The 226,699-nt window shown below is 66.2% G+C and carries 206 protein-coding genes and 4 pseudogenes (1 of these 210 only partly in view); 115 read left to right on the top strand and 95 right to left on the bottom strand.

Going from position 1 to position 226,699, the window contains the following annotated elements; all coding sequences use genetic code 11:
• The first annotated feature begins 21 nt into the window (after positions 1-21).
• The 3 genes from LXM88_RS29245 (at position 22) to LXM88_RS29235 (ending at position 1,712) form a co-directional block, all read left to right on the top strand.
• A complete protein-coding gene (locus LXM88_RS29245) occupies positions 22-1,074 on the top strand; it encodes a CaiB/BaiF CoA transferase family protein (protein WP_262546727.1) in 1,053 nt (350 codons plus the stop codon).
• A 118-nt stretch (positions 1,075-1,192) separates the two neighbouring features.
• The gene (locus LXM88_RS29240) at positions 1,193-1,441 is read left to right on the top strand and encodes a type II toxin-antitoxin system Phd/YefM family antitoxin (protein WP_047902230.1); all 249 of its coding nucleotides are present in this window, start codon (positions 1,193-1,195) and stop codon (positions 1,439-1,441) included.
• Positions 1,431-1,712: a type II toxin-antitoxin system RelE family toxin gene (locus LXM88_RS29235; protein ID WP_262546725.1), complete on the top strand. Its 282-nt coding sequence runs from the start codon at positions 1,431-1,433 to the stop codon at positions 1,710-1,712. The genes LXM88_RS29240 and LXM88_RS29235 overlap by 11 nt, the downstream gene beginning before the upstream one ends.
• 56 nt (positions 1,713-1,768) lie before the next feature.
• On the opposite strand, the gene LXM88_RS29230 is transcribed toward LXM88_RS29235, so the two are convergent.
• The gene (locus tag LXM88_RS29230; protein WP_262546722.1) at positions 1,769-2,212 is read right to left on the bottom strand and encodes a PaaI family thioesterase; all 444 of its coding nucleotides are present in this window, start codon (positions 2,210-2,212) and stop codon (positions 1,769-1,771) included.
• 306 nt (positions 2,213-2,518) lie between these two features.
• Between LXM88_RS29230 and LXM88_RS29225 the strand changes: the two genes are divergently transcribed.
• The gene (locus LXM88_RS29225) at positions 2,519-4,138 is read left to right on the top strand and encodes a methyl-accepting chemotaxis protein (protein ID WP_262546721.1); all 1,620 of its coding nucleotides are present in this window, start codon (positions 2,519-2,521) and stop codon (positions 4,136-4,138) included.
• Here LXM88_RS29225 and LXM88_RS29220 read toward each other — a convergent pair.
• Positions 4,111-5,220, bottom strand: coding sequence for an AGE family epimerase/isomerase (locus LXM88_RS29220; protein WP_262546719.1), 1,110 nt, complete (start codon positions 5,218-5,220; stop codon positions 4,111-4,113). The two genes, LXM88_RS29225 and LXM88_RS29220, sit on opposite strands and share 28 nt — an antisense overlap.
• A 114-nt stretch (positions 5,221-5,334) precedes the next feature.
• Here LXM88_RS29220 and LXM88_RS29215 point away from each other — a divergent pair, with 114 nt between their 5' ends.
• From LXM88_RS29215 to LXM88_RS29200, 4 genes are all read left to right on the top strand, one after another.
• Positions 5,335-6,033 (top strand): MgtC/SapB family protein, encoded by a 699-nt coding sequence (locus tag LXM88_RS29215; protein ID WP_262546717.1) that lies wholly within the window; start codon positions 5,335-5,337, stop codon positions 6,031-6,033.
• Positions 6,034-6,125: 92 nt separating this feature from the next.
• Entirely contained in the window at positions 6,126-7,700 is a 1,575-nt protein-coding gene (locus LXM88_RS29210) for a flagellar hook-length control protein FliK (RefSeq protein WP_262546716.1), read from the top strand.
• 175 nt (positions 7,701-7,875) lie between these two features.
• Entirely contained in the window at positions 7,876-8,031 is a 156-nt protein-coding gene (locus LXM88_RS29205; protein WP_262546714.1) for a hypothetical protein, read from the top strand.
• A 151-nt stretch (positions 8,032-8,182) separates the two neighbouring features.
• The gene (locus LXM88_RS29200) at positions 8,183-8,662 is read left to right on the top strand and encodes a GNAT family N-acetyltransferase (RefSeq protein WP_262546713.1); all 480 of its coding nucleotides are present in this window, start codon (positions 8,183-8,185) and stop codon (positions 8,660-8,662) included.
• A 204-nt stretch (positions 8,663-8,866) separates the two neighbouring features.
• Here the strand turns inward: LXM88_RS29200 and LXM88_RS29195 are convergent, their stop codons facing one another.
• Positions 8,867-11,947, bottom strand: a complete 3,081-nt coding sequence (locus LXM88_RS29195) for a heavy metal translocating P-type ATPase (protein WP_262546711.1) — start codon at positions 11,945-11,947, stop codon at positions 8,867-8,869.
• Between the two features lie 183 nt (positions 11,948-12,130).
• Positions 12,131-12,454, bottom strand: coding sequence for a type II toxin-antitoxin system HicB family antitoxin (locus LXM88_RS29190; protein ID WP_047902238.1), 324 nt, complete (start codon positions 12,452-12,454; stop codon positions 12,131-12,133).
• Positions 12,455-13,025: 571 nt separating this feature from the next.
• On the opposite strand from LXM88_RS29190, the gene LXM88_RS29185 reads away from it, so the two are divergent.
• Both LXM88_RS29185 and LXM88_RS29180 read left to right on the top strand, forming a co-directional pair.
• Positions 13,026-14,462 (top strand): DUF1254 domain-containing protein, encoded by a 1,437-nt coding sequence (locus tag LXM88_RS29185; RefSeq protein WP_262546708.1) that lies wholly within the window; start codon positions 13,026-13,028, stop codon positions 14,460-14,462.
• A 151-nt stretch (positions 14,463-14,613) separates the two neighbouring features.
• Positions 14,614-18,423: a DUF748 domain-containing protein gene (locus LXM88_RS29180; RefSeq protein WP_262546706.1), complete on the top strand. Its 3,810-nt coding sequence runs from the start codon at positions 14,614-14,616 to the stop codon at positions 18,421-18,423.
• Positions 18,424-18,480: 57 nt separating this feature from the next.
• Here LXM88_RS29180 and LXM88_RS29175 read toward each other — a convergent pair whose 3' ends face one another.
• Positions 18,481-18,702, bottom strand: coding sequence for a hypothetical protein (locus LXM88_RS29175; protein ID WP_034187681.1), 222 nt, complete (start codon positions 18,700-18,702; stop codon positions 18,481-18,483).
• Between the two features lie 249 nt (positions 18,703-18,951).
• Between LXM88_RS29175 and LXM88_RS29170 the strand changes: the two genes are divergently transcribed.
• Positions 18,952-20,628 carry an alkaline phosphatase family protein gene (locus tag LXM88_RS29170; protein ID WP_262546698.1) on the top strand — a complete coding sequence of 559 codons (1,677 nt, stop codon included), beginning with the start codon at positions 18,952-18,954 and terminating at the stop codon, positions 20,626-20,628.
• Between the two features lie 315 nt (positions 20,629-20,943).
• On the opposite strand, the gene LXM88_RS29165 is transcribed toward LXM88_RS29170, so the two are convergent.
• The gene (locus LXM88_RS29165; protein WP_262546696.1) at positions 20,944-21,840 is read right to left on the bottom strand and encodes a LysR substrate-binding domain-containing protein; all 897 of its coding nucleotides are present in this window, start codon (positions 21,838-21,840) and stop codon (positions 20,944-20,946) included.
• A 162-nt stretch (positions 21,841-22,002) separates the two neighbouring features.
• On the opposite strand from LXM88_RS29165, the gene LXM88_RS29160 reads away from it, so the two are divergent.
• From LXM88_RS29160 to LXM88_RS29125, 8 genes and pseudogenes are all read left to right on the top strand, one after another.
• Positions 22,003-22,854, top strand: a complete 852-nt coding sequence (locus tag LXM88_RS29160; RefSeq protein ID WP_262546693.1) for an ABC transporter permease — start codon at positions 22,003-22,005, stop codon at positions 22,852-22,854.
• Between the two features lie 7 nt (positions 22,855-22,861).
• Positions 22,862-23,893 carry an ABC transporter ATP-binding protein gene (locus tag LXM88_RS29155; protein ID WP_262546689.1) on the top strand — a complete coding sequence of 344 codons (1,032 nt, stop codon included), beginning with the start codon at positions 22,862-22,864 and terminating at the stop codon, positions 23,891-23,893.
• 36 nt (positions 23,894-23,929) lie between these two features.
• Positions 23,930-25,018, top strand: a complete 1,089-nt coding sequence (locus LXM88_RS29150; RefSeq protein ID WP_262546687.1) for an extracellular solute-binding protein — start codon at positions 23,930-23,932, stop codon at positions 25,016-25,018.
• 10 nt (positions 25,019-25,028) lie between these two features.
• On the top strand, positions 25,029-25,859 hold the full coding sequence (locus LXM88_RS29145) for an ABC transporter permease (RefSeq protein WP_262546684.1): 831 nt from the start codon (positions 25,029-25,031) through the stop codon (positions 25,857-25,859).
• Positions 25,837-26,385 carry a TIGR00725 family protein gene (locus LXM88_RS29140; RefSeq protein ID WP_262546681.1) on the top strand — a complete coding sequence of 183 codons (549 nt, stop codon included), beginning with the start codon at positions 25,837-25,839 and terminating at the stop codon, positions 26,383-26,385. The genes LXM88_RS29145 and LXM88_RS29140 overlap by 23 nt, the downstream gene beginning before the upstream one ends.
• 68 nt (positions 26,386-26,453) lie before the next feature.
• Positions 26,454-27,653, top strand: coding sequence for a porin (locus tag LXM88_RS29135; RefSeq protein ID WP_262546678.1), 1,200 nt, complete (start codon positions 26,454-26,456; stop codon positions 27,651-27,653).
• A 270-nt stretch (positions 27,654-27,923) separates the two neighbouring features.
• Positions 27,924-28,118 (top strand): annotated as a pseudogene (locus LXM88_RS29130) (YqaE/Pmp3 family membrane protein).
• 213 nt (positions 28,119-28,331) lie between these two features.
• Positions 28,332-28,769: a transcriptional regulator gene (locus LXM88_RS29125; protein ID WP_262546676.1), complete on the top strand. Its 438-nt coding sequence runs from the start codon at positions 28,332-28,334 to the stop codon at positions 28,767-28,769.
• On the opposite strand, the gene LXM88_RS29120 is transcribed toward LXM88_RS29125, so the two are convergent.
• A complete protein-coding gene (locus LXM88_RS29120; protein WP_262546673.1) occupies positions 28,747-29,064 on the bottom strand; it encodes a LysR family transcriptional regulator in 318 nt (105 codons plus the stop codon). The genes LXM88_RS29125 and LXM88_RS29120 overlap by 23 nt on opposite strands.
• Between LXM88_RS29120 and LXM88_RS29115 the strand changes: the two genes are divergently transcribed.
• The 9 genes from LXM88_RS29115 to LXM88_RS29075 all read left to right on the top strand — a co-directional run bounded on the left by LXM88_RS29115 (position 29,051) and on the right by LXM88_RS29075 (position 40,015).
• Positions 29,051-29,437, top strand: a complete 387-nt coding sequence (locus LXM88_RS29115; RefSeq protein ID WP_318654712.1) for an ISAs1 family transposase — start codon at positions 29,051-29,053, stop codon at positions 29,435-29,437. The two genes, LXM88_RS29120 and LXM88_RS29115, sit on opposite strands and share 14 nt — an antisense overlap.
• A gap of 124 nt (positions 29,438-29,561) precedes the next feature.
• Positions 29,562-32,093, top strand: a complete 2,532-nt coding sequence (locus LXM88_RS29110) for a type VI secretion system Vgr family protein (protein ID WP_262546672.1) — start codon at positions 29,562-29,564, stop codon at positions 32,091-32,093.
• 2 nt (positions 32,094-32,095) lie between these two features.
• The gene (locus tag LXM88_RS29105) at positions 32,096-32,902 is read left to right on the top strand and encodes a hypothetical protein (RefSeq protein ID WP_262546670.1); all 807 of its coding nucleotides are present in this window, start codon (positions 32,096-32,098) and stop codon (positions 32,900-32,902) included.
• 136 nt (positions 32,903-33,038) lie between these two features.
• A complete protein-coding gene (locus tag LXM88_RS29100) occupies positions 33,039-33,605 on the top strand; it encodes a hypothetical protein (RefSeq protein WP_262546668.1) in 567 nt (188 codons plus the stop codon).
• A 33-nt stretch (positions 33,606-33,638) separates the two neighbouring features.
• Positions 33,639-34,934: a hypothetical protein gene (locus LXM88_RS29095; protein WP_262546667.1), complete on the top strand. Its 1,296-nt coding sequence runs from the start codon at positions 33,639-33,641 to the stop codon at positions 34,932-34,934.
• A complete protein-coding gene (locus LXM88_RS29090) occupies positions 34,931-38,473 on the top strand; it encodes an ImcF-related family protein (RefSeq protein ID WP_262546665.1) in 3,543 nt (1,180 codons plus the stop codon). The genes LXM88_RS29095 and LXM88_RS29090 overlap by 4 nt, the downstream gene beginning before the upstream one ends.
• A gap of 16 nt (positions 38,474-38,489) precedes the next feature.
• The gene (gene tssJ / locus LXM88_RS29085; protein ID WP_262546663.1) at positions 38,490-39,005 is read left to right on the top strand and encodes a type VI secretion system lipoprotein TssJ; all 516 of its coding nucleotides are present in this window, start codon (positions 38,490-38,492) and stop codon (positions 39,003-39,005) included.
• 321 nt (positions 39,006-39,326) lie between these two features.
• The gene (locus LXM88_RS29080) at positions 39,327-39,551 is read left to right on the top strand and encodes a hypothetical protein (protein WP_262546660.1); all 225 of its coding nucleotides are present in this window, start codon (positions 39,327-39,329) and stop codon (positions 39,549-39,551) included.
• 176 nt (positions 39,552-39,727) lie between these two features.
• Positions 39,728-40,015 (top strand): PAAR domain-containing protein, encoded by a 288-nt coding sequence (locus tag LXM88_RS29075; RefSeq protein WP_083214497.1) that lies wholly within the window; start codon positions 39,728-39,730, stop codon positions 40,013-40,015.
• A 79-nt stretch (positions 40,016-40,094) separates the two neighbouring features.
• Here LXM88_RS29075 and LXM88_RS29070 read toward each other — a convergent pair whose 3' ends face one another.
• From LXM88_RS29070 to LXM88_RS29060, 3 genes are read right to left on the bottom strand one after another with little or no spacing between them, the layout of a single operon-like run.
• Entirely contained in the window at positions 40,095-40,274 is a 180-nt protein-coding gene (locus LXM88_RS29070; RefSeq protein ID WP_262546658.1) for a hypothetical protein, read from the bottom strand.
• Entirely contained in the window at positions 40,246-41,253 is a 1,008-nt protein-coding gene (gene cydB / locus LXM88_RS29065; protein WP_262546656.1) for a cytochrome d ubiquinol oxidase subunit II, read from the bottom strand. Before cydB ends, LXM88_RS29070 begins: the two co-directional genes overlap by 29 nt.
• Before the next feature lie 29 nt (positions 41,254-41,282).
• Positions 41,283-42,695 carry a cytochrome ubiquinol oxidase subunit I gene (locus LXM88_RS29060; RefSeq protein WP_262546655.1) on the bottom strand — a complete coding sequence of 471 codons (1,413 nt, stop codon included), beginning with the start codon at positions 42,693-42,695 and terminating at the stop codon, positions 41,283-41,285.
• Between the two features lie 500 nt (positions 42,696-43,195).
• Here LXM88_RS29060 and LXM88_RS29055 point away from each other — a divergent pair, with 500 nt between their 5' ends.
• The 3 genes from LXM88_RS29055 (at position 43,196) to ltaE (ending at position 45,263) form a co-directional block, all read left to right on the top strand.
• Positions 43,196-43,522: a hypothetical protein gene (locus LXM88_RS29055; protein ID WP_262546652.1), complete on the top strand. Its 327-nt coding sequence runs from the start codon at positions 43,196-43,198 to the stop codon at positions 43,520-43,522.
• 13 nt (positions 43,523-43,535) lie between these two features.
• Positions 43,536-44,072 (top strand): YMGG-like glycine zipper-containing protein, encoded by a 537-nt coding sequence (locus LXM88_RS29050; protein WP_262546651.1) that lies wholly within the window; start codon positions 43,536-43,538, stop codon positions 44,070-44,072.
• 177 nt (positions 44,073-44,249) lie between these two features.
• Entirely contained in the window at positions 44,250-45,263 is a 1,014-nt protein-coding gene (gene ltaE, locus LXM88_RS29045; protein WP_262546648.1) for a low-specificity L-threonine aldolase, read from the top strand.
• 32 nt (positions 45,264-45,295) lie between these two features.
• Here ltaE and LXM88_RS29040 read toward each other — a convergent pair whose 3' ends face one another.
• The 4 genes from LXM88_RS29040 to LXM88_RS29025 form a co-directional block, all read right to left on the bottom strand.
• A complete protein-coding gene (locus tag LXM88_RS29040) occupies positions 45,296-46,204 on the bottom strand; it encodes an HTH-type transcriptional regulator ArgP (RefSeq protein ID WP_262546647.1) in 909 nt (302 codons plus the stop codon).
• 50 nt (positions 46,205-46,254) lie between these two features.
• Positions 46,255-46,560, bottom strand: coding sequence for a hypothetical protein (locus tag LXM88_RS29035; RefSeq protein ID WP_262546976.1), 306 nt, complete (start codon positions 46,558-46,560; stop codon positions 46,255-46,257).
• Between the two features lie 56 nt (positions 46,561-46,616).
• A complete protein-coding gene (locus LXM88_RS29030) occupies positions 46,617-46,754 on the bottom strand; it encodes a hypothetical protein (protein WP_262547123.1) in 138 nt (45 codons plus the stop codon).
• A gap of 172 nt (positions 46,755-46,926) precedes the next feature.
• On the bottom strand, positions 46,927-47,529 hold the full coding sequence (locus LXM88_RS29025) for a hypothetical protein (protein ID WP_262546645.1): 603 nt from the start codon (positions 47,527-47,529) through the stop codon (positions 46,927-46,929).
• Positions 47,530-48,293: 764 nt separating this feature from the next.
• Here LXM88_RS29025 and LXM88_RS29020 point away from each other — a divergent pair.
• The 4 genes from LXM88_RS29020 to LXM88_RS29005 all read left to right on the top strand — a co-directional run bounded on the left by LXM88_RS29020 (position 48,294) and on the right by LXM88_RS29005 (position 51,462).
• Positions 48,294-48,554, top strand: a complete 261-nt coding sequence (locus LXM88_RS29020; protein ID WP_262546644.1) for a hypothetical protein — start codon at positions 48,294-48,296, stop codon at positions 48,552-48,554.
• A gap of 81 nt (positions 48,555-48,635) precedes the next feature.
• Positions 48,636-48,830, top strand: coding sequence for a hypothetical protein (locus LXM88_RS29015; RefSeq protein WP_262546642.1), 195 nt, complete (start codon positions 48,636-48,638; stop codon positions 48,828-48,830).
• A 777-nt stretch (positions 48,831-49,607) separates the two neighbouring features.
• The gene (locus tag LXM88_RS29010) at positions 49,608-50,678 is read left to right on the top strand and encodes an MBL fold metallo-hydrolase (protein ID WP_262546639.1); all 1,071 of its coding nucleotides are present in this window, start codon (positions 49,608-49,610) and stop codon (positions 50,676-50,678) included.
• Between the two features lie 124 nt (positions 50,679-50,802).
• A complete protein-coding gene (locus LXM88_RS29005; RefSeq protein WP_262546637.1) occupies positions 50,803-51,462 on the top strand; it encodes a glutathione S-transferase family protein in 660 nt (219 codons plus the stop codon).
• A gap of 100 nt (positions 51,463-51,562) precedes the next feature.
• Here the strand turns inward: LXM88_RS29005 and LXM88_RS29000 are convergent, their stop codons facing one another.
• Together LXM88_RS29000 and LXM88_RS28995 are read right to left on the bottom strand one after the other, a co-directional pair.
• On the bottom strand, positions 51,563-52,255 hold the full coding sequence (locus LXM88_RS29000; protein ID WP_262546635.1) for a phosphatase PAP2 family protein: 693 nt from the start codon (positions 52,253-52,255) through the stop codon (positions 51,563-51,565).
• Between the two features lie 427 nt (positions 52,256-52,682).
• Positions 52,683-53,915, bottom strand: a complete 1,233-nt coding sequence (locus tag LXM88_RS28995) for an MFS transporter (RefSeq protein ID WP_262546633.1) — start codon at positions 53,913-53,915, stop codon at positions 52,683-52,685.
• A 100-nt stretch (positions 53,916-54,015) separates the two neighbouring features.
• Here LXM88_RS28995 and LXM88_RS28990 point away from each other — a divergent pair, with 100 nt between their 5' ends.
• Positions 54,016-54,999 carry a LysR family transcriptional regulator gene (locus tag LXM88_RS28990; protein ID WP_262546630.1) on the top strand — a complete coding sequence of 328 codons (984 nt, stop codon included), beginning with the start codon at positions 54,016-54,018 and terminating at the stop codon, positions 54,997-54,999.
• Between the two features lie 22 nt (positions 55,000-55,021).
• On the opposite strand, the gene LXM88_RS28985 is transcribed toward LXM88_RS28990, so the two are convergent.
• Together LXM88_RS28985 and LXM88_RS28980 are read right to left on the bottom strand one after the other, a co-directional pair.
• Positions 55,022-55,660 (bottom strand): 2-hydroxychromene-2-carboxylate isomerase, encoded by a 639-nt coding sequence (locus LXM88_RS28985; RefSeq protein ID WP_262546628.1) that lies wholly within the window; start codon positions 55,658-55,660, stop codon positions 55,022-55,024.
• Between the two features lie 143 nt (positions 55,661-55,803).
• Positions 55,804-56,622: an IclR family transcriptional regulator gene (locus LXM88_RS28980; RefSeq protein WP_262546626.1), complete on the bottom strand. Its 819-nt coding sequence runs from the start codon at positions 56,620-56,622 to the stop codon at positions 55,804-55,806.
• Between the two features lie 172 nt (positions 56,623-56,794).
• Between LXM88_RS28980 and LXM88_RS28975 the strand changes: the two genes are divergently transcribed.
• The 4 genes from LXM88_RS28975 (at position 56,795) to LXM88_RS28960 (ending at position 61,592) form a co-directional block, all read left to right on the top strand.
• A complete protein-coding gene (locus LXM88_RS28975; RefSeq protein ID WP_262546624.1) occupies positions 56,795-57,781 on the top strand; it encodes a hydroxymethylglutaryl-CoA lyase in 987 nt (328 codons plus the stop codon).
• A complete protein-coding gene (locus tag LXM88_RS28970; protein WP_262546622.1) occupies positions 57,778-59,070 on the top strand; it encodes a CaiB/BaiF CoA transferase family protein in 1,293 nt (430 codons plus the stop codon). Before LXM88_RS28975 ends, LXM88_RS28970 begins: the two co-directional genes overlap by 4 nt.
• An 82-nt stretch (positions 59,071-59,152) precedes the next feature.
• The gene (locus LXM88_RS28965; RefSeq protein ID WP_262546620.1) at positions 59,153-60,460 is read left to right on the top strand and encodes an MFS transporter; all 1,308 of its coding nucleotides are present in this window, start codon (positions 59,153-59,155) and stop codon (positions 60,458-60,460) included.
• Between the two features lies 1 nt (position 60,461).
• Positions 60,462-61,592 carry an amidohydrolase family protein gene (locus LXM88_RS28960; protein WP_262546617.1) on the top strand — a complete coding sequence of 377 codons (1,131 nt, stop codon included), beginning with the start codon at positions 60,462-60,464 and terminating at the stop codon, positions 61,590-61,592.
• Between the two features lie 28 nt (positions 61,593-61,620).
• Here LXM88_RS28960 and LXM88_RS28955 read toward each other — a convergent pair whose 3' ends face one another.
• The 3 genes from LXM88_RS28955 to LXM88_RS28945 all read right to left on the bottom strand — a co-directional run bounded on the left by LXM88_RS28955 (position 61,621) and on the right by LXM88_RS28945 (position 63,039).
• Positions 61,621-62,097, bottom strand: coding sequence for an SRPBCC family protein (locus LXM88_RS28955; protein ID WP_262546616.1), 477 nt, complete (start codon positions 62,095-62,097; stop codon positions 61,621-61,623).
• Between the two features lie 119 nt (positions 62,098-62,216).
• Positions 62,217-62,702, bottom strand: a complete 486-nt coding sequence (locus tag LXM88_RS28950) for an SRPBCC family protein (protein WP_262546613.1) — start codon at positions 62,700-62,702, stop codon at positions 62,217-62,219.
• Positions 62,674-63,039 carry an ArsR/SmtB family transcription factor gene (locus LXM88_RS28945; protein WP_262546612.1) on the bottom strand — a complete coding sequence of 122 codons (366 nt, stop codon included), beginning with the start codon at positions 63,037-63,039 and terminating at the stop codon, positions 62,674-62,676. Before LXM88_RS28945 ends, LXM88_RS28950 begins: the two co-directional genes overlap by 29 nt.
• A 191-nt stretch (positions 63,040-63,230) precedes the next feature.
• Between LXM88_RS28945 and LXM88_RS28940 the strand changes: the two genes are divergently transcribed.
• The 3 genes from LXM88_RS28940 to LXM88_RS28930 all read left to right on the top strand — a co-directional run bounded on the left by LXM88_RS28940 (position 63,231) and on the right by LXM88_RS28930 (position 65,437).
• Entirely contained in the window at positions 63,231-63,761 is a 531-nt protein-coding gene (locus LXM88_RS28940) for a GNAT family N-acetyltransferase (protein ID WP_262546610.1), read from the top strand.
• Positions 63,762-63,795: 34 nt separating this feature from the next.
• Complete coding sequence (locus LXM88_RS28935; RefSeq protein WP_262546609.1) at positions 63,796-64,581, top strand: YhfC family intramembrane metalloprotease; 786 nt, start codon at positions 63,796-63,798, stop codon at positions 64,579-64,581.
• 277 nt (positions 64,582-64,858) lie between these two features.
• Complete coding sequence (locus tag LXM88_RS28930; RefSeq protein ID WP_262546607.1) at positions 64,859-65,437, top strand: hypothetical protein; 579 nt, start codon at positions 64,859-64,861, stop codon at positions 65,435-65,437.
• Positions 65,438-65,470: 33 nt separating this feature from the next.
• On the opposite strand, the gene LXM88_RS28925 is transcribed toward LXM88_RS28930, so the two are convergent.
• A complete protein-coding gene (locus LXM88_RS28925; protein WP_262546605.1) occupies positions 65,471-66,055 on the bottom strand; it encodes a TetR/AcrR family transcriptional regulator in 585 nt (194 codons plus the stop codon).
• Positions 66,056-66,394: 339 nt separating this feature from the next.
• Between LXM88_RS28925 and LXM88_RS28920 the strand changes: the two genes are divergently transcribed.
• Positions 66,395-67,099 (top strand): SDR family oxidoreductase, encoded by a 705-nt coding sequence (locus LXM88_RS28920; RefSeq protein WP_262546604.1) that lies wholly within the window; start codon positions 66,395-66,397, stop codon positions 67,097-67,099.
• Positions 67,100-67,154: 55 nt separating this feature from the next.
• On the opposite strand, the gene fabV is transcribed toward LXM88_RS28920, so the two are convergent.
• On the bottom strand, positions 67,155-68,357 hold the full coding sequence (gene fabV / locus LXM88_RS28915) for an enoyl-ACP reductase FabV (protein WP_262546602.1): 1,203 nt from the start codon (positions 68,355-68,357) through the stop codon (positions 67,155-67,157).
• Positions 68,358-68,517: 160 nt separating this feature from the next.
• Between fabV and LXM88_RS28910 the strand changes: the two genes are divergently transcribed.
• The 6 genes from LXM88_RS28910 to LXM88_RS28885 all read left to right on the top strand — a co-directional run bounded on the left by LXM88_RS28910 (position 68,518) and on the right by LXM88_RS28885 (position 74,086).
• On the top strand, positions 68,518-69,051 hold the full coding sequence (locus tag LXM88_RS28910) for a GbsR/MarR family transcriptional regulator (protein WP_262546975.1): 534 nt from the start codon (positions 68,518-68,520) through the stop codon (positions 69,049-69,051).
• 89 nt (positions 69,052-69,140) lie between these two features.
• On the top strand, positions 69,141-70,460 hold the full coding sequence (locus LXM88_RS28905) for an SDR family oxidoreductase (protein WP_262546601.1): 1,320 nt from the start codon (positions 69,141-69,143) through the stop codon (positions 70,458-70,460).
• Positions 70,457-70,927 (top strand): DUF2269 family protein, encoded by a 471-nt coding sequence (locus tag LXM88_RS28900; RefSeq protein ID WP_262546599.1) that lies wholly within the window; start codon positions 70,457-70,459, stop codon positions 70,925-70,927. The genes LXM88_RS28905 and LXM88_RS28900 overlap by 4 nt, the downstream gene beginning before the upstream one ends.
• A gap of 97 nt (positions 70,928-71,024) precedes the next feature.
• Complete coding sequence (locus LXM88_RS28895; RefSeq protein WP_262546597.1) at positions 71,025-71,894, top strand: thiol-disulfide oxidoreductase DCC family protein; 870 nt, start codon at positions 71,025-71,027, stop codon at positions 71,892-71,894.
• Positions 71,891-73,390: a TIGR01777 family oxidoreductase gene (locus LXM88_RS28890; protein ID WP_262546596.1), complete on the top strand. Its 1,500-nt coding sequence runs from the start codon at positions 71,891-71,893 to the stop codon at positions 73,388-73,390. The genes LXM88_RS28895 and LXM88_RS28890 overlap by 4 nt, the downstream gene beginning before the upstream one ends.
• 72 nt (positions 73,391-73,462) lie before the next feature.
• Positions 73,463-74,086, top strand: coding sequence for a glutathione S-transferase family protein (locus LXM88_RS28885; protein ID WP_262546594.1), 624 nt, complete (start codon positions 73,463-73,465; stop codon positions 74,084-74,086).
• 83 nt (positions 74,087-74,169) lie between these two features.
• Here the strand turns inward: LXM88_RS28885 and LXM88_RS28880 are convergent, their stop codons facing one another.
• Together LXM88_RS28880 and LXM88_RS28875 are read right to left on the bottom strand one after the other, a co-directional pair.
• Positions 74,170-75,570, bottom strand: a complete 1,401-nt coding sequence (locus tag LXM88_RS28880; protein WP_262546593.1) for a serine hydrolase domain-containing protein — start codon at positions 75,568-75,570, stop codon at positions 74,170-74,172.
• Between the two features lie 191 nt (positions 75,571-75,761).
• Complete coding sequence (locus LXM88_RS28875; RefSeq protein WP_262546591.1) at positions 75,762-76,937, bottom strand: hypothetical protein; 1,176 nt, start codon at positions 76,935-76,937, stop codon at positions 75,762-75,764.
• Between the two features lie 285 nt (positions 76,938-77,222).
• On the opposite strand from LXM88_RS28875, the gene LXM88_RS28870 reads away from it, so the two are divergent.
• The 5 genes from LXM88_RS28870 (at position 77,223) to LXM88_RS28850 (ending at position 81,424) form a co-directional block, all read left to right on the top strand.
• A complete protein-coding gene (locus LXM88_RS28870) occupies positions 77,223-77,642 on the top strand; it encodes an HIT family protein (RefSeq protein WP_034181692.1) in 420 nt (139 codons plus the stop codon).
• 253 nt (positions 77,643-77,895) lie between these two features.
• The gene (locus tag LXM88_RS28865) at positions 77,896-78,063 is read left to right on the top strand and encodes a hypothetical protein (protein WP_193099666.1); all 168 of its coding nucleotides are present in this window, start codon (positions 77,896-77,898) and stop codon (positions 78,061-78,063) included.
• A 152-nt stretch (positions 78,064-78,215) separates the two neighbouring features.
• Positions 78,216-78,875: a methyltransferase family protein gene (locus LXM88_RS28860; protein ID WP_262546586.1), complete on the top strand. Its 660-nt coding sequence runs from the start codon at positions 78,216-78,218 to the stop codon at positions 78,873-78,875.
• 377 nt (positions 78,876-79,252) lie between these two features.
• On the top strand, positions 79,253-79,708 hold the full coding sequence (locus LXM88_RS28855) for a hypothetical protein (protein WP_262546584.1): 456 nt from the start codon (positions 79,253-79,255) through the stop codon (positions 79,706-79,708).
• Positions 79,709-80,587: 879 nt separating this feature from the next.
• A complete protein-coding gene (locus LXM88_RS28850; RefSeq protein WP_262546583.1) occupies positions 80,588-81,424 on the top strand; it encodes a bifunctional allantoicase/(S)-ureidoglycine aminohydrolase in 837 nt (278 codons plus the stop codon).
• A 235-nt stretch (positions 81,425-81,659) separates the two neighbouring features.
• Here LXM88_RS28850 and LXM88_RS28845 read toward each other — a convergent pair whose 3' ends face one another.
• Both LXM88_RS28845 and LXM88_RS28840 read right to left on the bottom strand, forming a co-directional pair.
• The gene (locus LXM88_RS28845; protein ID WP_262546580.1) at positions 81,660-82,004 is read right to left on the bottom strand and encodes a cytochrome c; all 345 of its coding nucleotides are present in this window, start codon (positions 82,002-82,004) and stop codon (positions 81,660-81,662) included.
• Positions 82,005-82,014: 10 nt separating this feature from the next.
• Entirely contained in the window at positions 82,015-83,247 is a 1,233-nt protein-coding gene (locus tag LXM88_RS28840) for a molybdopterin-dependent oxidoreductase (protein ID WP_262546579.1), read from the bottom strand.
• Between the two features lie 559 nt (positions 83,248-83,806).
• Between LXM88_RS28840 and LXM88_RS28835 the strand changes: the two genes are divergently transcribed.
• Positions 83,807-85,924, top strand: a complete 2,118-nt coding sequence (locus LXM88_RS28835; RefSeq protein ID WP_262546577.1) for a penicillin-binding protein 1A — start codon at positions 83,807-83,809, stop codon at positions 85,922-85,924.
• 8 nt (positions 85,925-85,932) lie between these two features.
• Positions 85,933-86,544 (top strand): trimeric intracellular cation channel family protein, encoded by a 612-nt coding sequence (locus LXM88_RS28830; RefSeq protein ID WP_262546576.1) that lies wholly within the window; start codon positions 85,933-85,935, stop codon positions 86,542-86,544.
• Positions 86,545-86,565: 21 nt separating this feature from the next.
• Here LXM88_RS28830 and LXM88_RS28825 read toward each other — a convergent pair whose 3' ends face one another.
• From LXM88_RS28825 to LXM88_RS28780, 10 genes are all read right to left on the bottom strand, one after another.
• Complete coding sequence (locus LXM88_RS28825; RefSeq protein WP_262546574.1) at positions 86,566-86,949, bottom strand: VOC family protein; 384 nt, start codon at positions 86,947-86,949, stop codon at positions 86,566-86,568.
• 105 nt (positions 86,950-87,054) lie between these two features.
• Positions 87,055-87,879 (bottom strand): heme ABC transporter ATP-binding protein, encoded by an 825-nt coding sequence (locus tag LXM88_RS28820; protein ID WP_262546572.1) that lies wholly within the window; start codon positions 87,877-87,879, stop codon positions 87,055-87,057.
• A gap of 213 nt (positions 87,880-88,092) precedes the next feature.
• On the bottom strand, positions 88,093-89,178 hold the full coding sequence (locus LXM88_RS28815) for a FecCD family ABC transporter permease (RefSeq protein ID WP_262546571.1): 1,086 nt from the start codon (positions 89,176-89,178) through the stop codon (positions 88,093-88,095).
• Positions 89,179-89,193: 15 nt separating this feature from the next.
• The gene (locus LXM88_RS28810; protein ID WP_262546569.1) at positions 89,194-90,111 is read right to left on the bottom strand and encodes a heme/hemin ABC transporter substrate-binding protein; all 918 of its coding nucleotides are present in this window, start codon (positions 90,109-90,111) and stop codon (positions 89,194-89,196) included.
• Positions 90,108-91,199 carry a hemin-degrading factor gene (locus tag LXM88_RS28805; RefSeq protein WP_262546568.1) on the bottom strand — a complete coding sequence of 364 codons (1,092 nt, stop codon included), beginning with the start codon at positions 91,197-91,199 and terminating at the stop codon, positions 90,108-90,110. Before LXM88_RS28805 ends, LXM88_RS28810 begins: the two co-directional genes overlap by 4 nt.
• 49 nt (positions 91,200-91,248) lie before the next feature.
• Positions 91,249-93,519 (bottom strand): TonB-dependent hemoglobin/transferrin/lactoferrin family receptor, encoded by a 2,271-nt coding sequence (locus LXM88_RS28800; RefSeq protein WP_262546566.1) that lies wholly within the window; start codon positions 93,517-93,519, stop codon positions 91,249-91,251.
• A 245-nt stretch (positions 93,520-93,764) separates the two neighbouring features.
• Entirely contained in the window at positions 93,765-93,992 is a 228-nt protein-coding gene (locus LXM88_RS28795; RefSeq protein ID WP_262546564.1) for a hypothetical protein, read from the bottom strand.
• A 210-nt stretch (positions 93,993-94,202) separates the two neighbouring features.
• Positions 94,203-94,586, bottom strand: coding sequence for a DUF6232 family protein (locus tag LXM88_RS28790; protein ID WP_262546563.1), 384 nt, complete (start codon positions 94,584-94,586; stop codon positions 94,203-94,205).
• A gap of 124 nt (positions 94,587-94,710) precedes the next feature.
• The gene (locus LXM88_RS28785; protein ID WP_011548992.1) at positions 94,711-94,971 is read right to left on the bottom strand and encodes a DUF2866 domain-containing protein; all 261 of its coding nucleotides are present in this window, start codon (positions 94,969-94,971) and stop codon (positions 94,711-94,713) included.
• A gap of 205 nt (positions 94,972-95,176) precedes the next feature.
• A complete protein-coding gene (locus tag LXM88_RS28780) occupies positions 95,177-96,337 on the bottom strand; it encodes a porin (RefSeq protein ID WP_262546561.1) in 1,161 nt (386 codons plus the stop codon).
• A gap of 307 nt (positions 96,338-96,644) precedes the next feature.
• On the opposite strand from LXM88_RS28780, the gene LXM88_RS28775 reads away from it, so the two are divergent.
• The gene (locus tag LXM88_RS28775; protein WP_262546559.1) at positions 96,645-97,451 is read left to right on the top strand and encodes a MetQ/NlpA family ABC transporter substrate-binding protein; all 807 of its coding nucleotides are present in this window, start codon (positions 96,645-96,647) and stop codon (positions 97,449-97,451) included.
• 144 nt (positions 97,452-97,595) lie between these two features.
• On the opposite strand, the gene LXM88_RS28770 is transcribed toward LXM88_RS28775, so the two are convergent.
• From LXM88_RS28770 to LXM88_RS28755, 4 genes are all read right to left on the bottom strand, one after another.
• Entirely contained in the window at positions 97,596-98,711 is a 1,116-nt protein-coding gene (locus tag LXM88_RS28770) for a succinylglutamate desuccinylase/aspartoacylase family protein (protein ID WP_262546557.1), read from the bottom strand.
• A gap of 225 nt (positions 98,712-98,936) precedes the next feature.
• Complete coding sequence (locus tag LXM88_RS28765) at positions 98,937-99,719, bottom strand: ABC transporter substrate-binding protein (RefSeq protein ID WP_262546555.1); 783 nt, start codon at positions 99,717-99,719, stop codon at positions 98,937-98,939.
• A gap of 225 nt (positions 99,720-99,944) precedes the next feature.
• Positions 99,945-100,865 carry a LysR substrate-binding domain-containing protein gene (locus tag LXM88_RS28760; protein ID WP_262546552.1) on the bottom strand — a complete coding sequence of 307 codons (921 nt, stop codon included), beginning with the start codon at positions 100,863-100,865 and terminating at the stop codon, positions 99,945-99,947.
• Positions 100,866-101,007: 142 nt separating this feature from the next.
• Entirely contained in the window at positions 101,008-101,955 is a 948-nt protein-coding gene (locus LXM88_RS28755; RefSeq protein WP_262546551.1) for a GlxA family transcriptional regulator, read from the bottom strand.
• Positions 101,956-102,063: 108 nt separating this feature from the next.
• Between LXM88_RS28755 and LXM88_RS28750 the strand changes: the two genes are divergently transcribed.
• Together LXM88_RS28750 and LXM88_RS28745 are read left to right on the top strand one after the other, a co-directional pair.
• Positions 102,064-102,372, top strand: coding sequence for a DUF3817 domain-containing protein (locus tag LXM88_RS28750; protein WP_262546548.1), 309 nt, complete (start codon positions 102,064-102,066; stop codon positions 102,370-102,372).
• On the top strand, positions 102,369-102,770 hold the full coding sequence (locus LXM88_RS28745; RefSeq protein ID WP_262546546.1) for a CopD family protein: 402 nt from the start codon (positions 102,369-102,371) through the stop codon (positions 102,768-102,770). The genes LXM88_RS28750 and LXM88_RS28745 overlap by 4 nt, the downstream gene beginning before the upstream one ends.
• A gap of 9 nt (positions 102,771-102,779) precedes the next feature.
• On the opposite strand, the gene LXM88_RS28740 is transcribed toward LXM88_RS28745, so the two are convergent.
• From LXM88_RS28740 to LXM88_RS28730, 3 genes are all read right to left on the bottom strand, one after another.
• Positions 102,780-103,373, bottom strand: coding sequence for a hypothetical protein (locus tag LXM88_RS28740; RefSeq protein WP_262546957.1), 594 nt, complete (start codon positions 103,371-103,373; stop codon positions 102,780-102,782).
• Positions 103,374-103,586: 213 nt separating this feature from the next.
• Positions 103,587-104,975 (bottom strand): NCS2 family permease, encoded by a 1,389-nt coding sequence (locus LXM88_RS28735; protein ID WP_262546545.1) that lies wholly within the window; start codon positions 104,973-104,975, stop codon positions 103,587-103,589.
• A gap of 528 nt (positions 104,976-105,503) precedes the next feature.
• Positions 105,504-106,181, bottom strand: coding sequence for a TetR family transcriptional regulator (locus LXM88_RS28730; protein ID WP_262546543.1), 678 nt, complete (start codon positions 106,179-106,181; stop codon positions 105,504-105,506).
• Between the two features lie 48 nt (positions 106,182-106,229).
• Between LXM88_RS28730 and LXM88_RS28725 the strand changes: the two genes are divergently transcribed.
• Positions 106,230-106,895, top strand: a complete 666-nt coding sequence (locus tag LXM88_RS28725; protein ID WP_262546542.1) for an O-methyltransferase — start codon at positions 106,230-106,232, stop codon at positions 106,893-106,895.
• Between the two features lie 140 nt (positions 106,896-107,035).
• On the opposite strand, the gene LXM88_RS28720 is transcribed toward LXM88_RS28725, so the two are convergent.
• The 7 genes from LXM88_RS28720 to LXM88_RS28690 form a co-directional block, all read right to left on the bottom strand.
• Positions 107,036-107,554, bottom strand: coding sequence for a DUF3455 domain-containing protein (locus LXM88_RS28720; protein WP_262546540.1), 519 nt, complete (start codon positions 107,552-107,554; stop codon positions 107,036-107,038).
• Between the two features lie 171 nt (positions 107,555-107,725).
• Positions 107,726-108,730, bottom strand: coding sequence for an aldo/keto reductase (locus LXM88_RS28715; protein ID WP_262546537.1), 1,005 nt, complete (start codon positions 108,728-108,730; stop codon positions 107,726-107,728).
• A gap of 20 nt (positions 108,731-108,750) precedes the next feature.
• Positions 108,751-109,866 carry an alkene reductase gene (locus tag LXM88_RS28710; protein WP_262546534.1) on the bottom strand — a complete coding sequence of 372 codons (1,116 nt, stop codon included), beginning with the start codon at positions 109,864-109,866 and terminating at the stop codon, positions 108,751-108,753.
• Between the two features lie 69 nt (positions 109,867-109,935).
• Positions 109,936-110,742, bottom strand: a complete 807-nt coding sequence (gene dkgB, locus LXM88_RS28705; RefSeq protein WP_262546532.1) for a 2,5-didehydrogluconate reductase DkgB — start codon at positions 110,740-110,742, stop codon at positions 109,936-109,938.
• A gap of 150 nt (positions 110,743-110,892) precedes the next feature.
• Positions 110,893-111,855, bottom strand: a complete 963-nt coding sequence (locus LXM88_RS28700) for an LLM class oxidoreductase (protein ID WP_262546530.1) — start codon at positions 111,853-111,855, stop codon at positions 110,893-110,895.
• 13 nt (positions 111,856-111,868) lie between these two features.
• On the bottom strand, positions 111,869-112,192 hold the full coding sequence (locus LXM88_RS28695; RefSeq protein WP_262546528.1) for a MoaF-related domain-containing protein: 324 nt from the start codon (positions 112,190-112,192) through the stop codon (positions 111,869-111,871).
• Positions 112,193-112,222: 30 nt separating this feature from the next.
• The gene (locus LXM88_RS28690; RefSeq protein ID WP_262546526.1) at positions 112,223-113,425 is read right to left on the bottom strand and encodes an MFS transporter; all 1,203 of its coding nucleotides are present in this window, start codon (positions 113,423-113,425) and stop codon (positions 112,223-112,225) included.
• Between the two features lie 101 nt (positions 113,426-113,526).
• Here LXM88_RS28690 and LXM88_RS28685 point away from each other — a divergent pair, with 101 nt between their 5' ends.
• Positions 113,527-114,471 carry a LysR family transcriptional regulator gene (locus LXM88_RS28685; RefSeq protein ID WP_262546525.1) on the top strand — a complete coding sequence of 315 codons (945 nt, stop codon included), beginning with the start codon at positions 113,527-113,529 and terminating at the stop codon, positions 114,469-114,471.
• A gap of 100 nt (positions 114,472-114,571) precedes the next feature.
• Here LXM88_RS28685 and zwf read toward each other — a convergent pair whose 3' ends face one another.
• A complete protein-coding gene (gene zwf / locus LXM88_RS28680; RefSeq protein WP_262546524.1) occupies positions 114,572-116,047 on the bottom strand; it encodes a glucose-6-phosphate dehydrogenase in 1,476 nt (491 codons plus the stop codon).
• Positions 116,048-116,248: 201 nt separating this feature from the next.
• Here zwf and LXM88_RS28675 point away from each other — a divergent pair, with 201 nt between their 5' ends.
• Both LXM88_RS28675 and LXM88_RS28670 read left to right on the top strand, forming a co-directional pair.
• Entirely contained in the window at positions 116,249-116,827 is a 579-nt protein-coding gene (locus LXM88_RS28675; protein ID WP_262546522.1) for a TetR/AcrR family transcriptional regulator, read from the top strand.
• A 188-nt stretch (positions 116,828-117,015) separates the two neighbouring features.
• Entirely contained in the window at positions 117,016-117,891 is an 876-nt protein-coding gene (locus LXM88_RS28670; protein WP_262546521.1) for an SDR family NAD(P)-dependent oxidoreductase, read from the top strand.
• Positions 117,892-118,047: 156 nt separating this feature from the next.
• On the opposite strand, the gene LXM88_RS28665 is transcribed toward LXM88_RS28670, so the two are convergent.
• Entirely contained in the window at positions 118,048-118,824 is a 777-nt protein-coding gene (locus LXM88_RS28665; RefSeq protein WP_262546519.1) for a hypothetical protein, read from the bottom strand.
• Between the two features lie 274 nt (positions 118,825-119,098).
• Here LXM88_RS28665 and LXM88_RS28660 point away from each other — a divergent pair, with 274 nt between their 5' ends.
• Together LXM88_RS28660 and LXM88_RS28655 are read left to right on the top strand one after the other, a co-directional pair.
• Positions 119,099-119,986 carry a LysR substrate-binding domain-containing protein gene (locus tag LXM88_RS28660; RefSeq protein ID WP_262546517.1) on the top strand — a complete coding sequence of 296 codons (888 nt, stop codon included), beginning with the start codon at positions 119,099-119,101 and terminating at the stop codon, positions 119,984-119,986.
• 291 nt (positions 119,987-120,277) lie between these two features.
• Complete coding sequence (locus tag LXM88_RS28655) at positions 120,278-120,580, top strand: hypothetical protein (RefSeq protein WP_262546515.1); 303 nt, start codon at positions 120,278-120,280, stop codon at positions 120,578-120,580.
• Positions 120,581-120,816: 236 nt separating this feature from the next.
• Here LXM88_RS28655 and LXM88_RS28650 read toward each other — a convergent pair whose 3' ends face one another.
• Positions 120,817-121,116 (bottom strand): H-NS histone family protein, encoded by a 300-nt coding sequence (locus tag LXM88_RS28650; protein ID WP_262546513.1) that lies wholly within the window; start codon positions 121,114-121,116, stop codon positions 120,817-120,819.
• Positions 121,117-121,202: 86 nt separating this feature from the next.
• The gene (locus LXM88_RS28645; protein ID WP_262546512.1) at positions 121,203-122,660 is read right to left on the bottom strand and encodes a phosphoribosyltransferase; all 1,458 of its coding nucleotides are present in this window, start codon (positions 122,658-122,660) and stop codon (positions 121,203-121,205) included.
• 123 nt (positions 122,661-122,783) lie between these two features.
• On the opposite strand from LXM88_RS28645, the gene LXM88_RS28640 reads away from it, so the two are divergent.
• From LXM88_RS28640 to LXM88_RS28625, 4 genes are all read left to right on the top strand, one after another.
• Complete coding sequence (locus tag LXM88_RS28640) at positions 122,784-124,583, top strand: ATP-dependent nuclease (protein ID WP_262546510.1); 1,800 nt, start codon at positions 122,784-122,786, stop codon at positions 124,581-124,583.
• Positions 124,580-126,103 carry a UvrD-helicase domain-containing protein gene (locus LXM88_RS28635; protein WP_262546509.1) on the top strand — a complete coding sequence of 508 codons (1,524 nt, stop codon included), beginning with the start codon at positions 124,580-124,582 and terminating at the stop codon, positions 126,101-126,103. The genes LXM88_RS28640 and LXM88_RS28635 overlap by 4 nt, the downstream gene beginning before the upstream one ends.
• 311 nt (positions 126,104-126,414) lie before the next feature.
• A complete protein-coding gene (locus LXM88_RS28630; protein ID WP_262546507.1) occupies positions 126,415-127,296 on the top strand; it encodes a hypothetical protein in 882 nt (293 codons plus the stop codon).
• Positions 127,297-127,473: 177 nt separating this feature from the next.
• On the top strand, positions 127,474-128,700 hold the full coding sequence (locus tag LXM88_RS28625; protein WP_262546504.1) for an RES family NAD+ phosphorylase: 1,227 nt from the start codon (positions 127,474-127,476) through the stop codon (positions 128,698-128,700).
• Between the two features lie 723 nt (positions 128,701-129,423).
• On the opposite strand, the gene LXM88_RS28620 is transcribed toward LXM88_RS28625, so the two are convergent.
• The 4 genes from LXM88_RS28620 to LXM88_RS28605 form a co-directional block, all read right to left on the bottom strand.
• On the bottom strand, positions 129,424-132,708 hold the full coding sequence (locus LXM88_RS28620) for a hypothetical protein (RefSeq protein ID WP_262546503.1): 3,285 nt from the start codon (positions 132,706-132,708) through the stop codon (positions 129,424-129,426).
• A gap of 8 nt (positions 132,709-132,716) precedes the next feature.
• Positions 132,717-133,283, bottom strand: a complete 567-nt coding sequence (locus LXM88_RS28615; protein WP_262546501.1) for a hypothetical protein — start codon at positions 133,281-133,283, stop codon at positions 132,717-132,719.
• A gap of 490 nt (positions 133,284-133,773) precedes the next feature.
• Positions 133,774-134,508, bottom strand: coding sequence for an HNH endonuclease (locus tag LXM88_RS28610; protein WP_262546500.1), 735 nt, complete (start codon positions 134,506-134,508; stop codon positions 133,774-133,776).
• 818 nt (positions 134,509-135,326) lie between these two features.
• Positions 135,327-136,163, bottom strand: a complete 837-nt coding sequence (locus tag LXM88_RS28605; protein WP_262546498.1) for an 8-oxoguanine DNA glycosylase OGG fold protein — start codon at positions 136,161-136,163, stop codon at positions 135,327-135,329.
• 568 nt (positions 136,164-136,731) lie between these two features.
• Between LXM88_RS28605 and LXM88_RS28600 the strand changes: the two are divergent.
• The 6 genes and pseudogenes from LXM88_RS28600 to LXM88_RS28575 form a co-directional block, all read left to right on the top strand.
• Positions 136,732-137,136 (top strand): annotated as a pseudogene (locus tag LXM88_RS28600) (tyrosine-type recombinase/integrase); the annotation flags it as partial.
• A 75-nt stretch (positions 137,137-137,211) separates the two neighbouring features.
• Positions 137,212-137,913 carry an iron-containing redox enzyme family protein gene (locus tag LXM88_RS28595; RefSeq protein ID WP_060109244.1) on the top strand — a complete coding sequence of 234 codons (702 nt, stop codon included), beginning with the start codon at positions 137,212-137,214 and terminating at the stop codon, positions 137,911-137,913.
• Positions 137,910-138,494, top strand: a complete 585-nt coding sequence (locus LXM88_RS28590; protein ID WP_262546495.1) for a hypothetical protein — start codon at positions 137,910-137,912, stop codon at positions 138,492-138,494. Before LXM88_RS28595 ends, LXM88_RS28590 begins: the two co-directional genes overlap by 4 nt.
• Positions 138,481-139,605 (top strand): ImmA/IrrE family metallo-endopeptidase, encoded by a 1,125-nt coding sequence (locus LXM88_RS28585; protein ID WP_262546494.1) that lies wholly within the window; start codon positions 138,481-138,483, stop codon positions 139,603-139,605. The genes LXM88_RS28590 and LXM88_RS28585 overlap by 14 nt, the downstream gene beginning before the upstream one ends.
• On the top strand, positions 139,577-140,134 hold the full coding sequence (locus tag LXM88_RS28580) for a hypothetical protein (protein ID WP_262546493.1): 558 nt from the start codon (positions 139,577-139,579) through the stop codon (positions 140,132-140,134). The genes LXM88_RS28585 and LXM88_RS28580 overlap by 29 nt, the downstream gene beginning before the upstream one ends.
• A pseudogene (locus tag LXM88_RS28575) lies at positions 140,128-140,544 on the top strand (site-specific integrase); the annotation flags it as partial. The gene LXM88_RS28580 and the pseudogene LXM88_RS28575, both read left to right, overlap by 7 nt.
• 73 nt (positions 140,545-140,617) lie before the next feature.
• Here LXM88_RS28575 and LXM88_RS28570 read toward each other — a convergent pair.
• Genes LXM88_RS28570 through tnpA form a run of 4 tightly spaced genes read right to left on the bottom strand, consistent with a single transcriptional unit; the run spans position 140,618 to position 143,598 of the window.
• Positions 140,618-141,214 carry a plasmid pRiA4b ORF-3 family protein gene (locus LXM88_RS28570; RefSeq protein WP_262546492.1) on the bottom strand — a complete coding sequence of 199 codons (597 nt, stop codon included), beginning with the start codon at positions 141,212-141,214 and terminating at the stop codon, positions 140,618-140,620.
• 40 nt (positions 141,215-141,254) lie between these two features.
• The gene (gene tnpC, locus LXM88_RS28565) at positions 141,255-142,817 is read right to left on the bottom strand and encodes an IS66 family transposase (protein ID WP_262546489.1); all 1,563 of its coding nucleotides are present in this window, start codon (positions 142,815-142,817) and stop codon (positions 141,255-141,257) included.
• Between the two features lie 29 nt (positions 142,818-142,846).
• Positions 142,847-143,194: an IS66 family insertion sequence element accessory protein TnpB gene (gene tnpB, locus LXM88_RS28560; RefSeq protein WP_262546487.1), complete on the bottom strand. Its 348-nt coding sequence runs from the start codon at positions 143,192-143,194 to the stop codon at positions 142,847-142,849.
• Entirely contained in the window at positions 143,191-143,598 is a 408-nt protein-coding gene (gene tnpA / locus LXM88_RS28555) for an IS66-like element accessory protein TnpA (RefSeq protein WP_262546484.1), read from the bottom strand. The genes tnpB and tnpA overlap by 4 nt, the downstream gene beginning before the upstream one ends.
• A gap of 835 nt (positions 143,599-144,433) precedes the next feature.
• Here tnpA and LXM88_RS28550 point away from each other — a divergent pair.
• The gene (locus LXM88_RS28550; RefSeq protein WP_262546481.1) at positions 144,434-145,609 is read left to right on the top strand and encodes a hypothetical protein; all 1,176 of its coding nucleotides are present in this window, start codon (positions 144,434-144,436) and stop codon (positions 145,607-145,609) included.
• 350 nt (positions 145,610-145,959) lie between these two features.
• Here LXM88_RS28550 and LXM88_RS28545 read toward each other — a convergent pair whose 3' ends face one another.
• Positions 145,960-146,535 carry a hypothetical protein gene (locus tag LXM88_RS28545; protein WP_262546480.1) on the bottom strand — a complete coding sequence of 192 codons (576 nt, stop codon included), beginning with the start codon at positions 146,533-146,535 and terminating at the stop codon, positions 145,960-145,962.
• Between the two features lie 579 nt (positions 146,536-147,114).
• Here LXM88_RS28545 and LXM88_RS28540 point away from each other — a divergent pair.
• Positions 147,115-148,305 (top strand): M20 aminoacylase family protein, encoded by a 1,191-nt coding sequence (locus LXM88_RS28540; RefSeq protein WP_262546478.1) that lies wholly within the window; start codon positions 147,115-147,117, stop codon positions 148,303-148,305.
• A gap of 53 nt (positions 148,306-148,358) precedes the next feature.
• Positions 148,359-149,690: an MFS transporter gene (locus LXM88_RS28535; protein ID WP_262546477.1), complete on the top strand. Its 1,332-nt coding sequence runs from the start codon at positions 148,359-148,361 to the stop codon at positions 149,688-149,690.
• A gap of 71 nt (positions 149,691-149,761) precedes the next feature.
• On the opposite strand, the gene LXM88_RS28530 is transcribed toward LXM88_RS28535, so the two are convergent.
• Positions 149,762-150,682 (bottom strand): LysR family transcriptional regulator, encoded by a 921-nt coding sequence (locus tag LXM88_RS28530; protein ID WP_262546474.1) that lies wholly within the window; start codon positions 150,680-150,682, stop codon positions 149,762-149,764.
• A gap of 136 nt (positions 150,683-150,818) precedes the next feature.
• Between LXM88_RS28530 and LXM88_RS28525 the strand changes: the two genes are divergently transcribed.
• Complete coding sequence (locus LXM88_RS28525; protein WP_262546473.1) at positions 150,819-151,592, top strand: transporter substrate-binding domain-containing protein; 774 nt, start codon at positions 150,819-150,821, stop codon at positions 151,590-151,592.
• A 56-nt stretch (positions 151,593-151,648) separates the two neighbouring features.
• Positions 151,649-152,764 (top strand): succinylglutamate desuccinylase/aspartoacylase family protein, encoded by a 1,116-nt coding sequence (locus tag LXM88_RS28520; protein WP_262546471.1) that lies wholly within the window; start codon positions 151,649-151,651, stop codon positions 152,762-152,764.
• A gap of 219 nt (positions 152,765-152,983) precedes the next feature.
• Here LXM88_RS28520 and LXM88_RS28515 read toward each other — a convergent pair whose 3' ends face one another.
• Entirely contained in the window at positions 152,984-153,808 is an 825-nt protein-coding gene (locus LXM88_RS28515) for an IclR family transcriptional regulator (RefSeq protein WP_412524172.1), read from the bottom strand.
• A gap of 271 nt (positions 153,809-154,079) precedes the next feature.
• Here LXM88_RS28515 and pcaF point away from each other — a divergent pair, with 271 nt between their 5' ends.
• Positions 154,080-155,282: a 3-oxoadipyl-CoA thiolase gene (pcaF, locus tag LXM88_RS28510; protein ID WP_262546466.1), complete on the top strand. Its 1,203-nt coding sequence runs from the start codon at positions 154,080-154,082 to the stop codon at positions 155,280-155,282.
• A gap of 101 nt (positions 155,283-155,383) precedes the next feature.
• Here the strand turns inward: pcaF and LXM88_RS28505 are convergent, their stop codons facing one another.
• The 3 genes and pseudogenes from LXM88_RS28505 to LXM88_RS28495 form a co-directional block, all read right to left on the bottom strand.
• Positions 155,384-155,884, bottom strand: a complete 501-nt coding sequence (locus LXM88_RS28505) for a DUF523 domain-containing protein (RefSeq protein ID WP_412524171.1) — start codon at positions 155,882-155,884, stop codon at positions 155,384-155,386.
• A 103-nt stretch (positions 155,885-155,987) separates the two neighbouring features.
• Entirely contained in the window at positions 155,988-156,548 is a 561-nt protein-coding gene (locus LXM88_RS28500) for a GNAT family N-acetyltransferase (RefSeq protein WP_262546461.1), read from the bottom strand.
• Positions 156,549-156,598: 50 nt separating this feature from the next.
• Positions 156,599-156,880, bottom strand: a pseudogene (locus LXM88_RS28495) (SAM-dependent methyltransferase); the annotation flags it as partial.
• A 326-nt stretch (positions 156,881-157,206) separates the two neighbouring features.
• Here LXM88_RS28495 and LXM88_RS28490 point away from each other — a divergent pair.
• Positions 157,207-158,751, top strand: coding sequence for a methyl-accepting chemotaxis protein (locus tag LXM88_RS28490; protein WP_262546458.1), 1,545 nt, complete (start codon positions 157,207-157,209; stop codon positions 158,749-158,751).
• A gap of 69 nt (positions 158,752-158,820) precedes the next feature.
• On the opposite strand, the gene LXM88_RS28485 is transcribed toward LXM88_RS28490, so the two are convergent.
• The 3 genes from LXM88_RS28485 to LXM88_RS28475 form a co-directional block, all read right to left on the bottom strand.
• Positions 158,821-159,651 carry a hypothetical protein gene (locus tag LXM88_RS28485; RefSeq protein WP_262546456.1) on the bottom strand — a complete coding sequence of 277 codons (831 nt, stop codon included), beginning with the start codon at positions 159,649-159,651 and terminating at the stop codon, positions 158,821-158,823.
• Between the two features lie 511 nt (positions 159,652-160,162).
• On the bottom strand, positions 160,163-161,632 hold the full coding sequence (gene gabD, locus LXM88_RS28480) for an NADP-dependent succinate-semialdehyde dehydrogenase (RefSeq protein WP_047902325.1): 1,470 nt from the start codon (positions 161,630-161,632) through the stop codon (positions 160,163-160,165).
• Between the two features lie 82 nt (positions 161,633-161,714).
• Entirely contained in the window at positions 161,715-162,998 is a 1,284-nt protein-coding gene (locus LXM88_RS28475; RefSeq protein WP_262546451.1) for a 4-aminobutyrate--2-oxoglutarate transaminase, read from the bottom strand.
• A gap of 126 nt (positions 162,999-163,124) precedes the next feature.
• Between LXM88_RS28475 and pdxR the strand changes: the two genes are divergently transcribed.
• Positions 163,125-164,633 carry a MocR-like pyridoxine biosynthesis transcription factor PdxR gene (gene pdxR / locus LXM88_RS28470; RefSeq protein WP_262546448.1) on the top strand — a complete coding sequence of 503 codons (1,509 nt, stop codon included), beginning with the start codon at positions 163,125-163,127 and terminating at the stop codon, positions 164,631-164,633.
• 109 nt (positions 164,634-164,742) lie between these two features.
• On the opposite strand, the gene LXM88_RS28465 is transcribed toward pdxR, so the two are convergent.
• Genes LXM88_RS28465 through LXM88_RS28455 form a run of 3 tightly spaced genes read right to left on the bottom strand, consistent with a single transcriptional unit; the run spans position 164,743 to position 167,961 of the window.
• Positions 164,743-166,248, bottom strand: a complete 1,506-nt coding sequence (locus LXM88_RS28465; RefSeq protein WP_262546446.1) for a YfcC family protein — start codon at positions 166,246-166,248, stop codon at positions 164,743-164,745.
• Positions 166,249-166,291: 43 nt separating this feature from the next.
• Positions 166,292-167,065, bottom strand: a complete 774-nt coding sequence (locus LXM88_RS28460; RefSeq protein ID WP_262546444.1) for an IclR family transcriptional regulator — start codon at positions 167,063-167,065, stop codon at positions 166,292-166,294.
• A complete protein-coding gene (locus LXM88_RS28455; protein WP_262546442.1) occupies positions 167,062-167,961 on the bottom strand; it encodes an N-formylglutamate amidohydrolase in 900 nt (299 codons plus the stop codon). The genes LXM88_RS28460 and LXM88_RS28455 overlap by 4 nt, the downstream gene beginning before the upstream one ends.
• Positions 167,962-168,309: 348 nt before the next feature.
• Between LXM88_RS28455 and LXM88_RS28450 the strand changes: the two genes are divergently transcribed.
• A complete protein-coding gene (locus LXM88_RS28450) occupies positions 168,310-169,413 on the top strand; it encodes a porin (RefSeq protein WP_262546439.1) in 1,104 nt (367 codons plus the stop codon).
• Between the two features lie 32 nt (positions 169,414-169,445).
• On the opposite strand, the gene LXM88_RS28445 is transcribed toward LXM88_RS28450, so the two are convergent.
• Positions 169,446-170,282, bottom strand: a complete 837-nt coding sequence (locus LXM88_RS28445) for a DMT family transporter (protein WP_262546437.1) — start codon at positions 170,280-170,282, stop codon at positions 169,446-169,448.
• 105 nt (positions 170,283-170,387) lie between these two features.
• Here LXM88_RS28445 and selD point away from each other — a divergent pair, with 105 nt between their 5' ends.
• From selD to LXM88_RS28430, 3 genes are all read left to right on the top strand, one after another.
• Positions 170,388-171,452 (top strand): selenide, water dikinase SelD, encoded by a 1,065-nt coding sequence (gene selD, locus LXM88_RS28440; RefSeq protein ID WP_262546434.1) that lies wholly within the window; start codon positions 170,388-170,390, stop codon positions 171,450-171,452.
• A 72-nt stretch (positions 171,453-171,524) separates the two neighbouring features.
• Positions 171,525-172,115 (top strand): LysE family translocator, encoded by a 591-nt coding sequence (locus LXM88_RS28435; RefSeq protein ID WP_262546432.1) that lies wholly within the window; start codon positions 171,525-171,527, stop codon positions 172,113-172,115.
• Between the two features lie 283 nt (positions 172,116-172,398).
• Positions 172,399-173,478, top strand: a complete 1,080-nt coding sequence (locus LXM88_RS28430; RefSeq protein ID WP_262546429.1) for a purine-nucleoside phosphorylase — start codon at positions 172,399-172,401, stop codon at positions 173,476-173,478.
• A gap of 208 nt (positions 173,479-173,686) precedes the next feature.
• Here the strand turns inward: LXM88_RS28430 and LXM88_RS28425 are convergent, their stop codons facing one another.
• Both LXM88_RS28425 and ceoR read right to left on the bottom strand, forming a co-directional pair.
• Positions 173,687-173,980 (bottom strand): DUF4148 domain-containing protein, encoded by a 294-nt coding sequence (locus LXM88_RS28425; protein WP_262546428.1) that lies wholly within the window; start codon positions 173,978-173,980, stop codon positions 173,687-173,689.
• A gap of 394 nt (positions 173,981-174,374) precedes the next feature.
• Positions 174,375-175,379 carry a putative multidrug efflux transcriptional regulator CeoR gene (ceoR, locus tag LXM88_RS28420; protein WP_262546426.1) on the bottom strand — a complete coding sequence of 335 codons (1,005 nt, stop codon included), beginning with the start codon at positions 175,377-175,379 and terminating at the stop codon, positions 174,375-174,377.
• Between the two features lie 174 nt (positions 175,380-175,553).
• On the opposite strand from ceoR, the gene LXM88_RS28415 reads away from it, so the two are divergent.
• From LXM88_RS28415 to opcM, 4 genes are read left to right on the top strand one after another with little or no spacing between them, the layout of a single operon-like run.
• The gene (locus LXM88_RS28415; RefSeq protein ID WP_047902337.1) at positions 175,554-176,414 is read left to right on the top strand and encodes an alpha/beta hydrolase; all 861 of its coding nucleotides are present in this window, start codon (positions 175,554-175,556) and stop codon (positions 176,412-176,414) included.
• Positions 176,415-176,446: 32 nt separating this feature from the next.
• Positions 176,447-177,664: a multidrug efflux RND transporter periplasmic adaptor subunit CeoA gene (gene ceoA / locus LXM88_RS28410; RefSeq protein ID WP_262546422.1), complete on the top strand. Its 1,218-nt coding sequence runs from the start codon at positions 176,447-176,449 to the stop codon at positions 177,662-177,664.
• Positions 177,665-177,710: 46 nt separating this feature from the next.
• Complete coding sequence (gene ceoB / locus LXM88_RS28405; RefSeq protein ID WP_262546419.1) at positions 177,711-180,911, top strand: multidrug efflux RND transporter permease subunit CeoB; 3,201 nt, start codon at positions 177,711-177,713, stop codon at positions 180,909-180,911.
• 10 nt (positions 180,912-180,921) lie between these two features.
• The gene (gene opcM, locus LXM88_RS28400) at positions 180,922-182,457 is read left to right on the top strand and encodes a multidrug efflux transporter outer membrane subunit OpcM (RefSeq protein ID WP_262546416.1); all 1,536 of its coding nucleotides are present in this window, start codon (positions 180,922-180,924) and stop codon (positions 182,455-182,457) included.
• A 250-nt stretch (positions 182,458-182,707) separates the two neighbouring features.
• Here the strand turns inward: opcM and LXM88_RS28395 are convergent, their stop codons facing one another.
• Positions 182,708-183,628: a LysR family transcriptional regulator gene (locus tag LXM88_RS28395; protein WP_262546414.1), complete on the bottom strand. Its 921-nt coding sequence runs from the start codon at positions 183,626-183,628 to the stop codon at positions 182,708-182,710.
• 94 nt (positions 183,629-183,722) lie between these two features.
• On the opposite strand from LXM88_RS28395, the gene LXM88_RS28390 reads away from it, so the two are divergent.
• Positions 183,723-184,811: a zinc-binding dehydrogenase gene (locus tag LXM88_RS28390; protein ID WP_262546955.1), complete on the top strand. Its 1,089-nt coding sequence runs from the start codon at positions 183,723-183,725 to the stop codon at positions 184,809-184,811.
• Positions 184,812-185,029: 218 nt separating this feature from the next.
• On the opposite strand, the gene LXM88_RS28385 is transcribed toward LXM88_RS28390, so the two are convergent.
• Positions 185,030-185,626, bottom strand: a complete 597-nt coding sequence (locus LXM88_RS28385; protein ID WP_262546412.1) for a TetR/AcrR family transcriptional regulator — start codon at positions 185,624-185,626, stop codon at positions 185,030-185,032.
• 125 nt (positions 185,627-185,751) lie between these two features.
• Between LXM88_RS28385 and LXM88_RS28380 the strand changes: the two genes are divergently transcribed.
• Positions 185,752-186,180: a Tautomerase enzyme gene (locus tag LXM88_RS28380; RefSeq protein ID WP_262546410.1), complete on the top strand. Its 429-nt coding sequence runs from the start codon at positions 185,752-185,754 to the stop codon at positions 186,178-186,180.
• A gap of 65 nt (positions 186,181-186,245) precedes the next feature.
• Here the strand turns inward: LXM88_RS28380 and LXM88_RS28375 are convergent, their stop codons facing one another.
• Positions 186,246-187,136, bottom strand: a complete 891-nt coding sequence (locus LXM88_RS28375; protein WP_262546408.1) for a LysR family transcriptional regulator — start codon at positions 187,134-187,136, stop codon at positions 186,246-186,248.
• Positions 187,137-187,238: 102 nt separating this feature from the next.
• Between LXM88_RS28375 and LXM88_RS28370 the strand changes: the two genes are divergently transcribed.
• Positions 187,239-187,679, top strand: coding sequence for a PACE efflux transporter (locus tag LXM88_RS28370; RefSeq protein ID WP_262546407.1), 441 nt, complete (start codon positions 187,239-187,241; stop codon positions 187,677-187,679).
• Between the two features lie 124 nt (positions 187,680-187,803).
• On the opposite strand, the gene LXM88_RS28365 is transcribed toward LXM88_RS28370, so the two are convergent.
• Positions 187,804-188,655, bottom strand: coding sequence for an alpha/beta fold hydrolase (locus LXM88_RS28365; RefSeq protein ID WP_262546404.1), 852 nt, complete (start codon positions 188,653-188,655; stop codon positions 187,804-187,806).
• Between the two features lie 343 nt (positions 188,656-188,998).
• On the opposite strand from LXM88_RS28365, the gene LXM88_RS28360 reads away from it, so the two are divergent.
• Positions 188,999-190,135, top strand: coding sequence for a helix-turn-helix domain-containing protein (locus LXM88_RS28360; RefSeq protein ID WP_262546402.1), 1,137 nt, complete (start codon positions 188,999-189,001; stop codon positions 190,133-190,135).
• Positions 190,132-190,977: a nucleotidyltransferase domain-containing protein gene (locus LXM88_RS28355; RefSeq protein ID WP_262546400.1), complete on the top strand. Its 846-nt coding sequence runs from the start codon at positions 190,132-190,134 to the stop codon at positions 190,975-190,977. Before LXM88_RS28360 ends, LXM88_RS28355 begins: the two co-directional genes overlap by 4 nt.
• A 22-nt stretch (positions 190,978-190,999) precedes the next feature.
• Here LXM88_RS28355 and LXM88_RS28350 read toward each other — a convergent pair whose 3' ends face one another.
• The 4 genes from LXM88_RS28350 to LXM88_RS28335 all read right to left on the bottom strand — a co-directional run bounded on the left by LXM88_RS28350 (position 191,000) and on the right by LXM88_RS28335 (position 196,113).
• Positions 191,000-191,329 (bottom strand): DUF3579 domain-containing protein, encoded by a 330-nt coding sequence (locus tag LXM88_RS28350; protein ID WP_262546397.1) that lies wholly within the window; start codon positions 191,327-191,329, stop codon positions 191,000-191,002.
• A gap of 25 nt (positions 191,330-191,354) precedes the next feature.
• Positions 191,355-192,716, bottom strand: coding sequence for a sigma-54-dependent transcriptional regulator (locus LXM88_RS28345; protein WP_262546395.1), 1,362 nt, complete (start codon positions 192,714-192,716; stop codon positions 191,355-191,357).
• Positions 192,706-194,589 carry a sensor histidine kinase gene (locus LXM88_RS28340; RefSeq protein WP_262546392.1) on the bottom strand — a complete coding sequence of 628 codons (1,884 nt, stop codon included), beginning with the start codon at positions 194,587-194,589 and terminating at the stop codon, positions 192,706-192,708. Before LXM88_RS28340 ends, LXM88_RS28345 begins: the two co-directional genes overlap by 11 nt.
• A 159-nt stretch (positions 194,590-194,748) precedes the next feature.
• Positions 194,749-196,113, bottom strand: a complete 1,365-nt coding sequence (locus LXM88_RS28335; RefSeq protein WP_262546390.1) for a 2-hydroxycarboxylate transporter family protein — start codon at positions 196,111-196,113, stop codon at positions 194,749-194,751.
• Between the two features lie 457 nt (positions 196,114-196,570).
• Between LXM88_RS28335 and LXM88_RS28330 the strand changes: the two genes are divergently transcribed.
• From LXM88_RS28330 to LXM88_RS28305, 6 genes are read left to right on the top strand one after another with little or no spacing between them, the layout of a single operon-like run.
• Positions 196,571-197,422 carry a MetQ/NlpA family ABC transporter substrate-binding protein gene (locus tag LXM88_RS28330; RefSeq protein WP_262546387.1) on the top strand — a complete coding sequence of 284 codons (852 nt, stop codon included), beginning with the start codon at positions 196,571-196,573 and terminating at the stop codon, positions 197,420-197,422.
• A gap of 11 nt (positions 197,423-197,433) precedes the next feature.
• Entirely contained in the window at positions 197,434-198,846 is a 1,413-nt protein-coding gene (locus LXM88_RS28325) for an LLM class flavin-dependent oxidoreductase (protein ID WP_262546385.1), read from the top strand.
• An 18-nt stretch (positions 198,847-198,864) separates the two neighbouring features.
• Positions 198,865-200,043: a methionine ABC transporter ATP-binding protein gene (locus LXM88_RS28320; RefSeq protein ID WP_262546383.1), complete on the top strand. Its 1,179-nt coding sequence runs from the start codon at positions 198,865-198,867 to the stop codon at positions 200,041-200,043.
• Positions 200,036-200,692: a methionine ABC transporter permease gene (locus LXM88_RS28315; RefSeq protein WP_047902352.1), complete on the top strand. Its 657-nt coding sequence runs from the start codon at positions 200,036-200,038 to the stop codon at positions 200,690-200,692. The genes LXM88_RS28320 and LXM88_RS28315 overlap by 8 nt, the downstream gene beginning before the upstream one ends.
• A gap of 54 nt (positions 200,693-200,746) precedes the next feature.
• A complete protein-coding gene (locus tag LXM88_RS28310; protein ID WP_262546374.1) occupies positions 200,747-201,598 on the top strand; it encodes a hypothetical protein in 852 nt (283 codons plus the stop codon).
• On the top strand, positions 201,595-202,806 hold the full coding sequence (locus tag LXM88_RS28305; protein WP_262546372.1) for an acyl-CoA dehydrogenase family protein: 1,212 nt from the start codon (positions 201,595-201,597) through the stop codon (positions 202,804-202,806). The genes LXM88_RS28310 and LXM88_RS28305 overlap by 4 nt, the downstream gene beginning before the upstream one ends.
• 360 nt (positions 202,807-203,166) lie before the next feature.
• Here LXM88_RS28305 and LXM88_RS28300 read toward each other — a convergent pair whose 3' ends face one another.
• Together LXM88_RS28300 and LXM88_RS28295 are read right to left on the bottom strand one after the other, a co-directional pair.
• Positions 203,167-204,894: a YadA family autotransporter adhesin gene (locus LXM88_RS28300; RefSeq protein WP_262546954.1), complete on the bottom strand. Its 1,728-nt coding sequence runs from the start codon at positions 204,892-204,894 to the stop codon at positions 203,167-203,169.
• Between the two features lie 422 nt (positions 204,895-205,316).
• Positions 205,317-206,162 (bottom strand): helix-turn-helix domain-containing protein, encoded by an 846-nt coding sequence (locus LXM88_RS28295; protein ID WP_262546368.1) that lies wholly within the window; start codon positions 206,160-206,162, stop codon positions 205,317-205,319.
• A 195-nt stretch (positions 206,163-206,357) separates the two neighbouring features.
• Here LXM88_RS28295 and LXM88_RS28290 point away from each other — a divergent pair, with 195 nt between their 5' ends.
• Positions 206,358-207,311, top strand: coding sequence for a DUF2167 domain-containing protein (locus LXM88_RS28290; protein WP_262546367.1), 954 nt, complete (start codon positions 206,358-206,360; stop codon positions 207,309-207,311).
• The gene (locus tag LXM88_RS28285; protein WP_262546365.1) at positions 207,308-208,033 is read left to right on the top strand and encodes a site-2 protease family protein; all 726 of its coding nucleotides are present in this window, start codon (positions 207,308-207,310) and stop codon (positions 208,031-208,033) included. Before LXM88_RS28290 ends, LXM88_RS28285 begins: the two co-directional genes overlap by 4 nt.
• A gap of 60 nt (positions 208,034-208,093) precedes the next feature.
• Here the strand turns inward: LXM88_RS28285 and LXM88_RS28280 are convergent, their stop codons facing one another.
• On the bottom strand, positions 208,094-209,470 hold the full coding sequence (locus LXM88_RS28280; RefSeq protein WP_318654711.1) for an MFS transporter: 1,377 nt from the start codon (positions 209,468-209,470) through the stop codon (positions 208,094-208,096).
• 247 nt (positions 209,471-209,717) lie between these two features.
• Between LXM88_RS28280 and LXM88_RS28275 the strand changes: the two genes are divergently transcribed.
• Both LXM88_RS28275 and LXM88_RS28270 read left to right on the top strand, forming a co-directional pair.
• Entirely contained in the window at positions 209,718-211,295 is a 1,578-nt protein-coding gene (locus tag LXM88_RS28275; protein WP_262546364.1) for an aldehyde dehydrogenase (NADP(+)), read from the top strand.
• 292 nt (positions 211,296-211,587) lie between these two features.
• A complete protein-coding gene (locus LXM88_RS28270; RefSeq protein ID WP_262546361.1) occupies positions 211,588-212,133 on the top strand; it encodes a hypothetical protein in 546 nt (181 codons plus the stop codon).
• Between the two features lie 184 nt (positions 212,134-212,317).
• On the opposite strand, the gene kdgD is transcribed toward LXM88_RS28270, so the two are convergent.
• Positions 212,318-213,232: a 5-dehydro-4-deoxyglucarate dehydratase gene (kdgD, locus tag LXM88_RS28265; protein ID WP_262546359.1), complete on the bottom strand. Its 915-nt coding sequence runs from the start codon at positions 213,230-213,232 to the stop codon at positions 212,318-212,320.
• A gap of 230 nt (positions 213,233-213,462) precedes the next feature.
• Here kdgD and garD point away from each other — a divergent pair, with 230 nt between their 5' ends.
• A complete protein-coding gene (gene garD, locus LXM88_RS28260) occupies positions 213,463-215,016 on the top strand; it encodes a galactarate dehydratase (RefSeq protein ID WP_262546356.1) in 1,554 nt (517 codons plus the stop codon).
• Between the two features lie 250 nt (positions 215,017-215,266).
• Positions 215,267-215,659, top strand: a complete 393-nt coding sequence (locus LXM88_RS28255) for a nuclear transport factor 2 family protein (RefSeq protein WP_262546354.1) — start codon at positions 215,267-215,269, stop codon at positions 215,657-215,659.
• 207 nt (positions 215,660-215,866) lie between these two features.
• Here the strand turns inward: LXM88_RS28255 and LXM88_RS28250 are convergent, their stop codons facing one another.
• Positions 215,867-217,015 (bottom strand): hypothetical protein, encoded by a 1,149-nt coding sequence (locus LXM88_RS28250; protein ID WP_262546352.1) that lies wholly within the window; start codon positions 217,013-217,015, stop codon positions 215,867-215,869.
• Positions 217,016-217,049: 34 nt separating this feature from the next.
• Between LXM88_RS28250 and LXM88_RS28245 the strand changes: the two genes are divergently transcribed.
• The 3 genes from LXM88_RS28245 to LXM88_RS28235 all read left to right on the top strand — a co-directional run bounded on the left by LXM88_RS28245 (position 217,050) and on the right by LXM88_RS28235 (position 218,561).
• Positions 217,050-217,301, top strand: coding sequence for a hypothetical protein (locus LXM88_RS28245; protein WP_262546350.1), 252 nt, complete (start codon positions 217,050-217,052; stop codon positions 217,299-217,301).
• Positions 217,302-217,473: 172 nt separating this feature from the next.
• Complete coding sequence (locus tag LXM88_RS28240) at positions 217,474-217,929, top strand: RbsD/FucU family protein (protein ID WP_262546347.1); 456 nt, start codon at positions 217,474-217,476, stop codon at positions 217,927-217,929.
• Positions 217,930-218,123: 194 nt separating this feature from the next.
• Entirely contained in the window at positions 218,124-218,561 is a 438-nt protein-coding gene (locus tag LXM88_RS28235) for a DoxX family protein (protein ID WP_262546344.1), read from the top strand.
• A gap of 93 nt (positions 218,562-218,654) precedes the next feature.
• Here LXM88_RS28235 and LXM88_RS28230 read toward each other — a convergent pair whose 3' ends face one another.
• Together LXM88_RS28230 and LXM88_RS28225 are read right to left on the bottom strand one after the other, a co-directional pair.
• Complete coding sequence (locus LXM88_RS28230; protein WP_262546341.1) at positions 218,655-219,965, bottom strand: MFS transporter; 1,311 nt, start codon at positions 219,963-219,965, stop codon at positions 218,655-218,657.
• A gap of 315 nt (positions 219,966-220,280) precedes the next feature.
• Positions 220,281-221,417 (bottom strand): branched-chain amino acid ABC transporter substrate-binding protein, encoded by a 1,137-nt coding sequence (locus tag LXM88_RS28225; RefSeq protein ID WP_262546338.1) that lies wholly within the window; start codon positions 221,415-221,417, stop codon positions 220,281-220,283.
• 648 nt (positions 221,418-222,065) lie between these two features.
• Between LXM88_RS28225 and LXM88_RS28220 the strand changes: the two genes are divergently transcribed.
• Entirely contained in the window at positions 222,066-222,860 is a 795-nt protein-coding gene (locus tag LXM88_RS28220; RefSeq protein WP_262546335.1) for an AraC family transcriptional regulator, read from the top strand.
• A 70-nt stretch (positions 222,861-222,930) separates the two neighbouring features.
• On the opposite strand, the gene LXM88_RS28215 is transcribed toward LXM88_RS28220, so the two are convergent.
• Positions 222,931-223,194, bottom strand: coding sequence for a hypothetical protein (locus LXM88_RS28215; protein WP_262546332.1), 264 nt, complete (start codon positions 223,192-223,194; stop codon positions 222,931-222,933).
• A 289-nt stretch (positions 223,195-223,483) separates the two neighbouring features.
• The gene (locus LXM88_RS28210; protein ID WP_262546329.1) at positions 223,484-225,376 is read right to left on the bottom strand and encodes a bifunctional sugar phosphate isomerase/epimerase/4-hydroxyphenylpyruvate dioxygenase family protein; all 1,893 of its coding nucleotides are present in this window, start codon (positions 225,374-225,376) and stop codon (positions 223,484-223,486) included.
• A gap of 257 nt (positions 225,377-225,633) precedes the next feature.
• Between LXM88_RS28210 and aroQ the strand changes: the two genes are divergently transcribed.
• Together aroQ and LXM88_RS28200 are read left to right on the top strand one after the other, a co-directional pair.
• Positions 225,634-226,089, top strand: a complete 456-nt coding sequence (gene aroQ, locus LXM88_RS28205) for a type II 3-dehydroquinate dehydratase (protein WP_262546326.1) — start codon at positions 225,634-225,636, stop codon at positions 226,087-226,089.
• Positions 226,086-226,699, top strand: the 5' portion of a protein-coding gene (locus LXM88_RS28200; protein WP_262546325.1) for a shikimate dehydrogenase. The gene runs 256 nt beyond the window's last position; the window shows 614 of its 870 coding nt (coding positions 1-614); it begins with the start codon at positions 226,086-226,088; the stop codon falls past the right edge of the window. The genes aroQ and LXM88_RS28200 overlap by 4 nt, the downstream gene beginning before the upstream one ends.

Below are 226,699 nucleotides of genomic sequence, written 5' to 3'. Positions count from 1 at the left end.
GCTGATCGACAGGAGAATCGCATGCCGCTTGATGCGCCGCTTTCCGGCATCCACATCGTCGAATTCGAGGGTCTCGGCCCCGGCCCGCTTGCGGGCTGGATGCTCGCCGGGATGGGCGCGCGGATCACGCTGATCGCGCGCCCGTCCGGCCGCACGAGCGCGCCGGACGCGCTGCGGAGCCGCGACGGCGACCTGCTGCGCGAAGGCAAGACGATCGTCGAGCTCGACCTGAAGGCGTCGGCCGGCCGCGATGCCGCGCTCGATCTGATCGCGCAGGCCGATGCGCTGATCGAGGGACTGCGGCCCGGCGTGATGGAGCGGCTCGGCCTCGGGCCCGACGATTGCGCGCGCCGCAACCCGAAGCTCGTGTACGGGCGGATGACCGGCTGGGGCCAGCACGGCCCGCTCGCTGCCGCGGCCGGGCACGACCTGAACTACGTCGCGCTGACGGGGCTGTTGTCGCTATCGGCGCCGAACGACGGCCGGCCGGGCCTGCCGCCGACCGTCGTCGGCGATGCGGGCGGCGCGCTCGGGCTCGCGTTCGGGATCGTCTGCGCGTTGTTCGACGTGCGCGGCGGCGGGCCGGGGCGCGTGGTCGACGGCGCGATCGTCGACATCGTATCGATGCTCGGTTCGCTCGCGCTGTGGGCGCGCGCGAACGGGCAACTCGACGGCGCGCAGCCGAGCCTGTTCCACGACGCGCCGTTCTACGACGTGTATCGCTGCGCGGACGGCGAATGCGTGACGATCGGCGCGCTCGAACCGCCGTTCTATACGCTGCTGGTCGAACGGCTCGGGCTCACCGACGTCGATCCGGCGTCGCAGTACGACCGCGCGCACTGGCCCGCGCTGAAGGCGCGGTTCGCCGACGTGTTCGCGCAGCAGCCGTCCGCGCACTGGCGCGCGCTGCTGGAGGGCACCGACGCGTGTTTCGCGCCGGTATTGAGCGTGGCCGACGCGGCAGCGCATCCACACAACGCGGCGCGCGGAATCTACCGTACCGACGAGAACGGCAACGTGCGGGCGCGCGTGGCGCCGCGGTTCCTGCCGCTGACGGGCGGTGGGGCCGAGTAGGCGTGTCGAACTTCACGGCTCGAGAGCGAATTCGGTATCGCCTGTATGGCACCAGAAATCGTGCTGAATATGGTGCCAAATAAAGTACGATGAAAATTCGATCGAACAAGGAGCGGACATGCCCCACACCATCCTGGCCAGCGTGACGGCGAGCGTCTCGGAGTTGAAGCGGAACCCGATGGGAACCGTGGCGGCGGGAGAGGGCTTCCCGGTCGCGATCCTGAATCACAACGAACCCGCGTTCTATTGCATCCCGGCGAAGACATGGGAGGCGATGGTCGAACGTCTTGAAGATATCGAAGACAACGCGCTGGCCGACTCGCGCGCCAAGGAGAAAGCCGTCAAGGTCAAGCTGAATGACCTTTGAGCTCGCCTTTCTCGAAGCTGCGTTGAAGGAGTGGAAGAAGCTCGATCGCACCGTTCGTGATCAGTTCAAGGCCAGGCTCGCCGAACGGCTCGAGAATCCTCGCATTCCCTCGGCGAAGTTGCACGGTCATCCGGACCGCTACAAGATCAAGCTGTGCAGTGTCGGCTATCGCCTCGTGTACGAAGTGCGCGATGCAGAGGTCGTCGTACTGGTGGTCGAGGTAGGGCGTCGCGAGCGCGATGCGGTCTATCTCGCCGCAATGAAACGCTAGCGCGACACGCGCTGCGTGTTCGGCCTTCTCTCATTGACTTCGGGCCGGCCGGCCGCTCAGGCCGTTTCCTCCGGCATATCCGGCGCCTTGCCGTCGCCGACGCGGTTGATCGTGCCTTGCGCGATCGCGACGAGCCGCTCGTGATCGCCGTCGATGACGAACACATGACACTGGCAGGTCGCCTGGTGCCGGCCTGCGTAGACGAGCTTCGCGCGGGCGACGAGCGTGCCGTTCACGGCCGGCCGCAGGTAGTTGATCTTGTATTCGGCGGTGATCACGCGCGGGCCGAGCACGAGCGCGCCGGCGAACGTCAGCGCGTTGTCGGCGAGATAGCTGATGACGCCGCCGTGCACGAAACCGTGCTGCTGCCGCAGTTCGTCGCGCACGTGCAGGCACAGCGACACCTCGTTGTCGCCGATATGCATCAGCTCCGTGCCCAGCAGCATGCTGAACGGTTGCGCACGCAATGCGCCGCGTGCGTGGTCCGTGATGTCGGTCATCGAACTTCCTTCGAAATGAGTGCCCGCTTGCGCTGAACTCTAGGAAGGGGGCTGCGGATAAGCAAGGAAATTCGTCCGCGTTGCGTGCAATTGCCGGTGCGATGCGACGCGATTATTGCGTCGAACGCAGGAGTTGTCCTTGTTAGCGGGCGATTCGGCGGGAATGCACGAGCGATGCGCGTCACTGGCCCGCGTTGCCGGCCGCACCTCGCCGGCCGCACCTGAGCATCCGCTCCTAAAGTCCGACGAAGAAATGCCGCTAATGCCGGGGCATTGCCTCATCGTCCGCTCTCCAGGAATCTCCCCATGTTCGGAAAAATCAAGCTCGCGTCGGGTCTGCTCGGCGTGTTGACCGTGTTTTGCCTCTTCCTGTTCGCGATCGAAGCGCTCGGCTTCTGGGCGCTCGCGTCGACGCGCAGCGGCGTCGACGATCTGTCGAACGTCGCGATCGCGCAGGTCAACGCGGCCAACCAGGCGACCGAGCACCTGCTCGACGCGCGTATCAACCTGTCGCGCGCCGGCACGCGGATGGTGCGCGGCGGTCCGAAGCCGGAAGACATCATCCGCCACGCCGGCGCTTCGCTTGCCGAAGCGGACAAGGCGTTCGCCGCGCTGACGGCCGCGCAGCCGGTCGACGACACGAACCGCGCGCGCGTTGCGGCGCTCGCCGAGCGCTATCGCGCGCTGCGCGGCGCGCTCGGCGAACTCGTGCAGTTCCTCGACGCCGACAACATCCAGGCGTTCCTCGACCAGCCGACGCAAGGCATCCAGGACGCCTACATCGCCGAACTGCACCGCTTTGCCGAATACGGCAGCGCATCGAGCCGCACGGCGCTCGACACGATCGACGGCGGCATGCTCTGGTTCAAGTCGGTCGGCATCGCGCTGCTGGTGGCGATGCTCGCGGCGAGCGCGGCGATCTATGCAGCCGCGCGGCGCGCGGTCGTCGCGCCGCTGGATGAAGCGGGCCGCCACTTCGAGCGAATCGCGCAGGGCCGGCTCGACGAAGCCGTGCGGGCGGGCGGCGTGTTCGAGATCGACCGGATGCTGCGCGGCCTCGCCGCGATGCAGACGAGCATCGCGGGCACCGTGCGCACGGTGCGCCACGCGTCCGATGCGATCCACCTCGGCGCGGGCGAGATCGCGGGCGGCAACGCCGACCTGTCGGCGCGCACGGGCACGCAGGCTGCGTCGCTCGAGGAAACGGCCGCGAGCATGGAGGAACTGACCGCGACCGTCCGGCAGAACACCGACAGCGCACGCGCGGCCAGCGCGCTGGCCGACGCGGCGCTCGAAGCGACGGGCCACGGCGGCGGCGTGGTCGACAGCGTGATCGACCGGATGCGCGGCATCGCGCAGAGCTCGGGGCGGATCGCGGAGATCATCTCGGTGATCGACGGCATCGCGTTCCAGACCAACATCCTCGCGCTGAACGCGGCGGTCGAGGCCGCGCGGGCCGGCGAACAGGGGCGCGGCTTCGCGGTTGTCGCGGGCGAAGTGCGCTCGCTCGCGCAGCGCAGCGCGCAATCGGCGAAGGAGATCAAGGCGCTGATCGAGGATTCGGTCGCGCAGATCAACGGCGGCGCGGAGCTCGTCGAGCGCGCCGGCGACGCGATGCGGACGGTGTCGGCATCGATCACGCGCGTCGTGCAGACGATGTCCGAGATCACGGCGGCGTCGGTCGAGCAGAGCGTCGGGATCGAGCAGGTGAACCAGGCCGTCACGCAGATGGATCAGCTGACGCAGCAGAACGCGGCGCTGGTCGAGGAAGTCGCGGCGGCGGCCGCGTCGCTGAACGACCAGACCGCGCACCTGATGCAGGCGGTGTCGGTGTTCGAACTGGGCGATGCGCGCGCCGCACGCGGCGAACGCGCGGCGCCGTCGTTCGCCGACGCGGGTTACGAACCGGCCGGCAGCGCCGCGTAGGCGGTCGCGAGATGGTAGGGCGTCGTCGACGGCATGTCGGCGCGCGACACCTGCCCGTTCGCCGTCTTGCACTCGAACCAGCCGCGCGGATGCAGGAAGCGCGCGGCGAAGCGCTCGATCTGCTGCGCGAGCGGCGCGGAGGCCGGCGTGCCGCCGTGCGTCGCGAGCGCGCGCAGGTACTCGGTCTGCGCCCAGATCCGCTGCGTGCCGTCGATGCACGCGCCTTGCGCGTCGAGCGCCGCGCAGACGCCGCCCGTCCGCGCATCGACGCCGTACTGCTGGGCGAACGCGAACGCGCGCGACAGCGCGCCGGGGAGCCCGGTCTGCGCGAGCCGTGCGCCGGCCGCGTCGACCAGATAGAACCACTCGAATTGATGGCCGGGCTCGAAACGGTTGTCGGCCGCCCCGAGCGGCAGTTCGGCGACGCAGCCGGTCGCCGCGTCGACGAAGGTGCGCTCGACGGCCCGCGCGGTGCGCGCGAGCGCATCGTCGAAGGCCGCGTCGCCGAATGCGTCGGCGGCCGCGAGCCACGCTTCGGTCAGGTGCATCAGCGGATTCTGCAGCGCGCCGCTGCCGGATGACGAGAAATCGGCGTGGCGCGCCGCATCGAGCAGCGCGTCGCCGCGGCGCGGCGCGAAGCGGTCCTGGATCAGCGCGGCGGTTTCCTCGGCCACCGTGCGCGCGGCGGCGTCGCCCGACGCCGCATGCCACGCGGCGCACGCGAACACGATGAACGCGTGCGTATAGAGATCCTTGCTGGTATCGAGCGGCGCGCCCTGCGCGTCGACGCTGTAGATCCAGCCGCCATGGCGCGCGTCGCGGAAGCGGCTGCACAGCGCGTCGAACAGCGTGGCCGCGTGCGCGGCGTCGCCGGCCTGCGCGAACACGAACAGTTGCCGCGCGCAGGCCATTGCGCGATAACGGGTGACGGGCAGCGGCGCGTGGGTGGCCGGATCGACGGCCTCGAACGGCAGCTGCAACGTGTGGTCGAACCCTGAACCCCGCCAGATCGGCAAGACGACGTGCGCGAAATGGTGGCGCAGCTGGGCGGCCTGGGCGGAAGCGGAGTCGGAAACGGGCATGACGGGGTTGAGCGCTTGGATCTGAACGTGTCGGCGCGGCCCGGAGGATCGGCGCGGCCGGGGCCAAGGATAAAACATTCCGCGCGGGCGGCACAAAAAAAGGAGATAAAACCGATGCTCAGCAACCTGGAACTCGTGATGCGGCTCGTTCTCGCGGCGGCGCTCGGCAGTGTCATCGGCTTCGAGCGCGAGCGCCTGTCGTGGGCGGCCGGCCTGCGCACGCACATGCTCGTGTGCGTCGGCTCGACGCTGATCATGATCGTGTCGGCGTTCGGTTTCGCCGACGTGCTCGGCAGCAGCGAGCACATCGTGCTCGATCCGTCGCGGATCGCCGCGCAGGTCGTGTCGGGCATCGGCTTCCTCGGCGCGGGCTCGATCCTGCTGCGCGGCGAGATCGTGCGCGGGCTGACGACGGCCGCGAGCCTGTGGTCGGTCGCTGCGATCGGCCTCGCGGTGGGCGGCGGGCTCTATGTCGCGTCGATTTCGGCGACGATCATCATCCTGATCATCCTGGCCGGCATCAAGCCGCTGGAGCGGCGCTATTTCACGGTGCGCCAGCGGCGCCAGCTCGCGCTGACGGTCGTGAGCGGCGCGCTGACGTTCGATTCGCTGCACGCGGCGCTGGGCCCCGACAGCGCGCGTGTGAAGCAGTTCATCCTGCAGCGTGCCGACGACACGGGCGAGCATGACGAGGTGCGCATCGCGCTCGCGCGAGTGTCGGAACTCGAATACCGGGCGATCTGCGACAAGCTGCGCGCGTTGCGGGGCGTCACGCGTTTCGAAGAGGGGAACGGGTTGGCGGGCGACGAATAGGCTGAATCGGTTGCGGGGCGTGCGACAATGGCCGGCCACCGATTCCGTTCGACATCCGGTTCCGCGCGCGCGGGCCCCGCAATCCGATTTCCATGACCGAATCCGTTTCCACGCCTCGCTCCCGTTCCCGTTCCAATCGTTCGTCGGCCCGTTCCCGCCAGCGCTCGGCGGCTGCCGCGGGCAGCACGTCGGCGAGGGCGACGTCGCGGCCCGGCAGCGCGCCGGCCGGCGATGCGCCGCGGGACGAGCTGACGCTCGACCTGTTCGGCGATCCGGTGCTCGCGCCGGGCGAGCGGGCGCTGGTCACGGTGCGTGACGAAACGGTCGCGGATGCCGAAGCGGCGGCCGGTATCGCGGACGATGCGGCCGCCGGGCGGCAGGCCTCGCTGGACGGGTTCAGCGCGCCGGCGGCCGCGAGTGCGGCGGGGCATGCGGAAGCTGAAGGTGTGGTGAAGCCGGAAGTCGCGGCGGCGGCCGGCGGTGTTTCGGCGCCTGAAGGTGGTGATGCTGCGAACGCGGACGGTGTGTCAGCGGCTGATGGCGTCGTAGCGAAGGTCGACGATGTGCCTGCGGCCGATGGCGTCGCAGCGAAGGCGGCCGATGTGCCTGCGGGCGATGGCGTCGCTGCGAAGGCAGCCGATGTGTCTGCGGCCGATGGCGTTGCAGCGAAGGCAGCCGATATGTCTGCGGCCGATGGCGTTGCAGCGAACGCAGCCGATGTGTCTGCGGCCGATGGCGCTACCGCGACGGCAACCGGGCTGCATGCGGCAGATGGCGCCGTGGCGAAGACGGCGGATCGGCACGCGACTGATGGCGAAGTTGCGAAAGCTGCTGTCGCAGCGGCGGCCGTCAAATCTCGCGAAGGACGATCTTCCGGCGACGCAGTGAAGGAGCGCCGTTCCTCGTCGGCCGGCAAACGCCGGACGGCGGCCGGCACAAGCGACGCGACGTCGGTGAAATCCGCGCCGGTTGCGACGAACGTCGACAAGGCACCGGACGCGACCGGATCGAATCCGGTGCCGGACGCCGCTTCGACGGTCGAGCCGCAGTCGCCGGCACAACCGGCCGAGCCGGCGAACACCGCGAACACCGCGAACACCGCGAACACCGCGAACACCGCGAACACCGCGAACACCGCGAACACCGCGAACACCGCGAACACCGCGAACACCGCGAACACCCGTGACGCTGCCCCGACCAACGCCTCTCCGTCGCCGGTGATGCAGCCCGTGGCTTCCGCCGCGTCCTTCGTGACGAAGCCGTCGTCGGAACCTGTGCAACCGGCTGCGCCGGCCTTCAATCCGGATACGCACCTGCGCCCGCTGACGGACCGGCTCGCCGCGCTGCAGGCCGACGTGGACGGTTTGACGCGCACGGCCGATCGCGAGATGCGCCGCGTCAACCGCCTGCTGCTGGCGCTGGCCGTCGTCGTGCTGGTGGGGCTCGTCGCGCTGATGCTGCAAACGCGGCAGATCGCACACCTGAAGCAGGACGCGGCCACCAGGCAGCAGCGGATCGATCGCCTGGCGGCCGATCTGTCGACGCAGCAGGCGACGCTGATGACGCTCGAAGAGCACCACGAAGCGCTCCTGTCGCAAGTCGACCGGCTTCAGCGCAATGCAAACCGCGAGGCGGCCGTCGCGAAGCGTGTCCGCCGCACGCGCTGATCGTTCAGACCCTATCCTGGAAGCCCCGCAGGGCAAGGATCGCCGCTCCGCGCCTGCGATCGGCGGCGTCACGCGTGCGGCAAACTGATGCGGCGCACTGGCAGAGTTCAGGGAAAACCCTTAGAATGGAGTCAATCTAAGGGAAAACCCTAGTCACATCTGTCAGGAGCCTCACATGAGCTTCATCCTTGCCCTGCTGCAAAAGATCGACGACCTGTTCATGTCGCCGCACCTGCCGCTCGACGCGGAATACTCGTACGCTGCACGTCGTGCCGAAGCCGAGCGCGTGCGCCGTGCGCATCTCGCGCCGATCGTCCTGTATCGTCGCTGATTCGCTGATTCGCTGATTCGCTGATTCGCTGATTCGGCGCGGCGCCCGGCGTACCCGCCTGCCCGCCTGCCCGCTTTCCGCCGTCGCATCGCGCGTCGGTGCGACCGTCCCGCTACACTGGAAGTCCGATTCTGTTCACGGCGACCGGACCATGCTCCAGATGCGGTCGATGACGGCCGGCGAATTCCACGCGTACCGCACGCGAGCCATCGACGGCTACGCGCGCGATCTCGTTTCATCCGGACAAAATGCTGTCGAAGACGCGGCCGATCGTGCGCGCGCCTGTTTCGACACGCTGTTGCCGGACGGCCTGCGGACATCCGGCCAGATACTCGTCGTGCTCATCGACGGCGCCAGCGGCGAGCCGGTGGGCGACCTCTGGTACGCGATCGTGCCCGAAGGGCCGAACCGCACGCTGTTCATCTACGACCTCGATATCGTCCCGACCCGGCGCCGCCAGGGCTGGGCCACGCGCGCGCTTGAAGCGCTCGACGCCGAGGCGCGCCGGTACGGCATCACCGAGATCGGACTGTCGGTGTTCAATCACAACACGGCGGCCCGCGCGCTGTATCGTGCGTGCGGTTTCGCGCCGATCACGACGACGTTGATCAAGCCGGTCATTCCCGGCTGAATCGGCTGGCCGGCGCTGCGTCGTCACGTGATGCCGGCTCGACACACGGCCGACGGCCGATACCGGCCACCTTCCCGGTCCTTCCTGCTCGCCAAGCGCCAAACGCCAAGCGCCAAACGCCAAACGCCAAGCGCCAAACGCCAAACGCCAAACGCCAAACGCCAAACGGCCAAACGGCCGTCCGGCACGCGCCATCTGCACGCATCAGCGCGCGCGGCCTTTCCATCTCCGCAACAGCAACGCGTTGGTCACGACGCTGACGCTGGAAAACGCCATCGCCGCGCCTGCGATCACCGGGTTCAGCAAGCCCAGCGCCGCGAGCGGCACGCCGACCAGGTTGTAGACGAACGCCCAGAACAGGTTCTGCTGGATCTTCCGGTACGTGCGTCTGGAGATGTCGATCGCGTCGGCGACGAGCGCCGGATCGCCGCGCATCAGCGTGATGCCGGCCGTGTGCATCGCGACGTCCGTGCCGGTCGCCATCGCGATGCCGACATCGGCCGCGGCGAGCGCAGGCGCATCGTTGATCCCGTCGCCGACCATCGCGACGATCCCGCCGTGCGTGCGCTTCAGTTCGGCGACGACGCGCGCCTTGTCGTCGGGCAGCACCTGCGCATGCACTTCGCCGATGCCGAGCGACGCAGCGACGGCCGCCGCGCTGCCGCGGTTGTCGCCCGTCACGAGCACGCTCGCGACGCCGCGCGCCGACAGCGCCGCGATCGCGTCGCGAGCGCCGGGCTTCACGGTGTCGCCGAACGCGATCAGCGCGAGCAGCGCGCGCGGCGCATCGGCGCGCATCAGCCACGAGATCGTGTTGCCCGCGCGTTCGAGCTCCGCGGCGCGAGCGTCGAGCGCCGCGGGCACCGCCAGGCCGAGCTCGTCGCGCCAGCGCGTGCTGCCCAGTGCGAGCAACTGCCCGCCGACGCGCGCTTCCACGCCGCGTCCGGCCACCGCTCGCGCATCGGCTGCGGCGACCGCAGCGGCCGACGGCGCTGCGGCGCCGCGCGCGGCCACGTCCGCGTCGTGCGCGGCGACCACCGCGCGTGCGAGCGGATGGTCGCTCTGGCGCTGCACCGCCGTCGCGAGCGCGAGCGCTTCGTCGCGTGGTACGCCGACCGCTTCGAACGCCGTCACGGACGGCTTGCCTTCGGTCAGCGTGCCGGTCTTGTCGAACGCGATCACGGTGGCGCGCTGGGCGAGTTCGAGCGCCTGCGCGTCCTTGATCAGCACGCCGTGCCGGGCTGCGACGCCCGTGCCGGCCATGATCGCGGCGGGCGTCGCGAGGCCGAGCGCGCACGGGCACGCGATGACGAGCACCGCGACTGCGTTGAGGATCGCGGTTTCCATCCCGGCGCCGGCGATCAGCCAGCCGACCAGCGTCAGCAGCGCGATGCCCAGGATCGCCGGCACGAACACTTCGCTGACGCGATCGACGAGCCGCTGGATCGGCGCCTTCTCGGCCTGCGCGGATTCGACGAGGCGGATGATGCGCGCGAGCGTCGTCTCCGCGCCGATCGCGGTGGTTTCGACGACGAGCGCGCCTTCGCCGTTGATCGAGCCGGCCGTGACGGCGTCGCCGTCGTCCTTCGGCACGGGCAGGCTTTCGCCGGTAATCAGCGATTCGTCGATGTGCGAGCGGCCCGACACGATCCGGCCGTCGACCGGCACGCGTTCGCCGGGGCGGATGCTGACGTTCGTGCCGACGCGCACCTGCGACAGCGGCACGTCGCGTTCGACGCCGTGTTCGACGACGCGAGCCCGATCGGGCCGCAGCGCGTTCAGCGCGCGGATCGCGTCGGTGGTCTGGCGCTTCGCGCGCGATTCGAGCCATTTGCCGAAGCGCACGAGCGTGACGATGACGGCCGACGCCTCGAAATAGAGGTGGCCGGGATGCGCGGGATCGCGCAGCAGCATCCACAGGCTCAGCCCGTACGCGGCCGACGTGCCGAGCGCGACGAGCAGGTCCATGTTGCCGGTGCGCGCCTTCACCGCGTGCCAGGCCGCGCGGTAGAACCGTGCGCCGAAGCCGAACTGCACGATCGACGCGAGCACGAGCTGGAGCCAGCCGTGCAGCATCAGGTCGATGCCGAACGGTGCGACGAGCATCGGCGCGACGAGCGGCGCGCTCAGCACGGCGGACCAGATCACGAGGTTGCGTTCGCGAACCGCTTCGCGGCGCTTGCGGGCGTCGGGATCCTGCGCGGGGCTGGCCAGTTGCGCGTCGGCGCCGGCCGTTGCGCCGGCCGACGGCGCGGCGGCGAGCGACGCGCGGTAGCCGGCCGTCGTGACCGCCGCGATCAGCGTGGCGGCGTCGAGTGCGCCGTTGCCGTGCACCGATGCGCGCTCGGTTGCAAGGTTGACCGACGCGCGCGCGACGCCCGGTACGGCGGCCAGCGCTTTTTCGACGCGACCGGCGCAGGACGCGCAGGTCATCCCGCCGATGTCCAGTTCGAGATCGGTGGATGCGGCGGATTCTGCCGGCGGGGTGACGGCGCCGGCGACCGGTGTCGCGCCATAGCCGGCCTGGTTTACGGCGTCCGCCAGTTGCGACGCGGAAACGCCTGCCGTGGCGTCGACCGTGGCGAGTTCGGTAGCGAGGTTGACCGATGCGCGCGTGACGCCCGGCACCTTCGCGAGCGCCTTCTCGACACGCGACACGCACGACGCACAGGTCATCCCGTCGATATCGAGTTCGATGCTGGCGGGTGCGGCAGGCGTGGCGGTGGCCGGCGGGATGGTCGCATCGGGCGCCGTCGGCGTCGCGCCATAGCCGGCCTGCTTCACGGCATCTACCAGTTGCGACGCGGAAACGCCTGCCGTGGCATCGACCGTGGCGCGTTCAGTCGCGAGATTGACCGACGCGCGCGTGACGCCCGGCACTTTCGCGAGCGCCTTCTCGACACGCGACACGCACGACGCGCAGGTCATCCCGTCGATATCGAGTTCGATCGTGGCCGTGGTCGCAGGAAGCGTTGCCGCCGTTACGGGCGGCACTTCGTCGCGCAGCGCGTGCGCCGCCGGCGCGGTCGCGACGGCTTCGACCGCCGCGTCTCGCACCGTCGCGCGATAGCCGGCCTCGGCGACCGCGTCGACGAGCCGGCCGGGCTCGACCGTTTCCTGCGCGGTCACCGTCGCCGTGTGCGTGGCGAGATCGACCGCCGCGTCGACGACGCCCGGCACGGCGGCCAGCGCGCGCTGCACGCGGCCCGTGCAGCCGCCGCAATGCATGCCGTCGACGCTCAGTTCGATCGTTTGCAGCGCGGCGGAGGCAAGTGGTTCAGTCATGTCGGATTCCCAAAAAGCGCGGCTCGTGCCGCGAATGAATCCAGTATCAACATTCCCATGATGGTAAGGTCAAGCGGCGGTGACGCTGTTGAAACACACAGGTTGTCACAACGCGGAAAAAACAAATGCCCGGCTTCCAGACGGACAGCCGGGCGGGTCGTGTTCTTGCGCTCGACTACGCGCTCACGCGCAGAGCTTGGCGCTCGCGAGACGATTCAGGCTGACGCCTTGTTCGGCGGCCTGGATCACCAGCGCGCGGTGCGCCTGCGGAGGGATGCGAACCTTGAATTCACCACTGTAGGTTCGGTCGGCGATCGGCTCGGGCACCTTCTCCCCGTTCGCGGCCATGTCGCGCACGACATCGGCGACGAGCCGGCGAATGCCGGCCAGCGCGCCTTCCGGCGTTTCGTCGAGCCATGAAAGAGACGGGAACTCCGCACACAGGCCGACGTGCTCCCCGTCCTCCGGGGACCACGTTACGCGGTACGTAAAGTGGTCTTGGGTCATGATTTCTGTTCCTTCAGTCGATCGATCGCGTCGAGAACCTGCCGCACCCGATACGCCTTGGCTTTCCCGCGATCATTCCGGATATTCACTCGAGGATCGCCTTGTCACGGTGTCTTGAAAATAGCGTGGCTCGAACCGGATTGGCGGGCCGCTCCGAAGTGTGCGTCGCAGACCAACAGATCGTCGAATCGCACATTCGCGGGCTCGCGTCTCATCAGTTCGAGGATCTTCGATACGCCAGCCCTACCGAATGGTGTCAATATTGACACCATTCATCAATCCGGAATTCACCCCTTCCACCCGCGATTGTTCCGGCGCGTGCGCGTGTCGTTCCGATATCTCCGATTTTGTGACGAATCTCTCGAACCATTTCGAATTCGTCGACAGTGTGGCTAGCGTTCACCCCGCTATTCGGCATATTGGGGATTGCCCCGAGGCGCTATGATACCGGCCTGACATCAGCGCCCGCCGCCGCGAAACGGCTATCCGGGCAGGCTGAGGTGCCTTGTTTTCGCCATTCGCGAGTCGAACAGGGCGTTGACTGAAAAGAACGATATTCGGCCAGTAATCGATGATTGAAAACCAACGAGAATCAGTTTCTCTGCGGCGCGCGTGCGCGTCGCTGGCTATTGCGGCGTTGCTTGCGGGGTGCGCGTCGCAACCCGATGCGATCCAGCGGAAAACCGGCTGGATGCGCGCGGAAGTCGCCGACTCCTATGTCTATGCGTATCCGCTCGTGCTGATGGACGTCGCGAAGGAAGCGGCGACGGGCGGCGACGGTGCGCAACCGGGGCAGGCGCCGCTCAACACGCTGCGTCACGCGCAGGCGCTGCCGCCGGTCGGCGCGGTCAATCCGCCGCTGCCGGGCGTCGACACGCTCGACTCGACCGGCTGGCTCGACGTCGCCGCGGAACCCGTGATCGTCACGCTGCCCGACACGCGCGGCCGCTACTGGGATGCGCGTGCGCTCGACATGTGGACGAACGTGCTGTGGTCGTCGTCGAGCGTGCCGGCACGCGGCGCCCGCGGCGGTGCGCGATTGCAAACGATTGCCTTTGCCGCGAAGGACTGGCAGGGCATGCTGCCGAAGGGCGTGCAGCGCGTCGACGTGCCGTCGGGCAATGCATGGCTCGAAGTGCGGCTGCAGACGAGCGGCGGGCGCGATCTCACGAACGTGAAGAAGCTGCAGCGCGCGATCCGCGTGGTGCCGCTTTCTGTTTACACGGGCGCCGCGCGCGGCGCGTCGGTCGCGGTCCATGCGGGCAGCGCGCCGTCCGAAGCGGTGGGCGGCGGCACGCCGGCCGAGCAGGTGGCCGCGCTCGACCCGAAGGCGTTCTTCGCGCGCTTCGCACAGGCGCTGCAGGACAACCCGCCGCCCGCCGACGACGCGCACGCGCAGGAATTGCTCGGCGAAATCGGCGTGTCGGCCGGCTCCCCGGTGCTGTGGACGGGCGACCGTCTCGCGGCCGCGACGGCGGGCGTCGCCGAGGCGCGCGCGCGGCTCGCGACGCCGCCGTCGAACCTGCTGAACGCGAACGGCTGGAGCTGGATCGGCGACACGGCCGGCAAGTACGGCCAGGACTATGCGCTGCGCGCGTATGCGGCCTACACGCAGTTCGGCACCGCGACGCGCGACGACGAGACGCTCGCGCTCGTCCGCGTGGACAGCGACGGCCATCCGCTGAACGGCGCGAACCGCTACGTGCTGCATTTCGCGCCGGGCGCGCTACCGCCGGCACGCGCGTTCTGGACGCTCACGCCCTACACGACGAACGGCGCGCTGCCCGACCTCGGGGCGGCGCGCCGCTCGCTCGGCGATCGCGACCGGCTGCGCCGCAACCACGACGGCTCGATCGACATCGTCGTGTCGGCGTCGCCGGGCGGCGCGTATGCGGGCAACTGGCTGCCGGCGCCGCGCGCCGATTTCGCGCTTGCGTTGCGCGTGTACGCGCCGAAGCCGCAGGCGAGCGACGGGTCATGGATGCCGCCAGTCGTCGTCCGGAAATGAACGGTTGACCGCCGCCGTTGTCCGACCGGCGGGCGCGGCGGCGGCGCCCGACCTCCGTACCGTCACCTCCTGAGCCTATACTTTCGGGATAGCGTGCGCGGCCGCCCGGTTTTCCGGCGCGGCCCGGCATCCATTCCCGAGATATTCAAGCATGGCAAGCGCAGACAAGAAAACCGTATCCTCGACCCTCCATGCCCTCGGCGGCGTTGCACGCTCGCGCCGGACCCGGCGTATCGGCGTCGGCGTGCTGATCTTCCTGGTTTTATTCGGACTGCTCGGGTTCTTCGCGGCGCCGCCGCTGATCCGTCATATCGCCGAACAGCAACTGAGCAAGCAGCTCGACCGGCCCGCCACGATCCAGCGCATCGCGCTGAACCCGTACACGCTGAACCTCGAAGCCGACGGCATCCACGTCGGCGAGCGCGGCGGCCGGGGTGACTTCGTCGACATCGGCAAGCTCGTCGTAAGGCCGTCGTGGTCGTCGCTGTTCCGCGGCGCGCCGATCGTCAATGAAATCCGCCTCGATTCGCCGCGCTTTCACATCGTCCGTTACGACGCGCAGCGCTTCAACTTCACCGACCTGATCGAGAAGTTCTCGACGCCGTCCAAACCCGAAAGCAAGCCGACGCAGTTCTCGGTGTCGAACATTCAGGTGAACGACGGCCGCATCGACTTCGACGATCGCCTGCTGAACGAAAAGCATGTCGTCGACAACTGGATGCTCGGCATCCCGTATATCGCGACGCTGGCGTCGAAGACCGACATCTTCGTCGAGCCGAAGCTGCGCATGCGTTTCGACGGCAGCCCGATCGCGATCGACGGCAGGACCAAGCCGTTCGCGCAGTCGCGCGAGTCGGAGATCACGCTGAAGTTCGACCGCCTCGACGTGCCGAAGCTGATCTCGTACGTGCCGGCGAAGCTGCCGGTGGCCGTGACGAGCGGCCTGCTGAGCAGCAACCTCGCGATCAATTTCGTGATGAGCGGCGAGACGCCCGCGCTGCGTGTCTCGGGCACCGTCGACCTGAACGATGCGAAGGTGACGGACCACGCGTCCGCGCCGCTGTTCGCCGCGCGCGGCGTGCACGTCGCGGCGGCCAGCCTCGAGCCGCTGCGCAACGCGATGCACTTCGACGAGATCCGGATCGACCAGCCGGTGGTCGACCTGTCGCGCGACAAGCAGGGGGTGCTGAACGTCGAGAAGCTCGTCGCGCAGCCGGGCGTCGCACCGCAGGCCGAAGCCGGCAAGCCGGCCGCGTCGGGTGCCGCAGCCGCTTCCGGGACTGCCGCCACCGCAGCCGCCAGCGGTGCGAAGGCCGAAACCGCCGCCGCCGCGAAGGAGGCGCCGCCGCTCGACCTGACGATTCGTCATTTCGCGATCGACGGCGGCACGGTCAACGTCGACGACCGCGTGCCGGCGCCGCCGACCGCGCTGTCGCTCACGAAGCTCGCCGCGACGCTCGACGGTTTCTCGCTGCAGGGCAAGACGCCCGCGAAGTACACGCTGTCGACGTCGCTGTCGCGCGGTGGCGACCTGACGGCCGAAGGCGCGTTCAATCTCGCGGCGAAGCAGGCCGACACGAAGCTGACGGTCGCCGCGCTCGCGCTGCCGGCGCTGCAGCCGTACCTCGGCGAAGCGACGCGCGCGCGCGTGCTCGACGGCACGCTTGGCGCGACCGTCAACGCACAGGCCGACTGGGGCAAGACGCCGCTCGCCGCGCAGGTCGCCGACAGCACGGTCAGCCTGAAGTCGCTGAAGCTCGCGACGCCGGACGCCAAGGCGCCCGCGATCGTGCTGCCCGACGCGAGCGCGAAGATCACGAAGGTCGACGTCGCCGCGCGCACCGCGGAGATCGCGAGCGTCGACGCGAGCGGGCTCGCGCTCGACGTGCAGCGCCTGAAGGACGGCAAGATCGACCTCGCGGCGCTGGGCGAACCGGCGCAGGCGTCGGTGCCGAAGCGCACGGTCGCGCGCAAGGCCGCGGCTGCCGCGCCGTCGTGGCACTACCGGATCGACGCGCTGAACGTGAAGGATTCGTCCGCGAACTTCACCGACCTGTCGACGCCGCGCCCGGTGAAGCTGGCGATCAAGCCGCTGGAACTGTCGGTGCAGAAGCTCAGCGACGACATGACCAAGCCGCTGCCGGTGCAGTTGAAGGCGACGCTGAACCGCAAGGGCACGCTGAACGTCGCGGGCGACGTGACTGCGCAGCCGCTGAAGGTCGGCCTGAAGATCAACGGCGACCGCCTCGACGCGGCCGCGTTCGAGCCGTACTTCGGCAGCGCGCTGAACGCGACGATCGCGAGCGCGCTGCTCAACGCGCAGGGCAACCTGACGTTCGCGCAAGTGAAGGACGCGCCGCGCGCGACCTATCGCGGCGATGTCGTGCTCGTCGACGTGCGGATGCTCGACAAGGCGACGTCCGACCCGTTCGCCGGCTGGCGCTCGCTCGCGCTGTCGAACCTGAAGGCGAACTACGACGAGAAGGGCACCGATGTCGATGCCGCGCGCGTGACGTTCTCGAAATTCTACGGCCGCGTGCTGCTCGATGCGCAGGGGCGCCTGAACCTGAAGGACGTCGTCGCGAAGCAATCGGGCCCCGCGCAGTCGCTGACGCGCGATGCCAGCAAGGGCGAGCCGGTGCCGCTGTCGCCGGGCATGACGCCGCCGGCCGCCGCGCCGGCGGCATCGGCAGCGGTCGCGCAGCAGGCATCCGCGTCGGCTGCCGCGTCCGCGCCGGCGGTCGTGAAGGCCGCGACCCCGCCGCAGAACCCGGTGCGGATGCACTTCGGTCAGCTCGTGCTGCAGGACGGCCGCGTCACGTACACCGACAACTTCATCAAGCCGAACTACACGGCGAACCTGGTCGCGATCAACGGCACGGTCGGTGCGTTCGGCACGGATTCGACGACGTCCGCGCCGGTCGATGTCGCCGCGAACCTCGCGGGCAACGGGCCGATCTCGATCAAGGGCTCGGTGAACCCGCTGATCGAGAAACCCGCGCTCGACCTCACGGCGACCGCGCACGACATCGAGCTGACCAACCTGACGCCGTATTCGGCGAAGTACGCCGGCTATCCGATCACGAAGGGCAAGCTCAACGTCGACCTGCACTACCAGCTCGCGAACGACCAGTTGTCGGCGAACAACCACATCTTCATCGACCAGCTCACGTTCGGCGATCACGTCGACAATGACACGGCGACGAAGCTGCCGGTGAAGCTCGCGATTTCGCTGCTGAAGAACACGCACGGCCAGATCGACGTGAACCTGCCGGTGTCGGGTTCGCTGTCGAATCCGGAGTTCAGCATCGGCGGGTTGATCTGGCATGCGGTGCTGAACCTGATCGCGAAGGCCGTCACGTCGCCGTTCACGCTGCTGGCGAATGCGTTCGGCGGCGGCGGCGAGGATCTCGGCTACGTCGAGTTCGCGCCGGGCTCGTACGAACTGACCGATGCGCAGCAGAAGAAGCTCGACACCGTCGTGAAGATGCTGACCGAGAAGGCGTCGATCCGCCTCGACCTGATCGGCCGCGTCGATCCGGCGAAGGACACGCCGGGGCTGCGCGACGCGTATGTCGAGCGGCTGGTTCGCCTGCAGAAGCTGAAGGACGTGGTCGGCCAGGGCGAGAGCATCGACCCGATGTCGGTGAAGGTCGACCAGGCCGAATATTCCAAGTACCTGACGCGCGCGTACAAGGCTGCCGACTTCAAGAAGCCGCGCAACCTGGTCGGCCTGCAGAAGACGCTGCCCGATGCGGACATGAAGCAGGCGCTGGCCGATCACGCACCGGCCGACGACAACGCGCTGCGCGCGCTCGCGCAGCAGCGCGCGCAGGCCGTGCGCCAGTACCTCGAAGGGAAGATCGATTCGAGCCGCATGTTCGTCGTCGCGCCGAAGCTCGACGCGAAGGGCATCGAAGACAAGGGCGCGACGACCCGCGTCGACTTCGGGCTCCAGTAAGCCGTCGTTTCATCCGCTGCCGCCGCGTCCGCACCAGCCGGGCGCGGCGGCTTTTTTTCAGCGCGCGGCGATCGCCGGTTCGCGCTTGTCCAGTTCCTTCCTCGCGGCCAGCGGCAGACGCGCGTCGTCCCACTGCGTCAGCCATTCGACTTCCTTCGCGGTGAACACCTGTCCGTAATTGCGCAGCGCGTACTGCAGCGCGTCGACGACGTGATGGCGAATGATTTCGGGGGTGCGTGCATCGTCCAGCACGAACCGGAGAGCTTCCAGGGTCGACATAGTCGTGCTCCGGGTCAGGGAAAACCCTTTATCACACGCCAATAGTCGCGGGCCAAGCCGAAAAAAAATTCGCCGTACGGGCCGGCGCACGGAGCGGAACGCAATGCGACCGTTTCATGTCACTTGCGTTTGGTTACGTTTGACAGAGAACAGAAAGCCTCGCTTCATCCGACCGCCGCACGATCCGGCGATATTTTGCGCGCCTGATGGCAAGTCACGCAGTTCAACATCAATCGATGAGGTGGGGTGATGATTTCGTTTTTCGGTAAGCAGCGGAAAATGGCGACGGTGGTGGCGGGCGCGCTGGCGCTCGCAAGCGTGGGCGCGCACGCGGCGCAGCAGGACGGCAACAGCCAGGGCGAGGAGCGCGGCAATGCGCACCGTGTCGTGAAGCACGTGCTGCTGATCAGCGTCGACGGCCTGCACGAACAGGATCTCGCGCGCTGCATCGGCGCGAACACGTGCCCGAACATCGCGGTGCTCGCCAAGAGCGGCGTGACGTACACGAACGCGTACACGCCCGGCCTGTCGGATTCGTTCCCGGGCCTCGCGGCGCTCGTGACGGGCGGCTCGCCGAAGACGGCCGGCCTGTTCTACGACGTGTCGTACGACCGCAACCTGTATGCGCCGAGCGATACGACGTGTTCGGGCAAGCAGGGCTGGAACGTCGTGTTCGACGAAACGACCGGCATCGACGCGATCAACGGCGGCGCGCTCGTGCACCTGGACGGCGGCGGCGCATTCAACCCGCAGGCGATCCCGCATGCGAAGGTCAATGGCCAGTGCGTGCCGGTCTATCCGCACAACTACCTGAAGACCAACACGGTGTTCGAAGCCGTGAAGGCCGGCGTGCCGAATGCGCACACCGCGTGGGCCGACAAGCATGCATGGGGTTACGACTGGCTGAACGGCCCGTCGGGCACCGGCGTCGACGACCTGATGCGCACCGAGATCAACTCGATCGACCCGGCGACGAACACCGCCTACACGGACGTCTATTCGCACACCGCGCGCTTCGACAACCTGCACGTGCAGGCGCTGATCAACCAGATCGAAGGCCGCGATTCGACGGGCACGAAGAGCGCGCCGGTGCCGACGCTGTTCGGCGCCAACTTCCAGACGCTGAGCGTCGCGCAGAAGTCGCCGGTCGCGAAGGGCGGCGGGTATCTCGACGCGGACTTCACGCCGAACGGTCAGGTCGCGAACGCGATCACGTATGTCGACAACTCGATCGGCCATGTCGTCGCGGCGCTGAAGCAGGCCAACCTGTATACGTCGACGGCCGTGATCGTGACGGCGAAGCACGGCCAGTCGCCGACCGACCACACGAAGCTCGTGAAGAACGGCGACACGCTGTCGAAGCTGCTCGAAGCGAACAACTACCTCGACCCGAACGGCAACTTCGGCCAGAACAACACGACGACGGGCAACCCGAACGACGGGTCGGGCCTGGTCGGCACGGGCTTCGTGCAGACCGACGACGTCGGCCTGATCTGGCTGCGCGACCGCAGCCAGCGCACGGCCGTCGTGCAGACGCTGAAGGCGAACCTGGGCTGCAACGCGCCGGGGATCTGCGCGGACGGCTCGCAGGCCTACATCCTGTACGGCGCGGCGCTCGCCGACCGCTTCGGCGATCCGGCCAACGGCCGCACGCCGGACATCATCGTCCAGCCGAATCCGGGCGTGATCTACACGTCGAGCACGAAGAAGGACGAGGAGCACGGCGGCAACGCACCGGACGACAGCCACCTCGGCCTGCTCGTGTCGTATCCGGGCATCCATCGCGCGCGCACCGTGAACGATCTGGTCGGCACGAAGCAGGTCGCGCCGACGATCCTCGAGCTGCTCGGCGCCGATCCGCGCCTGCTGCATGCGGTCGTGGCCGAGAACACGCGCGTGCTGCCGGGGCTCGGTATCGGGCGTTGAGCGTGACGGGCGGCGCGGCGCCGCGCTACCGGCGTTGCCATGCCGCCCGAACCTGTCCGGTTATGCCGCCCGGGCTTGCCCGGTCGCATGCCGTTCGAGCCTGTCCGGCTTTGCCGCCCGGGCTTGCCCGGTCCCATGCCGCCCGAGCCTGTCCGGCTTTGCCGCCCGGGCTTGCCCGGTCGCATGCCGTTCGAGCCTGTCCGGCTTTGCCGCCCGGGCTTGCCCGGTCCCATGCCGTTCGAGCCTGTCCGGTTTTGCCGCCCGGGCTTGCCCGGTCCCATGCCGTTCGAGCCTGTCCGGCTTTGCCGGACAGGCTCATCCGTTCGCGCATTCGTCGAGCATCCATTCCCGGAAGCGCCGCAACGCCGCGCTCGTCTCCAGGCGCTCCGGCGCGTAGCACAGGTAGTGCCCTTGCGCGTCGACGTCGACGGGGGCGTCGAACGGTTCGACGAGCGCGCCGCTCGCGAGCGCGTCGACGATCAGGAAGCGCGGCACGAGCGCGAGCCCGAGCCCGGCCTGCGCGGCCTGGATCAGCACCGAATACTGTTCGAAGCGCGGCCCCGCCAGCGCATTCATGTGGGCCGCGCGATGGCGCTCCGCCCACATGGACCACGCGATTTCCGCCTGCTCGTGCACGAGCCGCGGCGCGGATGCCGCGTCGGCGGGCGTGCGCAGCGCATGCCGCGTCGCGAATTCACCGGAACAGACCGGCACGAACGTATGGCCGTCCAGATAATCGCAGCGGACGCCTTCCCATGCGCCGTCGCCATAGCGGATCGCCGCGTCGAGTCCGAACGGGAACACGTCGCCGTGAGCCAGATGGCGGCGAAAACTCAGCGTGACGCCCGGCGCGGCGGCCAGAAAGCGCGCGAGCCGCGGCACCAGCCACTTCGTCGTGAAGGTCGGCACGCTCGCGATCGTCAGCAGATCGCTGTTCTCGCGCGCGCTCAGCAATTCGATCGACGCGTTGCCGATCTCGCGCAGCGGGCCGATCACGCGCGCGTGATAGACCTGTCCGGCCCGCGTGAGCGCGAGATTGCGTCCCTCGCGCACGAACAGCTTGACGCCGAACAGCGCCTCGAGATTCGCGATCTGCCGGCTGACCGCGCTCGGCGTCAGGCCGAGCTCGCGGGCCGCATACGAGAAGTTCAGGTACTTCACGGAACTCGCGAACGCGTGCAGCTCCGCGATGTTGGGAAACAGGTGCTTCACGGCGAACTATTCCTTGCGCGCACAGATCGATGCGGGCGTTGTACGTTTTTTTCATGACGATGCCATGTCGGATCCGCACACTGCGTCCGTCACGACCATGCATGTCGGCCCTGTCCGGCGGGCGTTGCGTGCCCCATTCCGTGTCCGCCAGCGAGTCTCGCCATGCATCCGCCATCCGCTCCGGCCCTTGCCGAAGCTATTCCGATTCGTCGTAACAAACGGCCGCACGCGATGGCGGGACGCCTGCTGCTGCAGGCATTCGTCGCGGCCTTCGCGCTGTACCTCGCGTTGCCGATCGCGCTGCTGCTGATCGGCTCGGTCGGCCAGTCGTGGACGAACACGCTGCTGCCGTCCGGCATCACGTCGCACTGGTTCGCCGATCTGGCCGCGAATCGCAGTTTTACCCGCGCATTCGGCGTGAGCCTCGTCGTCGCGCTCGCGTGCTGTGTGATCAACGCCGTGCTGGCGCTGCCGCTCGCGTATGCGCTGCATCACCGCGCACTGGCCGGCCGCGGCTTCGCGGCGCGCGTCGTGATGCTGATGCCGATCGCGGTGCCGGCGCTGACGCTCGGGTTCGGCTACATCGCGATCTTCAGCGGCGATGCGCTGCCGTGGCTCGGCACGCTGCCGCTGATGATCGCCGCGCATGCGGTGCTGACGCTGCCGTACCTGCTGCAGACGCTGCTGAGCGACCTGCGGCACCTGGGCCTCGCCCATCTCGAGGCGTGTGCGGCGACGCTCGGCGCGACGCCGCTGCGCCAGTTCTTCACGATCGTGGTGCCGAACCTGCGGCACAGCCTGTTTTCCGGCCTCGTGATGGTTGCCGCGCTGTCGATCGGCGAATTCCAGATCTCGAACCTGATCGCGGGCTTCCGCTATCGCAACTATCCGATCGTGCTGCTGCAGGCGTTCTACGGCGCGTCGGGGATGGCCTGTGCGGCGACCGTCGTGCTGCTCGTCCTCGCCGTGCTGGCAACGCTCGCATCCGTCTTCACCGTGCAACGACTGAAGTGAAACCGTCATGAGTCTCGATTTCGAAAACGTCAGCTTTCAGTATCCGGGCGCCCGTCACGGCGTCGACGCGGTCACGCTGTCCGCGGCCCAGGGCGAACTGCTCGCCGTGATGGGCCGCAGCGGCTCCGGCAAATCGACGCTGCTGCGCCTCGCCGCCGGGTTGCTCGACGGCTACCGCGGCCGCATTGCGATCGTGGGCCGCGACATGGCCGGCGTGCCGGTATGGCAGCGCGAGATCGGGATGGTGTTCCAGCACTACGCGCTGTTTCCGAACCTGTCGGTCGTCGACAACGTCGGCTATGGCCTGAAGATGCGCGGCATGACGGCGGCACTGCGCCGCCGCCGCGCGCTCGAGATGCTCGAACGCGTCGGCCTCGCCGCGCAGGCCGACCGCAGTACGGCGCTGCTGTCCGGCGGCCAGCAGCAGCGCGTCGCGCTGGCCCGCGCGCTCGTGATCGAACCGAAGCTGTTGCTGCTCGACGAGCCGCTTGCCGCGCTCGATGCGGGCATTCGCCACCAGTTGCGCGACGAGATCCGCGCGCTGCAGCGCGCCTGCGGCGCGACGACGCTGCTCGTCACGCACGACCAGGACGAGGCGCTCAGCATGGCCGATCGCGTGGCGATCGTCGACGGTGGACGCATGTTGCAGGCCGGCACGCCGCGCGACCTGTACGAGCGTCCGGCGACCGCGCAGGTCGCCCGCTTCGTCGGCCATTCGACGCTGCTGCGCGGCCGCGTGCTCGCGTTCGGCGCGGTCGACGTGCGGTTCACCACGCTGTGCGCGGATACGGGGGCGCACCGGCCGGGTGACTCGGTCGACGTGCTGATCCGGCCGGAACACGTGCAGCCCGATCCGCCCGAATACGTCGCGAACCGCATCGACGGCCGGGTCGGCGAGGTGCGCTATTTCGGCGCGACGCAGCGCTTCGACTTCGTGCCGGCCGGTGCGACCGACGCGCTGCTCGGCGAAGGGCGCGCGCTTCCCGCGCGCTGCGTGTCGATCGAGCCGCGCCACCTGCTCGTGCTGCCCGCCGCGTAAGCGCGGGCGACCCCATTCATTCAACGGAGAATCACGATGTCTGCACGCCGTCATTTCCTTCATGCGACGCGCCGCCGCCTGCTGGCGCTCTGCGCGTTCGCGACCCTCGCGCCGGCGCTGGCCCATGCCGCGCCGCTGTATCCCGGCGAGGACGCGCTGTACGAGAAGGCCGCCGACGAAGGGCTCGTCGTGTCGTTCGACACGGGCCCGGAATGGGCGAACTGGAAGTCGCTGTTCGCCGAATTCCGCAAGCGCTACCCGAAGGTCGAGATCACGTACAACGACATCGGCTCGGCGGCCACGGTCGTCGCGCTCGACAAGTCGCGACGCCGCCCGCAGGCCGACACCGCGTACTACTTCGCGGCGTCGGCGCTCGATGCGACGGCCAAGGACGTCGTCGCGCCGTTCAAGCCGGTCAATTTCGACAAGCTGCCGCAGGTGTTCCGCGCGGCCGACGGCCGCTGGTTCGCCGTGCACTCGCTGAACATCGCATTGCTCGTCAACCGGAAGCTCGTGAAGAACGTGCCGCAGCGCTGGTCTGACCTGCTGAAGCCCGAGTATCGCAATGCAGTCGTCTATCTCGACCCGCGTTCGACCGGGCAGGGGCAGGTCGCCGTGTTCGCTGCCGCCTATGCGAACGGCGGCAGCGTCGACAACCCGAAGCCGGGCGCGGAGTTCTTCGGCAAGCTGAAGCAGGCGGGCAACGTGCTGCGCGTCGAGGGGACGACGCCGTACGCGAAGTTCGTCAAGGGCGAGATTCCGATCCTGATCGGCTACGAGAACGACGGGCTCAAGGCCAAGTACACGGACGGCATGGGCGACGCGGCCGAAGTCGTGATTCCGCAGGACGGCAGCGTATCGGCGCCGTACGCGATGAGTCTCGTGAAGAACGGTCCGAACCCGGCCGCCGCGCAGTTGTGGCTCAACCTCGTGATGAGCGATGTCGGCCAGGCGCTGTTCGCGCAGGGCTACGTGCGCCCGGCCGTACCCGGCACGCCGGTCGCGCAGGAGGTCGCCGCGAAGCTGCCGAACGCGCCGCAGGTGCGTCCGCTCGACGTCGCGAAGGCCGCGACACGCAAGGCCGAGGTCGACCAGCTGTGGTCGCAGGCCACGCTCGGCAAGTAAGGGGCGCACGATGCGGGTCTCTTCCATGCAGCGCGGCGTGCTGCGCCGCTACGGCGCGGTGCCGGCGGCCGGGCTGTTCGCGGTGTGCTTCGCGCTGCCGCTCGCCGCGCTCGTCGGCGCCGCGTTCGACGGCGGCGGTCATGCGTTCGCCGCGGTATTCGGCGATCCGCTCGTCGCCGACGCAATCGTGCGTTCGCTGGCACTCGCGATCGCCGCCGGCACGCTGTCCGTCGCGGTCGGCGTGCCGGTCGCGTTCGTGCTGGCCGGGCAGTCGCCGGCGCGCCGGCGCTGGTCGCTCGCGCTGCTCGGCGTGCCGCTTGCGTTCTCCGGCCTCTTGATCGCCTACGGCTTCATCCTCGTGTTCGGCCGCGCCGGTTTCGTGACGACGCTGCTGGCGTCGCTCGGCGCGGACCCGACCGTGGTCGGCGGCGCGATCTACACGATGCCGGGGCTCGCGTTCGCGTACGCGTACTACCTGATCCCGCGCGTCGCGCTGATCCTCTACCCGGCGCTCGCGAATCTCGACCGGCGGCCGCTCGAGGCGGCGCTGACGCTCGGCGCGCGGCCGTGGCGCGCGTGGTTCGACGTCGCGTGGCGCGAGCTGTGGCCGTCGATCGCGTCGGCATGGTGCCTCGTCAGCGCGATCGCGCTCGGCACGTACGGCACGGCGCTCGCGCTGGCCGGCACGCAGATCAACATCCTGCCGCTGCTGATGTACCTGAAGCTGTCCGACGGACAGACCGATTTCTCGCAGGCCGCCGTGCTGTCCATCGTGCTGACGGCGCTCTGCACCTGTGTTCTTGCATTGGGGGAAGGACTTGCACGGCAACGACATCATTGAATGGTCGAACCAGGCGCGCGACGCGCTGGCACAACTCGCGCAACGGCAGCGCGGCGCGACCCGGCACCGGATGCCGGTCGGCGTGATCGGCCCGCGCGATGCGACGGACGCCCAGCTCGCGATCGCCGAGCGGATCGCGCACGGGCTCGCGGCGGCGGGCGTCGCGATCGTCGGCGGCGGCAAGCAGGGCGTAATGGAGTCCGCCGCGCGCGGCGCGCAGGCGGCGGGCGGATGCGTGATCGGGTTGCTGCCCGAGGACGATGCACAGCACGCGAATCCGTACCTGACCGTCGCGCTGCCGACCGGGCTCGGCATCACGCGCAACGCGCTGATCGCGCGCGCGTCGCTGTGCCTGGTCGCGGTCGGCGGCGGCCTCGGCACGCTGTCCGAAATCGCGCTCGGGCTGCAATGGGGCAAGCCGGTGTTCGCGATTTGCGACGCGCCGCAGGTGGCGGGCGTCGAGAACTTCGACGAAGCGGACCTGCTCGTCGCGCGGGTCGCGCAGTGGCTGTCCGGTTCGGCGTAGGTCGGCATTCCGGGTAACCGGATGCATCGTCTCGGTTGGTATCGACTGAATAAATAGGAATCCTCTACATGAAGAAGATCACTTTTGCGCTTTGCGTTGCCGGCGGCTTCTGCACGGCGGCGCATGCGCAAGGCACCGTCACGCTCTACGGGATCGTCGACGCGGGTTTGGGGTACACGAGCAACCAGCGCGTCGCGACGAGCAAGGGGGCGCCCGGTGCGCCGGTCGCGTATCGCGGCGCGTCGAGCTACAGTTTCGCGAGCGGTACGTGGTCCGGCAGCCGCTGGGGGCTGAAGGGCAAGGAAGATCTCGGCGACGGGCTCGCGGCCGTCTTCCAGCTCGAGAGCGGCTTCAACATCGGCACCGGGCAGCTCGGCCAGGGCGGGCGGATGTTCGGCCGCCAGGCGTGGATGGGGCTGTCGAGCACGCGCTACGGGACGCTGACGATGGGCCGCCAGTACGATCCGATCGTCGATTTCGTCGGCTCGATCGGCCCCGGCTCGTTCCTGACCGGCATGGGTGCGCATCCGGGCGATCTCGACAACATCGACAACCAGTCGCGCGAGAACAATTCGGTCAAGTACGTGAGCCCGTCGTTGGGCGGCTTCACGTTCGGCGGGCTGTACGGTTTCGGCAACCAGGCGGGCAGCGCGAAGAACCAGAACACGTGGAGCGTCGGAGGCCAGTACGTGAACGGGCCGTTCGCGATCGGCGCGGCGTACCTGTATGCGACCAACGCATTCGGCGCGAACGGCGGCGCATGGACCGGCTCGTACGACGGTACCTTCGCGTCGTCGATCAACGAGGGCTTTGCGTCGTCGAAGAGCATGCAGATCGTCGCGGCCGCGTCGACCTACCAGATCGGCGCGGTGACGCTGGGCCTGTCGTACAGCAACACGCAGTACCGGGCGGGCGCGTTCTCGACGTTCCGGGGCAACGCGACCTACAACTCGGTCGGCGGCACGGCGTCGTGGCAGGTGTCGCCGGCGCTGCGCGTCGCGGCCGGCTACGACTTCACGCGCGGCAGTTCGGTCGGCGGGGAAGCCGCGCCGAAGTATCACCAGTTGAACCTGGCGTCGTACTACTACCTGTCGAAGCGGACCGCGCTCTACGGTCTCGTCGGCTACCAGAAGGCGAGCGGCAAGACGCTCGATCCGTACGGCAACGTCGTCGCCGCGACGGCGTCGGTCGGCGACGTCGGCAACGGCATCTCGTCCGCCGGCAACACGCAGACGCTCGTGCGGATCGGCATGCGGCATACGTTCTGACGCGGCGCGGCACTTTCTCCAGCGACTTTGACGCGGCCCTTGTGTGATGCGGGGCCGTTTTTTTGACGAATGGGCGAAGCAGAGCGTTTCGGGCGACCGATGGGAGCCGCAATGCGTTGGCGCGCCCACACGGGGTTCGCGCGATGTCTGCGGATCGCGAGACGTCAAATGTCGGCAGACGCGCGGATTGCGTGAGCGAGCTTGATTTCGACGGGGCGCAGCACCATATTGACCGGGCACAATCTTCAACAATGCAAGAAGAGGATTCTCATGCGTCTGATTCTCGCCCTGCTGGTACCGTGGCTGCAGTTCTTCACGATCGGCCGCCCGGTCGCCGGCCTGATCTGCCTGATTCTGTAACTGACGCTGATCGGCTGGATCCCCGCCGCGATCTGGTCGGTTTATGCGCTGAGTCAGTACAAGACGGATCGCAAGATCGAGGAAGCGTTGGGCGGCCGCCGCTGAGCGGGCCGGATTCGCGATGCCGTGCTTCCCGGCGTCATTCTATTTCGGCGGATTTCTATATGGATCATACGGATGAACTGACATGATTTGTATAGATTTCCAGCGAAATAAACGGTTCGGCCTTGACCCTGATGGACGTGCACACGCACCTGCGGCCGGACATTGCACGGCTTGCCGACGAATCGGCCCGACTCTGGTTCGGCCGAAGATGCAATGGACAAGCGCTACAACACGCTCTCGCGTCCCGATCAACTGGCACTGCGGCGGCAAGCGATCGACTACGTTCTTTCGCATCCCGAATGGACGCTGCGGGAATCCGTCTGTCATCTCAAACGCACGATGCGGCTGACCAGCGCGGAAATGGCGAAGCTCGCGAGCGTATCGACGAAAACGATGCAGGATACCGGGCAGGGGCGCAGCGATGGCACTGTGCAGACGATGAACCGCATCTTCGGCATGCTGGGGTTGAAGCTCGGCGTGGTGCGTCGGGCGTCGCAGCGGCTGCCGTCGTCGTCAGGCCCGGCTCGTCCGAGTCCGTCGCGAGCGACGAGCCGCCCGTTCGCGATCTCGTCCTGCACGACCGCGCGCGGCGCGAGAAAGACGCCGAGCCAGCTCTCTGCTGCCCAGATCAACAGGAAGAACTCGTCGTAGAACGGACCGCGCAATGTCTCCGTGACGGTCGCGCCCGCCTGGTGGAACCAGTATGCGGCGGCAACCATCCACGCGCGAACGACGCGGACGTATCGACATGGATCGGCTGGCCACTGGGGCCGTCGAACATTTGCCTGGTCGCCTGCGCAAGCCGCTCGAGGCAACTCGCGACGTCGACGAGATAATGCCGCGCGCGCGGCGTCAGCCGCAGCGAACGTCCGTTGCGCTCCAACAGCTTCTGGCCGAAGAACGTTTCGAGCACGCGGATCTGCTGCGCGACCGTGCTCTGGGCCACGTTCGGCTCCTCGGTGGCGAGGGTCAGGTTTGGCAGGCGTCCGGCAGGTCGAAGCTGCGCAGCGCGTTACGTGTCGAGCCTGCCTCCCGACGCCGCACGAATTGCGCGGGCCGTGCGGGCTCATTGGCGTATCGAGAACAGCATGCACTGGGTACTGGACATGGCCTTCGGTGAAGATCAGTGCGGGGTTCGCGTCGACAACGCCGCCCAGAACTTTGAGATCCTGCGCCGCATCTGCCTGACCCTGCTCAAAGTGGATACGACTACGAAGGCCGGTATCAAGAATCGACGGCCCAAAGCGGGCGTCAATGACGCTACCGTGCCGCCGTTCTCCGTTTGTGACATTTCATGCGATTGCCCGGCTTCTCGTTAAAAACTCCGCCAGATTCTGACTTGTCCGATCGACTGCGTTGAGGGCATTTGATACCGTTCCCGAGGCAATACAACACGACTCCAAAACCGCCGGGCGTTTTGCCCGATCTGATCCTGCAATGGCCATGCAGACGACTATCGAAACGATCCTGAAGCACCCGAGCGCGAGGCTTCGGCAGCTATTACGCCTGAAGGTCGCGACTACAACTCCGACGCCGGTCTCTGTCGTGAGCAGCAAGTTCTCCGCGGCATTCAACGAGCCGTTTCGATTGAGTGTCGTGGTCACGTCGGCAGACAGGCAGATCGATGGGGCGCAATGGGTCGGTCGGCGCGCGACGTTCGGAATCGAAGAAGAAGCGTCGATCCCGTCAGCTCCGGGGCTGGTCGACCCGACCGTGTCGCCGGAACTCGTCGTGCATGGTGTCGTGACGCTCTGGCGGCGCATCAAGGTGACCCGCGACGAGGCGACCTACAAGTTGCGCATCGAGCCACGAATTGCGCTGTACGACAAGGTGCATGATTCCGGCGTGTTCCGGGACAAGTCGGTCAAGGATCTGATCTCGGAATTGTTCGTTGACCGCCAGAACATCTATCCATTCGATATCGAGTTGAAGCTCGAGGAGGCGCGCGAGAAGTTCGAGCAGACGGTCATGTACGAGGAGTCGATCCTCAACTTCATCAGCCGACATTGTCGTCGCGCCGGAATTTTCTGGTACTTCAGGCACGCAGTGGAAGGCGACAGGACCCGCCGCGATACGCTCGTGTTCGGTGACAATCCACGCGCCTATGTGCGTTCGCTTGAGGTGCCGTACTTGCCATGTTCGGGGCTGAGCAACAACTGGGGTAAGGAAATCCTGAGTATCGAAGCGGTGCGTGAGCTAGTGCCGGCCTCCGTTCAGCTCTGGGAGCGCAATTACCGCTTGCCTGATGATCCGCTCGAGGCCGCCGCCGATATTGCGCGAGAGGACCGGTCTGTGTACGGGAGCATCAACCGCAGCACCGAGCACCACCGCAACGCCGACGTTGGCAAGATGCTCTCCACCGCCCGGCGGGAGGAGCAGGTTGCCCGGCAGATCACCTTCAGGGGCACCAGCAACATCGCCGGCCTGATGCCGGGAACCGTGGTGCAACTGACGAACCATAAGGTGTCGGAGGCACCTTATGGCCTCGTCATCACGAAAGTCGTAACGCGGGCGAGCCGCACCGAGCCCGCATTCAACGAATTCGAGGCGACGCCCGCGCATCTGACCTGGCGGCCCGAATATATTCCGGCCAAACATTGGCGTTGGGTGACGGGCACCATCCCGGGCGTGATCGTTTCGAACGGCAAGAGTCCCTATGCGCCGCTGGACGATCATGGCCGCTATCCGGTGCGGCCGCAATTTCTGCGCAAGCCGAGCGCGCACGGTGCGGACCTGCTGGCGCTGAGATTGATGAAGCCGTCGGCCTCGTATCGGGGCGGCTTTCATGCACCACTCATACCGGACACGTGGGTCGAGTTGCAATGCACGCATGGCGACGTCGATCGGATGTACATCGCCGGCGCCATGAACGACTTTTCGCACCCAGACCCGGTTCACGGTCTCTCGGGCTGGGACAGCCGGGCCGTCTGGCGGTCACCGCTGCTCGGCGCTGACATCCGCCTCGAAGACCGCAAGGGGCAGGAGGGCGGCAAGTTCGCGACGATCCACATGAAGTCGTCGGTTAGCCTCGGCTACCTTGTCGACAGTCAAAAGCGCAAGCGCGGAGAAGGCTTCGAAGCCTGGACCCTCGGGCATTCGGTCATTCGCGGCGTTCGCGGTGTTTTCCTGTCTGCCGACAGGCAGACTGATCCGAATGCGCTGCATCTTGAGATGCAGCCTGCAAAGCGACGGCTCGAAGCCGCGCTGTCACAGATGGAAAAGCTGTCTGAACTCGCGAATGCCGCTCACGCTTTTGCCGCCGATGTTGATCGTCAGCGACAGTTGCTGGCCGAGCGGCTCGACGAACTCAAGGAGGCCGTGCTGCTTGCGAGTGCCCCCGAAGGCATGGCGTTTACCAGCGGATCGCACTTGCAACTGGCAGCCCAGGCAAACATTGTTGCGACGGCTGGCGGCAATGCCGATTTCGGCGCCATGAAGAACATCTCGTTTGCCGCCGGTGATGGGATGTCGATGTTCGCATGGCAGGGGGCGATGAAGGTGATATCGCAAAAAGGCAAGGTACACCTGCACGCCCAAGGCAATGCGATGGAGCTCGCCGCGCACGATGCCATCCAGATTATCAGTTCGGATGGCGAAGTGCTTGTTTCGGCCAACAAGGCACTGACCCTGACCAGCGGTGGCGCCTATATCAAGCTTGACGGTGGCAACATCGAGATCGTTTGTCCCGGCGACCTCAAGCTGCGCGGTGGCTCGATATCCCGTGGTGGTGGCGGATCAATGCCCACGCCAGGTTTCTCGTTCGGTGAAGGCAAGGAACTGATGCCGCATGATCACCACTTCGTGCTGAAGAACCCGTCTACCGGCGAACCGCTGTCTGGCGTTCAGTACCGCATCCTCGAGCCTGACGGCACGATTCACAACGGCGTCACGGACGCCGTCGGCAAGACCAAGGTCATCAAGACCAGCTACGCGCAAAGCGTGTTGAAGCTGCAATTTCTGGCAAAGGACGAATAATAATGGCCGATATGTGGATCGATTTGGGTTCGGGCGTCTCGCAGGCGGCCTCCGAAGCCAGCTACACGTTGCAGCACTTTCCGCGCCGACTCGACATGATTCGCATCATGCGGATTCCTTTTTATGGCACAAGCGGGGCCATGATGGAAGCAGAACCCGGTCACTACTGGCTGGAGATTGATCACGGTGATCCGAAGATCCAGGAAAGCTATGGCTGGTATCCGGCAACGGACATCACCAATTCCGGCCCCATGGACAAGGTCAAATCCGGCGTGTCGATGTTCACGCCTTTCTTCGAGGTCGAAGGGTGTATTAATGGCGATTCGCCTGCTCGGCGCAAATCCCAACGGGAGCGCCACCGTTCGGGGATTGCCGGCGGTGGTATTGGTACCCAACCGTTTCCGTGGGATCCACATCACGGGGCGGCCGACGTGAAAACGATTCGTCACCCGTATGTTGGTGTGGGGGATGATCGTTCAGAAGACGAAATCCTGCAAGCGATCCGCGATTACGCTGCTCGGTACACGCAGACATCGAACGGGCGATGGACATTCAAGTTCGACGATCCGGCAGAAAACAACTGCCACACGTTTGTGTGGCAAACCCTGTACCACTGCGGGCTTATCGATGTCGAAATTCTTGATTCGTCGGTCGACCCGCATTTCGCCTCGATCTCGATGGGCGGGCAGCACACAAGCGCTATTGGCAAGGTTGTCGGATACATCCAGCGCCCGGAGTTCGTCGACTATCTGTCGTCAAAAGCGAAGGTCATTCAAGGGGTGCTGAGCAAGTATGGGCAGGCTAGGTGACACTTTGACATCCCGATTCGCCGCGAGAGTAGGCATTGTGACCTTCGTCGCGGTCGCTGCATTGGGATACCCGATTCTCAATATGTGCAGGTTCACGGGCTATTGCTCGGTGAACGGCCTCAAATGGATGTGGCATATGACACACAAGGACAAGTATGGATTGATCGGTCAGCACCTGGTGCCGGGCAAGGAATATTACTTTGAGGTTAAGCCGGCGTATTTTGATCGCGATTATCCTCAACACGCTCCAGTTTCTGCCCAGCAGATTGAGCCGCAGGATAAGGTGGTTATTAGCGCAGTCCGTTCGGATCAAAAGACAGATTGGGAGGTGGTCTACGAGAAAAATCGAGTTGCCTTCGATCAGCATCTTGATCTCCCTAAATTCGGAATTGTGGTTAACGGTGACTACTTTTTTTCGATAGATCCCAATGGGCAGTTGGGGAAGCAGATCACGATTGATGAGGCCATACGATTCGAGTCCTATGTCAAAGTCACAACCTATTTGCAGAAGGTGAAGGCAGCCGAACTTGTTCAGCGTACGCTCGAAAATCGAAATCGCTTTACGTATTGGCCAACGACGGGTTATCGCAAGGAGATGATCGGATTTAACCTTCAAGGTGGTCGGCGAGAAGATTGGCACGAATGCTACGCCGAATCGAACGGCGATCACACGCCGTGCCCTGATTCGTCGAAAGAGCCCTGATACATTGCACCGCGACCCGCCTCGCTGATCCGTATGCCTGTTGATTTTTCGACATTGCCGCCTGAGGTAGTCTCAGACGCAAAACCGCCGCGGCCGATTGTCTGGTTTCTGCTGGCTATGATCATCATCGCTGGCGGTGCCGCGCTGGTGTTGTGGTTGTGGCCCAAGGGAACGTCAACACACGATTGGCAGTTCTGGACGTGGGTGATCGCAGTACCCTCGCTGGTGTATGCGTTGCTTTTCGCCGCGCGATGGCATCTTTACGAACAGGCGCTCGCGCAGGTTGAGGCGTTCAACCGCCAGCGCAGGAGCGTCGTCGTTCACAACACCGCGTTCGCGCAACGGCCGCTCGCGTTACTGGCATCCGCCTACGTTACTGCGATGGGCGAACAGGATGTCGCAAAACGTATTATCCAGCACGAGTCCATGCTGGGATTCCGGCCTGTTCGTGGGATAGGTTCATCGGTCAGTCATACGGCAATCGTCGCGCAGAAACGGGAAGGACGCGAAACCGAGCAACGCCGCACGCGCCGTGATGCTTTTCCTCTCACCAACGACGACCTTCTCGAGTTGTTTGGCAAGCTGATAACGCGTATGCAGCCGACGCTTGCGGCATTGCCGTCGCAAATCGTGCTGCCTGTTCAACTGGTCGTTACGGGGAGCGAATATCCGCTCGATATCGCCAAACAGTGGGAAACAGCATGGCGCGCTTTCGGTTTAGGGGAGTTCGTGCTCAGTTCCCAGTCCAATGAGCAGGGGCTGATGACATTGGACGCGTGGCTTGACGAATCCGATGGTGCGCGACGCAACCGAGTCGCGCTATATGTCAACGTTCAGTTTCGCGATGACCCGCCAGACAACGGTGCGGAAGCCGCGACGGCGATGCTGGTCGCATGGCCGGACATGGCCCATCGCCTGAAGCAACCTGTCCTAGCCTGGCTACACCGTCCTGTACGTTCGATAGCGGACGGATTCGGCGTGACGCTTGGAACAGCGTTGACGTGGGGCGCGGTTTCGTCTGTGAACGAAACCCACGCATGGGCAAGCGGGCTCGAAGCCGATGGCCGGGAATGTCTGGCACATGCATTCAAACAGTCGGCGACAGAACCGACGAGCGGCGACGAAAACGCGGTGATGACAGCAAATATCGACACGTCACTGGGAATCACGGGACACGCTGCCGGGTGGCTTGCATGCGCATTAGCGGCTGAAAACTTTGCTGCTACGGATCGACCGCAATTGATCGCCACCCAAGATGGCAACGGTCTGGTTTATGCGGTCGTGCGCAAATCTTCCCTTCAACAACCAGAAGGCATGCAACAGTCATGAGTGAGCAGTCAACCCCTCGTCGAACCAAAGGCTTCCGCGCATTCGTCATTCTCTTGACGATCCTTGCCAGCGTACTGGCGCTGCTGATGGCTGACCAATGGCGCCTGTCCGGCAACGGGCGACTTGGATGGGCGTTTGCGCTAATTGCTGTCGTGGCCCTCATCCTGATCCTCATCGAGCCCTTGATCCATTCATCCTGGGACTGGATTTACGGACGCGCATTTCAGAGTGAGAAGCGTGGCCTTGAGCCTCAACGGAAAAATCTGAAGCGCGACGCGCGTCTTCAATACCTGTGTGACGAATTGCGGGCATCGCGCGGCTGGTTCTGGCGTTACCGTATGCCGTGGCTGATGGTATGTGGCGCGGACGATCTGACCGCTTCGGTGGCGCCCGGGTTGAAGCAGGCTGGTGTCCTTCCCGTCGGCAATGCAATTCTCGTTCACCCTGCGCCGGATGGCGTCGAGGTGTTTCAGTGGCGGAGGCAGATCCGGAAACTGCGCCGACGTGGGCCTGTCGACAGCGTAGTTCAGGTCGTGCAATTGGACGGAGACGGCCGCCCTGACAGCGAACTGCCGCACACGCTCGCCACCCTGGCGACGGATTTCGGCTGGGCCGCGCCCGTCACGTTTCTGCATCCGGTGCAGGCTGAGGGCGACCAGCCCGATACGTTTGAGGTGATCGGTGCATTCGGCGGCACGTCACGCAAGGGCGGGGAGCAGACGAGAGTGTTGCGCGATCAGCTTGCCATGATCGAAGTGAATACGGCCAATGTGGGAATCCGGTTGGGCTGTGCGCCCACGCGCATGACCTGGCTCTTGAAGGTGTCCGCCTACATCGGCCAGCAGCACGAGCACATCGTCGCGGGATGGGAAGTGCTGCTCGCCTCGCACCGGCTGCGTGCGCCACTATCTGGCGTCGTGTTCGTGCCAGTGTTTGGTACTGAAAAGCCGGAGAGACAGGCTATTCAACGGGGCGCAACGGAAAACCTGCGATCGCCGACAACGACAGCTCCTGGAGCGTGGCCCGATTCTGCGGCGAGCCAACCTGTCGCGCTACTCCCCGTGTGGCATGCGATCGCCAGCCGGCGCGGCGTCGGCCGCCGGGTCGGGTTCTACTGGCCCAACGCGCTGGCGAAGCTCGTCGCGGTCGCAGCGATCGCGTGGTGTGTCTGGATGACAGTCTCCTTCATCGGCAACCGGCAGTTGATGCGGGAGGCGCGCGCCGCTGCGGACGCGGCAGTCGATGCCCGGCCACAGACAGCGCAGGCGTGGCGCGCCCAAGTGGTGCTGCAGCAACTGATGGAAAAGCTCGAATACCGCCAGCAGCACGGCGCACCGTGGTACTTGCGCGGCGGCCTGTCGCGCAACGACGAAGTCCTCGCGGCACTCTGGCAGCCGTACCGGATTGCCGCGACCCGCAACCTGCAGGCGCCGGTGGTGAAGTCGACCGAAGACCTGCTCAAGTTTGCGGGTGAGGCGCGCGCCGATGCGCTGCAATCGCAGGACGCGCGCAGCAGCACATATAACGCGCTCAAGACCTATTTGATGCTCGCCGATCCGCGGCGCGCTGATCCTGCGTTCCTGAAACGCCTATTCGTGGCGCTGTGGCCGAAGCCGGTTGAGATTCCGGTCGGCGAGCGTGACGATACCGGCCGGCGGCTCGCCGGCTTTTACGCGGATCACCTGAAAGCGCATCCCGAATGGCGGATCGCGCTGGACGACGGCCTCGTGACGTCGACCCGCAACATGCTGGTCACGCAGATGGGTCTGGCTTCGGCCGACGATACGGTGTACCAGCGCATCCTCGACGAGGTCAAAGGCAAGTACGCGGACGCGTCGCTCGACACGCTGCTGAATCGCGCCGACGCCCATGGACTATTCACGACGTCGCAGACCGTGCCGGGCATTTACACGCGCGCCGCGTGGGACGGCATGATCGCCGCGGCGATCGACAAAGCGTCAAGCGAGCGCCGCGTGAGCAGCGACTGGGTGCTGACGGACGCGCAGTCGACACAATCGATCGACAACACGCCGTCATCCTCCAACGGAGCTTCGTCCGGGGCACTTGGCGCGATTCGCGCTCAGGCGGCCATCGACGAAAAGCACGCGGCCGACGCACTGAAACAGCGGTTGACAACCCGCTACTTCGCGGAGTACACGGCTGCCTGGCAACGCATGCTCAACAGCCTCCAGTGGCAGCCGGCGTCGAACCTGACCGGCGCAATCGAACAGCTTGCCAGGCTGGCCGACGCGCAGACCTCGTCGCTGATCGCGCTGATGAAATCGGTGCAATATCAGGCACAGGCGGGTCGTCCGTCGCAGGCGCTGAGCGACACGCTGGTGCGCAAGGCGCAAAGCCTGATCGGCAACGACGATTCAACAGCCGCATCTACCGTCAACCCACTCGACAAGCCGTTCGGCCCGCTGCTTGCACTGATGGGCGACACCGGTGCCACACCGGTGAGCGGTAATGACAAGGGCAACGCGACGGCCGATATCGCACTGAACGGTGTGAGCCTGTCGCGCTATCTGACAGCGGTGACGACGATGCGTTTGAAGTTGCAGCAGATCGCCAGCGGCGCCGACGCGCAGGCGATGGCTCGCTCACTCGCGCAGGCGGTGTTCCAGGGCAAGCTGTCGGAACTGTCGCAGGCCCGCGACGACGCAGCGCTCACGGCCGCCAGTCTTGGCTCCGCGTGGTCGGGCTTTGGCGATGCCGCATTTGCGCAGCCGCTCGAGGCCGCGTGGCAGACGATCCTGCAGCCGGCCGCGGCGAGCCTGAACGAAGCATGGCGCGCGAGCGTCGCCGCGCCGTTCAACGCGGCGATGAGCGGTCGGTACCCGTTCTTCGACACGCAGGCCGATGCGTCCTTCGCCGAGCTCGGCCGCTACGTGCGGCCCGATACCGGCCTGATTGCGCGCTTCGTCTCGACGCAACTGGCTGGCGTGCTGAAGCTCGAAGGTGATCACTGGATACCGAGCGAACTGGCGCCGCAGGCGCTGCAATTCGATCCAAAGTTCCTGGCCGGCATCAGGCTGCTGTCGACGGTCGGCGCGCAGCTTTATGCACGCGGCGACGCGGGCGAGCGCATCGACATGATGGCGCTGCCGGTGCCAAACGTGACACGCTCGGAGTTGTCGATCGACGGCAAGCAGATCGTCAATTTCAACCAGCAGGAAAGCTGGACGCCGTTCACGTGGCCCGGCAATGGCCTGACCGGGCGCGCCAGCCTGACGTGGCAGACGGTCGATGTCGGCTTGCGGCAGGCGTTCGATGCGACGGGAGACTGGGCATTCCTGCGACTGCTGAGTAAGGCCGACGTCAAGCCACTCGACAGTACCCGCTACCAGCTTGCATGGAACGTGGCGAACGGCGAACCGCTGCGATACGTGCTGCGCACGCAGCTCGGCGCTGGCCCGCTTGATCTGCTCAAGCTGCGCGGTTTCCGGATGCCCGAGCGGATCTTCACGGTCGGCAAGACCGGCGTCATGCCGGCGTTCCCGTCCCTTCCCCCTTTGCCGCTTGAGTTTCAGCCATGAAAGGAGAGCAAACCTGATGAATGGCGTACGTACAACCCTGCGCCTGCTGGCTTGTCTTTCGCTGGTGGCACTGGTGTCGGCCTGCGGCGCATGGCAATCGGTAAAGGATACGACCGTCGACGCGACGCGTGCGGTGTTCATCGCCAAGGTCAAGCAAATGAACCTCGTGATCGTGAGCCGCAGTGCACTCAATCCGGATGAGCGCGGAGTGGCGCTGCCGGTCGTGATGCGCGTCTACCAGCTCAGGGATTCGAAGGCGTTCGAAACGGCCACCTATGCGCGTTTGCTCGACGGCACGAGCGATGCGCTGAAGGCAGATGTGCTCGCCGAGGCTGAAGTGATGCTCGGTCCAGACGCGACCGTCAAGCTATCCGAACCGATGGCCGACGACGCGAAGTTTGTGGGTGTCGCAGTGTTCTTCCGCAATCAGTCGAACGCCGAGTGGCATGTGCTGGTTCCGAAGTCGCTATGGAAGAAAACTGATCCCGTCAAGCTTGTCGTGACGGGCAACCGGATGGAGCTGACGCAATGAACAAGGTGCTCTTCGACCCGGAAATGGCCAGTGCCGTTGACGACGCGCTTTGGGCGCATGTCGGTGGTTGGTCACCACGGTCGGCGTGTATCTGTTCGACACCCGTGTCGGATTGCGACGCGACCTCGTGTTTATTCCGGTTGGCGTAGGCACGGATACACGTCCCGACCAGTGCGATCTTCCCGTCATTTTCCGGTTTATTTTTAACGACAAGAACGATTCGTTGATGGCACATGTGGCCAATACGTCGAGGGAGGCCGTGTTAGAGGCCGAGGATTTGAAGCCGGTGATGGAGATGTGCATCAAGGTGATGCCGGCGCCGTGCAGATCGACGAGATGCGCGGTGACGACACGATGGCGCGCCTGACGCGCGTCGTTAACCGAAAAGCCTTACGCCTCGAGCGTCGGCTCGCGAGCCGCTACAACCGGGTCATCATTGGTCCGGCGCGCATCGAGCAGTGCCGGGCGGCGCAGTTTCACCGCACTGTCGACGCGGGCATCTGCGCATGCGGCCGCATGGGCCGCAAAACAGTCTGCGCAAGCTGATCTTCATCCCGCAACACTGATCCGGGTGGATCGGCTGGGCCACGACGCGCGGCGTGCTACGGAAGTCTGACCCGATATCCTTGGGAAGTGCTGCCGGATCGGGCATCCCGGTGCTGATCAACTGCCAACTGACCAATCCGCGGTGGCGGTGCAATGTAACTATCTGGAGAAATGGAATGAGGCGTTACGACATTCGGCGCGGCGATACGACGACGGGCAACGGCCGGGTTGAAACCCGCCCGGAATCCGACACGATCGACGGGCTCCTGGTCGCTTATGAGCGTGACCGGGTGTGGTGCAATGCCTGCAAGACCATGGGATACATCGAGTGCGTCGGCCCACGCGTCGCCACGACGGGACCGGACGGACGGCAGCAGGCGCTCAGCGATGATCTGTGTCGTTGCAAATGCACCCCTAGCCCAAGACTGATTGCGTCGCAGACACGCTCGTACTGCGATGTGTAACCGTCGCGCGCGGTACACGGTCCCGCGTCTTCATTGGCAGACGGTCCATGCTCGAACCCGGGCCTGTCTGCAGCTGGCTTTACTTCACCGCAAACAGCGTCAGGTTCATGAAGATCTTGAACGCATAGCCGAGCGTGACGGCGCCGGCCACGCCGCCCGCCCACAGGACGACGAACCACATCCAGCCGCGCATCCGCGGCCGCGGCGCCACGGGCGGGCGAGCGGCGGAATCAGTGGTGGTAGTAATGCTGGTCTTCATGGCGCACCTTGCCTCGGAATACCCAGTAACCCATCGTCGTGTAGGCGATGATGATCGGGAGGATAACCGCTGCGCCGACCAGCGTGAAGGTCTGGCTGGAACGCGGCGCGGCCGCTTCCCAGATCGTCATCGTCTGAGGAATCGCATACGGGAACAGCGTGACGAGCAGGCCGACGTAGCCGAGCAGCACGAGCGCCAGCGCAAGCACGAACGGCGTCATGTCGTGCCGGTCGCGCACCGCGCGACGCATCCACACCGCGCACCCGGCGACCAGGAACGGCACCGGCAGCAGGCGCCAGAACAGCCCCGAGTCGAACCAGCGCTGCGCGATGGCCGGATCCTGCAGCGGCGTCCACAGGCTGATCACCGCGATGAAGCCGAGCAGCACGACGGTCAGCGGCCACACGACCCGATGCAGCCGGCGCTGCAGGTCGCCTTCGGTCTTCGCGACGAGCCAGCAGCAGCCGAGCAGCGCATAGGTCACGATCAGGCCGAGGCCCGTCAGCAGGCTGAACGGCGTCAGCCAGTCGAATGCGTCGCCCGCGAACACGCCGTCCTTCACGTCGATGCCCTGCAGGAACGCGCCGAGCGCGATGCCCTGGAACAGCGTCGCACCGGCCGAGCCGCCGATGAACGCGAGATCCCACAGGTGCTTCGTGCGCCGCGCCTTCGCGCGGATCTCGAACGACACGCCGCGGAAGATCAGGCAGACCAGCATGAAGATCAGCGGCAGGTACAGCGCCGACAGCACGGTCGAATAGACGATCGGGAATACCGCGAACAACCCGGCGCCGCCGAGCACGAGCCACGTCTCGTTGCCGTCCCACACGGGGGCGACCGTGTTCATCATCAGGTCGCGTTCCTTCTCGTCCGGAAAGAACGGGAAGACGATGCCGATGCCGAGGTCGAAGCCGTCGAGCACGACGTACATGAAGAGCCCCAATGCGATGATCGCGGCCCAGATTACGGTGACGTCCATAGGTTTTCTCGTGTGCGGATGGGGTGGGCTCAGACGGTCTCGATCAGCTCGTCGACGGCCGACATCGGGCGGCGCGCGGTGTGATCGGGGCGCGTGTCGGGCGTGTCGTCGTGCTTCACGTCGGGCAGCGCGGGGCCGGCCTTCATCAGCTTCAGCATGTAGTACACGCCGGTGCCGAACACGAGGAAGTACACGATCACAAAGGTCATCATCGACAGGCTGACCTGCTGCACCGACAGCGGCGACACGGCCTGCGCGGTGCGCATCACGCCATACACGACCCACGGCTGGCGGCCCGCTTCGGTCGTCACCCAGCCCGCGAGCAGCGACACGAAGCCGGTCGGGCCCATCACGAGCGCGAAACGCTGGAACCACTTCGATTCGTACAGGCGGCCGCGGCGGCGCAGGAACCACGCGAGCGCGGCGAGGCCGATCATCGCGAAGCCGAGGCCGACCATGATCCGGAAGCTCCAGAACACGACGGTCGAGTTCGGGCGGTCCTGCGGCGGGAATTCCTTCAGCCCGCGGATCTCGCCGTCCCAGCTGTGCGTGAGGATCAGGCTGCCGAGGTGCGGTACCTTCACCGCGTAGTGCGTCGTTTCCGCCTTCATGTCCGGAATCCCGAACAGGTTGAGCGGCGTGCCGCCCTTCTCGGTTTCCCACAGCCCTTCGATCGCAGCGATCTTCGCGGGCTGGTGCTTCAGCGTGTTGATGCCGTGCTGGTCGCCGATCACGGCCTGCAGCGGCGCGAGCACGAGCAGCAGCCACAGCGCCATCGAGAACATCTTCTTCACGCTCTTGTCGCGGCGGCCCTTCAGCAGGTGCCACGCGGCGGTCGCGGCCACCACCAGCGCGGCGACGATGAACGCGGCGATCGCCATGTGGAACAGGCGGTACGGGAACGACGGGTTGAAGATGATCGCGAACCAGTCGGTCGGCACGACGCGGCCGTCGACGATCTCGAAGCCCTGCGGCGTCTGCATCCAGCTGTTCGACGCGAGGATCCAGAACGTCGAGATCAGCGTGCCGACCGCGACCATCAGCGTCGCGCCGAAGTGCGCGCGCGGGCTCACGCGGTTCCAGCCGAACAGCATGATGCCGAGGAAGCCGGCCTCGAGGAAGAACGCGGTCATCACCTCGTACATCAGCAGCGGCCCGGTGACGGCGCCGGCGAAGCTCGAGAAGCCCGACCAGTTGGTGCCGAACTGGTAGCTCATCACGACGCCGGAGACGACGCCCATCCCGAACGCGACCGCGAAGATCTTCGACCAGAACAGACAGAGGGTTTTGTAGTACTGCTTGCCGGTCTTGAGCCAGCGATATTCGAGCACGGCGATGAAGCTGGCGAGGCCGATGCTCAGCGCCGGAAAGACGATGTGAAAGGAGACGGTGAACGCGAATTGCAGGCGGGCCAGATCGAGGGCCGAAAGTGCGGTGTCCATACCAGATGACCGAAGCTGACGATACCCGCCGGCGGGTGCCGGCGGACCCGGCCGACAGGCGGCGGGGTTGGCTGGAGTATGTGCCGCGATGTTGCACCGCGAAATGCGCCAACTCGTCGCAGATGTCCAGCCCGCCGCCCACGATTTCGGGATAAATCGTTGATTCGTATCAAGAAGGCCGTTCGCAGCGCGTGCGGCCGCGGCGTGGCGGTCTGACGCACGTGCGTCAATATGGCGCGTCGCGTCATCGGAACGGTTCGATGCGCACGCCCGTACCGCGCGGATCCCCCCGGCGTGCCGCGGTGCGCGGCCGATCCGTTTCGACGCGTTAGCCCGTAACGCCGGCGACCGCGCGGGTGGGGGTGGCAGGTCGGGTCTGTCACATTGGTAACGTCGCGCAACATTCGCGCATCCGCTCGTAATGGATGCCGGATTGCGCACGGCGTAGCGTTCGGGGTGTCGGGTTCGTATCGACGAACCGGTCTGCCGGAGAACGTGACGTGAATGGATTGAAGCTCGCGCTGGGCGCAGCCGCCGCGGTGGCGCTCGCGACGGGCGGCGTGGCGCATGCCGCCCGGGTCGGGGTCTACATCGGCCCCGGCTACCCGTATTACTACCCCGTCGTTCCTGCGCCGTATTACTACCCGCCGCCCGTCGTCGCGGTGCCTGTCGATCCCGGCCCGCCGACCGAGTACGTCGAGAAGGGGCAGCCGCGGGACGAGGGCGACGCGAACCTCTGGTACTACTGCGACGCGTCGCGACACTACTACCCGTATGTGAAGACCTGCAAGTCGGGCTGGCGATCGGTGCCGGCGCGGCCGCAGTGACGGAGGCGCGACCATGAAATCCGCATTTCGACCTTTGTGCGTGCCGGTCGCGCTGGCGCTGGCCGGCCTCCTTGGCGCGTGCGCATACATGCCGACCGGGCCGAGCGTGATGGCGCTGCCCGGCACCGGCAAGTCGTTCGACCAGTTCCGCGCCGATGACGGAAGCTGCCGCCAGTACGCATTCGAACAATCGGGCGGCGTGAGCGCCGGACAGGCATCGACCGCGAGCGCGGTCGGCAGCGCGGCCGTCGGCACCGCGCTCGGCGCGGCGGCCGGCGCCGCGTTCAACGGCGGTACCGGTGCGGCCGTCGGCGCCGGTGCGGGGCTGCTCGCGGGCAGCGTCGTCGGCGCGGGCGCCGCGCAGGGCTCGGCCTACGACATCCAGCGCCGCTACGACTACGCGTACCTGCAATGCATGTATGCGACAGGCAACCGCGTGCCGGTGCCGGGCCGCATGAGCGGCGGCGGGGGCGGCGGATATGGCGGCGCGCCGCGCGCGGCACCGCCGATGCCGCCGGCGGGTGTCCAGCCTCCGCCGCCGCGGTATTGACGGGGCGTTCGCCCGTCGTGCCGGCGTGTCGCGCATCGCACGCGCCGGTGGCCGCCGGCGCATGCGCGATCGACACTCGACCGTCGGCACGCGCTGCGTGAATTGCGTACACTCTGAGTCTCGTTTCGGCAGGGCCGGGCGCATCGGTTCCGGTCCGCGTTCACTCAGGGCACGAAGATGATCGATTTACGCAGCGATACCGTGACACGTCCGAGCCAGGCGATGCTGGCCGCCATGACTGCCGCCGAAGTCGGCGACGACGTATGGGGCGACGACCCGACCGTGCTGCGCCTGCAGGCGGTCACGGCCGAGCGGGCCGGCAAGGAAGCCGGCCTGTTCTTCCCGAGCGGCACGCAGAGCAACCTGGCCGCGCTGATGTCCCATTGCGAACGCGGCGACGAGTACATCGTCGGCCAGCTCGCGCACACCTACAAGTACGAAGGCGGCGGCGCGGCCGTGCTGGGCAGCATCCAGCCGCAGCCGATCGAGAACGCGCCGGACGGCACGCTGCCGCTCGCGAAGGTCGCCGCGGCGATCAAGCCGATCGACAATCACTTTGCCCGCACACGCCTGTTCGCGCTCGAGAACACGATCGGCGGGCAGGTCCTGCCGGATGCTTATGTGCAGGAAGCCGTCGCGTTCGCGCGCAGCCGCGGGCTGTCCACGCACCTCGACGGCGCGCGCGTATGCAACGCGGCCGTCGCGTCGGGGCGCCCGATCGCGGAGCTGTGTGCGCCGTTCGATACCGTATCGATCTGCTTCTCGAAAGGGCTCGGCGCACCGGTCGGTTCGGTGCTGGTCGGCAGCCGTGCGCTGATCGAGCGCGCGCAGCGCTGGCGCAAGGTGCTCGGCGGCGGGATGCGGCAGTCGGGCATTCTCGCGGCGGCGTGCCTGTATGCGCTCGACCACAACGTCGAGCGGCTCGCGGACGATCACGCGAACGCCGCGCATCTCGCGGCAGGCCTCGCGCGCATCGAAGCCGTGAAGGTGATGTCGCATGCGACGAACATGGTGTTCGCGCAATTCCCCGAAGCCGATTGCGCGCCGCTCGAGGCGTGGCTCAAGGAGCGCGGGATCCTCACGCAGATGCTGTACGCGTCGCGCTTCGTCACCCACTGCGACGTGTCGCGCGCGGACATCGATACGTTCCTCGACGTGGTCGGCGCGTATTTCTCGCAGCGGCGCGCGTAATCGCCGCGAGCCGGGCTTGTCACCGGCTCATGTCATGTCGGCAGCGGCGCGAGCAACCGGCGCGCCGCCTCGACCACCCGCGCGGACAGCGACGCCATCGTCGGCGACTGCACGGTCCACGCGTGCCAGTACAGCGTAACGTCGGTCGGATGCGCGGGCGCGAGATCGACGAGCCCCTGCGTGTCGAGCGGCGCGGTGCCGATCAGCGGCTCCGGCACCATCGCGTAGCCGAGCCCGTGCCGCACCGCCGCGAAGTGCGAATGGGTGCCCGGCACGTAGTGGCACGGGTACGCGCCTTCGGGTAACCCGAACTTCTCCCTCAAGAACGACGACTGCAGCGTGTCGCGCCGCGAATACGCGACGACGGGCGCGTTGCGCGCGCTCGCGCGGTTCAGCCCGCGCGGAAACCAGCGCATCGCGAACGCGGCGGCCGCGAGCAGCCGGTAGCGCATCGTGCCGAGCGGTGTCGCGATGCAGCCGCGCATCGGCTTCGGCTCGGTCGTCACGCAGCCGACGGCCATCCCGCTTTCGAGCAGCGCGAACGTGTGATCCTGATCCTCGACGATCAGCTCGAACAGGATCCGCTCGCCCGCGAGCACGGAGGTCAGCGCGGGCAGGAACCACGTGCCGAGGCTGTCGGAGTTCAGCGCGATCGTTACCGAGATCGGCGATTCGCGCTCGGCCGCGAGCGTGTTTTGCAGGTCGGCCTGCAGCAGCGCGACGCGGCGCAGGTGCTGCAGCACGCGCTGCCCGGCCACCGTCGGGCGACACGGCCGCGTGCGCAGCACGAGCGGCGTGCCGAGGCTCGCCTCCAGCGCGCGGACCCGCTGCGTGACGGCGGATGCGGTCACGTGCAGGCGCACGGCCGCCTGCTCGAAGCTGCCCGTATCGGCGACGGCCAGCAGCGCGGCGGCCTGCTTCGGATCGATCGTCAGCGACATGGATCAGACGGACCGGGACAGATTGTGATGTTCAAAACGATGAAGCCCCGCTAGTCATGGCGTTGCGGCCGATTATGACGCGTGGCGATCGATTGTGACATCGAAATCGGTCCCGCCCTGGGACCAAACCGTGACCGATTCGGCGTGTTGGGCCAGATGGTCCGGCGCGCAAGGTGCGCATGGCGGAGAACCCTGTCGCGACTCGACCATTCACCCGGTTCCTTCAGTCGCTCAGGCGGTGTGCCGCTCTGAACGTGCAAGCTAGCCCAGGTGTGCCGCACGTCGTGGAATCGAAAATTCTCGACGTTCGCCCGCGCACATGCGGCGACCCATGGCTCTCGATCACGCGACGTGATCCGCTTGCCGTTGCGGACGAATACAAACCGGCGAGGCTTGCCGATCTGCTTGCGGATCAGTCCGATCGCGCAATCTGCGCGCGCGGATTTCCCGTTCGGCCCGCCCGCACGATCTCTTTGTCGATCTTGCTCGACAAGCGGCGCGGCGGGGCGCGGTATTTCAGCGTGTCGGCTTGTTCGAGGTACGCGATCATGCGCGTGGCGCGCCGGTACCTGCTCGATGTCCCGGGAGAAACAGCCGCACAGGCTCAGGCGAGTGCTCGCGTGCACCCGAAAACTCGGGATCCGGCGCTGGCCAAAGCGCGGAATGTGCGACGACAGGATGCGCACTGCCGCGAGCAGTGCGCATCCGTCGGGTGTCGGCGATCAATAGGCCGCAACCTTTTCAGTGTTCCGTCGTTCAACGGACGTCCTGGATTTCGCCACTGCCGTGATAAGCAACATGGCGGCGATCCCACCGGCAACCAGTACCGGGTAAGCCGCCAGGATCTGGATCAACGAATACTTCCAGCTCAACGGGCGCCCGACGCCAAGCATTGCCGCATAGAACCACGAGACGGCGGAAATCACGCCCGCGAAAATGGCAAGCATGCGCCGTTCGAAGGAAAGCTTCAGCAAGGATCCCGCTTTCTGCAAGGCCGGGAGGACAGCGGAGTGCAAGGCGATACCGTTGAAGGTCAGCAAGGCGACGATGCCGATCTTGGCCTGCAGCTTGGGATTGCCGAGATACGTGAGACCCTGGGTCCGCATATCGAACGCAATGATCGCGACGCCGGTGATCCAAAGCACCGTCAGCGCCAACGTGATGGTGCGCTGCAGGCTGGGCAGGTGGACCTGCGCAAGATCGGTAGGGGCGTCAGAATTCAAAAGTCGCTTGACCATGGCGATGTCACTGGTCATCACGAGACCAATCGCGACACAGCAGGCTATGAGATGAACAAAGACGATTCCCATTCGTACGAATTCCATTTTCTGTCCTTTTTCGGCGCGTTGCGCAAAGTTGAGTTGTACCGTCGCAAATCTGGGTGAATCTGGGCGATACATTCAGGAGTACGACGCAAATTTCAAAATTCGATCGTGGATTCCACTGTCAAGCTGGCTCCAGTTCGGCGTGACATGAACAACTCGGTGAGCCCACTACGGCGCGTCGGGTTCCAACGGGCCGCAGGTAGTCGAATCGATACCCATTGCGAGTTCGACCGCTTGATCAAGCCCGCACAGCGTGCGGACTTGCAGTGTCGGATGGCTGACCACCCAGGTATCCGGCATGTTGCGATTTGTAGAATGAAACGTCGCCCGACTGCCGGATGCTGCCGAACGACCAGCGAAATTTAAAACAGCACGCCCTGACGAATCAACTCGACTTGTTACGAAATGCAAAGAGCGTAACGAGCGAGAAATGGGGTGGGAGAAGGGTCCGACCCGGGCGCGAATTCCGTCAAGCTGGAGTATGTCGAATTGTTCTGACTTGGATTCGGGCACTGATTGACGAGTCACTTCCTTTTACATTTGATCGGTAAATACTAACGGGGTCGCAGTTCACAATGCACGTCGCGAAACTTTCATATGTGGAATAGAGAAATTCCGGCCACTCGGAATAATATCGAATATCGATATTTTCAGACGAAACACTGACAGCATCGGGCATTGATGTGCTGATTGACACCTGAAAATCTGCACGGTTTGCCGAGAGATCTCCCGTCTCTTCCTTTGCGTCACGCCGTCTTGCCGGGTTGAGCGTCGGAACTACCGGTACCGGTGGAAATGAAGAAGCTGCCCGAGTCGAGACGGCCAGAATTGGATGCCCCGGATTTTTTTGGGGCATGATTCGCCAGGTGACTGAAAAAACAGAACAAGAAATCGAAATGGATCATGCGGTCGATTGGAAGAAAATCGCAGACGGCTGGCAACAGGTAAAAATCGCGGACGTCAAAAATGCAAAACACTCTGATCGCCCGGAGTCATTTCCATGCTTTATGAATAATTTTCGATAAAAATCGAGAAGCCCTGCCGGATCTGAAATTGTCGTTGATAGCGGCTGAAGAAGTCGAGCTTCATTCTCAACGAGCCGGTCCTTGGTCAGTTCGAGCGGTCGCCATACATCAGTGATCGCACCGCATTACACGCTGTTTTCCGGTTCGATCCATATCGAGGAGACGCAGCGGGTCGACGGCACGCATCCGCTGGCAGTGTCACCCGACACCGACAGCTGCAGAACGCCGAATGTCCGCAAAGCAATCTGCAGCTGCCTCGTCAAGGCCGGTTTCTGAGGGGCTGTTAAGGCCGAGGATCGGTCGACGTGCGCTTATGGACGAACGGCCGCTGTATCTTGCAAACCGCCGTCAAGGTAGCGCCGGATCGAAGGTCTGATGTGGGTTGGTCGCAGCCGTTGCAGACATTCCGTGCCGCAGGATCGGGCAGTGCTTTCCGATCGACGCAGAAGCACATGAGGCGAACATCGCCATTCCGGTCCGATTCGGAAGATCTTGCATTCGTGCGCTGGGTGGTGTGACAAAACAGCGCACGCGATAAAAAACGATAGTCTGGAAATTCCAGTGGAAATCAGATAGCCCGCGTTTGGGTCGGTGCGAGATTAATTATTAAAAATCAGATGTTTACACGTCTTTTTCCGTGATCGATCATCAGCGACATGTCGACGGAATTCCTGTGAACGGGGACGAGAACAGGCCGCAGCGTAAGGCAGCGCACGCCGCCGTCCGGACGCGGCGAATCGTCCCGCCGCGCGCCATTCGTCATCGGAATCGGTTGCCGTGTATGGGACGCCGGCGGCGCATGCATTTTGATCTACGCTATAGGAACGCGCGAAACGCGGCAGGCGCGATGCCGGTTGCCCGGCGGCGATGTCATCATGCCGACGTCGATGCCGGACGACGATGCGCAGCAGACGCAGCCGTGAACTTCCGGATCATGCGGTGCGGCAGGCATACGGACGGGGCGGCACTCGCGCCTGCTGGCCCGCGCGTCCGCGACGCACGGCTCGTGAGCCGCACAACACCAACCTGAACTGGCGACGGAGAGACTTCGCGATGATCTTCCGGCAACTTTTCGACCCGCAATCGTCGACCTACACGTATCTGCTCGCCGACCGCGGGACGCGCGAAGCGCTGCTGATCGATCCGGTGTTCGAGCAGGTGCGCCGCGACGTGGCGCTGCTCGACGAGCTCGGATTGCGGCTCGTCGCGACCGTCGACACGCACGTGCACGCCGATCACGTGACGGGCGCGTGGCTGCTGAAGCAGCGCACGGGCAGCGCGATCGCGATCTCGGCCGCGAGCGGCGCGCAGGGCGCCGACCGCTACCTGAACGACGGCGACCGCTGCGCATTCGGCTCGCGCTACCTGACCGTGCGCGCGACGCCCGGCCACACGAGCGGCTGCATCAGCCTCGTGCTCGACGACGAATCGATGGCGTTCACCGGCGACTGCCTGCTGATCCGCGGCACGGGCCGCACCGACTTCCAGCAGGGCGACCCGCGCGCGCTGTATCGCGCGGTGCACGGCCGGCTCTTCACGCTGCCGGCCGCGTGCCTGCTGTATCCGGCGCACGACTATCGCGGGCTCACGGTGACGAGCGTCGGCGAGGAGCGGCGCTTCAATCCGCGTCTCGGCGGCGATCTCAGCGAAGACGATTTCGCCGGCTACATGCGCAACCTCGGGCTCGCGCACCCGCGCCAGATCGACGTCGCGGTGCCGGCGAACCTGCAGTGCGGCGTCGCCGCGAACGCGCCCGAAGCGCAGGCGGCGCCCGACTGGGCGCCGCTCGTCTATACGTTCGCCGGCTTCTGGGAAATCGATCCGCAATGGCTCGAGGATCACCTGCCGGCGGTGCAGGTCGTCGACGTGCGCGAACCGGACGAATTCACGGGTCCGCTCGGCCACCTGCCTGGCGCGATGCCGATTCCGCTCGGCGACCTGGCCGCGCGCACTGGCGAGATCGCGCGCGACCGGCCGGTCGTGACCGTGTGCCGGGCCGGCGGGCGGTCCGCGCAGGCGAACGTGATCCTGCTGAAGGCCGGCTTCGACGCGGTCGCGAATCTCGGCGGCGGGATGCTGCGCTGGCGCGCCGAAGGGCGCGTCGTGAAGGACGGCCGGTCGTAGCGCCCGAGGCCGCGCGAAAAATTTCCGGACCGATGTCGAAACGGCCGGTCGCCGTTCGTCGTCAAGGTATCCGAGATCATGTGGCGCCGCATGACGCGGCGCCGAAACCCTGAGAGACCACGCGATGATGCCGACGCTTTACGCCCATCCCTTTTCGTCGTACTGCCAGAAGGTGCTGACCGCGCTGTACGAGAACGGCACGCCGTTCGAATACCGCTTGCTCGCGCACGACGATCCGAAGCCGATGCAGGAACTGACCGCGCTGTGGCCGCTGAAGCGTTTTCCGGTGCTTGTCGATGCGGGCCGCACCGTGATCGAGGCGTCGATCATCATCGAGTATCTCGGCCTGAACCATCCCGGCCCCGTGCGCCTGCTGCCCGACGATCCGCACGCGGCGCTGGAGGTGCGGATGATGGATCGCTTCTTCGACAACTACGTGTCGACGCCGCAGCAGAAGGTCGTGCACGACGCGCTGCGGCGGGAAGCCGAGCGCGATGCACGCGGCGTCGCCGATGCGCGCGCGATGCTCGATACGTCGTATGCGTGGCTGGACAGGAAGATGGCCGATCGCGAATGGGCGGCCGGCGACCGCTTCAGCCTCGCCGATTGCGGCGCGGCGCCGTTCCTGTTCTACGCGGACTGGACGCACCGGATCGATCCGTCGTTCCCGAACGTGATTGCGTATCGCAAGCGTCTGCTTGCGCGGCCGTCGTTCGCGCGAGCGGTCGACGAGGCGCGGCCGTTTCGCTCGTTCTTCCCGCTCGGCGCGCCCGATCGAGATTGATCGGCGCGGCCGCGGCGCGGCGTGCCGACACTGCGCACGGCCGGCAGCGCGTGCCGGGGCGACGGAAGGAAAGCAGCGGGAGCATCGCGGCGCCTGCCCGTCACATCGTGTGCGTGGCCGACTGCGCGAGCGTCAGCAGTTCGTCGAACTGCGTGATCAGCTCGAAGCACAGCAGGAATGCGAGCGTATAGGCCGGCGCGGGGAAGCGCCGGATCATTTCCAGTACCTGCGGCGCGAAGCGCGACCGGATCGCGTCGCGCGTCAGCAGCCACGCGATCGCGATGCCGATCGCGGCGCCCGCGATCAGGTCGGTCGGGTAGTGAAAGCCGAGATACGCGCGCGGCAGGCAGATGAACACGACGGAATACAGCAGCGCGACCACGCCGACGCGTCGCGCGATGATGAAGATGCCGGTCGCGATCGCCATCCACAGCATCGCGTGATCGCTCGGAAACGAACTCCACGCCTGCAGCGTCGCCGCGCGCAGTCCGGCCGACGGGAAGTGCAGGTGCAGGTCGGGGTTGTAGATCGGCCGTACGCGGAACGGCAGCACCTGCGCGAGCAGCCGGCCGAACGCGAGCGCGATGAGACCGCTCGCGACCGTTGCGATAACCAGCTCGCGTTGGCGCTCGCGGTTCGGGCCCGGCTGGAACCACAGCCAGCACAGCACCGGAATGAGCACGAAGCCCTTGAACGTGTAGAGGCCTGCGACCACGCGGATCACGTGATTCATCAGCGGGCCGAACGTCATGTGGGTGAGGAAGATCTGGATCGTGGTGTCGAAATTGTTCATGTTCTGTGCCCCCGGCGGACGCGCAGCACGAGGCGCGCGCCCGGCAGGATCTGAAAGCGCGCTCGCACCCGAGCGCAACGGGGGGCAAGTATGTCACCCGTTATTTCGAAGAAAATCCGAAAAAATACCGGGAATCCCCTGATAAAACGGGGCTGTGAGGTGGGGCCGGATGGGAGCGCGCCGAGCGGCGGGGTACGGTCGAATCGTCCGACGTTTGTGCGTCGATGCGCGCGGTCGCCGGAAAAATATTTGGTTGAACTGGACAATTCCGCAGGCCGGTGCGGACCTTGCGCCGGATGAACGATTGCGGGTCATGCGCTGTGCGAATCTGTCAGGCCGTGCGGCATGATGCGTGCGCCGGTCGAAAATAAAAGAAAAGGCGGGCAAGCCCTGTGGGCCTGTCCGCCTTGGCTGCGCGGTGCCGAGTTCAGTTGCGCCAGACTCGCGCGGCGAGCGCGGCCAGCGACGTCGCGACGGCAAGTGCGGTCACCGCATTCCAGCCCAGTTGCGCGAGCAACAAACTGCCGATCGCGGCACCGGCTGCCATCCCGATGAACATGCCGACGAACAGCACCGCATTGAGGCGGCTGCGCGACGCGGGATCGATCCGGTAGACGATTGCCTGGTGCGCAATCAGCGTTGCCTGCACGCCGAGATCGAAGCCGATCGTCGCGACCGCGAGCAGCACGAGCTGCGCATGCGGCGGCATCAGCGGCGCGGCGGCCATCGACGCGAACGACAGCGTCGCGATGCCGATGCCGATGCGCGTGACGCGCTCGGGGCCGTGATGGTCGGCCAGACGTCCGGCGATGGGCGCAGCCAGCGCGCCGGCGGCACCCGCGAGGCCGAATGCACCCGCGGCCGCGCTGCCGAGGTGGAACGGCGCGCCGTGCAGCATCACCGCGAGCGTCGACCAGAACGCGCTGAACCCGATGGCCAGCAGCCCTTGCGCAAGCGCGGCGCGGCGCAGTGCCGGATGATCGCGCCACAACGCGCCGAGCGAGCCGATCAGCGCGCGATACGGCAGGCGTGTGGTCGGTTCGAAGCGCGGCAGCCCGCGCGCGGCGACGATGCCGATCGCGGCGACGCTGGCGGCCGCGAGCGCGAACATCGCGCGCCAGCCGGCCGTGTCGGCGACGAAGCCGGCCACGACGCGCGACAGCAGGATGCCGAGCAGCAGCCCCGTCATCACCGTGCCGACGATGCGGCCGCGATGCGTGTCATGTGCGAGCGTCGCGGCCGCCGGCACGACGTCCTGCGCCATCGTCGCGGCGAGGCCGATCGCGAAGCTCGCCGCGAGCAGTGGCCCGAGCGACGGCGCGACGGCGGCGAGCAGCAGTGCGACGACCAGCGCGGCGGCCTTGGTCGCGATCACGCGGCGCCGGTCGAAGCGGTCGCCGAGCGGCGCGAGCAGCAGGATGCCGAGCGCATAGCCGAGCTGCGTGAGGGTCGGCACGAAGCCGATCGCGCGCGCCGACGCGCCGAGATCGGCCCCGAGTGCGCCGAGCATCGGCTGCGCGTAGTAGAGCGGTGCGACACCGAGGCCGGCAGCCGCCGCGAGCAGCAGCACGAGCCGGCGATCGGGCATCGAATGGGCGGCCGGGTGGGCCGCGGTGTGCGCCACGCGGGGCGCGGCGTTGAGACGGGTCGGAGTGGACATGGCGTGCATCCTGGGTTGGATAACGGATGGACGCGAGTGTGGCGGCGCGCGGCCGACGACGGTAGTGCCGCCTCGCGAAGATTTGTTATACGCTTCACGCATGAACGAAAAATCTTCCGTCCTTCCCGCTGCTGGCGGCTCGCCGCGCATTCAGGCGGTGCCGGTGGACGGCGCCGGCTATCGTTTCGAGCTGATGGAAACCTTCGTACGCATAGTCGAGGCCGGCAGCCTGTCGGCCGCCGCCGCACAACTGCATACGACGCAGCCGACGATCAGCCGGCGGCTGCAGGCGCTCGAACGCTCGCTCGGCATGCGGCTGCTGCAACGGACGACGCACACGATGCGGCTGACCGTCGACGGCGAGCGCTGTTTCAAGCGCGCGAAGGAGCTGCTGGCAAACTGGGCGGCGTTCGAGGCCGATCTGCGCGGCGCGCAGGAGGAGCCGGACGGGCTGCTGCGGGTCGCGGTACCGCACGCGTTCGGGCAGGAGCGTTTCGTCGGGCCGCTCGCGCAGTTCCTGCGCGACTATCCGCGCGTGTCGGTCGAGTGGCTGCTGCAGGACGATGTACGGGATTTCGTCGGCGGCGGCATCGATTGCGCCATCGTGGTCGGCGAGCCGACTGATCCGTCGGTCGTCGCGATCCGGCTGACGAAGGTGCCGCGTTTCGTGGTCGCCGCGCCGTCGGTGCTGAACGGCGCCGACCTGCCGGCCGACCCCGACGCGCTGGCCGCTTTGCCATGGCTCGCGCTGCGCACGTATTACCGCACCGAGCTGGCGCTGACGCACGCCGTCACCGGCGACACGCGGCGCATCGCGATCCGCCCGCGCATCACGACCGCGAACCTGTACGCGCTGCGCAGTGCGGCGCTGCTGGGCGTCGGCGCGTGCGTCGGTTCGACATGGATGCTGGCCGACCACCTCGCGCGCGGCGAACTCGTGCACCTCGCACCCGAGTGGCAGGCCGCGCCGCTGCCCGTCTACCTGGTCTATCCGCATGCGCAGTTCTACCCGTCGCGGCTCGTGCGGTTCGTCGCGATGATGCGCGAGGCCGTGCCGGGGCTCGTCGAAGGGCGCGAAGGCTGACCGGGGCAACGCGGGCTGCCGGTCAGCCGCGCCGGATTCCTTCCGGCAGCGCGCTGATGCGGCGCACCTCGGGCGAGTCGAGCCACGCGCGGGACGTCGCGCAGTCGGCGAACATGTCGGTCGCATCCTCGCCCCAGAACAGGTCGCCGTCGAGTTCGAAGGTCGGCACGCCGAATACGCTGTGCGCGATAGCGTGATCGGTGTTCGCGCGCAGCGCGTCCTTCACCGGCTGCGCTTCGACGGCCGTCACGCCTTCCGGAAAGCCGACGGCTTCACACAGCGCGGCGAAGCCTTCCGGCGTCGACACGTCATGGCCATCGCGCCAGATATGCCGGAAGATCCGCTGGATCGCATCGAGCGAACTGCCCATCGCGATCGCGAGGCGCAGCGGCTTGATCGGGTTGAACGGGTGTGCCGGCGGCATCCGGAACGGGATGCCGAGCTTGTCCGCGCGGTATTGCGCATGGCGATAGGTGAAGATGCGTTTCGCCGCGATCTCCGCCGGTGCCTTTTGCCCCCAGTGCGCGAGCAGTGCGCCGAGCACGATCGGCCGCGGCTCGAACGCCGCGGCGGGCGGCAACCGGTCGAACCGTTCCTGCTGCAGGTAGGCGAACGGCGAAACGAAATCGAAATACCAGGTGGCGGTGCGCGCGGCGTTCATGGCGGATGCCCCTCTTGTGCATGGCCGGTTGACGGTTGCACGCATGGTGCGCGCACAGGCGGCGTGCGATGCGTGCATCGGCGGCCAGTGTCGCACGCGGCCGCCTTTTGCGCTGTCGCGCCGCCGGACGCGCGCGCGGCCGGCTACGACTCCGCGCGGTCGTCCGCTGCCGACGCGAGCCGTGCGAGGCTGTCGCGCACCGCGGCCGCGTCGTAGCGTGCGCCTGCGCCGCCGAGTGCGACGGTCGCTTTCTGCGCGAGCGGCAGCAGCATCGCGAGTGCCGCCGCCATCGTCGGCGCGGCGGCGAGCCGCGATATCGGGCCCGACACCGTCAGCGCGCCGACGCATTGGCCGGCAGCATCGAACACGGGCGCGGACGCCGACGCCGTCTCGGGGTCGCGCTCGCCGTACGACGCGGCCCACAATTGTTCGCGCACGTCGTTCCAGCGTGCGTCCTGCGTGTCGGTGAACGCCAGCAGCACCTTCCCGGACGCGCCCTGGCGAACCGGAAACTCCTCGCCGACCCGAATCGACACGCGCACCGCGCGGGCGGGCTCGACGCGGTAGAGCACCGAGCGCATGTCGCCCTGGCGCACATAGAACGACGCCGTTTCCCCGAGTTCGCGGCTCAGCGTCTCGAGCAGCGGCTCGACCACCGGGCCGACCCGGAACGAGCGCTGGTACAGCGCGGCGAGCCGCAGCGGCTCGTGTCCGACCGCGTACTGGCCGTCGTCGAGCTTGCGCATGAAGCCGCCATGTTCGAGCGCGGCGAGCAGACGCAGGATCGTGCTCTTGTACAGCCCGGTGCGGCGCGACAGCTCGGCGAGCGACAGCCGGTCGTCGGTCGGTCCGAATGCACGGAGGATCGCGAACGCGCGGTCGAGCACGGCAACGCCGCTGGAGGCTTCCTCGGCCGACGAATCGGGCCCGTCACCGGCGTGATCTGCTTGAGTCGTAGGCACTGCCTGCTTCCTTCGGATGATGGTCGGCCGACTATATCGTTCTGCCTGATAGAACTCAAGTTCCAGAAAATCGCAATTTCACGGGTATACCCCGCTTACAGCTCATTCGACGCACGTCTAGAGTTCCGTCTAACAGAACCGTGTTCTTTCAGATAGAACGATGAGGTGTCGAATGAGCGTTTCCGAATATCCGAAGGTGCTGGTCAGCGAGGTCGGGCCGCGCGATGGCCTGCAGAGCATCAGGACCGTGATGCCGACGGCCGGCAAGCTGCGCTGGATCGCCGCGCTGGCCGCGGCCGGCCTGCGCGAGATCGAGGTGGGGTCGTTCGTGCCGGCCAGGCTGTTGCCGCAGATGGCCGATGTGCGTGAAGTCGTCGCGCACGCGCTGGCGATACCCGGGCTGCACGTCGCCGCGCTCGCGCCGAACCTGCGCGGCGCCGAGGGCGCATTCGACGCGGGCGTGCACAAGCTGACGCTGCCGGTATCGGTGACGGAAGCGCATTCGCTGGCCAACATCCGCAAGACGCCCGCGCAGATGATCGACGAGGTGCGCGCGATCGTCGCGCTGCGCGATGCGCGGTTTCCGTCGGTGCAGATCGAGGCGGGCGTGTCGGTCGCGTTCGGCTGCACGATCGCGGGCGCCGTCAGCGACGACGAGACGATCGCGATGGCCGTCGCGATGGCCGAATGCGGGGTCGACGAGATCGGGCTGTCCGATACGAGCGGCTATGCGAACCCGGCGCAGGTGCGCCGGCTGTTCGCGCGCCTGCGGCGCGAAGTCGGCGACAAGGCCGGTGGCGCGCATTTCCACAACACGCGCGGGCAGGGTCTTGCGAACGTCGTCGCGGCGCTCGACGCGGGCGTGACGACGATCGACGCGAGCCAGGGCGGTCTCGGCGGGTGCCCGTATGCGCCGGGGGCGACCGGCAATATCGTCACCGAGGATCTGGTGTTCCTGCTCGAATCGATGGGATATGACACGGGCGTCGACGTCGATGCGCTGCTCGCCGCGCGCGCGATCCTGCACGACGCGCTGCCGTCCGAGGCGCTGTACGGCCACGTGCCGGACGCCGGGTTGCCGAAGGGCTTCCGCTATGCGGACGGCCGCGCTGCGGCGGCGGCTCAGCCGGAAGGATGTCTGGCGGGAGTCGCGCAATGAACGATCGGCAACCTGCCGCGCCGCTGCCGTACGAAGGCCTGCGCGTGATCGAGATGACGCACATGGTGATGGGTCCGACCTGCGGGATGCTGCTCGCGGATCTCGGTGCGGAAGTCATCAAGATCGAGCCGATCGCGGGCGACAGCACGCGTGTGCTGCGCGGTTCCGGCGCGGGCTTCTTCGGGATGTTCAACCGCAACAAGAAGAGCCTCGCGGTCGACGTGAAGGATCCGCGCGGGCTGGAGATCGTGCTGCGGCTCGTCGGGACGGCGGACGTCTTCAGCGAGAACTTCAAGAGCGGCACGATGGACCGGCTCGGCCTCGGTTATCCGGCGCTGTACGCGCTGAATCCGCGCCTCGTGTACGTATCGCACAAGGGCTTCCTGCCGGGGCCGTACGAGCACCGCACCGCGCTCGACGAAGTCGTGCAGATGATGGGCGGCCTGGCCTACATGACGGGCCCCGAGGGCCGGCCGCTGCGCGCGGGCGCGAGCGTGAACGACATCATGGGCGGGATGTTCGGCGCGATCGGCGCGATGGCCGCGCTCGCGCAGCGCGAGCGCACCGGCCGCGGCCAGCAGGTGCAGAGCTCGCTGTTCGAGAACAACGTATTCCTCGTCGCGCAGCACATGATGCAGTTCGCGGTGACGGGGCAGGCCGCGTCGCCGATGCCGAGCCGGATTTCCGCGTGGGCCGTCTACGACGTGTTCTCCGTGAAGGACGGCGAGCAGATCTTTCTCGCGGTCGTGTCGGATACGCAGTGGGCGCTGTTCTGCGACGCGTTCGGCTTTGCGGCGCTGAGGGACGATCCGCGCGTCGCGACCAACAACCTGCGCGTGCAGGCGCGCGAATGGCTGCTGCCCGAGTTGCGCGCGCGGCTCGCGCCGCATTCGGCCGCGGAGATCGGCGCGATCTTCGAATCGATCGGCCTGCCGTACGCGCCGATCACGAGGCCGCAGGACCTGTTCGACGATCCGCATCTGCTGGCGACCGGCGGCCTCGAAGCGGTGACGCTGCCGGCCGACGCGAGCTGCGCAGGCCGGCCGGTCGACACGCGCACCGCGCTGCTGCCGCTGACGCTCGCGGGCGAGCGCCTGCGGCTGCGCTCGGCGCCGCCCGCGCTCGGCCAGGACACGCACGCGTTGCTCGGCGAGCTCGGTTATGCGCCGGACGACGCGCGTGCGCTGATCGAAGCGGGCGTCGTCGCGGGACAGTACGGCGCGGACGGTGCGGCACCGGGCGACGGACCGGGCGGCGCGCCTTCGCCGAACGAAGTGGCGAGCGCATAGCGCGGCCGCGATCCATCGAACGAACGAAGGCACCCGGCCGCGCAACGCGCGGGCGCGGACGGCCATATCCACGGAGACAACCATGACATCCGCTTCCCCGGCGCTGGCCGCCGATCGCGAGACCGACGCGTCGGTCGAGCAACGAGCCGTGCGCAAGGCCGCGTGGCGCTTCATTCCGCTGCTCGCGCTGGCTTACTTCTTCAACTACCTCGACCGCACGAGCGTCGGGTTCGCGGCGCTCACGATGAACCGCGATCTCGGGCTGACCGCGACGCAGTTCGGCTGGGGCGCGGGGATCATGTTCGCGGGCTACTGCGTGTTCGAGGTGCCGAGCAATCTCGCGCTGTATCGCTTCGGCGCGCGCCGCTGGCTCGCCCGCATCATGATCACGTGGGGGCTGATGGCGGCCGCGACCGCGCTCGCGACCGGGCCGACGAGCTTCTATGCGATCCGGCTGCTGCTGGGCATCGGCGAGGCCGGGTTCTTTCCGGGCGTGATCTTCTTCCTCGCGGTGTGGTTTCCGGCGAGCTACCGGACGCGCGTGCTGGCGTGGTTCACCGTGTCGACGCCGCTGTCGTCGCTGATCGGCGGCCCGCTGTCGACGTGGCTGCTGCAGCTCGACGGCGCGCTCGGGCTTGCCGGCTGGAAGTGGATGTTCATCGTCGAAGGGCTGCCAGCGTGTGCGCTCGGCTTCTTCGTGCTGAAGCTGCTGTCCGATTCGCCGGCGGACGCCGCGTGGCTGTCGAACGACGAGCGCGCCGCGCTGCAGCGCGCGTTCGAGCGCGAAGGCGCGGCCGCCGGCCGCAAGAAGCGTTTCGGCGTCGCGCTGCGCGACGTGCGCGTGTACGTGCTCGCGCTGATCTCGTTCGGCTTCACGATGGGTTCGTACGGGATCGGCATCTGGCTGCCGCAGATGCTGAAGGCGCACGGCATGTCGACGATGCAGACGGGCTGGCTGTCCGCGGTGCCGTACTTCTTCGCGACGGTCGCGCTGCTGTGGTGGGCGAAGCGGGTGGACCGTCGCGGCGGCGCTGTCGCGAACCTCGCGATCGGGCTGTTCATCGGCGCGGTGGCGCTCGGCGTGTCGACGCATTTCCTGACGCTCGGGCCCGCGCTCGTCGGCATCACGCTCGCGCTGGTCGGCACGATTGCCGGGCGCACGATCTTCTACACGCTGCCTTCGCGATTCCTGTCCGGCCAGGCCGCGGCCGGCGGGCTGGCGCTGATCAACTCGATCGGCGCACTCGGTGGCTTCGCGGGCCCCTATCTCGTCGGCTACCTGAAGGACAGCTTCGGCACCTTCACGGCCGGCATGCTCGGCCTCGCGATCGTGCTGGCGATCACGACGCTGCTCACGCTGTCGCTGTATGCGTTCGACCGGAGCGAATGACATGGACACGACGATTTCGATCAAGCGACGCCGGCTGCTCGGCGCGGCCGCCGCGTCGCTCGCGCTGCCCGCGTTCGCCGATACGCAAGCGCCGGCCCACGATGGAGTTTCCCGCATGACGACGCAAGGCAACTATCTGGCGGTCCGCCCCGACTGGCTGGCGTCGGCGTTCGAACCCGCGCTCGAGCCCGACCTGCCGATCGTCGACGCGCATCATCATTTCTATGAACGGCCGGGCTGGATTTACCTGCTCGACGACTATCTGCAGGACGCGCGCTCGGGGCACAACATCCAGGCGTCCGTCTACATGCAGGCGCAGACGCGCTACCGCGATTCCGGCCCGGCCGAACTGAAGCCGGCCGGCGAGACGGCCTATGTCGCCGGCGTGACCGAGCCGCTGCAGCACGGCCGTCCGGCCGTCGCGAAAGGCATCGTCGGACACGCGGACCTGCGGCTCGGCGAACGCGTGCGCGACGTGCTGGAAGCGCATCTCGAAGCGGGGCGCGGGCGGTTCCGCGGGGTTCGGCACCTGACCACGTGGGATGCCGATCCGACGCTCGCCAATCCGCTGTCGGCGGTGCCGCGCGGGCTGCTGCTCGATTCCGCGTACCGGGCCGGCGTCGCGCAGCTCGCGCCGCTCGGGCTGTCGTATGACGCGTGGCTGTTCTTTCCGCAACTGCCCGAGCTGTTCGAGCTCGCGAAGGCGAATCCCGATACGCGGATTATCGTCAATCATTGCGGCGGCGTCGTGCGGATCGCCAGCTATGCGGACCGGCGGCCGGAGGTGTTCGAGCGCTGGTCGGCGTCGATGCGCACGCTCGCGCAACTGCCGAACGTGTACGTGAAGGTCGGCGGGCTCGGGATGCGCATCAACGGGTTCGATTTCGAGAAGGGCGCGCGGCCGCCGTCTTCCGGGCAGCTCGCCGACGCGTGGAAGCCTTGGATGCTGACGTGCATCGAAGCGTTTGGCGCCGAGCGCTGCATGTTCGAGAGCAATTTCCCGGTCGACAAGGGCTCGTATTCGTACGTGAACGGCTGGAATGCGTTCAAGCGGCTGACCGCGCACGCGAGCCCGGACGAGCGCGACGCGCTGTTCCGCGGCACGGTGACGCGCGCTTACCGGCTGGGCTGACGGCGCGTCACGGCACGCCCGCGCGCGCTCACCCTGCCTCGACCAGCGCCGCGAGCTTCGCCAGCGCCATGCGCCAGCCGGTCTCGTTGTCGGCGACCGGCACGCCGGGCGGTATCCCGTCTTGCACGGCGTCCACGCGCGTGCCGCCCGCTTCGTCGGACAGCGTGATCGTGATCGTCATGGCGCCGCGCAGCATCGGATCGTCGGTCTCGAACACGTCGATCTCGACGACCTGCTGGTCCGGCACGAGCGTGACGAAGCGGCCATGGTAGGTATCGGTGCGCGCGGTGGTCTTGCCGGTGTCGGCCGACGGCGCGTCGTAGCTCAGCGACACGCGCAGCGCGCCGCCTTCGCGCGCATCGTACGCATGCACGCGGCACGTCATGCCGTCCGGCACCTTCCATTGCTCGACCGCATGTGGATCGAGCAGCGCGCGGTAGACGCGCCCGCGCGGTGCGTTCAGGTGCCGGCTGACCCGGGTCGAATGCGTGTGCGTATGCAACATGGCGCCTCCCGCGGAACGCGCGCGACGGTGCACGCCGGATGCCGGCGTGTCGTCACGCTTCCTTCAGGAATCGTAGGCGCGGGCGGGGCGGCATGCAATGACCGCGCACTCGCCCGCGTTCAGCGCAGCGTGGCCGCGAATGCGTCGAGTTGCGTGATGCAGGTGTTCCAGCCCTCGAAGAAACCGAGCGCTTCGTGGCGCTCGCGCGTCGCGGCATCGGGGTGCATCACGCGCGCCTCGTAGCGGCTGCCCGCAGCGTCGTCGGCCATCGTGACGATCGCCGTGAAGCCCAGCCACGGCACCTGCGGCCGCCAGCCGCCGGCGAGCATCGACGTGAACGCGATGCGCGCTTCGGGCACGATTTCGACGAAGCAGCCGGGATTGTCGCTCGTGGCGCCATCGGGGCCGCGCATGTAGGTGTGGAAGGCGCCGCCCGGCCGCAGGTCGAACGCGCGCACCTCGGTGGTCCACGGCTTCGGGCACCACCATTCCTTGAGCAGTTCGGGGTCGGTCCACGCACGCCACAGTGCTTGGCGCGGCGCGCGCAGCGTGCGCGTGATCACGAGATCGTGGGCTTCAGCGGGTTCGACGTGGCTTGCTGACATCGTGCTCCTCCTGATGGCGGCGTTCGACGAATTCGACGAGACGATCGGATCGCGCTTCCCACAGCGCGCGCTGTGCGGCGAGCCATGCCTCGGCCTCGGTCAACCGGCTGCCGACCAGCGCGCAGGTGCGCGAGCGGCCGGTTTTGCGGGTCTGGACGAGGCCGCTGCGCTCGAGCACGGCGACGTGCTTCATGAACGACGGCAGCGCCATGTCGAACGGCGCTGCCAGCGCGGAGACGGTCCGCTCGCCCTGGCCGAGCGCGCTGACGATCGCGCAGCGCGTCGGGTCGGCGAGGGCGTGGAAGACGTCGCTGATGCCGGGTTGAAAGTTAGCCATGCGGCTAAGTATAGGCGATGCAGCGGGAATTTTCGTCGCGTAGGATGATGGGGCGGTAACACGCGCCAACCCGCGCCGCGTTGCCGGACACCTGCCGCCGTTGCGCAAGACTGGACGACCGGCTGGCGTTCTTTCCAATCCGGGCGCATGACGAACGAACGCGTGCGGCCGGGCTGATTACCGGAGATGGCATGACCGAACCTGTTACCGTCCGCCGCGTCGGCGCGCGCGACGCGAGGGCCTGCGTCGACGCGCTGGCCGACGTGCTGATCGATTGCGTCGAGGGCGGCGCATCCGTGAGCTTCATGTTGCCGATCGAGCAGCCGACCGCCATCGCGTTCTGGACGCGCGTGGCCGACGGCGTGGAGAACGGCGAGCGCATCCTGCTCGTCGCCGAGGACGCGGCCGGCCGGATCGTCGGCACCGTGCAGGTCGTGACCGCGCAGCCCGAGAACCAGCCGCATCGCGCCGATATCGCAAAGATGCTCGTGTCGCGGCACGCGCGCCGGCAGGGCGTCGCCGCGCAGCTGATGGCGGCGGCCGACGCGGCCGCGCGCGACGCCGGCAAGACCGTGCTCGTGCTCGACACCGTGACGGGCGGCGACGCCGAGCGGCTTTACGAGCGGGCCGGCTGGCAGCGCGTCGGCGTCGTGCCGAACTTTGCGCTGATGCCCGACGGCGCGTTCTGCGCGACGACGTTTTTCCACAAGCAGCTCGCATAGCGGCGGGCGCCAGCGCCGCGCATCGGTATTCGTCATGCATCCGGTCGCCCCGGCTCTCCTGTTCGTCACGCTCGCGACCGGTGTCGTCGCGTGGCTCGCGCCTGCGTTGCTCGCGGTCGCGTGGCGCCGCCGCACGCAGGTGCCGTTGCGCGTGTTTTTCTACGGCATGCTGACCTTTTTCGTGTTCCAGCCGGTGCTTCGCATGTCGTGGCAGGTTCCGCTGTACCGCTGGCTCGCTCACGACCCGCGCTGGCATGTGCCGATGCTGGTGTTCGCGGCGTTGACGGCCGGGCTCTTCGAGGAATGCGGGCGCTGGCTCGCGTTCCGGTATCTGCTGCCGAAGCGGCGCGACGCGCGGACGGCCGTGATGCTCGGGCTCGGGCACGGCGGGCTGGAGGCGATGCTGCTGGTCGGCGTCGGGTTCCTCGCGCTCGGCACGGGCTACCTGCTCGCGCACGAGGGCGTCGTCGTGCCTGAGGGCGTGCAGTCGCTGATCGGGTCGCAGTTCGCGGGCATGACGCTCGCGTCGCCGTTTCTCGCGCTGCTCGAACGCGTGAGCGCGCTGGCCGCGCATGTCGGCTTGTCGCTGATCGTGCTGCAGGCATTCGTGCGCGGCACGCAGCGCTGGCTCGTGTATGCGATCGCGATCCATTTCGTGCTCGACCTCGTCGTCGTGCTGCTGACGCGGTACTGGCATGTCGATACCGTGCTGGTCGAGGCGATCCTGTTCGCGTGCAGCGCCGCGATCCTGTGGCTTGGCATTCGCTGGAGCCGCTGGGGGACGGGCGCCGGCGACCCGCGCACGGGGCCCGCCGCGTGACGCGCGTCGCCTGTTTCAGCCGTGCGCGGCGGGGTTCGAGCGCCGGGTGGCCGGGCGTGCTCCGGGTCGCCACCGGCCGGCGAGGTTCAAGGCCATGCCTGCCGTGACGCCTGACGATGCAGGCGAGCGCAGGGACGTGTGCCTGGTCTCGCTGAGCGTCGAGAGCGGGGCAGCGCCGGAAGTCGGCCAGAACGACAAGCAGGGCCGGAGGCATCGCCGGTCCGATATATTCACGCAGGAAGAACGCCAACAAAACGCTACGAGACCCGCCACCTCGATGAAACGCTCGCATGTCGCTTTCGCCCTCACGGCCCTGCTCGTCGCACTGCCGATTGCCGCGTATGCGCTCGTCAAGCCGCTGCGCGTCGTCGCGCCCGCACTGATCCCCGGCGTGTCCTGCCCGAGCGCCGACATCTGCACGGACGATGCCGCGAAGCTCGGCGACGCGCAGCAGCTCTATCGCGACGGCTATGCGCGCGCGGCGGCGGCCGTCGGCGCGTTCCGCGCCGCGCCGCGCGTCGTGTTCTGCTCGACGCGCGCGTGCGCCGACGCATTCGGCCTCGGCACGCGTGCGGCGCTGACGCTCGGGAATTTCGGCGTGGTCATTGCGCCGCGCGGCTGGCAGACCTACTTTCTCGCGCATGAACTGATCCATCACCGCCAGGCGGAAGTGCTCGGCAACCTGGCCGTCGTGACCAAGCCGCGCTGGCTGATCGAAGGGATGGCGTATTCGCTCAGCGAAGATCCGCGCCATCCGCTGACCGAGCCGTTCGAAACGTGGCGCACGCGTTTTGACACGTGGCATGCGGCGCTGGGCGGGCAGGCGCTGTGGGACGCCGCACGGGCGGTCGAATAGCGCGGCAAGGGCGGCGCGCCACCGCGCGCACCGTTACGCCGGCGCGACCGGATCGGCGCGTGTGCCGGTCAGCGTATCCCGTCCCGCGACGAGGATCTCGTCGGCCAGCACGGGATCGGTGCCGGCGATCGCGCGCGACAGCACCAGCGCGCCGACCATCTGGCTGAAGACCGCGAGCGCGTCGCGGCGCGTCTGTGCGGGCGTCGCGCCTTCGGTCGCCACCATCCGTTCCAGCCGGTCGAGATACGCGGCGAAGCCGTGCGCGTAGCACGCGCGCGCCGCGTCGGTCAGTCGCGGCGCGTCGCCCGCGAAGCCGGATAGCGGACACCCGGCCTCGACATTGTCGCGATGCGCCGCCGACAGATACAACGCTACCTGCGCGGCGAGACTGCCGGCATTCGGCGAATCCGCGCGGTCCTGCATCGCCTTTTCCATCACCTCGGCGACCAGCGCATCCTTCGACTTGAAGTGGTTGTAGAAGCCGCCCTGCGTGAAGCCGGCTTCCTTCATCAACTCCGTCAACCCGACGGCGTCGACGCCGCGTACGCGGAACAGCCGCTCGGCGGCCGCGACGATCGCGCTCCGGTTCTCGGCAGCCTGCTGTCTTGACACGCCCATCGATCCCTCCCTGATTTTGCTGATCGCGTCGATTGAAAATCACAATGGCGATCACAATTGACATGCCCGGGCGGCGCGAACACAATGCACCGCAAAGACAATGGTGATCGACATTGATATCGAGTGTAGCCGACTTGGCGGGCAGTGCGAAGCCAGGTTCGGCACGCGGATGGCAATCGGTCGAGGTCTTTGGCGCCGCGGGTGACGGGCAGCGGACGGCTCACCGTCTGCCCCCGGCGGCGCAGCGATTCGGTACGCAATGGCAGCCTCGTTTTCCACCGGATCTCACGCGCGCGACGAGCCGGCGCGCATGCGATTCATCATGCGAAAGGAACGATCATGAAGATCGAAGGTGCAGTCGTTTTCGTGACGGGCGCAAACCGCGGGCTCGGGCTCGAGTTTGCGAAGCAGGCGCTCGCAAGAGGGGCGCGGAAGGTCTATGCGGCGGCGCGCGATCCGGCCACCGTGACGCTGCCGGGCGTCGTGCCCGTGAAGCTCGACGTGACCGATCCGGCGGCCGTCGCCGCGGCTGCCGACGCGGCGCGCGACGTCACGCTGCTGATCAACAACGCAGGCATCGCGAGGCTCGGCAGCCTGACGGACGACGGCGCGCCCGACGCACTGCGTGAACACTTCGAAACCAACGTATTCGGGATGCTGGCGATGTCGCGGGCGTTTGCCGGAATCCTCGCCGGCCATGGCGGCGGCGCGATCCTGAACATCCTGTCCGTCGCGAGCTGGGTGAACCGGCCGATCCTGGCGGGCTACGGCGTGTCGAAATCGGCCGCGTGGGCGCTGACCAACGGGCTGCGCCATTCGTTGCGCGAGCAGCGCACGCAGGTCGTCGGGCTGCATGCCGGTTTCATCGACACCGACCTGACGCGCGGCCTCGACGTGCCGAAGGCCACGCCGGACGACGTCGTGCGCCAGGCCTACGATGCGATCGAAGCGGGTGCGGAGGAAGTGTCGACCGACGAATTCACGCGTCACGTGAAAGCCACGCTGTCGGCGGGCGTCTATCTGGAAGAACCGGCGCCGCGCTGACGCCGCCGGGAACCTCGACCCGCCGCCCGCGCGGTGCGCGCGGCGGGCCGTGCCGTCAGGCCGTGGTGTCGATGATGCCCGGGATCTTCACGTCCGGGTTCACGTCCGCGTCGTAGTCGACGCCGGCGATCTCGAAGCCGAACAGCCGCAGGAAGTCGGTCTTGTAGCCGGCGAAGTCGGTCAGCTCGTACAGGTTCTCGTTCGTCACGTGGTCCCACTGCGCGACAACCTTCGCCTGCACCTGCGGATCGAGTTCCTTGTAGTCCGCGCGCAGGCGGCCTTCTTCGTCGACGTGCGGCGTCGCGCCGTACAGGCTGTCCTTGAGGAGCCCGTACACCTGCTCGATGCAGCCTTCGTGCGTGCCGGTTTCCTTCATCACCTTGAACAGCAGCGACAGGTACAGCGGCATCATCGGAATCGCCGAGCTGGCCTGCGTGACGACGGCCTTCAGCACCGACACGCGGGCGTCGCCGCCGTGCGCGGCCAGCTTGTCGCGGATCGACAGCACCTTCTTGTCGAGATCCTTCTTCGCTTCGCCGATCGAGCCGTTCCAGTAGATGTCGTGCGTGATCTGCTCGCCGAGATACGTGAACGCGGTCGTCTTCGCGCCGTCGGCCAGCACGCCGGCTTCATCCAGCGCGTCGATCCACATCTGCCAGTCCTCGCCGCCCATCACGGCGACGGTGCCGTCGATCTCTTCCTGCGTCGCCGGTTCGAGCGCGACTTCGCGGATCACTTCCTTGTCGGTGTCGAGGCCGCGGAACGTGACCGCCTTGCCGATCGGCTTGAGCGTGGAGCTGATCGTTTCGCCCGTCTTCGGGTGCGTGCGGCGCGGTGCCGCGAGGCTGTAGATGACGAGATCGACCTTGCCGAGATCCTGCTTGATGGTGTCGATCGTGACCTGCTTGACCTTGTCGGAGAATGCGTCGCCGTTGATGCTGCGCGCATAGAGCCCCTTTTCGGCGGCGAATTTCTCGAACGCGGCGCTGTTGTACCAGCCGGCCGTGCCGGGCTTCGATTCGCTGCCGGCGCGCTCGAAGAACACGCCGAGCGTGTCCGCGCCCGAGCCGAATGCGGCCGAGATCCGGGCGGCGAGGCCGTAGCCGGTCGACGCGCCGATCACGAGCACCTTCTTCGGGCCGTTGGCGATCGGGCCGTGCGAAGTCACGTAGTCGATCTGTTCCTTGACGTTGGCTTCGCAGCCGACGGGATGAGTCGTCACGCAGATGAAGCCACGCACGCGCGGTTTGATGATCATGGAAACCTCTGTTCAGAAAGGCGGAAACGGCCTGAAATCGGAAAAATCCCGCGCATTGTAAAGGAAGCGGCCGATCGCGGGCGGGCGCGGTCGGAAGGTGCCGGATCATCCGGCTATTTCTCTCTTGACAGAAATAACTGAAATGAATAAATTTCCCGACATGGAACTCACACCGATTGCCGAACGATTCATTCTCCACTGGGGCGAAATGGGCTCGCGGTGGGGCGTCAACCGAACCGTCTCGCAGATCCACGCGCTGCTCTACCTGGCCGGCCGGCCGGTCGCGGCCGACGAGATCGCCGAGACGCTCAACGTCGCGCGCTCCAACGTCAGCACGAGCCTGAAGGAACTGCAGGCGTGGCGCCTCGCGAAGGTCGTGCATGTGCTGGGCGATCGTCGCGACCATTTCGAGACGTCGACCGACATCTGGGAATTGTTCAAGCTGATCGTCGAAGGGCGGCGGCAGCGCGAGATCGAGCCGACGCTCACGGTGCTGCGCGATTGCCTGACGAGCCCCGAGATCGCCAACGAGAGCCGCGAGACCGAACAGCGCATCCGCGACACGCTGCAGTTCGTCGAGACGCTCACGACCTCGTCGGACGAGATGCTGCGGCTCAAGCCCGATACGCTGATGAAGGCGCTCGGCATCGGCGCGAAGATCAGCCAGACGGTCAGACGCAAGTCGTCGAAGTAAGCGGTAACGAAAGTGCGGGCACGCAGCCCGCTTTTTTCGGAGTCGGTATTTCTGTCTGTACAGAAATAACTGTAAAGAGAGGCGTAAAAATGAATGCAGTCTTGCCGTCGACCGGCCAGGGCGGCCGCACCGGGGAACGCAGCATGACCGTCCTCGTCTGCGGTGCGAACGGCTTCATCGGGCAGGCACTGTGCGCGCAGCTCGAAGCCGGCGGCCATCGCGTGCTGCGTGGCGTGCGCGAGGCGGCCGGCCCGCGCGACGTTGCGATCGACTTCGCGAAGGACGTCGATCCCGACGCGTGGCCGGAACGGCTGGAGGGCGTCGACGTGGTGATCAATGCGGTCGGCATCCTCGCCGATCGACGCGGTGCGACGCTCGACACAGTGCATCGCGCCGCGCCGTGCGCGCTTTTCACCGCGTGCTGCCGCGCGCGCGTGCGGCGCGTGATCCAGATCTCGGCGCTCGGCGTCGAGCGCGGCGATACGCGGTACTTCGCGAGCAAGCACGCAGCCGACCGCTTCCTGCAGACGCTGCCGATCGACTTCCGGATCGTGCGTCCCGCGCTCGTCTACGGGGCGGCCGGCACGTCGGCGCGGTTTTTCCGGATGCTCGCGAGCCTGCCCGTGCATGCACTGCCGGCGGGCGGCCATCAGCGGCTGCGTCCCGTGCACGTCGACGATCTCGCCGAACTCGTCGCGCGGCTCGTCGCGCAGTCGTTCGATTCGCCGGCGGCCGGCAGCGCGGTGATCGACGTGGTCGGCAACGACGAAGTCGAATACCGCGAGATGCTGGCCCGCTACCGCGCCGCGCTGGGGTTTCCGCCGGCCGCCGGCGTCACGCTGCCGGGCCCGCTGGTCGGCGCGGCGGCCGCGCTGCTCGGCGCGCTGCCGGGTGCGATGCTCACCCGCGACACGTGGACGATGCTGCGCTACGGGAACAGCGGCGATCCGGCGGCCGCCACGGCCGTGCTCGGCCGGCCGCCGCGCGGCATCGGCGGTTTCATCGGCGCGGACGCAGCCGCGCTGCGCCGCGACGCGCTCGCGATGTGGCGGCGCCCGTTGCTGCTGGGCGCGCTCGCGATCGTGTGGATCTGGACGGCCATCGCAAGCGCGTTCATCCATCCGCTGCACGCAAGCCTCGCGTTGCTCGCGCATGCGCACCTGACGGGGCTGCCTGCGCTGGTCGCGCTCTACGCGGCAAGCGCGCTGGACTTCGCGTTCGGCATCGCGACCGTCGCCGTGCCGTCGCGCCGCCTGTGGGTTGCGCAAGCCGCGCTGATCGTCGCGTACTCGGCCGTCATCGCGGTCACGATGCCGGGCCTGCTGGCCGAACCGTTCGGCCCCGTGCTCAAGAACGTGCCGATTCTCGCGATCCTGTTGATCCTGTTTTCAGAAGAAGAACACGCATGAATACCTATCTCGTCGTCAAGGCGCTGCATATCCTGTCCTCGGTGCTGCTGGTCGGCACGGGGTTCGGCACCGCGTTTTATCTGTTCTTCGCGAACCGCACGCGGTCGGTGCCCGCGATCGCGACCGTGTCGCGGCTCGTGGTGCGCGCGGACTGGTGGTTCACGACACCGGCCGTGATCTTCCAGCCGGCGTCCGGGTTGTGGCTCGCGCATACGGCCGGCTGGCCGTGGCATACGCCGTGGCTCGTCGCGTCGATCGTGCTGTATGCGGTCGCCGGCGCGTGCTGGCTGCCGGTCGTATGGCTGCAGGTCGAACTCGCCGCGATGGCGAAGCTCGCTTACGTGAACGGCGACGGCGCCTTGCCGGAACGCTACTGGCGCTATGCGAGGCGCTGGGAACTGCTCGGTTATCCGGCGTTCTTCGCGATGCTGTCCGTCTACTTCCTGATGGTGATCAAGCCGATGTAGGCGCGTCGCCGCCGCACGGGAGCGGCGGTGCGGCGCACCTGCAAGCAGTCGATCGATCGATTCATGATGCTTGCGATAACAAGAAGGAGTGCAAATCATGGACTCAAATGAACTAGTGCTGTACTTCGACGGACGGTGTCCGTTGTGCGTCGCGCAAATGCGGCGTCTCGCGGCATGGAATACGCGACACCGGCTGGCATTCGTCGATATCGCCGCGCCGGGTTTCGATCCCGCGCCGCTGGCCGTCGACCTGCCCGCGCTGAATCGCGAGCTGCACGCGCGTCTGCCCGACGGACGCATGCTGACCGGCGTGGACAGCATCCTGGCCGCCTATACGCTGGTCGGGCGCCGCTGGCTCGTCTGGCCGCTTCGCGTGCCGGCGGTGCGCGATGCGTTCGCACCGCTGTATCGACGCTTCGCACGCAACCGGCATGCCGTGTCGCGCTGGCTCGGCTATCACGCCGAAGCGCACTGCGACGGGCAGGCGTGCGGTATCGATCAGGCCGACGAACGCACGGCGGTGCAACCGCCTGCGCGCGACAACCTGCGCCGGATCGTCGTGAGCTGGATGTACGCCGCGGCGATCGTGCATCTGCTCGTCGGCGTGGCCGTTCCGTGGCTTGCCGGCGCACCGCTCGCCGATGCGTATCACCGCGCCATCGAACTGCATTTCTGGGCCGGTGCGGCACCTGAACCGGCACGTGCCCAGCAGATCTGGTGGATGTCGCTGATCGGCGCGACGGTGCAGTGCGCGTCGGTCTGGATGCTCGCGCTCGTCCACCTCGGCAACCGGTTGCGCAGGCGGGAAGTGTGGGGATGGCTGCTGGCCGGCCTGCTGGTCTGGGCGCCGCAGGACCTGCTGTTTTCATTGCAGGCCCATGTGTGGGGCCATGTGGCGATCGACGCGGCCGCACTCGTCGCGATGGTTCCGCCGCTTGTCTGGCTGTTGAGGAGGGATACCGTATGAACACCTTGCCTGCCTTCGACTGGGCGCTCAACCTGCTGATCGTGCAGGGCGCGATGGGCGCATTCGATACGCTTTATCACCACGAACTCACGCAGGACCTGCCGCACAGCCCGCGCGCGCGGCTCGAGCTGGCGATTCATGCGGTGCGTTCCGTGCTCTACGGCCTCGTGTTCGCATCGATCGCGAACGTCGCGTTTCATGGCGCCTGGGTCGCGGCGATCGCGGCGGTGGTGCTCGTCGAAGTGGTGCTGACGTTGTGGGATTTCGTCGTCGAGGACCAAAGCCGCAAGCTGCCGGCGACCGAGCGCGTGCTGCACACGCTGCTGGCCGTCAACGGCGGCGCGCTGTTCGGATTGCTCGCAATGCAACTGGGCGTCTGGGCGCACGAACCGACCGCGCTGCATGCGATCGACGTCGGCTGGCGCGGCTGGCTGCTCAGCCTGTTCGCCGTCGGCGTGACGGTGTCGGGTATCCGCGACGGAATTGCCGCGTGCCGCATCGCACGACACGCGCCGGTTGCCAATCCGTTCGCGGGGCAGCCGGCCGGCAACGTGCTCGTCACCGGCGGCACGGGTTTTATCGGCGAAACCCTGGTGAACCAATTGCTCGATGCGGGGCATACGGTCACGTTGCTGGCTCGCGATCCGCTGCGCGCCGCCTACCAGTTCCAGGGCCGCGTGCGCAGCGTGACGTCCGTCGAACAGTTGCAGCCGCACGAGCGTTTCGACACGGTGATCAATCTTGCGGGCGCGCCGGTGCTGGGCGCGCGCTGGAGCAAGCGCCGGCAGGCGCTGCTGCTTGCCAGCCGCGTCGGCGTCACGCAGTCGCTGACGCGCTGGGTCGAAACCGCCGAGGTCAAGCCGCGCACGTGGATCCAGGCATCCGCGATCGGCTACTACGGTGTGCGGCCGGCCGACGAACGGCTCGACGAGGGTAGCCGCGCCGGCACCGGTTTCATGTCCGACCTGTGCCGGCAATGGGAACGGTCCGCGCAGCCGCTCGAGCGCCACGGGGTGCGTACGGTCGTGCTGCGGCTGGGCATCGTGTTCGGCCCCGGCGGCGCGTTGCGTCCGATGCTGCTGCCGCATTACTTCGGGTTGGGCGGACGCTTCGGCGACGGCGAGCAGGTCATGAGCTGGATTCACCGGGACGACGTACTGCGGATCATCGCGCGCGCGATGTCGCATGCGGGCATGCACGGCGTCTACAACGCGGTCGCGCCCGGGGCATTGACCCAGCGCGAGTTCGTGCAGGCCGTGACGAAGGTGCTGCGCCGCCCCGCATGGCTGCACGTGCCGGCCGCGCCGCTGCGCTGCGCGATGGGCGAGATGGCCGAGCTGCTGCTGGACGGGCAGCGGGTGATGCCGGCGCGGCTGCATCAGGACGGCTTCATGTTCCGGTTCCCGACCGTCGAGCACGCGCTGCGCGACCTGACGAATCGGCCGCACGCCGATTTCGCGCGCCCGGCCTGTCGTTTCCCTCAAGGTCGTGTATAAATTCGGCGTGACCGCGCTCGGGACGTGTCGTGCGTCCCGGGTGCTCCGCATCCGACCTCACAAGGAGACTGCATGCTGCACATCCTCGGCAAGATCCCGTCCATCAACGTTCGCAAGGTGCTGTGGCTGTGCACCGAGCTGAACCTGCCGTTCGAACAGGAAGACTGGGGCGCGGGTTTCCGCACGACCAACGATCCGGCCTATCTCGCGCTGAATCCGAACGCGCTCGTGCCCGTCATCAAGGACGACGATTTCGTGCTCTGGGAATCGAACACGATCATCCGCTACCTCGCGAACCGCTATGGCGACGACGCGCTCTATCCGGCCGAGCCGCAGGCGCGCGCGCGGGTCGATCAATGGATCGACTGGCAGGGCGCGGACCTGAACCGTTCGTGGATCGGCGCGTTCCTCGGCCTCGTGCGGAAATCGCCCGATCATCAGGATCCGGACGCCATCGCGCAGTCGATCACGGGCTGGACGAAGCACATGCGCGTGCTGAACGCGCACCTGGAATCGACCGGCGCGTTCGTGGCCGGCGACACCTTCACGCTCGCGGACATTCCGATCGGCCTGTCGGTGAACCGCTGGTTCGGCACGCCGTTCGAGCGTCCGGATTTCCCGGCGGTGTCGCGCTATATCGAGCGTCTCGCGACGCGCGAAGGCTTCAAGACCTACGCCGGCAGCGCGAATCCGTGACGTTTCGCCGATAGCGCGCGGCGCGACGGCGTTGCGATCGCCGCCGCGCCGCTTCCGGCATGCAGGGGCCCGCGGGCCCGTCGTCACGCGCCGGGTGCCGGCATCGCGTCGAGCACGCGCGCGAGAAACGCCTCGTGATTCCACGCGGATTCCGGCCGCGACAACCCGAGCCGCACGACCACCAGCTGGCGGCTCGGCACCACGCTCACGAACTGGCCTTCATGGCCGACCGCGTGAAACGCGTCGGCCGGCATCGCGCTCGCATGCGGATCGCGATCGTTGAACGGCTCCGGCACCTTGACCCACAGATGCGCGCCGAACTCCTGGCGTGACGATAACGGCGTCGCGCGCGTCAGGTAGCGCACCCAGCCTTCCGGCAGCAGCCGCTGCCCGTTCCACTCGCCGTCCTGCAGCAGAAGCTGCCCGAAGCGCGCCCAGTCGCGCGCGCTCGCATACATGTACGACGGGCTGCCGAGCGTGCCGGACGCATCGGGTTCGAACACCGCGCTGCGCATGTCGAGCGGCGCGAACAGCGCGCGGCGCGGAAACGCGAGGTAGTCGTCCTCGCTGCCGCCCATCGCTTCGCGCATCACGCGCGCGACGATCGCGCTCGTGCCGCTCGAGTAGTACCACTGCGCGCCGGGTGTCGTGGCGAGCGGTTTCGCCGACGCGAACCGCGCGGTATCCGGCTGCGTGAACAGCATCACGGCGACGTCGGACAGCGGGTCGTCGTAGTCCTCGTTGAATTGCAGGCCGCTCGTCATCCGCAGCAGCTCGTCGAGCGTGATGGCCGCGCGCGGGTCGCCGCTGCCGCGCCATTCGGGCAGCAGCGCCGATGCATCGGGCGACAGCTTGTGCTGCGCGACGAGCATGCCGACCAGCGCGGCCGTCACGGTCTTCGTCATCGACCAGCCGGGCAGCGGCGTGTCGGCCGTGAAGCCGGGCGCATAACGTTCGGCGATCACGTGGCCGCGCCACATCACGACGACCGCGCGTGTGCGCCGCGGCCGCGCCGGATCGGGTTCGTCGAAGGCGCGGTCGAGCGCGGCCTGCAGCTTGTGCGCGTCGATGCCGACGGGTGGCGCGACGGGTGCCGGCTGCGCGGGCGGAGGATCGGGGACGGGCGGCAACGCGGCCGGCAAAGCGCCGGGCGATGGCCCGAGTGCGAGCGTACAGCCGAGTCCGGGCCGGAAGTCGGCTGCGCGCTCGGCGAAGCCGGCGAAGGTTGCCACCGCACGATGATGGTCGGGGTCGAGCGACGGGCGCACCAGTTTCAGCAGCGGATGCACGCCGGCCATGATGTCGACGTCGATCACGGACGCGGCCGGGCGGCCCGACACGTACACGCCGGAACACAGCGCCTTCGCCGCATAGCCGGTCGCGATCGGCGCGAGCCGCGACAGCATGTATCCCGCATAGCCGATCGCGGCCAGCAGCACCAGGGCGGCGCCCCGTCGGATCAACGGCTTGATGGGTGTCGTCATGCGCGGGCGTCCTCGGTTGTCTGCGGGCGGGCCATGAACCGGCAGTGTCGCAGGTTCGGGCAAGCGGTGGCAATCGCGGGTGCGTGCGACGCCGGCTGGCGTCGGTCGGGCGGAGGTTGCCCGGTGCGTGTGAATCGTATGTGTCGATCGCGCATGTGAACGGGCCGCAGGCGGCCCGTTCACGTGGTGCGTCATTGCGCGTTGTTGTTGTCCGAACGCAGTGTCCAGACCGTCGCGGTATTGGTGTTGTCGTCGACGGCCGCGAATTCCGACTGGCCTTTGCTGCCTTGCCCGAACGCAAGGCCGAATGCCGAGCCCGGCGCGGTATCGACCTGCATCTGCGCGACGAAGCGCCCGTCCACCGTGAATTCGACGATCTCGCTCGGTTGCAGCGGGTCGGGGTTGACCGCGTCGCCGTTCGCGGTCACGAGATGGCCGTTCGGCGCGAGTGCCAGCGCGAGCGGGCCGTGCAGGTGCTTTGCGTCGAAGTAGATCATCCGTCCGACACCGCCGTTGCGGTTCGTCGACGCGGCATTGTGGATCGCGAACACCGCATTGTCGCCGGTGGAGGCGACATACAGGACGTCGATGTTCGGGTCGTACGCGAGGCCGGTCGGGCCGACGACGAGCGCATTGGGATCGGTTCGGTTCACGTAGCCGGACGCGATGATGCGCGAGCCCGGCAGCATCGTGACGCCGTCGTCGCCGATCGCCAGTTCGATCCGTGCGACCGTGCCGTTCAGTACGTTCGACACGAACGCGGTTACGCGCCGGCCGCGATCGATCACGGTCATGTCCCACGGCCCGTCGAGCAGCGTGGCGTTCACCAGTTGCGTGACGAGATTGCCTGCCGGATTGATGACGAGCAGCGAGCCCGGCGCGGCCACGGTCTTGCCGTCCGGCGTCGGCACGTTGCCGACCAGCACGAAGCCGCTGCGCAGCACCGTGAGCGCGGTCGTCAGGCCCAGGTTGCTGCCCTGGAAGAACGTCGCCGGCGTATTGCCGGGCGACAGCTTCACGATCGTCGTGCCGGTGCCTTGCAGGTTCGATGCCGCGTTGAAGTTCGACACGACGACGTCACCCGGTTTCAACGTGCTCCAGCTCGGTACACCGCGCGGCACGAACGCGATGCCGTACGGATTGAGATCGCCGTTGGCGGGCACGGTCGATGCAGTCACCGACGAAACCGGCAGGATGATGTCGCTGCCGCCGGCCCACGCGAACGTCGACGACAACGCGGCCAGCCCGGCGGCGCACGCCGCACGGCATAACGTGCGCGCGAGCGCGTGCGACGCGCGCGCGAACACCGGCGGGTGCGCGGCGAAGACGGTCGAGGCGGGTGAACGACAGGAAGGGAGAGGGTCCATGGCATGACTCCGGTTGATGAACGCGAGCAGTCATCCCGGCTGCCGGCCAGCGCAGCCGACGGGTGTCCGGCACGGGTTCGCGATCTTGCCGCGCGAACCCACGCTCGAAATAAACGGATGGCGACGGCTGCTTATTCCATCCGGTTGCGCTCGTTGCGTGCGCACCAGTAGCCATTGTTCGCTGCGATGGCAACACGACCTGACAGGTTGAAATATCGGCTGCGGTCGGCCGATAATCGTCGGGCATCGAACGCTCACCCATTCCAACCGTTATCGGAAACCGCCATGTCCTACGACAACAACAACCCGTTCGCCAGGATCCTGCGCGGCGAACTCCCGTGCGTGAAGGTCGCGGAAGACGACGCGACCCTCGCGATCATGGATCTGATGCCGCAGGCCGACGGTCACGTGCTCGTGATCCCGAAGGAGCCGGCCGCGCAGATCTTCGAGCTGTCCGGCGACGCGGCCGCGGCCGGCATCCGCATGACGCAGCGTGTCGCGGCGGCGGTGCGCGCGGCGCTCGAGCCGGACGGCGTGTTCATCGGCCAGTTCAACGGCGCGGCGGCGGGCCAGACGGTCCCGCACGTGCACTTCCACGTGATCCCGCGCTGGGAGGGCGCCGAGCTGCGGATGCACGCACGCGATATCGCCGACGCGGCGACGCTCGAATCGATCGCGCAGCGCATTCGCGCGCGTTTCGTGTAACGGCGTGTTCGCATGCGGCGCGGCGGCGGCGTACGTGCCGGCCGTCGCGCCGCAGCGGTCTGTTTCGGCGGTCACGCGAAGTAACACGTGTAACCGCCAGCGAAACTCGGCTCGGCAAGCCCGGCGCTAGACTCCGCGCATTACTTCATCGAGCGACAGGAAGAACGGAGCGCCTCTTCGTGCCGGCCGCCGCGTCCCGCGGCGGCGTGGTCATCGCGAGGTGTCATTCGTCTTTCGCGCCGGGAATCGAGCCATGTCCAGACTTCTCATCACGCTTGCCCTGATCGGCGGCCTGTCCGGCTGCTACGTCGCGCCGCCGTACGGTTACTACGCACCCGCGCCGGCCTATTACGGCTACGCGCCGGCGTACTACGCGCCGCCCGTCAGCGTCGGGATCGGCGGCAACTTCCGCATCCGCTGATCGGGCACCCGGCGCGGGCCTTGCCCGCACCGGTTCGCTGCCCTGCGCCGGACGATTCGCGCGGATTCGCGCGCCGCATCACGACGGCGCGCTGCGCGTCGTGCGCGCGGTTCCTATACTTCACAGGAAAGTGCATCTCCGGTGAGGCAGCCATGTCGGTCACACGCAAGGTCGCTGTGCTGTCGGGCGTATCCACGCTCGTCTATCTCGGGCTCGCCGTGCTCGGTTTCGGCGGGTTCGCCGCCTTTTTCTCGCATTCGCCGCTGACCGTCATCGTCGTCGCGACACTCGCGATGGCCGTCGTCGCGATGTTCACCGAAGGCAACCTGAGCGCCGGCGAGCGCGAGAACCGCGACAACCGCTGGGTGCTCGCGGCATTCGCGGCGAGCGGCTTCCTGCTCGCGTATCTGCCCGCGCTGACCGACCGGCTCGATGTCTGGACCTTCGGCGGCGAGGCGGTGCGATGGCTCGGCGTCGCGCTGTACATCGCGGGCGGTGCGCTGCGCCTCTGGCCCGTGTTCGTGCTCGGCAAGCGCTTCAGCGGGCTCGTCGCGATCCAGCCGGGCCATACGCTCGTGACCGACGGCATCTACCGCCGCATCCGCAACCCGAGCTATCTCGGCCTGCTCGTCAATTCGGCCGGCTGGGCGCTCGCGTTCCGCTCGGGCGTCGGTGTGCTGCTGGTCGCGCTGATGATCGTGCCGCTCGTCGCGCGCATCCGCTCCGAGGAAGCGCTGCTGCGTTCGCAATTCGGCGCCGAATACGACGCGTATTGCGCGCGGACCTGGCTGCTGCTGCCCGGCGTGTACTGACCCCCTCATCTCGCTCCGACCGTCGCTTCGGCGTGCGCTCACGACACATGCCCGATGTGTTGCCACGTGTGTCGCGAACGTGCGACGGCGCGCGTGTCAGGTCTGCCGCTCCGCAGGGTCTGATCCTCGCCGAAGCCAATGCCGGCGGGGGTTTCAGGCGAATTCGGCGAGCGCTTTGGACGTCCGTAATTCGCAAACAACTTGTTACCAGAATGTCGACGGCAAGGGTGTGGGACCGGTGCTATTCTTCGCCGCAAGCTCGTTGAAATGAATTGGTCCGGGGTTCGGCACAATGCCTGAATCGACGTCGATCGATTCAGATCGTCGTACCGAGCGGACCTTCGATAACCAGATTGCGAACAAGGAAGAATACGGGAATGTGGAAGAAAATCGCCCCCGCTCTCGTCGTCGCCGCGCTGACCGGCACGACTGCACTGCCGGCATTGGCCGGTGACTTGAATAACGCGCTTGGCGGCGCGCTCGGCGGGGTTGCCGGCGCAGCGGTCGGCGGCGCGGTCGGCGGCAGCACCGGCTCGGTAATCGGCGGCGCCATCGGCGGCGGCGCGGGTGGTGCGGTGACGTCGAACCGTCGCGAGCGCACCGGCGCGATCATCGGCGGCGCACTCGGCGGCGGCGCAGGTACCGCGGCAGGCAACGCGATGGGCGGCCGCACGGGCGGCCTGCTGGGCGCGGCGGTCGGCGGCGGCGCGGGCGCGGCGCTCGGCGGCAACATGTCGCGCAGCTCGTACGAGCGCGATTACGGCGATCGCGGTTATCGCGGCGATCGCGGCTATCATCGCCACAAGCATCACCACCACCGCGACTGGGACTGATCGCCGCGGGCGCGGTACGGTGCGCGACCTGCGCACCGGCGCGCCGACGGCGTCGGCACCCGACGCGAGAATCGGCCCGGCGGCCTGCCGGGCCGCCATCGCCGGCCAGCCCGGCGACCCTTTCCGGCTTCATCAGCCGCTGCCATGCGCCCGATCGACGGGCCGGCCATTTCCCCCTCGTCGTATTTCCCCGCTTCCCGACTACACAGCCTGTCGCGCCTGAATGCATCCGGGCAAGTTCGGCGGACGCCATCCACTTTCCGTTCGCGGTCGTCGCTTCGATCCGTTCCGGCATGACGAAGGTCTGCAACGGGAGCGGAGCCGCCCGCACCCGAGCGCACATCGACCGTCTGCCATCCGCGTAACCGGATGTATCGCGACCTGCATCGCGCCACCGGTACGGCTGCGATCGGAGGTTTCGCAGCGATCGTCCCGGTGCCCGTCCGCAATGCGCCGGCCGTCAGGATTTCCCTGATACGCAGGCTGCCGCGTCACGCCGCTTCTCCGCGTATCGCGGGCGTCGGCGGGTAGTGGGAAATCGAATGGATACCATCGCAACATTTAATTGGTCGATTGCGAACGACTTCGCTATCGTCAACGACGCCCGCGTACGGAATCGAACCGAGCCGTCCGCCGCGTCTCGCCTCGCAGCATGATCGCGAGCGCCGCGGCCCGGCCGCCGGACCCACCAGCATGGGTCGCCGCGTCCGATCAACCGGACGGATCCGTCGCGAAGCCTGGCCGACCGAACGAAGGCGCATGCGCTTTCAAGCCACCCCGGCAACGATGTCCCGCCGCCGCATGCGTGCCCCACGCGCAGGCGTGCCGCCCGATGCCGTTGGCGCCCGGGGCCGGACCAACCCATTGCCTGGATGCAATATGTCTAAGACAACGTATTACGCGCCGCATGGCGGCCACCCGCCGCAGACCGATCTGCTGACCGATCGGGCGATGTTCACCGAGGCGTACGCGGTGATCCCGAAGGGTGTGATGCGCGACATCGTCACGAGCTGGCTGCCGTTCTGGACGAACACGCGCCTGTGGGTGATCGCCCGCCCGCTGTCGGGTTTCGCCGAAACCTTCTCGCAGTACATCGTCGAAGTGAATCCGGGCGGCGGCAGCGACAAACCGGAGCAGGACAAGAACGCCGAAGCCGTGCTGTTCGTCGTCGAAGGCGAAGCCGAGCTGACGCTGCAGGGCACGAAGCACGTGCTGAAGCCGGGCGGCTATGCATTCATTCCGCCGGGCGCGGACTGGACGCTGCACAACGTCAGCGATGCCGCGGTGCGGTTCCACTGGGTCCGCAAGCACTACCAGGCCGTCGACGGCATTCCGCTTCCCGAAGCGTTCGTGACCAACGAGCAGGACGTCGAGCCGACCCCGATGCCGGGCACCAACGGCGCGTGGGTGACGACGCGCTTCGTCGACATGAGCGACATGCGCCACGACATGCACGTGAACATCGTCACGTTCGAGCCGGGCGGCGTGATTCCGTTCGCCGAAACGCACGTGATGGAGCACGGCCTGTACGTGCTCGAAGGCAAGGCCGTCTATCGCCTGAACCAGGACTGGGTCGAGGTGGAAGCGGGCGACTTCATGTGGCTGCGCGCGTTCTGCCCGCAGGCGTGCTATTCGGGTGGCCCCGGCCGCTTCCGCTACCTGCTGTACAAGGATGTGAACCGTCACATGAACCTGACGCTGAACCCCGCGCGCTAAGCGCCGCGCCAGCAGTCGAATGCGAAAGCCCGCCGGTGCATGCCGGCGGGCTTTGATGAGCACGTCAGCCTGACCGAGGCAGCCCGATTCAGCGTACGCTGATCGGGCTGTTTCGTTTCCGGGAGATCATCACGGGCACTGTGACGTCGATCGGAATCGATCCAGGCAAGCACGGCTTCTTTCTGCATGCGCAGGATCGTCACGGTTACGCGCGTGCGACGCCTGTTGCGATACGTCACGGCTTCCCGTTGATCGCGGTCAGATATCGCGCGAGGTCGTCGATCGCGTCGGGCGGCAACGGCGCGCCATAGACCGCGCGCATCTTGACGACCTCCGCTTTCCACTCCTGGAACGACAGCGGCGGTTGTCGGGTCACCATGTCGACCGAATGGCAGATCAGGCAATGCAGGTTCGCGAGATCGGCGCCCGGGCCGGGCGGAAACTTCTGCGTATCGCCGGGCAACGCGACCTCGACCGTTCCGGTCGGCGCGGCGCGCGCCGTCTTGCCCGTTTCCGCCATCGCTGCGCTTCCCGCGCAGGTCGCCGCTGCGAGCAGGATCGCGGCACACGTCTTCATCATGATCGGCTCCTCACGCGACGACTACATGCGTCGTTTCGACCACGTTGCGCATGTAGCCGGCCGGGTTCCAGTTCGGCGTGTCCGGCTGCTCGACGCCGCCGTCGTTGATCGCCTTGACCTGCAACACGGCCTGTCCGGCGCGGTGCGGCGTGAACTGCGCTTCCCAGCGGCGCAAGCTGTACTTGCCGTAGTCCTTCCCGAGGCGCGCCGTCGCCCAGGACGCGCCGCCATCATGCGAGAACAGCACCTTGCGCACGCCCGTGTCGCCGCCGAACGCGATGCCCCGGACCGTCTGCGGCCGGTCCAGCGCGATCACGGCGCCGTCGTCGAGGTTGGTGATGAACGATCGCGGCACCATCCGGCTGATCGGCACGGTCTTGACGCCGGCCTGCCCGGGCTGAATGCTCGCGTGCGGCGTGTCGGGAATCTGATAGGCCTTCGCCATCCAGAAATTGTCGTCGCGCCGGTCGATGACCTCGATGTCGTTCAGCATCTTCACCCAGTACGTCGAATACCAGCCCGGCACGACGAGGCGCAGCGGGAAGCCGTTGAGCAGCGGCAGCGGCTGCCCGTTCATCCCGAACGCGACGATCACCTCGCCGTCCCGCGCGCGGTCGACGTCGAGCGCCTTGATGAAGGCCGGCGTGGCGGGCAGCACGCCCTTGTCCAGGCCGTTGAAGCGGACCTGCACCGCGCCCGCCTTCACGCCCGCCCGATCGAGGATGTCCTTGAGCCGCACGCCGGTCCAGCGCGCGTTGCCCATTGCACCGTTGCCCCATTCGCCGCCGGCGACGCGCGGCTTGAAGAAGCCGCGCGAATTGCCGGCGCACTGATTGACGGCGGCGACTTCGACGCGCGGAAAGCCGCTCATGAGGTCGCGCAGGCTCAGTTCGAGCGGGCGGTCCACGAGCCCGTGCACGGCGAGCCGGAACGCGCCGGCGTCGATCCGCGCCGGGATGTCGGCGAGGTGCCAGCGCACGAAGAACCGGTCGTTCGGCGTGAACACGCCGTCATCGAACACGGAGAAAGGCGTTTCGAGCAGCGGGGGGCGGACGCGCACCAGCAGCATTTCGCCTTTTTGCGGAAAGTCGTGGGTCAGCTCGCGCAGCCCGTTCTCGAACGGCAGCGTGACCGCGTCGGCCGCGCATGCGCGGCGATGCCAGCTTGCGCCGACGGCCAGCAGGCCGCCAGCGGCGGCGGCCTGCATCAGGTGACGGCGCTGTGGATCATGTGGGTCTGCCATGACGACTCCCTCGTTTGCCGATCGGTCTGCCGAACCCGCGATCGCGCGCGGCTGCCGAAACGCCGGATCACGCGCGGCCGATGAGCCGAGATTTCATAATAGGCGCAATCCGGCGCGATATCGGGCCGGATGGGGTTCACGCGTGGAAGCGGTGCAGCAACGGCCGCCGGGCCTCGCTCGCGCCGCGCATTCCCGCTCGGGTTTCCCCGCGCTTCGCTCGTCGCTTCCCGTCGGCGGCGACGTGCCCTGAACGACTTCCCTGCTTCCCTTCATCCCCGCGGCCGCAAGATCCGGTCGGGCACCCGTCACGTGATCGCCTGCGGCATGCCAGCCGATCGGTTGGCGCGACCTGTATCACCGCGCGCGACGTTGATCAGGCACGCGCCCGACGCGAGACACGTGAACGGCCCGGCGCGCTTTCCTAAATAAAATTTAGCCGGCCAAACTTTGGCTAAAGAATGTTCCGGTTTCGCGCCATCCCTTCGACAATGCGCGCCTTCCGTGACCGGTCGGCGCCTCTTGCGCACCGGCGGTCGCGGCATCGAAGAAGGAGCCCGACATGACCGACCACACCGCATCCCCTCCGCCGCAACCCGCGCCGCCGCGCCGCCGACGCGTGTGGCGCACGCTCGCGGGCGCGCTGCTCGGCCTGACGCTCGCGTGCGCGGGCATCGGCGCATGGACGATCCAGCGCATCTGGACGCAGTTGCCGTCCGTCGAGGACCTGGCCGTCTATCGTCCCGCGCTGCCGCTGCGGATCTTCTCGCGCGACGGCGACTTGCTGGCCGAATACGGCGTCGAGCGGCGCGAGTTCGTGCCGCTCGAACGCATTCCGCCGCTGATGCGGCACGCGCTGCTCGCCGCGGAGGACGCGAAGTTCTACCAGCACGGCGCGGTCGATGTCGGCGGCCTCGCGCGCGCGACGTTCGCGAACGTCGTGACGGGGCAGCCGGGGCAGGGCGGCAGCACGATCACGATGCAGGTCGCGCGCAACTTCTACCTGACGCGCGACAAGGTGCTGAGCCGCAAGCTCGCCGAGATCCTGATGGCCGCCAAGCTCGAACGCGAGTACAGCAAGGACAAGCTGCTCGAGCTGTACATGAACGAGATCTACCTGGGCGAGCGAGCGTACGGTTTCGCGGCCGCCGCGAACGTGTACTTCGGCAAGCCGCTCGACGCGCTGAGCGCGGGCGAGGCAGCCGTGCTCGCGGGGCTGCCGAAGGCGCCGTCCGCGTTCAACCCGGTCGTCAATCCGGCGCGCGCGACCGCGCGGCGCAACTATGTGCTCGGCCGGATGCATGCGCTCGGCCAGCTCGACGACGCGACGTACCGCGCGGCCGTCGACGCGCCGATCGCGCTGGCGACCACGCCGCCGCCCGGGATCGTCGCCGCGCCGTACGTCGCCGAGCGCGCGCGCCGCATGATGGTCGAGCGTTTTCACGACGACGCCTATACGCTCGGCCTCGACGTGACGACGACGGTCTCGATGCGCGACCAGCGCGCGGCCGAAGCCGCGCTCGAGCGCACGCTGAGCCGGCAGCCACGCGCGAAGCGCGATGCGCGCAACGGGCTCGAAGGCGCGCTCGTGTCGCTCGATGCGGCCACCGGCGACATGCTCGCGCTCGTCGGCGGCGCGGATTTCAACCGCAACGTGTTCGACCATGCGCTGCAGGCGTACCGCCAGCCGGGCTCGAGCTTCAAGCCGTTCGTCTATTCGGCGGCGCTGGAGAAGGGTTACTTCCCGGGCGTGCTCGTCGACGATACGCAGCGCACGCTTACCCGCGAGGAAACCGGCGCGCGGCCGTGGCGTCCGCGCAATTTCGGCAACCGCTACGAGGGTTTCATCCCGGTGCGGCGCGGGCTCGTGCGCTCGAAGAACCTGGTCGCGGTCAGCCTGATGCAGGCCACCGACGCGCGCTACGTGCAGCAGCACGCGGTGCACTTCGGCTTCGACGCGCAGCGCAATCCGGCATCGCTGCCGCTCGCGCTCGGCGCTGGCGCGGTGACGCCGCTCGAGCTCGCGAGCGCGTACGGCGTGTTCGCGAACGGCGGGACGCGAATGGAGCCGCGCCTGATCCTGTCGGTGAAGCAGCGTCACGGCGGCGCGATGTACGAGGCGACCGCGCCGGCAGGCGAGCGCGTCGTGTCGGCGCGCAACGCGTTCGTGATGGACAGCATGCTGCGAGACGTCGTGCGGGCCGGCACCGCGCGCGGCGCGCTCGCGCTGCGCCGCGACGACGCGGCCGGCAAGACGGGCACGTCGAACGGCTCGAAGGACGTATGGTTCGCCGGCTACTCGTCGGGCATCGTCGCGGTCGCGTGGCTCGGTTACGACACGCCGCGCCCGATGGGGCGCGCGACCGGCGCAACGCTGGCGCTGCCGGTCTGGCTCGACTACATGAAGACGGCCGTCGACGGGCGCACGCCGGTCGATGCTTCGCCGCCGCAGGACGTCGCGCTGGTCGACGGCGACTTCGTCTACGCCGAATACACGCGCGGCTCGTGCACGGCCGACGTGCCGCCGTACATCCGCAGCCGTTTTGCATGCGGCGGCGCGGCGGTGCAGGACGCGGCGGACGCGCCTGCCGGCAACGGCAAGCCCGACGCGCCGATGCCCGCCGCGGTCGATGCGGCCGAGCGCGAACGCGTGCTCGACCTGTTCCGGACCGACGACTGACGCGCGCCATGCATACGCTCTATCTGATTGCGATCGTCGCGGAAGCGATGTCGGGGGCGCTGATGGGCATGCGCCGCGGGATGGACCGCTTCGGGCTCGCGCTCGTCGGCGCGGTGACGGCGCTCGGCGGCGGCACCGTGCGCGACGTGCTGCTCGGCCACTACCCGCTCGGCTGGATCGCGCATCCCGAATACCTCGTGATCACGCTCGTCGCGGCGACCGTCGCATCGTGGGTCGCCAGGCATGTCGCGCGGATGAAGACGCTGTTCGTCACCGTCGACGCGATCGGCCTCGCGGCATTCACGATCATCGGCTGCGACATCGGCGCGTCGACCGGCACGGCGCCGATCATCGTCGTGCTGGCCGGCGCGATCACGGGCGTGTGCGGCGGAATGCTGCGCGACCTGCTGTGCAACGAGATGCCGCTGATCCTGCGCGAGGAGCTGTACGCGAGCGTCGCGTTCGTCACGGGCACGCTGTATGTCGGGCTCCAGCATCTCGGTATCGATGCGGGTTTCGCGACGGTAGTTGCGCTGGCGGCCGGATTCTCGATGCGGATGCTGGCCGTGCGGCTCGGGTGGAAGATGCGGACTTTCGGCGCGGCGGATGTCGAGCATTGAACGCGACCCGCGCGCCGACATTCAGTCCGGCTGCATGACCTGAAAGACATTGCCCTCCGGATCGAGGCCGTCAACCATCCGGTACGCGAAGCCGTCGTAGCGCTTGAGATCGCGCACGGTCACACCATCGCGGGCGAGCCGGTCGCGATGCGCGTCGATATCGGCGTCGATGGAGAAGACGAGCTTCACGGTGCTGGCGTCGGCATTCTCGAGCGCGGACGAGGCTGCCCGGCGAAACGCCGGGCCTGCCAGATGCAGCGCAAGTTCGACCGCGCCCGCGTCGAGCACGACCCATTCACCGTCGATTTCCTCGATGACGGGCAGGTCGAAATACCGTTGGTAGAACGCCTTCAGCAACGCGACGTCGCGGACGTACAGGATGATGCGGGTCATCGGAAGCGGCATGTAGATCTCCTCGAAGGCGATGAGCGAATGATGTCGGATGAAAGTCGCTGTTGACGGCAGGGCAGGACATCGAGCGACACGACGACCGTGCCGTACGCGTCTGCGTTACGCCGGCACCATCACCGGCGGCGTACCGTCGCCGGTGTCCACCATCTTCACCGCGAATCCGTAGCACTGCGCGATATGCGCGGGCGTCATCACGTCGCGCGGCGTGCCGTGCGCGACGATCGTGCCGTCGGCGAGCATCGCGATCGTATCCGCGTGCCGTGCGGCGAGGTTCGGATCGTGGACGATCGCGAGGACGCCGAGCCGCCATTCGCGTGCGACCGCGCGCACGGTATCGAGCAGGCGGTGCTGATGCGCGAGATCGAGCGCGGCGGTCGGTTCGTCGAGCAGCAGGTAGCGCGGGCCGCTTGCGATACCGTCGTCATCGTCCGGCCACAGCTGCGCGAGCACGCGCGCAAACTGCACGCGTGCGAGTTCACCGCCCGACAGCGTCGTGACATCGCGGCCGACGAGCGTGTCGGCGCCCGCGCGTTCGAGCGCGCGCCACGCGATGTCGCGATCGCGGTGCGACGTCGCGCCGCTGCGCCGCGCATGCGGATAGCGGCCGAGCAACACGATTTCGTCGACGCTGAACGGGAAGGCCGGTTGCGCGGCCTGCGGCAGCACCGCGCGCAGGCACGCAAGCCTTGGCGCGTCGATGCGCGCGAGCGGTTCGCCGTTCAGCGTGATGTCGCCGGTCACGCGCACGCCGTTCGGCGCGATGCTGCCGGTCAGCTCGCCGGCGAAAGTCTTCAGCAGCGTGCTCTTGCCTGTGCCGTTGCGGCCGAGCAGCGCGGTCACGCGGCCGGGCTCGATCGACAGCGACAGGTCGCGAAGGATGGCGTTGTGTCGGCGCGCGACGTCGAGATGGTGGGCGGTCAGCATGGTCGTCGTGAAGGAAGGGTTAGGGCCTGTTCCCGCTAATAACGGGCTTGCGAACGTACCTTTTCGCCCGCAGGGCAAGGAGAGAGGAGGCGCAATAGCCGTAGCCATTGCAACGACGAACGTCGCCGCAATGCGGGCGAGAAGGCACGTTCCGCTGATCGGAAAAAATCATTCGTGGGGCCAGCGCACGCCCGTCATTAGCGGGAACAGGCACTAGCCGAGCGCGCCGCGGCTTTTCCACAGCAGCGCGAGGAAGAACGGCGCGCCGAGCAGCGCGGTCAGCACGCCGAGCGGGATTTCGGCGGGCGCGGCGATCGTGCGCGCGGCGAGATCGGCGGCGAGCGTCAGCAACGCGCCGAGCAGCGCGGCGCCGGGCAGCACGACGCGCTGGTCGGGGCCGCACGCGAGCCGCACGCAATGCGGCGCGACGAGCCCGATGAAGCCGATGATGCCCGCGCACGACACGAGCGCGCCGACCGCGAGCGCGACCGCGACGAGCACGCGCCGCTTCAGCCGCTGCACCGGCACGCCGAGATGCAGCGCCTCGGTTTCGCCGAGCTGCAGCGCGTTCAGTGCATCGCGTTCGCGTGCGAGCAGCATGCAGCCGATCGCGACGCACGGCGCAACGGCCGCCAGCGCGGACCACTGCGCGCCGCCGAGGCTGCCGAGGCTCCAGAAGGTCAGCGAGCGCAACTGCGCGTCGTCGGCGACGAACGTGAGCAGCCCGATCGCCGCGCCGACCAGCGCGTTGATCGCGATGCCCGCGAGCAGCAGCAGCGGCAGCGCGAGCCGGCCGCGCGATGCGGCGAGCCGGTAGACGAGCGCCGCGACCGCGAGCGCGCCCGCGAAGGCGGCGACGGGCAATGCGGCCGCGCTCACGTGCGCGGCAAAGAGCGCGGGGCCGAGCACGATTATCGTCGTCGCGCCGAGTGCGGCGCCGCTCGACACGCCGACGAGCCCCGGATCGGCGAGCGGATTGCGGAACAGCGCCTGCATCGCGGCGCCGGTCGCGCCGAAGCCGCCGCCGACCAGCAGCGCGAGCGCGACACGCGGCGCGCGGATGTCGAGCAGCACCGCGCGTGCCTGCTGCGCGGTTGCGTCGCCGGTCAGCGCGGCCCATGCCTCCGCGAGCGGAATGCGGTACGCGCCGACGCATAGCGCGACGACGGACATCGTGCACACGAGGCACGCGAGCGCGGCCAGCGCGAACGGTGCGAAGCGGCGCGACGTGCCGACGCGGGCGGCGCCGGAGCGCGATGCCGGCGACGGCGCGGGGAAAGGCGAAGCGTGAGCGGGCATCGGGACAGTCCGGAATCAGGCGAGCGCATCCGACAGGCGTCGGTGCAGGGTCGTGACGGCGAGCGGCAGGCGCGGGCCGAACCCGAGCAGGAACAGCGCGTCGAGCGACACGACGCGCTGCGCGCGGCCGGCCGGCGTCGCGCCGAAGCCGGGCGTCGCGAGCAGCGCGGCGCGGCCGCCGACGGCCGCGAGCCCTTCGTCGGAGATCAGCACGACGTCGGGCGCGGCGGCCGCGAGCGCCTCGGTCGTCAGCGGCTTGTAGTGGTCGAAGCCCTGCATCGCGTTGCGTGCGCCCGCGTAGCGGATCATCGCGTCGGCGGCCGTGCGCTGGCCGGCGACGAGTGCCTGGTTGCCGGTATGGTTCAGCACGAACAGCACGCGCGGCGGTTGCGCACCGCCGGGCGCGCGCGCGGCGACCGCGTCACGCGCGGCCTGCCAGTCGCGATCGAAGCGCTGCAGCAGCGCGGTGCCTGCGTCGCGCACATCGAGCGCCTGCGCGACGCCGGTGATCTTCGCGCGCACCGATTCGACATCATGGCGTTCGTCGAACGTCGTCACCGCGACGCCGGCGCCTTTCACCTGCGCGATCGCAGCGGGCGGGCCGGCTTCCGCGGATGCGAGCACGAGATCGGGCCGCAGCGACAGCAGCCCCTCGGCCGACAGCGCGCGCTGGTAGCCGACTTTCGGCAGGCGCTTTGCGGCGTCCGGGTAGGTGCACGTCGTGTCGGCGCCGACGAGCCGGTAGCGGGGCGTCTCGGCGCCGCCGAGCGCGAACGCGGTTTCCGCGAGCGCGCCGCCGATCACGACCACGCGTTTCGGCGCGGCCTGCGCAGCTTGCGCGAGCACGCTGCCCGGCAGCGCGCCTGCGAGCGCGCCGGCTGCCGCGCCCGCCAGCACTGCGCGGCGCCGCGGATCGAACGACCGCGCGCTCACCGCGCGCCCCCGCGTGCGGCCGGCGGCAGCGTCGCGACGAGCGCGCGCCAGTCGTCGCGTTCGACCTTGCCGGGCTTGCGCTCGCCGAACAGCAGCGCGACGTGGTCGCCCTGCCGGTCGAACAGCTCGAGCGACGTGACGATGCCGTCGCTCGTCGGCTTCTTCACGACCCATGCGGCGGCGATCAGGTCCTCGCGCACGTGCAGGTTGAAGCCCGGGTCGAGCACGTTGATCCAGGCGCCGACCTCGCGCACGTTCGCGACGGGGCCCGTATGGATCTGGATCATTCCCGCATTGCCGACGAACACCATGATCGGCTGGCCGCTCTGCGCGGCCCGTTCGAGCACGTGGCGCAGCGCATGCGCGGTTTCGACCGGATACGCGTATTGCGGATCGGCGAGGCGCAGCGCCTGCATGCGGCTCACGCCGAAGCGCTGCGTGATGCCGAAGAACTGATGCGTATCGGTCATCGCATTCCACGCGGCACGGAAGCCTGCGACGTCGATCTCGGTGTCGGCGCGTTCGGGTGTCTTCGGCGCGGCGGGCGCGACGTCGAGGCCCGGCTCCTGCGACGGCGCGCGCCAGCGTTCGACGAACGCGTCGTACGCGGCGTGGTCGCTGTGCGCACGCAGGTAGACCTTGTGGATCGCGTGGCCCTGCGCGTCGAAGAACTGCAGGCTCTTCAGCGGGCCGTGCGCGGTCTCGTCGCGCACCGCGAACGCCGACACCCAGTGACGATAGAAGATCCGCAGGTCGATGTCGCCGAGTGCGAGGCCGACGGGGCCGTCATGGCTCATCTGCGCATATTCGCCGTCCTTTTCGTGGACGGCCGTGTCGTTGCGCGTGAGCGCCATCACGCGGCCGAGGCGCGGCATTTCCTCGAACATCGCCGGAAAGCGCGCGTCGAGGCGCACGACGTGCTCGCCGACGAACGCGGCGAGCGCCTCGCCTTCGCTGACGCCGAGCGCCTGCGCGACGTCGCGGTTGCGCAACTGGCGCTCGGTCTTGAGCTTGATGAACGCGTCGCGCAATGCGGCGGCCGCACGGGCCGGGCCGGCCGGTTGACCGGGAAGGGCGGATTGCATCATGTCGGACTCCTTCAAGAAACGGTTGGGGTGGTAGCGCGGGGGGCGCGCATCAGAAATCCACTTTCATGCTGACGGCGACCGTGCGACCGGACGACGTATACGCATCGAGCACCTGCGAATCGGCCGCGATGCCGCGCACGTCCGACCAGTTCCAGTACTTGCGGTCGAACAGGTTGCGGATGCCGATCGTTGCGCTCACATGTTTGTTGAAGCGGTAGCCGCCGCGCAGGTCGACGACGAACGACGACGGCGGCGCGAAGCACGCCTTGTTCGAACAGTCGGACTTGTCGATGTCCTTGTCGCGTTTCGCGGCCTGGAACAGCAGGTCGGTCTGCACGAACCAGCGCTCGCCCGGCTCGTAGCGCACGCCGAACACGGCGGAGAACGGGTTGACCGTGTTGAGCGGCTGGCTGGCCGCGCCGTTGTTCTGCGTCGAGCCCTTCGTGAACGCCATCGCCGTCTTCAGCGTGATGCCGTTCGGCATCGCCCATTCGGCGCGGCCTTCGAGGCCGTGGATGCGTGCGTCGGCGAAGTTCACGTACTGGAACACGAACGGGTCGGCCGGCCGGCCGCTGCCGGCGATCGTCGTGCGCGAGATGAAGTTGCGGTAGCGACCCGTGAATGCGGCCGCGCTGTAGCGCACGACGCCGTAGCCCGTGCCGGCCTTGCCGCGCAGGCCGGCTTCGAACGTGTCGCTCGTCTCGGGCTTCAGGTTCGGATTGCCGATCGACGTGTAGCCGTACACCGGGTTCGAGAAGCTGCTGTTCACCTGGTCGGGGGTCGGCGCGCGGAAGCCGTGCGCGTACTGCACGTACGGAATCAGCGCGGGCGTGATCTCGTAGAGCACCGAGATGCGCGGCGACAGTTCGTTCGCGCTCGTCGACACGGCCTTGCCGGTGAACAGCGGATCGTTCCCGGTCGGGCTCAGCCGGTACGTGTCGAAGCGCAGGCCGGGCGTGACGAGCAGGCGGCCGTAGCCGATCTGGTCTTGCACGAATGCGCCGAACAGCGTGTAGTCGGTGTCGGGGAACGCCTTGTTCGGGAACGCTTCGCCGACGCCCGGCACCGTGCCGTCGCGCAGGTTCGTCACACGCGACAGGCTGCCGTCGACGCCATAGAGCAGCTTGTGCGCGAGCGGGCCGGTCGCGAAGCCGCTTTCGGCAAACGCGGAGCCGCCGAACGTGCGTTCCTTGTACTGGTTGTCGCGCGAGCGCGATTTCAGCGGCGCGCCGCGCGTCTCGAACGCGTACTGGTCCTGCTTCGCGTCCTGGTAGTAGAACTGCACGTGCGCGGTCTGGAACCAGCGGAACGTGTCGTCGCGGAAGTCGTAGTCGACGCTGAAGCGGTTGCGCTCGAGCCGGTCGTTCGTCGTGAGGCCGAGCGTGGCCGGCGGATTGATCGCGGACAGCACGTCGGTGCTCACGCGCCGCTGCACCGTTTCGGCCGTGAACTTGATCGTGTCGCGCGTGGTGGGCGTCAGCACGAGCTTGCCGAGCAGCGATTCGGAATAGACGTCCTGCGGATTCGACGTCGTGCGCAGCGTGCTCGCCGAGTTGTTGCTGCCGCGCGTGTCGACCTCGTGGCCGCGCCGACCGTCGGCGATGATCATCCCCTGCACGCGGTCGTTGCCGCCCGCGGCCGACACGGTCGCGCCGATGCTGCGATCGGCCGAGTCGTAGCTCGGCCGGAACGAGAAGTAATAGGGCTTGTCGTAGATCGACAGCAGGTCGCGCGGATCCTTCGTGATGAAGTTCACCGCGCCGGTCAGGCCGTCGCTGCCGTAGAGCGCGGAGGCCGGCCCGCGCAGGATCTCGATGCGCTTGAGCGTGTCGAGATCGGCGTAGTCGCCGCGGCCTGCTTCGAGCGGACCGAACGAGAACGCGTTCGGCAGGCGGATGCCGTCTTCCATCAGCAGCACGCGATTGCCTTCGAGGCCGCGGATGTTGATGCTCGAATCGCCGTCGCGGCCGCCGCCGAGCGCGGCGCTGCCGGGCCGGTACGCGGTGCGGCGCACCGTGATGCCCGGCTCGTAGCGCAATGCATCCTTGATGTTGGTGGCCTGCTGTTCCTCGAGATCCTCGTCGGTGATCACCGACACCGACGCCGCCGTGCGGCTCGCAGCGGTGGCGGTGCGGGTGGCCGTGACGGTGACGGGGTCGAGCAGCGCCGCACGGCCGCGCGTGGACGCGGCGACGATGGCGGCAGGAGGCGGAGTGGCGCCTTGCGGCGACGAATCGGCGTGAGCCGGGGCGGCGGACAGGCCGAACGCGCCGAACAGCGCGGCGCAGATTGGCCGCCGCGCCAGCGGATAGCAATGCACAGGTGGTCTCCCATTGACGAAAACAAGCCCGAAGGCTGGCTGGGTGACGCGTTCACCTGGCTGGCCCGTCCGCGCACGACAGGCGGCGAACGGAGAATTGAAAGGCAACTGATAACTTTACCAGTGTAAATGAGAATTATTATCAATACAAGGATGAGGCGCGGCCCGTGTGGGTGAGCGCTCACCTGCGCGGCTCGGGCGAGCCACGGCGGGAAATTCGCGAGAAGCGTGTCGGCGCGCGAGCGCTACGCGAGCGCTTCGATGCGGATCAGCAGGTTACGGGCATGCGCGATGAACGCATCGTGCGTCGCGCGATCGCTGTGGCTTTCGAGGCCCGCCTGCTCGGCGAACGCGATCTGTTCAGTGTAGAGGTCGACGAGCGCGCGGCGTTCGTCAAGGGGAAGCGCGCGGATCATCGATACGAGCAGCAGTTCCTGCGCGCGAAGCGTGCCGGACAGCAATTGAACGTTCATGCCGACCTCCTCGGACGATGCGGCGGCGGGCCGCTCTTTCCATACTAGGCGGTCGGCGTACGCAGCGCAGGCGCGGGGCTCGCGATGATGACGCGGGAAGCGGATTCGGTGAAGGTGCGTCGGCCTGACGTAGCGGTGCGCCGCGCGAGCCGAAACGCGCTGCGCGCATCCGCAGACCGCGAACCGAAGCGTGCAGGGATCCGAACGGAATCAGCCGGCAGCCGTCGCGGCCTGTGCATCGCGCACGACCTGCGCGACGCGTTCGACGAACGCGGCGTCGACGCTCGACAGCGCTTCGCGCTTGCCGTCGGGCATCTCGACCATCAGGCGATACGTGACGTCCTGCGTGGCCCACGAGAGGTAACCGACGACGACGAGCATCACGCCGACGACGAGTGCGGCGCTCGATGCGCCGACGCCGCCTGCGATGGCGGCGGCCGCGCCGATCAGCGAGATCAGCGACGGAACGAGGCGGTTCTTCGGAATCTTGACGACGTCGACGTGGCGGATGTCACGCAGTGCGAATACCTGCCCGGCGGCGGACAGGCCGTTGCGCGTGATCATGACGCCGCGTTCGTTGAATGCGTTTTCCATCGTGTGGTGCGTGGACGAAAACGCGCAGCGTAGCAGGTTTCGTTGCCGCGTCAAACGAGACCGACTGCCGCACGATGCGTGCGGGGCGGCCTGAATACGGGAAGCGGGTGAAGCAGGGAGGCGTTCAGAACTGCAGCCGGCCGTCGCCGTAAAGCCGGCCCGGCACGTGCGATGCGACGACCTCGGCGATCTCTTCGTCGGTCGATTCGGCCGGCACGATCTGGCGCCGCGCGGGCGCGTCGAGATGCATCGTCCATTCGACGAGCCGGTACGGGCGGCCCCACGGGCGCTGCATTTCCACCGATACGCGGCAGCTCTGGACCGGCAGCGAGTGTTGGCACGTCAGAATCGCGTGCAGATGGCTGAAAACGGTATCTTCGATCATCATGGCCTCCGATCCTGTCTTGTGGGCAATCGATGGCGGTGCCGTCGGTATTAAAAAAAAAGCCGCCGATGCTCAGGCGGCCAACAGGGGGGGTGAGAGCATCCTCTCAGCCCAGAATTAAGCGAAACTTAAAAGCACATAAAAAAGCGCCCCGCGTGGAGCGGGGCGCTTCTTGCCGTCGTGATCCGCGAGTTAAGCGGATGCTTTAGAACTTGTGACGGATACCGACGCGAGCGGCGAGCTGGTTCGACGAACCGTTGCCCGACGTGTTGAAGTAGCTCGTGCTCGAACCGATCTGCGCCTGCACGTTGTTGCCCGACGCCTTCTGGTAGACGACCAGGCCGTACACGTCCGTACGCTTGCTGAGCGCGTAGTCGAGGCCCAGGTTGCCCTGGTTCCAGTGCGCCGAGCTGCCGCTTTGCGTGGCATTCGTGTACGTGTAGCCGGCTGCTGCCGACAGGGCCGGCGTGATCGCATACTTCACGCCTGCTTCATACGCGTTGTAGAACGTGCCCGACGCGCCGTTCGCGATCGGGGTGAACTGCGTGCGCGTCCAGAGCAGCCATGCCGTTGCCGGGCCGAACACGTAGCGGCCACCGACGCCGTACGTGCGCAGATCGCGGATGTTGGTCAGCGCGAGGTTCGCGATCGACGTCGAGAATGCCGGCGTCGACTGGCTCGGGAAGCGGATGTCCGTGTAGGCAGCGCCGAGCGAGAACGGGCCGTTCGCGTAGTTCAGGCCGAAGCTGTATGCGCGCGACGAGCCTGCCGTCGTCGTCGTGCCCGTCGTCGTGGCCGGTGCGCCAGCGAAGTCGGTCGAGTTCGAGAAGCCGTACAACGCGCCGAACGTGAAGCCGGCGTAGTTCGCGCTCTGGAACTTCACCGAGTTGTTGATGCGGCTCGACGTGAGCTGGTCGATGTCGTTCACGTGGTACGCGTAGTTACCCGCGACCGTGTTGCCGCCCGTCGAGTAGTTCGAGCCGAGGATGTCGGTCGAGAACGAGTACTGACGGCCGAACGTGACCGTGCCGTATTGCGACTGGCTCAGGCCGACGTAAGCCTGGCGACCGAAGATCGCGCCGCCCTGGCCGATCGTGCCGTTGCCGCTGTTGAAGCCGTTTTCGAGCACGAAGATCGCCTTCAGGCCGCCACCGAGGTCTTCGGTGCCGCGCAGGCCCCAACGGCTGCCCTGGGCAACGCCGTCGTCGTACTTGAACAGCTTGCTCGAGCCGCCGGTGGCGGTCTTGCTGTGGTTCACGTAGCTGATACCGGCATCGATGACGCCGTACAGGGTCACGCTGCTTTGTGCATGTGCGGTGCCGGCCGTTGCTGCGAGAGCGGCGATGGTCAACAGTTTCTTGTTCAAAGGATTCTCCGAGCGAATAAAAGGCGTGTCCAGTTGCGGTTCAGGCGCTCTCTCTGGGCGCTTTCACGTACCGGCGGCAACTTTATCGGCGGGCCACGTAATGAATATGACAGCGACTGTCATATGACGAATATGTGGTGCCAATGCGACACTGGATTCTGCCCGGTTGCGCTATCGGGGGTTATACCGAATTCGGCTGAGATTCGATCGGGATCAGGAATATGCACATGAAATAAGCTTGGTTGGTGCTGTTCGGGCCCCGTGCCACGATCCGTGCTTCAACAACGACACGGGACAAGAGGACACCATGCGACGTTCGATCCTGACCGGCCTCGGCGCGCTCGCCGCGGCGCTGGCATTCGCGGCGCCCGGCGCGCACGCCGACCCGCAAACGCTGAAGATCGGCACGATGAGCGGCCCCGACGCGCAGATCTGGACCGAAGTGACGAAAGTGGCCGCGCGCGAAGGGCTCGCGATCAAGGTCATCGAATTCAACGACTACGTGCAGCCGAACGCGGCGCTCGATTCGGGCGACCTCGACGCGAACGGCTTCCAGCACCAGCCGTTCCTCGACAGCCAGATCAAGCAGCGCGGCTACAGGATCGTCAACGTCGGGCTGACCTATACGGCGCCGATGGGCTTCTACTCGAACAAGATCAAGTCGCTGAAGGACTTGCCGGCGGGCGCGAAGGTCGGGATCCAGAACGATCCGTCGAACGGCAACCGCGCGCTCCTGCTGCTGCAGAAATACGGGGTGATCAAGCTGAAACCGGGCGCCGGCACGAACGGCGTGAACGCGACGCCGCTCGACGTCGCCGAGAATCCGAAGAAGATCAGGATCGTCGAACTGGACGCCGCGCAGTTGCCGCGCGCGCTGCCCGATGTCGATGCCGCGTCGATCAACACCGACTACGCGGTGAAGGCGGGGCTCACGCCGGTGAAGGATGCGATCGCGATCGAGGATCTGCGCGGGCCGTACGCGAACCTGATCGCGGTGCGTGCGCAGGACAAGGACAAGCCGTGGGTGAAGAAGCTCGTCGCGGCCTATGAATCGGACGACGTGCGCAAGTTCATCGACCAGAAGTTCGGCGGCGCGATCGTGCCGGCGTTCTGAACGTTCACGCGTGTCGCCGCCCGGCCGGATCGCCGGGCATATCGGAAAGCAAATCGCCCGCGCAAGCGGGCGATTTCGTTGATGCGTGTCGATGCACGTCGATGCATGCCGATGCGCGCCGTTACCCGGCGCGCGGGCCGGCGCTCAGGCCGACAGCAGCGAACCCGTGCGGATCGCGGTCGCGCCGGCAATCCGCGCGACCTCCATGCCGGCCGTCGCGAAGCGCACGATCTGGCGCGCGTACAGCACGCCCGACACGCTGCTCTTCAGCGTGACGACACGATCGGTCAGCGGATCGACGATGTCGGCCACTTCCTGGCCGGCCTCGATCATCGCGCCGACCGGCGTGCGGAACACGATCACGCCCGACACCGGCGCGACGAGCGGATCGGTGCCCGCGAGCGGCGTGGCCGGGTGCGCGAGCGGCGGCAGCGGCGCCGGCGTGCCGTCGACGACGCCGCGCTCGGTCAGGTATTCGACGATCGCCTGCGCGTCCTTTTCGGCGAACTCGTACGACACGTCGCGTTCGCTGCGCAGTTCCACCGTGACGGAAATCGCGCCGTTCGGGATCGGGAAGCGGTCGCCGAAGCGGTTGCGCAGGTCCGACCAGCAGAAGCTGTGGATCTCGTCGAACGGGTTGCCGACCGAATTCAGCGCGAGCAGCGACGCCTGCGCGTCGAGGTAGCGCGACAGCGGCTCGACGTCCGGCCACAGATCGGGATTCGTATAGAGGTGCATCACCGCATCGCTGTCGCAATGCAGGTCGAGCACGATATCGGCGTCGAACGACAGCTTCTGCAGCGCGAGGCGCTGCGAGTCGAGCTCGGTGCGCGGCTTCTGCTCGTCGAGCGCTTCGCGCATCGCGGCGCGCACGGCGACGAGGTTGCGCTGCGCGTCGTTCGTGAGCCGGCTTTCGACGCGCGGCAGCACGAGTGCCGCGAGATCGTAGAAATTGCGGTTGAAGTTCTGCATCGAGCCGAGCTCGAAGCGGCCGAGATGATCGCCGAACACGTGTTGCGACAGGCCGATCGGGTTCGGCACGGGCACGATGACCACTTCGCCGCGCAGCTTGCCGGCCGTCTCGAGCGCGGCGATCTTGCGGCGCAGCAGCGTGGCGACCAGCATGCCGGGCAGTTCGTCCGCGTGCAGCGACGACTGGATGTAGACCTTCTTGCCGCCGCGCGGGCCGTAGTGGAAGCTCGTGATCTGGCGTTCGGTGCCGACGGCGGGGGAAATCAGCGGATGGGTCTGCGTTTGCATGATGAGGGGAGTGCGGCGCAGCCGCGAATGATCCGGTGTGCGTGGAAGATCGATTGTACGTTGCCTGCGTCGCCGCCATCAAACCGGTACCGGAGCACGCAGTTTCTCCTTGAGAATCATCGGGTTGGCGTGGAAAAAATAACGTCTCGGGCGCCGCGCGCAAAAAAAACGGGCTCCTTGCGGAGCCCGTTTGCGTCGCAGCGAATTGCTCGCTGGCTTGCCGTATTACTTGCCGTAGACGTCGAAATCGAAGTACTTCTTCGCGATCTTGTCGTACGTGCCGTCCTTGCGCATGCCGGCGATCGCGCCGTCGATCTTCGCCTTCAGGTCGGCGTCTTCCTTGCGCAGGCCGATGCCGGCGCCGTTGCCGAGCGTCTTCGGATCGTCGATATCCTTGCCGGCGAAATCGAAGCCCGCACCGCGCGGCGTCTTCAGGAAGCCGATCTCGGCCTGCACCGCGTCCTGCAGCGCGCCGTCCAGGCGGCCCGCGATCAGGTCGGCATAGACCTGGTCCTGGTTCTGGTACGGGACGACCTTCACGTCCTTCGCCGCCCAGTAGGTCTTCGCGTAGGTTTCCTGGATCGTGCCCTGCTCGACGCCGATCGACTTGCCCTTCAGCGATTCGGCCGTCGGCAGCAGGCCCGCGCCCTTCTTCGCGACGAGGCGCGTCGGCGTGTTGAACAGCTTCGCCGAGAACGCGATCTGTTCCTGACGCGCCGGCGTCATCGACATCGACGACAGCACGCCGTCGAACTTGCGGGCCTTCAGCGCCGGGATCATCCCGTCGAAGTCGTTTTCGATCCACACGCACTTCGCGTTCATGCGGCGGCAGATTTCGTTGCCGAGGTCGACGTCGAAGCCGACTACCTTGCCGTCAGGGCCTTTCGATTCGAAAGGCGGGTAGCTTGCGTCGACGCCAAACCGCACGGTCGTCCAGTCCTTCGCGTATGCGCTGCCGGCCGATACGGCGAGCAGGGCCACGGTCACAGCCGCAAGAATCTTTTTCACTCGGTGACTCCTCGTTTTGTTCGATGGGTGCGCGGTTGTGCCGCGCCGTAAGCCTTCGGTCCGGCACGGCTTCGCGCCGGACTGTCCGTTTCGCCCGCCCGATGCGGGCGCGCGACGTGCGGAGATTATCAAGACAAAATACCGGCAGGGCGCCTAGGACAAGCCCCGATACCGGGCCCGGCGGCGGCGCGTCGGGTGCGCCGCCGTTTCAGACACAGGAACGATTCAGCCGAGCGTTTCGTTGACCGCCCGCTGCAGGCACGTGACGAATTGCGAAACGGCGGGCGTGGGCAGCAGGTCGCGTCGCGCGATGATCGACAGGTCGAAGCGCGGCATGCTTTCGTCGAGTTCGGCCGTGCGGATGCCGAGCGGCGCGACCATCGCGGCGAGCGGGCGCGTGAAGCAGCCGATCACGTCCGAGCGTGCGACGAGCCCGAGCGTCACCGCGAACGACATCGGCGATCTCAGCAGGCGTTTCGGCAGCGGCAGCCCGCGCGCCTCGAACATCCCGACCATCACGCTGTGCGGAAACTGTTCGGCGCCGACGGTGACGATCCACTCGGCGTCGAGCAGTTCCTCTAAACGGCGTGCATGCGCGAGCGGGTGGCCTTCGCGCATCACGACGGTGAATTCGGTGGACAGCAGCGGCGATTGCGTGAAGTCGCGATCGAGCGCGGGCACATGGTGCATCGCAGCGATGTCGAGCGTGCCGTTGCGCAACTGCGCGAGCGCGTCGGGCACCGTCACTTCCTCGAGATGCAGGCTGACGTTCGGCATCGACCGGCGGAACGCCGTCACCGCGTGCGGCAGCGCTGTCAGCGCGATCGACGGCATCGTGCCGACCGCGACGCGCCCCGACATCTCGCCTTTCACCTGCTCGACGGCCTCGACCGTGCGGCGGATGTCGCCGAGCAACTGCTCGGCGCGCGGCAGTAGCGCATGGCCGCAGGCGGTCAGTTCGACGCCGCGCACGCTGCGCGCGAGCAGCTCCGCGTTGAGCGCCGTTTCGAGTTCGCGGATCGTGTGCGTGATCGCGGGCTGCGTGACGCCGAGTTCGCGCGCGGCGGCGCGCAGGCTCTTGTGATGCGCGGCGGACACGAACGCCTGGAGCTGCGCGATGTTCAGGGGATTGCGGATGCGGGTCATCGGTCGGGTCCGGTTGGCGCGAATGGGTGGCTTGGGCGGGCGAGGCGGGGTGGCGACGGTTTTCGGTAGCGATCCTGACGATCGTGAGCGCATGGGTTCACGTCGTCGGGTCGAAGCATCGGGTGCCGATGCGCAGCGCGCGTCATGCGCCGGACCGCGCGCGGAACGCGTGGCGATAGCGCTGTGGCGACGTGCCGACGACACGCGCGAACCGCTCGCGAAACGCGGTGACCGAACCGAACCCGGCCTCCGTTGCCACATGTTCGATCGACAACTCCGTGACTTCGAGCAACTGCTGCGCATGCCTGACGCGCGCGGTCTGCAGCCATTGCCGCGGCGACGTGCCCGTCTGTTCCTGAAAGCGCCGTGTCAGCGTGCGCACGCTCGTCGACGCCTTGCGGGCCATCGCGTCGAGCGTGAGCGGCTTGCGCAGGTTGGCCTGCAGCCAGTCCATCAGGCTTTGCAGCCCGTCGGTGCCGGCCGGCCATTCCGGCGCGATGAACTGCGCCTGCCCGCCTTCGCGGACGCGCGGCGCGACCGCATAGCGTGCGGCATCGACGGCGACCGCCGCGCCGTAGTCGGCCTGGATCATGTGCAGGCACAGATCGAGGCCGGCCGCTGCGCCGGCCGACGTCAGGATCTGACCGTTGTCGATGAACAGCACGTTCGGGTCGACCGTCACATTCGGGTAGCGGCGCGCGAGTTCGCCGGCCGCCAGCCAGTGCGTCGTCGCGCGCAGGCCGTCGAGCAGCCCGGCTTCCGCGAGCACGAACGCACCGCTGCAGATCGACGCGATCCGGCAACCGCGCGTGGCCGCCGCGCGCAGCGCCGCGATCACGCGGCGCGACGTGGGCGCGAGCGGCACGGACGTGCCGGGGACGACGATCGTGTCGGCGTCGGCGAGCGCATCGAGACGAAACGCGGGCCGCAGTTCGAACAGCTCGCCGGCGACGCGCGCCTGCTCGCTGCACACGCGCACGCGGTAGGCGGGCTCGACGCCGGGCGACCGCACGCGCGCGAACGTGTCGCATGCGACGCCCAGATCGAACGGGACGACATCGGGCAAAGCGAGGACGGCGACCGTATGCATGGCGTTCGAGGCCGTGGCCAGAATCCGTTTAAAGATGGCATTCTAGCCAATGGATCGGGTCCGTACCACACGCCATAATTGCGGCTGACCAACGTTCGGGGCCCATCGATGAAACAAGACGATCGCAATGCGTTGCGCAACCTGCAGTACCTGTCGCTGCTGGAGGCCACCACGCTCGTCGTGCTGGTGTGCATCGCGGTGCCGCTCAAGCATCTGGCCGGTTATCCGGCTGCGGTATCGATCATGGGCCCGATTCACGGCATCGCTTTCGCGATGTACGTGTGGGCGGTCGTCGGCACCGCGTCGAGCGGGTTGTGGAGCAAGGGCGACGTCGCGCGGCTCGTGCTGTCGGCCGTCGTGCCGTTTGCGGGGCTGGCGAGCGCCGGATGGATCGCGCGCAGGAGGCACGCGCAATGATCTACCTGTTGCTCAAGGCCGCGCATGTCGTCGCCGTCGTCATGTTCGTCGGCGGGCTGCTGATGTTGTCCGTCGGCGTCCGTATCGCCAACCTCGCCGTGCATCGCGCGGTGCGGCGCTGGGATCGCTCGGTGACGGCGCCCGCGCTCGCGCTCGTCTGGATCACGGGGCTTGCGATCGCGCTGAGCGGACACTGGTTCGGCGCCGCGTGGCTGTCGGTGAAGCTCGCGGTCGTCACCGCACTGTCGGCGCTGCACGGGATGCTGGCCGGCACGCTGCGGCGCATGGAGCGCGACGATCTCGTCGTCGTGCCCGCACAATGGCTCGGTCACGCAGCGGGCGCTGTCGTGGTCGCGACGGGGATCGTCGTCGGGCTGGTCGTGATCAAGCCGTTCTGATGCGTCGACCTACGCCAGCGCCGTTTCGACCGTCGCCAGCATGCGGCGACGGATCCAGCCGCTCCCCAGCCGGATCGCGAGCCAGTACGGCGTGAACAGCAAGCGCGTCTGTGCGGTCGGGCAGTGGATGAAGGTTTCGGTGCGCAGGATGTGCGCACCCGATGCCCGCCCGACGACCTCGAACCGCAGCACCAGCTTCGCGTCGCGCGGGTCGTCGTGGCGGACGAAGGCCATTGCGTCGGCGATGGTGCGCACGTCGGGCGTCGGGCGCCAGAAGCGTCCGACGAGACCGAGCGACAGCGACGTGTCGTCGCGGTGAAGCAGCGTGAATGCGTGGAAACCGAAACGCTCGCGTCCGCTTCGGGCCGGCCCGTTGCGGAGCGTGTCGACGACGGCCGCCGGGAATTCGCGCACCGTCATCAGTGCATCGATGACCGGATCGGCGCGCATGTCGAGCGACGCGACCGCGGCCATGATGCGGGCCGGCTCGGCATCGATCGGCTGCGATTCATGCACTTCGTGGAAGCCGAACGACGGGATGAACGGCGGCTTGCGCGCCGAGGTCCGGGTGCTCGATTCGGAGACGATGCCGAACGCGTTCATGGCGGCTCCTGAAGGCAAAATGCGATCGTAGCACTGGGCGCGGATTCGCGTCGCGCCGATTCCGGGCTGCTTCGCCGATCGCGCCGCACCGACAAAAAAGGCCTGGAAACTCGCGTTCCCAGGCCTGGAGACCATCAACGATGATGGTGGAGGAGACGTTGTCGTCCCGATGCGCGCCGTCCTTCTGCAGGCGACGTCGCGCATGATCCGCGGTCAGATTGCCCAGCCGCCGAGGTAGAACGTGACGAGCACGGCCGCGATCAGCACGGTGCCGACGTTGAGCTTGCGGAATTCGCCGCTCGCAATGCGGCCGATCACGAGCGTCGAGAAGCCGAGCATGATGCCCGTCACGATGTTTGCGGTCAGCACGATGAACACGGCGCACACGAGGCCCGACATCGCATCGACCATGTCGTCCATGTGCAGCTTGCTCACGCTGCCGAGCATCAGCAGGCCGACGTACATCAGCGCGGGGGCCGTGGCGTACGACGGCACGAGGCCCGCGAGCGGCGAGAAGAACATCACGACGAGGAACAGCAGGCCGACCACGGCTGCCGCGAGGCCCGTCTTCGCGCCCGCGGCCACGCCGACGCTCGACTCGATGTAGGCCGCCGCCGGCGCACCGCCGAGGAAGCCGGAGAAGATCGAGCTGAGCGAATCGGCGGTCAGCGCGCGGCCGCCGTTGATGATGCGGCCGTTCTCGTCGAGCTGGCCGGCCTGCCCGGCGACCGCCCGGATCGTGCCGGTCGCGTCGAACACGGCGGTCATCACCAGCGCCAGCACGCTCGGCAGCACGGCCATCGACAGCGCGCCCTTGATGTCCATCGCGCCGATCAGCGACGCATGGCCCGGTGCGCTCAGCGACGGCAGCGCGAAGATGCCGTGGTACTTCACGGCCGGGTCGAACACGAGGCCGAACACCGAGATCGCGATCACGACGAGCAGGATGCCGCCCGGCACGCGACGTTTTTCGAGGCCGAAGATCGCGGCGAGGCCGACGACCGACATGATGACCGGGAGCGCGGTGATCTGGCCGAGCGAAACCGGCAGCCCGGCGCCCGGGTTCTTGATCACGAGGCCGACGTCGTTCGACGCGATCAGCAGCAGGAACAGGCCGATGCCGATGCCGGTGCCGTGCGCGACGCCCGCGGGCAGGTTGCGCAGGATCCACGAACGCACGCCGGTGACCGAGATGCCCGTGAACACGAGGCCCATCAGGAACACGGCGCCGAGCGCGACCGTCGGATGCAGCCCCTTGCCGAGCACGAGGCCGAACGCGGTGAACGCGGTCAGCGAGATCGCGCAGCCGATCGCGATCGGCAGCTTCGCCCACAGGCCCATCAGCAGCGAGCCGAACGCGGTGGTGAGGCAGACCGCGACGAACACGGCGCTCGTGTCGAAGCCGGCCTTGCCGAACATGCCGGGCACGACGAACACGGAATAGACCATCGCGAGGAACGTGGTCACGCCGGCAATGATTTCGCGGCGCTGCGTGCTGCCGCGCGACGAAATGCCGAAGTACCGGTCGATGACTCCCTTGGTGCCAAAGTCAGTTTCTTCCGCGCCGACGCCGACCGTCGGCTGCACCGGGGTATCACTCATGAGCTTGCTCCTTTATCAGCATGCTGAAACGGCCCGTAGCGAACCGTCGTCAGGGTGTCTCGAATCTGGTTGGGATTATCGGCAACGTCGTGGGGACGAATGACGCGTGATCCGTGTCGTCACGCGCGAATCGAAACGATCGCGAGTGTGTCGCGTCGTACGACGCGTGGTGTGGTCGACCCCGTCACGTGTGCTTTGCCGTAGCGAAGGTTAGGCGAACCGCCCATCACGTCCCATTGGGGGAAGAGCATGCAGCGCATGTCGCAGCGCTTATATCGGCGTGCGACGGGGCTTCGTCGTGCCGGAACGCGTGTATACGCCTAGTTCGAATCCGTTAAGGCGATTATTTGAATGCGGGGTCGGCGGGCAGCGGGAAAGCGGGTGGCGTATCAAATATTGCGAATTGCTTTCATTGTGGCGGTGAAGACCAGTGGAAAAGGGCGTGCGTGACGCGAGTCGCGGCCGCACGCAACCTGCATCCGGACGATACGGCGCGTTGCGCGCGCGGCGTTCGCGTTCGTCCGGGCGTTAACGGCGGGCGAGATGCTCAAGATACGCGCAGAACATGTCGGCCATCGCGGTCGAATATGCGTCGATTTCCGCCGGCGTGCGCTCCGTTTCGGAGAACGCCTTGCCGGCCGTCGTGAGCGTCGTCTTGATCAGCTCGCAGGCGAGCGCATGGGTGGTGTCGGACACGCCGGGCAGCGCTTCGCGCATGAACGCGCTGAAGATCCGGTTGCCCTCGGCCCTCACTGCCTGCGCCTCGGGGGCGTCGCGATAGAGGGGCGCGGCGTCGTCGAGTGCGATGCGCATGCTCGCCTCGTCGCATTCCGAACGGATGAACGCGTGGACGGCAGTGCGCAGCCGCTCGGACGGCGTCTTCTGCGTGTCTTGCAGCATTGCGCGCAGCATCTCGGACGTCTGCCGCCATTCGTCGTGCTGGAGCCGGAACAGCACGGCCGCCTTGTTCGGGAAGTACTGGTACAGCGAGCCGACGCTCACGCCGGCCCGCTCGGCAACGCGCGCCATCGTGAAGCGCTGCGCGCCTTCGCTCGCCAAAACCTGAACAGCGGCCTGCAGGACGTCTTCGACAAGACGTGTCGAACGCGCCTGCTGAGGCTGTTTGCGCGTGGCGATCCGGGCGTTTCGGCGGTCGGTCATGAGCGGTTTGCCAATGCGAATAGTAAAACCTGAATAGTTCGTCATATTCTAATCGGGTGCACCGACGCACTCAACCCGATCCCGGAGATTCGCATGACCACCCTGATTCTCGACCCGCTGGCTTCGCTGCTGGACCGCCTGTTCGACGAGGCCGACGCGTCGTCGCCCGCGACGAGCCCGGCGTTCGCCGGCATGACGCACGACGAGCATGCGCGGCTGATGCGCAGCAAGACCGACTACGTCGATTTCTATGCGCGCCTGAAGGACTTTCCGCTTGCCGTGTCGCGCGACACGGGCACGCTGCTGTACATGCTGGCGCGCAGCAACGGCGCACGCGCGATCGTCGAATTCGGCATGTCGTTCGGCATCTCGACGCTGCATCTCGCGGCCGCGCTGCGCGACAACGGCGGCGGCCGGCTGATCACGAGCGAGTTCGAAGCGTCGAAGGTCGCGCGGGCGCGCGAGAACCTGGCGGCCGGCGGGCTGGCCGATCTCGTCGAGATCCGCGAAGGCGATGCGCTGCGTACGCTGGCGGCAGATCTGCCCGACACGGTCGACCTGCTGCTGCTCGACGGCGCGAAGGCGCTGTATCCCGAGGTGCTCGCGCTGGTCGAGCGCCGGCTGCGGCCCGGCGCGTTCGTCATCGCCGACAACGCGGAATACAGCCCCGACTACCTCGCCTACGTGCGCGCGCCGGAAAACGGCTATCTGTCGGTGCCGTTCGGCGGCGACGTCGAGCTGTCGATGCGGACGCGCTGACGCGCGCGCATCGTGTCGTAACCGGAACGATGACGATGAAGGCGCCGGGCATCCGATCGGTAAATGCAGGATAACTGATCAAATTGACGGGCTGCGAGGAACGAGATGGCGGCGTCCGCGCTTCTGGACGCCGCCGCGCGTTACTTCAGGAACACGTATCGCGCGAAATACGGAAAGCGGCCGGTCGCATGCTCGGTCGCGCACGTCGCCTCCGGCGGCGTGCCGCCCGCGGTATCGAGCCGCTGTACGAAGCGCACGCCGGCGAGCGTGCCGGTTGCGGCCGGCGTCGCCGCGAGCAGGAGCTGAGGAATGCTGCCCGCGCGTGCGCTCGGTGCTTCCGCGAGCTTCTTGCCGGTGATGCGGCTGCCGTCGAGCGTTTCCCACGACGGCCCCGCGCCGTGCCGGACGACGAGCGCGCCGGTCGCGTCGAACAGCATCGCCTCCGGGCGCTGGAACGTCCACGCGAGCCGGTGTTCGGCGTCGTATTCGCATGCGTAGATCTGCACGCCGGTCGCGGTCGTCGACAGCACGGGCGACGCCGGCCGGGGCGGCGCGAGACCGGTTGCATCGTCGGCGTAGGCCGGCAAGGTGCAGGCTGCGAACGAAAGGCCGGCCGCGAGGGCCCGCAGCATGTCGCGTTTCGGAGAGCGGCTTGGCATCGCGGGGCGTCCTTTCAGGTCGGGTGACGGTCGTGCGGAGTCGATCCCGTAAACGTTAGACGGCGATTGCGCAGGCTGCAATTCGGAAATGGCAATCGCGGCGATAGTCGCCGCGATTGCGATGAAATGGTTGTGCGCGACCGCGCGTCGCGGCGGCCGCGCGCAAGCGCCTCAGGCCGCGCCGGCCGGCGTCGGTGCGTGTTCGGCGATCAGGCGCTCGGCCTTCAGCGCGTCCCACAGTGCGGCCGGAATCGGCGCCGACGCAAGCCGCAGGTTCTCGTCGATGCGATCGGGCCGGCTCGCGCCGGGGATCGCGGCCGCGACGGCCGGGTGCGCGAGCGAGAACTGCAGCGCCACCGCGCGGACGTCGACACCGAACCGTTCGCTGGCCTGCCGGATGCGCGCGACGCGATCGAGCATCTCCTGCGTCGCCGGCTGATACTCGAAGTGGGTGCCGCCGGCGAGCACGCCGGAGTTGTACGGACCGCCGACGATGATGCCGAGCCCGCGCACGGCGCTTGCCGGCATCAGCCGTTCGAGCGCGCCCGCATGGTCGAGCAGCGTGTAGCGGCCGGCCAGCAGGAAGCCGTCGGGATCGGAGCGTTCGAGCGCGAGCTCGCACGGCTCGATGCGGTTCACGCCGAGGCCCCAGCCCTTGATGACCTTCTCGTCGCGCAGGCGCGTGAGCGCCTTCGCCGCGCCCGACATCGCGACGTCGAACACGTCGAGCCAGCGTTCGCCGTGGAAGTCGACCGCCGGGTCGTGGATCCACACGGTGTCGAGCCGGTCGGTGCGCAACCGCTTGAGGCTCGCTTCGATCGAGCGCAGCGTGCCGTCCTCGGTGTAGTCGTAGACGATCTTGTTCGGCAGGCCATGGCGGAACAGGCCGCCCTTTTCGCCGAGATCGCGTTGCGACGCATCCTCGTGTTCGTCGAGGACCAGCCGGCCGACCTTGGTGCCGAGCGAATATTCGTCGCGCGGCCGGCCGGCGAGCGCTTCGCCGAGGCGCAGCTCGGCGAGGCCGGCGCCATACAGCGGCGCGGCGTCGAAGTAGCGGATGCCGCTTTCCCACGCCGCGTCGACCGTGGCCAGCGCTTCTTCGTTCGGGATGTCGCGATACATGTTGCCCAGCGGCGCCGTGCCGAAACCCAGGCGGGAAGGGAGCGTGATTCTCATGTTGAAATCCTGTGGGTCGTTCACGCCGCGGCTTGCGCGAGCGTCGGGTAGTCGGTCAGGCCCGGTGCGCCGCCGCCGAACAGCGTGTTGCGGTCGTGCGGCGTGAGCGCGGCGCCGGTGCGCAGACGCTCGGGCAGGTCGGGGTTCGCGACGAACGGGCGGCCGAATGCGACGAGGTCGGCCCAGCCGGCGGCGATCGCCTCGCGTGCGCGCTCGGCGGTGTATGCGCCGGCGTAGATCAGCACGCCCGGGTACGCGGCGCGCAGTTGCTGCTTGAATGCGACCGGCATCAGCGGCGCGTCGTCCCAGTCGGCTTCCGCGATGTGCAGGTAGCCCACGCCGAGTTTGCCGAGCAGCGTCGCGGCGGCGAGGTAGGTCGTTTCCGGATCGTCGTCGACGCAGCCGTTCAGCGTCGTCAGCGGCGCGAGGCGGATGCCGACGCGCGACGCGTCGCCGGTGCCTTCGATCAGCGCCTGCGCGACTTCGCGCAGGAAGCGCAGCCGGTTTTCCAGCGAGCCGCCGTACGCGTCGGTGCGCGTGTTCGCGTTCGAGTCGATGAACTGGTTCACGAGATAGCCGTTCGCACCATGCAGCTCGACGCCGTCGAAGCCGGCTTCGATCGCGTGGCGCGCGGCGGCGCGGTACTGGCCGACGATCTCGCGGATCTCGTCGAGCGTCAGCGCGCGCGGCTCGGACGCCTGCACGAAACCCGGCGTGCTGCCGTCTTCAGCGGCGACGAACACGTTCACGCCCTTCGCCTGGATCGGCGACGACGACACGGGTTGCCGGCCGCCGAGCAGGCTCGTGTGGCTCAGCCGGCCGACGTGCCACAGCTGCGCGAAGATGCGGCCGTGCGCGGCATGCACCGCGTCCGTCACCTTGCGCCAGCCGGCGACCTGCGACGGCGTGTGAATGCCGGGCGTCCATGCGTAGCCCTTGCCGAGCGGCGCGATATAGGTGCCTTCGCTGACGATCAGGCCCGCGCTCGCGCGCTGCGCGTAATACGCGGCCATCAGTTCGTTGGCTTCGTCGCCGGGCTGGCTCGCGCGCGAACGCGTCATCGGCGGCATCACGATGCGGTTCGGCAGCGTCAGCGCACCGAGTCGCAGCGGTTGGAAAAGCGGGTCCTGGGTCATGGTGAATTCCTGTCGGTGCCGCGGCCGGCTGGCCGCGGACGGATCGAATATCGAATGGCGGGCGGCGTGTCAGTCCCACTTCGGCGCGAGGCCGGCCGGGTCGACTTCGCGGCCGTTGCGTTCGAGCGCGGCGATCTGCGCCATGTCTTCGTCGGTCAGGCGCAGCGTCTGTGCGAGCAGGTTGCTCGCGAGGTTCTCGCGCTTCGTCGACGACGGAATCACCGAGTAGCCGAGCTGCAGCGCCCAAGCGAGTGCGACCTGCGCGGGCGTCGCGTCGTGACGTTGCGCGATCGCGCCGAGCACCGGATCGCCGAGCACCTTGCCGTATGCGAGCGTCATGTACGACGTCACGTGGATGCCTTCGCCGTTCAGGAACTCGACGAGCTTGCGGTTCTGCAGGTACGGACTCAGTTCGATCTGGTTCGTTGCGATCGCATCCTTGCCGACGGCCGCGATCGCTTCCTTCGTCAGTGCGATGTTGAAGTTCGAGATGCCGATCCGGCGCGTGAGGCCCTTTGCCTTCGCATCGGCCAGCGCGGTCATGAACGCGTCGATCGACACGCCGTTGTCCGGGGCCGGCCAGTGGATCAGCGTCAGGTCGACATGGTCGGTGCGAAGCTTGCGCAGGCTCTCTTCGAGGCTCGGCACGAGCTTGCCCGGCGCATAGTTGTCGACCCAGATCTTGGTGGTCAGGAACAGGTCTTCGCGGCGCACGCCCGATGCGGCGATCGCTGCGCCGACTTCGGCTTCGTTGCCGTAGATCTGCGCGGTGTCGATCGCGCGGTAGCCGACGTCGAGGCCGTTGCGGACCGAGTCGATGACGACCTGGCCTTGCAGGCGGAAAGTGCCGAGGCCGAATGCGGGAATCTTGCTCATCGTGTGCTCCTGGGAGAGGGGGGCGGTTGCGGTATGTGAGTCATTCTGGCGCTTCAGACTGATGAGATAAACGCCGTTAGAGGTCAAAAATATTTGATTTGAATTCAAATATCGGTCGTGGGCCGGGCCCGCTGCGGGCCGTTGCCGGCCTTATGCGACGCGTGTTTGCGCGCTCGTGCTCGCGCTCGCATTCGCATGGAACGCCGGCAGCACCTCCGCTGCGATCTCGGCCATCGTCTCGTCGAGCGGGCGGCGGTTGCGGCGGAAATGCAGGCCGATGTGCCGCACGCCGGCGTCGCGCATCGCAGCGAGTTCCTCGGTCAGCGCGACGCGTCCCGCGCGGGCGCCGAAGCGGTGCCGCTGCAACGGCTCGTGCGGGTCTTCCGCGAGATCGAGGTGGATGAAGCTCACGTACGGCTTGTCGCCTGCCACGGCGCGCCAGTTCGCGGCGCGCTGCGCGTGGTCGGCCGGCGTGCCCGGATACGCGAGGCAGCCGTCCATGTGCTCGCCGATCCATGCGGGCGTCTGCTGCGCGAGGCCCGCAACGAGCAGCGGCACCGGCGAACGGGCGGCGGGCAGCACGTCGAGGCCGGGCGGCAGGTGAGCGTGCGCGCCGTCGCGCAGCAGTGCGATCTGGTCGCGGAAATTCGCGCCGCGCGATGCGAAGTCGCGGCCGAACAGCGGATATTCGACGGGACGGTCGCCGCTCGCGACGCCGAGCAGCAGGCGGCCGCCGCTCAGTTCCTGGATCGTCGCGGCCGATTTCAGCGTCAGCAGCGGTTCGCGCAGCGGCAGCACGACGGCCGCCGTGCCGAGCAGGATGTCGCGCGTGATGCCGGCGAGGTAGCCGAGATACGAGAACGTTTCGAACACCTGCGCGGCGTCGCCGAACGACGGGTCGTACACCGGCACGTCGCGCACCCAGAGCGCGCGGAAGCCGAGCGTGTCGGCCAGTTGCGCGAGCTCCGCGTGGATGCCGAGGTCGGGCACGCCGGGGCGGCGGCCGTCATGCTGGCGCTTCGCGTCGCCGGCCGGCGACCAGTCGTTGTCGAGCGGCAGTTCGATGCCGACGCTGAAGCCGCCGTCGGCGAGTGTGTCGAGAGAAGTGGACATCGTCGGGCTCCGTTCAGACCGCGCGCAGGCTGCCTTCGAGCCGGTAGAAATCGAGCGACGACGCGGTGAAGAACGAGCGCGACGTGCCGGCGGCGAAATCGTCGATGTGCACGACCGTCGCGCGGTCGGCTTCCTGCCACGAGATCGCGTAGGTCTCGCCGGCGACGTGCTGCCACGTGCACGCGACTTCTCCCTTCGCGCCGGCGTATGCGCCTTCGGTGATCTCGTAGCGCATGCGGCGGCCGTCCTCGTCATACGCGTTGAGCGCGGTGAGGCTGTCGTAGCGGACTTCGAATGTCTTGCCGGCGAACGGCGGACGCTGGGTCGATGCGTTCATGGTGATCAGCTCCTGCAAAAAATGTGACGTTCAATGAGCGAGTTCGACAGGTTCTGCCGTGCGTTCGGGCAGCCCGTGGTGACGGTCGAGACGGCCGCTCAGCGCGGTGAGCGCGAACGCGCCGAGCGTGACGACCGCGGCGATCCACGGCGTGTGGCCGAGGCCCACGTTCGCGACGATCAGGCCGCCGAGCGACGAGCCGCCGGCGACGCCGAGGTTGAACGCGGCGATGTTGAAGCCCGATGCGACGTCGGTGGCGTCCGGCGCGAAGTGGCGCGCCTGCTTGACGACATACACCTGCAGCCCCGGCACGTTGCCGAACGCAACGGCACCCCACGCGAGCATCGTCAGCACCGCGAGCCATTTGACGTGGATCGTGAAGGTCAGCGCGAGCAGCACGATCGCGAGCAGCAGGAAGATCCGCTTGAGCGCCTTCACGGGGCCGACGGCGTCCGCGAGCTTGCCGCCCCACACGTTGCCGACCGCGACCGACATGCCATAGCCGACGAGCACGAGGCTGACCTGCGACGGCGTGAAGCCGGCGATCTGTTCGAGCAGCGGCGCCATGTACGTGAACGCGATCAGCGAGCCGCCGTAGCCGACGGCCGTCATCGCAAAGACGAGCAGCAGGCGTGGCTGCGCGAGCACGCGGAGCTGGCGGGCGAGCGGCGCCGGCGGCGTTTGCGGCAGGGCGCGCGGCACGAATGCGACCGCGCCGAGGAATGCAACGAGGCCGAACAGCGCGACGATCAGGAAGGTTGCGCGCCAGCCGAAGTGCTGGCCGATGAAGGTGCCGAGCGGAATGCCGGCGACGAACGCGACGGTCATCCCGCTGAACATCGTCGCGATCGCGCTGGCCGCCTTGTCCTTCGGCACGAGCGTGGTCGCGATGATCGAGCCGACCGAGAAGAACACGCCGTGCGCGAGGCCGGTGAGGATGCGCGCGACGATCAGCGATTCGTAGCCGGGCGCCTGCCATGCGACGAGGTTGCCGACGGTGAACAGCGCCATCAGCGCGGCGAGCAGCGACTTGCGCGGCACGCGGCCGGTGAGCGCGGTGAGGAGCGGCGCGCCGATGGCGACGCTCAGCGCGTACAGGCTGACGAGCAGGCCGGCCGACGGCAGGCTGACGCCGAGATCGGCGCCGATCGTCGGAATCAGCCCGACGATCACGAATTCGGTCGTGCCGATGGCGAACGCGCTGATGGTCAGCGCAAGCAGGGCGAGTGGCATGATGGGATCCTGGTTCCAGTAAGGATGGATCGCAGTGTGCCGCCTTTACTTTTGCGGAAAAACCGGTCTATAAACCAAATTGTTTTGATTTCAAATCAACAATGAAAATTACGCTCGACGAACTCCAGGCCTTTGCCGCCGTGGTCGACACCGGTTCGATCACCGCTGCCGCGCAGCAGCTCGACCTCACGGTGTCGGCCACCAGCCGCACGCTCGCGCGGCTCGAGGAGAAGCTGAAGACCACGCTGCTGCGCCGGACCACGCGGCGGCTCGAACTGACCGAGGAGGGGCGCGCGTTCCTGCAGGATGCGCGCGCGATCATCGAATCGGTCGAGAACGCGGAGGAGCAGATGCTCGCGCGGCGAGAGATGCCGTCGGGGCGCCTGCGCGTCGACGCCGCGACGCCGTTCATGCTGCACGTGATCGTGCCGCTCGTGCGCGGCTACCGCGAACGCTTCCCGAAAGTCGAGCTGGAGCTGAACAGCAACGAGGGCATCATCGACCTGCTGGAGCGGCGCACCGATGTCGCGATCCGGATCGGCCGGTTGAAGGATTCGACGCTGCACAGCCGGCGCATCGGCAACAGCCGGCTGCGCATCCTCGCGAGCCCCGCGTATGTCGAAGCGCATGGCCAGCCGCGCAAGGTCGAGGATCTCGGCAAGCACACGCTGCTCGGCTTCACGCAGCCCGAATCGCTGAACGTGTGGCCGATCCTCGGCACCGACGGCGAGCCGTGCCGCATCGAGCCGGGCATCTGGTCGTCGAGCGGCGAGACGCTGCGGCAGCTCGCGCTGGACGGCGCGGGCATCGTCTGCCTGTCGGATTTCATGACCGCGCAGGATCGCGAAGCGGGGCGGCTCGTGCAGGTGCTCGCGCGCCAGACGCTCGACGTCGAGCAGCCGATCCATGCGGTGTACTACCGCAATACCGCGATTTCGTCGCGGATCGCGTCGTTCGTCGACTACATGATCGAGGTGCTGGGCGGCGGCAGTGGCAGCAGCGATGCGCCGGCGCGGCGCAAGGCCGCGTGGCTGGAGCCGCGATAGCGGCGGCGGGCGGCTTGCGGGTGAAGGCGACGGAAAGCGGGGCGCGCATACGCCCCGATTGACCCGGCGTGCCGCGCGGCGGCACGCCGTCGTGCTGCGGTTACGCCTCTTCGGACCAGGACATGCCGTCGCGCGCGAGCAGCGCCGACGAGGCCGCGGGCCCGAACGTGCCGGACGTGTACAGGCGCGGCCGGTCGCCGAGCTGCTTCCAGCCGTCGAGGATCGGCTCGACCCACGACCATGCGGCTTCGAGCTCGTCGCGGCGCATGAAGTGCGTGAGGCGGCCGCGGATCACGTCGATCAGCAGCCGTTCGTACGCTTCCGCGCGCCGCTCCGGAATCGCCTGCTGCAGGTCGAGGTTCAGGCTCACGGGCACCATGTTCATCCCGCTGCCCGGTTCCTTCGCGAGCATCTGCAGCTGGATCGACTCTTCCGGCTGGAGCTGGATCACGAGGCGGTTGCCGTAATGGCGCGGGCCGGTCGGGATGATCGAGAACGGCATGTCCGCGAACTCGATCACGATTTCCGACTGGCGGCGCTGCAGCCGCTTGCCCGTGCGCAGGAAGAACGGCACGTTCGCCCAGCGCCAGTTGTTGATGTGCGCGCGCAGCGCGACGAAGGTTTCCGCGCGGCTGTCCGCCGGCACGTTGTCTTCCTCGAGATAGCCCTTGACCGGCTGGCCGTCGACCGCGCCGGCCGTGTACTGGCCGCGCACCGTGTCGCGCGCGACGTCCGACAGCGCCATCGGCCGCAGCGAACGCAGCACCTTCAGCTTCTCGTCGCGCACCGCGTCCGGGTCGAGCGACACGGGCGGCTCCATCGCGACGATGCACAGCAGCTGCAGCAGGTGGTTCTGCACCATGTCGCGCAGCGCGCCGGTATGGTCGTAGAAGCCCGCGCGGCTGCCGACGCCGACCGTTTCCGCAACCGTGATCTGCACGCTGCGGATGTTCGGCCCCTGCCACAGCGGCCCGAAGATCGGGTTGCCGAAGCGCAGCACCATCAGGTTCTGCACGGTTTCCTTGCCGAGATAGTGGTCGATCCGATAGATCTGCGATTCCTCGAAGTGCTTGCCGACCGCATCGTTGATCGCCTTCGCGGACGCGAGATCGTGGCCCAGCGGCTTTTCGAGGACGACGCGCGAGCGCGCGTCGACGAGGCGCGCGGCCGACAGGTTGTCGCAGATCGTCGTGAACAGCTCCGGCGACGTCGACAGGTAGAACACGCGGATCGCATCGCCGCGCGCCGCTTCGGCGAGCCGCAGGTAGTCGTCCGGCGCGTTCACGTCGATCAGCACGTACTTGAACAGGTCGAGGAACCGGCTCCACGCGTCGGCGTTGAACGCCTTCTCGTCGATGAACGGGCGCGACTGCTCGTCCATGAACTTGCGATAGCCGTCGATGCCCCAGTCGCGGCGGCCGACGGCGATGATGCGCGTTTCGGGCGGAAGGTTGCAGTGCAGGTGCGCCATGTACAGCGCGGGCAACAGCTTGCGGGCGGCCAGGTCGCCGCCGCCGCCGAAGATGATCATGTCGACAGGCCGGTCGGCCGCGGTCTGGGTAGGCTGATTCGTCATGGGAGGTTCGCGGTTTGAAACGATGAACGTGAAACGAACGTCGAAGGCATCGGGCGCCGGTTGGCCGGCGCCGGTACGGCAAAACGATAATAGTGCACGGTTTTGATGGATTGCGTATGCGTTCCCCCAGATGTAACAGGGCTTGCGTTCCCCGCGGCGCGTTGATTATGATTGAGCACTCACTCATTAAAGGAATCGAACGTGGCCCGACCGCGCAGTCCCGACAAGCACGAAGCCATCCTCGCCGCCGCCGCCCGCGCGCTCGCCGAGGACGGCGCGACCGCGACGACCGCGCGCATTGCGCGGCTCGCCGGCGTGGCGGAAGGCACGGTGTTCACGTACTTCGAGACCAAGGATGCGTTGCTGAACGCGCTGTACCTGAGCCTGAAGGCCGACATGCGCGAAGCGATGATGGCCGGTTTTCCGGAAGGCGCGCCGGCCGAGCAGGCCGTGCGGCATGCGTGGAACGGCTATGTGTCGTGGGGCGTCGCGAATCCGGACGAGCGGCGCGCGTTGCAGCAGCTCGGCGTGAGCGGGCGCATCGACGACGCGCATCGCGCGGCCGGCGCCGAAGGCTTCGGCACGATCCGTTCGCTGCTGCGGGAGCAGATCGTCGCGTCGCGCGGGCTGAAACCCGACGAAGCGCATGCGTTCTGCGCGGCGCTGTTTACATCGATCGCGGAAACGGCGATGGAGTCGGTCGCGCGCGATCCGGCGCGGGCCGATGCGTACCGGGAAGCCGGGTTTCGTGCGTTGTGGGCTGTGCTGCACGCGGTGTGAGCATGAGGCGAACGATGTGACGGAAGGGTTGGCCGTCGTGACGGCATAGGCAGTGCGTGTGCCGTGCGACGGAAGGCAGGACGGTTTCAGGCAGGGCGACGCATCGCGCGAATCATCGATGCATCGCCAATATTAATGAGTGAGTAATCATTCATTTTCGTGGTTTGATCTTGTCGAGGAGTGGAAAAATGTCGAAAGTCTGGCTGGTAACAGGGGCCGCGCGCGGTCTTGGGCGAGCGATTTCGGAAGCCGTGCTGGCGGCGGGCGACCGGCTGGTGGCCGGTGCGCGCGATCCCGCGCGGCTCGCCGATCTGGCAGAGCAATATGGCGACCGGCTGCTGCCGGTGGCGCTCGACGTCACCGACGAAGCGGCGGCCGCGCAGGCCGTCGCGGCGGCACGCGACAGGTTCGGCCGCATCGACGTGCTCGTGAACAACGCGGGTTACGGCCATACGGCGCCGTTCGAGCAGATGGGCGCCGATGACTTCCGCGACCAGATCGAAACGAACCTGTTCGGCGTGATCAACCTGACGCGCGCGGTGCTGCCGACGATGCGCGCGCAGCGCGCGGGGCACGTCTTCCAGGTGTCGTCGGTCGGCGGGCGCACGTCGACGGCCGGTCTGTCCGCGTACCAGGCGGCGAAGTGGGCGGTCGGCGGGTTCAGCGACGTGCTGTCGAAGGAAGTCGCGCCGTTCGGCGTGCGCGTGTGCACGCTCGAGCCCGGTGGGATGCGGACCGACTGGGCCGCTCAGGCGAAGCGTGGCATCGACGACCTGCTGCCCGACTATGAGCCGTCGGTCGGGAAGATTCTCGAGCTGCTCGGCGCGTATGGCGGCCATGAGGTCGGCGATCCGGTGCGGATCGCGAAGCTGATCGTCGAGCTGTCGCGTCGCGACGACGTGCCGATGCGCCTGTTGCTCGGCGGCGATGCGCTGTTCGTGTGCGAACAGGCGGAAACGCAGCGCGCGGAAGAAGCGGCGCGGTGGCGCGATGCGACGCTGTCCACGCAGTTTCCGGATGCGAAGCTGCCGGAGGGGCTGGAGGCGCTGAAGGAGCGCGAATGACGGCGGCTGTCCGCCATGTCGGTTGAAACGGAGGATCGGGGAGAGAAGCCCGGTCTTCTTCAGTGTCGCTGCGTGCGATGCGTGATCCGCGACGCCGGCCGACGAGCGTCGTCCGTGCAGCCGCGGAGCCGTCGTCGAACGTGATGCCGGCCCGGCTCACTCCATCGGCACGGCGACCGGCACGCGCATCCGGTACAGCGATACCGCCTGGATCGCGAGCGTGCAGGCAATCGCGACGCCGTAGGCCGGGATCAGGTCCAGCCGCGTGAGCGTCAGGCTCAGCACATGGAAAAACGCGGCGAAGCCCAGCAGCCCGGTCGCCATCCCGCGCATCAGTTGCTGCGCGGCCGCGGCACCGTTCGTCCGGTGCGCGAAAATCGCGAGGATGATCACCATGAACGGGAACGACGCAAGCACGCCGCTCGTTTCCGGCCCGACGTAGGGCGCGATCATCGTCACGCCGATCACGAGGCCGGCGATCAGCGCCATGCGCAGCGGCAAATCCCAGCGCGGCGGATCGATCCTGACGGTCCTGACCGGGCCGGCCTGCACGACGCTCAGCACGAGCGCGACGGCGAGGATCGCGATCAGGAACAGGCTGGTCTCCGGCAACGCGCTCGCCTTCAGCAGGACCGCGACGATGGAAAACGCGACGCTGGCGCCGGCCAGTGCCGCGGGCCAGCCGCGTTTTGCCAGCCGGCAATACGCGATGCAGAAAGCGGCTTGCCCGGCGGTCGCGACGAGCGAACCGGCCGTCGCATGCGCGGCGAACGCGGGGCCGTGCTCCAGCGCGAGAAATACCGAAACCGGCCCCGACGTGAGCGGCAACCCGACCAGCAATCCGCCGATCGCTTCGCCCCAGCGGCGCGCGGCGAGCGTGGCGGCGGCGAGCAGCAGCGGGGTGGCGACGAGCTTGAAAAGAAGATGATCCATGATGAGCGGCACGACCCGATGCATGCATGCCTTGGATGAAGCGCGAGCCGGGTGTCGCGGTTTCAGGCGGGGAGCGCAGTCGCGATTCCGGCGGTGACGCGTGGCGGAACGGCGGTGCGCGGACGCATTCGGCACACCGGCCTGCACGGCCGCCGACCTCTGCGCGTGCCTTCGATATTGCGAGCGGCCGCCGGCGCTGACAAACCATTTGTAGTCATATAATGCGTGAGTACAACTCACACGTAGCGCGACCGTGTTCGACCGGCTTCCCCCTTTGCAAACGCTGCGCGCCTTCGAGGCGACCGGCCGGCTGTTGAGCATGACGCTGGCGGCCGAGGAGTTGCACGTCACGCACGGTGCGGTGAGCCGGCACATCAAGCACCTCGAAACCCATCTCGGCGTCGCGCTGTTCCAGCGCCTGACGCGGCGTATCGTCCTCACCGAGGCCGGCGCGGCATTCCTGCTTGGCGTGACCCGCACGCTGGGCGACCTGACGAAGGCAGCCGAGCGGCTGCGCGCGCACGACAGCGTCGCACGGCTGAAGATCAACGCGAGCGTGTCGTTCGCGAACAAGTGGCTTGCGCCGCGGCTGCATCGGCTGAAAGCGCTTCATCCGGAACTCGACATCCATCTCGACGTCACCGACACGCACGTCGACCTGAACGAAGGCGAGGCCGACGTGGCGATTCGTTACGGCAGCGGGCGCTATCCGCGCGTGCTCGCCGAGCGGATTCTCGAGGAGACGGTGACACCCGTCTGCAGTCCTGCCTATCGCGTGAAGATGGGCGGGCTGGATGCGGTCGAGCGCATCGTCGGCTGCACGTTGCTGCACGAGGACCGGATGCTGGCGAACTGGGAGCAGTGGTTCGCGCTGGCCGGCATCCGCAGTGCGCGCAGCGATCGCGGGCCGGCGTACAGCCACGGAAGTCTCGCGATCGAGGCGGCGATTCGCGGCGAGGGCGTCGCGCTTGGCCGCAGCGTGATCGTCGCGGACGACATCGCCGCCGGGCGTCTCGTCGCGCCGTTCCCGCAATACGCGCTGCAGGCCGAGCGCGGGCATGACCTGGTTTACCGGATCGGCAGCAAGGACGATCCGAAGGTGTGCGCGCTGCGCGACTGGCTTGCGGAAGAGATCCGCGTGTTTCTCGGGCAGGCGGGCTGAGCGGCGCGTATTCCGGTTCGGCGCAGGTCGTTGCCGCAGTGTGCACGGCGGGTTGCATCGCCGGTCGGCAACACTGGGCAGTTGTGTGATCTTCGATTAGATGCGGATACGTTTCTTCGATTAGATGTGGATACGGCGTTGAAACGCTCATGTAGCAAGGGTTCCCACGGATCAATGAACGTCAAGGACCGAGCCATATTGGAGCTAGGTGAGCGGCCGATGAAGTGAAATTGGACTTTCTATTAGATGCGGATACGGCACACGGAAGGCCGGCTACCTTCCGTAGAGGAAGTGCCTGATGTCAGCATCAGCAATTGGCGGATCTTTGAGACAGATGCCGGGACCCGGCATTTCGTCGGTGCCGATACTCTAGACTTTACCGGCCGTGTCAGTTCCGCAATCACCATTTTCAATCGCGTTGCGTTGTGCGGCCAGACGCGTTCGGGACGCGTTTATCAACTCGTCGGTCAGCGTGGTTGGTCAAGCGATGCGAAGTACGTGTGGAAAAGGTGGTGCGAGGTGAACGAGGTGAAGTCCTACTCCGACGTCACCTCGAAACTACTCGCCGAGGCCGATGCAGATGATCGTACCTGATGGCGGGCAAGCCGTCATTGTGGCGAGTTGCTGATCGCTTGGTTCACCATAGCCTGGTGCCAGTATTGTTCTATTCCGTTTGGACAAAATGTCGGCGACCAGACATGCGCACATAACAGCGTATGCGGACAAGTCTTCATGCTCAGCCATGCTGCCGCGAAGACTGGTCGACGCGTTGGTATTCGAGGGGCGATGTGAAAGAGGCCGGCTTTTTGCAAGCCGCGCTGACTGCGGGTTCAGTCTTGGATCAAGAAACGATTGCGGTTCTTTGCGTCCTTGATCCATGCCGGTGCGCGGCCACGGCCCGACCAAGTCGCACCAGTCTTCGGGTCGCGATACTTCGCTTCTACTGGCGCTTCCGCTTGCTTAGCTGAGCGGGCGCGTCGCGCACCAAAGATATCTTTCTCGGTAATTCCATACTCAGCTACCTTGGCACGGATGTCGTCGACGACGGCTTGGAACTCGGCTACGCGGGCGGCTTCCACCTTTTCAGCCAGCGCGTCCATTTGGGCTTTCAATTCCTTGTAAGTGGCCATACTTCCTCCTCTGGTAAATGTCGAGAAATCGTAACTTTGTCGGTTCTAGGGCGGTGGCGGAACGGGGCTCTATTCACTTGCGCACATCACGTTCTTTCAAGAACGATGTCTACACTACGCTTCAGTTCGCTAACAAATTCTTCATATTTAGAGGAATCGAGAAATTCGGAGATTGTTTGTATGATTCGCTCGGAATTTGCTCCAATCGGACCGCGCTTCAGAACAGCTAATTCTACTTGATGAAGCCATCTCGGATCTTCAAGAGGGCCTGTTTGTTCTGGCAAATCTGGGAATCTATCGCGATTTTCATAAATTTTATTAAGGTCGAGCATCGCGACGAACGAGGGTTTTAGATATACCGTCTGGACTCCGTTGAGAACATTTAATCTAGATGAGGCGCGCCGGGAATGCTCGTCGTCATCAAGTACAAAGATCGCTTCTTTCTTGCTTGTTCGAAGAAGGGCCAACAACCGTTCAGATTGGTAAAGACCACCTAGCGATACCGATCGAACGTCCTTGACTTTCAGCTTAATCGCCAATTCTCGTTCTTGGCGCATGAAATCAATAAAGAGTTCATCGATCTTTCCTTCCACGAACAAAGTAATTTCGACTTGTTCGCGGGGCGTTGCGGTTCCACCTGCATCGGTCTTTTCTTCGTCCTTTCCTCGTTCGGCTTCCGCGCTCCTTAGCACCTTGGCTGACCCTGGAATTCGCAACGAACGGGGGAACAATGGAAGCCATCCCCGTCCACGATGCCAGATAATAGGCAACGTCGTATTCGGGGTGTTATGGTCGAAGACCAGCAACCCTCCGACTCCGCCGAAGCCGAGTTCTGACGTTGAAATGCTGCGACAGTAGCGCCGAATTCGCTCTAATGCGGCCTCACGCTCGGACATCGCTAAACCAGTATAAATGGCGGCATCCATGTTGGTTACAGTGTCTCGTGAGCTGTATTCCAGCGCAGTAACTACGGATGCCCCCGTGTCTTCGGTCACTCTCTGGATACCATCTTCGTACCCCGCCACCGTTAGAACAAATATCTGTCTGGGTTTTGCCAAAGAATATACTTCTTCGGCCACTCTCTTGACCTCTTTTGCAATGGTTTTCCCTGTTCCGATAACATCGTCGACCAATACGATGTTGTCGATGCTGGAAAGGTCAAGCTTGTCTTCGTCATCGCCGAAGTAGAAGTCATCCTCTGGGATATCGACCGTCACTCGATAATGATGCGATATAAGGGCTCCGCTCTTTGCCGCGTTTCCAATTCCGGCGTATAGCGTGTTGTTTCCCTTGATGGCTACGCCTTTCTCTGAAATGCGTCTCTGAAGTTTAGCGTGGGCGACCTCCAAGGCGGATCGAATTTGGACGGAACCTAAAACATCCAAATGCTCGATAATTCTGACCGCCAAAGGATAGTCAGCTACGTCAAACTGAAGGACCCACTTTATGACGTGGTCTATGGAGACCTCAACGGGCCAAGTCCCGATGGCAGTCTCAATTCTGTCGGTGTAGATCTGAATCGAAGACGGAAGTACGTTTCTCAATTTTAGTTCCCCGACACCTAGGCTTTATGTACAGTTGACGAAGAATAGCACTTCCGCTGGCATCAACCACGTCTCACTCACAAATCCAGGCACTCGCGGCCATGCTTACAGTTGGGGAGCTCTATGGGAGCAGACATCAAGCTTCTTCGTATTGAGCGATTTCGCGGAATTCGCGAACTGATCTGGCGGCCTGCGCTCGGACTCAATCTACTATTGGGCGGCGGCAACGTCGGAAAGACAACGCTTCTGGAAGCCATTGGGCTATTGCTCAACCCGACTACGAGCTACACCTTGGTGGACTCGGACTACTTTGGCCGGCGCGTGGAAGAGGAGTTTGTGATCGAAGCGACGATGTCGATGCCAGGGGAAGTGAATCGTCAGCTTGGCATGGCCTGGCCTTGGGAGTGGGATGGTCAGAACGCGGTGCTCGCCGATGCAGCGGCCCAGGAAAACGCGGGTAGTACCCGACCTCCGGTCTACAAGGCTCGAGTCCGTGGTACCGCCGACCTCGAGTTGTTCTACGAAATCGTTCAACCAGACGAGACTGTTACAACCTTTTCGGTCGGCTTGCGGCGTGAGATTGGACTGGTGAGATTGCTTGGCGACGATCGCAACGATCGGGACCTGCGGCTGGTGCAAGGCTCGAACCTCGATCGACTGCTCAACGATCGCGGCCTGCGCGCTCGGCTCGGACGTGAATTTGCAGCCGATTCCGTGGATCAGCACCTGGAGGATGAGCCACGCAGTCGTCTGGAGCTGCTTGGCCGGGAGTACCTGGCGCGTCAGCTGCCAAGCCAACTGGGTCTCGCGCTTACTGGCAGCGCCGGATTGTCGATTAACTCGCTCATCGGTCTTACGGCAGATAAAGATGGCGTTGTGCTGCCGCTGGCAACATGGGGCTCCGGCACACGTCGTCTCGGAGCCTTGGCAATAGCCGACACGCTGCAAGACGGTCATCCAATTACGCTGGTCGACGAGCTGGAACGCGGCCTTGAACCGTACCGTCAACGCCAACTCGTTAAGCATATTATCGAGCGCCCTGGACAGGCTTTCGTAACAACACATAGCGCATCGGTACTGAGTGGCGCGGCTCCTGCATCCGTCTGGTACGTTGACACGGGCGGCCAAGTTGGTGCTCTTCCAAAGGAGAAGATCGCGCGCCATCTTGCTAGGGATCCGGAGGCATTCCTGGCTCGGTTGACGATTGTCGCGGAGGGCGCGACCGAGGTCGGCTTCCTGGAAGCGCTGCTCGATCGAGAGCTCCCGGGTTGGCGCGATCGGGGTGTGTACGTCGCCGACGGGGGCGGCAACGACGACACGTTGACGTTGCTCGAAGCGCTGTCGACTGGTGGGGTGAAGTTCGCGGGCTTTGTCGACAACGAGAACCGCAACCAGGGACGTTGGGGTGCGGTAAAGCAGCGAGTCGGGGCGCGCCTGTTTCAATGGAGGACCGGGTGCTTGGAGGAGAACGTAATTCCGATGTTTGCACCTGACCAAGTGCAGGCGTTGATTACCGACCCGACCGACAACAGAACGGGGCAGCGCTTGCGAACGCTCGCCGACCGACTAGAGACTACCTCGACTTCCTTCGAGTCATTGACAGAGCGTGCACTCGAACACGCAGGTGCCTCTGATGAACCACTGCGGAAAGCGCACCCGCTGACGCCTTGGATCATCCAGGCCGCGACCGGCTCTGTGCCCAAAGCGCTGCGGGACGCACCCGCAGTCCAGCGCAATCCTTTCAAAGCGCACGCATCAGCGTGGTTCAAGAGTATCGAGGGGGGGCGTGAACTCGCAGCGAAAGTGCGGGCGATGGATGTCTGGGAGAATCAGCTAGACGAACTGCTGCGACCGTTTCTCGACGCTGTTGTCCAGGCACAGGGCGAGCCGGCGCCCACTGAAGAAGAGCCGAGGAACAAATGAGCGATACATCGGTGGTCGAAGCACTACGCTCAAGTGTGCATCGCGTCGTTGTCGAGGCGCCAGCCGGCACTGGCAAGACGCATCAGGCTGTCAGCTACGCGCGCCATGCCGCAAGCGAGCTCCGTAAGGGGCAGCGGGTGCTGATACTCGCCCATACTCATGCTGCATGTGACGTTTTCTCGTCACGCACGGCCGACCTTGGAGCCAAACTGCAGATAGGCACCATCGATTCCTTGGTAGCTATGGTCGCGAAGGTCTACCACCGCGCCCTAGATCTGCCGCCTGATATTCATGCGTGGTCGATTGACCGTGGGCCAGACTGCTATACCGACTTGGCAAGGCGCGTACGTCTCCTGCTCGATCGGTCCGCTGCTCTGACCGGTGCACTTGCTGAGCGCTATCCGGTAGTCGTGTGCGACGAACACCAAGATGCCAGCAACGACCAGCAGGGTATCGTTGACGCGTTATCCCGAGCTGGTGCCCGGCTTCGATTTTTCGGTGACCCGATGCAAGCGATTTTCGCGGCCGGTGTTGAGCGTGAAGCACTGCGGCTCCAGTGGCGCCGACTCGTTGATGAGGCAGATGCATTCGAGCGATTGGATACGGCGCATCGGTGGAATAACGGCTCGCCAGGGCTGGGGACGTGGGTACTGGAACAACGGGAGTGTTTGAGCGCTGGTGGGCTCGTCGATCTCCGGAGCCACTTGCCGCAAGGCCTGCATGTGTTGCGGGGAGATAATCAGGCGCAGCGCTACGGCGCGTTTCAGTTGGACTCAGCCTCACGGAAGCCGATCGACTCGCTGGTTCGGAACAGTCCGAACCTACTCATCCTTACTCCCCACACGGCCACCGTGTTGGGGCTCAATGCGTTCTTTGGCTGGAGAATCCGCATTTGGGAAGGTTACACCCGAGATGCCTTCAGCGACCTCCTCGCAAGCTGCCGGCGTGCTACCGGCGATCCTGTGGCGCTTGGTAAGGCGACGTGCGCCTTTCTTGAGGCAGTGGGGAAGGGTTTCTCAGCAACCGCATATGGCAACCGACTGATCGATGAGCTGAAAACGAAATGTGCGAAGCCCAGCCGCGGCAAGCCAGCAGAGATTCAGTCCATTGCGCGGCTCATCTTAGAGAACCCGGATCATGTCGGCGTCGGCGCCGGACTCGAGCTGATTCATCAGTTGATGCAGACGAGCGCAAACTTTCGCGACATCCGGATCGATCTTCGGCGGGAATTTGCTGAGGCACGCCAGATACATACGGACCCGGACATCAATACCGTTCTCACGAGATTGACGCATCAACGCGGCGTACGGAAAGGCCAATTGCCGCCTCAAGCGATTAGCACCATCCACAAGTCGAAGGGGCTGGAAACCAGAAGAGCGCTCTTGGTCCCATGTGACACCAACAATCTTGTTGCCAACGAGAAGAATCGGTGCCTGCTCTACGTTGCGCTGAGCCGGGCGTGCGAGCATCTGACACTCGTCGTTCCACGGTCCAATCCGTCACCTCTCTTCAAGCTATAAGGCGTCACGTCAACAGATCATCCAAACGGCAAGAATGCGGGTCTGCTCGTGCGCTTCGATGGTCTCACGGCATGCGTGGTAGTGGTTACCGATGTGCGGCGCCGCGGCGGCCGGTGGGCTCCGTAGCCGGGATGTCAGAGCGTCGAACGATGATTAAAATCGATGGATAGTCCTTCAGTCAGGACGTGGACGCGCGTCTTTTCGTTGCATTATGTCATGAGTGATGGTGACAGTTTGGCACTGTATAGTCCTATCTTCGCAAATTAAAATTGACGCCCATGTCCCGTCTAGGAATCGAACGAGAAAGTGGATTGGTTTATGAGGGCCGCGACAACGCTTCGTATTTGGCCGTGCCTCCGCCAGTGCTGTCTCAATGCGTTCTGGTGCAATCGCCCGGCGACCTTGAAAGAATGCCTACAAGCATTGATAGCGTGCCGTTCTCGTGGATATTTCGCGAGGACTCGTTTGATGCAGTGTCGCGCGTTCGAAGAGGGCGGTTATTTCAAAAACAGGGGAACTCCAACGAAGAGGTGTGCGTCGTCAACGCTCACTCGAACTTGGTATCCGATATCGCGAGCGGACGCAACGACGGCCGAATTGCAAAGCGATTGAACCTGTACCTGGAGTGCCAGGAACTCTTGGGCAAGCCGGAGCGAGGTGAAGGGCTGCAGCTTGCGATTGGTACTGCGGATGCGTATTCCTTGTGGCGCATTGTGCAAGTCGAGAGGACTGTCGCTCATGATGTCATGGTGACGCTGCGCGCAGAGTCTCCGATAGGAATACTTCCCGAGATCGACGAGACACGGGTACATCCCGAGAGCCTTCAGGCAATCCGCGTTGCGGTCAAGCGTGTTCTAGACGTCGCGTATCGGGAAATCCCAACGTCGGTTGTCGATCAATGTCGAAACGCGTGCGCGGCTATGGCGTCGCATTGGCTCTATCAAAGGAACGGCGAGGAGCACATTCTGGAGAAGGATCTGGGTAAGGTCATAGCTGCCATCCAAAAGCACGTTGGCTTTGACGAGTCTCGTACCCTGTGTTCGGTACTGGACGTTGTGAATAGACTGCACCCCAGAGGAAAACACAACGAGGTTCATCGGTATGGCCTGCGGGCCGTCACCGAAGAGGATGCTGCACTGGCGGTTCACGTCACTGGGTTCGTGATTCGAGAGTTTGGATGGGCCAAGCGTTGAAGAGGAATCGCGTCAAACGGATGTCGCGGCACCATGTTGATCGATACCTCGCTGTGACCCGGACGGTCGCTTGAACTGAGCAGTCGCTCTTACGGGGCGACGATTCTCTGGGGTCGACCATCGTGTCGAGCATGAAAGATCACTTCACACGGCAGTAACAGCGCGGAAGATTTGGAAATGAGAAAATTTAGAGCAACAACCCTTAGGGTTGAGGACAAGGGGCCGTTTTTATGCCCGGAGTGTGTCGAGGACGATATTTTGAAAGGAATGATTCCGACTGCAAGTGGTCGTTTGTGCTGCTCGTGCAACAGAACAACTAATGCCGGAAGTCTTCACGTTTTTTCAAAAGTTGCTGGAAGTATGCTCCGCAAGCGATTTGAGGAATTCGATGACACACACCATGATTATAGAAATGGCCTGACACTCTCTCAAGCGTTCGATAAAATTCTACGTATCAAGAATAAAGACGTTTGTGACTTGGTCGCTGAACACTACCGTGAAGTATGTCCCGCTTCCGATAACGAGTTCTTTGCACCGGATATGCGATATAGGAGGAAACGACCACGGTTCGAGGGCCGAGAACAGGAACGCGTCTTTGCGGAGCAACGCTGGATTGGGCAGACGCAGATGCTCAAACACTCGAGACGCTATTTTAACAAAGAGGTGCAGAAATTTTTCTCGACACTCTTCGACGTAGCGCTATTGGCAAAGAATCGATCAATATTCGAACCAACTCATGCTGCGATTCGCCATGTCAGTGAGGGAAAAGAGATTGTTCGTGCGAGGCGCATTGCGGGAGCGGATATCTCCGGACTTCGAGAGTCGATCCTGAAGGATCCGAAGACACAACTCGGCCCACCTCCGCTGACAGTAGCAAAGCATAATCGCATGAACCCGGCAGGGGTTCCGCTGTTTTATGGGGCGGACAACATTCAGACGGCAATTGCCGAGGTGCGTCCGTCAATCGGTGACGAGGTGGCACTATGCAAATTTCGAACAACACGGGATCTCAGGCTATTCGACTTCACGCGTTTTGACCAACCGCTAGAGCATCAAATCACAAGTCATTGGCTTGACAATTATGAAGAGCGAGAAGAAGCGTTGGTTATGTTGAAATACTTGCATCGCCTGATTGCTCAGCCAGCTCGTTCCGAGGAAACTGATTACGTCATGACTCAAGCAATGGCGGAGTTTTTGCACTACGAGGTTGTCGGCGGATTCGACGGGATAATATTTGGCTCAGTACAGGACGAGAGCGGGAAGAATTACGCGATCTTCGAAGATTCCGCCAAGGAGATGGTGGAGTTTCCGCTAGAACCAGTTGGCAAGCCAGTATTCCACGAGGTTCAGAAAGTCGAGTTTCGCGGGACATGGACACCGCGGCGCTCGTCATTTGAAGATTGAATGATAGGTAAAATTGTAGATGATTCGGGCCGCAGTGGCAGCTGCCTCCTGCTGGCCAACTACGGCCTGTCCACGCGCGGTCTTCTCATCCACGAAGAACCAAAATTTCCGAGGGATGGTCTATTTCCGATGCTATACCTCCCCGTCACACGTTGGCCGTGCACGAGCCATCCAACGTTAGGGCCGCCCCTTCCAGTGAAGGGCTTCGGTGGTGACCGCTGGCGCGGACGGGCATGACCGCTGGCGCGCCGGGGAAATCCGGACGACCACGGGGGAGGGTTGAGACAGTCCGGCGCGGTGGCGAAGATAGAGCCGCGGCCCGAACGTCTATCGGAACCATTCGACCACGGAATGGTGGAAGGGCGGCGAGCGTCGGCTGGCAGGGGCTTCGGCCATTCCGATTCTGCTCACGTGAGGATATCCTCGCAAGCAATTCTCAAGGAAACATATCCTCACCCATGGATATGCTCGACTTTCAAATGGAGATGCTTACCTGAGCATATCTTCCTGGTCGCGCTTATCCGGTGTTGCGGCCGCTGCGCGGCTGCTGGCCAGAGGAGCGGTGTACCGCAAGCTCAGCGTCGCTCACGTTGGTCGGTCATCGTCGTCCACGTACTCAGTCGTCGCCAGCGCAAACCAAATCACTGCGATGGCCACCGCATCTCAATGGACGATAGCCGTTGTTATCGGGCGCGCGGCCGGACGGCACGCTTGAAGCGAGTCCTACTCGGCACCCGATTTCCTGGCCGCCAATCGCTCAAGCGCCTGCAAGAAGGGGATTTCACTGACTCCATATGGGATGACCGGGTCAGTGATGCCGCGCATGGCCGTGATGACAGGTGAAGTCGCCCCGATCTGCCACGCCGGGATGAACTTAAGGTGCGAGAGCTTGATGCCCAACTGATGGTTCTCATTTGTCATCTCGATGGCGCCTGGCGACGCTGGATTGAACGCCACCGGCATCAGGAAGACGAACCCTGCACTCGCGAATTGGTCTCGAAGGACGTCCAGATTGCGGCTAGACGAGGGCGTCATGTCATTCATCCGGTAGACCATGGCGAACAGGCGCTTGTCCTCCATCATGGTCGTCATGTACGACTCGCTGGTGCCGATGGCCACTCGATAGTCCAGCGGGCTTTCACGCCGAATTCCAGTGATGACGGTCACGCCAAGCCACCCGTCCCGATTTTCCGCGCCGGCCTTCTTGCGCCAGCCCCGGAAAATCTTCTGGCCCGCGTCGATGTTCTCGAATGCCAACGCCATTAGCGGCGGCGCCACCTCGCCAGGTGCCGCAGGTAGAGCTACTCCGGTGCCTTTCCACTTGGCCTTGTCCCACAGGGGCAAGATGATGGGCGACATGACGGTCATGTCGCGATGCAGTACCGCATCCGCGCCGAAGAGTTGCTCTGGCGGCGCGTCCGCAGAGAAGGTGGACTCCGTCTTAGGAGCAGGCGTAGCAGGCGCGGAGGGGACCGCAGCGGGTACCCATGCTTTCTCGCGAACCAGCGGGTATTGCGTAAGCACCTCGTCCTGCACCCAGTCTTCCGCACGCCCTGGCGGCGAGTTCCCCAGCACGTTCGTGACGGAGATGATGGAGTGCGCTACGTGGTACGCCCGGTCTTGAGCGCGATGCTTGGCAAGCATCTCCTCAAAGTCCTCGTGCCCGACACCCAGCAGTAACTCGTAGGTCACGCGCGCGAACAGCCCCATCATTGCTGTGTCGAATCCCGTGCCGACTAGACTCGCGGCCGAAGAGACCGGGTGGGTGACGATGAGCGACGTCTCGCCGCAGTCGTCCTCAACGTGGCGATGAGCGAACGGAGCCTTCGCTGCTTCTGACTGTCGCACCTCGATGACCAGTCGCTCTCGGGGCGAGAGCAGGTTCCTGGAGCGAACGGCGGTGGAGTAGAACGCTTCGAGAAAGCCGATGATGCTCTCGCCGAGCAATGCCGAGGCGACGCCGCCTCGGGCGACAACATCAACTTGGCAGCCTAGGATGGCGGTCGTCATGGTTGTCGTGCCGAAGTGCCAAGCTGGCTGCCGAGGAAGGTCCGCCGCGGCCGGAGCGGCAAGCCACTCGGAGACGAACTGGTTCAGGTCGTCGTCCGCCGTCCCGTACTCGTCGCGCACCTTATCCTCGTACCCGAGCATGAAGAGGGAGGCTGCGCGGGACATCTCCAATCCCAGCGAAGAGAGCAGATCGGGAAGCCGCGTAAGCGAGGTCCAATCCTCATGCGGGGTGCGCAGAATCAGGATGCCCAGGACTCGGTCGATAGCACGGACTTCCTCTTCCAACTCCTTTGTGTCGGCCTCGTTCAGGCTCAGCGCCACCTGGATAGGCGCAAACCACTTCACCCAGGTAAGTACGTAAGGCACGCGACCGAGCTGCAGTTCCAGCCATGCCAGCTTCTTCAGAAGCGGCAGCGCGCGACGGTCGATCGCTCGTTCCTTGAACCAGGAGTACAAGCAGCGGTCCAGCGCGGACAACAGGTTCGCCCTGGCTGCGTAGAGAAGGCCAGCAGACTCATATGCCAGACCCGTGCCGCACAGGGCAGCGATGAACTCGTCGCGGCTGTCGTCCTGCGCGAGGAGCAGTTGCGACTTGGCTAGGTCGTCAATCGCGTCGTAGGCCTTCTTGCGCTTAAGCTTTTGCAGTCCGCGCTCCAACTGCAGCTCGCCAGCGACGCGGTCGCCGTTTCTCTCACGCTCAATGTCGATGACAGCGTCCAGCAGCTCGTCGTAGCCTGGTGAGTCGCCGATGACGTTCGCGAGTTCCCGCACGATGCGAACGACAGGCTCTATTGGGAACTCGATTTGCCGGCGCACCTCGCCCAGAACCTGACGCAAGGCAGCAAGGGTAGGCTGCAGGTCGCTTTTTGAACGCATGCCCGCAACCAAATTCATCTGTAGCAGCTGTGTCCGCGCCCACAGTGAGCTCGTCTCCTTGGACTTGTCATCAGCGTGGCGCTGCAGTGCAGCGCGCAACGAGCCGGTACGTGCTTCGTCCGGAGCTTTCCCAGTCTGTAGGGCCAGCCAAAGGTTGACGAGGTCGTCGACGTCCCAAATCCAGTCGGACGCCTGCACCTCGGGTGCCAGCAGATCGTAGATTCGCGTCGCCTCGTCTACATCATCGAACCACCACAGGGCGGTCCAGGCCTTCTGGTACCAGATGCGCTGGAGTTGTCTGCTGCTGGTCTTGCGCGCAAGACGCTCGGCACGGTCGAAGCGGCCATCGACCTCGTGCCGCGGCCGGTCAAGGCCTCGCGCGAGCAGCGCTGACTGCAAGCTCTCTTCGACCAGTTCAAGCGTGACAGTTGACGAGGCCGCCGCCTCGATTTTCTTGTCGAGCGTCTCTAGGTCGCGGAGTCTCCCGGCGTCCAGGGGCCCGGGGGTCGAAACGACCCTGTGCGTGAGCTCGAATTGGAGAGTCTCCGAGACGATGTCCCATCGCCGATGCCGAACGACTTTCTCGATAATCCAGCTACGGTCAAGGATACGCACCTGCGTGCCATGTTTGGCCGTGAGGGCGTCCTCCATCTCGGCGCGGTCTTTGTCCTTGATGGCTTGGTTCGAGATGAAATAGATCAGGGTGTACGAGCGGCCCGTCGCGACGATTTTGGCGACGTCGGAGCGGACCTTCGGCTTCCAGTCTGCCTTGGCACTTACGGCGAAGCCCCAGCGCTGGCCGGCTGATGCCGGATCACCTTCGTACCAGAGCGTCGCAATTGCCGGCGCGACCGGATAGTTCTCCGTGTCTACCTTGCTGTCACCGCCCCCCGTGGGCCCGGTCTGCGGAATCAGGTTCGGGCAAAGCTCTTTTTCAGCCAGCACCCGCGCGAAGTTCTCGAACGCGGTTTCTTCTTTGCGGCTTGTGAGTGACTGCAGGTGGAACTCGAACTGGCGCCGGTCCATCTCGCCGACTTCAGCATGCAGCGTGTCGGAGTACAACTGCGGGCGCCGAGCGCGCATGAACTCCCTGTAACTCGGTGTTCTGCTTTCCTTGTCCATGGGAGCCCTCAAGTCGCGCGCATGACACGCGACATGGTCGCAAGGTGATAGCCCTGCCGCAGGATGTCTTTGCGTGCCTGCTCTTCGGAGTGCATCCCGAACATCACGCTTGCGCGTAGTAGACCGCTGAAAGAACGCCAATAAAGCCAGCGCTCGCCCCTTTGGGGCGGCAGCTGTGCGCCTTGCTTGTCTACCGTCAGCGCACAGCTGCGCGCGTCCTTCGATTTGCGCCAGACGTGGTAGACCCACTCGTCCCGCCGCTTGTAGCGGGTACCGGCGTAGAAGGGAATGCTGTCAATCTTTACCTTTTGCTGGTCGACTTCGTAGCCGTGGCGCTCCATCACCTGCCGCACCATGTGGCCAATCATCTGTTTGAAGCGGTCCTCGATGACGTCGGCCCCAAAGTCCCGCAACAGGGGCTCTTCAATCCCCTTGACCGCAGGCTGACGCAACGCAGTAGCTGTCTCGAGACAGGAGACGTACTCACGGGTGTTCAGCTTCGTCCATAGACGCTGGCCGCGCGGCTCTCCAAAGAGTTGGGCGAAGGTGCCGGGGTCATAGGGAGGTGTATTCATGGCGCAAATATGCGCCCTAAGTAAAGGGTTGTCAACGGTCCGGCTAGGTTTCCTTCCTTTGGGGGGCCTTCGTTGGGATCCGACCGGCCGCTTCGAGGCGGCGTGTTCAACGCCGTGGACGTCGCAGATGGGGCGATCGCGGCTTTGGGCACCGAAATCAGGCTACCTGTGACCTGATCTGACTCTGTCTGTTAGGTCATGTCTAGACTTATACAATTCAGAGATCGCCTTGCCTACATTCGCATCTCACCCGACGCGTTCGGGCCAATCCGCGCGCAGTTGCTGACAGCCGGCATCAACCGCAGGGGAAGCGTTGCGGCGGTTAAGCTGGAGGCCTCGAATCGGCAGTCGGTCATGAAGGAAACCAGCGCGTCGACGGTTCCAGCGTGGGCTTCTCGAGCTGCGTTGAATTGCATGAGATTCGCGGATGAGCGGGCTTGGCGAGTATAGGACTGCGGCCTAGGCATGACCGTGTTCAAATTGCGGAGCTTCAGTTCGCTCGGTGCTCCGCATATTGCGCAACCCATTCCGGTTCATCGCTTGTAGCGACGAACACGCTGTGCGCCGTCTGGCCGCGCCATTGCCGAGCGCGGTGTTCCACTCCGCCGAAGAATGTCATCTGCCACCAAGTCGTGGCCGGATTGGCGTGGTCACGCACGCCGCGGTAGACGAACACGCCATCCCCAAAGCTACCAGCGACTTGTGCGCGGGAATCCTGGCTTGCGATGGCTTGTTCAAACAGATGTAGACCACCGGAGGAAAATAGTGATGCCCTGACCGGCGCATTCGGCACAAGCTGGGTCCGCCAGTGATGCCAGGCGAGTCCGAGCGCGATATAACACGCGAGCTCGCTCAGCTTGGTCGTGTCGAACGGCAGCATTATGCTTTCGTGCCAGCGCCCATCAGGGGTTCGGACCCCGCGAACCTGTTGGCCAACCGCGAGCTGGCGCCGTAACGCTTCATTCTTGGCCAGTCGCGGACCGACTTGCTCGACGATGGCCGTGGCTGACCCAGCGAGCAGGCTCCCCATCGGTAACACCGCCAGTACATAGTGCTCGATCTTCGATTTGGCGTTGTTGCAAGCAACGCAGGCTGGCACCTTGGGCAGGTTGTCGCGCGCGGCCTGGGGACAAAACTCTCGCGCGACGACGTGATCGCCCGTGCTCGACGTCCGCTCCCGCCCACAATAAATGCAGGTCTTGTCGCGATATTTCTTGCTTGCCATCGATAATTCCCAGACGCGTTGTATGCGAGTCGACCGGCGCGAGTCGCCTGTCTCTTGCAACGTCACAGTGCCATCGCCAACCATTCACCTAGCCCTGCGCTTCACCGCGGCGGCGCTCCCAAACAAAGAGGAGGATGATGCTTTCCGAGCAAGCGCTACCGTACGGTGCTACTCATCGCTCGGGGTCCAGTGAAGGACGGATTCGATGCGACGACGGTATGGAGTATCAATTTGGCGGGGGGCCTTGCGAACATATTGCTCGGCAACCTCGCGCTGCCGGCCTTCGAGAGACCCAAGGTACGCGATCACTTCTTCAGACTTCGCGCGGTACTCGTCTCGGGTGTCCAGCTTCGGCGGGAGTGCCGTCCATACCACTCCGTCGATTCCGCAAGACTGTGCCCATTGGTCTAGGGCAGGAATCACGGTAGGCGGCGGGTTGTCACGGTGTAGCCAAGCTCCGACATGCTTAAACCAGTGTTTCTCAGGAATCTGCTCTCGCTCACCAAGCGCGCGGCGTGCGTCTTGAATATTCGTTGCTTCCATCAGCGCCCACAGCACGCGTACGGGCGGCCCACCTGCGTCAATAACCAGCGTTATCCTTCCGTCTTTCGATTGACGAAGGAATTCGACTGGCACTTGGGGGCCGTCGTTGAACCATCCATTTCGAATGGGGAGATCCCGCGTATCCCAAACGAGAGAGCCCCAGCCAAGACAAGCTATTGTTTGCATTCTCCGTCCGTATATTGATCAGCACGTAACGCGTGCCAGGCACGGCGTAGTTGCTTGCCGTCGGGTCGAGATGTTGCTTGGACTGGAAATCAAATCATCGGAAACGAGGCGCAGCCGCTTGTGCCGCGCTGGCTCAATTTGCTTCTTGTACTCGTCTTGACGGACAGGCAGTGTTGCCGCACAAATGCGCGCCATGTACTTGAGGAAAAAAGCAACTGCTCGACTGCCTCTCCATCGGCCAGTCGAAGCAGAGGCGCAAGGTCTTCGAGGATCTCGCAGAAACGTTCGTATTCTTCAGCAGTGACCCGATCCACAACCATCGTTCGCTGGTGGTTGAGCTTCGGAAAGTTGCTCGAGCGCCAAGTGAAAACTGGCAACCCATTCGGGTCGAGGGTCCAGTGCGTGGCGTTGAGTACCTGAACAGAAGCCGCGAGCCACTTGTCGAGAATATAGCCGGTGCCGCTGCCAAAGAAGAAGATCAGTTTGGTGAAATACGCAGGCCCCATACCAGGCAGATTACCTTGACTCCTGAGTGCACGGAATTCGCGAAATGCCTCCTTACGCGAGAGATGCGGCAAGCGTTCGAGGAGTGGACGCCAGATATGACGGGCCGCCCAAAGAGCGGGGGCGTGGGCATATCCCTTGCCACCTGCGCGTCCCCAACCCATCACAGCGGCAGCCCTCAATTCGAGGCGTACGTTTTGACGAAGGCAAAAGCTCCGAACTCTCGCTCGTGTGAGGCGTTGGTGCAACTCTGGATGATTTGCGACAGCGATTGCCGCGGCAAGCGATGGGTCGCGAACATACGATGACCACGTCGCTGCGTCGATGCCGGACCAATCAAGCATCTGGTGCTTACCGTTGAGAATGTCGATTGCGCGCGGAAGCGGCTTGAACGAAGGGGAGTTGGTGGTCGGTGCTTGCATGATGGATTCTCCAGTTGCAAATCAACAAACCGAGTTCCATCATCCCGAGTAGATATGGATGTAACGGAGCCGGCCAAAACGCGCGCAATCGAGCAATTGCGCAAAACGCTTTGTCCGAGGTCCGATACATCCATGGCGCCTAGCTTTGCGCTAGGCTGACCCGTAAGAGCCCTTACATCTCACATGCACCCTGGGTGAGTGCCGATGTTGCCTGGAATAATTCGCGCGCCAGAACTTCGACGGCGGTCATTGCATGCTTCGCCTCGTAGCGGTAATCCTATGCGGGGCACAACTTCATGTCAACGTGGCAAGTCGCGCCTTTCGTGATCCGAGTCGGCTGTCGACGGGGCAACTGCAGCGAACCGAGGAGGGCGCGGTCTGCCGTTGCTGTTGCAATCGACATGAGTTTGCGGGAGCAAGCATGTCTGGGCAGGCGGTCACGAGGATATGCGAGACGGCCCGCGTCACAATGCCCACGAACGAGTGTGGCGAGCGAACGGGTTGCCTCGCGACTGTTTCGCGCGGCAGCGGGACAGCCTTGCATCAGTCTGGATGAACCGGCGCGTCGCTCGCTCGGACCACGCTCGACCAATACCTCATCCAGCGCGGGCTGCCGGTCACGCCGAGTCGCTGGAACCCGGGGACGCCGCTCGTGGGTAGCCTCGACGAGGAGGGGGCTGGCATCGAAAGTACACGGCTTTGGCGTGTGCTGCGCAGGTTCTTCGTGCTGGTGGCCGACGTGATCCAAGACGAGCGCCCGGCAACGGCCGACAAGTTGCGCCGCGCGAGCCCCCATTGGATGCGGCACACGCACGCGTCGCACGCGCTGGCGCGTGGGGCTGAGTTGCTCATGGTCCGCGACAACTTGCGCCACGCGTCAATCTCGACGACGTCAACGTATCTGCATAGTGACGAAGTAAAGCGCGCCCGGCAGTTCGATCAGGTGTTCAGTACGGGCAACTTCAAGCGGTAGGCTAGAACATCCTGATGCGATGAGTACGGCCATTTGATGTGATATTGTCCGAAGAACTCCGCGTCGAGACCGATTATGTCAGTGCAGGCAAAATTGCTTTCGCTGTACGATCGCTTCCCTTTCCACCGTCATCCTGTGTGGAATGCGGTGCTATCTGGTCGGTTTTCCCTGAAACAGCTCGTTGCAGCTGAAATCCAGCATTGCATTCGCACGGCAGCCGGGCAAAAGCTTCGGGCAACGGCGGTTTCTGAAGCGCAGTCAATCAGTCCGACCATTTTTGCCGCGGTACTCGAGACGTATCTGGAAGAGTGCACCGCTCACGATGGAATGCCCAGTCATCTGGACATGATCAAGGCGCTTGTATTCGCGGCAGGCGCCACGGAGCAGGATGTCCAGAACGCGCGGCCGACGCCAGGTAACGCGGCAGCCATGGCGCTCTACCGTGACATCGGCCTGAGAGGGGCTGCATGCCACATCTTGGGCGCGGGGGCGGTGGAGCACTACTATGCGTCGCTATGCCCGCGGATCTACGAGGCGTACACGGGTATCTACGGGTTATCCCGGGAAGCCGCGCAGACCTATCTTATTCATGGCCCGCTGGACCAAGAACATGCCGCGCGAGCGCTCGCGATCGCGGATGAGGCGGTGGCGATACACGGGTGGACGGTCATCGAACAGTGCGTGGCAGACGCGTTCGTCGCAACCAGCCTGCACTATGATGGGATGTTTCAGGCCGCGACTGGACGGACCGTCTTTTGGGATGGGGTGAGCGAATGAAAGGATATATCTATACGATGTTCGCGGGAGCGGATCCAGGTGTCGGTTGGAATATGACCGACCCTATCTTCGGAAGGCGACCAACCCTAGGTGCATGCATGCCGAATATTCGGCGGTTCGTCGAGCCAGGCGACCAGATTTTCGTTATCAGCGGACGGGTGACTGGCGTGCAGCAATATATCGTGGGCGGATTTGCAGTCGACGAGAAAATCCACGCACTCGCCGCATACGAGCGTTTCCCCGAAAACCGCCAGTCTCAGGAAGACGACGGTACCTTGCGGGGCAACATCATTGTCGGGCAGAACGGCCAGCAAAATGCTATTGACTACCATGGAAACTTCGAGCGGCGCCTAGAAAACTACATCATCGGTCGCGACCCGGTTGTGCTGGAGACGCCGGCGGAAATTGCACTGGGCAGAGAACGCTCGCTGGCGCTGTTGCAGCATCTGTTCGCCCGGGACTACGCTCAGAGCATCACGGGGGTGATCGGGCGTTTCCGCAAAATGAACGATGGACAGATCGAGGAGCTTAGAGGGGCGTTGTCCGAACTAAAGGCAGAAGCGCGAGATGCAAGGCGTTAAAGAACGGTTAGTATTGTCCGGCCTGACTTCCCGCGAGTTGTCGCAGAAGTCAGGCCTGAGTATTGAGCGCATTGAAGCGGTGCTTGCAGGAGGCGCCTTGAGCTTGGCCGAGCTGAGCGCGCTGGCCAAAGCACTTGGAATCAAACCGTCTGAATTTGCCAAGCACTCGGACCAGGCTACGCGAACAGAATTGCTGTTTCGACAGAGTGCTCCCAGGGCGACGAAGTCTTTCGACTCAGTGCGCCGCATCAGTGACCAATTGGCGACCTGCCTGGAGTTCGCCACGCCGTTGTTCCATAAACTGGAATGGCTTGAATCGTTCAAGCCGGCGGCGGAGACTTACGACGAGGCCGAATTCTTGGCTGAGCGGTTTCGTGCACTCTACTTTGGGGAAGATCTTGTGAGCCCGATGTTCGGGCTTCCGAAGCTCGTGGCCGAAGGGCTAGGCGTCTTGCTTTTTGTCGTGCCAGAGCAGGGGATAGAGGGCGCGTCAGCAATTGTGGGTGGTCGCGCCTTTATTTTTCTCTCACCTCGCACTTTCAAACCGCGAATGTTGTTTACGCTTGCCCATGAACTCGGACACCTCGTGGCCGGGCATTTGCGTGGGAGTGAAGTTGCCTGTATTGACGAGGCTGATTCGCTGGGCACGCTCTCCCGTTCACGTGCAAAGAGCGAGCGGTTCGCTGATGCTTTTGCTTCGGCCCTGCTGTTGCCTGCGAAGGGTGTTGGAATAGCGTTGTCCAAACTTCGAACAATACTCAAAACGACTGGAAATCTCGGGGACGTTGAGATTCTGTATTTGTCGCGGATTTTTGGCGTGAGCTTCGAGGTCGCCGCGCGACGCTGTGAGGATCTGCAGCTTGTGCCGCTCGGCGGGGCACGCTCTCTGTATGAATGGCTGGTCAAGGAACATGGGAGCCCTGAGAAGCGGGCAGATAGTCTCGGTCTGCCCGCTAGGCCAGACATCGAGTTTCGAAATGTCCCCAGTGAATTGATTGACGTCGCAATCGACAAGGTACGCAGAGGAGAACTGTCGATAGGAAAGGCTTCATCGATGCTCAGGATGACTATCCCGCAGTTCTATGACTACAACGCCAACACGCTGCACTGAGCGAATCGTAGTTGATACCTGCTCGCTCCTGAACTGGGTGAACGGGGCGGCGTTTGATGCGATCGTATCGCTGCCTTTGACATTGTATGTAGTCGGTCCGCTGGTTGAAATGGAATCGACGACAATCGCCCAGTTCATCTCTCAACATTTCGCATCCGGTACGCTGCTGCGATTGCGCAACGAGGATCTCGACGCGGCTGTTTTTCTGGACCTTATCGACACTTACGGGCTAGGCGAAGGCGAAACCGAATGTCTGGCGCATGCATTGGCGTCTAACGACTTGGTCGTGTGCAGCGACGACAGAAAGGCTCGAGGCGTGGTCGCGGCATTGCTGGGTCGACAACGGTTGACGGGAACAATCGGCTTGTTATTGCGATGTTTCAGAAGCGGAATCAGCAGCACGGACGAAATAGCCAGTTCTCACCAGATGATGGTTGACGCGGGCGCATTCCTGCCGCCCCTGAGTGCAAGAGATCTCGGCGTAAGGACTGCCGGCGAAACTACGAATCCGGGGGCCGCCGGGCTCTAGGCCTCCGTGCGAGTGAGTTAGTCGGCGCAACGCTTGGCGATATCCTCGGCGTGCGCGGCAAAGGCGCAAACGGGGTAAGGTGGCGTTACCGTCGCTCGCCCGGACCGCGCTCGACCAATACCTCGCCCAGCGCGGGCTGCCGGTCACGTCGAGTCGCTGGAACCCGGCGACGCCGTTGATTGCGAGCCTCGATGCGGGCGGCGCTGACATTGGAAGCACGAGGCTTTGGCGTGTGCTGCGCCGGTTCTTCCTGCTGGTGCCCCACGCGATCCAGGACGAGCGGCCAGCGAGGGCCGAGAAACTGCGCCGCGCGAGCCCCCATTTGGATGCGCCACACGCATGCGTCGCACGCGCTGGCGCGTGGGGCTGAGTTGCTCATGGTCCGCGACAACCTGCACCACGCGTCAATTTAGACGACGTCAATCTATCTGCATAGTGACGAGGTGCGTAAGCGTGGAGCCGATACCGTGTTGACGGCGTGAGTTACCGGTTTCCCCAGCGATTGGAAGCCATGCGTAGCAGCGTGGCATTGGCAGCACGCAGATCGAACAGTTCGGCGTCGAAGCCGGGGCCGACCCAGTTTCGGTAATGGTCAGCTTCTTCGCTATTCGGATCGTTGCATAGCGCGCTCAGGAACGCTTCGTAGCCATGCGGGCCGCCCACATCCTCTGGCGGGCACGCGCGAGCACCATCAATGACCTGGGCCGCGCCCCACGGTTCGCTCTCAATGGTTTCCACTTTCTCAACGACGATGGCGTGATCCCAGCCGTCTCCGAAGTCGTACCGGTAGAGGAAGCGCGAGCAAGGTTTCAGGACCTTCTGCAGTCGAACCTTCCGGTCATCGGCGCTCGTGCCCGGGTCGGCGAAGTCCAACACGTCGTCGACCTCGAACATGGCGTAGGTCATGCCGTCGATCAGGAAGTCGTGCAGGTGGGTGTCTTCCCAGCCGAAGGCCGCCTGCAGGATATGGTGCAGCTTGCGCAGCGACTCGGTTCCTTCAACCTCGATCCTGCGCCAGATGGGCGGCTCGATGTGTTGAAGCTGCACGTGCAGGGTAAAGCGCTGGAACGATTTCGCCATCTGATCTCCGGGTGAACGAGAAGCCAGCAGCATTATCGCCTTACGATGCCAGGGTGGTCATGTTCCAGGGCAGCAGGTCTTCGACCCGGTTGATCGGATGGTCTGCAATGCGCGTGAGCACGGTGCGCAGATACGCCTCAGGATCGATGCCGTTGAGCTTGGCCGTACCGATCAGACTGTAGATCGCCGCCGCACGCTCGCCACCTGAGTCCGCACCGGCGAACAGGTAGTTCCGGCGCCCGATCGCCACCCCGCGCAACGCGCGCTCAACTGGCAGGTTATCGATTTCCAGACGCCCGTCGTCACAGTAGCGCGTGAGCGCTTCCCACCGGTTCACCGCATAGAGAATCGCCCGACTCGTGTCGGATTTGCGCGAGAGCGTTTCCAGCGTGGCACTCAGCCACGCATGGAGCTGATCGAGCAAGGGCCTGCTATGTGTTTGCCGGTACGCCTGTCGCTCATCGGGCGGCTTGCCCCGGATCGCTTCCTCGATCTTGTACAACGCGCCGATACGCTCCAGCGCCTCGGTGTTCAAGGCATTCGGGCGTGCGGCGTGCAGTTCGTAGAACTGTCGCCGAGCATGTGCCCAGCAGGCTGCTTCGGCTACCCGCCCGGTTTCGTAAATCGCCTGATATCCGCCATAGGCATCCGCCTGCAGCGTGCCGTTGAACGATTCGAGATGCTGCTGCGGATGGACGCCCTTGCGGTCGGCCGTATAGGCGAACCAGACGGCCGGCGGCGTCATGTCGCCCGAGTTCCGGTCGTCGCGCACGTAGACCCACAGCCGTCCGGTTTTCGTCTTGCCATTGCCCGGCGCGAGCACAGGCACTGGCGTATCGTCGGCATGCAGTTTGGTGGCTGCCATGACGTGCCGGCGTAAGGCGTCGACCAGCGGTTGCATCAGGCTCGCGCCATGACCCACCCATTTCGCCAACAACGAGCGATCCAGATCGACACCCTCGCGCGCATAGATCACCGACTGGCGGTACAGCGGCAGATGGTCCGCGAACTTCGAGACCAGCACATGGGCCAGCAAGCCCGGGCCAGCCAGGCCACGCTCGATGGGGCGGCTCGGCGCAGCAGCTTGTGTAATGTGGTCGCAGCACGTGCATGCCAGTTTCGGGCGCATATGGCGGATCACGCGGAAGCTGGCCGGTACATATTCCAGCTGCTCGGAGACGTCCTCGCCGAGTTGCTTCATGGGGCTGCCGCACGCCGCGCAGGTTTCGCCCGATTCCGGCCAGTACGTCAGGATCTCGCGTGGCAGATGCTCGGGGAGCGGTTTGCGGGGCGCTTGTTCCGGTGCGGTACGCGGAGTCTTCGGAATCTCGATGGGGGCGGCGCCTTCGTCGGCCTCGAGCTCTTCCAGTCGCAACTCGAGCTGCTCGATCTGACGGTCGAGCTTCTCGGAGCTCCGGCCGAACTGCATGCGGCGCAGTTTCGCGATCAGCAGCTTCAGATGCTCGATCTCGGCCTTGGCGGTGGCGTTCGCCGCCTTGTGCGATTCGACCACGTCTTCCAGATGCCCAATGCGTGCATCGCGCTCAAGCAGCATGGCCTTGAGCGCTTCGACGTCGTCCGGATAGGCGTTTGCCGTGGTCATGCCGGCAGTCTACGCGGCGGCCGACAGGTTTACAACGCCGATGTCGGCTCCGTCGTGCGGACTGGTTGCCGCCAGTCGATACCTTCGAGCAGCATCGACAGTTGCGCCTGGCTCAGGCACACCACGCCACCATCGGCACGTGGCCACACGAACCGACCGCGCTCCAGGCGTTTCATCAGCAGACACATGCCGTCGCCGCTCCACCACAACACTTTGACCAGATCGCCACGCTTGCCGCGGAACACGAAGACGTGGCCGCGGAACGGGTCTCGCTCCAGCACGGTCTGGACCTTCGCGGCCAAGCTATTGAAGCCCGAGCGCATGTCGGTCACGCCGGCGGCCAGCCAGATCTTCGTGTGGCTGGGTAGTCCGATCATGCTGTCGGTCCCGACGTGCCGCGCAACATACGGAGCACCAGCAACAGCGTGGCTTCATGCGGCGAGCCTTCGATGCGCACTCGGGTGTTGCCTACGCTGATCTCGATGGCGCCCGCCGGAGCGGCACTGGCGACCGGCGCCGGGGCCGGTTGCTCGATCTCTTGCGCCGGTGCCTCCACGGTCACGGGCACCAAATCCACCGGATCGTATTCGCCGGCACGCAATGCTCGACGCCATTTGAACACCAGGTTCGGATTCACCCCATGCTCCATCGCCAGACGCGCCACCGATACGTCCGGCTCGCAGGCCAGCTTGGCCAGATGCCGTCGAAATTCGATCGGGTGATTCGGGATGCCTTTGCGTGAAGTTCTCTTCGGCGTATCTGTTGCCACTTTGGTCCCCACTACTTTGGTGGGGACTACTCTGGCAACTTCCTTTCACATCGTCGAGACGGGGCTGGGGACACGCTTACCGAGGTGCAGCGAGCCCGGCAGTTCGATCAGGCGTTCAGCGCGACTGCCGTCAGGCGGTAGTCGCTCACGTTGCGTGTCTCAAGTTTGACACCGTTGCGACAACAAATGTGTCAACTTGAGTTTGTGTCGCTTGTCGAGGACGGCGGAGCCTTGCTGGACGATGGCTTGGGGCTCTGCGAAATGGATTCGCTATCGGCAACGCCTCGTAAGCGGCCCGGCGGTTCCCGGCGGTCGATACTGGGTATGTGGAAGCGGCAGAAATCGGCCAGTTACCGTCATTTGCCGCCGACGCGACATGGGCATTCGATAGGCGGCTCTCTAAAACAGCGGACATCAGAGTGCGTTAATTCTGTCACCGGTCTCAAGGGCAAGCATCGCACCGGTTTATACGGCCCGGTGCGTTGTGCGAAAACGCGGACCAGTTGCGCTGGAGCCGGTCGTATCCAGAATGAGTGCGTTGAGGTGGTTGCTTGCGCCGCGCGGAAAATTCTCTTTGCAGTTTCTTATGGTCTTCTATCATGACATAGCGGACTCAGGGGCATGATATGGCTAGATCGGGGACCCCGCTCGCGTTCACCATATTGTTGCGAGTTCGCCGGGCGACAATGCCGGAGATGCTATGAAAGCAAGGGGTGGTGCGGCTGGTTTTCTGACGCTTAGATCCACGCTAGACAACAGATCTCGGCAGATGGGAATATGTCGAGCGTGCGCCGGGCTGGCGGGCTTCTTCCTCGCTTCGTGTTTGTTCTTCGCGTCAGAGCTAGCCGTGGCTTCGTATCATCCAACGCCAGCAGCTGCAGCGCGGGCTTGCAAACCTCAGGCCTTGAAGGCGGCGACGCCACAGGCGCAATCCGAGGATTTCGTCGGTTGCTGGAACAATACAATGATGTCGCCAGCGCAGCGGCGTGTGGCGCAATGCGCCAGGGAGCACATGCCGACGACGAAAGACGCCAATATCGCGCAATTCGCGTTCTGCTCCCAGAGGGTTAACGTTCCAAAGCAGGCCATCGATGTGATGACCTGCGTGGGCAAGTCCAACGGAGGTATTCCAGCGGCCGCGTCTTGTTCAGCTGCGGCTAAACTCAGCCCCGAACAATCGCGCGCGGTGGGCTGCGTGGACGCCAACAAAGGTGACATGAGAAAGGCTGCGGCGTGTGTCGCCACTGCAAACCTGCCCCCGGAGCAAAAGCGTGATCTGGCTTGTCTCCAAGCGAACGCGAACGACGCCAAAAAAGCGGCTGTGTGCATCGGAACTGGGCACCTTTCGCCCGAGCAACAACATGCCGTCTCCTGTGTAAACGCACACCCGTCCGACGTCACCGCATCGACGCTTTGCATCGCAGCAGGTCATCTCAGCCCGGAGGATCAGAAGCTGGTTGCATGCGCCACCACTGCGACCCGCAGCGCCTATGCTGCCGCTTTGTGCGCCGCCGGGACGCGGCTTTCGCCGGAGCAACAACGGTTAGCAACGTGCGCGGCCCAATACGCGGGCAATCCGTATGCAGCGGCACTTTGCGCAGGCGGCTCGCATTTGACGCCGGAACAACTCATCGTTGCGCAATGCGCGATTCAGACACTGATGCAGCCTCACGCGTTTGCGGTCTGCGTGACCGAGGAATTGACGCGCGCAGAACTGCAAAAATGCCTGTCTGGCCAAATCGGCGGCGATCACGGGTGCTTTGGCAAGAACAACGACCTTGTCAAAGCCGTTCAAGCCGCTTTCAACGGCGCGAAAGCCTTGTCCGGCGGAAAAAACTCACTGGTCAACAACCCTGGCCAAATTTGGGGCGGGTCGAATTCGTTCGCGCACAATCCCGCGCAAATTTGGGGCGGCCCGAATTCTGTGTTTAACAATCCCGGCCAACTAACCGGTGGCAGCAACTCATTCATCAACAGGCCGTTTGGTGGCCCGAATTCCTTTTTCCATAAACCCTTCGGTTAGTCGGAACGTCGCGATCCGCAAGCTTATCGGCAGCTTGTCCGACAAACTAAGCAAACGCGCGCCACAGGCGGATCCTCCCAGTGCCTTCATACTTTCGTCGTCGACGCTCGCGATGAGCGGCGGTCTGGGCCGCGAGTGCACGCGGAGACGGGGAGACTTCGCTGGGAGCCCCCGGTCTAGTGCCGTGCCGCTAGCGGTGGTAGCGCGACCTTGCCAGGGCGGCCACCCCTGGCCGGCCAAGGGCAGCTAGTGATCGTCTCGAGCGTCGATGCGGATGTTGCCGAGCGTGGCGCTCACCAGCTCGCTCGCCCCTCGGTGCCGGACAGCAACGGGGCTATCCCTGCTTCAGCTCAAATGTCAGCAGGGAACAGCCCGACCTTGGCTCTAAACCCGTCGGGCCGGGGCAATGGTGGCACGCGAGCCGACAAGAGCGGGTATGCAGCCCGATGGTTCTTGATGTGTTGGACCATACTCAGCCACGGCACCATGTCTCCCCAAACGTAATGCGTGTCTACTCGTTCTCCGGGAGTCAGAGCGATATTCGGCATCTCTGACAGATAGAAGCGGTAGACCCAGTCTGTGCCCTGTTCAACGCCCACCACAATCGGCATGGCCTTCCACTCCTTCCAGAATGAGGTGTACATCCAAACGTCCGGGTCTTTCGCGTCGGCAAGCCAGTGAATCTCCAGGTCGCCGACGGACAATGTCATGTCAATGATGGGGTGCCCGCCGAGTTGCAAGCTCTCGAAAGTCATTGTCGCCGGCGAAAAGTTCTGCGGCAGACGCGCCAGAGCGGAGGCGGCCATCGGACATGTCAGTGCACCGGCGTCGAGTGGCAGCCCTTTCAACATCGTCGGCGTGCGCCAGAATCGCGCCAAAAGCTCGAAACTACCCACGGCATGCACGTTGTCGCCAAAGTTGTTCATTCGCTGTGTCCATCGGGCTGCGAGTCCGGCCGGCCGGCGGTTCGCGCAGGCGTGCGTTGCCTGTACATGAGTGTAGGTTCGCCGATGCGGCATGATTTGCTCAAAATTGAACAAATCGGCTTGGGCACCCTGTTCAGGCATCGGCTAGACCAGAAGGCGGTTACGCCGATTTCCGGTGCAGTTCTCCGACCGGCCGGGCGGACTGCTGCCAACGCGGCGTCCGGAAGAGCCGGTTCGGCCTTCCATTGGACGGCCTATTGACTTGCGGGTAGAAATGCGCAGGGGCTTCTCGGTCAATGCAAAAAAGCCGTTCTCGATTAGATGCGGATACGCCATGTGCCACGGGCGTACGGGGCCTGCATCGGATGCCTGTATCCGCATCTAATCGAAAGTCGTATCCATATCTAATCGAAAGCTACAGTTGCCCCGGTACCCCGCATTAACCCTGATTAAAGAATCTTATCGCGGTGAAAAATTCCGCATCTTATTGAACGGATATCGGCTCGATATAGTGGCTCGCTTTCCCGCACGCACCGTCCGCGTGCGGCTGACACGCTGACAATCAGCAGGAGCCGCTTGATGACCACCGACGTCCGATTCACCGAAATCGAGGATCTGTTGCCCGCCGCCGGCGGGCTGCGCGAGATCCGTCACCATATCCATCACCATCCCGAACTCGCGTACGAAGAGCACGACACGGCCGCGCTCGTCGCGGACAAGCTCGAGCAATGGGGCTGGCAGGTGACGCGCGGGGTCGGCAGGACGGGCGTCGTCGGCACGCTGCGCGTGGGCGACGGCACGCGCAGCATCGGCATTCGCGCCGACATGGATGCGCTGCCGATCGTCGAGGCGACCGGCCTGCCGTATGCGAGCGGCACGCACGGCAAGATGCACGCGTGCGGCCACGACGGCCACACGACGATGCTGCTCGGCGCCGCGCAGCAGCTCGCGAAGACGCGCAACTTCTCCGGCACCGTGCACCTGTATTTCCAGCCGGCGGAAGAACACGGCGTCGACAGCGGCGCGAAGAAGATGATCGACGACGGCCTGTTCGAACGCTTCCCGTGCGACGCCGTATTCGGCATGCACAACCATCCGGGCGCGGCGCCCGGCGTCTTCCTCACGCGGCGCGGCCCGTTCATGTCGGCCGGCGACAAGGCGATCATCACGATCGAGGGCGTCGGCGGCCACGCGGCGCGGCCGCACCTGACGGTCGACCCGGTCGTCGTCGCTGCGAGCATCGTGATGGCGCTGCAGACGATCGTCGCGCGCAACGTCGACCCCGCTCAGCCGGCGGTCGTCACGGTCGGCTCGATGCACGCGGGCACCGCGAACAACGTGATTCCGAACGGCGCGCGCCTCGAACTCAGCGTGCGCTCGTTCAGCCCCGACGTGCGCGCGCTGCTCAAGCGCCGCATCGTCGAGCTGGCCGAAACGCAGGCCGCGAGCTACGGCGCGAGCGCGAACGTCGAGTACATCGAAGGCTACCCGGTCGTCGTCAATACGGATGCCGAAACGGATTTCGCCGCGCAGGTCGCGCGCGAGCTCGTCGGCGACGCGCATGTGGTCGAGCAGACCGACCTGCTGATGGGCAGCGAGGATTTCGCGTTCATGCTGCAGCAGCGGCCGGGTTCGTTCGTGCGGCTCGGCAACGGCGAAGGCGAGGACGGCTGCATGGTGCACAACCCGAAATACGATTTCAACGATCGCAACCTGCCGATCGGCGCGGCGTTCTGGACACGTCTCGTGGAGCGTTACCTGGGGCAGTGATCGCGGTGGCGCGCGGCCGGCGCTTCCGGCCGCATTGAGAGGAGCATAAAACGATGCAGAAAGACCATCTCGCGCTGCACCCCGCATCGGCGGGGGCCGCCGAAGCCGGCGCAACCGGCGCGCCCGCCGTCACGCGGCGCGGTGCGATCGCGGCGGCCGTAATCGGCAACTGGCTGGAATTCTTCGATTTCACCGTGTACGGCTTTTTCGCGGTGCTGATCGGCAAGCTGTTCTTCCCGTCGAGCGATCCGACCACGTCGCTGCTGCTGTCGGTCGCGACGTTCGCCGCCGGCTTCTTCACGCGGCCGCTCGGCAGCGTCGTGCTCGGCGTGTACGCAGACCGCAAGGGGCGCAAGGCCGCGCTGAACCTGACGATCATGCTGATGGCGCTCGGCACCGGCCTGATCGCGATCGCGCCGACGTATGCGCAGGCCGGCATGGCCGCACCGCTGCTCGTCGTGTTCGCGCGGCTGATGCAGGGCTTCTCGCAGGGCGGCGAATTCGGCGCGGCGACCACGACGCTGCTCGAACAGGGCGGCACGTCGCGCCGCGCGTTCCGTGCAAGCTGGCAGCTCGCGACGCAGGGCGGCGCTGCGCTGATGGGCTCGGGCTTCGCGGCGCTGCTGTCGAACACGATGACCAAGGATGCGCTCGAAAGCTGGGGCTGGCGGCTGCCGTTCCTCGTCGGCGTGCTGATCGCGCCGGTCGGCATGTATCTGCGCCGCCGGCTCGCGGACGATGCGCCCGGCGACAGCCATCACGGGATCGAGCGCGGCGTGCTGCACGAGCTGTTCTCGAAGCACACGCGCACGGTGCTGCTGCTGATGCTCACGGTGATGGGCGGCACGGTGTCGACCTACATCCTGACCTTCTACATGCCGACCTACGCGATCCATACGCTTGGCCTGCCGATGAAGCTGTCGATGTTCGTCGGCGTCGCATCGGGCTGCGTGATGCTGGTCACGTGCCCGCTGTTCGGCTGGCTGTCGGACCGGATCGGCAGCCGGCGCGTGCCGATCTTCGTCGGCCGAGGCGTGCTGGTCGTACTGCTGTTCCCGGCGTTCTGGCTGATGAACCATCACCCGACGCTGTCGGTGATCCTGCCGCTCACCGCGCTGATGCTGCTGTTCTATTCGCTCGGCTCGGCGTCGGAGATGGCGCTGATGTGCGAGTCGCTGCCGCGCCATGTGCGCGCGACGGGCATCTCGATCGCGTATGCGCTCGCGGTGACGATCTTCGGCGGCACCGCGCAGCTCATCGCGACCTGGCTCGTGAAGACGACCGGCAGCAAGCTCGCGCCGGCCGGCTATGTGGCCGCGTGCGTGATGCTGTCGCTGATCGCGGTCGCGATGCTGCGCGAGACGGCCCGGGAGTCGATGGACTGACGCGCGGAGCGACGGGCTTCCGGCGACGGGCGACGGGCGACGGGCATCCGGCGGCAGGCGGCAATGCGCGCTTACCGCCCGCGCACCATCCTCAGATACGACGCGAGCATCGTCGCCAGTTCCTGAGCGGCCGGCGCCAGCGGCACGGCCGCGCGCTGCAGCAGGCAGACGTCCTGCGATTCCACGTGCTCGCGCACGGGCACCTTGGCGAGCGCGCCGGCGAACGGCCCCTGCCGCGTGATGGCTTCGGTTTCGAGCGCAAGGCAATCGGTCTGCGTGACGATCTGCAGCGTCTCGAACATTCCTTCGACGGTCGCGAGGATCTTCGGCGGCGGCTGGCCGTGCGCGTCGAAGTACGCGAGCAGCCGGTTGACGACCGGGTCGGCGCTCAGGTTCGGCGAGCGTGTGGACACCCATGCGTAGCCGGCCAGTTCGGCGAGCGATTGGGCGTGCATCGCCGGATGCCCGTTGCGGCACACGACGACCGGCGCCGACGCATGCAGCGGCGTGACCGCGAGATCGGTCGTGTCGGTCTGCCTGGCGACGTGCGAGATCGCGAAATCGACCGCGCTTTCCCGCAACCAGCCGATCATCATCCGCGACGTGCCGGTGCGCAGGTGCACGTCGACCTTGTCGAAGCGCGCGCGAAACGCGGTCAGCACGGGCGCGAACGCGTCGATCAGCGGTTCGGTCACGAGGCCGAGCGTGACGGTGCCTTCGTATGCGCCGCTCAGTTGCCGGATTTCCCGCTCGACCTGCTCGCATTCGCCGAGGATCGAACCGGAGCGCGCGAGCAGCCGCTGGCCGACGGCCGTCGGCACGATGCCGCGATTGGTGCGCGTGAACAGCGTCGCGCCGAGCGTCGCCTCGAGGCTTTGCAGTTGCTGCGTGACGCCGCTTTGCGCGAGATCGAGCGCGCGTGCCGCGGCGCGCAGGCTGCCGTGCTCGACGACGGCCTGGAAGATGCGGAGCTGGGACAGCGTGAACGCCATGGGCAAGCGCGAGGCCAGTGATCGAAAAGAGTGATCATGATAAGGCAGCCGACGATTCCGTCGGCGGCGCGTGCGCACTACGATCGCTGGCAGTCCGGCTCATGCCGCTTGCCCGTCTTCCTGCCCTCGGTCGACCATGAAACGCTTCCTCGTCCCGCTCGTTTCCCTGTGCCTCGGATTCGCGGCCACGTCCGCCAGCGCGCTGGACGCGCATGTCGTGCGCGTCGGCATCGACCCGACCTATCCGCCGATGGACGCGAAGGCGCCCGACGGCAGCCTGAAGGGGTTCGACGTCGATCTCGGCAACGAGATCTGCCGCCGTGCGCAACTGCGCTGCCAGTGGGTGGAACTCGAGTTCTCCGGGATGATCCCCGCGCTGCAGGCGCGCAAGATCGACGCGATCCTGTCGTCGATGGCGATCACCGAGAAGCGCGAGAAGCAGATCCTGTTCTCGTCGAAGCTGTTCCGTTTCAAGTCGCGGCTCGTTGCGCGGCCCGAGAGCGGGCTCGGCAGCGCGGCGGCGTCGCTGGCCGGCAAGCGCGTCGGCGTGCAGTCGGGCACCCAGTTCGAATCGTGGGCGCTTGCGCACTGGGCGCCGGCCGGCGTCGGCGTGGTGCCGTACAAGAGCCAGGACGACGTGTTCGCCGATCTCGTCAACGGCCGGCTCGACGCCGCGCTGCTCGGCACGGTGGAAGCCGATTACGGGTTCCTGCGCCAGCCGCGCGGCAAGGGCTTCGCGTTTGTCGGCGCGCCGCTCGACCTGGGCGATCGCGGTGTCGGCATCGGCATGCGGCAGTCCGATACGGCGCTCAAGGCGTCGATCGACGGCGCGATCGCGGCGATGCTGAAGGACGGCACCTACGACAGGATCGCGAAGCAGTACTTCGATTTCAACCCGTACGGCGACTGAGCGCCGTGCAGGCCGGGTTCCCCGATTCCTCCGCTTTCATCCGTTCGAGACCATCGATGCAGATTCGCACCACGCCGCTCCTGTCGCCGTCGATCGGCACGCAGCGCACGCTGACGAGCTTTCATTTCGGGCCGGCCGATACCGGCCGCAAGATCTACCTGCAGGCCGCGCTGCACGCGGACGAGACGCCCGCGATGCTCGCGGCGTTCGTGTTGAAGCAGCGTCTCGCGCAGCTCGACGCCGAAGGCCGGCTCGCGGCCGAGATCGTGCTCGTGCCGGTCGCGAACCCGGTCGGCCTCAATCATCACCTGCTCGGGCAATTCATCGGCCGTTTCGACCTCGCGAGCGGCCGCAACTTCAATCGCGGCTTCCTGCCGCTCGCGGAAATCGCCGCGCGTGCGCGCGACCGCCTCGGCGACGACCCCGAACGCAACCGCGCGATCGTGCGCGAATGCGTCGGCGCGGCGCTCGACGAGATCGCGCCGCGCACCGAATTCGACGCGCTGCAGCTCGCGCTGCTGAAGCTGTCGCATGATGCCGATGTCGTGATCGACCTGCATTGTTCGCTCGAAGCGGTGATGCACGTGTACACGAGCGACACCGCGTGGCCGGAGGTCGAGCCGCTGGCGCGCTATCTCGGCGCGGACGTGTCGCTGCTCGCCGAGGATTCCGGCGGGCACGCGTTCGACGATGCGCATCACCTGCTGTGGTCGCGGTTGCGGCAGCACTTGCCGGCCGGCACGCCGATGGCGGCCGGCACCGTGGCCGTGACGGTCGAGTGCCGCGGCCAGCGCGACGTGACGTATGAATATGCGCAGCGCGACGCCGATGCGCTCGTCGACTATCTCGTGTGGCGCGGCGAGGTGCGGGGCGAACGCGCGCCGCTGCCGCCGCTTGCCGCGCCGGCTACGCCGCTCGCCGGCAGCGAGCAGTTCTACGCGCCGGTGAGCGGGATTCTCGTGCACCGTGCGGCGATCGGCGCGACGATCCGCGCCGGCGATCCGCTGTTCGACATCGTCGATCCGCTGACGGATGCGATCACGACAATCTCGAGCGGGACCGATGGCGTGTTCTACATGCGGCGCGCGATCCGTTTCGTGACGGCCGGTGCGCCGCTCGGCCGCGTGACGGGCACGGTGCCGGTGCGCACGGGGATGTTGCTCGGTGCGTGAGTGGGTGCGGCGGGCACGGTGTCCGATAGGCTCAGCGCAATTTCGTTCTCGTCAAATTGACCGGGCTTCCGCGCGTCACTAAATTGTGCGACGCGGAGTTTGCTCCGTGTTCCGTGAGAAGAACGTTGCAAAAGAGTCAGAGTTGGCGGGCAGCTTGTGCTGCCCGCTTTTTTCATGAGCGGATTGTCGTATCGCCGATACGACAATCGAGCTGGACGCTCACCCCCGCCGCGCCACCAGCTCCGACACCGTCTGCGCGGCCTGCTGCAGCGGCCCGAGAAACTCCTTCACCATCTGCTTCGCGGTATGCCGCTGCGCGTTGCCGCTGATGTTCATCGCCGCGATGATCTGCCCGCGCCGGTTGCGGATCGGCGCGGAGATCGACATCAGGCCCACCTCGAGTTCCTGGTCGACCACGGCCCAGCCCTGCTGGCGCACCTGCGCGATCGTCGCCTTCAGTTCGCCGAGATCCGTGATCGTGCGCGGCGTGTGCGCGCGGATGCCGCTCTGCGCGAGCGTTTCGTCGAGCGCCGCGTCGTCGAGCGCGGACAGCAGCACGCGGCCCATCGACGTGCAGTACGCGGGCAGCCGGCTGCCGATCGACAGGTTGATCGTCATGATCTTGTGCGTCGGCACGCGCAGCACGTAGACGATCTCGGTGCGGTCGAGCACGGCGGCCGAGCAGCTTTCGTGGATCTGCGCGGACAATTGCTCCATCACCGGATCGGCGAGATTCCAGAACGGCATCGACGTCAGGTACGCGAAGCCGAGCTCGAGGATCTTCGGCGTGAGCCGGAACAGCCGGCCGTCGGCCTCGACGTAACCGAGCGTCTGCAGCGTGAGCAGGATCCGGCGCGCGCCCGCACGCGTCAGGCCGGTGGCCGCCGCGACTTCGGTGAGCGTCTGCTCCGGGCGCTGCGCGTCGAACGCGCGGATCACCGCCAGCCCGCGGGCGAACGACTGGACGTAGGAGTCGCCGGGTTTCTGAGTGTCTTCGGTTGTCATGTGCGGTTGGAATATCGTGCAGCCGAGAAGATAGCGCATGGGGCCTGACACGCCAACCGCACGGCGGATCGGGCGCTTGACAGGTCGTCCCCGCACTCCCTATGATGCGTTGAACGTTCGATACACGATCTTATGTTCGTATATAGAACATTTAAGCGCATCCCGGCGGGTTATGCAAGGGGCGCGCCCCGTTCATTTCCCAGCCTTGCATGTGGCCGGAGCCAGCGCTAGCGCGCCCGCACCGGCCGACCGCGAAGCACGGGACCGGAGCAAGCGCCCAGGCGTCAACTCCGGCCGACTGGAGACACTGATGACCGAAGCTTTTCTGTGTGATGCGATCCGTACGCCGATCGGGCGTTACGGCGGTGCGTTGTCCGGCGTGCGCGCCGACGATCTCGGCGCGGTGCCGCTCAAGGCGCTCGTCGAGCGCAACCGCGACGTCGACTGGACGGCGATCGACGACGTGATCTACGGCTGCGCGAACCAGGCCGGTGAGGACAACCGCAACGTCGCGCGCATGTCGGCGCTGCTCGCGGGCCTGCCGCAGGGCGTGCCGGGTTCGACGATCAACCGGTTGTGCGGTTCGGGGATGGATGCGGTCGGCGTGGCCGCACGGGCGATCAAGTCGGGCGAGGCCGCGCTGATGGTCGCGGGCGGCGTCGAAAGCATGACGCGCGCGCCGTTCGTGATGGGCAAGGCCGCGAGCGCGTTCGCGCGTCAGGCCGACATCTACGATACGACGATCGGCTGGCGTTTCGTCAATCCGCTGATGAAGCAGCTTCACGGCGTCGATTCGATGCCGGAGACGGGCGAGAACGTCGCCACCGATTACAACGTCAGCCGTGCCGACCAGGACCTGTTCGCGCTGCGCAGCCAGCAGAAGGCCGCGCGCGCGCAGCAGGACGGCACGCTCGCCGAGGAAATCGTCGCCGTCACGATTCCGCAGAAGAAGGGCGATCCCGTCGTCTTCTCGCGCGACGAGCATCCGCGCGAGACGTCGCTCGAAGCGCTCGCGAAGCTGAAGGGCGTCGTGCGCCCGGACGGCTCGGTGACAGCCGGCAACGCGTCGGGCGTCAACGACGGCGCAGCCGCGCTGCTGCTCGCGAACGAAGAAACCGCGAAGCGCTTCGGCCTGACGCCGCGCGCACGCGTGCTGGGCATCGCGACGGCCGGCGTCGCGCCGCGCGTGATGGGCATCGGCCCCGCGCCGGCCACGCAGAAGCTGCTCGCGCGGCTCGGGATGACGATCGACCAGTTCGACGTGATCGAACTGAACGAGGCGTTCGCGTCGCAGGGTCTTGCGGTGCTGCGCATGCTCGGCGTCGCCGACGACGATCCTCGTGTGAACCCGAACGGAGGCGCGATCGCACTCGGCCATCCGCTCGGCGCATCGGGCGCGCGTCTCGTGACGACCGCGATGTATCAGCTGCATCGCACGAACGGCCGCTTTGCGCTGTGCACGATGTGCATCGGCGTCGGCCAGGGCATCGCGATCGCGATCGAACGCGTCTGACCCGCGTCATGCGGCGAAGCGGCCGGACATGCGCCGCTTCTCCGCTTTGACGCACGCTTGAACGAAGCGCGGCACGAGCATCTTCGTGCCGCGCTTCGTCGTTAACCGGCCCGGGATATCTGCCTGAGGCGCGCGTCGAGCGCGTCGATCTCGGTGTCCGCGAACACCTCGACGCCGTGTTGGCGCAGCAACGCCGCCGTGACACCGGCACCCGCGTGCCGCCGGTTCGCGAAACTCCCGTCATAAATGAAGGTGCTGCCGCACGACGGACTGCCGTCGGCCAGGATCGCGAAGCGGCAATCGTGCGCGCGGGCGAGTGCCAGCGCGGTTCGCGCGCCCGAGACGAACGGCGCCGTCACGTCGGTTCCGTTCACGTCGACGATGCGTGCGGTGCCCGACAGCACCCGCTGCCCCGATTCGCCATCCGCGATTTCGGCGGGCGGGCGCGGCACGCTGAAGCCGCCCGCCAGTTCCGGGCAGACGGGCACGAGACGCCCTTCGCGCTGCCACCGTTCGAGCGCCTCGTGCGCGGCGGTCTTGGCCGAGCCGTTGTAACGCACCGGATGACCGACCACGCACATGCTCACGAGGATCTTCGGCATGGCCCGCGGCTGCGGTTCGTTCTGCAATTTCGCTCTCCGTGTTGGCTGATGGCAGCCCCGCGGCAACGCGGGAAATTCTACGCGTCACCCGCATGCCGGTGCGTCAGGCCGTCGGCCCTTCCAGATGAATGTCTTCCGGCTCGAGCGCGTAAAGCGCCGGGTCGAGCGATGCGCTGACCATGAAGCCGAGCCGCAGGTAGAAGTCGATCGTGCGCTGCGACGGCGTCGCCGACACATACAGGCGTTCGGCGCCCATCGCGCGCGCCTGCGCGTGGGCCGCGCGGTGGAGTTGCTCACCGAGCCCGCAGCCGCGCCAGTCGCGGCTCACATGCAGGAACTTCAACTGCAGCATGTCGTGCCGCGGGCCGAGCGGGCGGCTGTCGACGACGACCGCCGCGACGAGCCGCGCGCCGTCGAACCTGCCGAGGAACCAGCCGCCGCGATCGTGGCAGTCGAGCAGGATCGGCGTGTAGTGATCGGCTTCGCCATCGGGCCAGCCGGCGACATCGTAGAACTCAGGAACGAGATGCAGCGCGCCGTCGCGCAGCACATACAGGTGCTCGATGATCTCGCGCCGGTCGATGGTCCACACGAGCGGCACGTCGTCGCGCGCGAGCGTGCGTGCGGAAAGCGCGTCGCGCTCGGCGGCGGTGCGGCGCGTCATGCGGCCGCCCGGTGCGCGGCGATCGCATGCATCGGCGGCAGGCGCGGCAGGTCGGCGTGCTCGAACCGCGCGAAGCCGATCGCTTCGTCGGAGATGTCGATGCCCGTCGCATCCGCGCCGTCGCGCGCGACGCTCAGCGTGTCCTGCCCCGCGTTGCACTGCAGGTGCAAAAGCCGCAGGCCCGTGACGTCGCCGAGCAGTTCGCGTTCTTCCGGAAACAGCGTCGAGCCGCCATGCCGGAAAAAAGCGGCCTGATCGCCTTTATGGCTGTTATGCGCGACCGTCGCCGTATTCCAGCGCAGCCGATTCAGTTCGTGCAATGTCTTTTTCATCGAATTCGAATACCGGTTGAATGGAGCAGGATAGACCGAATCGTTTCGACGCGCGCAATGGCTGCCGGGATTGGTACGCGGTGCGGCGCTGCCGGACAGTGCGTCCGTGACATGCAGATAAGCGAGCGCGGCGATTATCGCCGGATTATTTGATCGAAATCATGGCATCGGTCGAATTGCATATTTTATGCGCGGCAAGGGTAAGGTTTTCGGCCGGATTGCCGACAGTAAATATGAAGACCGTCGTAAAGCGATCAACCGTTTTTCGGCTACTGAGCGTGATTTCAGCGCGGCGCGGACGACAGATCCGCCTTTCGGAGCCTTGCATGCGCAACAACCAGCCTGTTACCCAACAAGAATTCGATTTTCCCGACGACGTCACGCTGATGTCGACGACCGATGCCGACGGCACCATCACGTACGCGAACACGACGTTCGCACAGGTGAGCGGCTTCTCGAACGAGGAACTCGTCGGCCAGCCGCACAACGTGGTGCGCCACCCCGACATGCCGCGCGAGGCGTTCGCCGACATGTGGGCGACGCTCCGGCGCGGCGAGCCGTGGACCGCGCTCGTGAAGAACCGCCGCAAGAACGGCGATCATTACTGGGTGCGCGCGAACGCGATCCCGGTGATGCGCAACGGCGAGCCGCAGGGCTACATGTCGGTGCGCACGAAGGCGCCGCGCGACGAGTCCGAGGCTGCCGACGCGCTGTATCGCGCGTTTCGCGAAGGCAAGGCCGGCCAGCGCCGGTTCCACCAGGGGCTCGTCATCCGCACCGGGTTGCTGCGCATCGCGTCGCTGTCGCAGACGATGTCGGTGCGTGCGCGCGTTCATGCGGCGCTGGGCGTGCTGGCGCCGGCTGTCGTCGGCGCGGGCTGGGCATGCGGGCTGGCCGGCGGCGGCCTCGCGGCGTTTGCGGGCGTGACGGCCGGTGTAGCGGCTGCGGCCGGACTATGGCTCGACGTGCAGATCGTGCGTCCGCTGAAGCGGCTGCACGACCAGGCGCTGAACGTCGCGACCGGCGAGAGCCGGCGCGGCGTGCGGATGAACCGCGTCGACGAGATCGGGATGACGTTGCGCACGATCAACCAGCTCGGGCTGATGTTCCGCTGGCTCGTCGACGACGTCAGCGAGCAGGTTCACAACGTGCAGCGCGCGAGCAACGAGATCGCGCAGGGCAACAACGACCTGAGCGCGCGCACCGAGCAGGCCGCGTCGAGTGTGCAGGAGACGGCCGCGTCGATGGCCGAGATGACGGCGACGGTCGACAGCAACGCGGAAACCGCGCTGCAGGCAAACCGGCTCGCGGTGTCGGCGAGCGATGTGGCCGAGCGCGGCGGAAAGGCGGTGAGCGAAGTGGTCACGACGATGAACGACATCACCGCCAGCTCGCGCAAGATCGCGGACATCATCGGCGTCATCGACGGGATCGCATTCCAGACCAACATCCTCGCGCTGAATGCGGCAGTCGAGGCCGCGCGTGCGGGCGAACAGGGGCGCGGCTTCGCGGTGGTCGCGGGCGAAGTGCGGGCGCTCGCGCAGCGCAGCGCGAACGCGGCGAAGGAGATCAAGACGCTGATCGGCGCGAGCGTCGAGCGGGTCGAGTCGGGCGCGCGGATTGTCGACGGCGCGGGCAAGACGATGGAGGACATCGTCACGCAGGTGAAGCGCGTATCGGACCTGATCGCGGAAATCAGTTCGTCGACGGCCGAGCAGAGCACGGGCGTTGCGCAGGTCGATCAGGCGGTCGTGCACCTGGACAACATCACGCAGCAGAACGCGGCGCTGGTCGAGCAGAGCACGGCGGCGTCGGAGAGTTTGCAACAGCAGGCAACGCGGCTTGTCGATGCGGTGAACGTATTCAGATGAGCGTAGGGAGGCGAGGCGACGCGGGCACGGCGGAGAGGGGTGCCGGCCCGCGCGTCATGCCGGTAACGGTCAGATCAGTGCTGGCTGCAGCGGCGCACGATGCTCGCGAACCTTGACGATCCGGTATTCGTTACGGAGCCCTTCGTCGGTGACGATCTGCGTTTGACGGAGATCGACGATCAGCACGTCGCCTTTTCCGAAGCGCTCGCCGGCATCGACCTTCGCGAGAAACTGTTCGTCCTCAAGCGCGGCGAAGAACGCTGATGTGCCGTCGTGCACGCGCCACTTGTTGCCGTCCTTGAACACGACGGATTCGAGCAGCAACACCTTGCGCGCGATCGTGTCGGTAACCACTTCGCCGGGATCGTCGCCGCTCGCGAACGCATCGAGTTCGTCGTTCTCGATCGTGAGTTCGACCGCGTCGCCGCGAACGATGCGGAAGCTGGCGATGCCGTCGCGTTCGAGCGGCGACAGCGCTTTCTGCAGGCTGACGCGGACCGTCCGGTTCAGGTAGAGCCGATGGGTGACTTCGTCGACCGTGAAGGATTCCTGTTCCGAGATCCAGACCCGGGTGTGTTCCCCTTCCTGCTCGATGCGATGCGGCTTGCGTCCGCGCAGCGTGCGGATCAGGCCGATCAGGCCGCCGCCTCCGACGATGCCGAGTGCGCCGAGGATCGCCATTGCGTTGCTGAACGCGCCGGCGTTCGGCCCCGCGAACAGGTCGCGGATCTGGCTCGCGAGCGACTGGACGAAGATCAGCTCCGAGTGGAACGAGCCGGCCTTGAAGCTGCCCCGGACCTCGAGACGCACCTCGGCGTTTTCGCCGTTGAGCTCCTTGTTGGTGGACGTGAACAGGTCGGCGATCGCGATGAGCGCCGGGGCGAGGTCGCGCACGTCCATTCGGTGCTCGACGAGTGCCGGCCCGTCGTAGATGACGGTGAATGGCTGGTGATTGCTTGTGCCGCGCGAGTTTCCCGCAGGCGGGATCGTTCGACGACTGGACGTACTCAAGATCATGCGCAGGCTCCTTGCTTCGCAGGCGCGGTGGCGCGCCGCGGGCGCCGGCGAGCGCCGGGGCGAACGAGAGGAAGCGGCGCGGGGACGCCTCGTGCGGGTTGTGCGCGGGTCGGACCGTCGGAGGAAGTGTTCATGCGTGTGCAAACCGGATCGAGGCGGAACGCTCAATCTAGCGGCTTGCCGCGGAACGAGAAATGAGACGTGAACGAAATTCGCGAACGGTATGACGTTCGGCCGAGGCGGCGCCGAAATCGCGCATGTGGAGCACGAAGACTTCGAGAGTAGCGCCGCAAGGCGACGCGGGCACGGCGGAGAGGGGTGCCGGCCCGCGTCGGACCGCCCGGTTCCGGCCGGGCGGTCAGGGCCTGTCACCGAAGCGGCAGGCCCTGAACCGTCAGACGGCGAGGCAGAGGTACTTGATGACGACGTAGTCGTCGATGCCGTAGTGCGAGCCTTCGCGGCCGAGGCCCGACTGCTTGACGCCGCCGAACGGCGCGACTTCGTTCGAGATCAGGCCCGTGTTCACGCCGACCATCCCGTATTCGAGCGCTTCGGCGACTTTCCACACGCGGCCGATGTCGCGGCTGTAGAAATACGCGGCCAGACCGAACTCGGTGTCGTTCGCGAGGCGGATCACCTCGTCGTCGCTGCCGAACTTGAACAGCGGCGCGAGCGGCCCGAACGTTTCTTCCTTCGCGACCTTCATCGCCGGCGTGACACCCGTCAGCACGGTCGGCTCGAAGAAGCCGTGGCCGAGCGCGTGGCGCTTGCCGCCCGTCACGACGGTCGCGCCCTTCGCGAGCGCGTCCTCGATGTGCGCCTCGACCTTCAGCACGGCCGCTTCGTTGATCAGCGGGCCTTGCGTCACGCCCGGCTCCGTGCCGCGACCGACCTTCAGCTGGCCGACTGCCGCTGCAAGCTTCTGCGCGAACTGGTCGTACACGGCTTCATGCACGTAGAAGCGGTTCGTGCACACGCACGTCTGGCCGCTGTTGCGGTACTTCGACGCGATCGCGCCCTGCACGGCCGCATCGAGATCGGCGTCGTCGAACACGATGAACGGCGCGTTGCCGCCGAGTTCCAGCGAGACCTTCTTGACCGTCGCCGCGCATTGCGCCATCAGCAGGCGGCCGACCGGCGTCGAGCCGGTGAACGACAGCTTGCGCACGATCGGGTTCGACGTCAGTTCGCCGCCGATCGCCTTCGGGTCGCCCGTGACGACGCTGAACACGCCGGCCGGCACGCCCGCACGCTCGGCCAGCACGGCCATCGCGAGCGCGGAGAACGGCGTCGCCTCGGCCGGCTTCACGACGATCGGGCAGCCTGCGGCGAGCGCCGGGCCGACCTTGCGCGTGATCATCGCCGCCGGGAAGTTCCACGGCGTGATCGCCGCGCACACGCCGATCGCTTCCTTCGTCACGACGATGCGCTTGTCGCTCGCCGGCGTCGGGATCGTATCGCCGTACACGCGCTTGCCTTCCTCGGCGAACCACTCGAGGAACGACGCCGCGTAGCCGATCTCGCCCTTCGCCTCGGCCAGCGACTTGCCCTGCTCGGTCGTCAGGATCAGCGCGAGGTCGTCGGCGTTTTCCATCATCAGGTCGTGCCACTTGCGCAGGATGACCGCGCGTTCCTTCGCGGTCTTCTTGCGCCATGCCGGCCATGCAGCGTTCGCGGCGTCGATCGCGTGACGCGTCTCGGCCGTGCCCATTGCCGGCACGGTGCCGAGCAGGCCGCCCGTCGCCGGGTTGCGGACTTCGAACGTCTCGCCGTTCGTTGCGCCTTGCCATTCGCCGTTGACGTACGCCTGCTGGCGGAACAGCGACGGGTCCTTCAGTGCCAGGGTTTCTTGAACAGTGCTCATGCCGGTGTCTGCTTTGAAGATGACGGATGAAAAGGCCGCCGCCGTCTCGACGACGGCGGCGGCGCATTCAGTGGACGGGAACTCAGGCCGGCACGCCGACCGTTTCCTTCAGCACTTCCTCGAGGATCACGAGCGCTTCGTCGAACACGGCCTCGGGAATCGTCAGCGGGAACAGGAAGCGCACGACGTTCGAGTACACGCCGCACACGAGCAGCAGCAGGCCGCGCTCGAGCGCGCGCGTCTGCACGCGCTTCGTGAATTCCGCATCCGGCTCGCCCGAACCCGGCTTCAGGAACTCGACCGCGATCATCGCGCCCGGGCCGCGCACGTCGGCGATCTGCGGCACGTCGGCCTGCAGCGCGCTCAGCTTCGCCTTCAGCACGTCGCCGAGTTGCGTCGCGCGGTCGCACAGCTTCTCTTCGTCGATGATCTCGAGCACCGCGTGCGCCGACGCGACCGCCAGCGGGTTGCCCGCGTACGTGCCGCCGAGGCCGCCGGGCGCTGCCGCGTCCATCACGTCGGCACGGCCGACGACGCCCGACAGCGGCATGCCGCCCGCGAGGCTCTTCGCCATCGTGATCAGGTCGGCCAGCACGTCGTAGTGCTGCATCGCGAACAGCTTGCCGGTACGCGCGAAGCCGGTCTGGACTTCGTCGGCGATCAGCAGGATGCCGTGTTCGTTACAGATCTTGCGCAGCGCGCGCACGAATTCGGCCGGCGCTTGGTAGAAACCGCCTTCGCCCTGGACCGGTTCGAAGATGATCGCGGCGACGCGCTTCGGATCGATGTCGGCCTTGAACAGCATCTCGATCGCCTTGATCGAGTCGGCCGTCGTCACGCCGTGCACGGCGTTCGGGTACGGGGCGTGGAACACGTCGCCCGGGAACGGGCCGAAGTTCAGCTTGTACGGGGCGACCTTGCCGGTCAGCGCCATGCCCATCATCGTGCGGCCGTGGAAGCCGCCCGAGAACGCGATGACGCCCGGACGGCCGGTCGCTGCGCGCGCGATCTTGATCGCGTTCTCGACGGCTTCGGCGCCGGTCGTGAAGAACGCGGTCTTCTTCGGGAAATCGCCCGGCGCGCGTGCGTTGATCTTCTCGGCCAGCTCGACGTACGACGCGTACGGGACGATCTGGTAAGCGGTGTGCGTGAAGTTGTTCAGCTGATCCGCGATCGCCTTGACGATCTTCGGGTGGCGGTGGCCCGTGTTCAGCACCGCGATGCCGGCGGCGAAATCGATGAAGCGGCGGTCTTCGACATCCCACAGTTCCGCGTTCTCGGCGCGGGCTGCGTAGAAATCGCACATCACGCCGACGCCGCGCGGGGTAGCGGCGTTCTTGCGGGCCTGCAGGTCGGCATTCTTCACGGTCATCTCCTTGATGTTCTATCCGGTGAGTAGGGAATCGGGCGCGTTGGCAGCCCATGGAGGCGACTATAATCACATTTGGCTCTGGCAATCAGAGCCATTTCAATAAATATTCAGGAGCCAATCATGCGCACGAGCGTGTTGTCGGACTGGCTGGCGCAGCGCCTCGTGCGCGGCGGCGAACAGCCGATCTACCGGCAGCTTCACCGGCTGCTGCAACAGGCGATCCTGTCGCGCGAACTGCCGGCCGGCACGCGCGTGCCGTCGTCGCGGCTGCTGGCCGCCGAGCTCGGGATCGCGCGCAACACCGTCACGCAGGTTTACGAACAGCTTGCGCTCGAAGGGTATGTGAACTCGGCGACGGGCCGCGGCACGTTCGTCGCCGACAGCGCGCCGGACGAGATCGTCGGTGCGCCGCCCGACACCGCGGCCGGCCCGGCCGTCGTATTGCCGTCCGCGCGGCGGCTGTCCGCGCGCGGCACGCGGCTGGTCGAAGGGGCCGGCGTGTCGAAGCGCCAGGGCGGCGCGTTCATGCCGGGCGTGCCCGATGTGTCGCGATTTCCGGCGCGCGTGTGGACACGGCTGCACAACAAGTACTGGCGGCGCCTGCGCCCCGACCTGCTGACCTATGCGCCGGGCGGCGGGCTCGCGCTGCTGCGCGAGGCGCTGGCCGACTACCTGCGCACGTCGCGCTCGGTGCGCTGCACGCCCGAGCAGATCGTGATCACGACCGGCATCCACCAGTCGATCGACCTCGCGGTGCGGCTCCTGACCGATCCGGGCGACGCGATCTGGACCGAGGACCCGTGCTATTGGGGCGTGCGCAGCGTGCTGAACGTGTCGGGGCTGACCACGCGGCCGATCCCGGTCGACGAGGAAGGCATCGCGCCGTCGGCCGCCGATCTCGCCGAACCGCCGAAGCTGATGCTCGTCACGCCGTCGCACCAGTATCCGCTCGGGATGGTGATGAGCCTCGCGCGGCGGCGCATGCTGCTCGAATACGCGCGTCAGCATGGCTGCTGGATCATCGAGGACGACTACGACAGCGAATTCCGCTACGGCAGCCGGCCGCTCGCGTCGCTGCAGGGTCTCGACACGGCCGGGCAGGTGATCTACGTCGGCAGTTTCGGCAAGACGCTGTTCCCGGGGCTGCGGGTCGGTTACCTGGTCGCGCCGGAACCGCTGGCGGAAAGCTTCGCGACCGCGAGCGCCGAGCTGTATCGCGAAGGGCAGTTGCTGCAGCAGGCGGTGCTCGCGGAATTCATCGCGGAAGGACACTTCGTGTCGCATATCCGCAAGATGCGCACGCTGTACGGGCAGCGCCGCGAGGTGCTGCTCGATGCGGTTGCGCGCCGCTACGGCGATACGCTGCAGGCGCTCGGCAGCGACGCGGGGCTGCATCTCGTCACGCAATTGCCGGCCGGCGTCGACGATCGCGCAGTCGCGCAGGCCGCGCTCGAACGCAACATTGTCGTGCGGCCGCTGTCCGGTTATTACGCGGATCGCGGGCGCGCGGCGCCGGGGCTGCTGCTCGGCTATGCGTGCGTGCCGGAGGACGAGATCGCGACGGCGTTCGCGACGCTTGCGGAGGCGATCGACGAGCGGGCGTTCGGTGGCGCGATTGCGGTGGCTTGAAAACGGTATCCGGCTTCGGCGTCGTTTTGCGATGCCTGCCGTCGGGCCGGGAAGGATTCATGCTCTCCGCGGCGCGGAGAGCATTCGCGTTCTACGACGCAGGTGAGGGTCAATACCCGATCCACACCGCGAACGTCAGCACGACGCACGACAGCGCGAGCAGCGTCGCGAACAGCGGCAGCACGAAGCGGATCCACGCGCCGAAATCGACACGCGCGGTCGCCAGGTACGCGAGCAGCATTCCCGACGTCGGCGTGACGAGGTTCGTCAGTCCGCCGCCGAGCACGAACGCGAGCACCGACGTCTGGCCGCTCACGCCGGAAAGCTGCGCGATCGGCCCGATGATCGGCATGCTGACCGCGGCCTTGCCCGACACCGACGGAATGAACACGTCGAGCACCATCTGCACGCCCATCAGCCCGTTCGCGACCCACACCGGCGACTGCCCGTCCGCGAGCCGCGTGAAGAAATGGATCAGCGTGTCGAGCACGAGGCTGTTCTGCAGCAGCAGCTCGACCGACGCGGCGAGCCCCATCAGCAGCGCGGCGAGCATCATGTTCTTCATCCCGTCGACGAACGCGTCGGCCGCGCTGCGCGAATCGAGCCGGCCGATCAGGGCCGTCGCGATGCTCACGGCCGCATAGAACGCCGCGAGTTCGACGTTGCCCCATTTCAGTTCTCGGGTGCCGTAGATCAGCATCGCGACAGCCGCGGCGAACACGGCCAGCGTCGCCTTGTGCCGCAGCGACAGCTTCGCGGCCGCGTGCGCGGCGTGGCCCCGCGCAGTTTGTCCGGCCCGGTAGCCGGTGTTGCGCACGTAGCGCAGCAGGTACAGGATGCCGATCGTCAGGAATACGACGAATACGGCCGCGCGCAGCGCAACGCCGCTGAACAGCGGCACGCCGACGAGCGGCTGCGCGACGGCGAGCGCGAGCGGGTTCGTCACCGACGCGATATAGCCGATCTTCGCGGCGAGCGCGACGAGCGCGACCGCGAACAGGTCGGATAGCCCGAGGCGCCGCGCGATCACGACGACCATCGGAATGATCACGAGGTATTCGGAGATGAAACCGAGCAGCGTGCTGCCGAGCCCGATCAGGATCATCAGCAGCGGCGTCAGCAGGTACGCATTGTTGCCGGTGAGCTGCAGCAGCCGGTCGATGCCCGCATCGACGACGCCCGTCTTGCGCATCACGCCGAACATTCCGCCGACGAACATCACCATCACGATCAACGGCGCGTTCTTCAGCAGCCCTTCCGGCACCGCGACGAACGCGGACACGAGGCTCGCCGGCAGCGCATGCGCGGGCGTGCTGTGGCTGACGGCCGGCGCGACGAGCGTCGCGAGCGAGGTCGTCTTCGGCACCACCTGATAGGTGCCCGGGATGACGAGCCGGCCGTTGCGCGCGAAGTGGCCGGAGTCGACGATCCACGTGAGCGCGATCGCGGCGGCCAGCACCCACAGCATCATCACGACCGGGTGCAGCATCTTGCCGTGCGGATGCGGCGCGTGGCCGGCGGGCGCCGCCGGATCGCCGGCCGCCGGATCGTCGGCCACGATTGCGGCAGCGTCGGCGCCGTGCGCGCCGGCGGGGTTCGGGGAAGAGGCGGACATCGGATCCTCGTCGGGTCGGTTCGTCGGTGAAGGAAGCGGGGCGTCAGGCCGGTTGCAGCGCGGCGCGCGCCGGAACGTAGCCGAGTTCGGCGGAAATCGCGTGGCTGCACGCCTGCAGGCGTTCGAGATAGTCGGGGATGTCCGCGTGGCTCACGCGCACCTCGGGGCCGGTCACGCTGACCGACGCAACCGTCGCGCCCGTCAGGTCGCGTACCGGCACCGCGATCCCGACCGCGCCGGGCGTCACCTCGCCGCTGCTCACCGCATAACCCTTGCGCGCGACCGCGTCGAGTTCGCCGGCGAGCTTCGGCAGGTCGTCGGCCAGCCCGCTCCTGCGCAGTTGCGCGAGATATTCGTCGCGCACCGCGTCGGGCGCGAACGCGAGCAGCACCTTGCCCGATGCGCCGAAATTGATCGGCCGGCGGTTGCCGACCGAGCCGACGGTGCGCACCGCGTGCGTCGTTTCGCAACGCGCGACGCACACCGATTCGAGCCCTTCGCGCACGCGCAGCACGATGGTCTCGTTGATCGCCTGGTTGAGCGCGAGCATGTGCCGGTGCGCGGCGCGCACGAGCGCGTTCTGCTGCGACGCGGCCACGCCGATCACGAACGCCTGCGGGCCGAGCGCATAGGTGGACGTGCGCGCGTCCTGCACGACGAAGCGGTGCAGTTCGAGCGTGCACAGCATCCGGTATGTACGCGACTTGTTGATGCCGAGTTGCGACGCCAGTTCGGTCACGCCGAGGTTCGGATGCTCCGCCACGTAGGTCAGCAGCTTCAACGCGCTGTCGACGGCGTCGACGATATAGGTCGTCATGCGGCACCTCCCGGCGATGCGACGCGCGCACGCACGTAACCGGCGAGCGCGTCGAGGTATGCGTCGACCGAGCGCTTCAGCGCGGCGAAACCCGCGTGTTTCGCGAACGCGGCTTCGTCCATGTACAGCGCGCGGTTGAATTCGATCTGGATGCTGTGACGCTGCCGCGCGGGATCGGCGAGCGCGGTCAGCAGGTCGCCGCCCTGGTACGGGTCGTTGATCTGCACGCGGTAGCCGGCGTCGGCGAACCACTGCGCGGTCCATGCGGTGAACGCCGGATCGGCGGTCGTGCCGCGCCGGTCGCTGACGACGACGTCCGGCCGCAGCACGCCCGCGTCGACGTTCATCGCGTTGCCGCGCGACTTCATCGAATGGCAGTCGATGTGCCACAGCGCGCGATGCGCGGCATGCAGCGGCTCGGCGATGCCGGCAAGCGCGCGGCGGTACGGCAGGTAGTACGCGTCGATCCGGTGGCGTACTTCGGCGAGCGACAGCTTGCGGTCGTACAGCGGCACGCCGGGCAGTGCGTCGCGCCGGATCAGCCCCATCCCGCGCTGCGTGTACGGCTGCGGCGAAAGCGGCTCGGGCCACGGCTCGGCGAGCAGCGTCGCGTCGATGTCGGTTGCCGCGCGGTTCGGATCGATGTACGCGCGCGGGAACGTCGCGCCGAGCAGCGTGCCGCCGCGCGCGGGGGCGCCGGCCCACAGTTCGTCGATGTACGCGTCCCACGTCGTGCGGATCGCATCGTGCGGCGCGACGGGGGAGAAGTCGGGCGGATACGCAATGCCGCTGTGCGGCGAATCCACGACGATCGGCAGCGCGGGCGCCGTCGGCTGCGCGACGAAATACGCGGGCGATTCGCCGAGGGGCGCGTTGTTGCAATTAAACGTCAGCATGGGATCAGGTTCTTTACCTAGTTTCTCGAAGCGTCTCGCGCGTTTGTTTTAATGATTAAAACAGCGTATCAATATTTCACAACGGCAGAAAATTGCGGTCAAGGGCTTTTTTCGGTGCCGGGATTACGCGCGGCGATCGGCCTGTATCGCCCGTAGTTATTGGGTTTGTTTCATTCTTCGAAACACCTGGTGGATCAGGTCGTTGTGACTCCCGTGTGCGATTTTTGGCATGGCTTGACGCTTCAAATCGCCGAATTCGACAATGAATAAGACGATGTTTTAATCAATAAAACACGTTTCGGGAGAATTAAATCACTCCCCATATTCAATCGACAAAAGGGGTCGGAGATGAAACGGAAAGAGATGGCGATCGCGCTGGCAGGCATTGCGATCGCGGCGGGTGCGACGCATGTGCACGCGCAGTCGAGCGTGACGCTGTATGGCGTCGTCGATTCGGGGATCACGTACACGAACAACCAGAACGGGCATGCCGCGTGGCAGGCGACCGGCGGCAACGAACAGGGCACGCGCTGGGGGCTGCTCGGCAAGGAGGCGCTCGGCGGTGGCACGCGCGCGGTGTTCCGGCTCGAGAACGGCTTCAACATCGAGAGCGGCGCCGCGAGCCAGGGCGGCCGGATCTTCGGGCGCCGCGCGTACGTGGGGCTCGAAAACGACCGCTGGGGCACGTTGACGATGGGCCGCCAGTACAACGCGGCGCAGGAAGTGCTGGAGCCGCTGCAGATCGGCGCGACCACCGCGCTCACGCAGTACGCGCTGCATCCGTTCGACACCGACGACCTGAACAACACGTTCCGCACCAACAACTCGGTGCAGTACCAGACGCCCACGTTGTACGGGCTGCGCGCGGTCGGCCTGTACGGCTTCTCGAATTCGACGTCGTTCGCCGAGAACCGCGTGTGGAGCCTTGGCGCGAGCTACGAGAACGGGCCGCTGCAACTCGGCGCCGCGTATGTGCGCGTCGACCATCCGGCACTCGACACGACCGGCGCGGCGGCGTCCGACAACTACTACACGTTCATCAAGGGCGTGACGCGCCAGCAGATCTGGGGCGCGGGCGGCGCGTATGCATGGGGCGCCGCGACGTTCGGGCTGCTGTACACCAGCTCGCTGTTCAACCTGCAGACGGGCGGCGCGATACGCTTCAACAACTACGAGGGCAGCGTGCGCTACCTGATGACGCCCGCGCTGCAGTTCGCGTTCGGCGAAACCTATACGCAGGTGCTCGCGTCGCAGGGGCCGAAGCCGAGTTCGCACTACCTGCAGACGAGCATCGGCGCGCAGTATTTCCTGTCGAAGCGCACCGATATCTACGTGAATGCGTTCTACCAGCGCGCGTCGTCGAACGCGGTGGCCGCGATCGAAGGGATCTCGAATCCGTCGAGCACGCGTACGCAGATCGTCGCGGTGACGGGTATCCGCCACAAGTTCTGACGCGGCGGGCCGCGGGCGCGCGTTGCTTCCGCTTAAAGCCGGATCAGCGCTGCGCCCGCAACCACCAGCGCGCACGCGGCGAGCCGCTGTGCGCCGGGCCGCTCGCGCATCACGAACCAGCCGATCGCGACCGCGAAGATCGAGCTCGTTTCGCGCAGCGCCGACACCGTTGCGACCGGCAGGTGCCGGTACGCGAGGATCACGATCGCATACGCGGCGAGCGAGATCGTGCCGGCGATCGCGCCCTGCGTGAGTGCGGTGCGCGAGCCGAGCACCGCGCGCGGGCCGCCGCGCACCGCGCAGACGAGCACGAGTTGCGGCACGCTCCACAGCAGGTACACCCACGCGATGTAGCCGAGCGTGCTGCCGGACACGCGCGAGCCGACGCCGTCGCAGATCGAATACGCGGCGATGAACACGCCTGTGAGCAGCGCATACGGCACGCCTTCCCCGGAGAACCGGAAGCCGCGGCGCAGCGCGAGCGACATGATGCCGAACGACACGAGCGCGATGCCGGCGAAGCCGAACGGCGTCGGCCGCTCGTGCAGCACCGCGAACGCGAGCACCGACACGAGCAGCGGCGAGATCCCGCGCGCGATCGGATAGATCTGCCCGAATTCGCCGCTGCGGTAGGCGCGTGCGAGCGTGAAGCAGTACGCGACCTCGAGCGCGGCCGACGCGGCGACGTACGGCCACGCGGCGGGCGCCGGCGCGGGCAGCAGCACGGCGCCGGCGACGCCGAACGCGAGATACGGCAGCGACATCGTGCCGAGCTGGACGAGCCGGTCTTCGCTGACGTGCAGGAACGCATTCCAGATGGCGTGCAGCAGCGCGGAGCACAGCACGAGGCCGATGAACAGGTGATCCATGAATGAGGGGACGGACGAGGGCGAGCGCCGACGATTATGTGGGTATCGGGCGCGCTCGCGCGGAATTGTCGATAATGGAGTGTTGTTATTCACCGGATGCCGACGATGACCGAAGCCACTCAAGCCCAGCCTGCCGTTCCGCGCCTCACGAGCCTGTCGCACGGGGGCGGTTGCGGCTGCAAGATCGCGCCGGGCGTGCTGTCCGAGCTGCTGAAGCGCGCGACGCCGCCCGCGCTGTTCCCGGACCTGCTGGTCGGCACCGAGACGTCCGACGACGCGGCCGTGTACCGGCTGAACGACGAGCAGGCGATCGTCGCGACCACCGACTTCTTCATGCCGATCGTCGACGATCCGTTCGACTTCGGCCGCATCGCGGCGACCAACGCGCTGTCCGACGTCTATGCGATGGGTGGCAAGCCGATCCTCGCGCTCGCGCTGGTCGGGATGCCGATCAACGTGCTGCCGCACGAGACGATCGCGGCCGTGCTGCGCGGCGGCGAAGCGGTATGCGCCGACGCCGGCATTCCGGTCGCGGGCGGCCATTCGATCGATTCGGTCGAGCCGATCTACGGGCTCGCGGCGATCGGCGTCGTGCATCCGTCGCGCGTGAAGCGCAACGCGGCCGCGCGCGCGGGCGACGTGCTCGTGCTCGGCAAGCCGCTCGGCGTCGGCGTGCTGTCGGCCGCGCTGAAGAAGAGCCAGCTCGATGCCGCAGGCTACGCGCAGATGGTCGCGACGACCACCAAGCTGAACCGGCCGGGCACCGAGCTCGCCGCGTTGCCGGGCGTGCATGCGCTGACCGACGTCACGGGCTTCGGGCTGCTCGGCCATACGCTCGAACTGGCGCGCGGCGCGCACCTCACCGCGCGCGTGCACTACGCATCGCTGCCGTGGCTCACGGGTGTCGAGGCGTTCGTTGCCAACGGCGTGTTCACCGGCGCATCGGGTCGCAACTGGGCCGCGTACGGCACGGACGTGCGGCTCGCCGACGGGCTGCCGCCCGTCGCGCAGGCGCTGCTGACCGATCCGCAGACGTCGGGCGGCCTGCTCGTCGCGTGCGCGCCGGAAGCGGTCGACGAAGTCCTCGCGTGCTTCCGTGCCGACGGCTTCGACCGCGCGGCCGTGATCGGCGAGATGGTGGACGGGCCCGCGCGCGTCGACGTCGCGTGACGCGGCATTGCCACACTGGATCGTTTGGCGGTCGCTAGAATCGATGCCTTCCGTCGAAGGCGTTGACGACCGATGAACGACTTCCTGTTCGGGCTGATGATCGCGCTGTCGGTCGGGCCCGTCGCGCTGATGATCGCGAACTACGGCATGCGCGCCGGCACCGTCACCGGCGTGCGCGCGGCGGTGGGCGTGGCCGCCGCCGACGGCTGCTATGCGGTCGTCGCGTTCACGATCGGCGCGATGCTCGCGAGCACGCTCGCGTCGCACCTGTCGCTGTTCCGTGTCGTCGGCGCGTTCGTGTTGCTCGCGATGGGCACGCGGATGCTGTGGCACGCGCTGCGGGATCGGCGCCGCACGCTCGACGGCGATGCGCCGCCGCCGGGCACTCGCCCGTTCACGTCGATGTTCTTCGTCACGCTCGCGAACCCGCTCACCATCCTGCTGTTCTATGGCTACGCGACGGCGGCTGCCGGTGCGCATCGGCACTGGCTGTTCGGCGCCGCGTGCGTGTTTGCCGGCAGCCTCGCGGGGCAGCTCGTGTTCGCGTTCGGCGGCAGCACGATAGGACGCATCGTGAAATCGCCGGGGTGGCTCGCGGCGAGCCATGTCGTCGCCGCGCTGGTCGTGCTCGGTTACGGCGTCGCGGGGCTCGTGCGCGTGTAGCGGTTCGGGGGCCGGCCGAAGTCGACGTCGACGGATGCGATGCGCAGCGGTATGTCGGCAGGCGTTCGTTCCTGCCAACCGAATAGCATTCCTGATGGTTGTCATGCACGGCGACGGTGCGAAACCGACGACGCACATCGCATTGCGCAACATGTGTACGGTCGCACGAAACACCGGACGTCGTTTCGTAACCGGGTTCCGCATCGTACGGGCCCGTTCTATACTCCCTCGCGCAGTCTCCGACAGCCGTTCTCACCCAACATCATCGAAACAAGGAACGCCGATGCTGACTCGCTCCATTCTTTCTGCCGCCGCATTCTCGCTCGCAGCCTGTGCGACCGCGCCGTCGATCGCGCAGGACAACCAGGGCAACAACGCGGGCAACGCTGCATTTGCCGAGACCGGTGCACAGGGCCGCCCGGTCAAGGTCATGATCATCACGATGTTCGGTCCGGAGGGCCAGGCCTGGCTCGACCGGATCGGCCCGTGGCGCGACATCGCCGTGCCGGGCCTGTCGCCCGACTATCCGGCCGTTCACTGCAACAAGCAGGACGTGTGCGTGGTGACGACCGGCATGGGTTATGCGAACGCGTCGGCGACGATCATGGCGCTCACGTTCTCGCAGCGCTTCGATCTGCGCCGCACGTATTTCCTGATCTCGGGCATCGCCGGCGTCGACCCCGCGCAAGGCACGGTCGGTTCGGCTGCGTGGTCGAAATATCTCGTCGATTTCAGCCTGCAGTGGGAGCTCGATGCGCGAGAGATTCCGGCCGGCTGGAACACGGGCTTTCTCGGCATCAACACGAAGAGTCCGAACGACAAGCCGCCGCTCGACTACCGCACCGAAGTGTTCCAGCTCAATCCGCAGCTGACCGACGCCGCGTACGCGCTGTCGCGCAACGTCGTGCTCGCCGACAGCGCGCAGGCGCAGGCCGCGCGCGCGAAGTTCACGTATGCGCCGGCGAACCGGCCGCCGACGGTGATCCAGTGCGACACGTCATCGGGCAACACGTGGTTCTCGGGCACGCTGATCGGCGAGCGCGCGCGCCAGTGGACGAAGATCCTGACGGACGGCAAGGGCACCTACTGCATGACCGCGCAGGAAGACAACGCGACGTACGAAGCGCTCAAGCGCGCGGCAAGCGTGAAGCGGGTCGACCTGTCGCGCGTCGCGGTGCTGCGTACCGGGTCCGACTTCGACCGGCCGTATGCGGGGCAGACGAGCGCCGACAACCTGCTGAACTACGCGGACCAGGGCGGCTTCGCCCCGGCGACCGAAAACCTGTACCGCGCGGGCAATCCGCTCGTGCAGGACATCGTGACGCACTGGGGCGAATGGCGCGACGGCGTGCCGCGCAGGTAATGGCCGGACGATGACTCAGCCGGCGGTCAATGCGAATGCGGGGCCGAACGGAACGGCGTCCAGACCGGCGTGGTGTCGTCCCAGTGATCGAGCGGCGAAGGAAGTTGGTCGTTCATCATGTGCTCCTGCAACTAACTGACTCTGCGAGTCGTCGATGGGTGTTTCGCGACGCCGCGCACGGGGCGACCCGCTGCGCGGCGTTGCGCGTTTACCGGCCTCCGCCGGCGAGCTGATTGCTTTCCGGCATCGAGCGATACGGGCCTTGCGCGAGTTCGAGCCCTTGCGGATACGAAGTCGCCTTGCGCAGGTACGCGAGCGTGCCGTCGCGGCGAGCCTGTTCGACTTCCGCGCTCACTTCGGCGCGCGTGCGCGGGCCGTAGTGCTGCGAATACCACGACGTATTGCCGTAGTCGCCGGCGTGCGGCGTGCCCGAGTCGGCGAAGGCAGGCGCGGACGCGGCGAGCGTGAGGGCGAGGGCGGAGAGAAGATGGCGGTGGTTCATGGCGTAACTCCTGACTTTCGGAGTCGGCGCTTCAGCGCTTTCTCCGGTCCCATCGAGCGGGATCTGTTCGATGCGCAACGAGGTGCGCGACAGGGTTTACTCTAGGTATCTGTTCCGCCGCGATAAATGCTGCAGATGCGAATTGATTTGTCGTCGCAATGGAACAATGGTTATCCGCGCGGCCGGCAGGGGCATTCGCCAATCGCCGGCAGCCCCATGCGGCGGGGCTCACGCGGCTGCGACGACGGCGCGCAACGACGCACGCGGGCGATTGCCGCGCGCGGCACAAAGGATTGCTGCGGATTCGGGAACGATGGCGGGCGCCGCGCGGGAACGCGGCGCGAAGGCGGGACGACGCGCGGGCCTTGCAGCCCGCGCGCGTTGGTTCAGACGATTACGCGACCCACTCGTTGATGACCGGCGTATCGAGCGCCGGCGCGCGTTCGGCTTCCTCGAACGTGCGCTTGCTGCACGTCGCGTCGAGGCTGCCCTTGCCGCTCAGCAGCGGGCAGCGGTCGAACACTTCGGCGATCCAGTCGACGAACACGCGCACCTTCGGCGACAGATGTCGGCTGTGCGGATACACGACCGAAATCGGCATCGGCAGCGGCTTGATGCCGGGCAGCACTTCCTTGAGCCGGCCTTCGCGCAGGTGCGGTAGCACCATGAAGAGCGGCGGCTGGATCAGCCCGAAGCCTTCGACTCCGCAGGTCACGTATGCATCCGCGTCGTTCACCGACACGATGCTTTCCATCTTGATCTCGGTTTCCTTGCCGTCGATCAGGAACGACCAGTCGATCGTGCGGCCGGTGCGGCTCGAGAAATAGTTGACGGCCTTGTGCTGGCTCAGGTCCTCGATCGTCTTCGGCTCGCCGAAGTGCTCGAGATAGGTGGGCGCGGCGACCGTCACGCCTTCGAACAGGCCGACCCGGCGCGCGACGAGCGACGAGTCCTGCAGCGCGCCGACGCGTATCACGCAGTCGACGCCTTCCTGCAGCAGGTCGACCGGGCGATCGGACAGGCCGAGCTGCAGGTCGATGTCCGGATAGCGCGTGTGAAATTCGCACAGCGACGGAATCACGAGCAGCCGCCCGATCGAACCCGGCATGTCGATACGCAACTTTCCGTGCGGCTTCCGGTTGTTCGCCTGGAAGCTTGCTTCGGTTTCCTCGACGTCCGCGAGGATCCGCACGCATCTTTCGTAGTACGCGGCGCCGTCCGGCGTCAGCGACAGCCGGCGCGTGGTCCGGTGCATCAGCCGCACGCCGAGGAACGCTTCGAGATTCTGGATGATCGTCGTGACGGACGCCCGCGGCAAGCTGAGCGTTTCTGCTGCCTTGGTGAAGCTGCTTGTATCGACGACGCGAGTAAACACCTGCATGGCCTGAAGCCGGTCCATCACAACCTCCGCAATCTAATTTGCCGCCGGAACAACAAGGCTGCGCTACCTCGTGGGTGAACGCAGCCTCGGATTGTTCGGGGGCGTTGAATTGTGTTGCCGGATTATAGGCATTTATCCCAATGTCTGCCGGACCCAGAATTCGTTCCATCTCGAAATGGATGCTGCATCGTCATGGACGCTTCTGAATTCAGCAAATTCCTGAAAGCCGCGCTGCCCGCTCAAGCCTTGGCGGGCGCGGCGCTGACGGTCGCCGAAGTGGAAATTCCCGGCTACGCGCAGGACATCGTGCTACGCCTCTACCGCCGCCCGGACAAGACCGGGCTGCCAGTAGTGCTTTATTTCCACGGCGGCGGTTTCGTCCGCGGTTCGCTCGAAGACGCCGATTTCGCCGCGCGTTTTTTAGCAGAACGCTTACCAGCTCTCGTAGTGTCGGTCGATTATTCGCTCGCACCGGCCTTTCCTTTTCCGGCCGCGCCGGAGGATGCGTATCGCGCGGCCGTGTGGGCCGCGACGCGTGCCCGCGCGTTCGGCGGCAATCCGAAGAAGATCGGTGTCGCGGGCCACGACGCGGGCGGCCAGCTTGCGAACTGTCTGGCCTTCATCGCACGCGACCGCGGCGAGGTGTCGATCGCCGCGCAGGCGCTGTTCGGGCCGATGCTCGACCCGAGCATGACGCGCATCGGCGACGCCGAGCGCCTCGCGTCGGACATCACCGCGCGCGAATGCGCGGCATGTTATCGCGCGTATCTGCCGCAGGCCGCGCAACGCATGCACCCGTATGCGGCGCCGCTCGAATCGGTGCGCCTCGCGGGGCTGCCGCCGACGCTCGTCGTCACCGCGCAGAACGACGTGCTGCACGTCGAAGCGGAGAAATATGCGGGCTGCCTGATTTCGTCGGGCGTGCTCACGCAGGTGATCCGCTATCCGGATATCACGCATGCCGCGCTCGCGACGCACGAAGCCGCATTCGAGGAAGCCGTGCGCTTCTTCCAGTGCCGCTTCCAGGCGCGCCAGCCGAACCGTTCCGAATAACCAGAACCAATCCACGTTTATTGGAGATCCACATGGCCATCCTACGCACCTCCCGTTCCCGAATCGCGACAGCGGCGATCGTGACGCTCGCCGTCGTCGGCCTCGGAACGTTCGGCGCAATGCGCGTGAACGCAAACGGACCCGAAAAGGCGGCCGCGCCGCTGCCCGAAGTCGACGTCGCGACCGTCGTGCCGCAGACCGTGACCGACTGGCAAGCTTATTCGGGCCGCCTCGAAGCGATCGAGAAGGTCGACGTCCGCCCGCAGGTGTCGGGCACGATCGTCGCGGTGAACTTCAAGGACGGCGCGCTCGTGAAGAAGGGCGACGTGCTGTTCGTGATCGACCCGCGCCCGTACCAGGCCGAAGTCGACCGCGCGGCCGCGCAGCTCGCGGCTGCCCAGGCGCGCAATGGTTATGCGCAGACCGACTGGCAGCGCGCGCAGCGGCTGATCGGCGACAACGCGATCGCGAAGCGCGATTACGACGAGAAGCAGAACGCGGCCCGCGAGGCGGCGGCGAACGTGAAGGCGGGCGATGCCGCGCTGGAAACGGCGCGCATCAACCTCGGCTACACGCGCATTACCGCACCGGTGTCGGGCCGCGTGTCGCGCGCGGAGATCACCGTCGGCAACGTCGTGTCGGCCGGTGCATCGGCCGCGCCGCTGACGACGCTGGTTTCGGTGTCGCCGATCTACGCGTCGTTCGATGCGGACGAGCAGACCTACCTGCAATACATCAACGGCGCGCGCGACGGCCGCAAGGTGCCGGTCGAGCTCGGCCTCGCGAACGAAACCGGCTACTCGCGCAGCGGCGTGATCGATTCGGTCGACAACCGGCTCGACACGTCGTCCGGCACGATCCGTGTGCGCGCGCGCTTCGACAACGCCGACGGTGCGCTCGTCCCGGGCCTCTACGCGCGCGTGAAGGTCGGCGGCAGCGCGCCGCATGAAGCGTTGCTCGTCGACGACGCGGCGATCAACACCGACCAGGACAAGAAGTTCGTGTTCGTCGTCGACCAGCAGGGCCGCGTGTCGTACCGCGAAGTGCAGCAAGGGATGCAGCACGGCAACCGGCGCGTGATCGTGAGCGGGCTTTCCGCGGGCGACCGCGTGGTCGTGAACGGCACGCAGCGCGTACGGCCCGGCGAGCAGGTGAAGCCGCACATGGTCCCGATGACGGGCGGCGATGCGCCGTCCGCGCCGCTCGCGAGCACCGCGAAGCCGGCCGCACCGGCGAAGGCGGATTCGTAAGCGGCACGCCGCTACGTTTTCCGCGTTCAACCAGACAGAGCCATTCATGAACATTTCCAAATTCTTTATCGACCGACCGATCTTTGCAGGAGTCCTATCGGTGATCATCCTGCTGGGCGGGGTGATCGCGATGTTCCTGCTGCCGATTTCGGAATATCCGGAAGTCGTGCCGCCTTCCGTGATCGTGAAGGCGCAGTACCCGGGCGCGAACCCGAAAGTGATCGCCGAGACGGTCGCGTCGCCGCTTGAAGAGCAGATCAACGGCGTCGAGGACATGCTCTACATGCAGTCGCAGGCGAACAGCGACGGCAACATGACGATCACCGTCACGTTCAAGCTCGGCACCGATCCGGACAAGGCCACGCAGCTCGTGCAGAACCGCGTGAACCAGGCGCTGCCGCGCCTGCCGGAAGACGTGCAGCGGCTCGGCATCACCACGGTGAAGAGCTCGCCGACGCTGACGATGGTCGTGCACCTGATCTCGCCGGACAACCGCTACGACATGACCTACCTGCGCAACTACGCGCTGATCAACGTGAAGGATCGCCTGTCGCGGATCCAGGGCGTCGGCCAGGTGCAGCTGTGGGGTTCGGGCGACTACGCGATGCGCGTGTGGCTCGATCCGCAGAAGGTCGCGCAGCGCGGGCTGTCCGCCGAGGACGTCGTGCAGGCGATTCGCGAGCAGAACGTGCAGGTCGCGGCCGGCGTGATCGGCGCGTCGCCGTCGCTGCCCGGCACGCCGCTGCAGTTGTCGGTGAACGCGCGCGGCCGTCTGCAGACGGAAGACGAGTTCGGCGACATCGTCGTGAAGACGACGCCGGACGGCGGCGTCACGCGCCTGCGCGACATCGCGCGGATCGAGCTCGATGCGTCCGAATACGGGCTGCGCTCGCTGCTCGACAACAAGCCGGCGGTAGCGATGGCGATCAACCAGTCGCCGGGCGCGAACTCGCTGCAGATCTCGGACGAAGTGCGCAAGACGATGGCCGAACTGAAGCAGGACATGCCGGCGGGCGTCGACTACAAGATCGTCTATGACCCGACGCAGTTCGTGCGTTCGTCGATCAAGGCCGTCGTGCACACGCTGCTCGAAGCGATCGCGCTGGTCGTGATCGTCGTGATCGTGTTCCTGCAGACCTGGCGCGCGTCGCTGATTCCGCTGATCGCGGTGCCGGTGTCGATCATCGGCACGTTCTCGCTGCTGCTCGCGTTCGGATATTCGATCAACGCGTTGTCATTGTTCGGGATGGTGCTGGCGATCGGGATCGTGGTCGACGATGCGATCGTCGTCGTCGAGAACGTCGAGCGCAACATCGAGAGCGGGATGAACGCGCGGCAGGCGACCTACAAGGCGATGCAGGAAGTGAGCGGGCCGATCATCGCGATCGCGCTGACGCTCGTCGCCGTGTTCGTGCCGCTCGCGTTCATGTCGGGCCTGACCGGCCAGTTCTACAAGCAGTTCGCGATGACGATCGCGATCTCGACGGTGATCTCGGCGTTCAACTCGCTGACGCTGTCGCCGGCGCTGTCCGCGATCCTGCTGAAGGGGCACGGCGAGAAGGAAGACTGGCTCACGCGCGTGATGAACCGCGTGCTCGGCGGCTTCTTCCGCGGCTTCAACAAGGTGTTCCATCGCGGCGCGGAGAACTACGGCCGCGGCGTGCGCGGCGTGCTGTCGCGCAAGACGCTGATGCTGGGCGTGTACCTCGTGCTGGTGGGCGCGACCGTGCTGGTGACGAAGGTCGTGCCGGGCGGTTTCGTGCCGGCGCAGGACAAGGAATACCTGATCGCGTTCGCGCAATTGCCTAACGGTGCATCGCTCGACCGTACCGAGAAGGTGATCCGCGACATGGGCTCGATCGCGCTGAAGCAGCCGGGTGTCGAGAGCGCGGTGGCGTTCCCGGGGCTGTCGGTGAACGGCTTCACGAACAGCTCGAGCGCGGGCATCGTGTTCGTCACGCTGAAGCCGTTCTCCGAACGGCACGGCAAGGCGCTGTCGGCCGGTGCAATCGCAGGCGCGCTGAACCAGCAGTACGGTGCGATCAAGGACTCGTTCGTCGCGGTGTTCCCGCCGCCGCCGGTGCTCGGCCTCGGCACGCTCGGCGGTTTCAAGATGCAGATCGAGGATCGCGGCGCGGTCGGTTATGCGCGGCTCGCGGATGCGACCAACGACTTCATCAAGCGCGCGCAGCAGGCGCCCGAGCTTGGCCCGCTGTTTACGAGCTACCAGATCAACGTGCCGCAGCTCAACGTCGATCTCGACCGCGTGAAGGCGAAGCAGCTCGGCGTGCCGGTTACCGATGTGTTCAACACGATGCAGGTGTATCTCGGCTCGCTGTACGTGAACGACTTCAACCGCTTCGGGCGCGTGTACCAGGTGCGCGTGCAGGCCGACGCGCCGTTCCGCCAGCGCGCGGACGACATCCTGCAACTGAAGACGCGCAACGACAAGGGCGAGATGGTGCCGCTGTCGTCGCTCGTCACGGTGACGCCGACGTTCGGCCCGGAAATGGTGGTGCGCTACAACGGCTACACGGCGGCCGACATCAACGGCGGCCCGGCGCCCGGCTTCTCGTCGGGGCAGGCGCAGGCCGCGATCGAGCGGATCGCGCACGAGACGCTGCCGCGCGGCGTGCGGTTCGAGTGGACCGACCTCACGTATCAGCAGATTCTCGCGGGTAACGCGGCGATCGTCGTGTTCCCGATCAGCGTGCTGCTCGTGTTCCTCGTGCTCGCCGCGTTGTATGAAAGCCTGACGCTGCCGCTCGCGGTGATCCTGATCGTGCCGATGAGCATTTTGTCGGCACTCACAGGCGTGTGGCTCACGCAGGGCGACAACAACATCTTCACGCAGATCGGCCTGATGGTGCTGGTGGGGCTGTCGGCGAAGAACGCGATCCTGATCGTCGAATTCGCGCGTGAACTGGAGCACGACGGCAGGACGCCGCTCCAGGCCGCGATCGAGGCGAGCCGGATGCGGCTGCGCCCGATCCTGATGACGTCGATCGCGTTCATCATGGGCGTCGTGCCGCTCGTCACGTCGACGGGTGCGGGTTCGGAGATGCGCCATGCGATGGGTGTCGCGGTGTTCTTCGGGATGCTCGGCGTGACGCTGTTCGGGCTGATGCTGACGCCGGTGTTCTACGTCGTGCTGCGCACGCTCGCGGGCGGCAAGATCCACGTCGCGGGCAAGGACTCGGCCGGTTACGGCGTGACGCCCCCGGGCGTGCCGGCTTCGGATGCTTGAGGATAAGAAGATGGACAACATGCACAACACGAATGGCCTGATGCGCTTCGCGAAGGTGGCGGCCGCGAGCACCCTGCTCGCGACGCTGCTCGCCGCGTGCGCGGTGGGCCCCGACTACAAGCGCCCGGATGTGTCGACGCCCGCCGCGTTCAAGGAAGCGCCGACGCTCGCCGCGGGCGAGCAGGCCGGCACGTGGAAGACGGCCGAGCCGTCGGACGGCGCGCATCGCGGCGAATGGTGGACGGTGTTCGGCGACCCGGTGCTCGATTCGCTCGAGACGCAGGCGCTCGCCGCGAACCAGAACCTGAAGGCCGCGGCCGCGCGTGTCGAGGAAGCGCGTGCGGCGACACGTACGGCGCGCTCGCAATGGTTCCCGCAGATCGGCGCCGGTTTCGGGCCGACGCGCGAAGGGCTGTCGTCGGCGTCGCAGTTCCAGCCGCAAGGTACGGGCCCGACCACTGCGACGCTGTGGCGCGCGCAGGGCACGGTGTCGTACGAGGCCGACCTGTTCGGCCGCGTCGGCCGCAACGTCGAGGCGTCGCGCGCCGACCAGGCGCAGAGCGAGGCGCTGTTCCGTTCGGTGCAGCTCGCGCTGCAGGCGGACGTCGCGCAGAACTACTTCGAACTGCGCCAGCTCGACTCGGACCAGGACCTGTACCGCCGCACGGTGGAATTGCGCGATCAGGCGCTGAAGCTCGTGCAGCGCCGCTTCAACGAAGGCGACATCAGCGAACTCGACGTGTCGCGTGCGAAGAACGAGCTGGCCACTGCGCAGGCCGATGCGGTCGGCGTCGCGCGCCGGCGCGCGGCCTCCGAGCATGCGCTCGCGATCCTGCTCGGCAAGGCGCCCGCGGATTTCGCGTTCAAGGAAACGCCGATCGTGCCGGTCGGCGTGAAGATTCCGGCGGGCCTGCCGTCCGCGCTGCTCGAACGCCGTCCGGACGTGTCGGCGGCCGAGCGCGCGATGGCGGCCGCGAACGCGCGGATCGGCCTCGCGAAGTCGGCGTATTTCCCGAAGCTCGACATCACGGGTGCGTTCGGCTATGAGGCGTCGACGCTCGGCAACCTGTTCCTGTGGTCGAGCCGCACGTTCCTGCTCGGGCCGTTCGCCGGCACCGCGCTGACGCTGCCGCTGTTCGACGGCGGGCGCCGTGCCGCTGGTGTGCAGCAGGCGCGCGCGCAGTACGACGAGCAGGTCGCGAACTATCGGCAGCAGGTGCTCGTCGCGTTCCGCGAGGTCGAGGACAACCTCGCCGATCTGCGCCTGCTCGACGACCAGATTCGCGCGCAGGATGCGGCCGTCAATGCGTCGCGCCGCGCGGCGACGCTGTCGCGCACGCAGTATCAGGAGGGCGAGGTCGCCTATCTCGACGTGATCGACAGCGAGCGGTCGGTGCTGTTGTCGCAGTTGCAGGCGAACCAGTTGACCGGTGCGCAGGCCGTGTCGACCGTGAACCTGATCCGTGCGTTGGGCGGCGGGTGGGGTGCGGCGCCGACGGCGGTCGGCGATGCGGCGACGGCCAAGCAGGAAGTCGCCGTGCGTTGAGATGCCGGCCCGCGCACGGCGGTCCGCGACGGGCCGCCGCAACCGTGCACTTCGAACCATCCCGATCCGTGGCGACGCGGATCGGTTTTTTTCAGGTTCTTCGCGGATTTCCTCGGATGTCGCTTGCCGACCTGAAGGCGACTTTCGGTTCTTGCTGAAGCCCCCATTCGTTACGAGCCGGGTTATCCAGGTTTTCCCGGGGAGGGGCACGAATGAAAGGGGCGTTCGCGAGCGAGTTCGATCGCGATGACTATCCGTGCCAATCCGCCGCGATCCGCGCCAGCGTCTCCCGCAGCCAGACGCTACCCGGATCGGCCTGATTGCGCGGATGCCACGCGGCGAACAGCGAGAATCCGCGTGCGTCGAACGGCAGCTCGAACACGTCGAGCACGTCGCGATAGCGCGTCACAAGCCGCGTCGGCAGCGTCGAGACATAATCCGTTCGCGCCAGCAGCTCGGGCACGAGCGTGAAGTGCTGAACCGAAAGGACAACGTGGCGTGTGCGTCCGAGCGACTGCAAATGCTCGTCCATGAAGCCGAAGAAGCTGCCGCCGCTCGTCGAGACGAGCACGTGTCCGAGTGCGCAGTAGCTATCCAGATCCAGCGGTGTGAGCCCGCGCGGATGCCCTTTGCGCTGCACGAAGATGAAATGCTCGTCGTATAGCTTGCGTGCCTTCGTCCACGCCGGAATCATCCGTTCCGAGCCGATCAGCAGATCGATCTCGCCGCGTTCGAAGCGCTCGACGCTCGTCGAATGCTCCGCGACAACGAACGCGAGCTGCACGCCCGGCCCCGCATGCTCGGCCCAGGACTGCATCAGCTGAAAACCCAGCACGGCGATCGCCTGATCGCTGGCGGCAATGACGAAACGACGCGTGTCGGCAAAGGGGTCGAAGGCCGGCTGTTGGCGAACGACAGCTTCGAGTTGTTTGAGCACGTCGCGCAGCGGCGACATCAGCGCCATGGCGCGCGTACTTCTCGTCATGCCGCGGCCGCGCGGCGACGGAATCAAAAGCGGATCGCCGAAAATCCGCCGCAGCCGCGCGAGCTGTGCCGACAGCGCCGGCTGCGTCAGATTCAGACGCTCGGCCGCGCGCGTCACGTTGGCTTCCTCGAGCAACGTGTCGAGCGACACGAGCAGATTCAGATCGATGCCTTTTATATCGACCACGTTGATAGGTCCAATTCCGATAATTAATTTCAAGAATACGTTGGCCGCGACTACAGTTCAATCGTCCGATGCCCTTTTCTTTGGAGGAGAGACGATGAAAGCCTGGATGCTCGACGAACCCGGCAAGCCCCTGGCCCTGCGCGACGAACCGACGCCGCAACCGCGGCGCGGCGCCGTGTTGCTGAGGATGGAGGCGGTGCCGCTGCTTAGCTATACACGTGCGTACGTCGAAGGCAAGCTGCCGTATGCATTTCCGCCCGGTCCGTTTTCGCCGGGGACGAACGGCGTCGGCAGTATCGTGGCCGTCGGGGAAGGCGTATTTGGCTTGCGACCCGGACAGCGTGTGGCAGTGCATCCGTACTGGGTGGCCGATGAAGCGGTGGCTGAGCCCGAGCAGATTTTGATCGGCCTGACCGGTGTCAGCGCCGCCAGCGCGCCGATGCTGGTCGATTTTCCGCATGGGGCGCTGCGCGAGGTCGCGGAATTCCCCGCTTCGACCGTGGTGTCGCTCGATGGCCTCGACGACGTGCCGTCGGCACGCCTGGCGGCACTCGGCAAATTTTCGGTGCCGTTCGGCGGCTTGCGTCGCGGCAGACTCGAGGCCGGCGAGACGGTGGCCGTGAATGGCGCGACGGGCTACTTCGGCTCGGCGGCCGTTATCGCGGCACTGGCGCTCGGGGCCAGTCGCGTCGTCGCGCTCGGCCGCCGCGCCGAGCCGCTCGCGAGGCTCGGCGAACTGGGCCGCGGCCGCGTTGTGCCGATCGTGCTGACGGGCGACGGCGCACGCGATCTCGCCGCGATTCGGGCGGCGGCCGGCGGCGGCGTCGATCTCGCCTTCGACATGGTCGGCCATGCACAGGAACCGGATGCGACGCTTGCGGCGCTGCGCAGCCTGCGCCGCAACGGGCGGCTCGTGCTGATGGGCAGCATGGACGTCGATTTGCCGATCACGTACCGCGAGATGTTGCTCAACAACTGGGAGCTGATAGGCAACTTCATGTACTCGCGCGCCGATTACCTTGCGCTCGTCTCGCTAGTGGCGTCGGGGCTGTTGTCGCTCGACGCGGTCGAGCTTTCGACCTATCCGTTCGCGCGACTCGAAGAGGCGATCGATCGCGCGAGTGCGGCACAGGGGCTGCAGTGCACGGTCGTCAGTGCGGAGGGAAAACCGGCCTGGGGTTGAGCGCCGCGCGACCGATCGAACCGCGGGTGGCTCTCGCGGCGAGCCGACGCATCGGGATGCCGGAAGGGGAGTGCGCAACGAGCAACAGGCCGGGCGGCTGTCAGGTGGGCGCCCGGGAAATTTGAAATGTAATCGGGACCGTCCGCTTCCGGCCGAACACCGACAGCCTGCCCCGCGCGCTTTGGAAATCCGCGAAGAACCCTTTTGCAGGCAGTCCGCTATTTCTGTTTTTCCGGCTGCGCATCCGCCCGTTCGGCGATTGCCACCGCGTAGCGCTCGACGGCATCGGCAATCCGCTTTGCCAGCACGGGGTCGCGCACCGCGCGGGCGAGCGTGACGCCACCCGACAGCAGCGCGAGGAATGCGATCGCGCGGTCGTCGTCGGGTGGTTCGCCCAGTCCGGACGACACTTCGTCGACGATCTGCCGCAATGCCTGTTCATACGCGTCGCGGGTGTCGTCGTCGGCGCGGATCACTTCGGGGGACAGGCTCGGCAGCGCGCAGCTTTCGCCGAGTTCGCAGGTGCGCCGCGGCCCGAGGTAGAACGACACGAACGGGCGCCGCCAGCGCGCGCCATGCTCGGCCTTGAACGTTGCGACCCCTTGGCGGAGCTGGTCGAGGCCCGCGAGGACGACGCTGCGGAACGCTTCGCCCTTCGATTTGAAATGCCCGTAGAACGCGCCGTTGGTGACGCCCGCCGCCTTCGTCAGCGGGCCGATGCCGGAACCGCCATACCCCTCCTGACGGAACAATCGGCTCGCGGCATCGAGGATGCGCGCGCGGGTTTCGTGCTTGTGCTCGACGGAATAACGCATGACAGGCTCGCTTCAGAGCGATCGCTCTTTATCTTGCATAGAGAGCGATCAGTGTCTAATGTATAGAGAGTGACTGATATTTATATCACGTCACGATTCCGATGACCTGACCAGGAGGAAGTGCGATGCCGATCACGCTGACGGTTTCTGAAGGGGTGTTCACGCCGGACGACGAAGGGCCCGTGTTTGCCGAACTGACCGATGCGCTGCTGGATGTCGAAGGACTGACCGGGAATGCGTTCCTGGCGCCGAACGTGGTGGGCACGCTCAACGTGCTGCCGCGGCACCGGACCTTCGTGCACGGACGGGCGGAGCCCGCTGCATTCGTCGAACTGAAGCTTCCCGCCGTGGCGCTCGCGGCGCCCGACACGCAGCGGCAATTCGTCGAACGGGCGACCGCGATCGTGCTGCGCCGGGCCGGCGGGCGGCTGACACCGGCGCAAGTGTGGGTGAATGTCGTCCATGCCGTCGATGGTGGATGGGGTATTGCCGGACGACGCTACGACAACGCATCGCTCGTCGATTCGATCCAGCGTGCGGCGGCTGCGCAGTAACTGCAACTAACGGTCGAGCCGTCAGGCGTTGACCGACGGTGCGGCGGCGATCGCCGCCGCGCCGATTATTGGTTGTCGCCGGCAGCGCGCAGTGCCCGCACGAGTTCGCTCGCCGCCTTGCCGAGCGCCGTGTGCTTCGGCCGCCGCAGGTACACCGGTAACGGCAGCCCGTTGCGGATGTTCGCGAACGCGAGCGGCGCGAGTTCGCCTGCCCTGACGTACCGGCCGATCATCGATGCGGGCAGGTTCGCCCAGCCGTGACCGGCTGTCACGAGCGCGATCGCCGTGGCCATGTCGGTCACCTTCCACGTGCGGTTGCCGATCACGGGCCGCACGTCGGTCAGCGGCCGCTCGGGATCGGCGATCACGATCTGCCGGAAACCCGACAGTCGCTCGATCGCTTCAGGGTGCGCGGCTTCGGCGATCAGCCGATGGCTCGGCGCGGCAACTGCAATCAGCGTCTCGGTCCACAGCGCGTGAATCTGTTCCTGCGGATGCAGGTCGAGCCCGCCGTACGCGACGCACAGATCGACGGCGCCACGATGCAGCGCGTCGACGATCGCGTCCTGCGGCGCTGTGACGATGCTGATCGCGAGCGCCGGATACTTCGCGGCGACGGCTGTCAGCGCGCGGGCGACGGGCGCGCCGTCGAGTTCCGCCGCGAGCCCGAGCCGCAGCGTGTCCTCGACGCCTTCCGACAGGTGCTGCGCATGCGCGCGCAGCGCGTGCAGCCGTTCGGCGATCGACCGCGCGTCGGGCAACAGCGCGGCCATCGCGGCGGTCGGCGTCGGTTCGCGCGTGCCGCGGTCGAACAGCACGAGATCGAGTTCGGCCTCGAGGTTCGCGATCGCCATGCTGACCGCCGACGGCGTGCGGCCGAGTGCGCGCGCGGCCGCCGAGAACGAGCCTTTGTCGATGACGGTCAGCAGCATGTCGATGTGGTCGCTGGTCAGCATGCGCGGCCTTCCTCCTGTCAGAAAAATTGAAAGGACCTGACTTTTGCGGACAGGGTACCCGCTGCTAGTCTCGCCACCTTGTTCGATTCGAAGGGGATGGTCATGCAAGGCTGGAAGCGACGCATAGTCTACGTCGTGATGTTCGAGGTGCTCGGCATCCTGATCGCGTCGACGGTGCTCGGCGTGCTGAGCGGCGCGAGCGCCGAAACGAGCGGTCTGCTGGGCGTGATGATCTCGACGACGGGCGTCACCGTCAATTTCCTGTACAACCTCGCGTTCGAGGCGTGGGAACGGCGGCGCGCGGCGACGACGCGCACCGTCGGGCGGCGCGTGCTGCACGCGGTCGGGTTCCAGGTCGCGCTCGTGACGTTCCTGATCCCGCTGATCGCGTGGTGGCTCGACGTGTCGCTGGTGCAGGCGTTCCTGTTCGACGCAGTGCTGATCGTGTTCTTCCCGATCTTCACGTTCGTGTACAACTGGTCGTTCGACAGCGTGTTCGGGCTGCCGGATGCGGTGACGCGCAAGGCCGAGCCGGTCGCGTAACGCGGTGCAGCGAATATCGGCCGACTGAATGTGCCGGCGGATCGCCGACAGCGACGCGCCGACAACGCGCGGCGTGCGGGAACGAAACGGGGAAGATCGGGCGGAACGAAAGCCGCCCGGGAAATTACGCGGCGATGAACTCGTGCACGTAGCGGTTGAACACGGCGGGGCTCGCCGCATTCATCCCGTGCGACGCGCCGGCGACGGTCTGCCGTTGCGCGTCGCCGATCCACTGCGACAGCGTGTCGACGTTGTTGCGGAACATCTTCGGGCTGCGCTGGCCGTCGATCAGCAGCGTGCGGCATGCGATATCGCCGGCCGTGTGCTGCGAATACGCGGGCAGCGGATCGCGCAGCTGCTTCGGCAGCGTGCTCGCGTTGTCGATCGCCATCGTGCGGAAGCGCGACGTGCTCTTCTTCCATGCGCCCGGCAGGCTCACCGAATCGACGAACATCTCGAGACCGGATTCGACGTCGCCTTGCCCGATCAGGTTCACGGCCTTCGTGCGCAGCGCGAGCGCGGCGGCCGGCAGCGCGGCTTCGCGCACGCCCTGCTGCTGCAGCGGGCCGCCCGGATCGGCGAGCGTCAACGTGTCGACGAGATGCGGATGCTGGCGTGCGACGTTGAACGCGACGCTGCCGCCACGCGAATGGCCGACCAGATGCACGGGGCCGAGATCGAGTGCGTCGATGAATTCGGCGAGCTCGTCGACGTGGTTCTGCCAGCTGAACTCGTCCTGGATGCCTGCTTCGACGGCCGGCCAGTAATGGCTGAGGCTCGGCGCGATGCAGCGGTAGTGGGCCGACAGCGCCGCGAGCTGCGGATCCCAGTAGCGGTAGTCGCACAGCGAGCCGTGCACGAACACCATCGGCGCACCGCTGCCCCGCTCGACATACGGCAGGCTGATGCCTGACGAAAGCGTCGCAAATTGCAGGTCGGGGTTCGCGAGCACGGACGGCTCGATTCGCATGTTCATGACTGAAAGACTCAAAGGTGCGTCAACACGACGCAACTATGCATCACGGCGACCTGCAAGGAAAACGCATAATTTTCATCGTGACGATCAATTTTATTGATGGCTCGGCTGAAAACCCTTGTCGGAGCGAGAGGGCTGTGTCCCCTGTACGGCCTTGGTGCACCGGCATTCCATCCCTACCTATGACGGTTTCGGCCTGACGCCAGTCGGCAGGGCGTAGGGCGGCGACCATGACGGCGCGAAAGTGACGCCGAGCGCCACTTGCAGCACGCTTGAGATAGTCATAACATGGCCGTGTTATTTACCATGTCCATGTGATTTCACGTGGCCAAGTGAGCGCGATATGGGATCGTTGCCAAACCAAATGCCGGAGCGTCCGGCACTGGATGCTTTCCGGACGCTGTTCGAGAAAGCCGATGGATGGCGTGTGACGGCGATGACGGGGTCTGATCCTGGCGGAGACCTGATCCTGAGCAACGACAGGGGCCAAACGTACCTCGCGGTCCTCAAGACGTTCAACGAGGGGCGCGCCGATCGCGTCACGGCGTTCTTTGCCCAAGCACTTCTCGAGGCACGCGAATTCGCGAAGCAACAGAAAATGCGGCCCGCCATCCTGATCTGGGTCGGTCGCGCTACGCCGTCGCTTATTAACCGGCTGGTCGATTTCCACGCGGCGTTCGCCGCCCGCGAACCCTTCGCCGTGCTCTCGATGGACGGAACCCGATATGTACGGTTTCCGGGTTTGGACGTTTCCGAGCACCCGGACCAGCCGACTCGTTCCTACAGTCGCAGTCACGATGTCCAGCCGGGACTGGCATTCTCGGATCTCAACCAGTGGATGCTCAAACTTCTGCTGGCGATCGATATCAAGCGCGAGAACCTCATCGGCGCGGAGGGCAGGCATTACACCACGGCGACCGACCTTGCGCGTGCCGCCGGCGTCTCGGTCATGACGGCCACGCGGCTGATCCATGCGCTGAAGCAGGAGGGTTTCATCGAGACGAAGCCATTCCTGAAAGTCGTGCAACGGCGCAAGCTCGCGAAACGCTGGAAGGCTGAATATCAGAGGCCGGCACCGGCGCTGCCCATGAAGTTCCTTTCGCCGGCCGCGCCCGACGCTCAGTTGCGCAAGATGCTCAAAAACGAAGGCGGAATTTTGGGGCTTTTCGCTGCGGCCGATGCGCTCGGCTTCGGTCATGTCAAAGGTGTACCGCCGACGGTCTGGGTCCATAGCGTGACGGAGGCCGCAAACTGGCGACAGCTGCGCCGAGCCAAAGAGGGCGAACGCCCTGATCTTGTCCTGCAGCAGTCCGGCTTTCCCCAGTCGCTGGGACGTGGCGTCGTCTACCGCGATGGCTTGCCGGTCACGGACGTCATTCAGATCTGGCTTGACGTGTCGGCTCATCCGGCGCGAGGTGCAGAACAGGCCGCCGAGCTGGAGCATGGCATTCTCGCGAACGTGACCGGAGAGGGCGCTTGAGCGAACTCGCCGAATTCAGTTATCTCGCGAGGGCGTTGGCGCCGTGGCGCGACAGGATCGTTTTCATCGGGGGCTGGGCCTTTCGGCTCTATGCGTATGAGCCCCGTGCCTGGAAATCCGACCACACGCCAATCTTCACGCAGGATGCCGACGTCGCATATGCAGAACGCGAGAGGCTCGAAGGCGATATCAAGCAGGCGCTCGAGGGCGCAGGCTTCAAGGAGGAGCCGAACCTCGCGGGCGGGTTCAAGCCGCCCGCGATGCGCTACACGCTTGGCGAGACCGCCAACGGGTTTTACGCGGAATTCCTCACGCCGTTGACCGGTAGCCCGATGCGACGCAACAAAACGACCCGACGGATGGAACCGGACGCAACCGAGGCGAATGCGGGCGTCGTCGCACAGAAGCTGCGCCATCTCGAAATACTGCTGCACGAGCCATGGATCGTGACGATCCCCGTCGAGGAGTCGGGCCTCGGCGAAGCGTTGGCCGACCTGCGCATCCCCAATCCCGTGAGCTTCATGGTCCAGAAGCTGTTGATTCGGGACGACAGGATTCCGGAGAAGCGTGCACAGGATGTGCTCTACATCCACGATGCGATGCTGCTCTTTGGCGGCGCGATCGAAGAGGAACTTGCTCCGGTCTGGAGGCGCGTCGAACGCACGTTGTCGGATGCTCAGCGCAAGTCGGTCGATGCGGGCGTCGACGCGTTCTTCGCCGAAGTGAACGACACCATCCGTGCAGCGGCGGATATCCCGCGGCCCGACCGACAGATCGAACCCGAAGATATGCTCCGGTTGTGTCGGAACGGATTCGACGCGCTTTTCGGCGAAGCAGGCTAAGCCGCCGAGCGCTACCTGCGCGTCAGCGCACCGCCAACGCAGGCGCGGCCTGAACCTCGACCGGGAGGTCGTTGTCGGCCGCGAACTGCATCGCGAAGTCGAACGCGTCCGCGCAGACGACGCGCAATTCGTCCGACACGAACAGGCATTTGGCGCCGCCGTCGACGACCGGCATCGCAAGCCGCGACAGCGCGCACGGATAGCCGGGCCGCCGTTCGCCGACGAACAGCGTGATGACGCCCGCGAGGCGTTCGGGCCAGTCGCTGGGGCGGAAGGTCTTCTGCGCGCGCGTGACGCCGCGGATCAGGTGGCCGTGGATGCGGCCGTGTTCGGAGACTTCGATGCGATCCATGCTGTTGTGCGTGTCCTCGTTCGCGTCATTCGCCGGCGTCGGCCGGCGCGTCGCCGCGCGCGGGAATCCGCAGGTTGCGCAGCTTGTGATAGAGCGTCTTCTTCGGCATGCCGAGCGCGACGCTTGCGTCCGCAACGTTGCCGTGGTGACGCTGCAGCATGTCCTCGATCAGCATCCGTTCGAAATACGCGAGCTGTTCCGCGAGCGTGCCGCCCACGGCCGGGGCGTCGCCCGATGACAGCAGGCTGTCGCCAGTCAGCCCGAGCACGAAGCGGTCGGCCACGTTCTGCAGCTCGCGCACGTTGCCCGGCCATGCATGCGTCATCAGTTCGGACACCTGCGCAGCCGTGACGACCGGCGCCGGCTGCCCGAAGCGCCGCGCGGCCGCGAGCACGAAATGCTCGAACAACAGCGGCACGTCCTCGCGCCGCTCGCGCAGCGGCGGCAGTTCGATCTGCGCGACGTTGAGGCGATACAGCAGGTCAGCACGAAAGCGCCCGTCGGCCGCGAGTTCGGCGAGATCGGCCTTCGATGCGGCCACCACGCGGCAGTCGACCGGAATCAGTTCGTTCGCGCCGAGCCGTTCGACCACGCGCTCCTGCAGCACGCGCAGCATCTTGATCTGCAGCGAAATCGGCATCGTCTCGATCTCGTCGAGGAACAGCGTGCCGCCGTGCGCCCATTCGATCTTGCCGATGCGCTTCTTGATCGCGCCGGTGAACGCGCCGGCCTCGTGGCCGAACAGTTCGCTCTCGAAGATCTGCTCGGGCAGGCCGCCGCAGTTCAGCGCGACGAAATGCGCATCGCGCCGGCTGCCGAAGTCGTGCAGGCTGCGCGCGATCAGTTCCTTGCCGGTGCCCGTTTCGCCGCTGATCAGCACCGACACCGACGTATCGGCAAGGCGCAGGATCTTCTTGCGCACGTCGGCCATCGCGGGCGACTTGCCGAGCACGAACGCCTCGATGCCCTGCCAGTTGTTGAGCGCCGCGCGCAGCCCCTGCACCTCGAGCGTCAGGCGGCGCTTCTCCACCGCGCGCGCGACGCGGCCGGCGATCAGGTCCGACGAGAACGGCTTCTCGATGAAGTCGTACGCGCCGACCTGCATCGCGCCGACGGCCGTCGAGATATCCGCGTGGCCGCTGATCAGCACGACCGGGATCTGCGCATCGACAGCCATCACGCGGTCGAGCAGCTGCAGCCCGTCGATGCCCGGCATCCGCACGTCCGACACGATCACCACCGGCGCGCCGGGCGCGACGTGCGCGAGCGCGTCGGCGGCCGACGCGAACGCGTCGACCGGGAACCCGGCGAGCGCGACGGCTTGCTCGACGCCGATCCGGACGTTTTCATCGTCCTCGACGACCAGCACCCGAATCTCATCTTCCATGCTCTGTCCTTTGCAGCGTCGCCGCCGCGAATTCGATACTGAACTGCGCGCCGCCTTCGTCGCGGTTCGTCGCGGCGATCTTCGCGCCGAACGCCTCGACGATGCGCGACGTGATCGCGAGGCCGAGCCCGAGGCCCTGGCCGCGCGGCTTGGTCGTGACGAACGGCTCGAACAGGTGCGGCAGCACCTCGGGCGCGATGCCGGCGCCGCTGTCCGTGATCGTGAAGCGCACGCGGCCGGCTTCGTCCGGCCCGGCTGCATCGATGACGATGCGGCGCACGGGCGCGTCGTGCACCGCGTCGAGCGCGTTGCCGAGCAGGTTCACGATCACCTGCTGCAACTGGCTCGATTCGGCCGACACGGCTGTGCCGGGCGCGATGTTCACGTCGAGCCGCACGCCTTCGTCGCGAATCCGCGCGTCGTAGATGAGCCGTGCATGCGCGACGGCCTCGTTCAGCGACACCGCGACGCGCTCGACATCGGGCTTGCGCGCGAAGGTTTTCAGCTCGCCCGTGAGCACCGCCATGCTGTCGACGAGCTTGCCGATCCGTTCGAGATTGGCATACGCCGGCGCGGGCTGGCCGCGCTCGAAGAACGTACGTGCGTTGTCGCACAGCGTGCGGATCGCGACGAGCGGCTGGTTCAGCTCGTGCGTGAGGCCGGCGGCCATCTGCCCGAGCACCGCGAGCTTGCCCGCGTGCACGACTTCCTGCTGTGAATCGCGTAGCCGCTGCTCGGTGCGCTCGCGCTCGACGATCTCGCGCTGCATCTGCTCGTTCGCGGCCGTCAGCGCGGCCGTGCGCTGCGCGACGGTCAGCTCGAGCCGGTCGTTCGCGCGGCGCAGCGCGTCCTGCGCGTTCAGCCGCGCGACGATCGCCCGGCGGCGCTGGATCGCGTAGCCGGCCAGCAGCGCGGCGATCAGGAACGCGCCGGTGACGAACACGAACGCCGTCTGCTGCTGGCGCCGCGCACCCGCGATGTCGAGCAGTACCATCAGCGAATCGCCGGCCTGCGGCGCGGGCCGCGACATCACCAGATAGCGTGTGCTGTGGCCGGCGTGGCGCAGATCGGGGAACGTGCCGAACCACGCGGCCGCGTTGCGGTCGCCGATGCGGCGGTACGGCAGCGCATCGACGGTGCGGCCCGCGTATTGCCGCGACGCCTGGATGTCGCGCTGCTGCTGCGCAGTGATCGGGCGCAGCGCGGTGAATTTCCATTCGGGTTCGGTCGAGATCACGACCACGCCGTTGCTGTCGACGACCATCGCGGCGACGCCCGGCGCGCGCCATGCCGATTCGAGCGAATCGACGCTGATCTTCACGGCGGCGACGCCGATCGGCACGCCGTCGTCGCGCACCGCGCTGGCGAAGTAGACGCCCGGCACGCCCGTGTTGGTGCCGATGCCGAAGAAGCGGCCGCTGCCGCGCGCGAGCGCGTCCTTGAAGTACGGCCGGTACGACACGTTGGTGCCGACGAAGCTGATCGTCTCGTTCCAGTTGCTGGCGGCGATCACCTCGCCTTGCAGGTCGATCACGTCGACCGCGCCGCTGCCCGCGTCGCGGTTCACGGCTTCGAGATACGTGTTCACCGTGTGCACGAGCTCGGGCGCGTCGTGCGGCGCGGCCTTCAGCATCGCGCGGACGCCGTCCTGCCGCGCGACCAGCCCGGGCAGGATCTCGAAGCGGCCGAGCTCGCTCTTCAGGCTCGACGCATACAGGTCGAGCCGGTGCGCGCCGGTTTCCTCGAGCGCGTCGATCGCGCGTTCCCATGCGAAATCGACGGCCGCACCGGCCACGCCGACATACAGCACGGCCGCCGATGCCCAGCCCCACCACGGGATTCCCTTGAAGCCTTTCTGCACGTTTGCCCTCATCGATGCCCGCTACCGGTCGTCCGCTACCGGTCGTCCGCTACCGGTCGTCAGCAACCGGTCGTCAGCAACCGGCCGGCCTGAACGACGCGCGCCGCGCGCCGGCAAGGCCGGCGGCGGCGCGTGCGAAGCGGCCTGCGCGACGATGCGCGCGGCGGCGCATCATCCGAAGTGCGCGACCAGGATCAGCGTCACCGTGACGACGATCGCGCCGCCGATGCGCGTCGCGATCTGCGCGAACGGCATCAGCTGCATCCGGTTCGCGGCGGTCAGGATCGCGACGTCGCCGGTGCCGCCTTGCCCGCTATGGCAGGCGTTCACGATTGCGGTGTCGATAGGGTACATCTTCATCAGGCGGCCGACCACGAAACCGGTGCCCATCAGCGTCGCGACGGTCGACACGATGGTCACGACGTTGACGATCGTGAACGCGGCGGTCAGCTTGTCCCACGGCGTCATCGCGACACCGATCGCGAACAGCAGCGGATACGTGACGGCGGTCGAGAAGAACTTGTAGACGACGAACGCGCCTTCCTGCAGCGGCGGCGACACCGCGCGCGCGAGCTTCACGAGCACCGCGAGGAACAGCATCGCGACCGGCGCGGGCAGGCCGAACAGCTTGAACGCCATCAGGCCGACGAGGTACAGCGTGATCGCCGTGATGCCGGCGCCCGCGATGTGCGTGACGTCGACGTGGCCGCGGATCTCTTCGCTTTCCGGCGTCATGTCGCCGGTTTCGCCGACCTGCAGGCGGCCGTTGCCGGTCAGGTGCGGCAGGCGCTTGCCGAGCATGTCGAGCGCGCCCGACAGGATGATCGCGGTCAGGCTGCCGAGCATCACCGGCGGCAGCACCATCGCGAACATCTCGCCTTGCGGCAGGTGCATCAGTTCCGAATAGCCGATCGACAGCGGAATCGCGCCTTCGCCGACGCCGCCGGCCATGATCGGCACGACGATGTACAGCAGCGTGTGGCGTGCGCCGAGGCCGAGCGCGGTGCCCACCGCCGTGCCGACGATCGCGGCCGCGACCGAACCGACGGCCAGCGGGATGAAGATCTTCAGGAAGCCCTGGATCAGCACGCGGCGGTCCATGCTCAGGATGCTGCCGACGATGATCGACGCGATGAACAGGTACAGGAAGTTGGTCGACTTCGTGAATTCGACCGTCAGGTTCAGCACCGGCTTCGGCAGCAGGTGGTAGTACGTGAGCGCCGACGGCACGAAGGTCGCGAAGATCGCGGCCGCGCCGATGTTGCGCAGCAGCGGCAGGCGCTTGCCGAGTTCGGCGCACGTGAAGCCGAAGAACGCGAGCACGGCGATCGCCATCGAGATCTCGCCGGGCACCTTGCCCGTCACCGCGAAACCGACGATCAGCGCGAGCAGGATGAAGTAGATGGGCAGCGGGATGATGCCGATGCGGATTTCCATCAGCTTCCACCAGCCTTCCGGCCAGAAGCGTGCGCGTGTGGCGGGGCCGGCTTCGACAATCGGCTCGGGATGGGACGGGGTATGGATAGAGGTCTGCAAGACGTGTCTCCTGATGTTGGAATGCCTGCTTTGCTTCGCGGCATCGTGTGCCGACTATTACGCAACCTCCGTGCCAAGGCTTCGCTCTATCGGCATGTTTGCAGGCCGTTGATTCATAAGGGATTTGTTTCGTCTGCGGAAAGGACGGCGCGAAGACCGTTCCGAGAATTCGGAATTCGCGCGGCGGGCAGGCCGAGATTTCGGCCGGATGGCGCGTCAGGTGTCCGGTCAGCCCGGCCGCGCCCCGATCGCGCCCTGTATCGCCGCGCCCCGATCGCCCGCCATATCGCCGCGCGCGATTTTCTTCGCACAATCGCTTCGTAGACCGCCCCGTCGCCGCTCTCTATCATCGGCTGATCCTTTTCCGATGCGACGACGACTGTCCGGAGAACGCCCGCGCGTTCGCCGCGGCGTCGCTCATCCGTCGATACCGTCTTTGGACAGGAGAGTGGTTTCCATGCTGCATGCCGTTGTTTCCGCCCGCTTTTCTTCCGGCCGCTTCGCGCGGCCGGCCCGCCTGCTGGCGGCCGCGCTGCTCGCCGGGTTGTTCGGCGTCGGGCTGCTGAACGGCGCGCGCGCCGAGACGGCGCCGCTGAAGGTCGGCATCTCGACCAGCCCGCAGATCGAAGCGCTGAAGATCGCCGCGAAGGAGGCGAAGGCGCAGGGGCTCGACGTGAAGATCGTCGAGTTCACCGACTGGAATACGCCGAACGCGGCGCTCGCGAACAAGGACATCGACGTCAACTACTTCCAGCACATCCCGTTTCTCGAGAACGCGAACAAACAGGGCGGCTACAACTTCGTGTCGATCGCGCCCGGCACGATCATGAAGATCGGCCTCTATTCGAAGAAGGTGAAAAGCTTTGCCGAGCTGAAGGACGGCGCGCGCGTCGCAATCGCGAACGATCCGGTGAACGGCGGGCGCGGGCTGTTGCTGCTGCAGCGCGCGGGCCTGATCACGCTGAAGCCGGGCGCCGACTATCGCGCGACGACGCACGATATCGTGTCCAACCCGAAGCACCTGAAGATCATCCCGCTCGAAGCGTCGCAGCTCGCGCGTTCGCTCGACGACGTCGATCTCGCGCAGGGCTACCCGAGCTTCATCAAGCTCGCCGGCACGGCCGACCCGAACAGTGCGCTGCTGTTCGACGGCACCGAGAACAAGATCTTCGCGATCCAGTGGGTCGTGCGGCCGGACAGCGTGAACGATCCGCGCATCCGCAAGTTCATCGCGATCTACCAGCACTCGCCGGCCGTGCGCAAGGCGCTCGACAACGCGTTCGGCTCGCTGTACGCGATCGCGTGGTGACGGAGACGGACATGACGACGGCGAACCGCAAGAAGATCCTGCTCAACGCGTTCAACATGAACTGCGTCGGGCACATCAATCACGGGCTGTGGACGCATCCGCGCGACCGCTCCGCGCACTACACCGATCTCGACTACTGGGCCGATCTCGCAAAGACGCTCGAACGCGGCAAGTTCGACGGGATCTTTCTCGCGGACATCGTCGGCGTGTACGACGTGTTCGGCGGCGGTCCGGACGCCGCGTTGCGCGAATCGGTGCAGGTGCCCGTCAACGATCCGCTGCTGCTCGTGCCGGCGATGGCGCAGGTCACGAAGCATCTCGGCTTCGGCGTGACCGCGAACCTGACCTACGAGCCGCCTTACCTGTTCGCGCGCCGCATGTCGACGCTCGATCACCTGACGAAGGGGCGGGTGGGCTGGAACATCGTCACCGGCTATCTCGACAGCGCCGCGCGCGGGATGGGCCTCGCGCAGCAGATCGGCCACGACGACCGCTACGAACGCGCGGACGACTACATGGAGGTCGTCTACAAGCTGTGGGAACAGAGCTGGGACGACGACGCGGTGATCCGCGACGCACAGGCGCGCGTGTTCGCGCAGCCCGGCAAGGTGCGGCGCGTGAAGCACGACGGGCCGTTCTATTCGATCGATGCGATCCACCTGAGCGAGCCGTCGCTGCAGCGCACGCCGGTGCTGTACCAGGCCGGTTCGTCCGCACGCGGCGTCGAGTTCGCGGGCCGTCATGCGGAATGCGTGTTCGTGAACGGGCAGAGCAAGGCCGCCGCGCGCGCGGCGGCGCTCGACATCCGCGCGGCCGCCGCGCGGCAGGGGCGCGATCCGGCGTCGATCCGGATCTTCGCGGGCGTGAGCGTCGTGACGGCCGAGACCGAGCGGCTCGCGCGCGAGAAATTCGACGAATACCGGCGCTACGCGAGCCCCGAAGCCGGCCTCGCGCATTTCGCGAGTTCGACCGGCATCGACTTCGCGAAGTACGGCCTCGACGAGCCGATCTCGTACGTGAAGACCGATTCGATCCAGTCCGCCGTCGACGCGATTTCGCGCAAGAGCACGACCGGCACGTGGACCGTGCGCCGGATGCTCGAACAGATGTCGCTCGGCGGCCGTTATGCGCCGATCGTCGGTTCGCCGTCGCAGGTCGCGGACGAACTGCAATCGTGGATCGACGAGACGGGTATCGACGGCTTCAACCTGACGCGCACCGTGATGCCCGAGTCGTTCGAGGATTTCGTCGACTGGGTCGTGCCCGAGCTGCAGAACCGCGGCGTGTACAAGGAAGACTACGATCCCGCGCCGACGCTGCGCGAGAAACTGTTCGGCGCGGGCGCGCGCCTGCCTGCGTGGCACACCGGTGCGCAGCACCGGCCGGCCGCCGTGCCGGAACCCGCGCATTCAGCGCATGCGTGAACGTGACGGAGCGAAGCGATGACGCAATTGTTCGATACGCTGGGTTTCATCGACGCATCGGCTGCGCGTGCCGGCGCTGCTGCAACGGTGCATCGGAAAACGGCCGCGCAGGCTGATGGTGTGGCCGTATCGCTGGAGCAGGTCGGCAAGGTGTTCGCGACGCCGCGCGGCCAGGCCGCCGCGCTGCGCGACGTGACGCTCGACGTGCGGCGCGGCGAGGTGTTCGGGATCATCGGCCGTAGCGGTGCCGGGAAGTCGACGCTGCTGCGGCTCGTGAACGGCCTCGAACGGCCGAGCTCGGGCCGCGTGCGCGTGCAGGGCGTCGACGTCGGCGCGCTCGACGAGGACGGCCTCGTCGTTTTGCGCCGCCGCACCGGCATGGTGTTCCAGCATTTCAACCTGCTGTCCGCGAAGACGGTATTCGAGAACGTCGCGCTGCCGCTGAAGATCGCCGGCGTGCCGAAGGCCGAGCGCGTGCGCAAGGTCGACGCGCTGCTCGAACTCGTCGGGCTGACCGCGAAGCGCGACGCGTATCCGGCGAGCCTGTCGGGCGGGCAGAAGCAGCGCGTCGGCATTGCCCGCGCGCTCGTGCACGATCCCGAGGTGCTGCTGTGCGACGAGGCGACGTCGGCGCTCGATCCCGAGACGACGCAGTCGATCCTCGCGCTGCTCGCCGACATCAACCGCCGCCTCGGGCTGACGATCGTGCTGATCACGCACGAGATGGAAGTGATCCGCGCGGTGTGCGACACGGTCGCGGTGATCGAACAGGGCGAAGTCGTCGAAACGGGCCCCGTGTGGCGCGTGTTCGGCGATCCGCGCCACGGCGCGACGCGCGCGCTGCTCAGCACGCTGGTGCACGACCTGCCGGCCGAACTGGCCGCGCGCGTGCAGCCGCTGCCCGAGCAGGCCGCGTTGCCCGACGGCGCGCAGGTCGTGCTCGACGTTCGTTATACGGGCGAGAGCGGTGGTGAGCCGGACGTCGGCGCGCTCGCGGCGGCGCTCGGCGGCTCCGTGCGGTTCCTGCACGGCGGGATCGAGCGCATCCAGGGGCATGCACAAGGGCGGCTCGTGATCGCAGCCACACCGCGCGCGGATGAAGCCGGCCCGTCGTCCGCACGCGGCGGCGCGGTCGCCGCGCTGCTCGAACGTGCGCGCCGTCACGCAAATCACGCGGAGGTGCTCGGTTATGTTTGAGCTCTGGTGGCCCGAACTGCTCGACGCGATCCGCGACACGCTGTCGATGGTCGCCGCGTCGGCCGCGATCGCGGCGCTGATCGGCATTCCGCTTGCGGTGATCCTCGTGACGACCGCACCCGGCGGCATCTACGCGCGGCGCGGCGTGAACGCGGTGCTCGGCGCGCTGGTCAACGTGTTCCGCTCGACGCCGTTCATCATCCTGCTCGTCGCGCTGCTGCCGTTCACGCGCGTGCTGATCGGCACGACGATCGGCGTATGGGCGGCCGTCGTGCCGCTGTCGATCGCCGCGATCCCGTTCTTCGCGCGAATCGCCGAAGTGAGCCTGCGCGAGGTCGATCGCGGGCTGATCGAGGCTGCGCTCGCGATGGGCGCCAAGCGTCGCCACATCGTGTGGCACGTGCTGCTGCCGGAGGCGCTGCCCGGCATGCTCGGCGGCTTCACGATCACCGTCGTCGCGCTGATCGGCTCGACCGCGATGGCGGGCGCCGTCGGCGCGGGCGGGCTCGGCGATCTCGCGATCCGCTACGGCTACCAGCGCTTCGACACCACGGTGATGGTGACCGTGATCGTGATCCTGATCGCACTCGTTTCGGCCGTGCAAATCACGGGCGACCGCCTGGTCCGACGCGTGACCCGGCGTACCTGAGCGACGCCACGAGCGTTTGCTCGCTTCATTCATGACCCTGAGAGAACCATACCCATGACCTTGCCCATCGGCGCGCCGCGCGAATGGAACGGACAATTCGAGGAAGCGCTGTTTCTCGACGTGGCGCGACGCCATCGTCCCGGCTTTCCCGACAAACTCGCCACGCCGCCGCGCGAGCCGGCCAACGCGGACGAGCTGGCCGCCGTCGCCGACTACTACACGAAGATGGCGTCGCACGACCTGTTCATCGTGCAGGTCGTCGCGAAGGCGATCGACACGCTGTTTCGCGACGATCCGCATTTCCAGCTGATCCTGTCGCGCCAGCTAGGCGACGACGGCGCGCATGCGGTGATCGGCCGCGAGCGCGTGACCGAACTCACGGGGCGCGATCCGCTGCCGGAAGTCGATAGGCTCGTCGCCGCGCACTGGGCGCGCATCGGCGATATCGCGGTGCGCGACGTCGCGGGTTTTCTCGCGTTCGAATGGCATTACGAGCTGCACATCCTCGCGAAGCTGTGGATCCAGCGCAAGACCGGCCGTATCGGCGACGGCGCGATGCGCGAGCACGGCGAGAACCGGATCCGGCCGGACGAGGAATGGCATCGCGTGCAGATCGTCCAGTGGTGGTTCGACACGTTGAAGGCGCTGCCGGCCGCCGAGCGCGACGCGCTGATCGATCGCGTGATTGCCGCCGACGAGGAAACGCAGGCGCGGCTCGACGGTTATCTGCACGACGAGTACGCGCATACCGCACACGTGTTCGGCGCGGATATCGCCGAATACCGCGCGATCTACGACGACTGGCGGCGCGAGATCCTGTCGCGGTTGACCGGCAGGCACGAACTCGGAAAACTCGTGCCGCTGTCGGAAGCTGTCTCGACCCAGGAACAGGAAGCCGTCGCATGAACGATCCACGCGGCCCGGCGACGCTCGCCGCGGCAACGGATGTCCCGGTAGTCGATCCGGACGCACTTGCGCGCGTTATCGACGCGCTGCGCGCAACCGCCGCCGCACGCGACCGCGCGGGCGGTCACGCGGCGCAGGAGAAACAGTGGCTCGCCGACGCGGGCCTGCTGACGCTCGCGGTGCCGCGCGCGTTCGGCGGGCAGGAAGCCGCGTGGCCCACGATCTACGACGCGATCCGGCAGATCGCGCGTGTCGACAGTGCGCTCGCGCATCTCGTCGGGTTCCAGTGCCTGCAGGTGGTGAGCGTCGACGTGTGGGGCAGTGCCGCGCAGCGCGAGCGTTATCTGCGCGGCACGGTCGAGCACGGCTGGTGGTGGGGCAATGCGGTCAATCCGCTCGACACGCGGCTCGTGGCCACCGCGACGGCGGATGGTGGCTACCGCCTCGATGGCGTGAAGGGCTTCTGTTCGGGCACGCGCGGCTCGCAGCGGATGACGGTGTCCGCGCACGATCCGGAAACCGGCCGCACGGTGTTCGGCGTGGTGCCGACCGATCGCGAAGGGATCATGGTCAACGACGACTGGGATCCGGTCGGCCAGCGCCAGACCGACAGCGGCAGCGTGCGCTTCGACGGCGTGACGCTCGCGCCGGACGAGGTGTTGCACCGGTCCGAAGCGCCGCCGACACCGCGCGCGACGCTGCGCACGCTCGTGTCGCAGCTCGTGCTGACGAACCTGTTCGTCGGGCTCGCGGAAGGCGCGCTGGTTGAGGCGCGCGATTATGTGCTGCAACACGGCCGTCCGTGGATTCACTCGGATGCCGCGCAGGCGAGCGACGATCCGTACACATTGCAGCGCTTCGGCGACATGCGCGTGCGTGCCGTTGCCGCGGCGGCGCTGGCCGAGCGCGCGGGCGGCGCGTTGCAGCACGCGTGGGCGCGGCACGATGCGTTGACGGCGGACGAGCGCGCCGAAGTGGCGCTGGCGGTATCGGACGCGAAGATCGTCGCGCAGCGCGCGGCGCTCGACAACGGCGAGGCGCTGTTCGACGCATGCGGTGCGCGCGCGACGGCCGCGTCGCTCGGCCTCGACCGCTTCTGGCGGAATGCGCGCACGCATACGCTGCACGATCCGCTCGACTACCGGCTGCGCGATGTCGGCCGGTTCGCGCTGACGGGAGAGTTGCCGGCGGCGTCGCTCTATACGTGACGACGGAGCCGGCGCGGGGGCGCTTCGTGGCGGCTACATGCCGACCGGCAAGCGCCGGTGCCTGCCGCCCATGCCGACACATCGTTCGTTCCGCCCGCTGGACGCCTTACGACGGATGCACGATCAGCGGCTGGCCCGCGCATACGATCGTGCGCGGGCCGGTCGCCGTGCGCGGCGGCGCGTTGAACGGGCAGCCGGCAGGGCAGGCCGTGACGTTTCCGGATACGGAGGCGTAGCCTGCTGCGGCGACCGGGAAACGACGTACCGCGTGAGATCGTGGCGCCATCGGCGCGGTCGCGCCGATGGCTTGCCGTGCGGCGTCAAGCAACTGACTCTTGACGCTTCACGGGCCGAGCACCCTTACCAGCGGTAGCCGACGCCCGCACCCGCACCGAACGAGCCGTGGCCGGAAACCGCCGTCGTCACCGAGCCCTTGACCAGCCATTTCGCCGTCGCGACGGAAAGACCGACCGCCATGGCGCTTTGACCGCCATACGTCCCGCCGCCGAGCGCGACCACCTTTTCACCCGGCAGCACGGCTTGCGGCATGTTCGCCATCGCGATCGCGCTTGCAGTGCCCGCGTTCGCGTCCTTGCGGTACTTCGACATTTCTTCGCGAACCGAATTGATTGCGCCGTTCAACTGACGCACATTGACGCCGTCCGTCGGGGCCGTGCCGTCGGCCATGTTGGTGAGCTGACGCTCGGCGCCCGGCGCGCCGATCGATACCGTGTTGTCCCGATCGGCGATCGAATTCGCTCCCAACGCGACCGAATTGCTGGCGGTTGCGCGGCTGTTCGTGCCGATCGCGGTTGAGTCCTTGCCGGAGACATTCGACCCTGCGCCGATAGCCGTTCCGTTCGATGCGGTGACTTTCGAATTCGTGCCGATGGCGGTTCCGTTCGCCGCCGTGACGGTGGAATTGACGCCGACGCCCGTACCGTTATCGCCCGAGACATTGGAGCCGTTGCCGACCGCGGTCCCGTTCGGCACGCTGACCAGCGTATTTTTGCCGATTGCGGTGCCCGTATCGTCCGTCACCGCGCCGCTCGGGACGCTCGACGAAATTTTGCCGACGGTCGTCGTGAGCGTTGCCAGATCCGCCGTCAACGTGGAAACCTGGTTTGCGATCGAGAAGAGCTGCGAGCCGTTGACCGCATCCGTGCTGGTCGCGCTGATCGCGCCGGCCGCGACGTTCACGATCTGACGCTCGGCGCCCTTGCTGCCGACGCTGACCACGCCCACCGGCGTGCCCGCGAAGCCGCCGTAGCTGACGCCGTTGAGCGTTACGCTGTTGACGGTGGTGAAAGCGCGTGTAGACGCGTTCGAGCCCAGTGCGACGGAATTCGCATCGGCGGCGTTCGCGCCTTCGCCGATCGCGACCGCATTCACCGCGGATGCCGTCGCACGGGCGATGGCGATGCTCCCGACAGCGGAGGCCGAACTGTCGACGCCGAGCGCTACCGCATCGTTCGCGCCGGCGTTTGCCTGAAAGCCGAGTGCCGTACCGCCGGCCGCAATGCTGCCCTTGCCCACGGCCGTGGAAAATGTCGCGGTGGCGCTGGCGCCTTGGCCGACCGCCGTCGACTGGTCGACGGCGATCGCGCCCTGGCCGAAGGCGGATGCCGTCGCGCCGTTCGCGATGGCTCCGTTACCGACTGCCGTCGCCTTGGTTCCGACCGCGCTTGAGGCCACACCCATCGCCGTCGCCTGGTCGCCGGTTGCCACGGCATTTCCGCCGACGGCCGTCGCAAAGGCACCGGTCGCGGCCGCCATGCGGCCGATCGCAACGGTTTCGCTATAGGCTCCGGTCGACGAGCCCGAATTCGCGGCTGCCGCAGTGCCGATCGCCACGTTGTCGCAGCCCGTTGCAGTGGCCGGATACGTGCCGCTTCCCGAGATGGCGATGTTGCCGACACAGCCGGCCGACGTTTCGGTCGACGTCCCGTTCTGCACGTAGTCGGCCCGCGCCGGCGCGGAAGCCGTGAAGGCAACAATTGCCGCGCCAACGGCGGCAGCAAGTACCGCCTTCGACTTTGCCGGCGCGCGCTGTGCCGGATTCCCCAACCCTCGATGATTCTTGTTCACGTGATTCCTTGGCTCGATATAGAAACTGAGTTGTGTTTTGCATGTCCGTCTCGCGATTTCCCGGTCGCATCTCATTCGTGTCTTTTGTATGAAACCTTTGCTCGATCACAGCCCAATTGAAAAGATGTACTAAGCAAATTTGACACTCAGCGGCGCGAATCAGATGGGGAAACGGTACACAGGTGCGGCTGCTGGATTCGAAGATGTCGGAACACTGGTGCTTCCCGGATCTGCAGCTTGAGATGCGACGACGCATTCTGATAGGACTCACCGGCGCCCATGTTTGCCACGGCGGCCGATCTCTATGCGTTGGGGAAAGTTCGTCGTGTCGATGTATGCGCGGACCGCCGGCATACCGGTCTGGGGAGCGGAAGCCGGCGGTCAGGCGTCGGCTTCCGTCAATCTTCGTTGCGCGCTTGTTACTACGCCGCCAACGCGTCCGCCAGCGCCCGCATCGCGGCCACCGTCTCCGGATTCGCCGGAAAGAACGCCTCGATCGCGAGTTCTGAAAGCGTCACGTCGACCGGCGTGCCGAACACGGTCGTCGTACTGAAGAACGTCAGCTCGCCGGCCGCGGTGCGCAGCCGCAGCGGCACGGCGATATCTGCGAAGTCGGTGCGCGCCTGCGTGTCGTCGGGCTGGCCGGCCGGCGCCGGATACGCGGCGAGTTCGTCGCGCAGCGCATGCAGCGTGCGGTCGCCGCTCGCATCGATCTGCCGCTGCAGCCGATGCAGGATGTGCGCGCGCCATTCATGCCAGTTGACGATCTGCGACGCGAGGCCGTCCGGATGCAGGCTCAGCCGCAGCACGTTGACGGGCGGCTGCAGCAGCGACGGATCGGCCTGCGCGACCAGCGCGCCGAGCATCCGGTTCGCGGCGAGCAGCGTCCAGTGGCGGTCCACCGCGAGCGCCGGGTACGGCTCATGGCCGCGCAGCACGGCTTCGACCGCATGGCGAGCGGCATCCAGTTGCGGATCCGAGAACGGCCGTTCGCGAAACAGCGGCGCGAAGCCGGCCGCCACCAGCAGCGCATTGCGTTCGCGCAGCGGCACGTCGAGCCGCTCCGCGAGATGCAGCACCATCTCGCGGCTCGGCTGCGCCCGTCCCGATTCGACGAAGCTCAGGTGGCGCGCGGACACTTCCGCGTCGAGCGCGAGCGCCATCTGGCTCAGGCGCCGGCGCTGGCGCCACGTGCGCAGCAGCGGGCCGATGCCGGACGCACGGCTGGCGGACGGGGCGGGCGAATGAAGGGCGGCGGTCGGGTTCATGCAGCAGATGATAGGCAATCCCGCGCGCGTTGGGCATTACCTGCGACGTAAGCATCGCGCCGCTCCCCGGGTGCGTCCCGGCGCTGCGTTACCATAGCCCCCGTGCCAACTGAGAGGCGACGCCGGACCCGCGACGACAACGCATGGGCCGGTGCCGCGCACATTCACAACAAGGCATTACAGGGGAATCCAACAATGAAAAAACTTGCCGTCCGGCTTGCCTGCGTGGCGACGCTCGCACTCGCCGTGACCAGCGGCCATGCGCAGACCGAAGCTGCGCAGGTGGAAATGAGGGCCGCCGCCGCGGCCGCCAACGAGGCCGTCGTGAAGGGGCCGACCGACATCGACGTGAAACACGAAGCCGTGCTGAAGCTGAAGGCCGGGGAATCGTTCGTGCCGGCGGCCGAAGCCGGCCGCTACCTGCGTTCGATGGGCAACTCGATCGACGAATCGAAGCTGGTCGGCCTCGTGCTGCCCGACGATCCGGACGCTGACTGGATCTCGGTCGTGTCGTTCGAGCCGAGCGGCTACATCCGCGACGACGACGCGAAGGACTGGAAGCCCGACGACCTGCTGAAGAGCCTGCAGGCCGGCACCGAGGAAAACAACCCGGCGCGCAAGGAGCGCGGCCTGCCCGAAACCGAGGTGGTTGGCTGGGCCAAGGCGCCCGCGTACGACGCGGCCACGCACCGGCTCGTGTGGTCCGCGATCATCCGCGACAAGGGCGCGGCGCCGAACGCCGGGAACGACGGCGTGAACTACCGGACGCTCGTGCTCGGCCGCGACGGCTACCTGTCGCTGACGATGGCGTCGACGCTGGCCGACCTGCCGAAGTACAAGGCGTCGGCCGACGACCTGCTGTCGAACATCAGCTTCAACGACGGCAAGCGCTACGCCGATTTCAACAAGTCGACCGACCATGTCGCCGAGTACGGCCTCGCGGCGCTGATCGTCGGCGTCGGCGCGAAGAAGCTCGGGCTGCTCGCGCTGATCGGCGCGTTCGCGGTGAAGTTCTTCAAGATCGGCGCGGTCGCGCTGCTGGCCGGCGGCGCGGCGCTGAAGCGCTTCTTCGGGCGCAAGCCGAAGCCGGCCGCGGTGCCGGTCGTCGCCGACGCGTCCGACGTATCCGGCCCGGAGCGCAAGGAATGACGAAGCTGTTGCTGCTGATCTTCGGCGGCCTCAAGCTCGGCAAGGTGCTCGTGTCGGCGGGCACCATGCTGGCGTCGATCGCGGTCTATGCGCTGTTCTACGGCTGGCGGTTCGCGGCCGGTTTCGTCGCGCTGCTGCTGGTGCACGAGTCCGGCCACTACCTGGCCGCGCAGCGGCGCGGGCTCGACGTCGGGCTGCCGACGTTCATCCCGTTCGTCGGCGCTTGGATCCAGCTGAAGGAGATGCCGCACGACGCGGAAACCGAAGCGTATGTCGGGCTCGCCGGGCCGTTCGTCGGCACGCTCGGCGCGCTGGCCTGCTATGCGGCCGCGCGCCACTACGACAGCAACCTGCTGCTTGCGCTGTCGTACACGGGCTTCTTCCTGAATTTGTTCAACATGATCCCGCTGTCGCCGTTCGACGGCGGGCGGATCACCGCGGTGCTGTCGCCGCGCATCTGGTTCGCGGGCGTGCCGGTGCTGATCGCGCTGTTCGTGTATCGCCCGAGCCCGCTGCTGATCGTGATGGCGATCCTCGCGCTGCCGCAGCTGAAGCGCGCGTGGCGCTACGATCCCGACGCGCCGGGGAACCGCGTGTACTACGCGACGTCGATCGAGACGAAGACGACCTACGCGCTCTGCTACGTCGGCCTGCTCGCGTTCCTCGCGCTGATGACGTCCGGCGTGCACGACATGCTGCGCGTCGTGCATTCCGCGACCTGACGCAAAAACGGCGGCCGCAGTTACGCGGCCGCCGTCGTATTCCTTCCCTTCATTAGAAGCTCAAGCGTCGCGATGGCGCAGCTCGACGCGCTTGATGTCCTTCACGATCACGAGATAGCTGAACACGGTGACGAGCGCGTTCAACCCGACGAACACGAGCGCGCCGTTGAACGAGCCGCTCGCGCCGACGAGGTAGCCGATCGCGATCGGCGCGACGATGCCGGCCGTATTGCCGAACATGTTGAACAGGCTGCCCGACAGCCCGATCGCTTCCTTCGGCGCGGTATCCGCGACCACGGCCCAGCCGAGCGAGCCGATCCCCTTGCCGAAGAACGACACGGCCATCAGCACGATCACGAGCGCTTCGCTGTCGACGTAGTTGCAGCCGATGATGACCATCGACAGCGCCATCCCGCAGACGATCGGGATCTTGCGCGCGAGCGTCAGCGACACGCCGCGGCGGATCAGCCCGTCCGACAGCATCCCGCCGAGCACGCCGCCGAGGAACCCGCAGATCGCCGGCAGCGACGTCATGAAGCCGGCCTTCAGCAGCGACATCCCGCGCGCCTGCACGAGGTAGATCGGGAACCACGTGAGGAAGAAGTAGGTGAGCACGTTCACGCAGTACTGGCCGAGATAGACGCCGATCAGCATCCGGTTCGACAGAAGCTGGCGCACGTAGTACCAGCCCGCGACGCGGCTGCCTTCGGACGCGGCACCGGTGCCGTGCGACTTCGACCGCACGAGGCCGCCGCCCTGCTCGATATGGTCGAGTTCCGCGCGGTTCACGGCCGGATGGTCGGCCGGATCCTTCACGACGCGCAGCCACAGGAACGCGAGCGCGATGCCCGCGAGGCCGAGCCACAGATACACCTGGTGCCAGCCGTACGCATGCGTGAGCCACGCCATCAGCGGCGAGAACACGACCGCCGCGAAATACTGCGCGGCGTTGAAGATCGCCGACGCCGTGCCGCGCTCTGCGGTCGGGAACCAGCTCGCGACGACCTTCGCATTGGCGGGGAACGCGGGCGCCTCGGCGATGCCGACCGCGAAGCGCATCGCGAACAGCGCGGCGACCGCGAACGCGGCGCTGCCGCCGAGGCCGATCGTGCTCTGCAGCAGCGTGAACGCCGACCACAGGAAGATGCTGGCGGCATACACGCGCCGTGCGCCGAAGCGGTCGAGCAGCCAGCCGCTCGGCAGTTGCGCGAGCACGTACGCCCAGCTGAACGCCGAGAAGATATAGCCCATCGTCACCGGATCGATGCCGAACGCCTTGCGGATCGGCGTGCCGGTGATCGACAGCGTCGCGCGGTCCGCGTAGTTGAGCGTCGTGACGACGAACAGCATCGCCAGGATCCAGTAGCGCACGGCGGTCCGGCGCGCGGTGCGCGCGAGGTCGATCGGAAGATCGCGAGGGGTGGTCTGATTGGGCACTTTAATGTACGTCGTCGTATGACATGAGCGGAAGTTTATGGGCAATGCCCGAGTGCAGAAACCTCGGGTTTTCCCTTTGAGGCGCAACGCAAAGTGGTCAAAATTTGGGCATAGACTGAATGAGTAAGGGATTCGCGCATAGTGTGGCAAGATCGACGATCAGCATGAATCGCGAAATCACGTCGGCAGACATCGTATCTGTTGAGCTACAATGAACCCATCATTCCCGAACCACGGAGCACACCCCATGCAACTGACAGGAGAGATGCTGATCGGCGCCGAAGCGGTGACCGGCTCGGCCGGTAACTTGCTCGCGTTCGACCCGACGAAGGGCGCACAGATCGATGCGCCGGCGTTCGGCGTCGCGACGCAGGCCGACGTCGGCCGCGCGTGCGAACTCGCGCGCGACGCGTTCGATGCGTACCGCGCGCAGCCGCTCGCGGCCCGCGCGGCGTTTCTCGACGCGATCGCGGATGAAATCGTCGCGCTCGGCGATGCGCTGATCGAGCGCGCGCATGCCGAAACGGGCCTGCCCGTCGCGCGGCTGCAGGGCGAGCGCGGCCGCACCGTCGGCCAGCTCAGGTTGTTCGCGCGCGTCGTGCGCGACGGGCGCTTCCTCGCCGCGTCGATCGATCCCGCGCAGCCCGCGCGCACGCCGCTGCCGCGCGCGGACCTGCGGCTGCAGAAGGTCGGGCTCGGGCCCGTCGTCGTGTTCGGCGCGAGCAACTTCCCGCTCGCGTTCTCGGTGGCCGGCGGCGATACGGCGTCGGCGCTCGCGGCCGGCTGCCCGGTGATCGTGAAGGCGCACGAAGCGCACCTCGGCACGTCCGAGCTGGTCGTCCGCGCGATCCGCGCCGCCGTCGAGAAATGCGGGATGCCGGCCGGCGTGTTCTCGCTGCTGATCGGCCCCGGCCGCGTGATCGGCGCGGCGCTCGTCAGCCATCCGGCGATCCAGGCCGTCGGCTTCACGGGTTCGCGGCAGGGCGGCATGGCGCTCGTGCAGCTCGCGAACGCGCGGCCGCAGCCGATTCCCGTCTACGCGGAAATGAGCAGCATCAACCCGGTCGTGCTGTTCCCGGCCGCGCTCGCCGCGCGCGGCGACGCGATCGCGACGGGCTTCGTCGATTCGCTGACGCTCGGCGTCGGCCAGTTCTGTACGAACCCGGGCCTCGTGCTCGCGATCGACGGCCCCGATCTCGACCGCTTCGAAGCCGTCGCCGCGCAGGCACTTGCGAAGAAGCCGGCCGGCGTGATGCTCACGCGCGGCATCGCCGATGCGTATCGCAACGGCCGCGGCAAGCTGGCCGAACTGCCGGGCGTGCGCGAAATCGGCGCGGGCGAGGCGGCGCAGACCGAATGCCAGGCGGGCGGCGCGCTGTACGAAGTCGGCGCGCAGGCATTCCTGGCCGAACCGGCGTTCAGCCACGAGGTGTTCGGGCCGGCGTCGCTGATTGTGCGCTGCCGCGATCTCGACGAAGTCGCGCGCGTGCTCGACGCGCTCGAAGGCCAGCTCACGGCCACGCTGCAGATGGACGCCGACGACAAGCCGCTCGCGCGCCGGCTGCTGCCGATCCTCGAACGCAAGGCCGGGCGCCTGCTCGTCAACGGTTACCCGACCGGCGTCGAGGTGTGCGATGCGATGGTGCACGGCGGGCCGTTCCCCGCGACGTCGAACCCGGCCGTGACGTCGGTCGGCGCGACGGCGATCGAGCGCTTCCTGCGGCCCGTGTGCTATCAGGACTTCCCGGACGACCTGCTGCCCGAAGGGCTGCAGGAACGCAATCCGCTCGAGATTCCGCGCCTGCGGGACGGCAAGGCGGAGTGACGGGCCGGATCGACTGAGGGCGCGATCCCCGGCGGCCGGTGCGCCGGGGCGGAAAAACAGAAAGGCGGAAGTGGCCGGTGGGCCGCTTCCGCCTTTTTGCATGGCGGGCGTTCGTGCCGCCGATCTCGTCGGGTCAGTGAGCGGGGTGAGCGGCGGCACCGAGGGGGCAGACTGCCGTCGATGTCGCCGTCTTCCGCATTCCCCGAATTTCTCCTACAGTAGCGGAGCCCCGGACCCTGCGGTCCGCGGGCGAGCCTGAGAGACCGACAAAAGACAACGAGGGAACCCTCCAATGAACATCAACAAGCGTGGCGATCACCTGTTCGCGGCCGGATTGTGGAAAGCGATCGGCGACGTCGCGAAATCCGTGCGCACCCAGATCGGCCAATACAGCGAAGGGCGCGTGCTCGCGAATGCGCTGCTGGAATTCCAGCGCGACCTGGGCGGCAGCGAATTCGACGTGACGATCAACCAGGGGCGGCTCGTCACGGGCGCCGATGCACATTCGCTCGTGTTCGGGCAGGCCGTCCGACGTTTCCGGCAGGACATGGAGGCGCTGGTGTTCGCGCTCCAGTACCGGCGCAGCATCGACGAACGCGACCAGGGCCTGCGCGCCGAAGCGCTGACGCAGGCGAACAGCCAGCTCGCGACCGCGAAGCAGTCCGCGACGATCACGGTCGGCCGGTTCTTCGATGCGGTCGTCGACCGCGACGTGCTCGGACAGATTCTCGACGGCGAATCGAAGGCGCGTGCGGGCGCGCAGGACCAGATCGAGGCGACGCGGGTCAAGCTGGGGAACGTGCGCTACCGGATCGTCGGGATCATCGCGCAGATGTGACGCGGAGGGCCGGCCCGAGAAGCGGGCGGCGTCGGGCGGAGCGCTGCGGCAGAGGCGGCACGCATCGCGACGGATGCGTGCACGGTTACCGATACAAACGGCCGCGCCAGGGTCAACCCGGCGCGCGCCGCAAAAACAGCCGGCCGCAGCGCCGATCAAGGCGCCACGCCGGCCACACCCGCTCTTACTGCGGGCCCATCTTCTTGATCAGCACATCGAGCTCCGCGGCTTCGGCCTCGGTGAGGTCGACGAGCGGCGCGCGCACCGGGCCCGCGTCGTGGCCGACGAGCTTCGCGCCCGCCTTCACGATGCTGACCGCATAACCCGCGCGGCGATTGCGGATCTTCAGGTACGGCAGGAAGAAATCGTCGATCAGGCGGCCGACCGTTGCGTGGTCGTCCTTCGCGATCGCTTCGTAGAAATCCATCGCGGTCTTCGGGATGAAGTTGAACACCGCCGACGAGTACACCGGCACGCCGAGCGCCTTGTACGCGGCCGCATAGACTTCGGCCGTCGGCAGGCCGCCGAGGTACGCGAACCGGTCGCCGAGGCGGCGGCGGATCGTGACCATGCTCTCGATCTCGCCGACGCCGTCCTTGAAGCCGATCAGGTTCGGGCAACGGTCGGCGAGGCGCTCGAGCATGTCGGCGTTCAGCTTCGAATTCGCGCGGTTGTACACCACGACGCCGATCTTCAGCGCGCGGCACACCTGCTCGACGTGGTCGGCGATCCCTTCCTGGCTCGCTTCGGTCAGGTAGTGCGGCATCAGCAGCACGCCGCTCGCGCCGAGGCGCTCGGCTTCCTGCGCATATTCGATCGCGACGCGCGTCGCGCCGCCCGCGCCGGCGAGGATCGGCACCTTGCCCTTGCAGGTTTCGGTCGCGACGCGGATCACGTCCGAATACTCGCGCTGCGTGAGCGAGAAGAATTCACCGGTGCCGCCGGCCGCGAACAGCGCGCTCGCGCCATACGGCGCCAGCCATTCGAGGCGCTCGGCATAGGTGGTCGCGCGGAAGTTGCCGTCGGCGTCGAAGTCGGTCAGCGGAAACGACAGCAGGCCGTGGGAGATGATCTGTTTGAGTTCTTGCGGTGAAGTCATGGTTGGGGTCGTCCGTCTAGCGCGAGTGCTGGGTTCGTCGGGAACGGCATACGGGCCACATTGGCGATGTCGTTGTATGTCATCGTACAACGAGGGAAAGGGTGACGCAAGCGGTTTGCTGGCCGCTCGATAGTAGGGTCTTTCCGGATAAGGGTTTACGCAGCATCGCCGGTTGAGGCCGAATGTCATATGATGACTAACGATATGACCGGTGGCTTCCAGGAGTTCCGATGACTGCTTCCCCTCTCTACATCCGCGTGCATCCGGACGACAACGTCGCGATCGTCGTCAACGACGGCGGCCTGCGTGAAGGCGCGACGTTCGCCGATGGGCTGACGCTGCGCGAAGGCGTGCCGCAGGGGCACAAGGTCGCGTTGGCCGACCTCGCGGCCGGCGACCCGATCGTCCGCTACAACGTGGTGATCGGCTATGCGCTGACCGACCTGCGGCGCGGCAGCTGGGTCAACGAGCGCACGATGCGCATGCCCGAGCCGCCGGGGCTCGACGACCTGCCGCTCGCGACGCGTGCCGCACCGCCGCTGGCGCCGCTCGAAGGCTATACGTTCGAGGGCTTCCGCAATGCCGACGGCTCGGTCGGCACGCGCAACATCCTCGCGATCACGACGACCGTGCAGTGCGTGTCGGGCGTCGTCGAGCATGCGGTGAAGCGGATCAAGGCCGAGCTGCTGCCGCGCTACCCGAACGTCGACGACGTGGTCGGGCTCGAGCATACGTACGGCTGCGGCGTCGCGATCGATGCGCCGGACGCCGACATCCCGATCCGCACGCTGCGCAACATCAGCCTGAACCCGAACTTCGGCGGCGAGGTGATGACCGTGAGCCTCGGCTGCGAGAAACTGCAGCCCGAGCGCCTGCTGCCGCCCGGCACGATTCCGGTGGCCGCGGACGGCGCGACCGACAACGGCGGCGTCGTGTGCCTGCAGGATGCCGCACACGTCGGCTTCAACTCGATGATCGACTCGATCATGAAGATGGCCGAAGCGCATCTCGAGCGGCTGAACCGCCGCCGTCGCGAGACGTGCCCCGCGTCGGATCTCGTCGTCGGCGTGCAGTGCGGCGGCAGCGACGCGTTCTCGGGGCTCACCGCGAACCCGGCCGTCGGCTTCGCGGCCGACCTGCTCGTGCGTGCGGGCGCGACGATCATGTTCTCCGAGGTGACGGAAGTGCGCGACGGCGTCGCGCAGCTCACGTCGCGTGCGGCGAACGAGGAGATTGCGCGCGACATCATCCGCGAGATGGACTGGTACGACCGCTACCTGCAGCGCGGCCGCGTCGACCGCAGCGCGAACACGACGCCCGGCAACAAGAAGGGCGGCCTGTCGAACATCGTCGAGAAGGCGATGGGTTCGATCGTGAAGTCGGGCAGCGCGCCGATCGCCGGTGTCGTGCGTCCCGGCGATCGCGCGCGGCAGAAGGGGCTGCTGTATGCGGCGACGCCCGCGAGCGACTTCATCTGCGGCACGCTGCAGCTCGCGGCGGGGATGAACCTGCACATCTTCACGACCGGCCGCGGCACGCCGTACGGTCTCGCGCAGGTGCCGGTGATCAAGGTCGCGACGCGCAGCGATCTCGCGCGCCGCTGGCACGACCTGATGGATCTCGACGCCGGGCAGATCGCGACCGGCGCGGCCACGATCGAGGACGTGGGCTGGGAACTGTTCCGGCTGATGCTCGACGTCGCGAGCGGCAAGCGCCGGACGTGGGCCGAGCAATGGAAGCTCGCGAATGCGCTGACGCTGTTCAATCCGGCGCCGGTGACCTGACGCGCGGTCGCGACGGCATGCGATGCGGGCGCCCGAGGGCGCCCGTTTTCTTTGCGGCTGCGAAAGATGGAATCGGCGCAGTTACGCGTCGTCCGGCAGATCGAACCGTTGGCGTGCGTACTCGACGCGGCCGGCGCGATTTCCTTACCTCGCACGTAATCGACCGCCCGCGCGAGGCCGGCGACGATAGCTGCACGCGGACACGACACGTTCGCGACATCGTCCCCTCATCGACACAAGGAGCCTCGCCATGAACACCGCCCAATCCGCACCGTCCGCTCACGCCGACCTGATCGACCGCTACTTCGACGCATGGAACGAACCCGACGTCGTGCGCCGCCGCGCGCTGATCGATGCGACTTACGCGAGCGACGCGGCCTATCGCGATCCGCTGATGGCCGGCGACGGTCACGCGGGCATCGACACGATGATCGCGGCCGTGCAGGAGCGATTCCCGGCATTCCGCTTCCGCCGCACGACCGACGTCGACGCGTTCGGCCAGCACCTGCGGTTCTCGTGGGCGCTCGTGTCGCCCGACGGCGCGGCGATCGTGAAGGGTTCGGACTTCGGCATCGTCGATGCGTCGGGCCGCCTCGCATCGGTCACCGGTTTCATCGACGAAATGCCTGCCGCGGTGGTGTGAGCAGCGAGCACACGTAATCAGGAGTTGCAATTGGAAGCCCGAGAGTGCGCCCAAGGCGTCGATTCGGTGCAATCAAGCTAGCGACAAAACGCTGGCGATGCGCGCACGACAGCGGACTGAATCAAGGCCGTACGTGCGCGCTTTCCCAGTTGCTAGCGCCGTGCTGAATCGCTGACACGCAACGATACGGGATGAGGTCGGATGACGTTAGCAAGTGGCGAGGTGCGCCAGAGCATCCTGTTCGAGCGTGCGCATCGCGCGTTCCAGCTGTTCGTGGTCGAGGTCGCGATGTAGTCGATGTGCGGACGCATGCTGGTCGTTGAGCTTTCGCATGACTCGCTCGGACGCATTTGACAGGTCGAGCTGAAACTGCAACTCATCGCGAAAGACGAGATTGACGACCTTGAATGCGTAGTCGATTACGATTGCTCGCAATGGGCAGGCGTCGACCATTTCTCGAAACTTGCTGTCGTAGGAGGCCACGAAGGGGACAAAGAAGTCGGCATTGTTAGTTCCCATTGACCTTGGTGTCGCTGACAAGAGTTCGGCCATTCTGAACAGCGTCAAGTCCCATGACATGCTGCGCAAGCGTTCGAGCGATTTCAAAGTCGGCTGAGTTACTGGAGTGAAGAATTGAGGGACTTCACCAGCGCCGCCTAGCAATTTCCACGCAAAGTAGATTTCCGCCTTGGGAAACTTACCCAGAGTCTCGAGGCTGAAACTCACCAGTTCTTCCAGTGCCTGGGCAGGCTCACTATGCTGTCCGCGCCAATTCAGCAATGCGGCCTTCAAAAGCACAACGTAGGTTGCCAGGCGACGTGTCTGCAGAAAGTGCATGGGCTGGGCAAACACGGTGGCATTGAGCGTGTCTTGGACGATCGTGTCGATGTCGTCGTCAGATACAGTGAATATCGGCTTGCCCGGTGGTTCGTCCAACGCACCGGGAGCAAAGTGATCGAGTTTCTTGAGCGCCTTCAAGGTCTGAATTGGACGATTGTTCCCTTTCACTGAAAAATGCTCGAATTCTTCGGAGAGGTAGGCAAGGTAATCGAAGTTGAAACTTCTTTCTCCGCGCCCGCAGGCTAGGTGCAGCAGCTTGTACAGGTTTTGAGGTTGTGATGGCTGCTTGCCTTCGACAAACAAGCGAATCGCATCGGTTACATTTTTGTCAAGGCTGATGGAGAAATCGATTTTTATCGGTGCCTTGCCGTTCAACGATTGCTGATAAATGTCATCGGTATAGAACAAAAGCCCGGTTCCATCGAAGAAGCTCTTCAGTAACGGGCACTCATTTTCGATTTTATCGAGCTGTATATCTTGGATGTCGAGTGTTGTGGCCTGAGTGGCATACGTCACGTACAAGCCTCGGAAGCATTCTCGATCTGATTCAATGATGCTTTTGAATGATGCTCCCTGGTTTGCAGTCGCGATCGCAGTTAGGGCTCGCCGGATTTTTTCGACGTTATTCATTGAGTGCCTATTCGGTTTGGTTCGGATGCTGGCGGATAAGGTGAGTGGAATTGTCGAGATTGGTTTGGAAAATGTTCAGTTTTTCGATCCATTTACGGTGATAGTTGCTGATTTTGTTTTTATTGGTATGGGTGCAAGCCTTAATAATACATTCACAGCAAGCACGCGATGAGCTTGTACGTAACCCGTCAGATCACATGAAGTAAATGGAATTGACGCATCGGTTACCGGCTTCATCGACGAAATGCCTGCCGCGGTGTCGTGACGCGAGCGATGCATGCGCAGCGGCCACCGGGATCGGGTAACGTTATGCGGTTCATTCCTGATCCCGGAGACAATCCCACATGCTGAAGAATCTCGACCCGCTGCTGCACGCCGACATCCTGCACACGCTGCGCGCGATGGGCCACGGCGACGAAATCGCGATCTGCGACGCGAATTTTCCGGCGGAATCCGTCGCGGAGCACACGGTGGTCGGCCGCGCGCTGCGGATCGACGGCGCCGATTCGGCGCGCGTCGCGCGTGCGGTGCTGTCCGTGCTGCCGCTCGACACGTATGTCGACACGCCGGCGTGGCGGATGGAAGTCGTCGGCGACGCGGCCGCGGTGCCGCCGGTGCAGCGCGAGGTGCAGGCCGAGATCGACCGCGCGGAAGGGCGTGCGGTGCCGCTCACCGGCATCGAGCGTTTCGCGTTCTACGAGCGCGCGCAGCAGACGTACGCGGTGATCGTCACCGGCGAGCTGCGCGGCTACGGCTGCTTCATCTTCAAGAAAGGCGTGTTGTTGAGCGACGCGGGCTAAACGCTTTTTTTGCGCCGCGGCCGGCGGGCCGCGCGGCGGCCGCCGTGTAAAGATTTGCTACAACCTTTTTCTTGGACCCGGCCGAAAGACCCTCTATGCTGGCCCATTTGCCGCGGGCCCCGCAGGGCCGCGCGGCCTCGAGTTGCACGGGCGCGCCCCGTGCGGCCGGCCGAATTGCATACGAGGAGAGAGGCATGACGCGTTCCGTCGATTCCGGCGTCATTTTTTTCGCGCGCCTGGCGCTGGCGGCGTTGTTCCTGTGGGGCGGCGTGATGAAGCTGCTCGGCTACAGCGATTTCGTCGGTTACCTGCATGGGCTGAACATGCCGTATCCGCAGGTCATCGGGCCGATCGTCGTCGCGATCGAGGGGCTCGGCGGCCTGCTGCTGATCGTCGGCTACAAGGTGAAGCCGCTCGCGCTGCTGATGGCGTTCTATACGGTCGCGACCGCGATGGTCGGGCACAATTTCTGGGACGCGACGGACGCCGCGGTCCAGCACGACATGGTGATCCATTTCTGGAAGAACATCTCGATCGCCGGCGGTTTCCTGCTGCTGTTCGTCACCGGCGCCGGCGGCGCGAGCATCGACGGCCTGCGTCGTCCGAGTTCGTCGTACGGCGGCCTGCGCTGATCGCACGTACGCCGTTGCGCTGAAGCAAAACAAAAGGGCCGAATCCCGCGGGATTCGGCCCTTTGTGCATGGAACGGGCGCGTGCGCCAGCGTTCAGTGCGTGCCCTTCACGTCCTTCGCATCCTTCGCGAACTGCACGGCGATCGCGCCGAGCACGCAGATCACTGCGACGTACACGACCGGCGCGAGCGGATTCGACTTCATCATCAGCGACACGATCACCGGCGTGAGGCCGCCGAAGATCGCATACGCGACGTTGTACGAGAACGAGATGCCCGAGAAGCGCACGACGGCCGGGAAGCTCTTGACCATCACGAACGGCACCGCGCCGATCGTGCCGACCATGAAGCCCGCGATCCCGTAGTAGAGCGGCAGCGTCGACGCGTCGGCCGCGACCTGCACGAACAGCAGGTAGTAGCACGCGGCCAGCCCGAGGCCGCCGATGCCGAGCACGCGCTTCGCGCCGATCCAGCCCGCGAGCGAACCCGCGGTGATGCAGCCGGCCGTCAGGCACAGCGTCGCGACGCTGTTCGCGAACAGCGTCGTCGCGGGCGTCAGGTGGAACTGCTTCTGCAGCAGCGCGGGCGTCATCAGGATCACGACGACGATCGCCGCCGACAGCATCCACGTGAGCAGCATCGACACGATCACCGCGCGGCCGTGGTCGCGCAGCACGGCCTTCAGCGGAATCTCCGCCGCGAGCGCCTTCTTCGCCTTCATCTCGGCGAACACCGGCGTTTCATGCAGCCAGCGGCGCAGGTACACGGAGAACAGCCCGAACACGCCGCCGAGCAGGAACGGGATGCGCCATGCGAACGCACCGACTTCGGCGCTCGAGTAACGGCTGTTGATGCCGGCCGCGACGAGCGAGCCGAGCAGGATGCCGGCCGTGAGGCCCGCGGTCAGCGTGCCGCACGCATAGCCGATATGACGCGACGGCACATGCTCGGACACGAACACCCACGCGCCCGGCACTTCGCCGCCGACCGCCGCGCCCTGCAGCACGCGGAACAGCAGCAGCAATACCGGCGCGAGGATGCCGATCGAGTCGTAGGTCGGCAGCAGGCCCATCAGCAACGTAGGCACGGACATCATCAGCACGCTGAGCGTGAACATCCGCTTGCGGCCGAACAGGTCGCCGAAGTGCGCCATGATCACGCCGCCGAGCGGGCGCGCGAGATAGCCGGCCGCGAAGATGCCGAACGTCTGCAACTGGCGCAGCCAGTCGGGAATGTCGTGCGGGAAGAACAGCTGTCCTATCGCCGGTGCGAAGAACACGAAGATGATGAAGTCGTAGAACTCGAGGGCGCCGCCGAGTGCGGCAAGGCCAAGGGTTTTATAGTCGCTGCGCGTGAGCGCGCGTTCGGCGGCGCGAGGCACGCCGCTCAATTCGGAAGCTTGCATGGTCAGGACGATCGGTTTTCGAATGTTGTTGTCGGTGCTGCGTCTCCAGGGCCCGCTATCGGCATGGACTGACAAGGCGCGGCTTGCGTCGTCGAAGCGTGCCGGGTGCCGGATAGGGCACGGAACACGCACCGCCGCACCGGGATGGGGCGCGGCGCAGACGAAGCGTCAAAGCGGGTGGGGGGATTCTACAGGAGCGCGAAATGCGCGCGCGCGGGTGCGCGCCGAGGAACGCTTCGGACCGTGCAGCCGAAGCGCGCGCGGCGCGGGCGGCCGGTGAGCCGCTTGCGCGCCGCGCGGAGCAGGTGTCGGCGATCAGTTGCCGGCGATCGTATCGACCGGCTTGAACGTGCCGTGTTCGACCTTGTAGATCGTGACCGGCGCGTCCTTCAGGTCGCCCTTCGTGTCGTACGCGATGCTGGGTGCCGACACGCCCTTGATCGACACCTTGCCGAGATACGGCGTATAGACCTTCGGGTCGATCGAGTTGGCGTCCTTCATCGCGGTGAGCAGCGCGATCGTGCCGTCATACGAGTACGGCGAGTACGTGATCACGTCTTCGTTGAAGCGCGCCTTGTAGCGTGCCGCGTAGCCGGCGAAGCCCGGCATCTTTTCCTTCGGCAGCCCGCCCATGTAGACGATCGCGCCTTCGGCCGCTTCGCCGCCGACCTTCAGGAACGTCGGCGAGCGCGACATCTCGCCCGTCACGAACGCCGACTTCATCCCGAGCTGACGCATCTTGCGGATCATCGGCGACGATTGCGCGTCGCCGCCGCCGTAGAAGACCGCGTCCGGGTTGACGCCCTTCAGGTTGGTCAGGATCGCCGAGAAATCGAGCGCCTTGTCGTTCGTGAAGTCGCGCTTGACGATCGTGCCGCCCGCCGCCTCGACGGCTTTCGCGAATTCGTCGGCGATGCCCTGGCCGTAGGCCGTGCGGTCGTCGATGATCGCGATGCGCTTGAAGCGCAGCGTCTTCACCGCGTACGTGCCGACGATGCGGCCCGCTTGCGCGTCGCTCGTCAGCAGCCGGTAGGTCGTCTTGTAGCCGCGCGCCGTGTATTGCGGCGACGTCGCCATCGAGATCTGCGGCAGCCCCGCGCGATCGTACAGGTCGGACGCCGGAATGCTGGTGCCCGAGTTGAAGTGACCGATGATCCCGCGGACGTTGTCGTCGATCAGCCGCTGCGCGACGGTCGTGCCCGTGCGCGGGTCGGCCTGGTCGTCCTGCGAGTCGAGTTGGAACGTGATGGGCTTGCCGCCGATCGTCGGCCGCGTCGCGTTGAAGTCGGCGATCGCGAGCTGCACGCCCTTCTGCATGTCCGAGCCGTAGTTCGACTGCGGGCCGGTCAGCGGTGCGGCGAAACCGATCTTGACGACGTCGGCGGCGATGGCGTGCGCGCCCGACAGTGCGCAGGCAGCGGCCAGCGCGACGTGCGATACCTTCAGCTTCACTTTCACTTCCCCTTGATGGCGTGGTTGGGCCGCCGCCGGCCAGCGGGCCGGCGCCGGTAAACCGGGCGAGACGTTTCGGTCGGCAGGCCGATGCGAGGGCCGTACCGACTCGCCGCGCGTTGCCCGGCTTGTGCAGGAATCGGCGTGCGCGACGGTTGCGTGAGCGGGTCGTGCGTGCCGATTGCTGCAGCGGTGCGAAGTTGTCTCGTGACCGTGAAGCGAAGTCTAGGTAGCGAAAATGCGCGCGTCTTGCGCGTTCGGTGCGCGGCCGGCGACGATATCGGCATATCGTCGATAACCCTGATATATGCCGAAATCGTCACACCGAATGCGCAATCGCGCCAAGACGCTGCACGTCCGCATTTTTAGGATGGGGGATTCGGGCGTGCCGTGCCGGCGCGCCGATGCGGCACGCCGGCATCGCCGCATTCATGACCGCATGCGGCGGGGCAAGCGGATTCGCGGCCGGCCGCCGTATCCGCGGCGCAGTCGTTGTGCACGCAACGGTTGTCGCTTGCCGATGCCGGCCGATCGGCGCCGCGAGGCGACGGCTGCCGCCAGCTTGCCCGCCGCTGCAATCGTCACGACGCGATTGAAGTGGCGCTCCTATAATCGACGCCATCTGCCACTCGCTTCGCGGTTGCCGGGATGACGACCTTGCTTGCCGTACCGCCCATGAGCCTGTCCGACACGTTGCGCTACCAGCCCGACAATGCCGATCTCGGCGCGATGCTCGCGCACTTCCGCCTGCTCGAACCGGTGTTCGATGCGCTGCCGGACGTCGCGTTCTTCGTGAAGGATGCGAACGGCCGCTACGCGCTCGTCAACCGCACGCTGGCGATGCGCTGCGGCTACAAGGAGAAGCGCGACCTGCTCGGCAAGACGACCGACGAAGTGTTCCCGCGCCGCTTCGGCCGCAGCTATTTCGAGCAGGACATGGCGACGATCAACGCCGGCCAGCAACTGACGGACCAGCTCGAGCTGCACCTGTATCCGGGCCGCCAGCCCGGCTGGTGCCTGACCTGCAAGGAGCCGCTGCGCGACGCCGCGGGCAAGGTGGTCGGCCTCGCGGGCATCTCGCGTGACCTGAAGGCGCACGAGGGATCGCATCCGGCCTACAGCAAGCTCGCCGATGTGGTCCAGCACATCCAGGATCACTACGTGCAGCCGCTGAACCTGAAGCATCTCGCGCAGATGGCCGGGATGTCGGTCGCGCAGCTCGAACGCTACTTCCACAAGGTGTTCCACCTGACGCCGCGCCAGGTGCTGCTGAAGACGCGGCTCGATGCGGCAACCGCGCTGCTCGTCACGCACGACAAGGTGACCGACGTCGCGGCGCTATGCGGCTACACGGATCACAGTGCGTTCACGCGCCAGTTCAAGGCGACGGTCGGCGTGACGCCGACGGAATACCGGTTGATGCTGCAGGAGCGGGCGGGGTGACGCGAGACGCCGGAAGGGCCGGCGCGTCGCAGGGATCGGGGCAATGCGGGGAAACGGGGAAAACGGCGGCTCAGCGGTAGCCGAGCCCTTTCAGGACGGCCGTGCCGTTTGCGGTCAGCCGGAAGCTCGGGGCCGTATCGGGGTCGAGCTTGACCATCTCGACGAGACCGGCTTCCTGCAGCGCAGGCAATTCGGGTTTGGCGTTCGCGCCGATCGGTGCATGCAGCAGCACGAGCAGCGTCGCGATTTCGTGATGACTGAGCAGGCGGCGCAGCATCGTCTTCTTTGCAGGGGGCGCGGCCTGGCGGCCCGCGGGTGCTTCTACGGCGCTCATCGCTTTCCTCCTTTTCGAGATAGCCATCGGGTACTGGTTGCGGATGGTGCCGTCGAAGACTTAAGCGATTCTTAAAACCGTGGCCGGCGACGGGATGCTGCGCTGCGGTACGGGTTACCGGATGTAACGTCATACGGGGCGCGGCTCCCGGCCCGATCGCGGGCAGCCGCGCGGGCTGGTGCGCGGCTGTGCGATTCACCACGATGGTGCGCGTCGGATGCGGCCCTTTGCGTCGGCCGCGGGCCGCGCTGCGACTCCGCCCCCAAAAAACGCGATTCGCGTCCTTCCCTTATTTCCTGCGCTGCGCCTGCGCGGCGAGCCGCACGGCCGCGTTCGTCGCGCCGTAGCCGTCGTATCCGCCGCGCCGCTCGACGATTTCGAGCGAGAAGCGGTTGTCGACCAGTTCCGTATACGCGTGCAGGAATTCGCCGCCGTGCTCGTCGCGGTCGTACAGCAGGTGGTGCGCGCTCAGCGTGTCGATCAGTTCGTCCGGCAGCGCGTAGCGCGCGGCGAGATCGTCGTAGTAGTTCGGCGGAATGCGCAGGAACGGCACGCCGTCGGCCGCGAACGCGGCGATCGTCTTCACGATGTCGTCGGTGCGGAACGCGACGTGGTTCAGCCCCGTGCCGTGGTAGCGGTCGAGCGATTCGGCGACGGCCGTGTGACGGTCGACCGACGCGTTCAGCGCGATCCGCACCGAGCCGTCGGCGCTGCGCACCGCGCGGCTGCGCATCAGCCCGTACGGATCGGGCACGAGCCAGCTGCGCTCGGCCTCGAAGCCGAATGCCGTCTTGAAGAACAGGATCCACGTGTCGAGCGCGTCGGCCGGCAGTGCCAGGCACACATGGTCGATGCCCGTCAGCGGGCCGACTTCGCTCGGGCCGTCGATATCGGTCAGCACGAAATCCGATTCATACAGCGTCGGCGCGTTCGGCGCTTCGTCGACGAAATACTCGAGGCTGCCGTCCGGCGCCTGCACGCCCGGCAGCACGCGCTCGTTCGGCCCGACGCGGCCGGAGAACGGCGCGTAGCCGAAGCCGGCCGCGCGTTCGAATGCCACTTTCGCGTCGTCGACGCGGAACGCCGACGCGCACAGCGACAGCCCGTGCTGCTGGAAGAATGCATCGGCGAACGAGTCGCGCTCCGCGTTCAGCACGATCGACGCTGCGCCGTGCTGGAACAGCGTCACATCCTTCGAGCGATGCCGGCCGGCGAGCCGGAAGCGCATCCTGCCGAGCCATTCGCCGACGGTGGCCGCCGCCTGTGCGTCGACCGCGAATTCGATGAACTGGAACCCGACGTGCGCGGGCGGCGCCGGCGGCGCGAACAGCGGCTGGCCGGCGGCCGGCGCACGGCCGTCCTGCGCGAGCCGCGTGCGCGTCAGCTCTTCCAGATAGAGCAGCGAGCGATGGCCGTCGGCGGCCGTGATCGCGGTCGGTGCCGCGCGGAAGCCGTCGTTGAAGATCTCGAGCGACAGCGGCCCCGTGTAGCCCGACTCGATCACGCGCGCGGTGAAGCGCGCGAGGTCGAAGTCGCCCTGGCCCGGGAACGAGCGGTAGTGGCGGCTCCATTCGAGCACGTCCATCGCGAGTTTCGGCGCATCGGCGATCTGCACGAACGCGATCCGGTCGCCGGGAATCTCGGCGATCGCATCGGGCGAATCGTCGAGCGACAGCGTGTGGAAGCTGTCGAGCGCGAGGCCGAGATGCGGGCTGTTCACGGCATTCACGAGTTTCCACGCATGGCCGTACCGGTTCACGACGCGGCCCCACGCAAGCGCTTCGTATGCGGCGACCACGCCGGCCTCCCGGGCGGCGTCGGCGAGCGCGCCAAGCTGGTCGACGAGCAGCCCGTCGTCCGCGATCGTGTCGGCCGACACATTGCTGCACACGAGGATGCGGTCGGTGCCGAGCGCATGCATCACGTCGAACTTGCGCTTGATGCGATCGAGGTTGCGCGCGAGCTGTGCCGCGCTCACGCCCTCGAAATCGCGAAACGGCTGGAACAGCACGATGTCGAGGCCGAGATCGGCGGCCATGCGACGGACGTCGGCCGGCGATCCGTCGAAGTAGACGAGGTCGTTTTCGAAGATTTCGACGCCGTCGAAGCCTGCGGCCTGGATGGCGACGAGCTTCTCGGCGAGCGTGCCGGACAGTGACACGGTGGCGATCGAGCGCTTCATGGGCGATTCCTGCGAATGAGCGGGGCATGGCGTCGGTCGAACCGGCCCTGAATGAACCAGTCGTTGAGTTCCGGGCGCGCGCCATATCCCGAATTTACTGGGTAAGTGACTGGGATTATACAAACTAACTAGGTGGTACAAATTAGCGAAAACCCGAAAAGACATTGCGCTTGCGCAAGCGCACACTAGCGCCAAATCTTGACGTCAGGGGGCGAAATCCGCTAGCGATTTGCCCCCGTTTTAGGAGCAGAATCACCATGAGCAAGCACAAGGTGCTGGTGCTGAACGGCCCGAACCTGAATCTGCTGGGGACGCGTGAGCCCCATATCTACGGCGCGGAAACACTCGCCGACGTCGAGCAGCGCTGCCGCACGGCGGCGCAAGGGCTCGGGCTGGAAATCGAGTTCCGCCAGTCGAACGCCGAGCATCAATTGATCGACTGGCTGCATGCCGCGCGTCACGACACGCACGGCATCGTGATCAACCCGGCCGCCTATACGCATACGTCGGTGGCATTGGCCGATGCGCTTTCCGCGATCGCGAAGCCGGTGATCGAAGTGCATATCTCGAACGTGCATCGCCGCGAGGCGTTCCGCCACCATTCCTATGTGTCGGCGGTCGCCGAAGCCGTGATCTGCGGCTGCGGTACCGAAGGCTACGTGTTCGCGCTGCAGCGTCTGGCGACGCTGTTTGCGCAGGGAGCCGCGCGATGAGCCGCCCGTCGTTTCTGATCGGCCTGATCGGCCAGGGCATCGGCGGTTCGCTGTCGCCCGCGATGCATGAGGAAGAGGGATTCCGCCAGGGTTTCGGCTACGTCTACCGGCGCATCGATCTCGACGTGCTCGGCGCAACCGTCGACGCGCTGCCGCAACTGCTCGATGCCGCGCAGCGAATGGGCTACAACGGGCTCAACATCACGCACCCGTGCAAGCAGCGCGTGATCGAGCACCTCGACGCGCTGTCGGACGACGCCCGCGCGCTCGGCGCGGTGAACACCGTGCTGTTCAAGGACGGCAAGCGGATCGGCCACAACACCGACTGGTCGGGCTTCGCGAAATCGTTTCGCCGCGGGTTGCCCGACGCGTCGCTCGAGCGTGTCGTCCAGCTCGGCGCCGGCGGCGCGGGCGCGGCCGTGGCGCATGCGGCGCTGCAGATGGGCGCGACCGAAATGACGATCTTCGACGTCGACGGCACGCGTGCCGCCGCGCTCGCGGCCGAGCTGCAGCAGCGCTTCCCGGCCGCGCGCGTTGCACCGGGCGGCGCGCCGTCCGGCGACGATCTCGCGGCTGCGATGCGCGCCGCGACGGGCCTGATCCATGCGAC

The organism is Burkholderia sp. S-53, from assembly GCF_025560745.1.
Taxonomy (GTDB): Bacteria; Pseudomonadota; Gammaproteobacteria; order Burkholderiales; family Burkholderiaceae; genus Burkholderia; species Burkholderia pyrrocinia.
Note: the sequence above shows the minus strand (reverse complement) of the source record. Positions and strands in the feature narration are given on the sequence as shown.

Bases quoted from the DNA above. Each gene is read 5' to 3' on its own strand.
- LXM88_RS28545 (WP_262546480.1), bottom strand. From the start codon at position 146,535: ATGAACAACTTTGGCGACAACGTGCATGCCGTGGGTAGTTTCGAGCTT.
- LXM88_RS28570 (WP_262546492.1), bottom strand. From the start codon at position 141,214: ATGGCGAAATCGTTCCAGCGCTTTACCCTGCACGTGCAGCTTCAACAC.
- LXM88_RS29200 (WP_262546713.1), top strand. From the start codon at position 8,183: ATGCTCCAGATGCGGTCGATGACGGCCGGCGAATTCCACGCGTACCGC.
- LXM88_RS28925 (WP_262546605.1), bottom strand. From the start codon at position 66,055: ATGGGCGTGTCAAGACAGCAGGCTGCCGAGAACCGGAGCGCGATCGTC.
- LXM88_RS28890 (WP_262546596.1), top strand. From the start codon at position 71,891: ATGAACACCTTGCCTGCCTTCGACTGGGCGCTCAACCTGCTGATCGTG.
- LXM88_RS29025 (WP_262546645.1), bottom strand. From the start codon at position 47,529: ATGGAATTCGTACGAATGGGAATCGTCTTTGTTCATCTCATAGCCTGC.
- LXM88_RS28615 (WP_262546501.1), bottom strand. From the start codon at position 133,283: ATGAATACACCTCCCTATGACCCCGGCACCTTCGCCCAACTCTTTGGA.
- LXM88_RS28455 (WP_262546442.1), bottom strand. From the start codon at position 167,961: ATGCTGACGTTTAATTGCAACAACGCGCCCCTCGGCGAATCGCCCGCG.
- LXM88_RS29105 (WP_262546670.1), top strand. From the start codon at position 32,096: ATGGCCGATATGTGGATCGATTTGGGTTCGGGCGTCTCGCAGGCGGCC.
- LXM88_RS29100 (WP_262546668.1), top strand. From the start codon at position 33,039: ATGACACACAAGGACAAGTATGGATTGATCGGTCAGCACCTGGTGCCG.
- LXM88_RS29060 (WP_262546655.1), bottom strand. From the start codon at position 42,695: ATGGACACCGCACTTTCGGCCCTCGATCTGGCCCGCCTGCAATTCGCG.
- LXM88_RS28315 (WP_047902352.1), top strand. From the start codon at position 200,036: ATGTTTGAGCTCTGGTGGCCCGAACTGCTCGACGCGATCCGCGACACG.
- LXM88_RS29175 (WP_034187681.1), bottom strand. From the start codon at position 18,702: ATGTCGACCCTGGAAGCTCTCCGGTTCGTGCTGGACGATGCACGCACC.
- aroQ (WP_262546326.1), top strand. From the start codon at position 225,634: ATGAGCAAGCACAAGGTGCTGGTGCTGAACGGCCCGAACCTGAATCTG.
- LXM88_RS28900 (WP_262546599.1), top strand. From the start codon at position 70,457: ATGAATACCTATCTCGTCGTCAAGGCGCTGCATATCCTGTCCTCGGTG.
- LXM88_RS28310 (WP_262546374.1), top strand. From the start codon at position 200,747: ATGACCTTGCCCATCGGCGCGCCGCGCGAATGGAACGGACAATTCGAG.
- LXM88_RS28920 (WP_262546604.1), top strand. From the start codon at position 66,395: ATGAAGATCGAAGGTGCAGTCGTTTTCGTGACGGGCGCAAACCGCGGG.
- LXM88_RS28425 (WP_262546428.1), bottom strand. From the start codon at position 173,980: ATGAACCACCGCCATCTTCTCTCCGCCCTCGCCCTCACGCTCGCCGCG.
- LXM88_RS29210 (WP_262546716.1), top strand. From the start codon at position 6,126: ATGACCGAATCCGTTTCCACGCCTCGCTCCCGTTCCCGTTCCAATCGT.
- LXM88_RS28970 (WP_262546622.1), top strand. From the start codon at position 57,778: ATGAACGATCGGCAACCTGCCGCGCCGCTGCCGTACGAAGGCCTGCGC.
- LXM88_RS29225 (WP_262546721.1), top strand. From the start codon at position 2,519: ATGTTCGGAAAAATCAAGCTCGCGTCGGGTCTGCTCGGCGTGTTGACC.
- LXM88_RS28635 (WP_262546509.1), top strand. From the start codon at position 124,580: ATGAGCGATACATCGGTGGTCGAAGCACTACGCTCAAGTGTGCATCGC.
- LXM88_RS29095 (WP_262546667.1), top strand. From the start codon at position 33,639: ATGCCTGTTGATTTTTCGACATTGCCGCCTGAGGTAGTCTCAGACGCA.
- LXM88_RS29010 (WP_262546639.1), top strand. From the start codon at position 49,608: ATGATCTTCCGGCAACTTTTCGACCCGCAATCGTCGACCTACACGTAT.
- LXM88_RS28620 (WP_262546503.1), bottom strand. From the start codon at position 132,708: ATGGACAAGGAAAGCAGAACACCGAGTTACAGGGAGTTCATGCGCGCT.
- LXM88_RS28465 (WP_262546446.1), bottom strand. From the start codon at position 166,248: ATGTCCGCCTCTTCCCCGAACCCCGCCGGCGCGCACGGCGCCGACGCT.
- LXM88_RS29005 (WP_262546637.1), top strand. From the start codon at position 50,803: ATGATGCCGACGCTTTACGCCCATCCCTTTTCGTCGTACTGCCAGAAG.
- LXM88_RS29205 (WP_262546714.1), top strand. From the start codon at position 7,876: ATGAGCTTCATCCTTGCCCTGCTGCAAAAGATCGACGACCTGTTCATG.
- LXM88_RS28445 (WP_262546437.1), bottom strand. From the start codon at position 170,282: ATGGATCACCTGTTCATCGGCCTCGTGCTGTGCTCCGCGCTGCTGCAC.
- LXM88_RS28745 (WP_262546546.1), top strand. From the start codon at position 102,369: ATGATCTACCTGTTGCTCAAGGCCGCGCATGTCGTCGCCGTCGTCATG.
- ltaE (WP_262546648.1), top strand. From the start codon at position 44,250: ATGATCGATTTACGCAGCGATACCGTGACACGTCCGAGCCAGGCGATG.
- LXM88_RS29000 (WP_262546635.1), bottom strand. From the start codon at position 52,255: ATGAACAATTTCGACACCACGATCCAGATCTTCCTCACCCACATGACG.
- LXM88_RS28845 (WP_262546580.1), bottom strand. From the start codon at position 82,004: ATGATGAAGACGTGTGCCGCGATCCTGCTCGCAGCGGCGACCTGCGCG.
- LXM88_RS29170 (WP_262546698.1), top strand. From the start codon at position 18,952: ATGATTTCGTTTTTCGGTAAGCAGCGGAAAATGGCGACGGTGGTGGCG.
- LXM88_RS28540 (WP_262546478.1), top strand. From the start codon at position 147,115: ATGACCACCGACGTCCGATTCACCGAAATCGAGGATCTGTTGCCCGCC.
- LXM88_RS28820 (WP_262546572.1), bottom strand. From the start codon at position 87,879: ATGCTGACCGCCCACCATCTCGACGTCGCGCGCCGACACAACGCCATC.
- LXM88_RS28500 (WP_262546461.1), bottom strand. From the start codon at position 156,548: ATGACGCGCCGCACCGCCGCCGAGCGCGACGCGCTTTCCGCACGCACG.
- LXM88_RS28940 (WP_262546610.1), top strand. From the start codon at position 63,231: ATGACCGAACCTGTTACCGTCCGCCGCGTCGGCGCGCGCGACGCGAGG.
- LXM88_RS28910 (WP_262546975.1), top strand. From the start codon at position 68,518: ATGGAACTCACACCGATTGCCGAACGATTCATTCTCCACTGGGGCGAA.
- LXM88_RS28985 (WP_262546628.1), bottom strand. From the start codon at position 55,660: ATGAACGCCGCGCGCACCGCCACCTGGTATTTCGATTTCGTTTCGCCG.
- LXM88_RS28530 (WP_262546474.1), bottom strand. From the start codon at position 150,682: ATGGCGTTCACGCTGTCCCAGCTCCGCATCTTCCAGGCCGTCGTCGAG.
- fabV (WP_262546602.1), bottom strand. From the start codon at position 68,357: ATGATCATCAAACCGCGCGTGCGTGGCTTCATCTGCGTGACGACTCAT.
- LXM88_RS28760 (WP_262546552.1), bottom strand. From the start codon at position 100,865: ATGACCCGCATCCGCAATCCCCTGAACATCGCGCAGCTCCAGGCGTTC.
- LXM88_RS28695 (WP_262546528.1), bottom strand. From the start codon at position 112,192: ATGAACGCATCGACCCAGCGTCCGCCGTTCGCCGGCAAGACATTCGAA.
- LXM88_RS28450 (WP_262546439.1), top strand. From the start codon at position 168,310: ATGAAACGGAAAGAGATGGCGATCGCGCTGGCAGGCATTGCGATCGCG.
- LXM88_RS29160 (WP_262546693.1), top strand. From the start codon at position 22,003: ATGCATCCGCCATCCGCTCCGGCCCTTGCCGAAGCTATTCCGATTCGT.
- LXM88_RS28525 (WP_262546473.1), top strand. From the start codon at position 150,819: ATGAAACGCTTCCTCGTCCCGCTCGTTTCCCTGTGCCTCGGATTCGCG.
- LXM88_RS28585 (WP_262546494.1), top strand. From the start codon at position 138,481: ATGCAAGGCGTTAAAGAACGGTTAGTATTGTCCGGCCTGACTTCCCGC.
- LXM88_RS29135 (WP_262546678.1), top strand. From the start codon at position 26,454: ATGAAGAAGATCACTTTTGCGCTTTGCGTTGCCGGCGGCTTCTGCACG.
- LXM88_RS28690 (WP_262546526.1), bottom strand. From the start codon at position 113,425: ATGCCACTCGCCCTGCTTGCGCTGACCATCAGCGCGTTCGCCATCGGC.
- LXM88_RS28610 (WP_262546500.1), bottom strand. From the start codon at position 134,508: ATGGCAAGCAAGAAATATCGCGACAAGACCTGCATTTATTGTGGGCGG.
- LXM88_RS28880 (WP_262546593.1), bottom strand. From the start codon at position 75,570: ATGACGACACCCATCAAGCCGTTGATCCGACGGGGCGCCGCCCTGGTG.
- LXM88_RS28330 (WP_262546387.1), top strand. From the start codon at position 196,571: ATGCTGCATGCCGTTGTTTCCGCCCGCTTTTCTTCCGGCCGCTTCGCG.
- LXM88_RS28935 (WP_262546609.1), top strand. From the start codon at position 63,796: ATGCATCCGGTCGCCCCGGCTCTCCTGTTCGTCACGCTCGCGACCGGT.
- LXM88_RS28965 (WP_262546620.1), top strand. From the start codon at position 59,153: ATGACATCCGCTTCCCCGGCGCTGGCCGCCGATCGCGAGACCGACGCG.
- LXM88_RS29235 (WP_262546725.1), top strand. From the start codon at position 1,431: ATGACCTTTGAGCTCGCCTTTCTCGAAGCTGCGTTGAAGGAGTGGAAG.
- LXM88_RS28340 (WP_262546392.1), bottom strand. From the start codon at position 194,589: ATGAGGGCAAACGTGCAGAAAGGCTTCAAGGGAATCCCGTGGTGGGGC.
- LXM88_RS28220 (WP_262546335.1), top strand. From the start codon at position 222,066: ATGACGACCTTGCTTGCCGTACCGCCCATGAGCCTGTCCGACACGTTG.
- LXM88_RS28535 (WP_262546477.1), top strand. From the start codon at position 148,359: ATGCAGAAAGACCATCTCGCGCTGCACCCCGCATCGGCGGGGGCCGCC.
- LXM88_RS28290 (WP_262546367.1), top strand. From the start codon at position 206,358: ATGAAAAAACTTGCCGTCCGGCTTGCCTGCGTGGCGACGCTCGCACTC.
- LXM88_RS28365 (WP_262546404.1), bottom strand. From the start codon at position 188,655: ATGAACATGCGAATCGAGCCGTCCGTGCTCGCGAACCCCGACCTGCAA.
- tnpB (WP_262546487.1), bottom strand. From the start codon at position 143,194: ATGATCGGACTACCCAGCCACACGAAGATCTGGCTGGCCGCCGGCGTG.
- LXM88_RS28815 (WP_262546571.1), bottom strand. From the start codon at position 89,178: ATGCCCGCTCACGCTTCGCCTTTCCCCGCGCCGTCGCCGGCATCGCGC.
- LXM88_RS28955 (WP_262546616.1), bottom strand. From the start codon at position 62,097: ATGTTGCATACGCACACGCATTCGACCCGGGTCAGCCGGCACCTGAAC.
- LXM88_RS29070 (WP_262546658.1), bottom strand. From the start codon at position 40,274: ATGAAGACCAGCATTACTACCACCACTGATTCCGCCGCTCGCCCGCCC.
- LXM88_RS28715 (WP_262546537.1), bottom strand. From the start codon at position 108,730: ATGAGAATCACGCTCCCTTCCCGCCTGGGTTTCGGCACGGCGCCGCTG.
- LXM88_RS28270 (WP_262546361.1), top strand. From the start codon at position 211,588: ATGAACATCAACAAGCGTGGCGATCACCTGTTCGCGGCCGGATTGTGG.
- LXM88_RS29125 (WP_262546676.1), top strand. From the start codon at position 28,332: ATGGACAAGCGCTACAACACGCTCTCGCGTCCCGATCAACTGGCACTG.
- LXM88_RS29075 (WP_083214497.1), top strand. From the start codon at position 39,728: ATGAGGCGTTACGACATTCGGCGCGGCGATACGACGACGGGCAACGGC.
- LXM88_RS28230 (WP_262546341.1), bottom strand. From the start codon at position 219,965: ATGCAAGCTTCCGAATTGAGCGGCGTGCCTCGCGCCGCCGAACGCGCG.
- LXM88_RS29245 (WP_262546727.1), top strand. From the start codon at position 22: ATGCCGCTTGATGCGCCGCTTTCCGGCATCCACATCGTCGAATTCGAG.
- LXM88_RS28895 (WP_262546597.1), top strand. From the start codon at position 71,025: ATGGACTCAAATGAACTAGTGCTGTACTTCGACGGACGGTGTCCGTTG.
- LXM88_RS28245 (WP_262546350.1), top strand. From the start codon at position 217,050: ATGATGCTTTTGAATGATGCTCCCTGGTTTGCAGTCGCGATCGCAGTT.
- LXM88_RS29185 (WP_262546708.1), top strand. From the start codon at position 13,026: ATGATTGAAAACCAACGAGAATCAGTTTCTCTGCGGCGCGCGTGCGCG.
- LXM88_RS28730 (WP_262546543.1), bottom strand. From the start codon at position 106,181: ATGACGAACTATTCAGGTTTTACTATTCGCATTGGCAAACCGCTCATG.
- LXM88_RS28255 (WP_262546354.1), top strand. From the start codon at position 215,267: ATGAACACCGCCCAATCCGCACCGTCCGCTCACGCCGACCTGATCGAC.
- LXM88_RS28990 (WP_262546630.1), top strand. From the start codon at position 54,016: ATGAACGAAAAATCTTCCGTCCTTCCCGCTGCTGGCGGCTCGCCGCGC.
- LXM88_RS28435 (WP_262546432.1), top strand. From the start codon at position 171,525: ATGAACGACTTCCTGTTCGGGCTGATGATCGCGCTGTCGGTCGGGCCC.
- LXM88_RS28505 (WP_412524171.1), bottom strand. From the start codon at position 155,884: ATGCCGAAGATCCTCGTGAGCATGTGCGTGGTCGGTCATCCGGTGCGT.
- LXM88_RS29190 (WP_047902238.1), bottom strand. From the start codon at position 12,454: ATGACCCAAGACCACTTTACGTACCGCGTAACGTGGTCCCCGGAGGAC.
- LXM88_RS28720 (WP_262546540.1), bottom strand. From the start codon at position 107,554: ATGCCAAGCCGCTCTCCGAAACGCGACATGCTGCGGGCCCTCGCGGCC.
- LXM88_RS28995 (WP_262546633.1), bottom strand. From the start codon at position 53,915: ATGTCCACTCCGACCCGTCTCAACGCCGCGCCCCGCGTGGCGCACACC.
- LXM88_RS28830 (WP_262546576.1), top strand. From the start codon at position 85,933: ATGCATACGCTCTATCTGATTGCGATCGTCGCGGAAGCGATGTCGGGG.
- LXM88_RS28795 (WP_262546564.1), bottom strand. From the start codon at position 93,992: ATGAACGTTCAATTGCTGTCCGGCACGCTTCGCGCGCAGGAACTGCTG.
- LXM88_RS28785 (WP_011548992.1), bottom strand. From the start codon at position 94,971: ATGATCGAAGATACCGTTTTCAGCCATCTGCACGCGATTCTGACGTGC.
- LXM88_RS29050 (WP_262546651.1), top strand. From the start codon at position 43,536: ATGAAATCCGCATTTCGACCTTTGTGCGTGCCGGTCGCGCTGGCGCTG.
- selD (WP_262546434.1), top strand. From the start codon at position 170,388: ATGACCGAAGCCACTCAAGCCCAGCCTGCCGTTCCGCGCCTCACGAGC.
- LXM88_RS28945 (WP_262546612.1), bottom strand. From the start codon at position 63,039: ATGGCTAACTTTCAACCCGGCATCAGCGACGTCTTCCACGCCCTCGCC.
- LXM88_RS28345 (WP_262546395.1), bottom strand. From the start codon at position 192,716: ATGGAAGATGAGATTCGGGTGCTGGTCGTCGAGGACGATGAAAACGTC.
- LXM88_RS28590 (WP_262546495.1), top strand. From the start codon at position 137,910: ATGAAAGGATATATCTATACGATGTTCGCGGGAGCGGATCCAGGTGTC.
- LXM88_RS29215 (WP_262546717.1), top strand. From the start codon at position 5,335: ATGCTCAGCAACCTGGAACTCGTGATGCGGCTCGTTCTCGCGGCGGCG.
- LXM88_RS29220 (WP_262546719.1), bottom strand. From the start codon at position 5,220: ATGCCCGTTTCCGACTCCGCTTCCGCCCAGGCCGCCCAGCTGCGCCAC.
- LXM88_RS28215 (WP_262546332.1), bottom strand. From the start codon at position 223,194: ATGAGCGCCGTAGAAGCACCCGCGGGCCGCCAGGCCGCGCCCCCTGCA.
- LXM88_RS29180 (WP_262546706.1), top strand. From the start codon at position 14,614: ATGGCAAGCGCAGACAAGAAAACCGTATCCTCGACCCTCCATGCCCTC.
- LXM88_RS28375 (WP_262546408.1), bottom strand. From the start codon at position 187,136: ATGCTGACCAGCGACCACATCGACATGCTGCTGACCGTCATCGACAAA.
- kdgD (WP_262546359.1), bottom strand. From the start codon at position 213,232: ATGACTTCACCGCAAGAACTCAAACAGATCATCTCCCACGGCCTGCTG.
- pdxR (WP_262546448.1), top strand. From the start codon at position 163,125: ATGCGCACGAGCGTGTTGTCGGACTGGCTGGCGCAGCGCCTCGTGCGC.
- LXM88_RS28825 (WP_262546574.1), bottom strand. From the start codon at position 86,949: ATGCCGCTTCCGATGACCCGCATCATCCTGTACGTCCGCGACGTCGCG.
- LXM88_RS28385 (WP_262546412.1), bottom strand. From the start codon at position 185,626: ATGCGTTATTCCGTCGAGCACAAGCACGAAACCCGCGCGCGCATCCTC.
- LXM88_RS28725 (WP_262546542.1), top strand. From the start codon at position 106,230: ATGACCACCCTGATTCTCGACCCGCTGGCTTCGCTGCTGGACCGCCTG.
- LXM88_RS28320 (WP_262546383.1), top strand. From the start codon at position 198,865: ATGACGCAATTGTTCGATACGCTGGGTTTCATCGACGCATCGGCTGCG.
- LXM88_RS28650 (WP_262546513.1), bottom strand. From the start codon at position 121,116: ATGGCCACTTACAAGGAATTGAAAGCCCAAATGGACGCGCTGGCTGAA.
- LXM88_RS28930 (WP_262546607.1), top strand. From the start codon at position 64,859: ATGAAACGCTCGCATGTCGCTTTCGCCCTCACGGCCCTGCTCGTCGCA.
- LXM88_RS28755 (WP_262546551.1), bottom strand. From the start codon at position 101,955: ATGCATACGGTCGCCGTCCTCGCTTTGCCCGATGTCGTCCCGTTCGAT.
- LXM88_RS28665 (WP_262546519.1), bottom strand. From the start codon at position 118,824: ATGGATCATCTTCTTTTCAAGCTCGTCGCCACCCCGCTGCTGCTCGCC.
- opcM (WP_262546416.1), top strand. From the start codon at position 180,922: ATGGACAACATGCACAACACGAATGGCCTGATGCGCTTCGCGAAGGTG.
- LXM88_RS29230 (WP_262546722.1), bottom strand. From the start codon at position 2,212: ATGACCGACATCACGGACCACGCACGCGGCGCATTGCGTGCGCAACCG.
- LXM88_RS28295 (WP_262546368.1), bottom strand. From the start codon at position 206,162: ATGAACCCGACCGCCGCCCTTCATTCGCCCGCCCCGTCCGCCAGCCGT.
- LXM88_RS28415 (WP_047902337.1), top strand. From the start codon at position 175,554: ATGGACGCTTCTGAATTCAGCAAATTCCTGAAAGCCGCGCTGCCCGCT.
- LXM88_RS29110 (WP_262546672.1), top strand. From the start codon at position 29,562: ATGCAGACGACTATCGAAACGATCCTGAAGCACCCGAGCGCGAGGCTT.
- LXM88_RS28595 (WP_060109244.1), top strand. From the start codon at position 137,212: ATGTCAGTGCAGGCAAAATTGCTTTCGCTGTACGATCGCTTCCCTTTC.
- LXM88_RS28625 (WP_262546504.1), top strand. From the start codon at position 127,474: ATGAGAAAATTTAGAGCAACAACCCTTAGGGTTGAGGACAAGGGGCCG.
- LXM88_RS28905 (WP_262546601.1), top strand. From the start codon at position 69,141: ATGAATGCAGTCTTGCCGTCGACCGGCCAGGGCGGCCGCACCGGGGAA.
- LXM88_RS28740 (WP_262546957.1), bottom strand. From the start codon at position 103,373: ATGAACGCGTTCGGCATCGTCTCCGAATCGAGCACCCGGACCTCGGCG.
- LXM88_RS28520 (WP_262546471.1), top strand. From the start codon at position 151,649: ATGCAGATTCGCACCACGCCGCTCCTGTCGCCGTCGATCGGCACGCAG.
- ceoA (WP_262546422.1), top strand. From the start codon at position 176,447: ATGGCCATCCTACGCACCTCCCGTTCCCGAATCGCGACAGCGGCGATC.
- LXM88_RS28840 (WP_262546579.1), bottom strand. From the start codon at position 83,247: ATGGCAGACCCACATGATCCACAGCGCCGTCACCTGATGCAGGCCGCC.
- LXM88_RS28275 (WP_262546364.1), top strand. From the start codon at position 209,718: ATGCAACTGACAGGAGAGATGCTGATCGGCGCCGAAGCGGTGACCGGC.
- LXM88_RS28305 (WP_262546372.1), top strand. From the start codon at position 201,595: ATGAACGATCCACGCGGCCCGGCGACGCTCGCCGCGGCAACGGATGTC.
- LXM88_RS28350 (WP_262546397.1), bottom strand. From the start codon at position 191,329: ATGGATCGCATCGAAGTCTCCGAACACGGCCGCATCCACGGCCACCTG.
- dkgB (WP_262546532.1), bottom strand. From the start codon at position 110,742: ATGAGCAAGATTCCCGCATTCGGCCTCGGCACTTTCCGCCTGCAAGGC.
- ceoR (WP_262546426.1), bottom strand. From the start codon at position 175,379: ATGGACCGGCTTCAGGCCATGCAGGTGTTTACTCGCGTCGTCGATACA.
- LXM88_RS28870 (WP_034181692.1), top strand. From the start codon at position 77,223: ATGTCCTACGACAACAACAACCCGTTCGCCAGGATCCTGCGCGGCGAA.
- LXM88_RS29150 (WP_262546687.1), top strand. From the start codon at position 23,930: ATGTCTGCACGCCGTCATTTCCTTCATGCGACGCGCCGCCGCCTGCTG.
- LXM88_RS29240 (WP_047902230.1), top strand. From the start codon at position 1,193: ATGCCCCACACCATCCTGGCCAGCGTGACGGCGAGCGTCTCGGAGTTG.
- LXM88_RS28605 (WP_262546498.1), bottom strand. From the start codon at position 136,163: ATGCAAGCACCGACCACCAACTCCCCTTCGTTCAAGCCGCTTCCGCGC.
- LXM88_RS28285 (WP_262546365.1), top strand. From the start codon at position 207,308: ATGACGAAGCTGTTGCTGCTGATCTTCGGCGGCCTCAAGCTCGGCAAG.
- LXM88_RS28960 (WP_262546617.1), top strand. From the start codon at position 60,462: ATGGACACGACGATTTCGATCAAGCGACGCCGGCTGCTCGGCGCGGCC.
- gabD (WP_047902325.1), bottom strand. From the start codon at position 161,632: ATGAGCACTGTTCAAGAAACCCTGGCACTGAAGGACCCGTCGCTGTTC.
- LXM88_RS28685 (WP_262546525.1), top strand. From the start codon at position 113,527: ATGAAAATTACGCTCGACGAACTCCAGGCCTTTGCCGCCGTGGTCGAC.
- LXM88_RS28640 (WP_262546510.1), top strand. From the start codon at position 122,784: ATGGGAGCAGACATCAAGCTTCTTCGTATTGAGCGATTTCGCGGAATT.
- LXM88_RS28860 (WP_262546586.1), top strand. From the start codon at position 78,216: ATGTCGGTCACACGCAAGGTCGCTGTGCTGTCGGGCGTATCCACGCTC.
- LXM88_RS28515 (WP_412524172.1), bottom strand. From the start codon at position 153,808: ATGCGCTATCTTCTCGGCTGCACGATATTCCAACCGCACATGACAACC.
- LXM88_RS29040 (WP_262546647.1), bottom strand. From the start codon at position 46,204: ATGTCGCTGACGATCGATCCGAAGCAGGCCGCCGCGCTGCTGGCCGTC.
- LXM88_RS28735 (WP_262546545.1), bottom strand. From the start codon at position 104,975: ATGAGTGATACCCCGGTGCAGCCGACGGTCGGCGTCGGCGCGGAAGAA.
- LXM88_RS28835 (WP_262546577.1), top strand. From the start codon at position 83,807: ATGACCGACCACACCGCATCCCCTCCGCCGCAACCCGCGCCGCCGCGC.
- LXM88_RS28240 (WP_262546347.1), top strand. From the start codon at position 217,474: ATGCTGAAGAATCTCGACCCGCTGCTGCACGCCGACATCCTGCACACG.
- LXM88_RS28670 (WP_262546521.1), top strand. From the start codon at position 117,016: ATGTCGAAAGTCTGGCTGGTAACAGGGGCCGCGCGCGGTCTTGGGCGA.
- LXM88_RS28975 (WP_262546624.1), top strand. From the start codon at position 56,795: ATGAGCGTTTCCGAATATCCGAAGGTGCTGGTCAGCGAGGTCGGGCCG.
- LXM88_RS29195 (WP_262546711.1), bottom strand. From the start codon at position 11,947: ATGACTGAACCACTTGCCTCCGCCGCGCTGCAAACGATCGAACTGAGC.
- tssJ (WP_262546663.1), top strand. From the start codon at position 38,490: ATGAATGGCGTACGTACAACCCTGCGCCTGCTGGCTTGTCTTTCGCTG.
- LXM88_RS28490 (WP_262546458.1), top strand. From the start codon at position 157,207: ATGCGCAACAACCAGCCTGTTACCCAACAAGAATTCGATTTTCCCGAC.
- LXM88_RS28380 (WP_262546410.1), top strand. From the start codon at position 185,752: ATGCCGATCACGCTGACGGTTTCTGAAGGGGTGTTCACGCCGGACGAC.
- zwf (WP_262546524.1), bottom strand. From the start codon at position 116,047: ATGACGAATCAGCCTACCCAGACCGCGGCCGACCGGCCTGTCGACATG.
- cydB (WP_262546656.1), bottom strand. From the start codon at position 41,253: ATGGACGTCACCGTAATCTGGGCCGCGATCATCGCATTGGGGCTCTTC.
- LXM88_RS28865 (WP_193099666.1), top strand. From the start codon at position 77,896: ATGTCCAGACTTCTCATCACGCTTGCCCTGATCGGCGGCCTGTCCGGC.
- LXM88_RS29145 (WP_262546684.1), top strand. From the start codon at position 25,029: ATGCGGGTCTCTTCCATGCAGCGCGGCGTGCTGCGCCGCTACGGCGCG.
- LXM88_RS28460 (WP_262546444.1), bottom strand. From the start codon at position 167,065: ATGACGACCTATATCGTCGACGCCGTCGACAGCGCGTTGAAGCTGCTG.
- tnpC (WP_262546489.1), bottom strand. From the start codon at position 142,817: ATGACCACGGCAAACGCCTATCCGGACGACGTCGAAGCGCTCAAGGCC.
- LXM88_RS28855 (WP_262546584.1), top strand. From the start codon at position 79,253: ATGTGGAAGAAAATCGCCCCCGCTCTCGTCGTCGCCGCGCTGACCGGC.
- LXM88_RS29090 (WP_262546665.1), top strand. From the start codon at position 34,931: ATGAGTGAGCAGTCAACCCCTCGTCGAACCAAAGGCTTCCGCGCATTC.
- ceoB (WP_262546419.1), top strand. From the start codon at position 177,711: ATGAACATTTCCAAATTCTTTATCGACCGACCGATCTTTGCAGGAGTC.
- LXM88_RS28850 (WP_262546583.1), top strand. From the start codon at position 80,588: ATGTCTAAGACAACGTATTACGCGCCGCATGGCGGCCACCCGCCGCAG.
- pcaF (WP_262546466.1), top strand. From the start codon at position 154,080: ATGACCGAAGCTTTTCTGTGTGATGCGATCCGTACGCCGATCGGGCGT.
- LXM88_RS28770 (WP_262546557.1), bottom strand. From the start codon at position 98,711: ATGCAAACGCAGACCCATCCGCTGATTTCCCCCGCCGTCGGCACCGAA.
- LXM88_RS29155 (WP_262546689.1), top strand. From the start codon at position 22,862: ATGAGTCTCGATTTCGAAAACGTCAGCTTTCAGTATCCGGGCGCCCGT.
- LXM88_RS28210 (WP_262546329.1), bottom strand. From the start codon at position 225,376: ATGAAGCGCTCGATCGCCACCGTGTCACTGTCCGGCACGCTCGCCGAG.
- LXM88_RS28390 (WP_262546955.1), top strand. From the start codon at position 183,723: ATGAAAGCCTGGATGCTCGACGAACCCGGCAAGCCCCTGGCCCTGCGC.
- garD (WP_262546356.1), top strand. From the start codon at position 213,463: ATGACTGCTTCCCCTCTCTACATCCGCGTGCATCCGGACGACAACGTC.
- LXM88_RS28430 (WP_262546429.1), top strand. From the start codon at position 172,399: ATGCTGACTCGCTCCATTCTTTCTGCCGCCGCATTCTCGCTCGCAGCC.
- LXM88_RS28235 (WP_262546344.1), top strand. From the start codon at position 218,124: ATGACGCGTTCCGTCGATTCCGGCGTCATTTTTTTCGCGCGCCTGGCG.
- LXM88_RS28805 (WP_262546568.1), bottom strand. From the start codon at position 91,199: ATGATGCAATCCGCCCTTCCCGGTCAACCGGCCGGCCCGGCCCGTGCG.
- LXM88_RS28360 (WP_262546402.1), top strand. From the start codon at position 188,999: ATGGGATCGTTGCCAAACCAAATGCCGGAGCGTCCGGCACTGGATGCT.
- LXM88_RS28875 (WP_262546591.1), bottom strand. From the start codon at position 76,937: ATGGACCCTCTCCCTTCCTGTCGTTCACCCGCCTCGACCGTCTTCGCC.
- LXM88_RS28950 (WP_262546613.1), bottom strand. From the start codon at position 62,702: ATGTCAGCAAGCCACGTCGAACCCGCTGAAGCCCACGATCTCGTGATC.
- LXM88_RS28750 (WP_262546548.1), top strand. From the start codon at position 102,064: ATGAAACAAGACGATCGCAATGCGTTGCGCAACCTGCAGTACCTGTCG.
- LXM88_RS29030 (WP_262547123.1), bottom strand. From the start codon at position 46,754: ATGATCGCGTACCTCGAACAAGCCGACACGCTGAAATACCGCGCCCCG.
- LXM88_RS28700 (WP_262546530.1), bottom strand. From the start codon at position 111,855: ATGTCCACTTCTCTCGACACACTCGCCGACGGCGGCTTCAGCGTCGGC.
- LXM88_RS28775 (WP_262546559.1), top strand. From the start codon at position 96,645: ATGCGACGTTCGATCCTGACCGGCCTCGGCGCGCTCGCCGCGGCGCTG.
- LXM88_RS28325 (WP_262546385.1), top strand. From the start codon at position 197,434: ATGACGACGGCGAACCGCAAGAAGATCCTGCTCAACGCGTTCAACATG.
- LXM88_RS28790 (WP_262546563.1), bottom strand. From the start codon at position 94,586: ATGGAAAACGCATTCAACGAACGCGGCGTCATGATCACGCGCAACGGC.
- LXM88_RS28710 (WP_262546534.1), bottom strand. From the start codon at position 109,866: ATGACCCAGGACCCGCTTTTCCAACCGCTGCGACTCGGTGCGCTGACG.
- LXM88_RS28885 (WP_262546594.1), top strand. From the start codon at position 73,463: ATGCTGCACATCCTCGGCAAGATCCCGTCCATCAACGTTCGCAAGGTG.
- LXM88_RS28370 (WP_262546407.1), top strand. From the start codon at position 187,239: ATGCAAGGCTGGAAGCGACGCATAGTCTACGTCGTGATGTTCGAGGTG.
- LXM88_RS28580 (WP_262546493.1), top strand. From the start codon at position 139,577: ATGACTACAACGCCAACACGCTGCACTGAGCGAATCGTAGTTGATACC.
- LXM88_RS28485 (WP_262546456.1), bottom strand. From the start codon at position 159,651: ATGGACGTGCGCGACCTCGCCCCGGCGCTCATCGCGATCGCCGACCTG.